This window comes from Ferruginibacter profundus (assembly GCF_054783275.1).
In genome coordinates this window covers 461,371-692,056 of record NZ_BAAGQW010000001.1, presented here as the reverse complement: position 1 = coordinate 692,056, position 230,686 = coordinate 461,371, and the positions used below count along the sequence as shown (strand labels likewise).

Here is a 230,686-nt window from a genome sequence, read left to right as displayed (position 1 = left end):
AAATTCTGACTTGTTCAGATGACAAAACGGTTAAAATATGGAATACAAGAACAGGAGGTTTATTATGCAACTTTGCAAACTTAAAGGGTATGGCAACTTCAGCAAGCTTTAGTCCTGATGGAAAAAAAATAATCATAGGCCAGGCAGAAATGGAAGGTGCGCATTATACTAACAGTATTGCTATATTAATTGATGTTGAAACTGGTAAAAGCATTTTGCAATTAAAGGGGCATAAAGACTTAATAAATTATGTTGAATTTAGTTCAGATGGAAAAAGGATTGTAAGTGCTGCGGGAGATGGAACGGTGATTGTGTGGAATGCCTATAACGGAGACTCAATTGCAATCTTTCATCACAAAGACTTGGTTAAGTCTGCTCATTTCAGCCACGACGGCAAAAAATTACTAACCGCATCACGTGATAATACTGCCAGGGTATGGGATATTGTTAAAAAAAAAGAACTTTTTGCACTGATTGGTCACTCTAATGTTGTAAGTTCTGCCGAATTTAGCCCAGACGAAAATAAAATAGTAACTGCATCTTTAGATAGCACTATAATCATTTGGGATGCCCGATCTGGCAAAGCATTGAATACTTTGAAGGGCCATACGGCATATTGCCGTATGGCAAATTTTAGCCCTGATGGAAAATATATAATCAGCGCTTCAGACGATGATATTCCTAAAATATGGGACGCAGATAATGGCCGCTTACTTTACAATTTAAATAAGGAAGGATACAGGGTTGATAAAAAAGAAAAAGCTGACGGCCAGGATTTTATTTCGGCCAAATTTAGCCCTGATAGTAAATATGCTGCTACCACATCCTATGATGGTTATATCAGAATATGGGATACTAAAAACGGGAAGCTTATTCATCGACTCGAGGGCCATAAAGGCTATATCAGTTCAATTAATTTCAGCTTTGATAGTTTATATCTTTTATCGTCTTCCTTTGATTTGAGCTGCAAACTTTGGGATCTAAATAGTGGAGAAAACATTCAGACATTTGAAGGCCATAGTAATATCACTAAATTTTGTTCTTTTAGTCCGGATGGGCAGTTTATTTTAGGCACTTCTTTCCAAACGGTAAAAGTATGGGACAGTGAATCCGGTAAATTATTATATGATTTAGATGGGAAAAACGGAATTATTTCATCTTCTCAATTCAGTACGGATGGACAATTCATAGCAACAGTATCAAATAATGGTCGTTTGAAAATCTGGAGTACATTTTTGAAAGAAATAATGTATGACGTTAATACTTATATTGATCACCCCTATTCTGTTTCATTCAGCTTAGACGGGAAATATGTAATTGTTGGAGGCTATAATGATTACGACCTATCACCATCCATTGGCGATTGGCAAAATAAGGATACTGCAAAAGAAAAGATGTACGGATTTGCAAAAGTGTACAGTTCTTATAGTAGCAAGAAGGTTGACTCTTTGGCATTTCCATATGCTGTCCTGTCGGCAAGCTTAGACAAGAATCAAAATTTATTGGTAGCTACGTATAATAGTGCGCTGAGTTACAATGCAGTTTCCGGCAAGCTTGAATTTGCACTACAGCATGATGATTTTATTTCAACAGCATCTTACAGTCCTGATGGGAAGTATATCGCAACTGCCTATTTTGGAAAAAATGCAATACTCTGGAATGCAAAAACAAGGGATTCTCTGCATTTATTAAGTGGCCATACTGGGGCTATCTACTCTGCAACTTTCAGCAACGACGGTGAGTATATTGTAACAGCATCTGAGGACAAAACAGCCAAAGTGTGGCAAACCTCAAATGGTAAATTGGTAGCTACTTTGAGTGGCCACGCTAACTATCTCAGCACTGCTTCATTTAGTCCGGATGGTAAAAAAGTGATCACAGCCTCGGATGATAATACTATAAAGGTTTGGAACACATTTACAGGAGATTTATTATTCACGTTAATATCGATAGACGAACATGATTTTTTAATATTAAATCCTAAAGGATATTATGCTGGTAGCAAGGAAAGTATTAAACAACTTCATTACGTAGATAATCATCTTAACTTTATTGGTTTTGAACAACTTGATCTTAAATATAACAGGCCCGACATTATATTACAGTCACTTGGGAATAAAAATAATTTATTGATTGATGCCTACCAGCAAACCTATCTAAATAGACTAGAAAGATATCACCTTAGCCCGAACTCTTTTACAGATAATACAACATTGCCTGAAGCCGAAATAATTAATAAAGAACTGATCAGTTACAATCAACACCAGCAGAATATCAAACTCCGGATACATGCCAGTTCATACAAATCTCCTTTGATTAATTTTAACTTATGGGTGAATGAAGTACCGCTGTTTGGATCAAGGGGGTTGCGAATTAACCGGCCGGGTAATAAACCTTATGACACCACAATAACAGTTCTATTGACGGATGGCAAAAATAAAATAGAAACCTCAGTTACAAATTCTAATGGTCTTGAAAACTACCGTTATCCACTATACGTAAACTATGCTCCTGTCATAACTCCTGCGTCAAAAATTTATTTTATTGGCATTGCAGTAAACAAATATGCTGATGCTCTTCACAATAATCTTAAATTCCCCTTAGATGATATTCGGTCTGTAATTACAGGCCTGCAAAATAAATCCGGGAATAGGTTCATAATTGATACTCTTTTCAACAATGATTTTAACGTAAGTAATCTGAAAAGGCTCAAAAAAAAATTATCAGTACTTGGGGTAAACGATAAAGTCATAATCGCATATTCGGGCCATGGTGCAATGGGCAAAGACGGGAAATATTATTTTCCAACTAGTACGATGACTACCATTGATTTTGCACATGTCGAGGGAAAGGCGATTTCCTATGAAGCTTTAGAGGAGCTACTGGATGTTGTTCCTGCCCGTAACAAATTGTTTCTTATAGATGCCTGTTACAGTGGTATTATTGATGCCCAGGCTAAATCATTTACTGACCTGAATACCACAACCAGTCAGATTATGGAAGAGCTCTTCAGTTATGTAGGCAGGGGAACAGGAGCAACTGTTATCTCCGCTTCTTCCGGGAATGCCGAATCTCAGGAATCCGCACAATTTAAACACGGATTTTTTACACAAGGTTTATTAAATGCGATTAAAAAATTTGAAACAATTACTGTTAGTAGATTGAAAGATTATATTTTAAGTGAGGTCCCAATTATTAGTAAAAACAAGCAACAGCCTACCATTAGAAGTGAAAACAGGGAGGCAAATTTTAAAATATGGTAAAGATTTAGGGATCAATCTCATTGGTTCCAGAACTAAGACCTATCCTCAATCTAAAGTATGTTTCGTGATACAAGGATGTTTTATTTTAGTCTATTTAACTTAACCTAATCAATGTTATTTAACAGCTTTAATGAAAAGCATAAAGAAGCGATTTTCCTTGCTTACTGGATTTCAAACAATTCCGCCGCCGCTCAGGGCTTAGCCGTCAGCATAAAATGCTAAGTGCAACAAAATAAAATGAGTCAGTCGTACCCCAACAACTATCTGCAGTTTTTTAATGCCACCATTATTGATTAAAAAAAACATTTACTATGCTTTCGTCGTTATGAGCAATCATTTTCATTTGATATGGTCGCACTCTTTTTCCTTTACACCTTCCGACATACAAACCTCCATGATGACGCATAATACCAAACAATTTAAAAGTCTGAATGCCCATGAAGATGCAGCAGCACTTGAAGCCTATAAAGCAAATAAATACGATCGTGATTACCAATACAGGGAATGGGAATCATTAAGTATTGAGTTGCTTCCGAAAGCCATTTAAATGAAAAAGCTGGAATACATCTATTACAACACTGTTAAAGTCGGCTTGCGTATACATCCTGAGGATTATTATTATTATTCATATTTATAAAATTATATTTTAATGAGATGGATAATCTTTGAATGCCTACAAATTAATTGGCAGACTAATTATTTTATGTGCCTGCAATGAATGGGAATGTAGCAGTTTTTATTGTCCGGGTATTTCTTGGATGTTAAAATTAACTTCTTTTTATCTTGTTGCTATTTCGGGTAATCGAAGGTCCATGCGCCGCTGGTTAAAATCCAGACAATTATCGAAGAAGCAGCGAAAAGCGGCATTACCAACGCCGGAGGAAGGGTAAGTTGTTTTTATTTTACTATGCTATGGCAATTTTGCAACCTCTTTTTAGTGCATCATCGCTGGTCGAAGACCAGGCGATGGCGATTACGGGTGTTAGAGTTCGCTTGCGGATATTTGGCGAGTACCTACAGCGGCGGAGCGGTTTAGAATGGACGGATTATGGAGCAAGAATGTTTGATGGGTAAATAGGAAGATGGTTTGTGCAAGATAATAAGTCGATGAAATACACAAGTTTTTCTCCTTACAATTATGCAATAAATAACCCAATTCGCTTTATTGATCCTGATGGTAATGAAATCATTGATAAGACTTTAGATACACGGATGAAAAAGATATTTAGTGACATGAGAAATACTACGGCTATGAAAAAAGCACTCAGCCCTTTTGAAGGTTCTAAAGCAAATTATTCACTTTATTCTAAAAGCTTAGGAGATCCTCAAATATGGGGTGACACACCACACGAACCAGGAACATTGAAATCATCGTATACAATTTTTAATTCACAGAATTCAGAAGGTCGAAAAGAAAAACTTGCTGTGTCACCAGATTATACATACAGCTATTCAGGTTCAGATATTGCACTTGCAGGTGTTGTAATTCACGAAGCCTTACATGCATTCATTTTAAATCAAAGAGGTGAAGGGGTAGCTGGATTTGAACAGGGAAGAAATGATCCTGAAGACCATGAATTAATAGCTACAAAATTTCGTGACCAAATTGTTTCTGCACTAACCGATTATAATCATAATACGAAATCAGGCTTTAGCAAGGAGCAAATTAATGTTTTAAGTTGGGCAGGATTACAAGATACAGAAGCATTTAAAAAAGAATATGATACCAAAGAGAAGCAAGCGGCATGGAAAACTGAATTTGATAAATTAGCATACAAAAGCACAGTTGAAAAAGATAAAAAATAAACCATTATGAAACAAGCTAAATTTATTTTGTTTATTTTATTTGTATTCTGTTTTTCAGATTTGCATAGTCAAAATGTATTTTATGAAACGTTAAAGAGCATGAATAAGAATTTGAAGTATGACATTGCAATTAAAAATTTTATTCCAGTTGATTCTTTTGATATCAGTAATTTGAAAATAAAAATATCTGAAAAAGAAATAAAAAAATGCTTTAGTTCTAAAGGGTATTATTTAGTCAAAGTTGGGGATTATATTGAGGATTCAGCTTTTTACAATCAAGCAATGGAGGTCTTTAATAAAATTAAACAAAACCTTCAGAAACAAAACAGTGGCAATTTCGTTAAGATCGACGCTAATTGTCAAAATTATTTGTCTATTTATAGCGATGCGAAAAAATGTGAAGAAATATTCAATACTCATATGCGAAACTCAATTTACATTGAAATTTCTAAAAGTAAAAAACCTATATATCGCTTGAGCAGGAGGCGAGATTGTTATCTGTAAGAGACTTATTATTATCCGTTTGGGTTAACAATGCAGGGGATTAGTAGTAAGGCGGCGGGGGGACTTACTAATCACTTTAAGTATAATGGAAAAGAAGAGCAGATACAAGAGTTTAGTGATGGTAGTAGTTTATTGGAATATGATTACGGGGCAAGATTTTATGATGACCAACTTGGACGATGGCAAATATTAGATCCATTAGCTGAGGTAAATAGAAGATCAACACCTTATAACTACGCGTTGAATAATCCGGTTCGTTTTATTGACCCTGATGGAATGGATGTCGTAGAAATTAATGGAGGTACGAAATTCACAGGTGCTGACGCTGTTTCTATTATTAAAACAACGCAATCTTGGGAAGAAAGAAGGAGTAAAAAAGATGGTGATAATTTTAAGAAGATTGAAGATCCAGAGGATCCAGAACATGTAAGGCTAAAAGTTGCAATGAACGCAATAACTGCGTTGTTTAATAATCCTCATGGATGGGATTATGGAGTGAAGAAAGATAATATTGGGGCGGGAAATGAAAAGTGTAATAAATTCGTTTATGATATGGCTAAAGCAGCAGGCGGAGATCCAGAAGCAATTTTTTCTTTTAGAAAAATGGGATTTTTTCCACCTAGCGCAGGTCAATGGGCTGATCCAGATTTTAGAATTCCCCATTGGAGGCCTTTGAAACCAGGCGAGGATCCTTCAAGTGGTGATGTTGTAGCTGAACAGGTCACAGGGCATGGAGCCACTGGGCATGTTGGGGTTGTTGCTAATTATGGCAATACAATAAGCGTTGCATTGTTAAGGATAGTTACTGGAAATCCTAAAGATAGAGGGGAGACACTTACAATGAACGATTTTGGTTTTAGACCTGATACAGATACAAGGGATATGGGGAAAAAATCGCATGTTCTATTTAGGCGATATGACCCAAGTTACTAGCTTTTATTGAATGACATTTATACTGAAAATTAATGAAAAAAAATACTTTTATCAAAATCATAATTTCTTTAATTTTTAACATAGGTATGTTTACTGGTTGTAATTCTGATTATCAAAAAAAAAACTTTGATGAATTAATGATAAAATCAGGAAAGAAAGAGTGGCGAACTATTGAGTTCAGTGAACAAATGTACAACGATACAGCTTTTACGGAAGTGTATAATCACAGTAAATTTTATTATTATGATGTGATCTCATTTCTCAAAACAGAGAAATTTGAAGATACTTTGAAATATTCTCCAGTTTGTATCACAAAGTGTATTTGGGCTATGCAAAATTTACCATTGAAACAGTACATTGGTTTTTGTGATACAATTTTCACATTGTTTAAAAGTGGAAAAATTGCAAATGTCGAAATGTTTGAAGCCATATCCCCCAATTTTGGGAGAAAATATATCTATAGAGATAATTACAAGAACGTTGACGTTGTTAATTTACTTAATAGAATAAAAAGCGACCAAAAAATTTCAAGTAATTTGAGAAATGAAGTTGACGAAATATTGGCAGGGAAGTATAAGTGATAAAGTACTAAAACAGTAAAGCCCCATTCGTAATTGCTAGTAAGCACGTAACAATGATCATTAGCCTTTTTCGCCGCCGTAGGGGTGTGTCACGAATGAAAAGAGTAGATAGTTCTTTTCAATGTTGAATAAAAGATGGTGGTAGGCCCACCCCATACGCTTTGCAGAGAGTGTTTGTAAACCACCTGAAGGTGCTGTATTCAAAAGATATGGTGCTGAACGTTCAGGTAAAGATGCTGTGTAAACAGTAACAGGTAAGTGTAAAGAAGCTGAACGAAAGTAAACCAGCTGATGAAGTGTCGAAACGGCTCCTTGTTGTTAAAAGTATCGGATTCCTACGTTTGATACGACTAACTATGGCGGATAATCTGTTTAGTGGCTGCAGAACAACCGGCATTAAGGTGGCAGGACCTTTACACAGGCTTTTATTTGGAACGTGAGAGACTTCCCTATTGATGTGCCAGCAGCATTGCAGGAAGCTTTTTTTAGAGCGACTGCTCAACAAAAGTTCTACTGTTCATACTGCAACTCAATCTCAACCAAGTTGGGAGAAGCAACAGGAAGCGTCGGACGAAGCCATAGTGACAATGAAGTTTCTGTAATGGAAATGGAGTGAAGGGCTTCGGTTATCTGGTCAAAAGTATTTTATCACAACCATTAAAACAATGGGAGGATTGTAAAAGAAAATGGCAAAGTCATAACCAATCAGTAAGCAGGTGGGTGGTGTACGACAGCTATCTTAAAGTTACCGAAAAAGATGGGGCAGCAGGTATTGACAGGCAAAGCATTGCGATGTTCAATGATAACCTTAGAGATAACCTGTACAAAATCTGGATATCCTTATTCCTCAGCAGCTCGCTTCTTTCCGCATGCTGTTTCCCATTCTTTTTGCAAAAACCCTTGCACAATAAGCATTCTAAAACCCCAGCACCACGTTTAGTACACCTATGTTCTTTTTGTTGCATTTCAGCCATTTTAAACCTCTAAAAATAAACGGGGTAGCTGTTAGCTACCCCGTTTATGATAAAAAACCAATTTACTTTTTTCTCAAAAATCCAATGCCAGTAATACCTTTATTCTTTCAGCACCACGTTTGGCACATTACCGAGTTTCTAATTGAGGTAACTATCTATATAAGCAGGTGTTATCAGTTTAATATAACCAGATTTGGGTAAATTATTTTTTTTAGGAGTCCAAAAAAGGGATTTATAAATATTTACATCTAAGAAAAATATGAAGAATCTACTGTGTAAATTTATTTCATTTACTTTTCCAGCTTTAATATTTTTTGTGTCAGTGAATATAGTCGATTCCTTATTTAATTTTTTGTCTTTATTAAGTTCCAGGGTGATCGGGTTTTGTTTACCAAGCTTTGACATTAAAAATTCAAATTTTATAGTTGGTACCAAAATAAATCCCTTTTGAAAATTAATGCTAGTAACACTAAAAGTTTTAAGACTGTCATTTGGATAAAAATATAAAATAAACTTTGGTGAATAGTCTTTAGATGTCTTATCGGTAAAAGAATAAAGTTTTCCATTCATTTCTACTGAAGCTATGATATAAATTGTACTATCAATATATACAGAAGAGGAATTATTACCATTTTGGCAAAACGCTACTCTTGAAATCATTATGGCTAACATCAATATTATTATTTTTTTCATTTGTCTTATTTTGAACTCTAATTGTTTTTAATTACTTCGCCTTCCAAATTAACAGGCTCACCATTTGCATCTGATATTTTAGAACTAGGTTGATCATATTTGTTTGCTTTTTTATCACTAGCTAATGCATACTTTTTGTTTCCTTTTACTGAAAGTTTATTTCCGCCATCTTGCATATTGGCATGTTTTAAAATTCCGATAATAGTTTTATCAGTGATTTTTAACTTTTCTGCTAATTTACCCATTGCATTATGGCTCACACCCAATGTATGTAAAATTTCGTGTTCGTCTAATTTAATACCATCCTCATTGGTTCTACGTTTAAATGTACTCTCATCAACAACCATGATAGTATTTCCACCAGAAGTTTCTCCATTTGCATGCTTTAGGAGCATTCCTAAATCACTAACTTCAAAAAGTCGATTTCCAATTGGATCATCATTTACCATACCATCATGGCCTTCATTATCGATTGCTTTTAAATCAAAATTAATCTTGTACTCGTCCCCTCCTTTTGTTTTGAACGAATAATCACCGCTTAATTTGTTAAGAGATTCTACAGCCGCTTTTGTTCTATCAAGGGAGTTTGTATTATTATTATTCGCATAATAATTGCCAGTAATTGTAATGGTTTTAGTTTTTGGGTCTACAATTATTCCAAAGTCTTTTCCATCTTTATCGACAAACAAAATTGGATTATTTGCTGAATATTGGTACGGTGAAAATTGAAAGTATTTATCCGAGAGTGGATCAGGATTCATCCATCTTCCTATTTGATTATCATACATCCTAGCTCCAAAGTCAGTCCAATCTAACCCAGTCCCATCGGAAAACTCTTTTGATTGTAATTCTTTACTGGCGAATTTAATCTTATTATTCAGCTTATCAGCTGCTTTACTTGATATCCCCTGCATTGTTAACCCAAACGGATAATAATGCGTTTCCTCTAAAATCTGCCCTCTGGTATGTATAACCTCTAAATTATCAAAGAACACATTGATATTACTCTCGTTGCTACAGTAAACATAAAGATAACCATTTTTGGGTACGTTAATATACTGCATAACGTGGTTTTTCAGGCCACCACCGGGGCCGCCGCTGCTGCCATGCCCTCCTGTTGCAGCATCTACATATACAGGATCAAACTGGCAACTTACTAAATTAAATTGCTCATCAAATAATATATAGCATACACCTGCTTTTACATTGTTGTAAGGATTGGTGTTGGAGGAATTAGTTATAAAGTTACTCAGCGGGGTTACTGTACCGGATGTATTGCTATTCAGTATAGAATAAGTACCACCATGCAACACCGCAGGATTGGCGGCGGCGCCTGTACCCAAAAAAGCAGTTATAAGATCTCCTGCATTAAACGCATTATTGGTTACCGTACCGCTTGCATATTCGTACCAGGATTTAGCCAGCAGATCCAGTTTATCACCCGCCATTACCTTTAATACCATACTAGGACCGGTTTTATTACTAGCTCCATTTAACTGGTACATCTTTTGGCTATTGGCAGTTGGCGAACCAAATGTATTGGGGTTGTTGGTACCGTTATCATTTATATAATTAGGGGCATTGGCTGGTTTAGCTACTACATAGGTGGAGGGGTTAGGTATATCGTAATAGGTTTTTTCCATTTCCAGGAGGCTGCCTGCGCCTGTACCTTCAAGCGTTGCGGTGGGGTAATGATCTACCTGCTGTTCATCAGTTAATACCATTCGTACATTACCCAAATGATCTTTTATCATGTAATCAAAGGCAAGGCCGGAAAACAAAAAAGGATGGCTTAATGCCACCCATTTTTAACAAAATTAAACTTTCTTTTTTTGAAACTCTTTATTGACGGGGGTTTTAAAAAATACTAACACGAATGAAACATTACCCTAATGACTGCCCGACATACCAACAACGGCGAGATCAGGCGATGGCGATCACAGGTGATAGCGTTGGCTTGCGGATGTTTTGCGAGTACCTACAGCGGCGAAGAGTTGAGGAAGAACTAGTAAAAATATTTTTGTTTGATCACGTTGAAGAATTCTATATAATTAATCTCACATTTATCAGGGACACCCAACCTATCTACAGAAATTAATTCTCCTCGGTCATAAATCATTAAGCTCAAATAAACACCGTGCAAGGAAGTCTCGACCTCCCCCTTTGTTTTGTCTAGGTCTTTAATTTTAAAATTTCCAATTAGTCGTCTTATTTCATTAATATCATTTTTATTATAACTGCTAAAAAAGGTTTGGTAAGAAACCGCTGAATCAGATTTAACTTCATTCGAAAGGAATTTAATATTCATCGCATTTGTGATTTTATGGTTGGCATAGACCGTATCATTTTTTTCTCTCACGCTATATAATTCCAGGTTTTGAAAAGGAGTAGAGTGATAAAAAATCATATAAAATGAATTTTCCTTGATTTCTGATCCAGTAGGTTCACCCATATTTTTTAGTAAAATATTATAAGGGATACTAACTGACATAACGTGAGTTGAATTACTATTTTGTTGACAGTTCCCTGTAAAAAAAGTAATTACAAATAAGAAAGTTAAAGTTTCAATTCTCTTCATTTTTTATTTTTTAAATTGACTGTAAAAAAATATTCCATTTCCAGGTGTCGGATATGCAGAACTTGAACCACTTGAATAAGTACTAAATCCCACTCTGGCAGCAATAAATAATGCTTGTTGGGATTTTGATCCAGTTGAAGCTCTATACAAAATGGGATTAAAATCTTGTAATTCCCATTGACCTCCTGCACCCATCTGTCTTGAACTGGGTATCGTCGTAGTGGATAAAGTTTTAAGGGCTCCCCCATATGTAGTTTTAGTTGGGTGAGAGTGTCCTGAGCCAAATAAGCTTGCTTGGATTGCATTGGTTAATACGTTGTCGACTTGCTTATCTGGATTATTTATGGTTCCTTCACTTGTTTTAATTCCATCTAACTGATGAAATTGAAGTTCCTTCGATTTAGTAGAAATGCTAGCAACAAAAAGAGCCTCACTACCATCTGTTAGAGAGTTTTTACTTCCATTTCTTGGGTCATTAATTATGTTTTGCAGGTCTCGGGCAGAGTTACTACCAAAAAAAGCTGTTGATTCCTGACGTACTTCCTTTTCTAGCTTTTTATAATTAACAACCGGTTCTCCTGCATGATCAATATCTGTACCCAAGGAAGTATTTTTCGCTTCCAGATCATAATATTTATCAACATCAATATAATGTATCTGATTTTTAGTCTTGCTATTTATAATGTCTAACTGATTTCCTAATAAATCATAAACCCAAGTAGTATCTCCCAACGGATCTGAGTATAATATGGGGTTATTATTCATTGTACTATAAACACTTGTCATATCCATTGTTTTTGGATCTATTTGCCAAAACCTTCCGATTTGCGGATCTAAATTACGATAGAAAGCATCACACATATTTAAATCAAAGTCATTATTCTGTTCAATACCATTAAACCTAGCTTTATTAGCAAGAGAACCTGCACTCTTTGATGAAATCCCCTGCATAGTTAATCCAAACGGGTAGTAGGTCGTTTCTTCCAGTATCTGCCCCCTGGTATGTATCACTTCTAAATTATCAAAGAACACATTGATATTACTCTCGTTGCTGCAGTACACATAAAGATAACCATTTTTGGGTACGTTTATATTCTGCAGCATGTGGTTTTTAAGCCCGCCATCGGGGCCGCCAGTTGCACCTTTAAACCCACCCAGTTTTATGTATACAGGGTCAAACTGGCAGCTTACCAAATTAAACTGCTCATCAAACAGTATATAACATACACCTGCTTTTACCCCATTGTACGGGTTGGTATTGGAGGAATTAGTTATAAAGTTATTAAGCGGAGTTACTGTGCCGGATGTATTGCTGTTTAATATAGAAGATGTACCACCATGCTGTACGGCAGCATTAGCTGCGCCACCTGTACCCAGGAAGGAAGTGATAATATCACCTGCATTAAAAGGGCTGTTAGTGGCATTGCTGCCTAAATACTGGTAATAAGATTTTGCCAGTATATCCAGCTTATCTCCTGCCATTACTTTTAACACCATGCCCATGCCGGTTTTGCTGGTGGCGGAGCTAAGGCGCATCATCTTTTGGCTGGTGGCTGAAGGGCTGCCAAAAGTGTTGGGATTGTTGGTGCCATTATCATTTACATAATCTAATAAATTTGAAGCTTCTGTTGGTAAAGGCGTAGGCTTATTAACTACGTTACCGGTATTAATATCATAAAAGGTTTGCTCCTGTGTTATTGCATTGGCTTCTAAGGTGGCCGTGGGGTAATGATCTACCTGTTGCTCATCGGTAAGCACTACACGTACATTGCCTAAATGGTCTTTTACCATATAGTCAAATGCAAACCCGGTAAGGGTATTGGGCGCAGCCGTATTGTTGTATGCTGCCCGTACCCGTCCTTCTTCGTGGCCGGTAAACTGTAATTTATCTGCATAACCAAGGGCATTGTATACTGTAGTATTGTTGTAGTTTTTACTTTCGTACACAAAGCCGGCTACATAATCGGTGGTGGTGGTAACAGTTACTGTATAAGGACTGCCGCCGGCGGTAACGCTTACATTGTTTTCAACCGTTGTTTTCCGTAATTTATTCCCTGCTGCATCGTAGGTGTAGGTAATATTACCCTTACCCGCTACTGTTATTACCGATGGCAGGTTAAGGTGGTTGTACGTGATGGCACCGCCGGTAAGCTGATCAACTCCTACACTGCCTGCCAGGTCTTTATTTCTATCAGTAATCATATTACCATTAACATCATAACCGTAATCAGTAATACTGCCACCACTGGTTGTATAGGCAGCTTCGGTAGTTATAGGTGATTTGATACCATATTGTATATGGTTGGCACTGGTTCTAAAGTCGCCCAGTTTGGTAGTGGCAAGATCTTTAAAATCAATTACGTTTTGCAGCTTGTTGGTGTTGGCGTAATAGGTGTAATGCAGGTTATCAATCTGTTCGCTGGCATTTATTTTTAAGCCCCATTGCTGCATTTGTTTTATGTTGCCGTTTTCGTCGTAAGCAGAATTATAATCTATACCGTCACCCATTTTCATGTTATAATTTACCAGGTAGTTATTCCAGCTGTAATCTGCATTGTTCTGTTTAAAGTCGGCCCTTAATAAACGGTTTACATTATCGTAAGTAAAATCGTACTGGCGGTTAACGCCATCACCTTTACTCTTCCATAAAGTGCCCGCAATATTGCCGTTGTATTGGGGATTATTGTAGTAAGTGCCTGCATTGGCTGCAGTGGTTTTATCGTAAGCCAGCTCCATACCAAAATAACTATTGGTATTGGTGCCTGCTATATAATCTTTGTTTACTCCCAACAGCCAGCCCCTGATATTGTAATCATAGTTCAGTTTTTCCAGCCCTGCATTGCTGTTAAACTCCGGGGCCAGTATTTTTCTTTTTAACTGGCCCAGGGCATCGTATTCATTTTTTACAATTATTTTTTCCGGGGTTTGTACACCGCCGGTTTGTATCAGTTGTTTTTTTACCTGCAGCAACCTGCCCAAGGGATCGTATTCTGTTTTGGTGATTGTTTTTATACTTGCGCTGGTGGCTGTTTTTTTATGTTCTGTTACACTCATTAAAGACTGGCCGCTAAAGTTGTATTGGGTGGTGGCAATATCTATGCCGCCGCTTATATTGTCGGTCTTGCTTTGTAAGGCACGGCCTCGGTCATCGCAAAAAATGCTGCTTACCAGTTTCTGGTTGGTGCCACTGTTTAAAATATAGGTAACCGTGCCCGTTACCATGCCTTTTGTTTTACTGCTTGCTGTAAGTGGTTGTGCGTATAAGCTGCCGCTGGTGCTGTAGAACAGGCCGTCGTTACTATTGTCTTTAGTGGCAAAACTGCTGCTATAACTGCTACCGGTAGCCCAGTTATAATTGTCGTAAAAACTAATGCTTAGTAACTGCGGGCTGCTGAGCGATGGAAAACTTACTGTAGTAGTATAGCCAATGCCGGTACCTGTGAGGCTTTCAAAAGTAGCCGGGCCCGAACCGGGCATCTGGCTGTTTACATAAGTCTGCATGGCCGCCTGGCCTGTAGTAGTAGTATTGTTATAAAACCCTGTAATTACCGGCCTGCCCAGGTAATCGTACTTTGTAAATATCCAGTTATTGCTGCTGCGTAAATTACCATCCTGTGTTAATACTAACCTGTCCCATTTATCGTATACCATAAATACTTCTGCAGCACCGGGTACTTTTTTAATACTCATGCGGTTACTGCCGTCGTATTCGTAACGGAAGCAGAGTTCGTTCATTACTGTTGTGCTTAATACCCAACTGTTATTTATAAGTTGCACTACAGCTTTAGGCGGTATTACCAGCCGCAGGTTGTTGTAAATATCGTAGATATAATAAGTACATAACCAGCCGGTATAACTTTCACCCACTGTATTGTCTACCTGTACTTTTTTCAGGATCACTTTACCCTCCTTGTCTTTATATTCCACTACCTGGTGACCTTGTTCGTCGGTGGTATGGGTTTCAACAAGCAGGCCATCTGCGTAAGGCTGGCTGCCAATACTATAACTACCGGCGCTGTTTACTATCCATATTTTTACATCATCCGCTGTTGTGTTATTTAAATATTGCATAGATGTGCCACGCCCTGATCCTACCCAGCTGTTACCTGCTGCATAAGATTTTACGGGGCGATTAAGAGGGCTTGCTTCCACATCACTGTTACTATAAAAATAATTTTCGCCCTGGCCCGATAGCTGGCTGTTGTAAAAAGCCGCCTGCTCTGTTATAGGGCTGGCCTTAAGTAAGCCATCTGTAGAGGCTGCAGTATAGGGCAGAAATTTCTGCACTTCCCTGCCAAATACATCGTATACATTGGTGCTTACCATATCGCCACTTACAGCAGATGCGGTTACCAGTGAGCCCTGCTTTACCACCGTTTGCAGGGGCCTGCCCAAGCCATCTACATAACCTGTTGTCTGCAGTACTTCTGTTACCGGCCTGGATGACATGGTGGTGGCATCAGTAATGGGTATACGGGCATCCCATGTACGTACATAGTTGAGGGCCTGTTGGGCATATACCTGCGAAGTAAATAATACCGCAGCAACAAAAAAGTATTTTTTCAGCATACTAGTAATCTTTTATATCCAGTGATCTTTATTAAATTATTTAAAATAGCAGCCAGCCTGTTAATTATTCAGGATAGCATTTTGCACTGCAGTACTTAACGGACTAACACTGCTGTCGAACCGGCCTACAATACTTCCGGTTTTGTCTATCAAAAATTTCTGAAAATCCCTTTTCACTTTGCCTTCCATTACATCATTGGCAATCTTATTACCTAACCATTGATAAATTGCGTTGGCACTGTCTCCTTTAACACAGCTTTTGGCAGCCACAGGAAATGTAATGCCATAGGTACCCTGCATCAATGTTTTTATTTGCTGATCATTGCCGGGTTCATTGCCAAAACTGTTGCTGGGGAAGGCTATCACTACCATACTATCTTTATGCCGCTGGTATAATTGCTCCAGTTCTGCCAGCTGAGCCGCACCACTACCGGCACTAGCGGTATTTACGATCAATATTTTTTTATCTTTATAACTATTGAAACTGATACTGTTTTTATCAATATCTGTAACGCTCAGCGAATAGATACTTACGATAGTTCCTGAGAAAATAACTGTGGCTAAGACGAGTAATTTAAACATGATATTTTTATTTTTTCAATTATTAATAAGGCCCGCAATCGGAAGCTGAACATTCTGTATAGTCAGCGCTATTACTTCCATCACTCCAGTGGTAATGATAAGTGCACAACCATTGCCCGGCAGCACAGCCCATATTACCCTTTCTGTCAAATACTGATGATGTGTATATTTTTATACCTGTTTCGCAGGTGCAGTTAATTATTTTTTTATCATTACCGCTGCAGGTAAATGTTTCTGTTATTGTTGAACTGTTGCTGTTGTCACTCCAGTGATAGTGATAGTTTACTGTATATGAACCCCCGCCATTATTGGTAACGCCATCGCATACTTTTACACCAGTTTCGCATGTGCAGTTAATTAGTTTTTTATCAATACCACTGCAGGTAATGGTTTCTGTTATTGTTGGTCCGTTGTACCCATCACTCCAGTGATAATGGTAACTTACTGTGTAAGGGCCCGAACCCGATGTACTTTCACAAACCTTTGTACCAGCTTCGCAACTACAGTTTACGAGCCTGTACTGCGAACCCGTACAGGCATAACTTGCCGAGCTGATGCATTTACCATTTTTGTTTGCATATTCCTGCCCGCCTGTATCTGCTGCTGCTTTTGAGTCTGCATCCGCTTGTGAGATCAGTGAAAAATACTTGCCGAATGGAACAGTGTAAGCAACTGCTGCAGCCGAATATCCTGAAACACAGGTTTGGCAGTTGATGTATTGTGTAACCGCTGTATTAAAATAAATAGTTGGTGCTGATGAATTATCCGGTGTAGCGTACACATATTCATTCTTTTTTACAAAATTGCCGTCCTGGTCTTTTATAGTAAGCAGGCGGTTAAAAGAATCGTAATTGTATGTGTTTGTTTTATTATTAGGATCTGTTATTGATGTTACACCTACCATTGGTTTATAAGTATAAGAGGTTACCCTGGCGTTGGGAAGAGCAGTTCTTACCAGGTTAAGTTCTGTTTGCAATGTTGTACCATCCATTGTTTGCAAAGCAGTAACTGAACCTCCGGTTAATTGTGCAACAGCATTGGCGTATGTAGCACCAACTATTTGTGCTACAGGGTACTGTGAGTTATACCCCCAGATAACTGCGCTGACAATACCTGCTTTATTAGTAAACTGTAAAATATTGCCGTTAGCATCATAGAGGTCAATAGTTCCTTCTGTTTCAAGCGTATTTCCTTTAACTGATTTTTCAACCGAGACAGGCACATAGTTATTATTTCCTGCATCGCCGTAATTAATTTTATCAAAGGAAACTTCGTTTGAACCATTCTCTGTTTTTGAAGTAACCAACTGGGTGATCATGTTTTTTGCTTTCATGGCGTTGGGTACTGTTCCTGTAAGATCGCTGATATAAGTGTTGGTGGTTTTGAGTGTTTCGCCTTTACTGTTGGTGGTTTCATTCCTGCTCAACTGCTGGTGGTCTTCATTATCAAAATACATATTGGTAACGGTAGTTACAGGGTTGGCGCCATTCTCATCGTACAGTGTTTCAGTTTGGGATCTTAAGTGTAACCAGTAGGAATCGATATCATACCGCATGGCATCAAACCTGTTTGTGGGGTCATCATCAGGATTACTGGGATTTACTGTTGGAGCTGATGGGTTTGAACAAGGCCATGAAGGCGGTTGCCATGTTCCTACATTTCCATATTTCGCATTGATAGTGTATCCATATAATTTAGTATGTAACCTGTCTTCAAGTGGTGCATAGGTATACTGTGTTTTTTTAATGGGGAAAAGAGCGCCTGATGCAGGTTTTTTATAAATGATCTCTTCGCTTAGTTTGCCATTTAAAGGAGCACTCCAGTTACTAAGCGGTGCACCCATGATCTCATTTAACCACCATACCGAAGCATTTACATCGCCACCAGCATAAAATTTATCCTGTATAGCTCCGCCTTCAAAATTTTCGCCATTGCTTTCAATTACATAAGCATAACTTATGGGTGCCGAGCCATAGTTATAAAGGTTATTTAAAGAGCCTGAATACATTGCCCAGTAGTGGCAATTTATGCTGCTGGTATTAACATAATCCTTCCAGTAAATGGGTGTGGGTACGGGCATCAATGACGACAAATTAAGTTCGTCCATTTTTGCATAATAATATCTTTTTATCACTGGCGTTTCTCCGGGATTGCTGGTTGATACCCTTTTTACTCTCATACCACCTACAATTTTGTTAGTTGTAGTGCCCGTATGTGTTTCAGGATAAAATTTCAGTTTAATGTCAGTAGTTTGTGCTGCACCCTTAGCTTTATAAGTCAGCGTGTATGTACCCGGGTAAAGTTGGTTAGGGCGACGTATATAAACTGTACCAGGGTTTGAAGCCTGGAAAGGTTCTGAAAAAATCGTGCTGGAACTATTGGATAAAGTTACAGTGGCTTGCATGTGAACGGGATCATAATTGGTCGCATCCTGTGTAGTGCAGGTGATAACCAACTCCACTTCCTGGGCTTTGTCTATAGTAAAAGTATAAGTGCGGGTTTGTTCTGTTGTATTGCTGGTACCTGTAACATTGCAAACGTATTCATGATAAGTTTGAAATGAAGGATCAGCTACTATATCGTTTCCCTCGTAGTCGATCACATCCACCCCCCCGGTTGGATATACAATTTTGGTAAGTAACCCCTTCCCACCAAATGCTGAATCAGGTTCACGGTTAGCTGTAGCATTTGGAAAACGTTCCTGCATATAAAAACCTTCGGGTTTAGGTATAAGAGTAGAATTAATCCTGCCGTTGAAATAGCCCCAATGATCCTGTGAATAGGATAATCGCGGCGGCCTGCCGCCGGGATCCTTATAAACAAATTTATGGGTCTTGCTGAATGCATAGTCGCCGGATGATTCTACTAAATCAGTAAGGTAAGGCGTGTAAGACTGCCCGCTTGATGTTTGACTCAGATAGGTCGCATTGGCCTGTTGCTGATTATAAGTGAAATTAAATACGCCTGTAGTTTGGCTTCCGGTTAACTGGGTTATAGAAGAAACCAGCTTATCACCACAATCTGAACGAGTGGTATAGGAGAACTGCACACTATTGCCTGCTGCGCTTATCGAGCTTAATAAGACGCCTTGTGTTTCCAGCAAGTTTATACAGGTAGATGAACCGGGAGCTGCCGGACAAGTATAGAAGGGATTAAATACTCCATAGTTTTGTGTTTCGCTCACGCCTGTCTCATAGTTATAGGTAAGACCCGTATAAGATAAATTGATCGCTTCGCCATTCGGATGCTCTATTTTGATGAGGTACCAGGCATTGGGCAGGTACGTAGAGAAAGTTTTACCACAGGTATTTAACCTCTTTGTTTTTTCTGTTGCTGATGAGCCGCCAAAATAATACATGATGCCATCGGTGGTAGTGATCTTAAAATTCCATATGGCTGAAGTAGAAAAATCCTTTTCTATTTTAAACTTTTCGGCGGGAATAAGAACAGGTTGATTAGATGCATCAAATACAAAACTTCCTGAAATGCCATTCATGCTGAAATTATACAAATCCGGCTCCGAATCGTAACCTGTACTATTACTGGAAGACGTTACTTTATCAAAAAATTCATATGTACCGCAATTGGGGCCTGCAGTAGAGAAAGGCGGTACCACCCTTGTGGTATTTTCGTCTGCCCATCCCCTTATGGTACGTGTAATTACGCCGCCGGCACTTAAAGACCAGCCCATACCTACCCTTGATGCAATCTCATCTACTTTTATTCCTGTAGAGCTATAACCGATAGATACGCCTGCAGATAGCTTAATACCTTTAACAGTAAACAACGGGATATTGATAGCCGGGCTGCCGGTATTTTTATTGAGTGAAATTTCACTATGCTTAATTATCGCTGCCGCATTGGGAGCCGGTGGTAAAAAATCCACCATCTTTTGAAAGTTATTGGCGTTTTGTGCTGTGGCGTAAACAGACAGCAGCAATAGCAATGCATTATATATTAATTTCTTCATACTGGTTCTTTTAAAAAATCATATTTAGTTTTAATCGCTTAAAAATTGTACCCCACCCTGAATACCACCGGCTGACTAACCGGCACATGCTGCCTCGCTAACATATCATACAACAATTGCAGCTTTGTTCCCTTCGTCCATTTGGTTTTTACATGTATCTTCTTAGTCAATCCCACCAAACCGGCATTTTGCCAATCATTAAAAGATTGCAACTGCTGAATATTTTTAAAGGCTGCATTGTAATTCATTTCGTATCCACCGCTTATGTAAAACTGTTTCTTCAGTTTCCAGTCTACAAAACTCCTCAGGCCAATACCCTGGTGGCTGATGCTGATATGTTGAATGCTACCTAACCCCATTTTGTAGCTAGCGCCAAGGCCGATAACTGACTTGTCGTTCAATTTATAGCCAAGGCTTAATCCAATATCTGCAGTAGTGGGCACAAGGCTGTTGTTTTTTGCAAACTGAAAATTGTTGATGAATTCCAACCGTTGTTTGAAGGTTTGTGTTTTGGTTTGATTCGGTTTAAAATCGGGTATTTCCGTATTACTGCCGCCGGCTTTAAGAACTTTATCTTTTAATTTATTCAGTTCTGCCTGAGCCGACTGGATATTTTGCATAATTTGTTCACGGGCATTGGGGCCACCGGCTGCAATCTGTTCCTGTATTAAAGCGTTTACACTGGCTCTTGTCTGTAAGCCAGATAGATTTGGCGTTGCACCACCGGCGATGGATGGCGAACCAAAGAGTTTTGCCAGCATACCATTCTGCTGCACAAATTTTGTAAAGGCAGGTATCTTGTTTAAGATGGTTAGTGCTGTTTCTTCTGCCTTCTTTTTATCGTTGAAAATCGCTTTGTAATTTTTCAGGATCTCTATGTAGTAGTAATTTTCTTTGGATATCTTTTGCAGGTATTTATTATTGCCCAGGTATTGCAGCGCCTGGTCCATTAATTGCTTTCTGCGTTCTTTAATGAACTGTTGCATAGCTTCGCTGCCGGCTTCCTGTTCTTCTAGTGCTGTTGCTTTTTGCCTGGCCTTCTTTACCGGCGCAATTAGCTTTTCATCCAGCTTTTCTTTTTGCTGCTCTAAGTAGCCTAAACTAGTGGTTAGTTTATCCCTGTATTCATCATATTTCATTCTTTGCGCTGCAACCACAGCTTCGCCTTTCTTATATTTTTCTAATGCTGCCGCAAACGTGAGTTGATTATTTGCAAAAAGGCGTTGGGCTGCTTCGGGATTTACTTTCAACAAAAGGCTGTGGATTTTATTTTCCCATTTGCTGAGTTTGGTTAATGTTTTTTCAGTTTTATTAGTAATTCGATCAGCGTACTGATCTATCTTTTTATCTACCTGGTGTATATATTTTAAAGGAACCTGTTGCAAAGATTGCAATACAGAATCTGTTTGTGCTTCACTGAGATATGAAGCGCCAATAAGCAGTATTAATATAAAGAGCCGGGTACGACTCATAAGGTAGTTGGTTTAATTGTTTTACAAAGGTTTTTATTAGGATTGATTTAACCTTGTGAAAAACCTCAGCATTTTCTGTTGTTTTTCCCAAATGCCTGATCTGTCGCAAATTATCTATCCGTAATCAATACTCCTACATTAACTTAGTAACTGTGCCATTTTCCAAGATAAGTGCGTCAGAAATCCAGATAACTGTTAAGCCCGGCCAATCAAAATAGTTGCATTAGTCCAAAACTTATACGCAATACAATACCTTTTGCATCGCTGCATCATTTTTTACCAAGCACTAGAAAATACATAAACACACTGTAACAGCAGTACGCTTACATAACTAATAGGCTTGTTTCAGAATATTTCTTTTCTTGAATGTTGAAAACCTTAGATGAATTACAATGACGGATTACTAACATTAACCAATACCTGCACATTGTAAAATTAAAAATAAATGAAGTTTTTCAATAAACAATATTTTTAAATGTTATTTTTTTAGATTTCTAAAACGCTCCTTTTAGTCAGTATTTTTACTGTCGTTTGCAGAAAATCTATTACTATTGAAGTAGAAATAAATCTACTTCATAAACGGATGGGATTGTGTTCGTAGGTCTTCGTTCCTAATGTTGTCTGCTTCCCTAACTGAACTTATTTGCAGAAGAGAGTTACTGTAGTTGTGAAAAAAAAGATTAAAGATGCAAAGTGGAACCCTTAATTTAGCCTTTTCGAACCTAACTGAAACAAAATGGAGTCAGAAAAGGATTTTTCTCAATTTTTGTTTCACCGAAAAAAATGGAGTAGTTAATTTATTGACATACAGGGATATAAAAAAGTAGTAAGAATCCAATCCGGATCACAACACAGTACAGCGAAGTTTTACTTCGCTTTTTTTATGCCGCTTAGGAGGCTTGATTAACCGTTGCGGCGGGTTGAAAAAGTAGTTTTACCTATGGCAAGGTTGAGGGGAATAACATTAAAGTGATAAATAAATTACTCACTTTTTAACAGCTATTTACTAAACTTTGACTGCGTACAACCAGTTTCCAAAAATCTTCTGGCAAAGCGCTTGTATGCAGGTACCGTTCTGCAGGTGTGTCATGTAAGGGATTGGGGTATCATTGCGCTATAGATGCCGGTGATGCTCTATGGCAAAAAGTAAAGATCGTGTTACAATGCTTATATAGTTAATCTTTATTTCAAAGCATACTTAATAGAGTCGTTCAAAACTGTAGTGCTTATGTAATGCATGGGCAGCGCCACCGAATAACCATCTTTTATGGTAATCTTTTCACTGGCAAAATACAAGGAGTCGTTTTGCAAGGCTACGCCTACAATAACTGCCGGTTTTCCAATGGGTAATTTAATATACTTGCCGTCTTTTTGCGTAAACGAATAACGACCTGACTGATCAGCATAAGCAGATAACCTTACATTCATATCAGGTATAACTAATGAACAATCTATAAATTTAAGCTGAGTTCCTGCTCCATTCGTTACATACATTTCAGCCTTCCCTGCTTTAGGGTCATCGTAAAAACGATCACAATTTATCCAACCCATTGTGGTTACAGAAAAGACTGTGGCCTCGTACATTTTTAAAAGCTTTTGATTATTGGCTCTCATATCTTTTATACTTTGCAATATTTTAATTTTTGCCTGGCGCCGGAAATTATAGGTTAGTATTTCATTGATCTCTCTTTCGGCAACACCTTTAGCTTTTAGTAAATCGAAAGCATTGACGGCATTCAGATTTACACCGTGATCGTTAACCAGTTTTATCTCTTTTTTGCTCTGTTGAGGAAAGTATTTTAACTCTCCCATATAACTATCCTTTAATGATGTTTTGCGAAAATCAAAATAGTAATTGGTATCTGTCCAGTTAATGTAATAGTGCTGCTTATGTTTATTCACAGAGTCGCAGAATGCAGCAATTTTATCTTTGTTGTCATTAAAGTAATCGATATACATTTTCTTTGCTATAGAATCTGATTGGGCAAGAGGCCTGTTTGGGTTATTATAATAAACCCTGAACAAATCATAATTATCCTTTTCTTGAAAACAATCTGCCTTATCGAAATAGAAATCGCTATTTATGAAATAACTCATAAAGATTGTCATATTTAAAAGCGACCATACCCGACCCCTGAATTCCTCTGTGGCAATATAGGTATTTTCATATTTAGTATCGGTGAAGCTCACTATAGAAGTATCATAATAAGCATACTTATCAGAGCCATCCGGATAACTGGTAAAGCAATGCCATATATAATGGTTGCCTTCGGGATAAAGCAGGTTAAGCGGCAATGGGATGGTATAATCAAACGCCGACATTGAACTATCCACTTTCCAATTAGTGCCATCGCCGGTAAACATTTGAAATCCTTCTCCAGCATTCATCGTAGGCATAGCCACAGTTAACGAAACGTTTTTATTCAATTGCAATTTTGTGTTTCCTGAACTGGCATTTACATACATCATCCCATTGGAGAGTAATAATTTATCCTCTGACATTGTAGCTAAACCAGATGTAATAAAATCCTGCAATGAAAAAGCCTCCACAAGCTCTACCTGAACCTTGCCGGGAACAACATCGCCATTACCATCGACAAAACAATTTGCAGGCACTAAAATTTCAGTGCCATTAGCAGCCTTGATGGTATTGGCTTTTTTATTGTCGATTTCAAATTTCTGTACCTTGGGCCTTGCCTGGTTATAAACTGCTTCTAATGGCCCCGGGGTAAATGGTGTTTTAGTAACGATCTTCTTATTGGGATCACCGGTACAGGATTGTAAGACCCACAGGAAAGAAATTGCTGCAAATATGTAAGTTCTCATAAGTGAAATATTTCAAATCAATTTAACGCATTGGATTGGTTTCTAATTCACTTTCATCCATTCCGCTCCCTTTAAAATGCTGTACGTTCCTCGTATTGTGAAAATGTATACCTGTTTATCGGTAGAGGTGAAACAACTTTTAACCTTGTACACCATATAGTTTGGTAAAGTTGAGGGTTTTCGTTCAGGAAAAGAGGACTTTACTATTGAAAATACGTAACTGTATTTATTTGACCGTTAATAATGCATCACTGAATGTAATTTTCAATTGTGCTTCTTTCCTTCTCTCTATTATCAGCCTCCACTAAGATATTGATTCCCCTTCTTCTACAATTGCAACAATAAAAGATTGATGAAATACTAAAATATTTAGTATTATTGCTATGTTCAACAACTCATGATCGCATCAAAAGCCGATATTATTGCCCAGTTACAAAAGGAAATTCTTCCTTTGCAGGGCTTTAAAACATTATCAAAAAATGGTGGTAATGATATTGGGCTTGGGCCAATTAAAAATGCTTTCCCCAATGCTGCTTTTCCTTTGGGTGCTGTGCATGAATTTTTATCAACCACAAAAGAAGATGCCACCGCAACAACGGGTTTTGTTTCCGGTATACTTTCTTCTCTGATGAAAAAAGGTGGCGCTGCCATCTGGATAAGTGCTTCCGGAACCATCTTCCCTCCTGCCCTTAAATCCTTTGGCATTGCTCCGGATAAAATAATTTTCATTGAATTAAAGAAAGAAAAAGAAATGCTGTGGGCCATGGAAGAAGCATTGAAATGTGAAGGACTTGCAGCAGTAATTGGAGAAATAAAGGAATTAAGTTTTACCGATTCAAGGCGCTTGCAATTGGCGGTTGAGCAAAGCCAGGTAACAGGTTTTGTTTTGCGTAATAACCCCCGCAGTGTACATACAACGGCATGTATTACACGCTGGACAATTACTTCAATAGCCAGTGCCTTAGCTAACGAAATGCCGGGAGTAGGTTTTCCCCGGTGGAATGTGGAATTATTAAAGGTCAGAAACGGTAAACCTGGCAGCTGGCAAATGGAATGGGTTGCGGGAAAGTTCAGGCATATTCCTCCAATCAGTTTATTAGTACCAGTACAACAAAAGAAAACGGGATGATATGCCAAAGCGTTTTATGTCGATATGGTTCCGTTACCTGAGAACAGACTGGTTTATTCGCCGCCAGCCTGAACTGGCTGCAATACCATTTGTTTTGTCTGCACCCGATCATGGACGAATGATAGTAACAGCAGCCAATGTTTTAGCACAACAACAGGGAATTGATCTTGGTATGGCTGTGGCAGATGCAAGAGCCATCATCCCTTCATTAAAGGTTTTAGATGATAAACCCGAACTCGCCAAAACATCATTGACAGGCCTTGCAGCATGGTGTATCAGATTTACACCTGCTGTAGCTATTGATCTGCCTGATGGGCTCTTAATGGATATAACCGGTTGTGCTCATCTCTGGGGCGGAGAAAAACAATACCTGGAAGAAATCAATAACCGGTTTAAACAATTTGGTTATGATGTAAGGATTGCTATTGCAGATACTATTGGCACTGCATGGGCTATTACAAGATATGGACAAAATAATTGTATAATAAAAAGCGGAGAACAAACAATAGCACTAATGCAATTACCGCCTTCCTGTCTTCGTATTGATGCAGCCATTGCAGAACGGTTAGAAAAACTGGGGCTCCGGCAAATCAATAATTTTATCAGTATGCCACGTCCTTCTTTACGGAGGCGCTTTGGTAAGGAGTTATTACAACAACTGGATAAAGCATTGGGCCATGAAGAAGAAACCATAATTCCAGTAACACCTATTGAGCCATACCATGAGCGCTTACCTTGTCTTGAGCCTATTGTAACGGCTACAGGCATTGAAATAGCATTACAACGATTATTAGATGCTTTATGCAAACGTCTGCAGCAGGAAGAGAAAGGTCTTCGTATGGCGGTGTTTAAATGTTATCGTATTGATGGAAAAATTGAAAAACTGGAGATAGGTACCAATCGTCCTACCTGCAATACAAAGCATCTCTTTACATTATTTGAAATAAAAATAGATTCTATTGAACCGGCTTTGGGAATAGAATTATTTACGATTGATGCATTAAAAGTAGAAGAACTAACAATTGCGCAGGAAAAATTATGGGAAAATCATTATGGTATTGATGATGTTGGCTTATCGGAATTATTAGACCGGATAGCAGGAAAGATTGGTGCCGGTAAAATACATCGTTATGTACCTGATGAACATTATTGGCCGGAGCGTTCTTTTAAAGTAGCATCGTCAATAGATGAACCGGTACAAACAATATGGAAGATGGACAGGCCAAGGCCTTTACAATTATTATCAAAACCTGAAGTGATTGACGTAACAGCGCCTATTCCCGATTATCCACCCATGAACTTTCGCTATAAAGGAAAACTCCATAAAATAATGAAAGCCGATGGACCGGAACGTATTGAACAGGAATGGTGGTTGCAACAAGGACAACATAGAGATTATTATGCCGTGGAAGATGAAGAAGGACATCGCTATTGGCTATTTCGTTTAGGGCATTATGATGTAGCCAAATCCTATCAATGGTTTATTCATGGCTTCTTTGCTTAAATAATTCCGTTATGCTTTATACAGAATTACAGGTAACCACCAATTTTAGTTTTCTTCGAGGCGCTTCGCATCCCGAAGAATTAGTGGAACAAGCCGTATTGCTTGGATATAATAGAATCGCAATAACAGACCGCAATACGCTTGCTGGTATTGTTCGTGCTCATGCGGCAGCAAAGAAGGTCGGTATAAGGATTATTGTTGGCTGCCGCATTGATTTGCTTGATGGCATAAGCCTTCTTGCCTATCCAACCAATAAAAACGCTTATGCTCAAATTTGTAATTTACTTACAATTGGAAATAGACGTGCTGAAAAAGGCGAATGCCATTTATACAAAAAAGATATTTTTCAATATTCGAGAGATATAAAATTTATTGTACTTCCGCCTGATGCATTAAATGAGCAATTTGAATTTGAGCCTTCCTTTGAAGCATCATTAAAAGAATACCGCAACGCTTTTGGTAATGATCTTTATATAGCAGCATCAAGAAAATACAATGGCGATGATAATAAATACTTATTTCGTTTATCACAGTTATCCATAGCGCTCAATATTCCTTTAGTAGCCACCAACGATGTGCATTATCATGAGCCTGGCAGAAGACAATTGCAGGATATTGTAACCTGCGTTCGTGAAAAGTGTACCATCTACAATGCCGGTTATCGTTTACATCCCAATGCAGAAAGATTTTTAAAGCCGCATGAAGAAATGCTAAGGCTTTTCAGGCAATATCCCGATGCCATACTTCGTACAAAGGAAATTGAAGATGCCTGTACCTTTTCTCTGGATGAATTAGTATATGAATATCCCGAAGAGATTACTACAGCAGGACGAACACCACAGGAGGAATTAACCTTTTTGGCTTGGAAGGGCGCTAAAGAACGCTATGGAGAAATTATCCCTGAAAAAACAATTGCAGCCATAAATTATGAATTGAAATTTATTGCAGAAATGAATTATGCTGCTTATTTTCTTACGGTGCATGATATAGTACGCTATGCAAGAAGTCAACAGATCCTTTGCCAGGGCCGTGGCTCTGCAGCTAATTCAACAGTTTGTTATTGTTTAGGCATCACCTCTATTGATCCGATAAAGTTTGATCTATTGTTTGAGCGTTTTATTTCTTCTGCAAGAAATGAACCTCCTGATATTGATGTGGACTTTGAACATGAACGCCGGGAAGAAGTGATTCAATACATCTACAATAAATATGGCCGTGACCGTGCAGCCATTATTGCAACCGTTACACAACAACATCAGAAAGGTGCCATAAGAGATGTGGGCAAAGCCATGGGATTATCGGTAGATACTATCAATCGTTTATCAGGTTCTATCTGGGAATTTACCGATGAATGGTTTGAAGGGAAACGATTGAGTGAACAAGGTATGGATCCGGGTGATGTGCATTTATTGAAAGTATTACAGCTTACCAAAGAATTCATGAGCTTTCCAAGACAATTAGGACAACACACCGGAGGCTTTGTCATTACCCGTGGTAAACTCAGCGACCTTGTTCCTATTATGAATGCCCGAATGGATAACCGCACCTGTATTGAATGGAACAAAGACGATATTGATGCACTCGGCTTTATGAAAATAGACGTATTGGCACTCGGCATGCTTACCTGCATACGAAAAGCATTTGATCTGGCAAAACAACATTACCATCTTGAATTGACGTTGGCCAATATTCCGCAGGATGATCCTGCTGTTTATGAAATGATCTGCCATGCAGATACCATTGGCGTATTTCAAATTGAAAGCCGTGCGCAACAAAGTATGTTACCAAGATTAAAGCCCAGAACATTTTATGATTTGGTTATTGAAGTAGCTATTGTAAGGCCCGGGCCTATACAAGGCGATATGGTGCATCCCTATTTACGTCGCCGCAATGGTGAGGAGCCAGTTGAATATCCTTCCAAAGAATTGGAAGATATTTTAGGAAGGACGCTTGGAGTTCCCTTGTTCCAGGAGCAAGCTATGAAGATTGCTATAGTTGCAGCCGGCTTTACTCCTGCTGAAGCTGATGGCTTACGAAGGAGCATGGCTACTTTTAAAGCACATGGTTTAGTAACTCAGTATGAAAAGAAATTGATAGAGGGCATGATGAAAAACGGATACAGTCTCGATTATGCCCAACGTGTTTTTAAACAACTGGAAGGCTTTGGTAGTTATGGTTTTCCTGAAAGTCATGCTGCAAGTTTTGCATTACTCGTTTATGTTTCTTCCTGGCTTAAATGGTATTATCCCGATGTATTTGCCTGTGCCATACTCAATAGCATGCCCATGGGTTTTTATCAACCGGCACAACTGGTTGGCGATGCAAAAAAACATGGTGTTGCAATAAGGCCTGTTGATATTAATTATTCTATGTGGGACAATACACTTGAAGAATTATCCGGGAAATTTCGTGTACTACGTTTAGGCTTCAGGCAAGTGAAAGGTTTAAGACAAGATGATATTGAAGTGTTGGTATTGAACAGAAAGAAACTATACCATACAATAAATGAACTTCGGGATATTGAATTATCAGCAGCAGTACTGGAAAAATTAGCAGATGCAGATGCTTTTCGATCTATTGGTTTAGATAGACGTGAAGCATTATGGGAAGTATCCACCAAAGACCGCCCGGTTACAATGTTTAGTGGGCAAACTGCGGCAGATGCAAACGGAGAAAATATTTCTTTACCCATCATGACAACATCCGAACATGTGGTGCATGATTATGCAGCAACTTCTCTTTCTTTAAAAGCACATCCTGTAAGTTTTGTAAGGGAGAAGTTAGATCAGCTGCACATTTTATCTACTGATCAATTACCAACGCTTAAAGACGGCGCATTAGTAAAAGTTGCAGGTCTTGTTTTAGTACGGCAACGGCCAGGCACCGCCAGTGGTATTTGTTTTATGACCATTGAAGATGAAACCGGATTTGCCAACCTGGTGATCTGGGAAACGCTCTTTGAAAAGTTCCGTAAAGAAATTATTCAATCCCGATTAATAATGGTAGAAGGTAAAGTACAAATTGAAGGCGAAGTGATTCATGTGATCGTTCAACGTTGCTTTAATTTTTCTTCATTATTGAGAAATCTTACCCCCAAACACAGTGACAATCTGCCGGTACTTACATTGGCTTACCCGGATGAAAAATCAGTTCCACCGGGGTTGGAAAAAAGATCAGCAACTAAGGAGATGCCTCAGAAAAAAATATATCCGGAGGCGAGGAATTTTAAGTGATGTTGTTGGCACCTCATCATTTTAAATCCATGTGATTGATCAAACTAATTAATAAAGCTATTTGTTTATGTTCTGCATGTTTAAAATTAATTCAGCTTATCGTAATTAATTTTGAATTTAATCTGTAATAGTTTTTTCTCAATTGCTATGAAGGAATTACCTTATTAATGTAAAGTTTCCCATACGTTGGTGTGATGAAATAGAATTTCCCATAGATCCAGATAATTTATTTTCAGTAAGTGTTGCAATAATTGCACCCAATGAGTTGGTAATTTGAACGCCCTGAATAATATAACTGGAAAGCAATCCGTTTAAAGAAACTTGCCGGATGATAATGAATACTCCGGAATTTTTATCCATATACCAATAGTGCGCTTTTATAAAATGCTTATCAAATCATTTCATTAAAACTGCATTTTTGATGTCGATTTATTGGATTGATATATCTCTTCACAAGAATAACAAACCGTTAGCTCCACAACAAATCATTACTATTTTTGCTGGTAAAAAAGCACTTATACAGGTACCTGCAACCGCCCTTCTTTCTGAACTGAAGATTCAACTCTCTGCATCCTCCCAGATTACAGAGCTTATTCTCCAGCTGTTTTTTGTGTTAATAAATTGAAATAGTTTATTCCCGGAGCCTTCAAAGTACGCTCCATTTAAACAGCCTCTTTTTTTATATTTTGAGTAACGCCGGGCTATGTTTCCAATTATCATAGTATCCTCTTCGGTTTCAAATTCCTCAAATTCAATCAATGTTCCATCAGTTAAAATAGTTTGTCGTGGTTTAATAAAAGATGCCAGGTTATACACTATTTCTTCCTCGCTGCTTTTTTTAATGATGATGGTTTCGGGGATACAAAGCATATATAGTGTATCACAATCAACCTGTCGCTGATTTAAATTGTTAAAAACATTATAGAATGCTTGTATCAAATCATCTATAATTAATTTGTCTTTTGTGGTTGTATAATTATTATTCATTTGCTTTTATTTAATTACAAGCCGGTTTAATTCAAATTACTGGTAAACAAAAAATCATAGCCGGTAGTTTTCCTTCATTAAACATAAAAATAATTGCGTTGTATATTGGCCTGCTGTTTTAAAATATTTTTCAAGCCTGCCGTATTCTGTAAATCCAAATTGTTTATACAGGCGTATTGCGTTTTCATTTGTATCCACAACGCCAAGTGCTATTTGCTCTATTTGTTTATTTTCAAAAGCCTTGTCAATTACCTGTTGTAATAGTTTTTTGCCAATACCTTTATTAGCATATTTAGTTTCTACAAACAATTGTACAATTTCGCCCCTATGCTGTTTTTTTAACCCCCTGGCAGCAATAAAACCACAAATACCAACCATTTTTCCCCCGGCAGAAAAAGCACCCACGGCAAAATTATTATCGTCTGCTTCTTTAATAGCCACCTCAAGTTTCAAAGATTTTGAATCAAACTCTTCCTCGTACGTAGCGCCAAAATTATCCGGGTACTGCATCAGGCAACTGAGCCTTACTCTTTTGTATTCGTTATAGTCAGCAGATATTAATTGACGATAAAGTACTGGTTGCATCTGGTAAAAAAATTAAAATGTAAAAATATTAATTTTCAATTAAGTAATAGTTTGCAGCCTTTACAGCTTGCGCCTGTTTTTCGCTGTTTTATTCTTACGGTGATCCGCAATAATAAACATTGAATACCTGAGCCGCAGCATATGTATTTTGCCACTTCTTTGGCAGCAATAAAAATAAAAGCCGCCTTTCGGTAGCTTTTATTCCTGTTATCCTATTTAAACCGTAAACGAAAAGTTTTGTACAGCAGCAATTATTTTTTTATGTAGCCAAACAAACCGTGTTTTTCGCCATCGGGGCCAGCAGCGAAAAACAGCAGATTATGATCAACAACGGTTGAGGTGGCCGGGGCAAATGCTATTCCCCAGAGACGCTCAATTTTTATGGGCTTACCATGGGCACGAAGTTGCCCCTGAAATTCACCTTCGGCATTGTAAGCATTAATGTGGCCGTCGCCAAAATTACCCACCAGAAATATATCCCCGGTCCTGGAACGATCCCCAAAAAAGCCGGCCGGAGCTTTTGTAATTCCCCAGGGAGCGTTTAATTGCCCCTGAGAAATAAAACGTTTTATAAACCTTCCGTCGGGATTATAGATATCAACAAATCCGTTTCGTGGCGATATAACGTCGGCGCCTGTACCAGGTTGTCCGTACATTACATAAAGCTTTCCATCAATGTTCTGAATATTGAGTGGTACATAACCATGTGGAAGATAAGGGTCAACAAATGTTTTGTTTACCTTTATCATGTTTTTATCAAACACATCAATTTTTCCCTGTGAAAAATTAGCAGCGTATAAAAAATTATTCCCTCCGTCTGCAGCCATTGCCAGGCCGAGATATACTTCACCGGAAGAATCGTCAGCCATTTTTATTGCGGCATTGCCTCCGTTCCATCCGGAGATCAATCCATCAGCCTCTGCAAAAATGAATCGTGCAGGATTACCATTGGGAAGTTTGAAATCTGTAGTTGCGTTAGCCACTATACCCGTAGGATGCCCGCCGGATGCTGTTGCATGAGAAGGAATTGTTACCACAGGCCTGGCTGAAGTACCATCAGCATTATAAATTGCACTCACTCCTTTTCCAAAAGATGTAACCCAGGCCGGTCCGGATGCAGGAAAAGCTATCCCCCATGCATTAACCAGGTTGGTATCAATATGCGCAGGGTTATATTCGCTATTATCTCCAACAAGATTTACCTGTTCAAAATCTTTCAGCGCTTTTCTATCATCAGGATCTATTTTAGCATCCAGTTCTGATATTGATTCTTTACCGGTGATTGGTGATTCAAGGTTACTTTTCTGACATCCCCAACCAAATAATAATACACTTAAAACAACAAGGCATTCTTTACTTAAGATTCTTTTCATTCTATTTTATTTTTTTGTGAATAATTAACTCTTTGCAGAGCATTTAAATTTTTACTGTGTATGCGGCAAAGCCAGTGCACCGTGGTGCAGAAAATTACACATCCTGTTGCAGCCGATTCTTGCTATCGGCGAGTTTGCTATTGGAAAGAAATCATTTCCTGTTTTTGAATAATTATTTTTATTCAAAACTTAGTTTACGTATGCGATGGTTACCAAGATCTGCCACATATATTTTACCCTGCGCATCTATCGACAAACCATTAGGGAAATTAAATTTTGCAAATTCGCCATCAGCATCCAGGAACCCGGCAGTGCTTCCAGCAATGGTAGAAACTATACCCTCCCGGGTTATTTTCCGAATACGATCACTATCTGTCAGATAGACATTTCCCTGCCCATCAATAACAAGATCACGAATATCTATGCTGAATTTCGCCGAATCAGCATTCCCATCAGCAATACCCGGCTTACCGCATCCTGCAAACGTAGTGACGTCGCCTGCAGTGGAGATTTTCCGGATACGAAAATTGCCCCTGTCTGCTATGTATAAATTTCCCTGCCGGTCAAATGCAATTCCGCCTGGAAAAGATAGTTGCGCAACACCAATATTGCCATTTCTGAAACCTGCAGTATTGCCGGTAATGGTACTAACAACACCGGTTACACTTATTCTTCGAATACGATTATTGATAGCATCTGATACATACACATTACCATTCACATCGGTAGCTAAGTAATTCCCTTGACCGAAGCTTGCGGTATTGGCATCGCCATCTGCAAATCCCGGTGTTTCTGTTCCGGCATACACTGATACTCCCCGTGCAGGTGTTAGTTTACGAATGCGTGGATCATCATCATCTGATGTAAAAAGATTTCCATCTGTATCAAGCGCCATGCTATAGGGATGTTTAAACCGGGCTGCTGTACCAATACCATTTTCAATACCAAACCCACTACCGCCTGCAAAATTGGACACTCCTCCATTTTCGATTTTACGAATACCGAAATTGAGGATATCTGTAACATACATTATCCCGTTGCTGTTGACTGCTACATCAGCAGGGAAATGGAATGTTGCGGATAACGCAGGACCATTGACAAACGACGCAGTACCATTTCCAGCAACTGTAGTAACGATCCATTTTTTTTCATTTTTGGGTGTTGTATCTTCAGATCGGGCTTTTTTGCAACCAGTATTCTGCTGAACAATTACAATAACCAGTAGAACTATACATACCTGGGCTCCTGTAATTTTATTTTTTTTCATTTGATTTTTTTTAATAATTACTGTGCGCTATGGCTTATTAATCCGCATTGTTGTTTAAAAACCATAGGGATCTACCGGATTTTCTGATTATTGCTTTACTACTTTTACGGTCTTTTTTATTTGTCCATTATTCCATTCTAACAACAGGGAATAAATACCTCTTGCCAATGTTGACACATCCAAAGCAAGCTGGTTACTCCCACTTAATAGGTTCACCCTTTGTGTTTTTACCAATGCACCTTTACTATCGTAAATATTTATAATACCCGGTGACGCATTACCGGTTGTAATATTTATAAACAGCTTGTCGTGTACAGGATTAGGCTTAACACTGAGCAGGTCATTTGTAGCAGTACAAGATGAACGGATGGTGTCTGTCTGATGTACTCTTCCGTCCAGATCGTATTCTACAATACGATAGAGATTATTTTCCAATGGCGCATAGTCCGTAAAGGAATAAGTTTGTTCAACACCGCTGTTGCCTGCTGCTACCTCGTTGCCAATTACTGTCCAGTGAATACCATCAATACTTCTTTCAATATCAAAATGACTGCTATTTTGCTCTTGTGCTGTTTTCCAGGTAAGTATTGCTTTACCTGACTGACAGTTTGCCGTAAACGAAGTAAAACGTACCGGTAATATTAGCGGAACTGAGTCTTCTGCATTGGTTATACCGGGCAGATCGGACAAGAACATAAAGAAAAGTCCATTGTCACTGGCAGCCCAAAGTTTATTTCCGGCGATATCCATCTTATAGGTAAAAAAATTGCGTACAATACTGAAGTTGACAAACGGATTTTGAAGAGAATCTTTTTTGATATAAAAAAAATCCGTGTTAAAACTAATGCCGTCGAAATTACGTGCCGATAAAAATATTGCCTGCTTTGCATTTACAATTGTTGCTGCATTGGAAATAAGGCTGCTGCCGGCAAGCGTCCAGTTAAGCCCATTATCTGTACTCATATAAAATCTGCCGCTACTGCCTGCCAAAAACAAACTATCATGTGCAGTGATTATATCATACACTCTTTCATTAGGGCTGATCTGGCCAAGCAGCAACCTTTCCTGCCACACAGTATCACCAGCCGGCAGATAATCATACATTGCATTTGCACCTGTTCCGGCAACCAGTGCATTATTATTACCAATAATGGACGTGATAATTAAACCTGTATTAAGGCCGTCGCTAAAGGGTAGCCAATCGTTTCTGCCAACAGGATTTAATTTGCAAATAATTTTCCCTAAATCCTCGGCTGTAGCTGCATACAAATCTCCTCTATATTCACAAAAGTCATTTACGGTTGCAGATGAACCTAGCCCGGTATTAATGCTTTGCCAGGTTGCACCACCATCCGGGCTTTTGAAAACACCATGTAATGGTGCAGCTGCATACAATTCATTTTTGAAAACAATAATATTGTTAATGATGGAACTAACCGGCGAAAGCCCCGGAATCGGAGTGGTTAAATTCCAGGTCTGTCCATTGTTATTGCTCACATAAATAACATTTGTACCACCGGCATATACAACGTTATCCTTATGAAAAAGCGTAAAAACATCAGACGCCGGTAATTGTTGAACCCTTGTCCATTGGGAAAATAAAGTTGAAAAAGATAGTAGTAATACCAGTGTAATTAAATATTTCATAAAAAATCCGAATTATTCGTTTGAAAAATCACAGGGATCAGCAGAGTCTTTGATTATTGCTTTGCTACCTGTATTGTTTTTTTTATTTGCCCATTATTCCATTTTACCAATACGGAATAAATACCTGTTGCCAGCACCGTCATATCTGTGGTAAGTTGGTTACTGCCGCGTAAAAGATTGGTGCTTTGTGTTTTTACCAATGCCCCCCTGCTATCGAAGATATCTACAGTAGCAGGCGATAGATTATCGGAAACAATATTTATAAAGAGTTTGTCGTGTACCGGATTGGGCCAAACACTTACCAGGTCTGGGGTAGTATTACAAGATGACCGGATGGTATCAGTCTGATATGTTCTTCCATCCACATCATATTCCACAATACGATAGAGATTATTTTGCAAAGGGGAATCGTCAGTAAAGGAATAAGTTCTTTCAACACTGCTATTGCCTGCCGCTGCCTTACTACCAATTACCGTCCAATGAATACCATCTACACTTCTTTCAACATCATAATGGTTACTGTTTTGTTCCTGTGCTGTTTTCCATGTAAGTATCACTTTGTGGGATTGACAGTTAGCCGTAAACGACGTAAACCGTACCGGTAATATCGGTGGAACCGAATCTTCTGCATTAGTTATACCTGGCAGATCGGATAAGGACATAAAAAAAAGACCTTTATCGCTTGCATCCCAGATTTTATTACCAACAATATCAATTTTCCAGGTAAAGTGATCGGTTACAACACTAAAACTGCGAAATGGGGTTTGCAACGAATCTTTTTTGATATACAGAAAAACGGTGTTGAAATTTACAAAATCAGTAAAGTATACTGCAGCAAGCAATGCCTGTTTTGCATTTACCAATGAAGTATTAAAGGCATTCAGCCTGTTGCCAAAAAGGGTCCAGCTTAAACCTTTGTCGGTACTAATAAAAAATTTACCGGTAGTACCAGCCCAAAACAAAGTATCATGTGCTGTAGTAATATCATAGGGCGCCTCAAAAGAACTTACCTGCGGCTGAAGGGTTCGCTCCTCCCAGGTATTGGAACTGGCAGGCAGGTAATCGTATATACCATTGCGGGATGTACCGGCCACCATTGTAGTGCTGGTGCAGGCGATAGCATTCACAATTGAACTCAAACTGCTAAGGCCGTTGCTGAATGGTAACCAACTGTTACCATTAACCGGATTTAATTTGTAAATAAATTGTCCGAACGTTGTTGCATACAATTCTCCTTTGAATTCGCAAAAATCTGAAACATCCAATGTATCATTGCCTGAAAAAATTTCCTGCCAGGTTGTACCACCATCAGCACTTTTTACAACGCCCCTGTTAGGAGCGGCAGCATACAACTCATTTTTATAAACTATGATACTTGTAACCAAGGGGGCTTGCAAAATAGTACTGGTAGAATCCCAGGTGAGTCCATTATTGCGGCTGATATAGATCAGCCCCTTTCCCCCTGCATACAGCGTATCACCTTTATGATAAAAGCTTGCAATTTCAGAAGGAGGCAGTTGCTGAATCCTGGTCCATTGCGAAAATGAAGTTGAAAATGTAAAGACCAGTGCCACTGTGATAAAAATTTTCATAAAAATTAATTTGATATTCGTTGAAAAAACATAGGGATTTACCGGATTTTCTGATTATTGCTTTGCTACTTGTATTGTCTTTTTTATTTGTCCGCTATTCCAATCTACCATTATGGAATAAAAACCTTTTGCCAATGTTGTTACATCAACAGCAAGCTGGTTACTGCCACGCAAAATATTTACCTGCTGTAGTTTTACCAATGCCCCCCTACTGTCGTAAATTTTAATATTGGCTTTCGATGCGTTTACTGCAACTATATTGATAAACATTTTATCGTGTACCGGATTGGGCCAAAGCCTGAACTCATCAGTTTGGTTACAGCCTGAGCGAAGTATGCCGGTGTATTGTACGCTCCCATTCAAATCGTATTCAGCTAAACGATAAAAATTATTTTGTAAAGGATTGTCATCGGAAAAAGAATAACTACGTGCTGTGCTGCTGGCACCTGCTGCAGGCTTGGTACCAATTACAGCCCAACTGGTAGCGTCACTACTTCTTTCAATATCGAAATGGCTACTGTTTAGTTCCTGTGCAGTTACCCAGGTTATGGCAACTTTATTGTTATCGCATTGTGCATTAAATAAAAGTAAACGCACAGGCAATGGGTTACCAATAGCTGATAAAGTAAATCGTCCAAAATTCCCAATGCCGTTTTTGCTGACAAAATTGTTGGCAGTATCTCTTGATGTAAAACCCAGACTTGTCCAGTTGGTATTATCCTGACTTACAAAAAAAGCCAATGCATTTTCATTAAGTGAATTTAATTCCGCATTAAAATAATTAAACCGGAGTGTTGCATTAAGATTGGCATTGTTGGCAGGAATAATATCGTAATACCGTTGGATTGAACTTCCTGAACCCGTACCATTTATTTGTGACTGATGCCCTCTTCTAATTGTAAGGTTGCCAAGGTTGGAAGCAGAAGTAATAAAAATTCCCAGGTTAGCAGGATTGGCATTGTTTGGTGCATTCAGATTGGTATTAAATAATACTTCGCCACCAAGGTTGCCAAAAGCCCTGCTGGTTTCCTGTTCGCCTTCAAGATGACCGGTAGCGCCAAGATCAACATCAAAACCATTAAGATTTAATAAACCCGATACAAAAAGAAGGCTTTGCTGTACAGCAATCGACCTTTGTAACCGTACTATACTATTATTCGTTTTATTTATTTCCAGCTGGTTAAATTCAACAGGCTGGCTACCGCTGATGGTAGAATTTCCATTGCCTGTGAAACTCGTTATGCTATTGCCCGCAACAAAACTTCCATTATTTATAATATTGGTATTTAGCAAGGTCAGTTGTGTATTTCCAGAAATAAAAAATTGTGCGCCCGGCGTTATCGTTAACTGTGCTGAAATTTTATAAGATGCCAACAGCAGGAATACCATCATTTTTATTTTCATACTTCATTTGTTTATTATTAATTAATTTGACATAGCACATTAGTAATAGGAATAGAAATATTTAAAATCAAATGATTGCCCTGTCATGGGGCCGCTTAACCATTTGCCGTTGCCTTTTTTTTGCAGTGGTGCATTATTGCTATCGTATATATAGCTATACTCTATCTGGTAATCAGCATTATCTCCGGTATGAATTATCATCCGCTCATTATTTTTCTGTAATTGCAGCTTCGCCAAATACACAAAGTGATCGAAGAACTCCGAATGAAGCAACTGAAAATCATCAACATTCAGTTTATTATCATATAGCTGATAACGATCTGTTGAGTTTTGCTCACTTGATCCATTAATCATAGGCCGATGAGTGCTAACTTCCATAAGATTACCATCAGCATAGTATGAAAATATCATCCGCTTATCAAGTATAAAGCCAGCTGCTGATTTTACTTCACGTTCCAGCTTTGTAAGCCTTGTACCCTCATAAGTGAGAAAAACCCTGGTAAAAACTATACCGTTGGAATCAGCATAGTTAATATTGCTTACCCTGCCATTATTGTCGTAGAAATATTGTAGTCTATCCTTGTTTACAAGAATATTATTTCTCATCTCCCTGATATTGTCGCCCTGATAAACAACGTCATACCTGGTGAGATCCGAAGCAAAGGATACGAAGTTTACTCTATCCAATGAATCATATTCAAAATGGTAATAAGGAGAAGGCAAAAATGGAATCGCAATTTCTTTCAGCAATACTAACGGCTTCGGTTGCGCCGGAGGCGAAGGTTTGTCGTCTATTTTATTTCTTTTACAGCACAACAAGACTATGCTTATTACCACGGCCAATAAATATTTGTAACGCATACTTTTATCTTTACTCTACACTAAATGATTAATGCAGTATTTTTTTTGATTTAGAAAAGGCTCAGTATATCCAACTTAATTATCCATAGAAGATGGAACACTTAAAAAATAAACCTAAAAAGAAGGTCCCGGAAAAATCTAATTTATCTTTCCAAAAATTGCTTTGCCACTTTGTTGTGCGTATGCCGGCATACCTACTAAAAAGCGCTTGCTTGCCCCGTCAATTGCAACCGCGTTACCAAACTTATCAAATGAGCGGGCCTGCGGATCTTTTGCGTTTTGCAGTGCCTGCCACTGTAAACCTATCCTGTCATAAATTATTACGTTACCAAATGCGGCATTTTCGTGAAAGGCATCTCCAACTACCAGGTAATTACCGGATACGCATACACTATTTCCAAATGTGCTTTGTGCAACGCCGGTGGGATCAGTTAATTTATCCATAAAATCCCACGACCCCCCGTTTAACCTGAAGGCAATTGCAGCACCTTTAGCAACACCATTAGCAGAAGGTGCACCTATTACCGCAAAATTGTCAGATAGTGATACCGTAATACCAAAAATTTCATTTGCATTGCCGGTTGAATCGGTAATTTTTTTATTGAATACCCAGTTGCTGCCGGTAAGTTTAAAAAAGCACGCAGAACCCTGGTCGGTATTTGTTCCGATATCATCCTGGCTTGCACCCACCAATATAAAATTGCCGGAAATTGCTACGCCGCTTCCAAAATCATCTGTCGGCGCCCCTGAGGGATCGGTAAGCTTTTGCACAAACACCCAGTTGTTTCCATTAAAATGAAAAACACTTGCTGAGCCCTGATCGGTATTTGCACCAATATCATCTACTACTGATCCCACTACTGCATTGTTACCAGATAGCGCTACACTGAATCCAAAAAAATCCGAAGCGGCTCCGCCGGGGTCGGTTATTTTTTGCATAAACACCCAACTGCTTCCGTTAAATTGAAAGATAAAAGCGGCACCCTGATTGGCATTTGCACCAACACTGTCTGTTGCTGCTCCTACAATGGCAAAGTTGCCCGAAATAGCTACACTGTTTCCAAAATTATCATTTGCTGTACTACCGGGATCGGTTAAATGCTGTGTTTGTATCCAGTTAGTTCCGTTAAACTGGTAAATGGCAGCATATCCTTTTCTTATCGTTCCAACACCGGGAACGCCTACAATAGCAAAGTTGCCCGACATTGCAACACTGGCTCCAAAGCCATCTCTTTCTGCAGCAGCCGAGTCAGTTACGGGGTAGTATTCAGCAATACCATTCATACTGCAATCGCCCCAACTACCAAAGCCAACTCCGCCAACAGCGTTGGTGGTGTTATTTTCTTGCCAGCTTGCATTACCCGCAGCATCACTGGTAAGTAATTTTCCATTACCGGCGTTGGCAGTAATTTTTACGGCATTGGGCTTAAGTGTATCTGCTTTTATATTACCAGCTACATGTAATTTTTCTAAAGGAGTGGTTGTACCAATTCCTACATTTTGTGCAGCACTGAACTTAACTGCACACATCGTGAACATAATAAGAGACAATATTTTTTTCATTACATCTAAATTTTAAAAATGGATTAATTGTTGCAAGAAAATTTATCAGCAAAGAAATTCCGGCTCAATAAACCACTCACTTTTTTAATTTGTTTGATTAATTATCAGGAGCACCACTATTTACCCAACAGATTATAGTATTTTTTTCCTGTGCACTTAAGCTGCTTCCCCGTGGCATTGCGCCCGAAACAACTGCATTTTTTATCGCTGCTGCAGCATTACTGATTTGGGTAAAATTGGTTAGTGCACCAGGGCCATTGCCGCTTCCATTGCCATGGCAACCAACACTTGTAGCACAGGAATTTTGCATAATTGGCAAAACCTTGGTTGCAAACCGGCTATCAATACCATCACAAGTCTGGGCAGTTACTTCCGTTTTTACAGGATTTTTTTTACACCCTGTGCATAAAGCAGAAAGTGATATAGCTAATAATATGATACTTGTACGCATAAAATTTTATTTTCAATTTTGAATAATATTTTGCAAAACTCTGCATTCTTCCTGCTGCTATTGTCAGAGGTATTCCCTATTTAAAAAAAACAATTCCCTAGCTGATGATATATACCAGGTACCTGTGTTAAATTTCTACACCTGAAATCTCATGATGTTAATCTTACAATAAACACTTTTAATGCAGGCGTATTTAGTAAAGAAAAAGGAGTTTTGCAGGTGTCACTACTTTCCAGGCACATGCGGCTATTGGCTCTGGTTCCTGCCATGGTGGCTAACACTCACTCGTTATTATTGCGTAATCTTAACTTTACGCAATATATTTCCGCCGGCACTTATTTTTATGCTGTATCTTTTGTTTTGTGTTTCCAATATTAACCTGTAAAAATTACCTTCGGCATTGGAAATTTCAAGCGCACTTATAAAATCAGCCCTGGAAAAATTTTTGCTAAATGTTTTCATCACTGCCAATGGTAACTCGTCAAATATCAGGTACCGTGCACAACCCTCCAGCTCACCGGTTTCCGAATTAAAATAAGCTTCCACCATATGGCCATCGAAAGCAAATATTGCAACCTGGTAGTCTCCGAGGTCACTCCATCGTACTGCGTTAACTCCGGTAAATTCTTTTTGGAAAGATTCTTTTACCTTACGATTTACAACAATCTCATCATCCGCAAGTGCTGTAGTTACTCCAACCGCCATCATAAGTATTAGCGATAATAAAATCCTTTTCATGTCCTGTTTCTTTATTGTTTTTATATTTATGGCATTTTTTATTGTAAAAAATAATTACTACCAGTTATCAGATACCATTACCTGTTACCGGATCAATTACTGCCTTTACTTCTGCAATTGTGTTAATTGGAAATTTGCCTAACCTGGCATGTTCCCTTATCACATCTTCACTTTCTGCCACATGAATACAATAAATTTTATCTCCTGTAACAAAAGATTGTATCCAATGATACGGTTTGCCTAAATGGTTAATAACTTCACATGAAGTTTTAGAAATTGACTGCAATTCTTCCTTAGAAAGATTTCCGGCACCAGGCAGGTTTCTTTCAACAACAAATTTTTTCATACCTAAATTTTTAATGATGATTTAAGAGTACAAAATTGTGGCAACCGCCTCTCTTTGCTGTAAGATGTTTCCCCTATTTATCAGATCAGATTCCCTATTTTATCATTAAAGGGCAGTATCGGTATGTTTGATCAGAACGACTAACATTTTTACAATTCAATGGTTGAAAATTTCTCAATAAAGTAAGCAGTGTGCTTTGCATATTCAATATTAAAAGTTTCCATCTTTTCATTTCCAAATGCAACAATCAGGTTTTTCAGATCAGCAGTTTTAAATTTGCCCTCACCTGGTTGCTCAAAATACTCCCGGTTAATTAGCATTTCATAATACCAGTTGTAGAACTCAATTGCCCAATCAAGAATTTCTGCTAATCCTCCCACATAAGCTGCATAATTTTTTTCGGTATTTAATAAAAACAAGGGCCTGATAAATTTTTCTGCCAGGCAATTGGCAATCATTTCAATAAACCAGGTTTCAGGATTGTATTCCATGATCTTCATTGCAATAATTTTTGTGATGCATATGTCCACAAAATTGCCATCACTTCTACTGTTTAATCACAGAGAAGTGCCCTATTTAAGAATGAGAGATTACCTATTTTATGATTTGCAGCCGGAGCGCTTCGCTTACTGCTTTTGTACGTGAGTTTACGTCCAGTTTGAAGAGTATAGAAGATATATGGTGATCAACTGTTTTAGCGGATATAAAAAGCCGGCCGGCAATTTCTTTATTTTGCAGGCTTTCCTTCAGCAATTGTAAAACATCTAATTCCCTGTCGGTTAAAAATAAAGGGTTTGACTGTGTAGTTTTTCTTATACCGCGTGGGATATTTTTAATTCCCGCAGTTCTCATTTCTGATTTCATTTTTTCATGTACTGCATCGGCACCTAAACCCTGAACAATTGTGAGCGCCTTTCGCTTATCATCTTCATTTCCTTCAAATAAAAGAAGTGCTTCATTATATGGATTTTCTTTCTTTTTCCACAACGCAGCAGCCTTTTGCGCTTTTGATACACTGCCTGTTTCATAGCCTTCGTACATATGTTCAAGTGCAAGATGCTGACCTCTTGCCTTTAGCAACCAAAATGCGAATTCACTGTTAGCATATATATTCCCCATTTTTTCGGTCCTTTTGATCGTACTGTCGATAGTTTCCTCGTCAATAAACTGCTGTCCTGTTATCCATTCATATTCCAAAAAGGCTGTCATTACCTGGATAATTCTTTGCAGCTCCATCGTTTCAAATGCTTTACTTTTTGCTTCTGTCAGAATATTGAGCAAACCTTCATTATCACCTCTTCGCATCTTAACCGTTGCCAAAACTGTAAGGATGTAAATTTCAATAAGTTTAGTCTGTTCTCCATTTTTCATAAGCATCTCCGCAACATCGCAGGCTTCATTCCAGTTGCCTGTTTCCAGTTTTAGTCTTGATTTAACTGTCAGCATATATATAACCCATAAATCCAGGTCATTCTCTTCGCAATATCGAATACCTGCTTCTAAATACTTTTTTACAAGTTCATTATCCTTAATAATAATTCCATTGTACGCAAGGTTGGTGTATGCCCTTGCAGCATGTTCGTGATAAGAATTTTGTAATGCAATGCCAAGGTTTAGTTCAAGTTTTTCAACTCCTTTTTGGTGAAGAGCAGGGATTCTGATCTGTGCAGAACCTACATTACCTAATGCATCCGAAAGGATCGCATTATCAGATAACTCTTTTGCCATAGCAATGGCTTTTTCTCCCCAGTATATGCATTCGTCAAGTAAATCGGAGAACATCTTTAGCTGTGATAAATTACTGTAGGCCATTGCTTTTGCCCGGGAAGAAGGCTGATTATCGAGCACTTCAATGGATTGTGTCGCAAATTCTTCAGCCTTTTTCAGGTTATCATTGATCCACCATAGCCATGATAAAAAACGCAGGCAATTCCCGATTTTTTCTTTATCCGAATTTTCTTTTAATAATGGCAGCGCTTTGCTGCTGTAAATTATGGCCTCTTTGGTTTGGTTGGTAAGGTAGCACTCATAGGCATAGGCTTCATATAATTGTATCAAAAAATGCTTGTCATTTCCCTGGTAATATTCAATTGCAGATAAATACAATTTCGATGCTTCTGTATGAGCGCCGACAGCTGCCGCACTCCCGGCCGCTAAAAGAGCGTATTGAACCACTTTTTCATATTCATTCGCATTTTTTGCATGATGAACAATTCTTTCTATCTCGTCATTTTGCTCAAACCTATCCTGGAAAAGATCAAGTATCCTCTTATTTAAAAAAATCCTTTTGAGCGGCGATAAAGAGCTTTCAATTGCTCTTCTGAACAATTCATGTTTAAAATAGATACGCCCTTCGTTGATAATAAGAATATGGGTATTAATACAATTTTCAATAGCCGATGCATAGGCAGGCTCAATTTTTTCGAGATATTTTATTTCAAAACTTGAAGGAATAACGGAAAGCAATTCCCAAATCAGTTTTGTATTTTCCTTAGCACTGTTATATGTAGAAAGAATTGCGTTTTTTATATTGTCAGGTATCCCCTTACTATAACTTGCTAATATTTCATTAACATAAAAAGGATTACCGCCCGAAATTTTGTAAACATCCTCGCCACTATACCCTTTTTCGAGAGCCATTTTTTCAACTGCCTCCCTGGATAATGGTGCAAGTTGCAAATGGGTGAAAGAATCCGGAGGCAGGTGCCCCAAAACATTCCTAAGAGGATGCCGGGAATGGATTTCATTATCACGATAGGTAAGAATGAACAGGCAGGGTAATTGAGTAATACGCCTTACAAAAAACTTTATAAAATCAAGTGTGGCCTCATCTGCCCAATGTATATCTTCAAAAACAATTATTATTTTTTCTTTCTGATTACTTAATTCACGAAAAAAACCTGCAAATAAAGCCGAACGTTCTTCAACATGATGGCCACCGGGTTCAACATTGTGGTTTACCTGCCACATTACGTCATACAATGGTGCCAGGGGCCTTGGGGTAAACAAAGAATCACATACTCCCTGGTAAATATTGCAATACTCTTTTTGTGCCTTACAAAATACTTTTACCAAAGCAGATTTACCAATACCTGCTTCCCCACTCACCAATACACAATGCCCTTCCCCCGCTTCAATATTTTTAAAGTGTGTTTGCAGCAACGCTAAAAAACCGTCTCTTTCTATCAGCTCCATATCGCAATTTGTAAAATAGAGTATAATTATTCCAAAATAGGGAAAACACCTTAAACGTCAAAGGAAAACAAAAGGTTGCTTTGTGCATTAAATCAAACTTTATTATTTTAAAACTTATTAATTATGAAAATTTTCTTCGGGCTGTTGACCAGCATGATCTTTATTCACCCGTTTGCAGGAATTGCACAAACAACTACAAAAGACAAAATTATCAACACAAAAGGGAAACATCTTTACATAGATGTTCATCAGTTAACCCCTGGCAAAGTAAAATATGATGAGGTGGCCCAGGCTCATGCCAAAGATCTGATCGCCGAAAAAAAACATGGCGTACATTTTATTAAATACTGGGTTAATGAAGATAAAGGGCTTGTGTATTGTCTATCGGCTGCCGTTGACACGCAATCAATTGTAAAAACACATGCCGAAGCTCATGGCCTGCTACCTGCACATGTTTACCGCGTAACAGATGGCCAATATGCAGACTTGACCAGCGAAAAGAATTTATTCCTGGATATTCATTACCTGGGCGCCGGAAAAGTAACTGCAAAGGATGTAGCGGCTGCACATCAAAAAGATCTTACGGTACAAAACAAATTTGGTGTAAATTTTATTAACTATTGGGTAGATGAAAAAGAAGGTACCGTGATTTGCCTGTCCCAGGCAAAAGATTCAAGCTCAATTATTAAAACTCATAGTGAAGCGCACGGGCTTATACCGGCGCTCGTATTAAAAGTTAAACAGGGTGAATAGCATCCCCGGCACTTTTATATCGGGCTGCATTTAAGATCGGGATCCACGATTGCAATAACATTTTATAGTTTGTGTAGCTACACTCTATAAAATGTTTGTTGCAATAGCATTTGGAGAGAAAAAACGAGGCTCAAAGTGTTTCACCATTTTTTATTTAGCAAATGAATTATTTGATTTTGATGCAGAAACGAAGAAGCGTAAGGACTCCGCTTATTTTATATCTTTCTTTTAAACTGAAATTCCTTGTCTTGCTGATAAGTTTTGAGTATCACCGGGAATAGAAAATGACTACTGAGTTACTATCCTTTCAAAGCAATTTACTGCCTGTAGTTTGCAAAATCAGAACATTAAGCAGCAGAGTTGATCTTATAGTTTAACAAATAAAAGTCTATCTTAAAGAATCAAGTGTTTTATTATTTATAGCTATAGCTATTGCCGGTTCAAATCTTATGCCGGAAGATATGGTCAAATTGCAAACTATGAAATTCCGATGTGCACTTTCTTACTCATCGAAGCAGAATCCGGTTCTTTGCAACGTTGATTTTAAATGTAGTATCTGAATTACGCTTATAGAATTTCAGCACAAAACAAAGAGGAATATCTTCTGCCCTGTACTGTAGTAACGATTCACTATTTGCTTTTATAAACCTCAAATATATAGCATAGCCAGGTAACGCTATCTTTGTACAGCCCTTTAAAATACCAGGGATGGAAGCTGGGTGTAACATACAGGCTAGTGCCGGGATATCTTTCGGAAACATAACGATCCTTACTATCAATAGCAGGTAAATGGTCTTTATCAACAGGCTCAAAACCCAGTTCTTTAAACTCATTTAGTAAACTATCAGCCATTTTTTTTGTATGTACGGTATGGGCTGTACGCCATGAAGCCTGTGGGTTTACATCCACGTAAAATGTGGAGGCAGGCATTGTTAACTCGTTGCCAGAGCTATCCCTTATGGTAATGCTCTTAGCCGCATTAAACTCGCCTTTATACCCTTGTACAAAATCGGTAGTATGGTTTTTCATAAACAATTGCACACAGGACAGATCATTACATTCTGCAAGTTGCACCAGCGCTGCAGCGTTGAGCATATCCTGTTTCGGTGCAAGTTGCTCAAGGGTTGATCTGTCTTCCGCCTGTATGCTATCCAATTCGTCAATACTTACGGCCCGCTTGTTGGTGGGGTTTGCGCAGGCCGTCAAACCAAATAAAACAATAAGAAAAAAATATTGAGGTAGGCAATGCATAGTTTATGTTATTGCTTTACACGATAAAAAAGCATAGTAGTTGAATCGGAGTTCGTATTGGCTTTCAGGCTGAGTACATCTACATTTCTTTTGGTGGCATAGGTAGTTTCTATAAAATGATTAATGATGGTATCGCCTTTATCGCTCACTGCTACCAGGCGGGAATATTGCCAACTATCATTACCCGCAACGGCGTCCTGTATAATATACTTCCCTGCATATTTAACAGGATCTTTCGACGTACCCTCATCTATCTCGTAACTGAAATTCCCATCACGTTTCAGGCGAAAGGTTACCAATACGTTACCGTTTTTCTGCGCCCATGTTCCAAGGTGCGAATCGCCATCATACATATCTGAGCGTACAATATCTATATCCTGTATTTTTTCTCTTTTACGATCCATCCAATGCCTGACCGCAAGGAACGCAGCTACACAAAGGAGTGTGAAAAGAAAATATTTAATGTTATTTGTCATGCCCTTGTTTTAACTGCTGCTTTCAGCTGCAAGATAAAAAAATCAGCAATTGGAACGCATCTAAGTAAGTGCCGGTTTTACTCCTCTGAATGAAGACATTTACAAGCTTGTTTCTTTTTGTTCATCATGTAGCAGCAAGTTTTATTTATTTGAATGCACAAACCCTATCATGTTCCTTTGCTGGCCTTGTTTCTGTCGTTCAAGCTCATTAATATCAAATTCTTTCACATCACTTAAAATTACCGTACTCAACATTTCGGGTGTGCGGTCTTCTTTGCGCATTACAGCCAGCCGTAAGTTTTGATTCTTTACACACTCCGCTACTATCTGCCTTACCGTACGTGCATTGCCAAAGTTGGTGTCCCTGTTTTCAAACAACCAAATCAAGTAATTTTTCAGGTGTGCCGAAGCCTCCTCATCCGGCGATACACCTTCGCCAGTAAACAATGCCGTAGTAATGCTCCACATTTCTTCAGGTGTATAATCCATAAATTGAAAATACTTATCAAAACGGCTGCGTAGTCCGGGATTACTGTCTATAAAATCCTTCATATTGTGTGGATAGCCGGCCACTATTACGCCTATCCTGCCGCGGTTATCTTCCATATATTTTAAAATGGTAGCAATGGCTTCGTTGCCAAAATCATTTTCTGAAAGGCCCCTGCCTGCAAGCGAATAAGCCTCGTCAATAAATAAAATGCCACCGAGCGCTTTATCTAATTTTTCTTTTGTTTTGGTAGCCGTTTGCCCTACATAGCCTGCCACCAATGTTTCCCGGTCCACCTCTACCAGGTGCCCCTTTTCCAGAATACCCATTCCGGTGTAAATGCGTGAAAGCAGCCTTGCCACTGTAGTTTTACCCGTACCGGGGTTACCGGTGAAAACAGAATGCAGGGAGAACTTATGGAGAAAATCTTTACCGGTTTCCTGGTAAAATTTTACCAGTGTTACCATTTCGTTTACATCATTTTTAATATTGGCCAGCCCCGTCATTGCATTGAGTTCAGCAAGGCTTTCGTGCAAAATGGCTTCCGGTGTAAGGGATGTGGTATCATTTTGTGCAGCCGTCATTGGTTTGCCTGCTGCGTTACCCGGTTTCCCTTTTTGCATTGTTCCATTCCCCTCTTCCCATTTATCACCCATTTGAAAGGCCTGGCTTCCAACTAAGGTTTCCATGAAATACACCTCCACACTATAATAATTATTTGCCCATTGTCCGGGGGTTGCGTTACCCCATCCGCTGCTGACAGCATAAGTACGGTCCTGCGTATTGGGTTGCACATACATTAACTCTGATGACTTGCCTTTGAACAACCCGGTGCTATCTAAATAGTGAAAGAAAAATTCTGCATAAAAACCCTTTTCTGTCTTGCTTTTAAATTTTATTTCGGCACATACATAGCGGGTTTCATCCTTTTTAAATATGCTATAGTTTTTTCTTTCTGTATCTGCGTTTATCGTCGGTTCACTTTCAAATAATTTCATGGATGCTATTGCAATATATCCGTTGCCGGTAAAAGCATCCGGCCCAAGGTCTTCTACATGAAAAATTGTTTCGGCAACTACCTTATCATCTATTATTACATTCCATGAAAAATCGCCGGTCCTCCAGTAATCTCCGGGCAAAGAAGTGCCCCAGCTTTCCCGTATGTAAATAATATTTTCAGTTTTACTTACTGTACGGGTTTGCGGCCGGCTGCAAAGTTTTGTGGGATTGGAGGTTTTGGTTGTACACTCCAACGTAACGTTCAACTCCCAGTCTTCTTCATCAAACAATTTATTAAAAAAAGAAAATTCCACAAAAATGTAACTCAATTCATAGCGATCAAATACACTCCGGTATTTTTTACTGCCATCGGCCATCCATTCATCGCTGCCATATACTTTTAATCCCCTTACAACAAATTTTGATTGCATTGCATTTTCCATAATAAGAACTGCTTATATTTTTTTAAATTTCTGGCACCGTTGTATATATCAACAAAATACTGATCCCCCTGTTATAGTCACCTATAATATTGCGGTTACATCATCGGGTATAATCATGCATGCTTTTTGTTTCGCCATCCCCTGCAGCTTCAATATCCCCTGCTGTTGTTTGTAGTTTTTTTTTGGCAAACTATCCTTTAATGAATTTCAGTAAAGAGTCAACACTCCTATTAGTAGTCTTCATGCGATCCGGTACAACACCTCTTAAACGAACACTGTCAACAGGCCTGGGAATATTTTGACTTCCTGTAGCCGGTTTCATTTTAGCAGCACTCCTGGCGCTATCAACCGGGCTTGGAAAAGCCTGCGTTTCATTTTTAACTTGCTTCTGTTGCTTTTTCAACTCCTGACTACTCCCTTCCCTATGCTCAATTACACCAGTACTTTTGGTTTTTTCCTGCTGTGCTTTTAACCCTCCAAAAAGGAAAAGTAAGATTGCCAATAAAAAGTATTTTTTCATACTGTATTTTTTAAGATCTTTTATCGCTACACGGAATTTTGCATAAAAGTTTTCATTGCAGCAGGTATGTATACGCTTAAGAAACATTTATACTCCGTTTCGTAACCAACAATTATTAATTCATTACTAAAAAATTATTTTTACAGATTCCTGTTTAAATATTGACTCCTGAATTCAATCGTTTCTTTAGCTGTCTTTGATATTACAGTGTCTTTATCTACAGACAGTTTCCCCAGCAGCAATGTTACTTCTTCATTGTCGATAAGCCTCGTTGCAAAAACTGCAGCTTTTCGTATTTCAGCCGACACTAAAGGACTGGAGATATAAGAAGCAAAGGCCGGCAACAAACGGTAAGCGCCCGTGTTACCATACACGAGCAATTGCTGAAGTGTATCCTGGCTGTTCTTCATATTTTCAACTACAACATCTGTCAATTCATCTGCCTTTTGTTTATCTGTGTGCGCCAGGTTTTTTATCATGCCACCCAGGGTAAGCTGGGCTGTTGTAGTAATGAAGGCATTTGTTCTTTTGGTAAAAGCCAGTTCTTTAACAATGTCAGCCGCCATTCCGGTTGGCGTTGGTGTGGTGGCCAATACCGGTAGTAATTCAGTCATCACCGCTTCGTCATTTCCACGCTCTGCTATTATCAAGGCCAGTTCATTTATGGAAAAAGAAGTTTCAACAGCAGCCATAGCACGACTTATCACCCTGAACATCCCAGACCCCGGCGCTGCATCCTTAAGTACTGCTGCCATTTTGATACAATCTTTTTCAGAAAGCCACGCCAATGCCCTGAATTTTTTAGCCAGGTCATTTTCATATTCCTTATCATGCATTTTCATTACTCTCATCTTCAGCATCAAAGTTTCAAGGTTGTCTTCAGCAAGCGTATTTTTATAAGCCAGCCTGTTTATCTCTTCGTCTGAAATAGGATCGCTTAATGCAACTGGTGCCAGGTATCTTCCCGAATGTTCAAGCTGTTTAAAAGCTGATATGTCTTGTTGGCCAATGGTTCTTACTGATAAGAGTTTATACTCCATACTACTTCCCGAAGCAACAATGGTATCTGCACCAAACAAAGTAACAATTGATTCTGACGTTTGTATTCTTTGAACTGTGCCGGATGTAGTAGTAACGATCGTGGTTTTACTGTCGGGCAGTAACTTTTGTCCTTTTTTTGCTGATTTTATTTTTATAAACCCGGTATTTATTTTCGTGTATTCCACACTGTCTTTCCCCTGGTGAACTACCTTATAATCTGCTTTAAATAACCCAACAGTATTTTCTTCAGTTACCTGCCAGCTATTCTTTGCGCCGTGAAGGAATACCGCCTGCGTATTGCTGAGTATATTTTTTACAATACCTGCTGTTAAATAAGATACGGCCGTGTCTGTCTTTACAGACAGTATATTACCTGCAATGGTCATATCTGCAAAAACAGGCAGTGCCATTTCTTTTATGATCATACCTGCATCTACAGGCAAAGTACTGTTTTCAATTTTTACATAAGGCTGTATTAATTCAAAGCACACATGCATACTGTCACCTGAAGCACCAAGGATTGTTTTTTTTATATTACATTGAATATTCACGCCTATCACTTGTACTGAAGATCTGAAAAAAAAGGGTTGTGCCTTAACAGTAGAGTCTGTATTATAAAGCATCTGTATATCGCTATACCCTGTGCCTTCGCTGGTGTAGGAATAGACAAGTTGTTCTCCGGCTTTTCCACTATCAAAAAAAACAGGTTTACTATTATAACAGCTACCCATAGGTGCAGATAATAACATTATTGAAACAAGTATTATTCGCATGAAAAAACATCAGGAATGAACACCTGGTTTACAGATTAGCTAATACATAATTACTGCCGCCATCCACAATGGTGCCGGATGCTTTAAATCCACCCCATGTAAAAAAATTAACCTGTCCTATACGATGGCATGCATCCACTACCGGAACACAAACATCAGCATAACCATACAGGCGGCCGCTTAATACACTCAGGTCGTAACCCATATAATAGTTATAGCCAACAACAATCTGGCTGGAGGTTTGAGACCAGATGCCCACATAACTGCTAACAGGTATATTGCCATGTATAAAAGTGAGTTCCCCTCCTACACCAAGCTTGGCCACTCCGCCAAGCGATACACCGGCTTCAATATAACCTTTCAGATCTACTACAGGGCCGGCTTCCAAAGTTGCAACAGTACGGTAAACGCCACCATTGTAATTAAGACCCACCTCTCCTTTTACGCCTATTTTGCCACTAAAGCCAATGCCGCAACAGATAGGCATATTTACCGGGAAAGATTTATCAACAGATCTTGCATTGGATTTGCTAAACGTTTTTGACTGTGTAACGCTTTCATTCATGCTAAGGATAGTAATACCTGCCACGAGGATCTGTGCTTTGGCTGACATCTGTTTGGTGGAATCGGAAGGCGCATAAAATTCAACTCCTCCTGATAAAAGATCCAGCGAATTGCCAAAGAGCCCCCCATATACTTTAGCATTGGCACTTACCCTGAATTCTGACATACTTTTTCCAGGGCTTTCCGGGTTAAACGGATAAATTTTAGCATGCCGCACCAGGCTTACTTCCACACCAGCTTTAAAAGTTGACATAATGCCAAACGACCAGTCCTTTGCAGATGTTTCATCGATCACTTTCAAGGCAGCCGATGAAGAATTATTGCCGGTACTTAAGGTCAGGTTCTTATTGGGATTTGTAACTCCGGTAACCGGAAACCGTTTCGCTGTTTTAATACCACCAGCAGATGCCGCAGCTGATGCGGATAACACTCCCGAAGCATTTACTGCAAACCTCGTATCCTCCAGCTTTTCTTTCTCTGCATTGTTGTATTGCCCAAAAGGGTTTAGCGTAACGCCGCTTACCTGTTTGGTAGTAGCCGAAAGCATCTTAAGATCGCTCTCTGATCTTAACGGGCTGATGCTTTTCGACATTTCCGGTACCCTTCCATCCAGTTCGGAAGAAGGTGTAACTATATCGATTACTAATGCCGACTCCTTATTCCTGATAGAATAACCCTGGGCATTCTGTTCTTTTTCAATCTCATTCAATTTGTCAAAAACCACTTTGGCCTTATCATTTCTGTCATTAACGGTGATAGTTTCATCCGGGTCTATCCTTTTCCCCTTTTTATCAACCATTTCAATTGGCCTGAAGGCAACAGGCGCTTTTTTTTCTACTCTGCGTCTGCTGTCAGATTCCGGAATGGTCACCTCCCGCAGGTTCTGCTTCAGTACAGGATTTTGCCCTGCGGTTTGCTTTAGCCGCATATATGGGTCCTGTGCTGCTGCCTGGTGAATACCTGTAAAAAACAAACAAGGGAGAAGAAAAAAGAATATTTTTTTCATGGTTTTTAAATTTATCTGATGACGAATAACATTTGGTACGTTTACAGAAAGTCGTTAATAATTTTGCTGACGTCAGCAATTTATTTTAAGATATAATCTGCTTAGTTTTGACCAGGGGGTTTAATTGCAACAGTATCGGTAAGTGGCACTTTGCTTTGAGCAGTATCACTGGTTACCCTATTTTTTTTATCCTTCTTTTTAAAAAGAGATTGTATTTTTTTCCCTGCTTTGTTTAATACCGTATCAGTCACATTGTCTGCCGGGCTATTGATGGTTTTGTCTACAACCTTGTTGGTGGACCGGTCAACTGAATTGTCAACAGCAGTCTTTGCTTTTGTTTTGAGCACCTTCAACAATTGCGCCTGCGCCATACTCACTGCCCCAACGGAGAAAAGGAAAATAAAAATTATTCTTTTCATAATTTCAAAAGTTTTTATTTAACAGCATGAACACGGGCTTTTTTTATTGCCAGTCGTCATTGCCTCAGACTGTTGCACATTGTTTCGCTCCTTTACCGGTAATCAATAGGCTGTGGTACCGGATTGAAATTGCAAAGCCGGTAAACTTAACTATTTATCGCATCTGCCAGTTTATCCACGCTCATTACACCGTAATTAAACTCGTGCTTTGAACCATCGGAAAGGGTTAGTATAACTTTTTTTGCCAGCAGACTTTTTTGTGTGTCCACACGGACTATATCAGCTTTATCAATCAAAAAAACGATATCCTTATCTTCCTTATCAAACGCAACATGGTAAGAAGCAGGATTATATGCCGCATCATACACCGTGCGGTATATTAATCGCTTATTGGTAACCGTAAGTTTTCCATTGAATTTTTTTTCTGCCGATGGCGAATAAAAAATAGCCCAGGTATCGATCGCCGTTTCTCCTGGTTGTAACATTGCCTGACTCATGAGAATAGCTTTTGAATTTTATTTTATTACGCTGCAATCAATAGCAGTTCCGTATCCGCTGGTTGCCACATTTACATTGCGTACATAAGGCTTGCCGTATTTGCCCCCGCCAAGATAATCCTTTGCTATACTGACATCCCCTATAAAACATTTACCTTCTCTTTTATAGATCGTATAAACATTTTCTGCCAGTAATTGATAAGTAGGCACATCCAGGTCATTTTTTTGAATGATCCAGGTTGTATTAGGACTGTTATTGGCCACTACAAACTTAATGAGCGCATCTCCTGAAGAGCTTAACTCTGCTTTTATCATATCCTCCAATGCTGCAGGGCTAAGCATTGCATCGGGTAATTTGCGGGATGTTTTAGGCCACCAGTCGGGCATAGCGTGTAACATGAACGCGGTTGTTTTTATTGCCTGGTATACTGCTGTAAAATTCTTTTTTATTGCCGCTACATCGCCAGCGTTGAAACTGAAATGAAATGCACCTTCTACACCAGGCCAGTCGCTGGAGTTGGGCAACCCATTTCCCCAGCCATCTACAGGCCTAAAGTAAAACTGTAGCTGGATGGTATAGTCGCCGTTATCGGGAAATTTATTCTGGTCAATGATCTGGTACATTGGCCCGCCGATAACGTGCATTGCATCAAAACCATATTCATAATTCATTCCTATACCGGTAGTGGCATTGGCCGGGTCGGGCAGAACGTCAAAGTTGAAAGCTGTTTGCTTGATCTCATCGGGTTTAAGCATTACAGCGTTATTATTAACCTGTGCATATTTGCCTTCGCTGCCTTTTACAACCCCAAATGAAAGCATCACGTAATAATTTTTACCTATGGGTTTAAGCTTAAAAGCTTCTTCTATGGTCTGGTTCTTCAGCTCTAAACGGCCATAGATAAACCCGCTTGATTTGAAATTTGTTTTCGCTCCCTCGTGGCTGTTGCCAAAAGGTTTATCAGAAAAATAAAATGTGGCGTCCGGAATCATCATAATGTCTTCATACAGAAAATATTTTTTGTTTATAGTGATGTTTTGGTCTGTCATTGTTTTTGCATTTATATTTTTATTTTCCTTTTTGTCTGCAGCGGCAGTTGTTGCATCTGCCGGCTTATCGGTTTGGGTGTCCTTACCGGTATTAGTTTCTGTTTTTCCGGATGTACTTTTTACCTTATTTACTACAGCGTTCTTTGCTTTATTGGACAAATTTCCCAACTGTGCATAACCGGCATAAGAAAACAGGAATAAAGCAATGGTTAATGAGAAAACTTTGATTATTTTCATTTCTACATTATTTAAGCATGATTATTAAATAGCAAGAATAATTTTTGGATAAGATGTTCATGTGTTTATAATTTATTTTTTTGTTTGCTACAACTTACCAGACTTCCCGCAAGAAGTGATTCGCTATAATTATCAGCGGTTGGTATGCAGATCTTATATGCATTTGTAGGCTGTTCCAATTGGTGTAAGTTTTAGAAACAGAAATACTCAATGCTAAAATAAAAGCAGAATTTCGTGATTCTAAAAACTAATCGCTTAAACGAAATATTTCCGGATATAAAGCCATAAATGGCAACACATGGTTTTAAAAGGTCAAAAATGTTGTTTGTCGGAAAAAAGGGTAATTGGTCGTTTTATTGTTTATAAATGGCTAACGATTATTTAACTTTGAGCAGAAAGAGTGATTTATTTTTTAAAAGTTTTGACAGGGCAAAAACACTAAAATTGATTAGCAGATGAACAGGCTGTTGCAATCCATTAATATCTTCCTTTATAACGATTTTGTTTTTTCTCCCCGCTACAAAGTGTTGCGTCATGTTACCTACTGGATTATACATACGTTACTTTGGGCCGGTTTTTGGATAGCTATTGGTGCCCCCGGTTCGTTTGGCATGGAGGTAGTTAATATGTTTATGTGGATACCCTTTTTTATTTTATATGGCTACCCAATGGCTTACTGGGCAGTTCCATACTTCTTATTAAGAGGTAAAATATTCGAGTTTTTGTTATTAATACTTCTTTGGGGAATAGCAGGTTTCTATCTGGACGTATGGTACAAAGATTATTTTGTGATACCTATTCAGGAGATGAGGAACCCGGACTATGTATTGCCCAAAGGCCCACTGGCCTGGTGTTTTTTATGTATCACTACTTCAGCAGCAATCCCTATGATCATAAAATTTTTTAAGTACTGGGATTTTAAGCAAAAGGACTGGCTTAATGCACAGCAGGAGAAAGTTACGGCAGAGCTGCAATTATTAAAAGCGCAGGTGCACCCACATTTTTTATTTAACACCTTAAACAATATCTATTCTTTTTCCTTAGAAAGCTCACCCAAAACTCCGGGATTGATTTTAAAACTTTCGAACCTTTTAAGTTATATGCTGTATGATTGCCGGGCAGCAGAAGTAAGGCTCGAAAAAGAATTGGATATAATGAAAAATTATATCGAATTAGAACGGGAGCGATACGGTGATAAAATTGATATTTCCTGGAATGCAGAGGGAGACATACAGGATATTTTCATTGCTCCTTTATTGATGATTCCTTTTATAGAAAATGCGTTTAAACATGGTACTTCCGAACAAATAGAAAAATCCTGGTTAACGGTGGATATATCTGTAAAAGAAAATAAACTGAAAGCGAAGATCGCTAACAGTAAAAATGAGTTTGCTCCGCAAAGAAAAAATGGTATTGGTATTGAAAATGTAAAAAAACGGCTCGAATTTATTTATCCTGGCCATCATGAACTGAAAATTACGGAGGAAAGTAATTTTTATGTGGTCTCTCTTACCATCCAATTAATCGGTAATACCGCCGCTATTTATCAGATGAAACAACCGGTCATTTCACAATCGCTGAAATATGAAGATTCGCTGCCTGCTTATAGATGATGAGCCACCTGCTTTGAATATTTTAGCGAGGTATATCAACGATATAGCAGCTTTAGAAATCGTAGGGCAATGTAATAATGCTCTTGAAGCTATCGAAGTTTTGCGGCAGAAAAAAGTAGACGTTATTTTTCTTGATATAAAAATGCCCCGGGTCATTGGTACGGAGTTCTTCAGAAACCTGGCGCATCCGCCCAAAGTAATTTTTGTAACCGCCTACAGGGAATATGCGGTAGATGGTTTTGAACTGGATGCGGTAGATTATTTAGTGAAACCCGTTTCTTTTGAACGTTTTTTAAAAGCGGTAACTAAACTGAACCGCATTGTGGGTAATGAAACGACCTCTGCATTCATTGAACCGATTTCACCTGCAGAAGCTTTTGTTTACGTGAAGATGGATAAAGGCATGAATAAAGTCTTTATCAACGAAATAAAATATATTGAAAGTTGTAAAGACTATGTAACGATATTCCTGAATGATGGCAAAAAGCTGCTGGTACGACAATCCATTACATCGATAGAAAACTTGTTATCAGAGCATAAATTTTTGCGGGTTCACCGATCCTACATTATTTCATTAGACAAGGTCTCCGGTTATAGTAATCTATCCATTAAGCTGAAAGACTCGGAGGTTCCGATAGGCCGGTTGTACAAGCAAGTTGTTATGGGCAGGTTGAATGAATATTAAAACGAACTTTTGCATTATCAGGTACTGAAGTACAACCCCTGGCAGCAAACATTTTAATTGATATGCTCTCCTTACTTCAAATAGTAATAAAATTTCTCCGCTTATCGATGTTTCAACAATTTTTGTTGAGTATTTTAATTCCTTGTTGCGGCATTATTTTCTTTAAATGGTTACCAGGTGCTATCCTTTTTTATTTTATGCTGGAGATGGTTAATTACTGGTTATGCAACCTGATATTGCTGCTGGGGTTTGCAAAAGCAGCTTCGGCAAAAGAACGCTGGCAAAATGCCGGTAGCTTCAGCTTTTGGTTTTGGGTTTCCTTAATTGGCTTCTATTTATATGTAGCATTTATGTCTGATCCCAAAAGTGCTTCCATGGCAACCAATATTACTTACGGACAAATAACAGGCGTCACCTTGATTTATTGGATTCAATTCGTTATTTTTTTATACAGAGCCAGGCCTCAAAATAAAACAGCACAGGATGTTGTTATCAAAGAGGTATACTACCGGTTAATAGCTGTTTATTTTACACTCTTCTGCATCATAGGATATGTTTTTGTATTCTGGTCGCAGACCGAAGTGTTGAATTACGCAATGGCATTTGTACTCGTTTTTGCTAAGAGTTTGGCTGACCTGGTGCTGATTTTGATTCGCATGAGTAAAGAAGACCGAACAATAAAATAGTTTCAGCAAGGTAATATTTGAGTTAACAGATACGGTATTTGCTTTGTAATAAGTTCACAAAATGCGGCAAATTAAACCTCTGCATTGGCAGAGATCTAATTTGCCGCGATGACAAGACCATTATAATGCCTGCGATGAGTTGATATTCAATTTCCCCAAAAAATCAATTCTTCGCTTATTACGGAATTTGTAAACGAATCCAATCCGTTCAATTTTAACCATTGACTTGATACAATCACAGGTGCTGGTACATTATTGCTTGTTTGTTATTTTATTTATTGCCCATAAATTTTCCTGGTAGAAACTTCTATGTGAGCATTCAGGTTGGTATGGGTCTGTCCTTGCTCCTTTATTTTCTTTATAGTATCTCTAAGGGTTTGTTCCAGTTGCTTAATCCTGCTTTCAGAATGTTTGATATCTTCTTCCGATTCATGGATAGTTCTTATTTTATTTTCGTGAAAAGCAATCTTAGTTTTAAAAATGGCGGTTAAAAGTTCTTCTGCTTCTGCCACCGTAAATGTGCCACTGATCAGTTGTATTTCCATTATTATGATTTTTATTGTTGAATAAATTATTGACCTTGTGCTGCTGTAAAACCGGGCTCACCATCAAATAAATAAAGGTTTTCTGTTTTAATAATATTCAATGGCAGCTCATTGATTTGTTGCAGTACATCCAGTATATCCTGGTATTGGAGTACTTTATTACCTGCACTTTTAAACCTGCACCTCCAATGATCGGTACAAAATGTTTCGGGAAAACCGTTGGGCCAAACTTTGGTGCCGCGGTTGGTGATCATACTTAATTGCAAAGTATCTTTCCTCACCGCATCAATTTTTTGCGCAATAGCATCAGCGGAAATATCTTTCGCATGAAGAAAGACGTCTACCCCTACCAGTTCTTTTACGGCTGCTGGTTGTGGTGTGATTTTTATATTAAACCCTGCGACAGATTTAGAATAATCAACGGCCTGCAGAGTGCCCGGCCTTTGCCCTAGTCTTTCAATCACCGCATCTGCAAATTCGCTGGTACCCAATTTTGATGTTGAAGTTCCTTCCTTATAAATATCATAAGTATGGATACCCTCTTCCAATGTTTTCAACCATGCATTTTGTATTGTTTCCGCCACCTCTTTTTGACCGATATACACCAGCATTTGCACAGCGCCTAATAATAAACCTGATGGGTTAGCCTTGTTACTACCGGCAATGCGTGGGGCAGAACCATGAATGGCTTCAAACATGGCAAAACCGTCCCCTATATTCGCACTGCCCGCAAGGCCTACTGAACCAGTGATCTGTGCCGCCACATCACTTAATATATCACCATATAAATTGGGCATTACGATAACATCAAACAATTCCGGAGTGTCTGCTAATTTTGCAGCACCAATGTCTACAATCCAATGTTCTTTTTCCAGATCGGGATATTCTTTTCCTACTTCATCAAAAACCTTATGAAAAAGGCCATCCGTCATTTTCATGATATTGTCCTTGGTGAAGCAGGTCACTTTTTTCCTGTTGTAGGCCCTGGCATATTCAAATGCGTAACGGATAATTTTTTCAGTTCCGGGTCTCGAAATCAGTTTCAGGCATTGCACCACTTCATCGGTCTGCCGGTGCTCTATACCGGCGTACAAGTCCTCTTCATTTTCCCTTATGATCACGACGTTCATCACCGGGTGTTTGGTTTGTACAAAAGGGTGGTAAGAAACGCAGGGCCGCACATTGGCATATAAGCCCAACACTTTCCGGGTAGTTACGTTCAGGCTTTTATAACCCCCACCCTGCGGCGTGGTGATAGGTGCCTTTAAAAATACTTTGGTTCTCCGAAGCGATTCCCAGGCAGCCGGAGCTATACCTGCTGAATTACCGCTTAAATAAACTTTCTCCCCAATTTCAATTTCTTCGATGTCAATCTGAGCGCCTGCAGCCTGCAGGATTTTTAAGGTGGCGTCCATAATCTCCGGACCAATGCCATCCCCTTTAGCAACTGTAATTTTTGTCATGGGTTAATTTTTTAGTGACGCAAAAATCTGTAGGAAAATCCATATACTTTCATTTATCTTTACTATAGAAAGCATAAACTATATTTATGAATTATACTTTTCACCAGTTAAAGGTTTTTATGGCGGTGGTAGAAAATCAAAGTGTTACCAGGGCATCCGCAGCATTGAATATGACCCAGCCTGCCGTATCTATCCAGTTAAAGAATTTACAGGACCAGTTTGATATTCCTTTAACCGAAGTGATTGGCAGAAAAATATACATTACCCAATTTGGCCAGGAGTTGTACCAGATTGCGGATAAAATTTTACAGGAAGTAGCCAATATTGATTACCGCACCCATAGTTTTAAAGGTATGTTATCCGGCCGTTTGAAAATATCAGTGGCCTCTACCGGAAAATATGTGATGCCCTATTACCTGAATGATTTTTTAAAGGCAAACGGCTCCATTGATTTGATGATGGATGTAACCAATAAAACCAACGTAATTGAAAGCCTGCAAAACAATGAGGTGGATTTTGCGCTGGTATCAGTGTTACCTGCAAATCTGGATCTTGAGCAGGAGATATTATTACCCAATAAACTTTTTTTGGCTGGCGCTACTGACAGCGGTTTAAAAATAACCAGGCGTATGAATAAATCAGTGTTTGATGAACTGCCACTGATTTACAGGGAGGAAGGTTCCGGAACCAGGGTTACGATGCAACAATATTTTCAAAAAGCCCACATCGTTCCTAAAGTAAGATTTGAACTGACTTCGAATGAAGCAGTAAAACAGGCAGTTATGGCCGGGCTGGGATTTTCTATACTATCTATTTTGAGCATTAAAAACGAATTACAGCAAAAAGCCATCATTATTATTCCCGTACAAGGGCTACCGTTAGTTGAAAACTGGCGGTTGGTTTGGCTAAAGCAAAAGAAAATGTCTGTTGTAGCAAAAGCATTTTTAAATCATATACAGAGTAAAAAAAAGATAATTTACGACCGGCATTTTTCCTGGACGGGAAAATATTAAGGTAAATTCCCGGGAATGGCATCCATCACCCGTCTATTTTGAATAGCATGCCATTGCTGATTTTATTTATTGAGAAAATACCTGTCCGGTTTTATAAAATCATTTGCATATAGTATAATGTCTTTTTCCTCAAAACTATTATTACATTCGCTCCACTTCCAAAATGGCATACGCCGGGTAGTAATGGCTTGTTTTTTGGTACAGATAAAATACCATTAGCCAATGCAACCGTTAATTTCAAGCAATGAGAGGGCTTCATTGATTTTCTAATAATAGTCCTGCATTGTATACTCCCTGGCATTGCCATTCCGGCTGAAAATTAATCCGCTTGTAAACAATAGTATTCCAAAACAGGCATTTCCCCGACTGTTAAAAACAGTGCCTTGACAATTGCACTTAAAATCTATATCGCACAAAAGCTTCCATCGCCTCATACTGGGTCAGTCCAAGTTGTGCATACAAATCAGCGGTATTTTTATTTCTCTCTTCCGCACGTTGCCAAAACTCCCTGCTGTCGCTACCCTGGAAAGGAACCATATCTTTTTGCGATTGATGAATAAATATGCCATATCTTTTTTTCTGAACCTGGTCCGGGCTCATAGGGATTGCCATTTCAATTTCTTCAATATTCCATTCCTGCCATGCTCCTTTGTACAACCAAAGCCAACAATCATTCAACCATGCATCTCCATCTGCTTTTATTTGCCTTAACGCTTCAAATACTACATCAAGGCAAACTTTATGGGTGCCATGAGGGTCTGCAAGATCGCCTGCACAAAAGACCTGGTGCGGTTTTACTTCCCGTAAGAGTTTTATTGTAATATCCACATCCTCTTTACTCATCGGCGCTTTTTCAACGGTTCCTGTTTCATAAAACGGCAGGTTTTGAAAATGAATATTATCATCACTAATGCCCACATACCTGCAGGTGGCTTTAGCTTCGCAGCGGCGTATCAAACCTTTTATCTCCCTGATCTCCGGCGAGTCAACAAAGTTTTTTTTCTTTGAGGCGAGATAACTTCTTACATCTGAAAGTATTTTTCCTGAATGGCTGGTATCTATTCCGGAGATTTGTTCAAAGCCAACGGCAAAATCAATGAACCTCGTTACAAATTCATCAGTTACCGCAATGTTGCCAGAAGTCTGATAGGCAACATGCACATCATGCCCCTGCTCGTGTAAACGTTGAAATGTTCCACCCATACTGATTATATCGTCATCAGGATGCGGAGAAAAAATCAATACGGTTTTTGGAAACGGCATTGGCCTTTCCGGATGTCCGGGAATAATACTATTGGGTTTACCTCCCGGCCAGCCTGTAATTGAATCCCTAAGCATATAATAAACCTGCAGGTTAATTTCATACACATCTCCTTTTTCTACCAGCAGATCTGCAAGCCCGAATTCATTATAATCCTGGTTGGTAAGTGAAAGTATGGGCTTATGTAATTTAAGCGCCATATTCACAACAGCTCTTCTGATCATCGCAGGCGTCCATTCACATTCTCCGGTTAACCAGGGAGATTTATTCCTGGTAAGTTCAACTGCAGCTGCTTCGTCCATAACAAAAACACAATCCCCATGTTGCTGTAAAACGCTTGCCGGCACCTGTTCATTTACATGTCCTTCTACTGCTTTTTGAATAACAGGGGCTTTAGCAGACCCCCACGCCATTAAAACGATACTCTTTGCTTTCAGGATAGTGTTAAGCCCCATTGTAAGAGCCATACGGGGCACTTCCGAAATATTTGAAAATTCATAAGCATTTGCAATACGGGTAGAATTTTCAAGATTTACTAATCTTGTTTTGGAAAATATACCGGAGCCAGGTTCGTTAAACCCAATATGCCCGTTATTACCAATACCCAATACCTGAAGATCAATACCTCCTGCAGCTTCAATCTGTAATTCATAAGCCAGACAATGTTTTTTTACTTCGTCCTTAGATAAATTTCCATCGGGTATATGAACATTGCCAGGTAAAATATCCACATGATTAAAAAGCAGCCGATGCATAAAACTGTGATAACTCTGCAGCGCTTTTTTTTCTATAGGAAAATATTCATCCAGGTTAAAGCTGATTACGTTTTTAAAACTCAACCCTTCTTCCCGATGCAGCCGAACCAGTTCTGCATATAAACTTATAGGTGTTGATCCTGTTGCCAAACCCAGCACACAAGGCATTCCCATTTGTTGTTTCTCTTTAATTAAATGCGCAATCTTACGGGCAACATATTGGGATCCCGTTATTGCATCAGGAAAAATTTCGCAGGGAATCTTTTCAAAACTATCACTGAGATTGATGCGTTTTTGATTTACCACCGCTAGTGTTTCATTAAAAGTTGAATGCATAAATTATTATTTTATTAATGTTCCTGCCGGTTAAAATTCCGGCGGCTGTATTATTTAAGAAAAACCTACAGATCTTTTACCTCAGCTACCACTAAATAACCCGGTAGTTTATCCATTTTTTTTATTGCATTGATCCATTCCATTTGTACGCTAAATATCCTTTCTCCATTAACATCCCATAATTCAGGACTGCAAAGACAACCCATTGATGGTGTGTTGGGATAATATTGTTGTTTACTGTAAAAGGCCGGATCAATAGTAGTACCATGCGCAATAATTTCCGAACGCCCCAGCCGGCCCGCCCAAAAACTTTCCATCAAAGCGCTATACTTTGCCAGTGGCCCGAGCATTTTTTTATAGTGCGTAATAAATGCTGTATCTGTTTCAAAAAAAACTGAGTTGCCATTTTCAAATGGCAACAGCATTTGCAGGTTGGTGGTTGGTCCGATCCAGTTATTATCAGAACTATCCAGGCCGGTAACTTTATACAAACCTTGTGGCGTGTTGCCGTTACTGATATAATAGGGTAAGTTGCTGATAGACCTTGCCAGCTGTGTAAATTGTAAAGGCCTGCCATTGCTATCCGCTACCCATTGGCTCTTTTCATTGCGTATCATTAAATATCCCGGGCGGTTTCTGTCTGCTGACTGAAAACTGCAAACAACTGTTTTACCACGAAGAAAACCAGTATCTAAAAAAGCACTCTTTGATGGTATCGCCTTTTTCTTTACTTTCCATCGCTCCTGGTATATTTTGCCGTAAGCGGTATTTAAAAAAGCATCGAGTCCGGAAGTTTTAGGAAAAATATTATTACTTGCAAGATATTCCAGCGCCATTGCTTTCACTTTATCGTTGGCCAGTTGTTCCCATACCCGGCTTACTTCATTTGCAAATTGCCTGGTATATAATGTGTAAAGCATTTCCAGGTATGCCCTTTGAAAATCCGGCTGAAAAAAGGGCAATTGCAATAGCTGACCGGGTATTTTTTTATCATATCCTGCAGGACGGTACAGCATCAACTCCATGGCCCAAAAAGCGCCGGTATATTTTCTTAAAGTAGAATCGTTTACCGGCAACACTATCGTAGCTTTAATTTGAGTAAGCAGGTTACCCGCTACAGCATCTCTCGTTTGTTTTGAAGCAAATGGAAAGCTAACTTGTTTTTGCGCTTCCGATTGCCCCAGTAATATAAAAGAGCATATGAAATAAGTTATCTGCTTTTTCAACACCTTATTTCTTTTTAATAAGTATAACACTCATTACCGGCCTTTCTACTCCACTGTCGCTAGGCCTTACCGTTAGTTTATTCCCTATTACCATTGAGGTGGACCCGCCTCCGTCAAGGTTTATGGCATTGGAACATCCCAGGCTTTGCAGCATGGCAGCAAGTTCTGCCAGGTTTAGCCCTACATAGGTTTGCAAAGGATTGGTACTTTCCACACCTTCCACAGCCAATATCATAATAATCCTGTTATCATTATACCCTATTGCCGAACGGGCTCTTGAAGTGCTATTATCTATGTTGATCAGTTCGGCTTTATCAGTAATATTAATAGTTCCGTTTTGTAATAACACTGGTGAACCACCAATTGCACTTACCACATCCCAGGCTGTTCCCCCCGCAGGAAAAGTTTCTGCAGGTACCTGCTGAGGCTGGCTGCCTTCCACATTTGGACTGGGATTTGGATAACTAAAAATATTCTCGTTTCCTGCACCTACATGATAAATCCATGATATACCGGGAACGCCTAAACTATTTACCCCAAATGCCGCCCTTGTTGGATAATAAGGTACATTATTGCCATTAAAGTTTCTGTTAACTGACTTTATGTTGACAGCACCAACAACGTTGTTATATTTTACCAGGCTATAAGATTGATTGCCCCCGAAGAACCCACCATTAATACTGGCATATACCACACCAGGTTCCTGGGCAAAAAAATCGCTTGGTTTCCTGGCGGTAGTTGACAGTGTTGGTTTAAACTCAAAGCCACTGATTTTGCTATCATAGGCAAGGCAATATGCCTTGGTATTGCGCCCGGCAAAAATGCTGTCAAAAGTGTATACCTGCATACCATAAGGCAGTGCTCCTGAATAGCCGGGTGAATATTTCCAACCTTGAGGTAAATTTATTAATGGAGTTACAGGAATGGAAACTGGTTGTCCTGTATTGGTGGGACTGCTTTTTTTAGAACAGGATAACGATGCTACCAATAGCATAAAAATCATGCAGCAAAAAGAAATTCGTTTCATTGCCATCAATGTATTCATTTGTAAAAAAATTATTTATTATAAAATTTACCTTTCATGCGATAAAGCGTTTCAAAATAAAAAAACACTTCTCCTTTAAATCCGTATTTCCTGTTGAGTTGTATCATTTGATCGGTTAACTCACGGGTGGATTGATAGCCATCACCTAAAGAAGTTAAAATGCCCGGAAATACTTTATGTTTCATAGCCGGTGTAACCAAAACGTCTAATTCCTTCAGCACCTTTTCGTAATCTTCAATCTTGTAGCGGTACAATTGCGGAATAATATAATCTGCATAGCCTTCCTTTAACCACTTAGGCCAATCCTGCAAATATTGCTCCTTGCACCAGGGATAAATACTGGGCGCCCAGGAAACAATACAGCCTGGTTTCATAGCTTTTACTGTTTGATAGATTGTTTTACCAAACGCACTTAACTGATCAGCCTTCCATTGCAACCAGGATGAATCTTTAGCGTCCTGAGGAGGAGCCTGTCCATTGTGTTCCTTTGCATACAGCTGCATAGTACAGGCATCATACCCGCCTTCAGCTGGCATTGCAGGCAAACGGTCATCGCCCTGCACACCATCTACAGCATAGTTGTTCACCACCTCGCTGATCATTTTTTTTACAAACAATTGCACCTCCGGATTGATACCGCTCCACCAGTAAAATTTATTTTTCTGCAGTAGCTCGCCCTTATTATTTCTGCCTGCCCATCCCGGGTATTTCTGTAGCCAGATTGAATTGGAATCATTATAAGCATAGGAAAAACCAAACTCAAACCAGGCATGCACTTTAATACCAGACTTGTGCCCTTCGGCTATAATTTCTTTTAAAGGATCCCTGTTAGTAAATGCAGGAGATTGTTTTACACCAATATAGGCTTCCACTACTTTGCTGGGATACATAGTAACACCGTTGTTCCAAACCACCACATAAATATTATTAATGCCGTTTTTTTTACAAAGCTTTATCCCTTCAACAATATTCTTCTTAGATTTTAAAATATCGCTGGCCACATTAGTGATCCATGTTCCCTTTATAACCTCTTGTTTTTTTTGTGCTTTAACACAGGCAACCAGCAAAAATGTAACGCCAGCAACTAACAGTAGTTTTTTCATAATTTAATGATTTCATTTTTATATTCAGTGTACCGGTTATACAAATGATGCGCCTGCACATAGGATGATTGAGGACTCATAAAATGAGAAAATTCAAAAGTGATGGCTTTGTGGTACCCAGCCCTTTGTGCAGCCTCCAGCTTAAGCTTTAATTTTTCAAATTTTATAGGTAGAAATTTTATAGGCATATCCCTGTCAAAGCTTTCAGCATTGGTCCAGCATTGCAGTCCGTATTTATCGGCCAGCTTTTTGTTAATAGTAAAAAAACTATCCAGATCCGAATAGTCTATGTGCCCATCCTGAAATGCAACTGCGTCTACTGCTCCCTGTATACCGCTAAAGATCTCATTCCATTCTTTTTCATGTTCGGCTACACTTATCGCATCTGCTTTGGTAAGATGCCCGCTGGCTGCCAGCACTGCTTTTTTACCATCTATCCAGGGCGAGATAAAAGTGGGCAAGCCATTACTGGTTTCCTTACACATCGTTCCCAGGTTTCTGAATGCATCAATGGCGCCTATAGTTTTACGGCTGATCTCCATACTCAGGTACCACCCTTTGAAAGAAGGATGATGCCCGTAATTGTTCCAGGCTTCCTCTATGATAAACTTATTGTCTTCAATTTCATTCTGCAGCACGCCCGTATCCCAGTAGTGTCCGCTATCGTATAAGCCAAAATAAAATTGCATGTTGTGCTTATCTGCCAATGATAAAAACAACTCTACCAGGTCAACCGGCGGTTGGTAACACTGGTATTTATTTTGCAGGTATTTCGATGGGTAGGTCATAAATTTCCGGTAACCGCACCTGATCAGAATCACCGTATCAATACCTGTCGATTTCATGTGTTCAAAATCTTTTTCCCATTCTTTAGCACCCCAGTTCTGATGGGGTATATCATGACTGATTTCATCAATAAATGTTCCTGTAATGAGCATACATCATAATTTAATGTGCATTTTTTAAAATCATTTCATGCAGCCTTTTTCAATCAACAGCTTTTTCCATTTCATATACCCCGGTCCATTAATATGCAAACCGTCATTGGTATATTGCTTATCCAATTTCCCTGTGCTATCTAAAAAGGAACTGTACAAATCGACAAATGTTATTTTTTCATCCTTACAAAATTTATCCAAATAAGCATTTATAAAACGAATGTGTTTGTCTTTATTCTGGTGTTTCTGAAAATCTGCAAATTCATTATTGGTGGGTAAGATACTCTGCACATATAATTGGGTAGCGGGTGAGCTTGCCCTGATCTGCCGGATAATTTTTTTGTAATTGTTGATGATCACCGAATCAGGCGTATCTTTTGAAATATCGTTGATACCGATCATGATGAATATTTTTTCTGGCTTTGAAGACATCACTTCGTCTAACCTTGCCAGTACGCCAAAAGTATTATCACCTGATATGCCCCTGTTCTTTACATTTTTATTTTGCCAGATCTCTCCCCACTCCCCTATATCAGTAATACTATTACCTAAAAAAATGATCTCATGTTTTGTATCAGGAAGCAGGCGAAATAATGTCACTTTTTGCTGATAGTAGGTTGAAGCATAAGTTGTATCGTAAGTATTTTGAGCTACCGTAAATTGCGAACTCACCAAACTAAAGACCAGCGCAGGTAATTGTTTCATCATTTTAAGTTTACATTTTTTCTTCAGCTGCAGGCTCAGAAATCTCGGGTTCATCTGCCACTTTTCGCAATGGTACAAGCCAGGTTACTAAAAATGCCGGAATGGTGGCTACCAGTACCCAGATAAAAAATTCTTTGTATCCCAGGTAATCGCTTACAAATCCACTAACCATGGAAGGGATCATAAAACCAAGGTTCATTAAACCGCTGCCAAATGCATAATGGGCCATTTTATATTTACCCGGTGCAATGTTTTGCATCATAAAAAGGATCAGGCCAACAAACCCGAATCCATAACCAAAATATTCGATGGCCACTGCGCTGCCGATAACGTATAAGTTTGCTGGAAGTGTGATGGCGAGGAATGCATAAGCTACAAATGGCACATTAAAAAAGGCACAAAGAATAAGTAATGTTTTTTTAGTGAGTCCCTTGTCAGATACAAAATACCCCGCAATGATTGAACCTGATACAAAGGCAATAGAGCCGAATACACCATATAAAACGCCGATTTGTGAAGTAGATAAACCCAATCCTCCTTCCGCTCTTGCAGCTTTAAAAAAAAGAGGGGTTATTTTTATAGCCTGTCCTTCTGCAAACCGGTAAAAAACGATAAAACACAAACTGAACCAGATATTCTTTTTTTGAAAAAAGGTGATGATCACATCTTTTAAGGTTGCTAAACTTTCCTGTACAGAATGAACCTTTGGGGATTGTTCTTCTGAAGGAAGTACCATTTTATTATACACCCCCAATGCAATCATAATGATACCATACATCATCATAACGGTCATCCATGCATTGCGTACACCAATCTTTTTCTCCAGTTCACCGGCTAAATATACCAGCACTCCACCCGACAATACTTTTGCAATATTATAAAAAGCACCCTGCCATCCTACATATTTTGCCTGTAGTTCAGGTGACAGTTCATTCAGATAAATGCCATCAGCGGCAGTGTCATGGGTGGCACCACTAAATGCGATTATAGAAAGTATGCCAATGGAAATACTAAAAAAATGACCGAGTTGAAGCGAAAGGCCTGCTAAACCAAATAAAATTCCTGTAAATATTTGTGTTGCGTAAACAAAAAATTTCCGGGTTTTATACATCTCCAAAAAAGGGCCCCACAATGGCTTGATCGTCCAGGGAAGCATGATCAGTGAGGTCCAGAATGCGATCTGGGCATCCGGAATACCCATATTCTTATACATTAATGAACTGGCGGCTGCCAATGCCACAAAAGGCAAGCCCATTGCAAACCAGGTGGAAGGAACCCAATATACCGGCGGTCTTTTTTTTGATTTTTTTACAAGCAATATATTTATGTTAATGGTATTTAAAACTGAAAGTTAATAAAATTATTTATAAAGAATTAATATTTTGTAAAATAATTTATTTAAGTTCGTTAAATAATTCATCATTCAATTCAAACGATTATGCGCTATCATTCCAGGTTATCTTTACCGGTTTACTTATTATTTTTAGCAATATTGCTGTCTGTAAATTCCTGTAAAAAAGGAAGTAGTGGCGGAACTAGTGGCGGCGGCGGTACCACCCTGCCTCCAACTCCGGTGTGGGACCCCAATGCATTACGAGGTGCATGGATTACCACCGCCGCAAGCACTGCACTGGATAGCAGAGACAATATTAAACAATGTGTACAAACATGTAAAGCTGCCAATATCAATAATATTTTTATGGTGGTCTATAATAACGGGCGAACCATTTACCCAAGTTCCGTAATGCAGAACCTGATTGGTATACCGATCTTAGAAAGATATGCAGGAAGAGATCCCTTACAGGAAATGATTGACGAAGCACATGCCGCAGGCATAAAGGTACACGCTTGGTTTGAATATGGTTTTTCTTCCTCCTATTCTGCCAATGGCGGAGCAATTGTTTCAGCAAAGCCGGGCTGGGCAGCAAAAGACATCAGCGGAAACCTGGTGGTTAAAAATGGTTTTGACTGGTTAAATCCTTTTAACCCCGAAGTGCAGGATTATATGATCAGTCTTTTTAAAGAAGTAACATCGAAATATAATGTTGATGGCTTGCAGGGTGATGACCGTTTGCCTGCAGTACCTTCCACCTCTGGTTATGATAGCTATACCAGTAACCTTTATTTTACAGAAACCGGTTCCAACCCGCCCTCCAATTACCAGGACGCAGCGTGGGTAAACTGGCGGGCAAAAAAATTAAATGGATTTTTAAAACGGCTTCGCACAGAGGTTAAAACCATTAAACCAACTATACAGCTAACCATGTCGCCAAGTCCCTACCCATTCAGTTTAACAGAGTACCTGCAGGATTGGCCTACATGGGTGGACAGCAGTTGGGTAGACGCTGTGATGCCGCAATGCTACAGGTATGATATAGCTGCCTATACCTCTGTGCTCACGCAACAAAAAGGATATTACAGGAATAACGCCGTTCCATTTTACCCCGGTGTACTGGTAAAATCCGGCACCACTTTGCAAAGCGATGCTTTTATGAGCCAGATGATTCAACAAAACAGGACCAATGGTTTTAAAGGGGAATGTTTCTTTTTTTATGAAGGCGTAAAGGATAAGATACTGTGGTACCAGCAACAATACCCTTTCATCAAATGATAACAACAGCGCTTTATAACATTAAATCAATCTATTGAAAAAGATATTATCACTGGTATTTATCCTTAATACCGCTCTTTTTTCTAATGCGCAACAGTTTACTGAATTTGTGGATGTCTTTTCAGGCACGGGAGGTCACGGTCATGTTTACCCGGGAGCAACCGTTCCATTCGGCATGGTACAACTTAGTCCTGATAATGGCGATGAGGGCTGGGACTGGTGCAGCGGTTACCATTATAGCAGCAATACCATTGCGGGCTTCAGCCATATGCATTTAAGTGGCACCGGTATTGGCGACTGGTGCGACATTTCTGTTTTACCTCTTACAGATACCGCTGCAATAAGAAACTCGAAAATTAAAATCCCGTTTTCTCACCACAATGAAAATGCCCGGCCAGGCTATTATAAAGTAAAACTGGATAACGGGGTGCAATGTGAATTAACCACTACCGAAAGGACGGGCTTTCATCGTTACACTTTTCCTTCGGCTACAGGCTGGCTGAGATTTGATATGGGATTTGCCATAAACTGGGATAAATGCACGGATGGAATGGTACAATTAATTGATGAACATACATTGGTTGGATACCGCTATAGCACAGGCTGGGCAAAGGGACAAAAAGTATATTTTGCGGCAACATTTTCACAACCGGTTAAGCAGTTTTTTTTTATTGATGATTCCACCGTTTCAAATAATAAAGCGCAAGGCAATAAAGTAAAAGTGGCATTGCAATTTAATACTGCATTGTCACTGGTGGTAAAAGTTTCACTAAGTACAGTAAGTACGGATAAAGCGCTGGCAGAGGCAAAAAATTCCGCTTCGCAAGATTTTGTTGCTGTTGCCACTGCAGCTGAAATGCTTTGGGAAAAAGAATTACAAAAAATAAAAATAAATACCGACGATATTCCGCTGGCTAAAAAATTTTACACTGCTCTGTATCACACATGCCTGGCGCCGGTTATCAGCAATGATGCCGATGGAACTTATCAAACTCACGATAACAAACAACTGGTTTTCAAAAAAGGAAATAATAAATACACTGTTTTTTCCCAATGGGATGTGTTCAGGGCTTTAAACCCATTATTTACAATAACACAAACAAAAAGATTGCCAGACATGATCAATAGCATGCTGCAGCTTTATGAAGATAACGGCCTGCTGCCGGTGTGGGATTTGAGCACGTGGGAAGCGAATACTATGACCGGCTATCACAGTATCCCCATCATTGCCGATGCCATGCTTAAAAACATAAAAGAATTTGATTACAACCTGGCCTACGCTGCCATGCTTAAAAGTGCTTTTCAACCTCAACGTGGTACACCAGATTATATTCGATTTGGTTATTTGCCGCAGGATAAACACGGGTGGAGTGTAACAATGACGCTTGAATATGCTTATGATGACTGGTGCATTGCACAGGTGGCCAAAAAGCTCGGTAAACAAAACGATTATGAGATCTTTATGAAAAGATCGATGAGTTATAAAAATCTTTTCGACCGCAAATCCGGATTTATGAGGGCCAAAGACAGCACTGGTAAATTTATAGAACCATTTGACCCTTTATTATCTGAGCACGGTTTTGACGGACAATATGTAGAAGGTACTGCCTGGCAGCACAGCTTTTTTGTACCACAGGATATAGAAGGTCTTGCAGCATTATATGGCAGTAAGGAAAAGCTGGTAAACAAGCTGGATGAGTTGTTTGCAGCTCCCTCTGTGTTACATGGCGAAAACGTTTCTGCAGATGTAAGCGGACTGATTGGCCAATATGCACATGGTAACGAACCAAGTCACCACATCATTTATATGTATACCGCATTGGGGCATCCTGAAAAAGCTGCCAGATGGATTAAAGTAGTTACAGACAGCATTTATAAAACAGGCCCGGATGGACTGAGTGGCAATGATGATTGCGGCCAGATGAGCGCCTGGTATATATGGACCTGCCTGGGTATGTATCCCATGAATCCTGCAAGTAGTAATTATGTATTTGGTTATCCCCTGGTTAATAAAGCAACCCTGCAATTACCTGGCGATAAATTGCTTCATATACAGGTAAAAAAAATAAAAAAGGCGGGTAAAACAGGAATTCAGTCGGTGCAGCTAAACGGTGTATCCATTCCTGTTACCTCAATAAGTCACCGGCAATTACTACAAGGAGGGAATTTGGTAATCACCGTCTGTAAATAAACCCAATATTTGGCGTTGATCTGCTACGTTTTCCAAAACCAACCTCTTTTGGTAAAGAAAATAGTTATAACTGATACGATACCTGTGAATATAACTCCTTTTAAAAAACCTGTTATAGCATTCGCATTCATGCTATCAAGTATGCTGATTGCACCGGTAAGGTGAAGCAGCGGAGTAAGCAATAAACTTCCGGCAACATAGGCCACCATTGGGTTTCTGCCATTCAGGCTTAAATAATTATTTATCCCCGAACCAAATTTAGATAATGAGCAACTGCTAAAACCAATTAACATAAAAAAAGCGAGTCCCGAGGTAACAAAATAATAACTGTAGGTTGAATGATCTTTTTTTATACCACCTTCATAAGCTTCAAAAAATAAGCCCAGTATTAACAGGTAGGCCCCTGCACAAAAGAACCGGTAACACAATTGAAAATTTGCCTGCCCTGCCCTTTTTATTAAAAAATGGATCGTCATTATTAAAATTCCTGTAACAATAAGATTTACTATCAGCTGCCTGCTAAATAAGAAGATGGTATTTGTAATAACTACAACAAATGCCAATAAACCAATGGTCATCAAATAATTTTTGTTCCCGTCAGATTTTCCGTCTGCCCTTTTAAATTGTAAGAACCAATCTCCGGCCAACGTACCCGGTATCACGATAAATAAATATTTTAAAAAATAGAACCGGTACAACCAGTCAAATTGTATTTTTCCTATTTGAGAAAAATTAAACAGGTCTTTGGTCCAGCTTGCTCCGGGTTCTTTTGCTGCCAAAAAAACCGCCATTATTATTGGCAATAAACCCAGTCTCACCCATACCTGTTTTTTGGTGAGCCACCAGGTGATGGTTCCAAAAAAAGCCATGTTGGCTAAAACAATAATAATGATATCCGATTTAGTAAACATAAAACCATTCCCATTAAATTTCAGAAAGAACAACAATGCTATTGCAATTAAATATGCGGCCAGCTTAAACCCTATAAACATATTTTTATACTTTTCTGTCTTATTACTAAACAATTGAAAGAATAATAAAACAAAAGCAGCAACAGATAATAAATATTCACCTGAGGTTGGTGTTCCTGCAATCACCCATGCCTTCATATGTTCGGTGAATAACGCAAAAAAAGCAAGCTGCAAAAGCCGTCTTGCTGCGATCCACAAAATTGATAGAAAACTAATTTCTTCAGCAACTTTCTTATTAAGGGCCAGCGGAATTGCCGCCCCCATACTGAATAAAAAAAATGGAAATACAAGGTCCACCCAGGTTATACCGGGAATCGTTTCAATAAACCGGTGCGCCGGTGGCGGCACCTGTGCATGATACATCCATGCAGGCAAGGTATCGCCATAGGATATACTTCCACTTAATATCATTGCCAGTATGGCAAAGCCACGTAAAGCATCAATGCTTTGATTTCGCTGAGTCATATTTTTTAGATTTAAAAAAAGGGCAGCGTATTACCGCCGCCCTTACCCAAACACTGCTGCTATATGAAAATTTTTACCATCCGGGGTTTTGTGTTAATGCAGGTATCTTATCTCTTTCGCCCTGTGGTATCGGGCATAGAATATGTTGATTGGCATTAAATATTCTCAGTTCCCTTTTTAAACGAAGTGCATCTCCGTTGGGCCACGAAATGGGTACATTATAGGTTGCATCAAAAACCGGGGGAGGTGCAGGATTGATCAATTCCAATCCTACTCCCGCAGTAAGTTTCATAGGAGAATTCGATTCGCCATATAATTGAACAGGCATTACTTTGAGTGCATAAGCGCCATCGTCCCACCTGCGCATATCAGGCAGATGAAGACCTTCGTTAGCTAATTCTACCGTCTTTTCTCTTCGTACCAACTGTCTCAGTTTTGTAACGTCAGCCAATGTAGCCGCATCAACCACAGGCATACCTGCCCTGGTTCTTACTTTATTAATCGATGTAGCAACGGTTGTGGCAGGAGAACCTTTTTCCAAATGAGCCTCTGCATTTAGTAATAAAATTTCTGCATAACGCATGTATATCCAACCCACTTTATACAAATTTCCTGCAGTACCGTTGATATCCCTGTCCTGGCAATATTTTTTCCATAAATTCCCCAGTCCGTTAAGGCGTGGCCCAAAAATATTGGCGCTATCCTGGTTGGCCGTTGTTGTAGGAAAAGTAATCACCTGGGTGGTAGGATTATAACTCGCCAGGAACTTGTCGTAAAAATCGAAAATAATACTGGTGAATCCCTGCACCACCACCGTATCGCCGGGTACTATAACAGTCTGGGCCATACGGGGATCCCTGTTCTTATTAGGTCTTGCAGGATTATATAATGGCGACTGGCTGATATTCTTCCCGTCAACACATTCAAATAAATCTACCAGGAATTGTGTGGGGAAATGACTGGACTGTCCTCCATTGTTCCTTGACCCCTGTACCAATTGCAAATAATTAAAAGAGCCTGCATCTGCATCACCAAATGGATAATAGAACATGATCTCTTTATTCACGTTAGCAGTTTGTCCCGCTTTCCTGAACAGGTTTTGAAATACGGGATTCAACCCGTAACCGCCATTGGCAATGATATTGTCAGTAATATTTGCTACGTAAGTATAATTTTTATCCAGCATAGCTAGCCTTGCCCCTACACCCATGGCAACACCTTTGCTTACCCTTCCTGGTTGAGACGGATTCCAATCAAGGTCATTTGCTGCGCTTTCAAGATCTGTAAGCAGGTAATTGATAATGGTTTTCTTGTCGGTCCTGGTAAAATTATAAATCTCATCCTGTGATGCAGGTGGCGCAGTAAAAAATGGCACATCACCAAAATAAGAAATCAGGTACCAATAAGCTAATCCTCTCAGTACTTTTGTTTCGGCAATAACACGATTATAATCTGCCGGTACCATTACAGATTTTGCAGCAGGCATATAAAACAAAAGATTGTTTGATCTTTGAATCACCTGGTAAAATCCGGCCCACAACTCAGCTGTGGTTCCTAAAGTAGCATTGTAAGTTCCTGCACCAATAGTGCCCGACAAACCACGCTCCATACCTATTTCAGTAAAAAGATCCATCTTGGCATAATAGGGCGTGGGGTTACTGAAACCCGGGCTGATTGTACGGGCACCAATGGCATTATAAACACCTGTCAGTGCCTGTTGCACCTGGTCGGCATTGGAATAAAAATCCCGTTGAGATATAGCCGATAGTGGCGTACGGTCAAGATACTTTTTGCATGACACCATCCCTGTAAGCGATACTAACAGGATAATATATTGTATTGAAATTATTTTTTTCATAAACTAGTTTTTTAATTAGCAGTTTTAGAATCTGAGGTTAACACCAATGGTGGCTGTTTTCATAATAGGATAAAATGCACCGTTAGTATTACTGATCTCGGGGTCAAACCCTTTCTCGTAATCGGATACTGTAAAAGGATTAACCACACTGGCATAAAACCGTAATTGCTGCACCTTTAGGCGATTCATTATTTTTTTAGGAAGCGTGTACCCCAGGGTGATATGTTTTACCCTCATGTAAGCGCCATTGCGCAACCAATAATCGGAAGATCCATAGTTTCCATTACCCCCCGAATAAAGCCGTGGATATTTTGCTCCCGGATTTGATGGGGTCCATCTGTCTAACACAGATTGTAAACCTGAAGCGATCCAGTTACCGGCATTAAAAGGCTCCACACCAACACCGGAAATATAATTGTCACGTTTTCCAACTCCAAACAGGAATACAGCAAGATCAAAACCTTTGTATTGTGCTGCCAGGTTTACACTAAATTCGTAACGGGGAAAATTATTACCCACCAGCACCCTGTCTTTTGCGTTGATCGTGTCGTTACCGTCAATATCCCTGAACTTAACATCTCCTGCTCCTGTTGTTCTGCTGCCGTTATAAGGGCTGGAAAAATTATCGCCTGCCTGGTATAAACCATTAGTAAGGTAGAGATAGTATGATCGTATTGAATACCCGGAACGTGATAATTGGTTCCCCTGAACAATGTCGAGGTTTTTAGTATCCAGTACTTTATTTTTTACATCCGATAAATTACCGGTGACACTATAATTAAACTCACCCACATTATTTTTATAGGTTGCGCCAAACTCCCAGCCATTATTTACCATGGATGCGGCATTGGCAGGTATAAAAGAGCTGCCGGCATAGCCTAGCGCATTAGCAACAGGGAAATCGATCAGCATATCTGTTACTTTTTTCTGGTATACATCAAAAGTGATATTCAGTTTGCTGTGCAGCAATGCCAGGTCAATTCCAAAATTGCGCTGTGAAGATTTCTCCCAGCTAACAGATTCGTTGGGAATGTTAGCCAGGGAAGAACCGCGGGAAATATTGTTGTTAAAATAATAAGCCGTACCTCCATCGATAGTTGCAACAAAAGGATAATTGCTTCCTACTTCCTGGTTACCCAGTTTACCATAAGAAGCCCTGAGTTTGGCATAGATGATGAAAGGTACTTTATCCATGAATTTTTCTTTGGTGATTACCCAACCGGCCGATACGCCGGGAAAAAAGCCCCATTGTTTATCTAATACCTGGCTGAATCTTGACGATCCGTCATACCTGCCGGTAAATTCCAATAAATATTTCTGATCATAGTTATAATTGAATCTTCCAAAAAAACCGGCAATAGCATAATCTGTGGCCGAGCCGCTAACGGTTGGCTGAAGCGAAGAAGTTGCCAGGTTCAAATATGGCCTGTTAGGATCCTGCAACCCCTGCCTTGAAGCTCCTACAGATGTGGTGGTATTATCCAGCCCCTGGAAACCTCCCTGTAACTTAAACTGGTGTACATTTTTTAAATTGTATGAATAGTTACCAGATACAAAATACTGGTTAGTTACATTACGGTTATTGGTATAACTCAATGCAGAGTCACCTACTACTGATTGAAAGATGTAGCTATTCGTAGTTGGATTGGGTGTGTAAGAATTGTAAGTACCCCTTGCAACATAGGCTTCAGTATAAGAGGCCCGGGTATTATAGGAAGCTTCCAGAATGAAATTTTTGAACAATTCGGCGTTCATCGCAAACCTTACTGAAATTGTAGGTGTTTCGGCATGGTTAATGCCTGATGCCTCTGCTGCACCTATTGGATTGATCTTATTGGATTGCCCTGCATCACCATACATTCCTTCACCAAATTTTCCGGGAAAATTTCTCGCCATTGAAATAGCACGTTGAATGATCTCGGTGGGTGCCATGCCGGCTGGTTGTATATTGGTGGATTTGGTATAATACAGATCAGTAGAAAACTTTACTTTTTTAGACAGGTTAACGTCACCGTTTAAACGCAGATCGTATTTTTTAAAACTATTATTTACTATAAGTCCCTGCTGATTTAAATATGTACCTGAAGCCAGGAAACTGGCCTTATCAGAACCACCGTTAATGACGATATTGTGGTTTTGCATCAAACCGTTATTTTGCAATACCAGGTCTTTCCAATCGGTATTGAATACACTCAAATTGTCTGGAGGAGTTGATTTGTATAAATCAATCAACGATTGCGGATACGGCACCGGCGATAAAGGATTAACATTGGTCACTGCCTCGTTATTCAGCACCATATTATCCACTGCCGATAACAGATCGGGAAAATTAGTGGGCGTTTGTTTAGATACAAAACTGTTGAAAGCAATAGCGGTCTTACCGGCCTGTCCTCTTTTGGTTTTTATTAGTACCACCCCATTAGTTCCCCTTACACCATAAATGGCGGTGGAAGCTGCATCCTTTAGCACGGTAATACTTTCTATGATATTGGGATCAATATCATTCAGGCTTCCGCCCTCCACACCATCCACGATGATCAGCGGAGAACTGCTGCCCGTGATAGAACCATAACCCCTTATGATTATAGAGCCACCATCGGCACCCGGCTGGCCCGAACCCTGTTGCACCACCACACCAGGAACAAGCCCCTGCAATGCCATACTGGTTGACGAAACCGGCCGTTGCAGTAATTGCTCACCTTTAATAGTGGTAACAGCACTGGTGATATTACCTTTTCGCTGGGTACCATATCCCACTACTACTACATCAGATAATGTGTTATCTGTTTTTTCGAGTGTAACAGATAAGCTTGCACCGGTTACTATGATTTCTTTTTTGGTATATCCAACACTACTGATCACCAGTACCGCCCCTTTGGATGCAGTAATTGTGAACTCCCCTGCCCCGTTAGTCGTTACTCCTTTGCTATTTCCTTTAGGGATAACCGAAGCAGACTCCACAGGAAGGCCGGTAGCAGCGTCTGTAACCTTTCCTGTTACTTTTAAATCCTGCGCTTGTACCACCATAAAGGCAGTAAAAAGCAAAAAGAGCAGGAGCATTGATTTTCTCATAACGTTAAATTTGTGTTTTTAATAAAGCAATTGTTACTTATTTTATTTTTACTGGTAAAAATTTTCCGTTATACCCCACCGGTATGTTTTCAAATGGGCTTATCCATTTTTCCAGCATCACAGCAACCTCTTTACGCATTATTTCCCGTTTGCTATCAAAATTGGTAAGGCCGGCATCAAGCCAGCTTTGTTGAAAACTGGTTGAAGTGAGCATTTTGTTTTTACGCAATGCAGGATTACATAACCGGATGATGTTAAAAAGGTCATCGATGGTCAGGTATTTTCCGTTTGTGTAATAATTGACCGCTATGCATGCTTTGAAATCGTTGATAAAACTTTTAAATTCCACCAAAGAATCGGGATAGAACCAGGTTCTGTTAGCCCAGGCATTAGGCTGGCCGGTTCCTTTAAGAATACCGGTGGCGCCAATTTTTTGTATCGGTATAAAAAATGGATGGTCCGGTTTTACATCATAGTAAGGCATTATATACGCCCCGGAAACCAGCAATTGATTTTGCACTGCCCGAACCGGTATGTCGATGGCATTTTTTTTCTGCTGCACACATAATGCCGCCAGCGCACCTGCTGCCTGGCCGGTGAGCATTACACAAGGTTGCAACCTGGTGGTGCCGTTAACAACATTGGTTACACTGATCCCTTTTTCTGCGATGATAATACCTGCATATTTTTCAGGAATTAATGCACCAGACGGAACATTGAAAGAAGGCACCGGGTAAAAACCAAGATGCTGCGGCGCTTTGCTGTTTTCTTTATGGTGATGGTCTACAGGATAATCGCCTACTGCAATACCAGTGCGGTATAAAGGCGATTGATCATTAAAAGGATCTGCTATATTTTTAAAGTTAAAGCGAACTATACCTTTAACCCTTCTGCCCTCCCGGTAATACGGCATCATGGGCAACCGGTCTGCAGTTGGAAACTCATCTTTCGCCAGGCCCAGGTTTTTGAATCCGAACTGGGTTTGCAGAAAATAAATAAAGCGAATTGTTTTGTCCTTTGCTTTTTGCATTGCTTCCTCACGCTGACGGCTGTTCATATTAATCAGATCCAGGTAAATATCATTTCCTTTTGCGGGCCAGTTGATCATATATTTACCATTAGGCAACCTTCCATAATCCAGCATTTTTTTTGCTGTAACGTTGGAAGCGAGTGCTGCAGGGTTGCTGCAATATTCGTTGCAACAACAATCAAATTCCCCCGGATCATACAATGCCGGTTTTACCAATGTACAATCCGCTGCAGGGCCGTAATCCTTCAATATGGCTGCATAAGTGATATCCTGAATGATAGTGTTAGATTCAGGTACGTTTACATTTTCGCCGGTAATGCTGTTTGCTTCCATGCCTACATCAAATGGAATTCCGGCATCTGCCAAAACATCCCCCAATTCAGTAGCATCAATTACCTGCTTTGCATAAATGGTGACCGTTGATTTTGCCAGTTTATCGTAGAAAACAGCTCCTTTAACGCTATTGTGGTCTTTTAAGGTTTTAATAAATTCATACCTGAATAAAACTTTTAGTGCAGGCGTTACTGATACCATCGATTTAAGGATACTATCACCCACGTGAGGTTCAAACAAAGTATTACTTACCCAGCCTGTAGCAACTTTATCTGCGCCGCCATATACTTTATACAATCTTTCCCTGAATTCGCCCCAGATACCCGAAGGCATATTATGATTACCATCAAATGCGGGAACACCTGCAGCCGTAAACATACCTCCCAACCAAACAGAAGGCTCTGCTATTATAGTGGGCACTCCCATCCTTGCACTCTGTATACCTGCAGCAGTGCCACCTGTGCCGCCGCCAATTACCAATACACCGGTACTCATACGCCGTTGTGCACATAATGGCAGGCTATACACGAAGCCTGTAAGCAAAAGAGTAAAAAGATATGTATTGATCCGCTTCAAAAATTATATGGTATTAAATTGAGTCAAAGGTTTTCCAAACCTGGTATAACCCCCTTGGAATATGAAAACAGCCCTTCCATTTCCCCCCCTTCAGATCCAATAAAACCTCTCCACGCCTGTTCAGATAACCAAACCATTCTCCGTATTCTTTATCTTTAAAATGATTCCAGGTATAGTCATGTATTTTATGGAACCATTCCATGCATTTTTCATTTTTTGTATAGGCATATCCCTTGGCAAGGGCTACCAGGGCTTCCACATGAACCCACCATAATTTCTGATCCCATTCTAATTGCAGTGGAGGTGCACCCTTTATATCTAAAAAATAAAAAATGCCACCGTTAGTTTTGTCCCAGCCATATTCAATGGTATGAAGCATAATATTGCAGGCCTTTTCTATCAGTTGGTTATCATTTAAGCGTTTGCCCAGGTCCATAATAAACCACATGGCTTCAATAGAGTGGCCGGGGTTTAACAGGCGGCCTTCAAAACTGTCGCTGAAACTTCCGTCTTCATTTACGTTTTCCAAAATCAACCCAAATTGTGGCTGATAAAAAACATTCATTACTTCGTGAATAACAGATGGGATGAACCCGTTTACTCTATCTGCGCCAATAATATGCTCCAGTTCAAGAGACAGATTACACAATATCATAGGCAATGCAAAATTTTTAAGGTTCCGGGTACCGGGATAGGCCTTATTGTAAGTACCTTTCCAATTATGCTGCCGCCTGATGATGTTTTCAAAAGTATTTACCGCGATATCTTTGTAACGTTGTGTGGGCCTGGCTTTATCCAGTGCCGCAAAAGCCATGGTAGCAAAGCAATCGCTAAAAATATTATAGGGTTGAATCAGCGGCTGCCCGGTTTCTGTGACAGAAAAATACCAGTTACCTTCCGCATCCCGCCCGTAATGCTCCATAAAGTTTGCTCCGTGCAGGGCCATCTCCAGCCATTCTTCCGATTTTTCTACATTGTTATACATGGATGCGAAGCACCACACTTCACGGCCTTGCAGCCACATAAACTTATCTTTATCATATATTTTTCCACTACGATCAAGACATGTAAAATACCCTCCATATAACTCGTCCCTGCTATGGCTCATCCAAAAAGGCAAAATATTTTGAAGGAGTTCATTTTTATATAATGCACTGTAACGACTCAACGCTGTATCAACAGCTGGCACAATTGGCTTAGCAAGCATTCATTCTGGCTTTTATTTTAAAAGAAATGTAATTGCCGGATAAAAATAGTAAAAATTATTATTAAAATACAAAACTTACTAAATATTTTTATTTAGTAAGGGTAATAATGTAACTTTCTAAATTATTTGTAGCTTACAACTCTTACCAGCATTAATAATATAATAAACTGAGATAATGACCAGCCGCCGTCTATTTACATTGTTTAGCGACGATAACACTTCAGGGGTAGTGTATAAAAACAAGTCGCTTAAACGATTGATTATTAATCAACTCGACCAATTTGGTAAATACACCATTACAGAATTAAGTAAAGCATTAAATATCAGTGTGCCCAAAATTACCAGTCTTATAAACGAGCTTATAGAAGACGGATTGATAATGGATAATGGTAAATTTGATTCTACCGGAGGAAGGAGGGCCAGCGTTTACGGGCTGGTTTCTGATGCCTGCTTTTTTGTGGGGGTAGACGTAAAACGGTATTATGTCAACCTGGGATTACTTGATTTTAATAAAAACTCCATCGCATTAAAAGAAAAAGTACCCTTCAGGCTGGAAAATACACCCGATTCTCTCAAGTCATTACTTGTAATCATCAGAAATTTTATCCGCGAACTTAGCCCGGCATCCACCCAGGACAAAATATTGGGCATTGGTATTAATCTTTCGGGCCGCATCAATAACACCACTGGCTATAGTTACAGCTATTTTCATTTTGATGAGGAGCCTTTAGCAACCGTAATACAAAAAGAAATAGGTATTCAGACTTATATCGAAAATGATTCCCGTGCAATGGCATATGGTGAATTTTGCAACGGCGATTCTAAAGATGCACGTAATGTTTTGTTTGTAAACCTGGATTATGGTATTGGCCTGGGTATTTTAATAGAGGGTAAATTGTATTATGGTAAGTCTGGCTTTGGTGGCGAGTTTGGGCATATACCCATTTTCGAGAACGAAATTTTGTGTCATTGCGGTAAAAAAGGATGTCTTGAAACAGAAGCATCTGGTTTAGCATTGATAAGAAAATTTAAAGAAAAGATCAACCATGGTTCTACCTCTTTAGTCATGAAAAAGAAAAAAGACCTCAACGACATTACTTTACCGGATATTATTTCTGCCGCAAAAAATGAAGACATATTATGTATTGAACTGCTAGCCGAAATTGGCGAAAAGATCGGAAAAGGCATCGCTACTCTTATTAATATATTTAATCCCGAACTTTTGATATTAGGGGGTACTCTTTCAGAAACCGGCGATTATCTCCGACTACCCGTTCGTAGTGCCATCAACAAATACTCTTTAAGCCTGGTAAATACGGATACACAATTAAAACTATCGAAACTTGGGGAAAAAGCCGGTGTAATTGGAGCATGCCTTATTGCACGCAATAAAGTACTTGGTTTGTAAAAATAATATTCAAGTTTTAGAACCAATTTGCCCCGGAATAAAAAAGATGTGCTGATCTATTGACAACGTAGCAGATAACTAAATACTGCAATTATATTTGTACAATACACAAGACTAAATAATTGTTAGCGTTGACTACCTTAAACAATTTTACAGCCCATTATTGAATTTGCTATTTTTTTATTCTGCCGGGCTTTCACGGCCAATGCTATGATAAAAATAGTGATCGTGTATATCATCCGGCTTTTATGAATACAAAGAGAAACTACCCGGCTAATATCCCTGTTAGCAGACCGGCTTACCTCACAAGACAAAAATATGCCGTACCATCCCAGGTATAATAACTGGAAAAATACCGTGTTTCTACGGTTGCTCAAACCAAAAAAAAGATCAATCTTTAGAAATGACAAAGAAAAGTGCCGGTGCTCTTTTCTACTACCCTCCTGAAAATTTATATCGCTTACTACTGTATTGTGTTGTTTGATTCAGTCAATTACAAAGTGTGCTGTTCAGTTGAATTAATTACTAATTCTTAAATAATTTTTATGAACACTTTCCTGGAAACCGGTATTTCACTGGTGCTTATTTTTTTTATTTTCAGCATCATTACCTATGTAATACAGGAGCTGATAGCTGTAAACATGAAGTACCGCAGTAAAATGCTATGGAAATCCATGTCTCAATTAATGGATGGTTTTGTATTGGAGGGCCGTATGAAGTTAATGAAGCCTTTGCCTGCAGATGCCGCCACAACAGCAGCAACTACCAACACAAAGGATTTTTTTGAGCATCCGCAAATTCAAAGTCTCCAGAAAAATTTAAACCGGCTACCCACTTATGTACCGGCGGCCAATTTTGCCCTTGCAATAATGGACCTGGTTGCCCAAAAAGCACCGGCAGCAGTAAAGACAAATGTGTTGTTTACAGACTTTCGTGAAGGACTGAAAACATTTGTGGCTGCAAAAGGCGATTTGTATAAAGTACTCCAAAACCTGCTTGATACTTCTAACAACATCCAGGAGTTACAAAAAAAGATAGAAGATTGGTTTAACAATTATATGAATCGTGTAACAGGCTGGTACGAATCGCACACGGTAGTATCTGTGCGGCTAATTGCTGTGGCAATAACACTGATCTTTAATATCAATGTTATTAAGCTGGCCAAAATTATTTATAACGACGGAAAGCTACGCAACAGTATGGTAGCAATGTCAGAAAGTGTGGTGAATAATTCTAAGCCTGTGACACAGTTTTATACCACCACTTTTGAAAAAGAAAATGCTGATAAAATTGCTGACTTTAAGGCAAGGATAGACAGCGCTAAAGGGGATGCAAAAAAAGCTATTGAAAACGAAAGAGATTCGGTATTAGCTGCATTGGCAAAAAACTATACGGATAAAAATATTGCAGCTATTAAATCACTCACCAGCAGCCTGGATACTACAGGATTGCCATTGGGTTGGAAAAGTGAAACATTTTCTAAAGAAGTAACGGGTAAACAAGGCAGCAATGAATTTATAAATTTTTTACTGATGCTGGCAGGCTGGATCATCGGGGCCGGATGTATTTCTATGGGTGCCCCATTCTGGTTTGATATGTTGAACAAACTGGTAAATGTGAGACGAAGCGGCGTGAAACCCGGTAAATAATTGTACTAACAAAAACGCTTTACATCAAATTATTTTAACTGTTAAGTATGGGTGAGCAACCGATTGATAAAGGTATTACGGGTGAAAAAATAAAAGCACCGATCATTAATTGCCATACGCACATTTTTACCGGCGATCATGTGGCGCCTTTGCTAGGCAAATCAATAATAGCCTGGCCATTGTATTACCTGGTGAACTTTAAGTGGGTGTTTTATTTTTTCAGAAAGTATTACCGGAAATCAGACAAAGAGAGATTTGATGGTGCTGAAAATTTAAAAGCCCGGAATAAATTTGAGCGGGAGAGAAAATTTAAAAAAGATATTATCCTCTATACCCTGTATAATATCGCCGGCATTTACCTCACCCTTCAATCGCTGGATATACTTTGCCACCGGATATTTTCTGTGCCTGAAAAACCCGGTTGGTTTATAAAGTTGCTGCAAAGCCTTCATGATTTTTTACTCCGCATATTCCTGTTGCTGGACAGAAAGGAAATATGGTTGCAGGTTATTTTTCTTTTGCTGGTGATTTTCTTTTATAAATCCGGCCGCAACCTGCTTTGGGCTTTTGCAAAAATGACCATATCGGTACTGAAAAAAATACCCGGTAAAAGAACTAAAGAACTCTTTGACAGATACCTTACTATCGGCCGTTTTGCTTTTCATACAAAACAAAGCCAGACATTAGGAGACCTGGAGGGGCAGTACCCTGACACTACCGGCTTTGTTATTCTGCCTATGGATATGGAATTTATGGACGCCCGCCTGCCATCTAAAACCTACAAAGAACAGATGCAGGAGCTGGCCGAATTAAAAGCAAAAAAAGACAATATCTATCCTTTTATTTTTATTGACCCCCGCAGAATAGAAAAGGAAGGCAAATCATTTTTTGATTACTCAGTTACCAACGGGAAAGTGGTACTTGAAAAATGTTTTATCAAAGATTATATTGAAGGGCATAATGTAATAAATGAAAAAACTGCAACACCCGGCTTTGCAAAATTCAGTGGATTTAAAATTTACCCGGCATTGGGTTATTATCCCTTTCACCCGTTATTATTACCCCTTTGGAAATATGCCGAACAGGAAGGTTTACCAATACTTACCCATTGTGTAAGAGGCCCGATGTATTATCGCGGAAGTAAGAAACAGGAATGGAATTACCATCCTGTTTTCCAGGAACTGGTACAACCTGTTGCCGGAAGGCTGGCAACCCCGGCTGATTTTACTAACCTGTTGTTACCACAAATGAAGAATGATGAATTTACCGCCAATTTTACGCACCCGATGAATTTTCTCTGCCTGCTAAAAAAAGATTTTTTTGTAAAAGCAGTAGAGATCGCTTACGCTGAGGCCGATACGATAACAAAGGAAAACCTGCAGGATCTTTTTGGATTTACACCTGCCAATGGCAGTACTGCCGCCTCTGTTACTTCTTGCCTGGAAGACCTGAAAATATGTTTGGGGCATTATGGCGGTGGCGACGAGTGGTCACGTTATTTTGAAAAAGACAGGTTTAATCATAGTGCACAGCTGGCCGCAAGGCCGGATTTTGGAATCGATTTTCTTTTCTTAATAAAAAACGGACAATCTACAACAAACCGTTCGCTGGGTAAGCCTGAGCAACTCTGGAAATACACCGACTGGTATTCTATCATCAGCAGTATGATGCTGCAACATAAGAATGTGTACGCCGACATCAGTTATATACTACACGATGACGCTGCTATTTTACCACTGCTTAAACAAACATTGCAAAACAAAAACCTGAGAGAAAAAGTATTATACGGAACGGATTTTTTTGTAGTGCGTAATCATAAAAGTGATAAGAATATGCTGGCTGATATGATGGGCGGATTAGAAGAGGAAGATTTTGATCAGATAGCAAGAGTTAACCCCCGTAAATTTTTGAACCTGCCCTGATTGAAATAAATACTCATCATCTCTTAATAATTTATTTGTATGACAAAACCCCGATACCGCTGCCTGAGAGGCTATACCATTGACCCCGGCTTTTCTACCCGGCTTGATACGATGGTTATCAATGAATCTATTTATAAAATAAAATGGGAAGACCTGTTACCCGGCCCCATTGGTGAATATATTGAAGTGGTTGACTTTGACCCTGTGAATTATTGTTTTTACGAACCGGTTGACCTGGATTCAAAAGAAGTACTGGGCATGAGCGGCCTTACACCCAGCGAAGGCAATGCACAGTTTCACCAGCAGTTTGTATATGCCATTATTATGCAAACCATTGAAAATTTTGAAAAGGCATTGGGCAGAAAAATTATCTGGCGTTCCAACCTGAAATGGAAAAATGGTGTAGTTGATGAAAGCCAGGAGTACGTACAAAAACTGCGTGTATACCCCCACGCTATGATGGATGCCAATGCGTTTTATACTTCAGAAAAAGTGGCACTCCTGTTCGGCTATTTTCAGGCGGCCAATAAAATTGAAGGCTCTAACTTTCCGGGAGGCGCTGTTTTTACCTGCTTATCGCCGGATATTGTGGCACATGAAACCACCCATGCAATTTTAGACAGTATGTACCCGAGGTATATGGAAAATACCAATGCCGATGTACCTGCTTTTCACGAAGCATTTGCCGATATTGTTGCATTACTGCAGCGGTTTGCCAATACTAAATTGCTTGAACACCAGATTGAACAAACAAGAGGGCGCCTGGATGAGTATAGCATAATGGGAGAATTGGCTACCCAATTTGGCCAGGCATTGGAAACCGGAAGAGGCGCTTTGCGAAGTGCAATAGGAGGCTATGATAAAAAAACAGGCAAATGGAAAAAGATAGAACCCAATCCTGCTGCCTACCAGAGTACATTTGAAGCACATGACCGTGGCGCCATTTTAGTAGCAACAGTATTTGAGGCTTTTATGCGCCTGTATAATTTCCGGGTGCAGGACCTGCTGCGGATAGCCACACAGGGTTCCGGCATTCTGCCACAAGGGTCTATTCATCCCGACCTGGTAAAAAGGTTGGCTGCCGAGGCTTCCGATATTGCATCGCACCTGCTTTCCATTTGTATCAGGGCATTGGACTACTGTCCGCCAATTGATATCACATTCGGCGATTACCTGCAGGCGTTAATAACTGCAGATACCGACCTTAGCCCCGAAGATAATAATGGCTACAGGGTATCGCTGATAGAAGCTTTTCGTGCCTGGGGTATTTTTCCCGACAGGGTAAAAACATTATCGGTTTACAGCCTGCGATGGTTTGCGCCCGACCTTACAAAAAAAGAAGAAAAAGCCATGAACATGATGGCAGCATTTATAAAAGATGATGTGCGTATAATAAGCCGGCTGACTGACCGTAAACAGATTGCCACAAAATATAAGGAGCTGCAACGAAAACTGCACCGGTTATTGGATAGCCCTGCTGCTACGGCACCAAAAGAATGGGCCGCTAGCAAACTGCTTAAAAAAGACTGGGACAGATACCTGGAAAAAATAGGAGTTGTAAAAAATAACAAGCCTTATACCATACCCTACAACGACGATAAGATTGAATTTGCTGCAAACCCTAAATTAGAAGTGCATAATGTAAAACATGCATTTCGTATGGGGCGTGAAGACCGCCAGCTGGAACAGGTGATCATTAGTCTTACACAAACTCACCGGGTTGAAAAAGGCGAATACAGCAGTTTCAAATTCAGAAGCGGTTGCACCATGGTAATAAACCTGCTTAACGATGAAATGAAAGTAGAATATATCGTTCTGAAAAGGTTTGACAAAGATAAACGGTTGCCCAACCAGGCCAACTATCAGTTAGGCACAGGCGCAGCTACAACGATGCCTGTATCGAGTTATGATAATCCCCGGAAAAGTTTTACACTGAATTTTCAACACCTTCATGCACATTAAACACTAAACTTAAACGCTATGGCTGTATCTGTAAATATTAAAATGTACCGTATTGGAGAATTGGGCGATTGTTTCCTGTTGCGCTTTACCAGTGGCAGCGAAATAACGCACGTATTAATTGATTGTGGTTCGTACTGGAACAATAACAGTTCTATAGACCGGCTGAAAAAAATTGCTACTGATATAAAAAAGCAGGTAGCCGGCCAGAAGCTGGACGTAATTGTTGGTACTCACCAGCACAATGACCATTTATCTGGATTTATACATGCCAAAACTATTTTTAATTCCATTAAGCCCGAACAGGTATGGCTCTCGTGGTTAGATGACCCCAGCCCGGATAATAAACTGGGAAGGAAAATCGGCGAAGACTATAATAATTATCTTACCAGCCTTCGTAATATCAATAAGGAATTGAGCAAAGACTTTTTTGCCGATGCTGACGAGAAAATAAAAAAAAGCATCAATGGCCTGCTCGGTTTTTATGGCGTAGGCAACAACGATAAGATGAATGCAACCACCCAAAAATTACCTGCCGAGTTGCCGGCCCGAGCAAGGGAAGAGTTGCAGAAGATGGGAAGAAAAGCCCCTCAATATCTTTCTCCGGGTGAAGTATTTAATTTGCCCGGCATATCAAACGGCGCCGTAAAAGTATATGTGCTGGGGCCACCCAAAGACGAAGAGCACCTGTATAAAAAAGAACCCAGGAAAGATGAAACCTTTGACCACAAATTAGCCAGCAACGGGGTAAATGCAGAAAAGATGTTAAGTGCCATGAAAAAATTAACGGGTACTGCTAAAATAAAAAAAGATGAAGAGCCATTTCCTTTTGATGAACCCTACCGCAAGTCGGATAACTTTAAAGCAGTTGAGAAAGCTTATGACAGAGAAAAATGGAGGCAGATAGAAGCAGACTGGATCAACCAGGCAGAGCAACTGGCTTTGTGGTTAGATGGCTTTACCAATAACAGCAGCCTGGTATTGGCATTTGAAATTGTAAAAACGAAAAAAGTATTATTATTTGCCGCTGATGCACAGGCTGGCAACTGGCGATCGTGGAAAGAAATAAAATGGAAAAAAATGCCGGCAGATTTTAACTGGCTTACACTTATGAAAAATACCGTGTTATATAAAACGGGGCATCATGGAAGCCATAACTCCACGCTTGCAGAAGCACTGAATAATATGACGCATAAGGAACTGGTAGTAATGATACCTGTGGAAAAATCGGACCCGATGGTGAACTTTGGAAAGGGATGGCAGATGCCTGCGATAAATCTGTATAAAGAATTAAAGAAGAGAAGCCGTAACAGGATCATACGTATGGATGAAGGTATTGCAAAAGCCAAGGAATGGGATAAACTGCCTCACAAACCTACTGTAAATGATCTGTATTGCGAGTATGAAGTGAAAGAGTAAGGAGAAACATATTTATTGTTGTTGATGCGCAGGCATGGCGGGTTACTGTAAAGCATAAAAAAGAAATATCTGCATCAGATGCAGGCTGCCGTTATAGAGACCTGTTTGCTTTTTTGATCAATAAATATCCCAGGTGTCAATGCAAGGCTACTGGCCAGGTTGCGCCTTTTCCTGTTTTTATTGAGCATACGATTGCAAAATCGCTTTGGTATTACATGTATGCGTTAGAGTTTACAAGGTTAACTTAGGTAAAAGATACCGGCGGTATATTGTTTGCCTGGGATACCGAATCAATATAATGCATTTATAAAAGTATACCGCCGCTCTTTCAGTACCACGATATTTTTTTGCGAATGATGTTACTTTTTTCACCATCAATGGTATTTTATAAAAGATTCTATGTTTAAGCTGACCTTGAAATTACTATTGTTTGCGGTTATTATCGCCGGGCAAGATTTTCCTTTGCCATAGCAGTAATTGCCCTGGCTGTGGGGGAATCAGCTTCCATTCCTTTTGCAGCCATGAAATGGAGTAATTCATTGATCACTGTATCGTATTCCATTAATGGGTTGGCAAAATCCTGCACATAGCTAAGCCTGTTAGAAATATATTGCCGCCATTGAACAGGCACCTGCCTGTCACGCATTACAGTTTGTTTTAAGGAATTAACTCGCTGCAAAATAATGGTATCTCTTCCTGCCGGAGTACCTATTGCCGGGCCTTCTGCATTGGTAATATTTAATGGAGATTCGTCTGTGGTTCTGCCTGCATTAGTGTCATAACTTTGATCTACGGCAATATGTGTTTTTTCATGTGTTACTGCGCTGGCTATCATATCCGGATCAGTCAGGTGCTCACCGGTTGGATTGGCAGGATTAATATCAATTCTGTATTGGCGGCCAGCTAACGGTCCGGCAGGCGCACCTGCAACTGCACCGGGCGGCATGATAAAAGCAGTTTGACTTCTTCCCGCTGCAGCAGGATTAATATTTACATTGGGATTAACAGCAGGATCGTATTGATCCAGTTCATGATGCACTGATGCCAGCGTATTACTACGGTCACTCTCATGATATGCTTTATATGCACCATAAGCACTGCTTCCTAAAAAAACTGCACTACCAGCAAGTGCAAGTGCTGGTGATCCAATTGTCAGACCTGCTGTTGCTGCTATACCCCCGCCTAACATTCCTATACCGGTGAGTGCTTTTTTCCAAAAAGGAACACATTGAATGACCTTGCCTTCCAGCACATTTACATTTTCAACAGCTGGCGTGTGTAAGTTTTTTAGCTGAACTGCCTTATTACCGCGATTATCAATTATCGGACTGGTTTTGTTACCGGCTTTATTAGCAGCTGCCTGTAAGGATACCGCCGTTTTGGATTGTACTAAATTAAATTGTTGGTCACTCATATAATAAATCAGCTTTTAAATGGTTTTACAGGTGATAAATATTTTTGTAAGTTTCTTCCAGGCATACCAGAGCAAGAAGCATGGCACGGGTTTTTAATGAGTCTTATAGCCACCGTTCATTTTATGTGATTGCTTTTTTTCTCCATCTGCTGTATCATCATTTTTTCCCTGTCCTGCTTTTTTTACAGTGTTGGTTTTTTTTCCAGCTTTCTTTATACACTTCCGGCATTGTTTACCAGCTGCATTATCAGCAGCACTAATATCTTCTACATTACAGTTCGGGCATTTAATCATCTGGATAGTTGCAGTACTTTTTACTGGCTCTAAAGCTTTTTTGCTGCATCATATTTTGGTTACACCCACCACAATTGCAACCTAACGAATGACCCTTAATCCCTTTTCTTTGTACAGCATCGGATAAATCATTAGCCTGATCTGCCTCCGAACGCATTATTTCTAATTCACTTTTTTGCTGCAAAATTGTAGTGGCGTGCGCTATTCTTCCCAACGCCTTCGTTCCCATGATATCTGCTTCATGCTCCAGGCTGCTGTTATCATTCACTTTTACGCCGTTATGCATTTGCATCGTAGGCCTCACCCTGCCCTGCTTCTGCTGCACCACATGCCATGCTTCATGGGGCAAATGTTTTTCCTGCCCCGGTGCTATATGTATATCAGTTCCCTGCGCATATGCGTGAGCGTTAAGTTTTGCAGGTTGAGGTGAGTTGTATTGTACATGAACATCGTCCAGACTATGGCCCGAAATATTTTCTATTCCTGATTTTAAACTATCTGGCAAACCTGTACCATTGACTTTTTTTTGTGTACTCCCGCTATGGCGGTTATCTGTAATTGCGGCAGTGCCTTTTCCAATTTGATCGGCTGCAGCCTGCTGCACCACTTCTTTTTTTGTTTGGAGTAAATTTTTATGCTGACGGTTCATTTCAGGACTTTTAGTTTTTGTGAAATAGTGAGTAAAAACTATCTTATTTTTATTTCTTTCCCCACCAATCGGAAAGTCTTGGGATGAGCTCGCCGACAACACTAGGCAACCAGGAATTTCCGCTGGTTGCCCTGCGAAGCCTTGCCTGTTCAGCCTTGGTCACCGGCCAACGGGCGGCATCAATGTTTTGATTGAAACGGCTTTTACCATCTACACTTCCCTGGAAGTTTAAACCCCTTGCCACGGGAAGGCCTGTACGCTCAAATGCAGTTGTTTTTACCTGGGCGTTTTGTTTTGACCGGCGTGCTTCTGCAAGGCTTTCCTCTCCTGGTGTCATGGCAATATTGGCCCCATGCGATGCTGCAGTAAGATTATCCCGTTCCGACTCACCGCCTAAAGAGTCTCCCACAAGATGTGTCCACTGGCGGCTCATCAGCCTGTTGGTGTTATGCCTGATACCGCCTGCCTGGTCGCTGGCAGAGGTTTTGTCCATTACATAATTATTGTTCCTGCTGCCACCTTTGCTTGCCCCAACGTCCTGCCATCCGGATGTATTGATTTCTTCTCCGTGCACTACGCTGTAATATCTACGGGTTAATTTTTCAACCACACTTTGCTGGTCTTCCGGTTCATTAGTTGCCACTCCTGCTGCTATCCTGTCTGTTACTGCCGGGTATGCATGGCGTGCAGCTGTAGCCCCCAGCATCCACGGTAAACCTTTACCGGCCATCCAGGGCAATATAGCACCTGCTGTTGCCGGTGCTCCTCCCATGTAAGCAACTGCTGCCCGCCCGGCCATTCTTAAACCCCAGCGGCCAGCGGCTTTAGCTCTTCGTGATGCAGCCTCTTTCCAGGTATCATCTTTATTTGTAGCCAGCATTTGTGAACCAAGATCAACTGTATCACCCAATGCACCAAGTGAAAGATTATCGGCAACCGAATAAGCTGTACCAAGAACATTTTGCCAGGACAAGCTGTTGACTGTATTCATGTCCTGGTTTCCGGCACCGGCCCTTCCGGTGCCTTTGCCGGCATTGCGGGGCGTCCAGGCGCCATCACTGTTCCTGCGCTTTTTTCTCTTGGTAAGTTGTGCTACAGGGACAATTGAATTATGGTGCAATGACAAGTTTTGCGATCTGCTATTCCTTGTGACCATGCCATTGCTATTTTCCACAGCAGGTATAATACTACTACGGTTATCCGTAATTGTTGTACCATTAGCTGCACTTTTATTGGCCGCAGCCTGTACCGCAGTATTTGTTTTTTTGTTTTTTATTGTGAAGCCCTCAATCATGACGTAATTTTTTACTTACAGGATTAAAATCCAGTACAGTTACATTAACCGGGCCTGTTGCTCCCCTGTAGTCGATAGCTGAACAAAAATTATAGTTGGCAATATATTTTTCCAGCCTTGCCAGGTCAGGGTCATAATAACCAGGATCTGCTTTCCGGTTGGTCATTAATTTTGACAGGTAATCATTTACGATGGGATAATATTTAAATAGCGGGTATACTATTTCCTTGCTGCTTTTACTTTCATCCGTCATCACTGGTTCTGCGTTAAGTTCTTCATATACCATTGAATAAAATGATTTTTGCAATTCTTCCAGTGATATACCAGTGTCCTTTACCAATACAAGGCATAGTCTGGTATTGGTAAGCAGGTACCCTACCACGGTAAAACCAAACTGACCGATGCATTTATTAAGCGCCCTGCAGATAAGCAGTTTATAGCGATATGCTGTGTACGCTTTTCTCCATGGCCCGATGATGAAGACCAGTTCATAAACAGGTACCGGCCAGTCGTTATGATATTCCGGCCCGGTAAGTTCGTGTAACAAACTTTTGTCTTCCTTATTTATTTTTTGCTTACTCATCAAGCCGGTGATTTATCAGTATAGTTTTATTCTCTTTTTTAAATTCTTTTTGAATACCCTTCAGCAATTCTTCTTTGGTAACTACGGTATCCTGCCTTCTTATTGCCGACAGGCTGCAGTAGCGCAATACATTTATTATCGCACCGCCTGCCAGTTCATAATCATCAGCAATTTTTTGCAGGTTGATATTCTTATGCAGGTTACAGGTGCCGGAAAAAGCATTTTCCCACAACTGCAAACGCTCCGGGGCCGAAGGCATATTAAAATGTATGACCGACTGAAACCTGCGGGTAAAAGCTTCATCCATATTGGCCCGCAGGTTGGATGCCAGTATCACAATGCCCGGAAAGTCTTCAATACGCTGCAGCAGGTAACCCGTTTGCTGGTTGGCATACCTGTCGTTGGAAGAATTGGTTTCGGTACGTTTACCAAACAATGCATCAGCCTCATCAAAAAACAATATCCAGTTCTTATGCTGCGCTATGTCGAATATTTTAGAAAGATTTTTTTCTGTTTCTCCAATGTATTTGGATACCAGCAGCGAAAGGTCTATTTTATATACAGCCCTGCCGGTAACCTTTCCCAGCAAAGTTGCAGTAAGCGTTTTACCGGTACCGGGAGGCCCGTAAAATAATGAGCGGTAACCGGGTTTTATTTTTTTATGCAGCCCCCAATCCTGCATCAGCGTATCGCCATATTCTATCCAGGTTTTAATTTCCATTACCTGGTCGTACACCACTTCGTCCAGCACCACGTCTTCCCACTCCAGCCTGGTAGTGATTTTCTGTGCAGGAAAGGAAGGCGTATTTTCTTCTTCCACTTCCCTGCCAGTAACAAAATAATGAAAGCATTTACTGTTTAATCCCATTACAGCATTAAGCACCGGCATACCGGGTTCAGCTTCAGGGTATATTAACACCTGTTCTTTACGCAGAACACTTTCTTTAGCCAGCACTTCCATTGCTTCAGGCAGTAATTCGGGATAAACAGCCGTTACAATAAAACAAAAGGTCTGGCCTGTGGGTAAAAAGCCGCTGTGGCTTTTATCCACCACACCGCCAAATTCCGTGTATCCCCTGTCGTAAACCTGGTTTTTTCCGAAGAAGACATCCAATGTCTCGGGCCGAAAATGTGGCGCCATGGCCAATGCCAGTGCCAGCCTTTCCAGCATCGTCAGTTTCCATTTTTTTACAGCATTTGCATAAGGAGAACTTGCATCCGGTAAATCAGGTGGAGGTATAGCCAGCCAGTCTTCTTCGTGGCCCTCCTGCAGAAAATAGGACTTTATCACCTGGTTGATAACGGCGCTCAACCAGTCAATCTCGTTGTGAAGTGTGGCGATATTTTCCTGCGCAACCATCGTGAATATGTTTTTTATTTTGCCTAGCGATCATTTTTTAACTGCCATATACAGTAAACAGCATTTCGATATCGTCCATGCTGGTACCGGCCCATTTAAAATACTGCAGTGCGGTGTTAGGATTCAGCTGGTTAGCCTGCAACATATCGAGTACTCCTTCCCGTGTGTATTGTGGCCGGTGCCTGGTGTACACTTTATCCATCTGCAGATCACAATCATAAAATCCGGCTGCCCACTCCTCGTAACCTTCTGCCCGTGAAATGAGCTGGTTGATAAATATTTCTGCTTTATCGTCCTGTATCGCCAGTTTTTTTGCTTTAAAGAAAATGGCTTTTCGTTTATCTTCCCGGTGATGGTATTCGATATCTTTAGACTGAATTGTTTTTGCCGCAAGATGGCCGAATATATCCACCAGCCCGAAGTTTTCTGATTCGGTGGCAATTTCCAGTTCGGCTTTATCCGAACCGGCAACTGCCAGGGCCCAGTCTGATACAGAAGCACTTTCTGTAACCACATACAATTCCCTGAACGAATACAGCGTGGTGGTAAGCCTGATGATAAGTGCCTGCTGCAGATCGTTCCAGTTGCAGATCTTAATGGATTCGGGCTGATGGCCATTAAAAAGAAAACTGCCACGCTGCGCAAATGACAATACCTGCTTGCTGAATTCAAAACTGCTTTCAATGGCCCCCTGACCAACGGAACGGCCCGAGTAAGATTTATTAACACCATCACTGAAACTCCATTCGGCAGGATTAAGTTTTATGCCATACCCGAATTGTACATCTTCGGCAGGAAAGATATTGTGACGAAAAATATTTCCATGTACCATCATACCGCCGTTCTTAATTTGAAAAAAATCACCGGGCAAAAGGTTTTGATTCAAAGGCGCCGAAGGAATGAAACCTCCTGTACGCATGTAAAAGTTGCGGTAAAAGTTCCTGAAGATTGTATCCATAAAATAAATTTTAAAACCAGATCCATCACGCAGTGTTTACATTGCGTGACGGATCAATTTTTTATTTTTTATGCGGCAAAAGCTGCGGCATTGGCTGCCGCTAAACCAGACTGCAGTGAGTTAAGATTAACCTGTGCAGTACTGAGATTTGCCGTTGCCACACTGAGCTGTGCGATGGTTTCTGCCTTGGCACGCAATGCGGTATTGTAATTTTCGTCTGCCTGCTGCAATGCTTTTGCAAGCAGGTTTTGCAGGCTGGGCACCCGGCTGTTTTCACTTTCAACAATATACCAGGGGCCATCCTCGGGATTGGTGGTAAGTACCAGCTCCGCAACTTTAGCTTTCGTGTATGCATTTATGTTAATTTCCGACGGCACCACGGTAGTATTCAACAATATAGAAAAGCCAGTCTCCCCAATTCTTTCATAATCACCTGCAATGCCGATTTTTGTTCCTGAACCAGACAACCTGTAGGCCAGGTCATCAAAGTTGATGGTTTTTTCGAGCAGTTGCCCCTCAAGCGTATCTTTACTTTCAGACTTGAGCATAGTGCAGATCTGCTTTGCCGTTTCAACTTCTAAAAGCCATGGACGGTCAGGATCGGCCATAAACGTCACTTCCCTTCCATTCAGCAGGTTTAATTTATTCTCCGCATTTAATACAGCACTGGTAAGCACTTCATACATTACTATAGCTTGTTCAAACTCAAGCGAAGAACAGGCTTCAGCTTCCAGGCAGGATGCCTGTGCGGCAAAAGTGGAGTTAAGGGCCAGTAATGTAAGCGCTACTGCATTGTTGGCGTCGGTGCCCGCTGTGCTGGTCAGCTCCACCAATTCATCTGATATCAGCGGGTTAAGTGATTTTTGCCTTACCACCTGGTTGGTGAGTTTATTGATAAGCTGTGCCGAGAAGATCAATTTATCCACCAGGTTTTTAACTTTGGTAGCCAAAGTTTTCGCACGTGCATCGGCGTTAGACATTTCCAGGAAGGCAATATCAGAGTCCCTGAACAACGACAATGCGTTTTGAATTACCTGTGTAACCAGATTATTATTGTTAAGAGCAGTGGCACGGTAAGTAGTCGCTAACGTCAGCATCGCATCATAATCGGCTGACTTTGCCGTTAATGCTGTTACAATGGCCTGTAGTTCTTCCACCTTATGCTGTGCATCTAATACCAGGTTGGTAAGATAATCCAGTTCGGCTTTTTTATTTTCAGTAACGCCGTATTTTGGCTTTACGGGGAGTGTTGCTAAATTGAATGCTGTTTTCATGCTGTTATTTTTTTAATGGTGTAATTAATTTTATGCAATGCTTTGTAATCAAAAGACTTTGTTTTTGTAAAATCAGATAAATCATTGGTGAACTGGTCAAGAATTTCTTCCATTTCTGTTGAGTAAGTTAATACCACGGGTATATAAGCATTGCCCCTGATAAGCGGGTTACCAAAATTATCAGTAACATTATCCAGTATGGGAATCTTTATTTGCAATGCTTCAATTACTACATTTTCTTTGGATTCTTTTTTTGACCTGCCTTTTTTATCAGCCCGCTGACTTTCATCATTATCGCCGGTTGTCAAAGTCGTGGATGTAATTTGCGAAGGCAACGGCACAATGTAATTTGCACTGGATACCTGTTCGGCCAATTTAAGATTAAAGAAAAAACCAGGACGCAGGTTCTTTCGCCGCATTAGTTTATTCTTTGCACCCGATTGCTCCTTCTCTACAATTTGTAATTTTTTATTAAGGTCTGCAATGTCTTTTTCTATCGGCCTGATCTGTACCTCCTGTTCTTCTATTTTATTGCGGACATCATCCAGCAAAATATTCAGTTTCAAAATTTCTTTTTCACTTTCCGGCCCCCAGTTTTGCGCCCACATATCAATGGCGTCTTCAATTACTTTAACCTCTTTAAAAAGCGGGACAAGCTTTTCTTCCAGCGGAAGCTTATCCTCTTTCTTCAACTTGATAGCAGCTTTCAGTTCATTTATTTGCGGAATGTACTCACCTGCAAGGTCTGCCAGTTTCTCTGCCTCATCTTCAATCTTTCTTAAACCAGCTTCTGTAAGCAAGTCTGCTACCAGGCTGGATTGATCCGGCAAAAACATGCAACGATACTCCACTTTGTGGTTAGAAAGATCTTTAGCCACTTTAAAATCCAGCACCTGTATTTTTTCTTTGATCTCAATTTGTTTTTTATCTACGCTGTCAACATCCTGGTCTTCTTCCTTAATTTCAATATGATTTGCAGAAGGGCCATGTAAATGAACTGTTAACTTAAACTCAGCGGATGCTGCCGTTAAATAATTATTGAAATTATTGATCACTGTTTTGTATTCATCACACAATACCGCCATTACAAATATTACATAAGAGGTACCCAATACCAATGGCTGATCATCCGAATCCTTAATAGCAGTGATCAAAATATCTTTAGTGATCTTATCACCAGCCTGGTTAGCATTTATTTTAATAAACTGACGATTGTTACGCAATTTGATCGCTTCTGCATCAGCCAGCCCAAAAGTAGACTGCGCCCTGTTTTTAACCACCATGATGTAATAATCCTTAACCGGGTAACCGGGAGGCAATGGTTTATTGGTATCATCAATGATGTAAGCGCTTTTGTAGGCATCAAATGAAACGGTATAACTTAATTCATCTTTTACTGCAACGCTTAAATTTAAATTCAGCTCATTATTGGTGAGGTTATAAGCCGATTGTGCAGCATAGTAATCGGCATTAATGTATTCCACTTCTCCTTCGGCAGCTTTTTCCTGGTCGCTTGCAACAGACAATTCCGTATTTCTTTGTGTTACTTCAGCAGCGGCATCATTGAAATTGCCGGTGAGCGCTGTTAAAAGTCCTGCTACCGAATCATCAGTAGTTTTAGCATCAGCAGCCACAGTGGAAGCTGATACTTCGGCCATTAATGATGAAGCCTGCATAGCCACATTGGAAGCATCTTCTGCATCATAGGCTGTATCTTTCATCAGGTTGTTGGCTGTCACGCTTTGCTCATAAATATCCGATCCGTAATCAGCTGCACTAAGGATATTGAAAATACCACCCATGGTGCCTGCCAGTCGTACTATCGCATTTTTGGCAATTTCCACATTAGCCGCAGCAACAGCCATATTACTTGTTGCCAGCAAACCATGTTGTTTAAAATCATTCGCTGCAGCCAAAACATTTACTGAAAGGTTATGATCGATAACAGCAGTATCGTATATCTTTTTATAATTGGAATACCGCTTGCCGGATTTTTCCAGGTTCTCTGCCGCAGTTATTCTTTTTCCTTCGGCATAATACAGCGAAAAGATGGACGTATCCAGTTCCGCTTTTACATTTTTCAATTCCAGTTCCTGGTTGTTTAAAGAAGCTACCACATTGGAATGCAGGTTGTCATTATATGTATTCATATTGATTTGTTTTAATTTTTTGAATTACTGCAATTCAGTTAGCAGTTTATTTTTTAGTGCCGTATGCAACAACAGTTAACTGCTGTCTAAATGCTGTACCGGTTTTATGATATTCATATCCTATTATTTTTATTGTTTTTAATAAGGCCATGTTACATGCAGTGGCTTTTTCATCCACGGATATTTTATAATGGAAAAAGAAAACGGCGACTTATTAAGCAATATATCATAGGCCCGTTTTTCTATTGTCAATTGCCATTTGTCTTCCAGTTCAACCAACAGCCCATCCCGTACCAGCCAGTTTCCCCTGAAACCTGCTACAGAGTTTTGCCCAATAGCGGGCCAGTAATTAATGGCCGCCTGAACAAGCCCGTTGATGAGTGCTTTATCTGCTTCAGTAATTTCAATACCGTTTTTAACAGGAGTTGATAAAGGCAGGCCACACAATAATTTATTCAACGGAAGCAAATATTCTTCCGTTTGTGTAAGGCCTGTAATAATATATTGCACATAATGCACTGCGCTAGCCTGGCCTTCGGTGTTTTTGAATTGGCTGTTTTCAATAAGTTGTAAGCGGTCAAACAAGATTGGCAGATAACTATTGAGTAAAACGATACCGGCATTTTTTACCGGGATACCCTCTCCTGCTTTTCCTGTAAAGCCAGGTGTTGCCAGCCTTGTGCTGGTATTCTTTTGCTGAGACATTTCATTTTTCATCATTATATTTTTTAGAGGGTTACGGTACCGGCTTTCTAAAAACTTAAAAGTAATTTGTAATGAAGCAGGCAACAACGCCGATGCCTTACTTATACCGTCAATGAAATTATTTGTTGACATGCCATGGTGCAACTGCAATTCCCACATTAGTTCATTCCAGATATTTCCGGTAGAAATTATTTTCCAGTTATTGCTATTCCAGGCGTTGATGATCTTTTTAAAAAGTAGCTGCTGCAACTGTGCTGATGTTATCCCCGGAAGATTTATTTTACCCAATGCCCAATAAAATTCTTTTAGAATGTTAAGCTGTGACTGTTTTTCATTTTCATATTTGCAGATGGCTTGTGTAAATACATTAAAATTTAGCGTTTGGCTCAGCCACTCTGTTTGTGCGGTTGTAATATCATGCTTACGCATCACCAGCAGGGCATTGCCGGGATAATGCAGTACGATCTCCCTGATTAATTCCTTTTCTGAAAGCGAATTATTGTACTTTAACCAAAACGGCACTTGTTTGTTTACCAACAGGAACGAGAATAATTCATTAATAATTCCTTTGCGGTCCATCTCTCTTAAAATGTATGAAGGAGCTGCGATTTCTTTTGCATTCAATACTGTAGTAAGACCGGGCATTGCTGTTGTTAATACCCCGTACATTGCTGAACCATCAGGTATATCCATATTCCTGATTTGCTCCGCAACATCTGTTGCTTTAACCGCATGCCGGAGCGCTAACCTGGCAAAAGTGCCGGCTGCCATTTTTTTAATGTGCGTTACTGAAACTGATCTGCCATTTACAATATGCAATGCTACCGTCCAGCAATAATCCGCTAATGCTGTATTTATTGTACCAGGAAAGAGTGCTGCAACAAGTTGATAAAATATTCTCAATTCACGTATTGCACTGTTACTTTCTCCAGGCAAATCCTGTATTATCAAAAAACTGAATTGTTCAAACGACAGTAAAGGCCGGATGATATTAGCTATTTGCCGCAAGCTGCCATTGCGCCGTATTATTTTGCGCAGCAACCCTTGATCTGTCTTTAATGCAATGGCTATAAGTGTGGCCAGCTCAATCTTTTTTCCATGGTATTCTACCATCGTACTGCCGTTCTTTATTCCGGCTTCGATTATTGCACTCAAATCATCAGCCGCAATACTTAAACTATTACCCGGTTTAAAACGCTGTGGACTACCCGAAATAATTACAGCATTCATTCGCTCCAGCAATCTTTTATGCCGCAATGGAAACCGGGCAACAAAAGCAAGCGCAAACGCAAGCCTTACCTGTTCTTTATTGCAGCTACCCGGCGCAGCATGCAGCAGCACCTGCCAGTACAATTCATGCAGTTGCTGCCTTGTTGCAGCCTGGTCATTTATACCTTCATATTGCAGCAATGCAGTGTATTTTTTTACCAGCAACAGCATTAATGCATTGCCGTCCTTAAGGAGGTAATCCAATACTTTACGGCTGCCTTCGTTATTGGCGCCCCTGAAATTGCGGCAGCCGGTTTCGTTAAAATGTTGCAACAGGTATTGTGTAAGATATGGCTGTGCATCGGCCCTGAGGCTGATCAAACGCAGTACTGCAGCATCGTTAAAACCGGTATTTGTTCTAAAAGATCCACCGGCAATTTCATGGCTTTCCCCCGTGCCATGTATTATTTGTTCCACTACTAAAAGCTCATCGGCAGAACATTGTACACCACTTTCTCTGATAAGCCGGCGAAATGTTTGCTTTACTGAAAGCCGTGGGTAGAGCAGGATGATCCTTAAACCCTGCTGTTGCAGTTTTTCTTTTGTAAACTGCCGGGTAAAACGGGCATTGCCATTTGCTACTGCTTTCTCAAGCATTGCGGCAAAGGATAACACCAGGAAGCCTTTTTCCTGCCCCGCTTTTTCCAATAATATTCTTATTTCGTTGTCATTTAAACCGTGCAGAATTATTTTATTCATCAACGCTTTATTTTCACATGCCGACAGTGTGTTCAGGAGCAAGCCGGGATTAAAACGAAAACTGCGGTGCAACATATTTTTTAGGCATTCAAACGTTTTGTGTTTTACCAACGCAGCCGACGAATGAGTAAAATGTTCAAGCATGTTGCGGAGTTGCCATTCAGCGGCACTCCCATCCAATGACTTAAGTGCAGCAAATCCGGCGTCACTCAGCTTTTCATACAGTTCAATTGATACCGGCGTATGCATTGACGTAGGCATCCCTGAAAAAGCAAGCATTGCATACCATTGTGCAGCATTGGTAGCTGTCGCAATGCTGATACCTGTAATACAATGATGAATAAATGCTGCTGTTGTAAATGCGGCATTCCCCTGCTTACGGATGAACTGCAAACCTGATTTCCATAACATTTTAATATTCACCGTGCGATTGTGCATAGCTGCAGTCTTATGCAAAAAATGTACTACCTGCGTTAACTCTGCTGCCCTCGCAGGGATCAACGATGCCAGCAAAACTTCCATTGAAGTATTCGTAAGATCTTTTTCAACAGCAGCCCATACCTGGTCTTTATGTTGTACAGATTCCACCAGCGATAAAAATCCTGAACGATATTCATGGCAATACCGAACCAGCATTTCATTGAATATTTTTTTACCTGCACTTGTTTTTCTTACTACAGGATCATTGAACATTCCTGTTAATACAGCCCGGGTATCTGCAGCGTTTTTTATCGATTGATTATCATGTATTTTGTTTTCTTCAGCAATACTTTTCAGGACTGAAATAAAATCGCTCTTTACATTAGCTTTTGCTGTAGCCAGTTCAATCGCCTGCTCAACCAGTTTCAACAGTGCGTTGTAACCGATATTGTAATGGGCAGCCATTTGCCTGAGATTACTTTTAATAAAAGCCTGGCGGTTAAAAAAAGAGCCGCGTTCTTCCAGCAGGTAATCCAGCACCCATAGCCACAGGTTACGTGAAAAACCAGCCGCATTGGTTTTTACAATATTCGTCTGTACCTGCAGTTGTGTAAGTTGCCGGGTGAATCTAAATATCTCCCAATGGTTGCCAGGTTCAAGCCCTTCAACAATATCCTGTATAACAGGTTCGCTTACCTGCCAGGCGATCCTCTTTCGCACATTTCTGTCTGCTGCGCCCAGTTCTTTAATTATGGCAATGGTATTTTGCCTGTTGTGCAATAATTGAAACTGTAACAACTGGTCAACTGACCCCATATCTCTGTCGTAGTTCCATTGCATAAACCCGGTCAGCAGGAAACCGGTTACCAGTTGGAAGCCCGTTGAATTGCGTTCAATAATTTTCAATTCATTATTGCTGGCAGCACTACCTGATTTAAATGCGATGTCCCTCATTTTCTCCCGGAGTTTTTCGGTGAGCCTTTGCGCCAGCATATCCTCAAGGTCGTGATAGTCTATTTGTTCCAGGTCTATTTCCAGCCGGTTAATGATCCAGGTTTGATCCGGCGGGCAAATACTATCAAACACTCTGCTGATATGCCGCGGCAGCTGAAACTTGCTCCATGCACTAAGTTTTTCCTGCAATGCAACAGCTTCCGTCTTACTATCAAAAGAAGTATTCCAGCCAATAGTTGAGATGATATGTGTATTGCTGTTCTTCATTTTGACCCGAATGGCTGAATTTGATTTAAAATTGAGATGAGTTCAACCGTAGCATTTTGCAGCAGGGTTTCGGCAACGGTATCTGCCGCATGATACCGCATGCAATTATGCCACAGCACAAATGCATCAATCACTTCACCTAGTACCTGCTGGTTACAGTAGCAATGGCGATAAGTTCGTGTTGCAGGTAGTTCTGTTTGCAGAAAAACATCCATAGCCGATTTTATCTTTAGTTCATCTTTGTTTAAAAGCGGAATAAAACCAGGAAAAACAAAAACAATATCTGTGTCAGATACCCATCCCTCTTTCACCCTATTGTTCTGTTGCAGGCAGGAAATCAGCAAGGCTGTTTCTATCATGATGCAACCACGCATTTGTGTAATCAGCCAGCGGGCCTGCCGCAGTTCATTATCAGTAGACACATCGGATTTTGCTTTTTCAAAATTTTGTAGTATAAATTCCTGGTACCGTATTTTTAAAGCAAACAACAGCGATAACTTTAATTCAACAGCAGCATAATTCACGATATCTGCAGGAGATATTTTTTCTGCTTCGTTGATCTTACCGGAATTAAAAATAAAATCGATGGTATTGCCTTCAGACAACAGCTCATCATACCCGTTGTTTATTTGATGACTTTCAGGGTTGGTTTCTTCTCTCCAACCGCTTAATTTATCTGCGCTTAAAAAATTACAGGACTTCTGCCTGTTATAAGACAACAATGCATAGTTCTGAAGAAAGAGGCTTTTGATGATCACTTTGTCTTTTAAGGCATTTCCCGAATAAACAGAATCGCAGATGTACGTATCAATTACCAATGGCGACTCGCCATGCCTTGCCAGTAAATGATCGAGTATATTGTTGCGGCGTTCCAGGTCGGTATCTGCATTTTGCATCAGCCGCATGAGGCTGCTCATGTAAGCGTTGTAGGGATCTTGGGTATATGCTTTCCAGGAATGATACTCCGCTTCACTTTTAGTTTCTTCGCTATAGCTATAGTTAAAAGCATCGTTATTTTTAAGTAAGGGTTTAATGCCTGGCACACTATACAGTGATTGATAAAAGTAAGTGGGTGCAAACGACATGTAAGGAACCGGTATGGTTTCATGTTCACGTTCATAAGGGCTTTTCATGTTCATTAATGCAGCAAAGTCCGACGGCGCACCGGTGAGAGCATTTTTAAATGAAAACAACCTGCTGATATTGGCCAGCTGCGAAAACTGGTTGGCCAGCACCTGGTCAAATAAGGTAAGATACCCTTTTAACTGCCTTGCCTGCGCCACCTGGAAAGTAGAAGCATCCGGTGCTGTACCATCCGGGCCTGTGGCAAAGATGGCCGGAAAAGTATTTTGTACAGAATAGTAAGTGTTAATATCCCTGAATGCACCTGCAGGAGCTGTTGCCTGTAACGCTTTGCCATATACTAAATTGATGTCTGAAACCGCATTGCCGGGAGCCGGCGAAAATATCATCTCTTCTGCCCTCAGGGTTATAGCATGCCCGCCTTTTTTAACCTGTAGTGGCTGGTTGCCCGTTGCAGATCGCACTGCATTCAGCGTTAGTATTTCCTGTTTGGCACAACGCAGCTCCTGCAATATAACGTAGGGCAAAATAAAGAACGATAACTGGTTTACCGCGGTTACACCTGCCACCTGCATCACCAATGGCGCCATGTCAATTGCCCTGATATGATCCTTTTTTGTGCCCAATGCTTCCGTTAGTATATAACCATTATTAAGCAATGGTCCGTTCCATGTTTTATCTGTATCAGCATCGGTAGCGGATAATGAATAATAACCGGCCGGCATTACTTTTGGAAAGATGTAATTATTTATTTTTTCTGTTACCTGTTGCAGTACGGTATATTCATCTGCATCTCTTTCAATTTCAATATTACCGCTGATGCCAAACTCAACTGGCGTAAGCGCTTCAGGAAAGAGGAATAATTCACCAATATTGCGGCTTTGATTGAGATAGAAAAATGCAGCATTGCAAATAGCTGTACTATTCATCCGGTCTTTGGAATTGATATGCAGGTAAACTTTGTATGCAGGAATGTTAAAAAACTCAGCAACGGATACTGGTTCAATAACTACATTGTCAATACCGGTTATACCATCGATCAGGTATTTACAGTAATCATCAATGGTTACCGGCGAAGTGGTCAATATTTGCTGCGGCAGAAAAAACTGGTTGGCGGTTTCCAATTTACCGTTGGGGCCAGTGAGTATATCTTTAATATCAAAATCATTACAATAGCCTAATTCGGTAAGGGCATAACACAATTGATCCAGTATGGTTACACCAGGATCGCCGGGATTAAGATTGGTCCATTTGCTGCTACCGTATTGCTGTATCAAAGCAAGCCCTTCATTTTTCAGCGCCCTGAAATCCTGGTTAACGGGCAATGCCGTATCTGATATGTATAGACTTTCGCTCATACTGCTATTTTCCAGATAATATTATTTTGTAATGATGGTACAAATAAGTGCGCCGGCGATGATGGAGCAATAACTGTTTCATCTTTTTGCATACCTTTTTTCGCCTTCGAGTTTTTATCAAAAATCCATGTGGTGAATCTCACTTCACTTACCGCCTCCACACCTTCCACCTCCCTGATGCAGTCCGCCACACCCGAATCCGAAATACCCTGGTCAATGGTAGCCTGTTTTTGATCACTGTCGATCCATGGTGATAAGTAGATATTCAGCGCCATATCGATATCCTGCTCCACCAGTGCCTTTTGATAGTTCTTTTTTAGTACAACCGTTATTGTCACTTTCACATATTCGGGCTCAAAATTGGCAGTACCCGGCCTGGCAAACGGTGATGCTTTTGCAGCGAGGTAATCTTTTATTTCAATTTCTTCACATTCGGTAACAAAAGGCAAAAAAGCATTGGGTGCAAAATACCCGGCTGCTCTTTTTACAAGCAATACAATTATTTTATCCCGGCGGGGAGTATATATTTTAGCATAAAAAATATAGTTGAATTTCCGGTTGATGATGCTGAAGTAATCGCCGGGGGTAATGGCCCTGTCTTTTGTCTTTATCCTGTTGCTGACCCTGGCATTCATGCTTACAGCATTTTCAGCCGCTTTTCCTCCAAATGAATCAAACGGTTGTGTTATGGTGGCGATTGAAGGAACAGGATAAAATGGTTTTACAATGGTATTGGCTTTAATATATGGTGCCTGCTGATCTGTTAAATAGGATGTACCGGAACGGATCACTTCTATGCCGTTGGTATTGAGGTAAACCGTTTCAGAATACAATGATGGTTCGTTTTTTACGGCAATGGATATCCAGTAATTATTGCCCTTCATTAAAGGACTATAGCTGTCTATATCAGCCGGAATATCAAATTCAATTATCCCGGAACAGGAAAAATTATTGGTACCGTCCCTCAACAACGTTAGCGGCCGCCATCCTTTTACAGAGAGGTAACAATAAAATATCTTTTTCCCTGTAGCGTATATACCAAGCCGCCTTGTCATCTGAAAATACAGGTTAAGCGTATTGCCTGTTACAAGGTTTGCCAGTTCTATAAACAAAGCGCCGCGATAGTTGAATGAAGGGAAGAAAGGAATACACTGCACCGGAATACCGGCCGGCAGTTTTTGTGCATTGTTGTATGTTAAATAAGTATTGAAAGGTGAATATAAAAAAACCTGCAGCGGGTAGCTACCGGATTTTGAAGCCAGTTTATAACTATAAGAAGCCTTGTACCCGCCCACAAGTGTGCGCAGGTTAGGCACAAAGGGCAGGTTAGCTTGCGGAATCAGATCCGGCTTTGAGTTATCATTTGCAGCTTTAATAATTGCAAGCCCGTTCAGCAGGGCAATATTGGCTACCACCTGGGCATATACAGATGAACCAAAACCAAGGTCCGGCCCGGTAAGTGTCATTTTCATAAACCCAGAAGTACTGGCATCTGCAAATGAAAGCGGCGAAAGCTGGATAGACGGATCAGGTGTAAAGGCAGGCATTGCATCCGGTGTGATGGCAAAATAACTTGCGGCAGCCAATTCACATCCGAACGGTGCTATTGGATTTTTTACGCGGAACAAAAACTGTCCGTTACTATCAGCCGGAACACAACTACCAGGTATACACGAATTGGGTAACCGGCTGGGCGATACCTGTATTCCGGATATATCTTTTTGCTGGCAAGGGGAATCAAGCACTGCATATTCTTCCGGCGACTTCATGGCAAAAGCCTGCCACCGGGTATCCTGCAGCAACTGAAAATTGGTGATAAAAACGCTGTTGTTAAATGGAAGACAGCCAGACATTTCCGCTTCAATCTCCTGTATTATTTTCGTGAATATTTTTTTTATCACCCCATATAAAAAGACTAACAACTTCCAAGGTGCTGTGATGATCCAGAGCAAGGCGGCCAATAATTTTTGCCAAAAATTTTTACCACCTCCGGCATTTTTATTTTGTTCATCGGGAGACTTTTCCGATACAACAGGCGCCAAAGGCTGCGGGTATTTTACATATAAATACTTGTTATAGGAATGATAATATGCCTGGAAGTTTTCGGGCAGGTTATCCCAGTTCAATTTAAGGGTAAAGGAATTAAAAGGCTTACTGAATATTTCGCTGTGCCCGATAATAAAATTGCTGTTGCGCATTGGGGTTGACCCGAAAGCGGGATATGGCGTTTTGGTGGCAAGCGCCCCGCTATCGTTATACAATAAAAAATTGCTGATGCAGTTAACGTCCACATCAATGTCTATTGTTTCTATTAAAGGGGCAATGCCTGTACCGGGAATTTGATCAAACACTATTTTAAATAACGGCCAGAGGCAGTTGTAACCATCAGGGTTAACCGAAAAGGCCTGTATGGCAGGTTGTTGATGATCTAGACAGATATTGATGACCACTGCGTAATTTAATGATGATATACTTATAGAATATATCTCCAGTTGCTTACCCGATAAACGCAGCCAGCCGCTGGCGGTGCTTAAATACATTGCTGAGGCTTTCAGCAGTGCGGTAAAATTTTCCAGCTTTTCATCACTTAGCGGTGACAATACAAACTTTATGGTAACCTTTCGGTTTCCTTCTGTAAGATAGAGCATGGGTGATGCCAGTGCCATTCCCGTACTTACTACCCGGCTGCCTGTTGACGTACTGCCGCCAAAAGTTTCCCAGCTTTTTAGCTGTCCGTTTGCGGTGTACTGCAAAGTGGTGGTATCTGCAACTGGTGTAAGTACTAACTGTTCTCCCTTTTCTTTGTTGTTTGCATCTGCTGCAACAGAAAGTGTTGTAACACTTACGATGCCGGCCGGGTTTATACAAACATTACCGGTACTATTAAATACAACAGGATCTTTATTGCCGTCAAGGCCTGCATCAAAAGCAGTTCCTGCATCAAGATTCAATACCGCACCGGGGTTCATCAGCGTGGCGCATATAAAAGCTTTATCAGGCTGTGCAGGCCATTCGTGTTGCTTTAAAATATCACGGTAATAAAAATCAAGATGTTTTTTTGCAATACCATTGAGCTGGTGCTGCTGATTTTTTAACAGGTTTACAAACGTTCTTAACAATACGGTATCAGGAAAAGCACCTGGCTTATTGGCCTGTTTAAAAAAATCACCGGAGGAATGCTTAATTATGGTGTTGAAGAAATTGAACAGGTTATTGCCTGCAACCTGCAACACGTCGTAACATTTGTCGGCTGAAATGTCGTCATTTGCAAATTTAAGATCCTTATCAAAGCCAAGTACATCTTTAAAAGTGCCGTTGCCACGATGCTGCAGCCAGAGTGCATTGTCAAAATATTCGCTTACCACAGGCTGACTATAAATTTCCCGTTGCCCCGTAACAAACAGCAGTCTTTCACGTAAAGCTTTAAATGCCCAGTAATAAGGGCTGAATGATGTTTTAACCAGGCCGGTAACATACCACCTGAGTTCATACTCTTCCCCGGTAAGCTGCATAAAATGCGTCCAGCATGCCACCTGTTCCAGCACTTCATTGAACCGTACAAAAAACTGTTCGATTATTTTAAATTTCAACGCGGTGCTTCTTTCAGCAAAAACAGGGCGTTCAATTTTAAGACAGGTTTCTTTATATAGCGTATAGTAGTAACTGTAAGGTGTTTTAGAAATATGAGCTAGCAAAAAGACAGGGTCTTTTAACAGGAATGGTTTCCAGTTGCCCCGGATAAGATTGTTTTGATCGTAAAAATTTATACTGCCGGCAAATTCAGCCAAAAACCATAACCAGTCACTTTCAGTGCGTCCGTCAATCATGCCGGGGCCCGGAACAAGGGCCTCGTTTAATGATTGCATTGCGTTGTGTTGACTGATCATATTCATTGTTTACTTTACTAAGCTGGTTCCTTCCCTGATATAAAACGGGTATACATAATTATGCCTTGTATTGGTCTGGTTGTATTCATAAGCAATTCGTATTTCAATTAATCCATTCAACAAATCAGTGTATTCCACCTCTACATTTAATACCGTTATTCTAGGTTCATTATTCAGCAACGCTATTCTTACCGCATCACTTATTTCGCCTCTTAAAGCATTATCCATATTTTGAAAGAAGAATTGCTGAATGCCCAATCCAAAACCGGGTTCAAGGCAACGTTCTCCTTTTCTCGTTTGCAGAATAATAGCAATATTGTTATTGATATTCTGCTCATAGGCTGTTGTTTGCAACTGGTAATTACCGGCAAAGAATGTTACCGGGAAAGCCCAGCCTGATCCCAAAAAATTTTCCTGGTATTTTTTATTAGTGTTATCCACCTATCATTACATTAAATGCGCCCACTACAATTTGTCCGCCATGTGCCGTTTGATCACCCATACGTGCTGCCGGCATGCCGCCGATCATTACCGTTGCCGAGCCTTTGATGATACTATCGGGCGGGCCAACACATACCAGCATATCACCTACTCTTGCTGCCGGTAACCCTCCTATTAATACATTGGCTGCACCCGGGCCGGTAACGGGGCCACCCACATGCGGTATAGGAACTACCGCCGGTGTCTGCATCGGGCATTCATGAAAATCGGTTAGTCTTGCTGCTGGTGGCATAGTATGTTGTATTAGTTGATCATTATCATTCCGCCTTTAAGTGTTAACTCACCACTGCCGCTTACCTGTGCAGTTGCACCCTGCGCTGTATATTGTGCCGAAGCTGTTTCCTTAATATTGATGCCCTGTACTTGCACATCTCCTGCCGAAGCTTCAATTTGTACACCCTGGTTGCCTTTGAGTGTAAGTTTTTGCGCAGCGCTTATCGTAATGTCTTTACTGCTGTTCATTACAATGCCACTGTCAGACATTACAATGCTGTTGGAATTCTGGTCTTTGACGGTGATCTTTTTATCCTTATCGCTTAATATCACCGTATTACTACCGGGTGTAACAATGGTCAATTCTTTGTTCTCATCATCAAACTTTACCACTATGCCGGATTTAGAAACGATGGCCTTCAATGGATTTTTTTCTGCAGGCTCCAGCCCCTTAAATGGTTTTTGTTTAGGGCTGCTGTACATGCTGCCGAGTATCACGGGATAACGGGGATCTTCATTTAAAAAGCCCAGTATCACTTCATCTCCCAATTCGGGTAAAAAGAAAGCACCGGCACCGTTGGTAGAATAAAAATTTGACAGCCTGGCCCATATCCCTTCACCGTTGGTATCAAACATGGGGACGTCAACGAGTATACGATATTCAGCATCCGGGTCGCCAAACATTTTTTTAACCGTGCCATTAAAAAGCCCCCGTGCACCGGGCAAAAGCCCCGAGGCCGGTGGCGACATCACATCCGCTTGCTGGGTAAACCAGTTAGGCGAAAGGCCGAGCGTAACATCGGTGAGCCAGTTACCATCGGCAATATTTTGTATCACGCCTGATACAAGATAGTCGCCGTTAAAACGTGTGCCCAATCCCCCGAGCGTAATGTATTTTGCAGGCTCCACCAATGCTGTGCCCTGGAATTTTGCTTCACCGGTTATTTTTGAATATTCACTTTTTACCAGTTGTGCTTTACTCCATGTGGTAAGATCACCGGAGCCTATCGGCGCTGTGCTTTGCAGCGGGTAATCCGGCAGCCCTAAAGCAACGGATAATTTTTTGGTCGACAGGTTGCCCGGTCCCGTTACAGAAGTTGTGGCCTGGCCGGAAATGATTTGTTGATTTTTAAAATCCCATGTACTGGCCTTCACACTTCCCAACTGGTTAATGGCATTGAGGTCGGCATTAAACTCCATCAGCTCACTGCCGTAATTTACCAGCAGCACGGGGCTGGTATCGGCATCGGGTTTTGTTACCGAAACCTTGCCGTTAAGCGTGGTCACAATTAACCCGTTGGCTTCGGCCAGCGATAAAATATAATCCCAGTCTGTTACGTAATACTGTACCTGTTCCGGCCACACCGTGCCTGTATCCGAAACGGAAGCGCTTAATCCGGCATAGGTACTGATAATGGAACTTATTATTTCACTATCCTTTTTTTTGCTGTAAGTAAGGCTTTTTCTGTCCACAATCATTTTAATGGCTTCATCCCTGCATTCCACTTCCAGCATCGATCTTACATTCATGTCTACACGAAGTGACTGCCCGGTAATAATGCCGGAAAAGATCACTTTATTTTTATTATCATAGCCGGCTTCAATACTGATCTTTGCACCCGGCAAAAATGTGGCCGATGAGCTTGCTTCAAATTTACCGGTGGCGGGATCTCCGTCCAGTATCACTATTTTAGCACGTGCCACACGATTGACCATCTTTTCTACCTGTATAGCGTATACGCTGATGGTATCGCTTATTGGCGACTGGTCCACTTTTACTATGAATGTGGCTACACCACCGCTTTGTATTGTTGTTGCTGCCATTAGCCGGGTTGTATGATGGGTGGAAAAATCAGATTTCTTACGCCGTCCAGGTTCCTGAATTTATTCAGCTTATTATATTTTGCAGCCTGTATGTACCAGGCATCACTGTTCCATACCTGCAGGCACATTTGCGGCAGCGTCATCCCTTCCACCACGGTTAAAAGATGTGTGATATCGGGAGAATTACGGCCATCAATTTTACTTACCAGCGAGGGCGAATCATACTGGCTGAATGAAAGAGAGATCTTTGCCCGCAACGGGTTGCCATCCGGGCTGAACAAAGTGTATGAAATATCGTAGGAAGTCAGTACACCTTTAAAAGTGATATCTGCCCCCCATTGTATCTTCACAAAATTGGGCCGGTGTATATCGCCATTGTAATTATAGATGATCTTTTCCAGTGCATCGATCTCGGTTTTCATCCGGGTACGTGTGGCATCCACAATACCGGTACAATCGATCACCATATCAAAATTCAATTTTTCGCTGGGCGTATTTTTATACCGTTGCGAAGGAGCGCTTGAATCAGGCGCCTGCTCTTCACTGTACTCAATAGTGGATTGCCATTTAAGGGAATCAGGGTTGATCATTACCGTGTATACGGCACCGCTAACAGGCGTTTGAAAATTTTCGTCTGTATAGCCGGTTATTTTCATTAATTCGGGGCTGGCCATATACTTTCCTGTTAGCGTTTATAGTTTTTTTTCTTTTCGTTCTCCTGGATCACTTTCCTGCATGCAGCAAGTAATTGCTTTTTTAGATGCTGCAATTCTGCCTCCCTTAAATGGGTTCCCTGGTTTTTCCCACCAATGGTTACTTCCGTCCTGATGATCAGTTCTCGTATTTCTATTGGCATTATTGCTATACAAATAAATTGGTGACTGTTGTTGACGTTGAAATATTAAAATAGGTATAAGCCAGCTCTATGGATTCTATAACAATCCCGCCCTCCTGCGATTTAAAATCGGATACCGAATATTTTACAGGATAGGCATTGTGAAAGGTCCACGACATGCATACCATTCCTGCCGCATCCAGCAAACTCAGTGTTACGTCATGCGGCCTGATGGGAATAGCAAGCCCCTGGTCAATACACCTGGCACACCATGCCATTAATTGCGATCCGCCGGGGATTATTGCTCTTTTTAATACCAGGTTCTGGCTGGTGGTTACCGTAGGAAGCCGGTATTTAAAACGGTTTTCACCACCACCAACAATTTCTTCTATGCCCAATTCCTTGGATAAACCACTTACTTCCTGGAAGGCAGCATCCTCGCCGGTAAACGAGAGTTTAAAATAAAAACTTACCGGGTAATTACTTGCCATTTGCAATGATTAACTGCTCGTGGGCTATTTCAAGCGTATCAATGGCCACTTCATTTCCATCTGATTTAAGATCGGTACTGGTAATTTTTGTGGGCCATGCATTATTCAGTGTCCACTGCATCGTAACATTGTTACTTTCATCCAGTAACCTGATGATCACCGTTCTCCTGGTAATTGTATTCATCTTAATCTCATCATGCCATTGCCAGAAAGAATTGTCGTTTACAAATACGCCCCTCTTCATGGTTACATTGCCATACTTGGTCATGCCGGGCATTTTTTCGGTGGAGAAAAGCGGGCTATTACTGTTGCGGTATTCAATAACCTGGTTTTCCACATCCATTCCTGAAATTTCCTGGAAGGCTACTTTTTTTAATTGTGTGCCGAGATCCACTTCAAACCTGAATTTCGGCATCGGCCATGTTGCGCCTTCTATGCTTCCATCATCTGCCATAGTTGTAGTTTTTAATTTTTAAAAAATAGGTGTAGTGAAATTTATTTTTTATGATTTAGCCATCTCCTGCTGGAAGGTGATGACTATAAATTCTGCAGGATGTGTTACAGCAACCTTAACCGTAACATTCATAAAACCCGATAGAATATCTTCCGGGGTCATTGTTGTACCCAGGCCACAGTCCACTGAAAAAGCATCTCCGGCCGAAGCGCCCTGCAGGCCACCGATCTTCCATATACCGGTAAGAAAGCTGCTGATCATTGATTTTACGGCTTCCCAGGTATTCTTATCATTGGGTTGAAATACGTAGGCCTGTGCAGCCAGTTTACAGGATTGTTCCAGGAATATCAGTGTTCTTCTTACAGGCAGGTATCTCCAGTCATCACTGTTGCCATCTAATGTTCGGGCGCCCCAAACTAATATACCAATGCCATTAAAAAGCCGGATGGCATTAATGGATTTACCTGAAACAGCATCAACATTTAAAACCTCCTGCTGCTTTCCTGATAAGGCAATAGGTAAAGAAGCCGCACCAACTATTGATACATTGGCGGGAGCCTGCCATGGGCCTACATTACTATCTGTATTGGCAATCACACCTGCCATGGCACCGCTGGGTGGCAGTATATTGGCATCTGTTAAAACATGTTTTACAATAAGGCTGTAGTTAGGACTGGCATTTAGCAGGGCACTGTTATTTTGCGTTACCGTTAAGCCACTGGAAGGATTTTGAATATTGGCCAGTATTGCGGTAACTGCAGCACTGGGACTCGATGGCGGATTAATAATCGCTGCCAGTTGATTCAGATCGCCGCCAAATAAATTCGTGTAATCAATATCGTTATTCTGCATTGCCGTAGACCCTATGAAAGGGTAATAGGCGGTGCCATAGCTAAGGCCCGTGGTGCCTGTGTTGGCCCTGAATGCCGTAATATCATCCAGGTATTGCACCGGGTCAGGCGCATCGCCGCCAATTACATCGAATATGGAAACTGAAGTACCCATATTGCTGCTTTGCAATAACATGCTCTGCATCAGTGTTCCGTTATTAGCCACGCTTAATAATGTTGCCTCTGGGCAGATATACATGGTGGGCTCCTGTTCGTTTGCCAACGCAGCAAGGCCTTTTTGTAAATCGGTAAGCTGTACATTAGGGTTCACTACCTGGTCACCAGGATTGGCGCCCTTACCTGACGGTGCCCCGTAACCGCCAACGGATACAACATAAGCCGTACCTCCCCCATTTTCATAAAAAAGCTTAATACTGTTATACAAATAATACACTGTATTGGGATCCGGAACTATGGAGTAGAATATACCGTTCAGCTGTATATAATCGCCTTTAAGGGGCTGCGCTTTTTGCTGCACCAGGTAATATTCCGGGCTATATTGTTTTGCAGCATCTGCAGGTGCAGGCGGATCGGGCAGGCAAAAGTATGCTTTAAAATCGTTTATCGAAGTGATCCGTACCGGCACATTGGTATAGGATTTACCCTGGTAAACAGCCTGCGGTGTATAGCCAATAAAGGCGGGTACGGCTGTTGGTACCGCAACAACTGAATTGGGAAAGGCATTGATCTCATTGATATAAACGCCCGGTGATTTGATTGCAGCTACATTCATAACCTGATTTTTTTGTTGTTAACTTAAATAAAAATATACATGGGTGAAGAAAATTGAGTTACGCCGTCTACCTGCACAATATCAAACTGCGAGGGAACCGGGCAGGGCAGCCATTTAATTATGGTCTTAATTCTTGCCGGGCTTTTTACAGTATCATTTAGCCTGCTGCCGCGGTTCACTAAAGAAAATTGCTGAACCAGTTTTTCGGTTAATGGTAACAATTGTTTTCCGGAATTAAAAAAAAGTGCTTTTTGGCCGGTAGCAATGGTTACTGTTTCGGGGCCTTCAAATGCGGTGCCGTTGCTCCCCTGCACCAGCGGATCATTCAATGGCAAGGCACTGTTGTTGATGAAGAAATATTGCCATTGCGTGGCTTTGGCTTGCAAGCGGGCAATATAAGCCGGGGTATTTTTATCATTGCAGGCATTAATAATATCTGAAAAATAGATTAGTACCGAACCTGCTGCCCGAACATTTGCAGCGGCTGAGAATTGCGTACGCAACAGTATTTGCCCTGTTGCAGGCACTGCAGTTGCCGCATCACTGTTAAATTCTAAAAGACCGTGCCAGTTGGCCGGCAAACTGGTATAAGTATAAAAAGCCGCATCAGTACTTTCAATAACAAAATCGAATTGCGTATACCCTGTACTGGTAGTTATATAGTTCAGCAGACCAACAGTATCCCCTGCCGAACCGCTATAGAAAGTAAACCCATTACCATAATTATTTTGCTGCATTATAAAACCGTATTTTCTTTGCAATGCGGCAGTAACCGGCCCGGGTTTAAATGTAAAGCACCTGCAGATGTCTTTAGTAAAGTAGGTATGCCATACTTCAAACGAAAATAATACCCCGGGTTTATTTACTGTCATACAATAGCTTCATTTAATGTACCGGAAATAGCAGGCGTAAATCCTTCCACCTCTGCTCCTCTCAGGGTTACCATTCTTATTTTGTAAATAATAGATGGCTGGTATTTGGCCCCCATTGCCGTCCACAAACTGTGCATCTGGTGATAGGTTAGTTTTTCTACGTCATATTCCAGTTTAGTGATACCGGCAGGAATTTCAGGATTGGTTTTATTATCGAGAAAAGTATTGACCTGGAAAAACAAAATGGCGGCATCCAGGAATTTAAGCCCTTCCTTATAATCATCAAAACTGGTGCTCAGCAGTATGTCTAAATTAAACCTTGCACTAATGCTGACATCGGCATACGAACCATTGGGCAATTTTTCTTTTGTGGTATAAAAAGGCCGTACCGATTCTTTTTCAATATTGATGAGTGAGAGCACGAGTTTATTTTTATTGGCAGGTGGTATTGTTCCCCCCGGTTCAATCAGTATATTCAATTGCAGCTTGCTTTCATCCAATGCAAACCTGTTTTTTAAATACTGGTCCAGTACAGTGCTGGTAAACTCAAGTGCCTGGTTGATCATTCGCTGATTGTTTTATACTTTACCATTCCCCGTTCCTGAGGGATGTCCGGGTCAGCATTTTTTAGCTGCTGATGGTATTGATGACCTGTTGATGTAAAAATATACTTACCCTGTGATATATTCCCAATAAAAACGTATACGAAACGTAATCACAACAAAATAAACATAGACAAAATATAGACAACCAAATAGAGCCAGAGTCTTACTTCGAAAAAAGACCGGTGTTTTAAACGACGGGTAACTGATTTTTTTGAAAAAAATTGACTGTAGCCACAAAGACACAAAAGCCAGACTGAAACAAATGCAACGTGTTTTTCTTTTGTGTTGTTGCGCCTTTGTGGCAAATACTTTTCACTGCGAAGCAGAGAAAAAAAAATCATAAAAGATGACAGCCTGTTATAAGTTTTAACAGGCGCTTCATGTATGCAACGTGTAAATTAATTAACCGCCTGGAGGAAAGCCCGTACGCTTTTTTCTTTGGAGAGAAATAATTTCTTTTTCAACCGGTACTTGTGGGTGCGTACACTTTCGATATTGATGCCCAGCAATGCCCGGATATCGTCGTTGGTCATATTCATTTTAAGATAGCAGCAATATTTAAGGTCTACTTCGGTAAGTGAAGGAAATTTATTGGTAAGGCTGGTTAAGAACCGGGGATTTGTTTGTACAAAATATAATTTAAAATCATCCCATAGCTTCTGATCGTTTATGCAATTTTTTATGGTGTTTACAATGCCATTCAATTCAGTTTTTACGGGTTCTTCCACCCTGGAGTATAAATTGGCAATGCGCTGCCTGATCTTGTTCAGTACATCAATTTTCTGGTCCAGTTCCAGCACCATCCTGCTCATGTCCCTGTTTTCTGGCAACGCATAAGGCTGTGCAGCAGCTTCGGCCAGACTCATTTTGGCTTTGCCTGCACCCAGCATTAAAATAGAGTTGATGAATGAAAGAAACCAGGCTTCTTCCAATGCCGTTTGCAGCGGACAGGTAAATACAATATTATCTTCGGGCCATAAAAGCCCGCTATTGTCATTGCTGTGGGTTATGCAGAGCAAGGGCGTTTTTTGTGCCGTATACATGCGGCTTACATTATCCAGTACCGCCTGCATATTATTAAAGCAAAGGATGACCAAAACAGGGTTAGCTGATCTTGAAACGAAGAATATATCCGCTGCCCTGGTAACCGTAATAATATTGGTAGTCAGCGAAACCGATTTTTTTACCCTGTTTAAAACAGAGAATAAATGTTGTGGGTTATCGCAACCGAATACTATATTATCTGCAACGGGCATTAAATTAGTCAATAGTTATTAATAGTAAAAGAAAACCAACCTGTTCAACAACCCCGGGATACCGCATAAAATAGTTTATACGTTGCCGTGATTAAGAAAAGGTTTAAGAATTTTTTTGCACGAAAAGCTCATGCGACGGTCATTTCATATGCAGCAGATCCTGTTGTATTCCCGGGGTCGGATTAACGAAATAATAACGGAGTTGAATGAAACCGAAGATAGAAAAATAAGATATGCCATTACTACCTGAAATTAAAACAGGTATTTCTACCTGTTTTTGAATTCTGTGGCAAACTGCAGAAAAATGGCCCTGAAAGTAACCTGTGATTGACAAATTGTATTGTTTTTAAGTAAATTACAACCAGATAATTTGTATTAACACTTCAATTCAACTCTATGCTTAAACAACACCCCTTTCTACCGCTTTTTCAAAAATTTATCGGCGACAGCAGCAGCGGCAAAAGGCTGAATAAGAACGGCACCCGGATAAAACCGCAAAGCGTAAACAATTACCGCTATGCCTGTAAACTGGTGGAAGAATTTGCTGCCGTTAAAAAATTTAACCTGGTGATATATGAAGTAAAGGGCAATAATAAAAGAGAGCACGCCACTTTAAAAAGCTACTGGAAAAAGTTTTACAAGCAGTTCACTGCTTTTTTGCATACTGATAAAGGCTGCTTTGATAACTATACCGGGCAAACGATAAAACAGGTACGTACTTTTTTTAACTGGCTGAATAATGAGCTGGGTATTGCCACCGGCCCCTTCCATAAAAGTTTTTATGTACCAAAAGAAATGGTGGCCATCGTAACCCTTTCTGTACAGCAGTTACAGTTTTTAATTTATGATACAGATTTTGAACAAAGCCTTTCGGCAGCCCTGCAGCGCAGTAAAGATTTTTTTGTTTTTGGTTGCACCGTAGGCCTCCGCTTCAGCGACCTGGTGAAATTAAAAAAACAGAATATTGAAACCCGTGACGGCAACACCTACCTTAAAGTACGCAGCCAGAAAACGGCTACCGACACCATGGTAAAATTGCCGCCCCATGCCATTGCTATTGTAGCAAAATATAAAAAATTAAAAACGGGACTGCTACCCACCATCTCCCTTTTCAGGTTTAATGCCAATTTAAAAAAGATGGCAGCGCTGGCCGGGTGGACTGACCCCGTACCCAAATTAAGAACAGTACGTGGTGTTGGCATACAACAAAAAAGCACCGCCCCTACCCGCTTTTGCGATTGTGTAAGCAGCCATACCATGCGCCGCACCAGCATTACCACCATGCTTACGAGTGGTATGCCCGAGCATGTGGTGCGTAAAATAAGCGGCCATACTAACGACAGCAAAGCGTTTTTCCGTTATGTAAACCTGGCACAGAGTTTAATGGATGTGGAGATTGATAAAATGCATAGCCGGTTTAATAACCCTGCTACTATGGCAATGGCTTAAATGTGCTATCTTTAATGGTCTCTTTTTTACTGAAAAACCGGTTTAAAATGGTTGTTTTCAGGTAGAAAAATGTATAAAGATTAGTTCTTTGATTGGGTTGTGATTGTTTGGTGGAGAGAGTTATGGGAGGAATGATTACTATCCATTTGGGATGATAATGCCGGGGAGAAAGTTTACCCAGGGAAGTAGCTATAGGTATGGGTTTAATGGACAAGAGAAAAGTGAGGAAATTGGAGAAGGGTTTACTACGGCCGAGTTTTGGGAGTATGATGCAAGGTTAGCGAGGCGTTGGAATGTAGACCCAAAGCAAAAAGCCTGGGAAAGCCCTTACGCATGTTTTTCAAATAACCCAATAATAAATATTGATATACATGGAGACTCAGATTCTACAGTAACTACACCAAATGGAGGAACTATGATTCTCCCTAATGGTGCCAAGATAATTGGTATTAATAATACTAATCAGGGTATAATTGAAGGAGTGTATAATAAAGATGGCAAACCTGCTTTGATAAATGTTGCACAAGGAAGTGTATTTCGGTTTGAACTTAATGGGAATGTCTATAATTCTTTATACGATTTAGAGTCTGCTACGTTTGTAGGTTATGGGAAAAATGGATCTCTAGCCCCTAGTTTAACAGCAGCAAGTTCTGAAATAGTAGAGACCCATACAGAGTGGACAAAGCCAAGTACAGAGGAGTCTGGTAAAGTGTTTAAAGCTGGGATGACTTATACATTATCTAATTCAGAAATACCTGGTGTAGCACAAGCTGGTACAATAACTACTGCAACAGTAACAGGGGTTGCATTTTTAGCAAGCAGTTTATTAATTGTAACAACTGTGCAAGATTTAAAGATTACATCACCAGCAGTATCAATTGGCGGATACTTTTTAGATATGGCCTCACAAAGAGGTAAGAATAGAGGAAAGTTGGATCCACAAGAATTAGCGCAGATTGCGAAAAAGGTCGCCGCAGGTACAGCAACAGCACTTGAATTGCAAAAATGGAAAAGGCATCAAAAAAATACTAAAGAACGACCATCAAGACAAAGTAAAGATTAAATATAAATGGAAAAGAAATTAATAGAGAAACTTAACTCCGATTATACTTTAGCACGTAAAGTTTTAAAAACAGTACTTGCAAAAGGCAAGATGAAGCCAGTTGAAATAAACACTTTACTTACTCTTAAAAATAACCTAATTATTTCCGAATTTTTAGAAAGCTATAAGCATTTTACTAAAGAAGACTTAGTTTCAATTGAGTTGTTTATTGTTAATAATTTAGATCATAAGGATAGACTCTTTGTTTCAGATTTAATCGAATTTGCTTACGAATGGAATTTGTCTTTACCTTACGAAAAATGTATTGCTTTTTTAAAAAAATTTAATGGAGATAACACATATGTGCAATTGGCTTCGATCGATTATGTTTTCTTGAACTTAAAATTCCAATTTATAGATGAGATTTATATTGCCCTCAATGCAATTTTGCAAAACCCACAATGTAATCAAAGTAATCAAGTCTTAGCGGCATTTTATTTATTCAGAATTACATACAAAAAAGAATTTCTAATAGATTTATTAGACCTTGTAGTTAATGGAGATTCTGACAATAAAAAGTTACTTAAAAATATTCTAAAAATAAATTACAATAGCTCAAAGTATTTTGAGTATTATGATACTTTAAAATCTATTGGGTAATCGAAGCTTTGTACGCCGCTGGTTGAAACCCAAGCGGCGGTTGATGCGATACTACCCACGGCGGAGGAGGCGGCGAGGATTGGTGCGATTTTACCCACGCCGTTGGTTGAAATCCAGACGGCGGCGAAGATGGGTGCGGCGGTTACTTATGCCGGCAGAGAGAGTCTCTTTTTAATCACTGTAAAGGCGGCAGTGTTTTAATTTGGGGTAAATAATTACTTCGTTTATAGGCTCCATATAAAGACGACTTGAATTGGTCAGATATTTTGAATTTAGGCACTGTTTTTTGATTTTCTAAATAATAGTCAAAATCAACAAATGAATCAAAGACATCATTAAATTCATTATTTAAAAAATTAAGGATAGTACACAAGCTATCAACTTTATTGTTTTGATATTTTACCTTCAAGTAAATGTAGTCGCCAACATAAATTTCATTTGCTTCAGCCTTTTTTATTTTCTCATATGATTTTAATGTTGTTTTTTCGTTAAACAATTTTTGAATTTTATTTAACAAAGTATCAGGCAAGGTTGTAGTGAAGTAGGCTATCGTATCTTCCCTTTTATTTAATTCAAAATTAGTCACTTTTCCATCCGCCGTTATTATGGCATAAGATGAAATCAGTAAACTGTCATCTTTACTTTTTGGTTCAAAATTACCAATTTCAATTTTTTCAAATACGCCCTTATGTTCGGGTTTATTTATTTGCCCTGAACATCTTATAAGTGCAGACAATGAAATTGCACAAGTTAATATGTTGAATACTCTTTTCATTTTTTTAATTAAGTTTATTAAAGTTATTGCAAATTTGTGCAAGATTCAATTCTAATAATTAAAATTGAACCTTGTAATCTTTTTTTAATTATTGTCCCCAAGTAAGCCCAACATGTTTATATACCCATTGTGCAGGTTGATGAGAAACTGATCCGGAAACTCCAGATGTGGTATAACCAACCCCAATAGCCCATTGGTCTAGTTTATCGTTTGTCATTATTGAACCGCCAAAAAGATTGCCACCAGATATATTATAACCAGTGCCGGTTAAAAATCCATTAAGTTGTTTTTCGTTAGGATTTGATGGTTTTGTCATAAAATAGTATGTTAAACTTGCTGAAGCAGTTGTCCCAGTTGCTGTAGCATTTAAAGGTGTTATATAAATATTACCGTGTCTATCATTGGTTACAGATAAAGCACCTGTAAAAGGTATATTTAACTTTTCTGGTAATATTCCCTTGGGAAGCTGCATTGGACTAGAAACATTGATTGTAAAAAAATCTGGATTTCCTCCACCAATACCAATGCCTGGTGGCGATGGTGATGTTGGAGTATTGGGATTCTTGTTAGGATCACCATTTGATCCGCCAGTTCCTGCCCCTTCTTTGTCTCCATTAGGAGAACTTCCATCATAACCAGAACTAGGCTTACCTGGAGTAGGCTTTGAATTGACGGGAGCTTGTGTAGGAGAGTGATTCGTAACTGGTTTTTTAGGATCAATATTATCTTTGTCAAGTATGGGTGTAGCATTTCCCGGTGTTAATTTCCATTTTGTTCCATTTTTATCGGCATATCTATAATTCTTCCCCCAATATTCTTCCCCTACTTTCAAAACCACATTTTTGGCATTTGTATGCGGCTCCCAAGTTGGTGTAAATGTTCCGTCAGCATTCTTTCTCGTAACCCAATCCGATGGTTTGTCTCCAAGAATATCACTATTGAAAATAGGGTTTCCCAAAAAACAACTATATAAACTTGTAGAAACATCAGGCTTGGGATCTTTATTCCATCTTCTACCAATCCTGCTATCATATTCCCAAAATTGTGCAGTAGTAAGCCCTTCGCTAATTTCCTCACTTTTCTCTTGTCCATTAAACCCATACCTATAGCTACTTCCCTGGGTGAACTTTCTCCCCGGCATTATCATCCCAAATGGATAGTAATCATTAGCCGTAACAATATCGGCTCCATAATAATCAGTTAAACCATCGGGGGTGCTGTTGTCTTTTACGTAACTACAGCCAAAACCGGGATAGCATTGCAAATGGTATGTGCCATCATCAACAGCAATTTTTCTATCGCTGATGGTGGTTAATACATTACCCAGGTGGTTGCTCAGTTCAAAGATCTTTTCGCCTCTTGTAAAGGTACTAAATGTAGCCGAACCAAAACCGGGGTCGGTTGTAACCGCTATTGGTGCCACAGTAAGCTCCGCCGGCGTGGGTAACCGCCGCACCAATCCTCGCCGCCGCTTGGGTTTCAACCAGCGGCGTACGAAGCCAGCATAAAAGCTATGCGCAACAAAATCAAATGCAACCAATCTTTCTTCCATTTTATCTATCCAAATAAGTTAGACTTCACCATAAATCCGGAAGATTTTTTACACAAGCGCAAAATGAATCCAACATACCCCATCCACTACCCGCAGTTTTTCACCGCTACTATTATTGATTGGAAGCATTTACTTTCAGATAATCAGCATAAAGAAATCATTGTAGATAGCCTTAAATTTTTAGTGGCCGACAAAAGAATTATTTTAAATGCTTTCGTTATCATGAGTAATCATATACATCTCATCTGGCAACCCACATTTGCCTACTCCTTATCCGATATCCAAACCTTCCTGATGACGCATACCGCCAAACAATTTAAACGTTCGCTTGCCAATAAAGATGCCGCAGCACTTGAAACTTATAAAGTAAATAAATACGACCGCAGGTATCAATTCTGGAAACGGGAATCATTAAGTATTGAATTGCGTACTCATGCGGTGTATATGCAAAAGCTGGAGTATATTCACTCCGCCGGCGTGGGTAACCGCCGCACCCATCTCCGCCGCCGCTTGGGTTTCAACCAGCGGCGTACGAAGCCAGCATAAAAGCTAAACGCAACAAAATCAAATGCAACCAATCTTGCTTCCATTTTATCTATCCAAATAAGTAAGACTTTACCATAAATCAGGAAGATTTTTTTACAACCGCAAAATGAATCCAACATTCCCCATCCACTACCCGCAATTTTTCACCGCTACCATTATTGATTGGAAGCATTTACTTTCAGATAATCAGCATAAAGAAATCATTATAGATAGCCTTAAATTTTTAGTGGCCGACAAAAGAATTATTTTAAATGCTTTCGTTATCATGAGTAATCATATACATCTCATCTGGCAACCCACATTTGCCTACTCCTTATCCGATATCCAAACCTTCCTGATGACGCATACCGCCAAACAATTTAAACGTTCGCTTGCCAATAAAGATGCCGCAGCACTTGAAACTTATAAAGTAAATAAATACGACCGCAGGTATCAATTCTGGAAACGGGAATCATTAAGTATTGAATTGCGTACTCATGCGGTGTATATGCAAAAGCTGGAGTATATTCACTACAATCCGGTTAAGGCTGGGTTATGTATACATCCTGAAGACTACTATTATTCATCGGCTAAATTTTATTTAAATGGGGTAGATGATTTTGGAATGCTAACACATTATTTGGGTGACTAGTTGTTTTATGTGCCTGTAATAAATGTGAATGCGGTAATTTTTATTATCCGGGTTTCTTTGGTGTTAGGGTTGACTTCTTTTTATTTTGCTACTCTATTGGGTATGCAAAGCTTCGTTCGCCGCTGGTTGAAACCCAGGCGGCGGCGAGGATTGGAGCGGCGGTTGATGCGATACTACCCACGGCGGCGGAAAACCCAAGCGGAGGCGAAGATTGAAGCGGCGGTTGATGCGATGTTACCCACGCCGGCGGACGGCCATAAACAATTTTTATTTCTTGCAAGTGATAACTGGAAGACGATCACCACCCACTATCCATTACCGATTACTAGATCATACAAACATTTACAAGCATCCATTTCATTAGTAAATTTTCTCAAACCAGACTTATTACCTCTTTCGCTATAATATACCTCCCAACCATCTTCTACTTTATTTAGGCAATAAGCCTCATTTGGCAGTCCACCTTCTAATGAATATGAATCATTTAAAATCCCCTTTTCTTTCAATTTCTGTTCTAAATCTTTCTTTGTCATTAGTTTGATTTTTTTATTATATACCCACCATCAAGCAAATCTTTGATAGATTGATTAAGTTTATATTGAGTTCCGCCACCAACTTCATCGAACCATGGCGCAGCACTTCCTCCCAAACAATCTATTCCGCCGTCGTGGGTAGTATCGCATCATTCGCCGCACAAATCCTGTCCGCCGGCGTGGGTAGTAGAGGTACCTGCATATTCTCCTGGTTCTTATAAGCCGAGGGGTAACCCACGAACTTACCCAACAAAAGAAGGAAATAATGCTAGTATTTATGATATTTTAACTAAGGATAAGAAAATTTTAACGGTTACCAAAATAACTACTTCTGAAACAGTAAAAGACGTTTTGGGTAACATTCACCAAACTAGTTATTATTTTGTACAAGACAAAAGTATAGTAAATCAATCTGACACTAAAAATGAAGGTGGACATTTTAAAACAGCAGGAACAAATTGGCATTTTTGGCAAACGGATCAGCAGTTGAGTCAAAGCCAGGGAGTTATTAAAAAATCAACGAATCAATTTGGAATGATAGTTTGCGGTGGGATGGCAATTGGAGTGGCTGCGCCTTTCGTGATTGAAGCATTACCTTCACTTGCCACGGCATCTGCAACTTCAAGAGCTGGAGGGGTCGGTGTTGATTATCTATCTCAAGTAGCTGGAAATTATGTATCAGGAAAAACAGGAATGGTGGAGGCTTGGTATGGTAATATAAATCGTAATTCATTACTTGTTTCGGCTTTTAATCCAGGTTCAAGTATTAAACAGCTTGCAGTAAATAACACAGTCAGCAGTTTTTTTTCAGCAACTCCTGAAGAAGGGTATAATGGAATCGGAGGAGGAAAGAGTTTTCTTGTTGCGTCTTTGCAAGCATTTTCAGGAACAATAGCAGGTAGTGTTACCAGTCGAATCCCTCTGAAATTAGACAAACTTGGCGGAAGATTAGCTAACGTAAATTCACTTTATGGAGCGCAAAGTCCATTGTCAATGTTTTTGCAAAACCAAATTCGTAACACAAAATGGATAGGAACGACGGTCGGAGTAGTAACCGCTGGAGGAGCAAACGCAATAAATAATCAAATAGAAAAAAAACCATAAGAATGAAACAGGAACAGATAAAATTTGCATTTCTTCTGAGTTTTGTTGTAGTAGCATTTTTTATTATCCCTTACTTCATTCGTAAAATAAAAAATAAAGACATTAAGGAGAATTCAAAGTATGCGATTTGCGAAATTTTCAAAAAGACAAGTTCATTGAAAAGTGGAGAGCAATGGCACTATAGGTTTAAATATAAAAATAGTATTTATGAAAGCTATCGTTCAACACATATTGATTACGATGTAAGTTTAGGTGATTTTTTTTAGTAAATTTTTCAAATATTAACCCAAATCATTCTAAAGTCTTATATGACTACAAATTAAATAGTAATAGATTAGAATATAAAGATAGTGTTTGGGATACCATTCCTTTATTAATATTACATAGCGGATTAATCAAGGAATAGCATTCGGCCCCGCTCCGCCGTCGTGGGTAGAATCGCACCCAGGCCGCACCCATCTCCGCCGCCGCCTGGGTTTCAACCAGCGGCGTACGAAGCCAGCATAAAAGCTAAACGCAACAAAATCAAATGCAACCAATCTTTCTTCCATTTTATCTATCCAAATAAGTTAGACTTCACCATAAATCCGGAAGATTTTTTACACAAGCGCAAAAATGAATCCAACATACCCCATCCACTACCCGCAGTTTTTCACCGCTACTATTATTGATTGGAAGCATTTACTTTCAGATAATCAGCATAAAGAAATCATTGTAGATAGCCTTAAATTTTAAGTGGCCGACAAAAGAATTATTTTAAATGCTTTTGTTATCATGAACAATCATATACATCTCATCTGGCAACCCACATTTGCTTACTCCATATCCGATATCCAAACCTTCCTGATGACGCATACCGCCAAACAATTTAAATGTTCACTCGCCAATAAAGATGCCGCAGCACTTGAAGCTTATAAGGTAAATAAATACGACCGTATGTATCAATTCTGGAAGCGGGAATCATTGAGTATTGAATTGCGAACCCATGCTGTGTATATGCAAAAGCTGGAGTATATTCATTACAACCCGGTTAAGGCCGGCTTGTGTATTCATCCTGAGGACTACTATTATTCATCAGCTAAGTTTTATTTTAACGGGGTAGATGATTTGGAATACTGACACATAACTTGGGTAGCTAGTTGTTGTTTTATGTGCCTGTAATAAATGACAATGTGGTAATTTTTATTATCCTGGTTTCTTTTGGTGTTAAGGTTGACTTCATTTTATTTTGCTACTCTATCGGGTAATCGAAGCTTCGTACGCCGCTGGTTGAAACCCAGACGGCGGCGAGGATTGGTGCGATTTTACCCACACCGGCGGAGAGTTATAGATATGGGTTTAATGGGAAAGAAAATGATAAGGATATAAGTGAAGGTGGGCAGGATTATGGAATGAGGATTTATGATGTAAGGGTTGGGAAGATTTTGAGTGTGGATCCACTTACAAAGGAATATCCTTGGTATACGCCATATCAATTTGCTGGAAATAAGCCAAGAACGGGGATATAAGGCTATAGAAAAAATAAAAGTTGGGGACAAAGTGTGGAGTTATAATATACTGAAAAAAAGAAGAGAGTTAAAAAAAGTTGTAAAAACATACTCCCTAAAATATAATGAGTTATACAAATTGTATATTGGGAAAAATTTAGTAGCAGTTACATATGAACATCCATTTTTTGTGAAAAACAAATGGGTAAAAGCAAATCAATTAAAAGTTGGAGATAGCATTATCACTTATAATATTGATAAAAAACCGATTGATTCTATTGTTATAGTAAGAGGGGAGTTTAATGTTTATAATTTTGTTGTTGCAGGAAATCATAACTATTATGTATCGGAAAATAAAGTATTGGTACATAATGGACCGCCGTGTAATTTTGGATTTACTTGGCAAAAGGCTGGAACTGTTTTAGCAGACAAGCTTGCTAAAGGTATTCATGGTGACGTTTATCATAAAGGAAGACAAATTGGAGAGGCAGCCTTTAAAGCATCAGCGGATGGGGAAAGAATAATTGCTCAAGTTGCGTTGATTAAAAAAAAAGCGCCCAAAAATGCAGCTTCGTTAATTGTTAAATATGGAGACGATACCATTGCTCAAGGCACTCCTTTTTATGAAGATTTATTACGACAAACGACCGATGCAATTAATAGCGGCAGCTTTAAGGGTACAAATAGATTATTGAAATTAGAAAACCTACAAGCAACTTTACAAAAAATATTAAATAGGTGAATATTACAAATCTTATTTTAAAAGGTATATTGTCTGATAAGATTTATATCGCAGGGCCAATTCAAAATATAGTTGGCACGAAAGATAATAAACAATTTATTAAGTACAAAGATCAAGATGGAGATATTCCTGCTACTTACTCTTTTGTTACCAATAATATTCAGTTCGAATTAGCAGTTCTAAATGGTAAGATAATTGGGATAAGCAGTAAATTTTATTATGATAATGAAGTAGAATTTTTAATAAATGGTAAAAAGGGCAAAGTTTTTTTTCTAAATAACAAAACAAAATTGATTGAATTTATTGATTTTTTAGATTTTAATAAATTTTCTTGGGTAATTGATAAGACCGATACAGGGGGTAAGTCTCTCGGTATTTTAGTAAATTCGGTATGTAAAATCATGTATTCGTTCGAGGTTGAGATGCCAGGTTTCTATTATATAGGATCTTTTGATTTAAACCTCTATAATAAATTAAGAAAAAGTTCGTCCGATGTGGGAAGATAAGTTCTCCGCCGTCGTGAGTAGCGCCACATCAACCGCCGCCACAATCCTCGCCGCCGCTTGGGTTTTTCGCCGCCGTGGGTAACATCGCATCAACCGCCTATGTTGAACAGAGGCCGAAACTATTTTTGGTGCTACGTACGCCGCTGGTTGAAACCCAAGCGGCGGCGAATGATGCGATGTTACCCACGTCGGCGGAAAAGCTTTTCTTATTTGGTACTGCTACGCTTTTAGATTTCGGATTAGGGGGTGCAGGAAAATTAGCCCCATCTCAACAACAGAAAATTGATGTAATAGGCGCAACTCTTAATTTTGGAACTGGTCAAATAAAAGATCAGTTAAGTAGTAAGCCTGAGGACAAAGCAAGACCCAGGAAAAAAGAAAAAATTGCTAAATCTTTAGAAATCTTAAAAAAATTGTGACTTGCAAAATTTTGATTTTTTAATAATATTTTTTTTACTAGCATACTTTCTTTGTAGGAGGTTTGCTATCTTAAATAAGGGAGCATGGAATAAATATAATAGATTTGCTTTTTTTATATTAGCTACAACGACGATTTATATTAGGATTTTGAGTTTTGTTTTTATTAAAACCGGATTTACTGAATTAATTGTTTTTTTACTTGTAGTAGGGATTGTAGTTATTTTTATTTTGGCACTATTTAATAGAAAAAAAATATAGCATTAGTTTAGCCTTACAGCTGGTGCGGAGAATATAAACTGATCAATGATTCTCTCCGCCGTCGTGGGTAGAATCGCATCATTCGCCGCACAAATCCTGTCCGCCGGCGTGGGTTTCAACCAGCGGCGTACATAGCCATCATAAAAAGCAAAGCGTAACAAAATCAAATGCAACCAATCTTGCCTTCATTTTATCTTTCCAAATTAGTTATACTTCACCGTAAATCAAAAAGATTTTTTTATACAGCTATCAGATGAATCAAACATACCCCATCCACTACCCGCAATTTTTCACCGCTACTATTATTGATTGGAAGCATTTACTTTCAGACAACCAGCATAAAGATATCATTGTAAATAACCTTAAATTTTTAGTAGCCGACAAAAGAATTATTTTAAATGCTTTCGTTATCATGAGTAATCATATACATCTCATCTGGCAACCCACATTTGCTTACTCCTTATCTGATATTCAAACCTCCCTGATGACGCATACCGCCAAATAATTTAAACGTTCACTCGCCAATAAAGATGCCGCAGCACTTGAAGCCTATGAGGTAAATAAATACGACCATATGTATCAATTCTGGAAGCGGGAATCATTAAGTATTGAATTGCGAACCCATGCTGTGTATATTCAAAAGCTGGAGTAAATTCATTACAATCCGGCTAAGGCCGGGTTGTGTATACATCCTGAGGACTACTATTATTCATCGGCTAAATTCTATTTTAACGGTGCAGATGATTTTGGAATGCTGACACATTATTTGGGGGAATAGTTGTTGCTTTACTTGTGTGTATTAAAGCTATTGGGGAATGCTATATTTTTTACTACCGGGTATTCTTTTGTTGTTAGGGTTAACTTCTTTTCCTTTTGTTACTGTATTTGTTACTCGGAGCTTCGTACGCCGCTGGTTGAAACCCAGGCGGCGGAGGGGAAAAGAATTTCACTCGTTTGCCTCTGTACAACTTGGAATTTTAACCCAACCATCATAGGGTAAAGTTTTTTTTGAAATACAATCTGGAACTGGATAATCCTTTAAAAAAACAACCTCTTTTAATGGTTGGCCTTTTATGATTCGAATAAAAAAAAATTTACCGTCACATTCTCCACACATAGAGTTTGCAATAGAATTATATTCTTTTCCTTGGTAATATATTTTTATATATAAACTACTGCCAGATCCTGCAGGCTCGTAGTGATCTACTTTGCATATAGTTATGACCCCCTCATTATCTAATTTACAACTTCGGTAGGCTACAAAAATAGCGAATACAAATACTATAAACATTCCTAAGTATCGCCCTTTTTTCTCACTATTTTCATTACCAATGTCTTCCATAATTATTAAACTATTGTTTAAGCAGTATATTTATTAATGGTTTTACATCAAACTTATTTTGGTCATACAAAATATCAATCATAAAATCTCTACCTTCGTTACTACCAAACGCAGAGCCAAATCCGTCTTTAGTGCCAACCTTAAATCCGCCATAAATTAAATCAGTTGTAAAATCAGTAAGGGATTTTGTCCTAAAAAACACAGAAGTTGTTACACCACCTTTAAAATCAAATGCGGATTTTAAAAAATTCAGTTCCTAAGCTACCAGCAACCCCTCTCCGCCGTCGTGGGTAGAATCGCATCATTCGCCGCACCAATCCTCGCCGCCGCCTGGGTTTCAACCAGCGGCGTACGAAGCTTTGCATACCCAATAGAGTAGCAGAATAAAAAGAAGTCAACCCTTTGCCGCCGGGGGTAACATTGCACCATTCGCCGCACCCATCCTCGCCGCCGCCTGGGTTTCAACCAGCGGCGTACATAGCCATCATAAAAAGCTAAGCGTAACAAAATCAAATGCAACCAATCTTGCCTTCATTTTATCTTTCCAAATTAGTTATACTTCACCGAAAATCAAAAAGATTTTTTTATACAGCTATCAGATGAATCAAACATACCCAATCAACTACCCGCAGTTTTTTACTGCTACCATTATTGATTGGAAGCATTTACTTTTAGACAACCAGCATAAAGATATTATTGTAGATAGCCTTAAATTTTTAGTAACCGACAAAAGAATTATTTTAAATGCCTTCGTTATCCTGAGCAATCATATGCATCTAATCTGGCAACCCACATTTGCCTACTCCTTATCCGATATTCAAACCTCCCTGATGACGCATACCGCCAAACAATTTAAACGTTCACTCGCCAATAAAGATGCCGCAGCACTTGAAGCTTATATGGTAAATAAATACGACCGTATGTATCAATTCTGGAAGCGGGAATCATTAAGTATTGAATTGCGTACCCACGCCGTTTATATGCAAAAGCTGGAGTACATTCATTACAATCCGGTTAAAGCTAGTCAGTGTATACAGCCTGAGGATTACTATTATTCATCGGCTAAATTTTATTTTAACCGTGCAGATGATTTTGGAATGCTGACACATTATTTGGGTTGCTAGTTGTTGTTTTATGTGCCTGTAATAAATGATAATGTGGTAATTTTATTATCCGGGTATTTTGGGTGTTAGAATTGACTTCTTTTTATCTTGTTACTGTGTTGGGTAATCGAAGCTGCGTACGCCGCTGGTTGAAACCCAGGCGGCGGCGGTTGATGTGGCGCTACCCACGCCGGCGGATGGCTATGTACGCCGCTGGTTGGAACCCAGGTGGCGGCGAGGATGGGTGCGGCGAATGATGCGATTCTACCCATGACGGCGGAGGAGATGCTGTTCAAAGGGTAACGGGGGGAACTTTAAATAATAATTCAAAAACCAAAAATATATCTTTAGATGTATCTAGCATTTACGTAAGAATTCATTGGATGAATGCTCATTCTGCTGATAATCAGCATATGCGGGCATTCGTTGATATGCTTGTAAGCCATCCTGGCATTACCTTGCGAAACAGTGAAAGAATTTATGAAGGAAGCACCTTATCTCCGGTAATAATTAATTCAACAAAGCACAAATAATGGGACATAAAATATTTAAAGTATCTTATTTGTTATTTATCATATCGATGATAGTGATTTACTTAACAAGTGTAGCTGGTGTAATTAGTTTTGGAATTGATGGCAGTACAATAATTACGCAAATTGGAATAGTACTAGTAATTATAGTTTCTATTCCAATATTTTGGGTTGTCAATAAAAATCGAAATGAAAGTTCCTCTATTAATACATTACGAAGCTGTTTAATTGTACTAATGGGAATCGTAATTATATTTTTAGTGAATGATTTTTTATCACATAATTAGATAACTATTCAGTAGCTATGAAGCAAACTCTTTGGTAGTGTTCCAAAAGTATTGTCGATTTTTAAAACCTTTGACAGGAAAGGGTTTCGTAAAATGCGGAGTATAATTTCTATAAAAATGGATGGTATGTTACTATCCATTTTCTTTTTTTTAAACAGGTAGGATGTAAGCTCCCCCTGTAAAAGTGTAGCTTTTTTTTATTGCTCTAGCCTTGCCTGCGTATCTTTTTGAAATATATAAGCCTTCAGCATGGATTTAACGGCAGTTAAATCCTGCTTATCGAGCAACTCCGCCGTCGTGGGTAGCATCGCATCCTTCGCCGCACCAATCTTCGCCTCCTCCCCCGTGGGTAACATCGCATCAACCGCCGCCACAATCCTCGCCACCGCTTAGGTTTTCGCCGGTATCGGTAGCATCGCATCAACCGCCGCACCAATCCTCGCCGCCGTCTGGGTTTCAACCAACGGCGTACGAAGCTTTGCATACCCCATAGAGTAGCAAAATAAAAAGAAGTCAACCCTTTGCCGCCGTGGGTAACATCGCACCATTCGCTGCACCAATCCTCGCCGCCGTCGGTGCTCCGCTTCGATGAGTCGCCGCCGCTTAGGTTTCAACCAACGGCGTACAAAGCTTGCATAAAAGCTAAGCGCAACAAAATCAAATGCAACCAATCTTTCTTCCATTTTATCTATCCAAATAAGTTAGACTTCACCATAAATCAGGAAGATTTTTACACAAGTGTAAAATGAATCCAACATACCCCATCCACTACCCGCAATTTTTCACCGCTACCATTATTGATTGGAAACATTTGCTTTCAGACAACCAGCATAAAGATATCATTGTAAATAGCCTTAAATTTTTAGTAACCGACAAATGAATTATTTTAAATGCCTTCGTTATCCTGAGCAATCATATGCATCTAATCTGGCAACCCACATTTGCCTACTCCTTATCCGATATCCAAACCTTCCTAATGACGCATACCGCCAAACAATTTAAACGTTCACTCGCCAATAAAAATGCCGCAGCACTTGAAGCTTATAAGGTAAATAAATACGACCGACCGTATGTATCAATTCTGGAAACGGGAATCATTAAGTATTGAATTGCGTACCCATGCTGTGTATATGCAAAAGCTGGAGTACATTCATTACAATCCGGTTAAGGCCGGGTTGTGTATACATCCTGAGGAGTACTATTATTCATCGGCTAAATTTTATTTTAACGGTGCAGATGATTTTGGAATGCTGACACATTATTTGGGTTGCTAGTTGTTGTTTTATGTGCCTGTAATAAATAATAATGTGGTAATTTTATTATCCAGGTATTTTAGGCGTTAGAATTGACTTCTTTTTATCTTGTTACTGTGTTGGGTAATTGAAGCTGCGTACGCCGCTGGTTGAAACCCAGGCGGCGGCGGTTGATGTGGCGCTACCCACGCCGGCGGAAATTCTAACACACTGTAATGCATAACCTAAAATATTAAACTTGTTGATGCATTTGCTTTGCCATCGTTGTTGGTACGCCTGCACACTTGTACCTGCGCTGCATACGCAACAACGGCGTGGGTTGGCGGCTACCAACTAAGGCGAGCAATATTCTTTAAGAGTTGGAGGAGCCTTAAAACCCGGTAGCGGGATAGGGGTAGATGTAGGAATTGATGATATGCATAATTATTGTACTATGGGTGCTAAAATATCTTTCTCAGGAGGTGCTGGAGTTGCTACCCCTATCAATGGATTCTTCACATCAGGTATATCAGATAGCGCAATAACAATTTTAAAATTTTGGTAATTGACATATAAACCATCTATAAATTCTTTTTGGAATAAGATTTCACTCGCAATTTTAATTTCTTTTGCGCTGGGGTTTTTTGTAATAATTTTTCAAATTTTTATTCAAAAAAAAAAATGAAAATGATTTGAGGAAAAATCAAATTCAAGGAATATTAATTGGGAAAAAAGACTTACATCGGGGTAATTTCTTAATGGTAATTAAAGATAAAAATGAAATAAAAAAAATTGATTTATCTGGGTATGATTTTTTTTATGAAAAAATACTATTAAATGATTCGTTGGTAAAGGAACTTAATTCTTTTAGATTTTTTATTTATAGAAAAATTCTAAAAGGAAAATATATTTATGAAGGTGTGATTGGGTATAAATAAATTTCGCCGCCGCCTGGGTTTCAACCAGCGGCGAGGATTGTGGCGGCGGTTGATGCGATGTTACCCACGCCGGCGGAGAGATTGGTGCGATTTTACCCGCAGCGGCGGAGATAATTTTGATATTTTTTGGTGGGGAAACTGTTTTTTCTTCTTGTTGCTATTTTTAGTATTATTTATAGTTGATTTTAAGTACTGTGAAAATTTATTTGAAAAAAAATTGGTTAGCCCTTTTTTGAATACTTGAATTATCCACCCACGCCGGCGGAGAAATTCAAAATGCACCAGCAGGATAATATTTTTTTATCCATTGTAAACTATCTGGAAAGTGCATGTGCAATTCTTCCCATCTTTTATCGAAAATTAATAAAACATTATTTGATGGGTTCGTGCTATCATACAAAACCGGAAAGTAAGTATTAAGCAATTTATCACGAACATCGTAGGGTAAATCAGAATCTACACCACTTTTAAATTCTTTTTTGTTAACCGAAAAAATATATTTGATCACAATTTTTCCTCCTTTTAAAGAGCCTCTATTTATTTCATAAATATTGGCATTCACAATTTTGTAATTTTTATATAGGTCTCTACTTTTTACATATTTAAAGCAAAAATATAATCCAATAATGCTCAAAGCAACGGTATAAAAAACCGGTTTAAATTTAATATTGTTAATTTTCATGATTAAGTTTTTTAAGATGGGGATGAAACAACTCCTCCCCCGTGGGTAACATCGCATCAACCGCCGCCACAATCCTCGCCACCGTTTAGGTTTTCGCCGGTATGGGTAGCATCGCATCAACTCTCCGCCGGCGAAACTTGCCGACATCGACGAAATAAAAACATCTTGTTATACCGACTATTTTTTATTTAAACTATCAATTGTATTTATTGGCACCAATCAATTATTTTCGTTTGATATTTTATATTTTAAAAACTCAGTTTTTGTAAATAACATCATTGAATTCTCAATATTCCCTTTTTCATAAATTACAGGTAAAGATTTATGAAGAAGAGTATTATTGATAAAGGAAATATCACTTTTCTTAGAGAAAGGAATCGAACTTTTATTTTTTAATTTTTTACCATTTATTATATAGGAATATGTAACAAATACCTCAATATTTTGAGGAAAAGTTTCCATATTTTCAACGTAACCATTTGTTACCAAAAAATTATTTTCCAGATTTCTGGTTTGCCGGTAAGCAATATATAATGTAATTACTATAAAAAGGAAAAATAGTAAGTACCCTCTTTTTGTTTTACTCATTTTTTGGGAGATAAATTTTGCTCTATTACATTAGACATTCCCTGACCAGAGGCTTCCATAGCATTACCTAGAATTTTATTCATGGCACTTCGGACAGTAGAGTTAATAATTATTTGACTATTAAGAGAAGTTATGGCTTTGCTTGCTCCGCCACTAAGTAAATTCCCTGCTGCATTTGAAGCAAACCCAACCAAACCTTCCTTATTTAAGTTTAATATTGAACCACCTGAAGATATATTTTTCACAGAAAGATTAGTGAAGCTTCCTGTGGCTCCCCACAAAGCATTACTTACAACGTTACCATTTCCAAAAATCCCCGCTGTAATGGTACTCCCAAAGTTTACTTCATTTAATGATTTCCCTTGAACTACGGTTTGATTAATAAAATCCCACGCTGCATCTGTAGGGTTAAATCCTGGTTTTGGAGCTAAATACGCAGCTCCATTTGATATTGCACTACTAACTGTGGGTGCTGCTGCGATAATACCTGGAAGGGCAGCTAAGCCTACCGCTACGCCAAAAACCCCAGTACCAAATTGTTTAAGAGAGCTTTTTGTCACTTCCTGGCTTTGACTTAATTCCAGATTTGTTTGCCAATAATGCCAATTGGTTCCTGCTGTTGTAAAAAGAGTATTACATCCACTAGATACATTGGAAGGGTTTATTAAATTGGGGTCTTTAACTAAATAGGTAATTACAGGCATGGAAGATTGTGTGTTGTTTTGAGCATTTTTATAAGTAACCATCCTTGCAATAGTATAAGTCTTACCCATTTCTTTAACATTATAGATTCTGGCATCAGCACCTTCTTGAGTTACATAAGATTGTACTTTACCTACTGGCTCCATATTTCCTGGGGAATTAAAAGGTTTTTCTTCTCCTCCATCTAAATCTATAAATTGTATAGGTTTATTTCCTGCAAATGAATAAGGGGTGTAATGAGGATAGCTTTTTGTCAATGGATCTACGCTTAAAAACTTACCCAACCTACTGTCATAGACTCTTAACCCATAATCCTGCACCCCTTCGCCGGCATCCTTATCATTCTCTTTTCCATTAAACCCATACCTGTACCCACTACCTGCAGAGTATTTCCTGCCCGGCATTTGCATACCAAAGGGATAATAGTCATTTGCTGTAACAACATCGGCAAGATAATAATCAGAATAGCCATTGCTATTGCTGTCAACACCTATGTGTTTATCACTGACTGTAGCCAGCACGTTACCCAAATAGTTGCTTAACTCAAAGAACTTGTTACCAGTTGTAAATGTAAATAATTCTGCGTTACCACCGGTTACGCCAGGCATGTTTATATAAGTGCGGCTTTCGGTTTGCACATTTACTTTTATATTGTATACACCTTACCAGCTGCTGCCGTACAGGCGTATTTCGGTTTGGGTAAGTATATTGCCGTTAGGGTTGTAGGTTACCGCTTCCTTATAATCCTGCAATGCCAAGGGTGTAAAGGTATTGGTGGCGCTGTTAATACCATTAAAGGCAAACATATTGGTAATACGGTCAACTGGTCGTAATTATAGCCGTATACTTTGGCACTGCCCAGCTTGGGCACACTTACTACCATGGCGCCAATATTGCCATTAAATAATTCCCTGGCGATGTTTGGCGTGTTGTCGTTACCGGTAGCCATCTGCATATTCAATGCAGCAAAAGGGTTGGCGGCTGTCAGGTCAATACGGTTATAATCGCCGTTAAAATAATTCAGGCTGTAGCCATAGGCGTCGGTAGTGCGTATATTGTTGCCAAATACAGGGGCATTGCCGGTATTTAGCGGGTTGTTATTGCTGCAGCAATAACAACTGGCAAATAATTTTTAAAGATGCTTGCCTTACCGTAAATACTACTCCCCTCCCAAACAAACAGTGTAACTACTTTAACAATCAAAATACTTTATCCACTTGCTCTACCTGCTAAAACAAACCCGGCATAATGAAGCGCATGCGATAGCAATGGGATAATTTTATGCAACAAAAAACAAAAGTTGCATAAAAGTTTATGAAGATGATGAGTTGCAACCAGTTGCATTTTTAATGGTGCATATAATTATTGCTGCGTCATTTTTTTTATAATAACTAGTATAAAAGTTAAATTAAATTACTTACTTTGGCTGTGGATTTACCAAAACCTTACGGGAGTTAAATAAATTGATCCATTAAGCACTGGCATAGGCCGCTGTGGTTGGATAAGATTTTTACTTACCCACTTTTACGATTGCTTATGAATAATGACGACAACTTGTGGCTGGGGCTAAAGCAGGGCGATAAAGAAATGTTTTTAGCCTTATACAAAAAATACTATCACACCCTTTTGTTTATCGGGCTTAAAGAAATGAAAGATGCCCAGCTGGTAAAGGATACCATTCAGCAATTGTTTTTATACCTGTGGGAAAAAAGAGAAACCATACAGGAAGCCAACAACGTTAAATGCTACCTGGTCACATCATTTTTAAGAAAGCTTACCGCCGATTGGAAAAAATCCAAACAGCCTGGTGCGTTGCAGGTGGTATGGAACAGCTACCCCGACGAAGATCCGCAACCTAACCCCGAGGAAAAACTGATACGGAAGGACGAACAAAGCCATTTATTTAAATTGCTGATGGACAGGATAAATGAACTGCCCAACCGTCAGAAAGAGCTGATAGTACTTAAATTTTACGAAGGCCTTACCTACGAAGAAATTGTACAACGTACCGGTTTATCTCACCGCACGGTATATAATAAAATCCATGAGGGATTAAAGAAACTTAAATCAGATATGGCAGCGGGCCAATTCCCCCGTAGTGCTGCATTACTATCCCTGCTCACCCTTTTGGCATCTGCTGCCAGCATTGCTCCACCGTCCAGGTACCTTTAGAGTAGTTTTTTATTGCCTGTTTGGTATTAATACCCCGTTATTGAAAAATACTTTTAAAATAACGGGTAAAAAATGCGTGCAGCTTACTCTGTTTAATAATTGATATACTAATACTACATTATGAACGCTGATAAAATGAGCATTGAGGACCTGTTGTCTGACGAATCTTTTATTAATTATTGCAAAGAAAATTCACCCGCTGATATTGCTTTTTGGGAGCATTACCTGCAGGTAAACCCTGCACGAAAGCAGCTGGTGGAGCAGGCCAGGGAAAAATATATCCAGCTGTTCAGTGCCCTGGCCAATGCCGACCTGGAAGAGCAGGCCGCACGACTGAAAAACAGTATTGAAAAAGGGGAAGCCGCCCCGGTGATACAGATGGAACAATTTGAAAAACGCAGGCAGGCCAGGATATTGCCTTTACTGCTAAAAATATCAGTTGCAGCCATGCTGGTAGCGGGATTATTTTTTGCTGCAACCTATTTTATAGCGGGCAAAAATAAAGGCATCAAAACCTATATGGCGGCTTATGGTGAAAGAAAGAATATTCAATTACCGGATGGCTCTATAGTTACCTTAAATGCAGGAAGCAATATCAAGATAGATGAAAAATTTGGCGCCGCCACCCGTGATGTTTACCTGGAAGGAGAAGCATTTTTTGAAGTAAAACACGACTCCAGCCACCCTTTTATTGTGCATACCACTGCCATGGATGTTAAAGCATTGGGAACAGCATTTAATGTAAAAGCCTACCTGAATGAAAAAACTACTGAGACCGCTTTAATAAGAGGACTGGTAGAAGTAACACTGAAAGAAGATAATAACCTTAAAATGTTACTGTACCCCAACCAGAAAATAGAATGGCAACACCTGAATGGCAATACAAATTCATCAGTAGCAAAAAGATCAACTACCGCAAACGCAGCTGATAGCCTTAAGAAAAAACTGGTGGTAACCAATACCGGCGATATTAAAGAAATAGCCTGGAAGGAAAACAAATTGATATTTGAAGATGAAGATTTTGATGGTATAGCTGCATTACTGGAGCGATGGTATGGTGCCAAAATTAATTTTAAGGATAGCTCCATCCGCAACTATCGCTTTACAGGAATTTTTGATAAGGAAGACCTAAATACAGTACTTGATTATTTAAAGGAAGCCCGGAATTTTCACTATACTATAGAACGTGGAGAAACATTGATAATAAACCTGTCAAAATAAAAATACAGGGAAGAATGCGGCAACATTCCCCCTGTACTAAAAACTTTGAAACAGCTTTTATAAGATAAAAGAAGTTTCTATTTTTTAATTTAAAACCAAAATAAAGGTATGAAAAAAAATCATGCTTATGGACGGAGTTTTGCACCTCCTTCTTTAACGAAGCTGCTTAAAATTATGAAACTAACTTCAATTCTTCTGTTTGCCTGCGCCATGATGGTACATGCCGGAGGTTTCTCCCAGGATGTGAAAGTAACCCTTTCGCTGAAAGGAGTAAAGATGACCACTTTTTTTAAAGCTGTAGAAAAAGAGACCAATTACCGCTTTACCTTTTGTAACGACATTATCCCGTCGGGAAAAATTGTAACCGTAAATGCCAAAGAGACCCCATTATTAGAGGTAATGGATGCTGTAATACTGCAAACCAAACTTAAATACAGGTTTGATGAGGCTTCGGGTGTATTTATTATTTCAGAGAAAAAAGACCCTGTTTCGGATGCTGCATTAATGCGCACCATTACCGGTACCGTAACCCAGGAAGGTGGCGAGCCGCTTGTTGGTGTATCGGTACAGGTAAAAGGAAATACCAAAACCACTACAACAGATAAGAATGGTGCATTTACTATTGAAGTAGATGACAATGCAAAAGTGCTGGTATTCTCCTTTATTGGCATGGCCACACGGGAAGTAAATATCGAAGGCAAAACTACTGTAACTGTAGCAATGTCTTTATTGAACAAGGCGTTAAACGAAGTAGTGGTGGTAGGTTATGGTACACAAAAAAGAACATTGGTAACCGGTGCGGTTTCCAGCGTAAATAGCAAAACATTGAATGAACTGCCGGCATTATCTATTTCGCAGGCACTGCAGGGCCGTATTGCCGGATTGCAGGTAACCAACAACGGTAGTCCGGGTACCGAACCCATTGTGCGGATAAGGGGTATCAGTTCTATCAGCTTTGCCTCAGACCCTCTTTATGTGGTAGATGGTTTTCCTACAGGAGACCTTGCTGCTATTGATGTAAAGGATATTGAATCGGTAGATGTATTGAAAGATGCATCGGCTGCAGCAATATATGGTTCAAGAGCCACCAATGGCGTAATTATGATCACCACTAAAAAGGGTAAACGCAGTGGCAAGATCAGTGTAACCCTGGACTCTTACCTGGGTACACAGGAAGTTACCGAACGCCTTTCTCTTTTAAATACATCGCAATTTATGCAGTATGCAGTTGCTTACAGGGGCAGCCAGGTTCCCCGCCTAACTGCACCCGATATTAACCAACCCATCTACCCGGGAGCAACACAAACCTACGGGCAAACCAATACCGACTGGCAGGATGCCTATTTTAAAAAAGGTGCTATGAACCAGCATAATATTGGTTTAAGCGGTGGCAATGATATTTCACGTTTTTATGCTTCTGCAGGTTATACCAATCAGCAAGGTACAGCACCCGGTGTGGCCTATCAACGGTATAATTTCCGCATTAATTCCGATCATGTTATCAGTAAGATATTCACTTTTGGCGAAAACCTGTATGCCGCTTCCGGCGACCAGGCCTATGATAATAATGAAACCGGCTCCAGGACCAACCTGGTAAATGTTATAAGAATGATGCCGCACATCCCGGTTTATGATCCCACTTCAAATGGTGGTTACAGGGGTGTGGATGCCACCAAAGACGGCGGCGACCCTACCAACCCGGTTGAAGATGCCGCATTGAAAAATCCGGGTAACAGAACTACGGCAAAAATTTTAGGAACTGCTTTCCTGGAAGTTAATTTTACAAAATGGCTTAAATACAGGTCAACCTTTGGCATCGACTATGCCAGTGGATTAAACTACCGCTTTGCCCCTATTTTTAATGATAACGGAGCAATTGCCGGGTCAAGTGCCACACAGGCCACTGTTACCAATAACCGCAATATTTCAACAGTACAATTATTTACCCAGCAATTATCGTTTGATAATACATATGGCAATCACCATATAAATGCCATTGCGGTGTTTGAAGACCAGAGCCAGAAAACAAAGCAGGAAAATGCCAGCGGCAACCAGCCCTCCAACGAATTAAGAACCTTAAATAATGCTACTAACGTTTCGGCTCAAACGCTTATTGGCGAAAACACCCTGTTATCTTACCTGGGTCGTTTAAATTATGATTATAAGAGCAAATACATGCTGAGCGTTGCTGTAAGGCGTGACGGACTTTCTGTGTGGGCACCAGGTAAAAAATGGGCCACCTTTCCTTCTGCCTCAATAGGCTGGAGAATTGACCAGGAAGAATTTATCAGAAGCATGCCGGATATTTCTGAATTGAAATTAAGGGCCGGTTATGGTGTTACAGGCCTTAACGGCCAGGTACTGGGTAATACGCCCTGGTTGGTAAGTGTGGCTTCCAACAGTGCCTACTATCCTTTTGGCGGATCAATTACCGGTGGTGCCGCTTCTTCTATACCCGGGCTGGGAAATACTGACCTGGAGTGGGAAAAAACCAAACAGGTGAACATCGGCCTGGATTTAGGCATCCTTAAAAACAAGGTTACGCTTACAGCTGAATATTATCAAAGAAAAACGGACAACCTGATCTTAAGCGTTCCGCTTCCTCCATCATTCGGCTACCTTACCAGCACTGTAAACCAAAACGTTGGTTCAATGAAAAACAGTGGCTTTGAAGTTCAATTGGGATATAACGACAGGGAGGGCGTTCTCAAATGGTATGCCAGTACCAACCTGAGTTTTGTAACCAACCAGGTTACACGTTTAGCCGAAGGCGTTAGTAATATAGAAGCCGGCGGAAATGCAGATTTTGGTTCTTATAATATTACCAATACTGCGGTTGGCCACCCTATCCAGGCTTTTTATGGCTGGGTGACAGAAGGCATTTTTCAAAACGCAGGCGATATTGCCAAGCATGCCAAACAAAATGCAGGCACAGCCCCCGGCGATATTATGTTTAAAGACCTGAATGGTGATGGCGTGATTGATCTTAATGACCGCCAGTTTTTAGGCAGCTTTATTCCTAAAGTTACGTATGCTTTTAACCTGGGGGGAAATTATAAGAATTTTGATGCTTCACTTTTCTTCCAGGGCGTACAGGGCAATAAGGTATTTAATGCTACCAGGGTAATTACCGAAGGTATGGTTCGTTTTTTCAATGCCGGTACACAGGTATTGGATGCCTGGACACCAACGCATACCAACACCAATATTCCACGTGCCATTTCTTCTGATCCGAATGAAAATGCCCGTCCTTCTACAAGATTCTTAGAGGATGGTTCATTTATGCGCCTGAAAAATATAATGATAGGTTATACTGTTCCTGTAAAATCTTTGAGTACTTACACCAAAGGCACAGTTAAGAGTTTGCGTATTTATGTATCGGGGCAAAACATCCTTACGTTTACAAAATACACCGGTTATGATCCCGAGGTTGGTAACCGAACTCCTAATTCTTCATTAACCAATGGCATCGACTTTGCGGTATATCCTCAGCCTAAATCATTCCAGGCAGGTATACAGGTGAATTTTTAAATAGTATGAAATTGTAAGTTTTTATAAAACAATTATAACGTTATGAAACAAAACATAAATAAAACAATAATAGCGGCGGCCCTTATACTCAGCTGTATGGCGGGCTGTAATAAAAAACTGGATGTGCTGGATAAAAATAATCCCACCACAGAAAGTTATTTTAAAACTGCATCGGAATTGCAGAACGGCGTAAATTCTGTTTACTCAATATTACGATCTGCCGAACTGGTTGGCAGAGAATGGTTTTTTACACATGATATGAGAGGTGGTGAATGCGCTTCAGGTGGCTCTCAGCTGGAAGCTCCCAGGGCCGAATTGCTTAAGCAACCATCTCCTGCCCCGGCCAACGCTGTGATGTCTAACGTATGGTCCGGTTGTTATCAAATGATCAACAGGGCTAACCTGGTATTAGGTAAAGCGCCGGCAATTACTGATAATATTGCACTCAGAGACCGTACTGTCGGAGAAGCCAAATTCTTAAGAGGATGGGCTTATTTTGAACTGGTATCACAATGGGGCGATGTGCCTTTGTATACCGAAACTGTTACTTCTGCTTCAGGTTTCAGGGGCAAGTCGCCTGCTGCTGATATTTATGCATTTATTATTAAAGACCTTACAGAAGCTGCCTTAGCATTACCTGCCACCTACAGCGCATCTGACAATGGCAGGGCTACAAGTGGCGCTGCCAATGCTTTGCTGGGCCGGGTGCTGATGCAAAAAGGCGATTATGCTGCCGCCAAAACTGCTTTGCTTAAAGTATATGGCAAATATTCGCTGGCGCCTAATTACTCATGGAATTTTGATGGCGATACCAAGGATGACAATAATATAACAGTAGCCACAGGCCATGAGTTTAATTCGGAATCAATTTTTGAAGTGGTATTTGTTGACAAAGGCGATAATAATTTTAACTGGGGCTATAACGGAGAAGGTTCTACCAGTCCTTTAAGCACCGTTCGCAACCAGGAATATGGCATTACCTGGGGTAACGTAATTCCTTCTGACAGATACCTGAATGAATTTGAGGCCAATGATCCAAGGTATAAGTTATCCATATACGAAGAAGGCGATAATATCCTTACCGGTGTTCCTTCGGGGCCATTGAAGTTAACAGCCAGTATGATGAATATTGCTACCAGTATAAAAGGTGGTGTTACACTAAAAAGATTTTTTCGCAAGTATAACATCTACGAATACGTGAATTCCGGTTTTCATCCCGGAGGTATCAACCAGCGTGTAATACGTTATGCAGATGTATTGCTGATGCTGGCTGAATGCGAAGCTGAGATAGGCACTCCCGCTTTAGCAGCAGGCTACATTAATGAAGTACGTAACCGTCCGGGTGTAGCAATGCCGCCAGTGGCACCGGCTACTAAAAACGATGCGCTAAAAGCAGTGATGCATGAAAGGTCCGTGGAATTAGGCGCCGAAGAAGTGGCCAGTATAGATAATCTGCGTTGGAGAAAGAAAGGATACTTCCCTTCTCTTATACCAGAAAGGGTACCGGGACAGGTTGACTTGTTCCCGATTCCTGCAATTGAAACGTCCACTAATCCTTTAATAAAATAAGCAGCGTTGTTTTGGGTAAACAGCAGAGGCTATTTCGGTAGCCTCTGTTTTTTTTGCCTGTGAATTGGCCCGGTATTTTTAAAAGTATAACTTGTAAGCAGCATGAAAAAACTTTTAACTGATAACAACAGTACCATACTTTTTTTTGCAGTCATTCTTTTATTGCTATCGTGTAAGCAGCAACAAAAAAACACTTTGTTTACTGCATTGCCGGCATCCGTATCAGGTATTAATTTCAGTAATACTATCCACGATAATGATTCTTCATATTCTTTCATCAACGAGTTTGGATACATGGGCGGAGGCGTAGGCATCGGCGATTTTAATAATGACGGGCAGAAAGATATTTTTTTTACGGGCAACCAGGTAAGTTGCCGCCTGTACATCAATAAAGGCAATAATCAATTTGATGATATTACCGAAAAGGCCGGCATAGGCACCAATGTATGGTGCACCGGTGTAAGCATTGTGGATATTAACCAGGATGGCTACGATGATATATATGTTTGCGTATTTGGAAAAGACCTGATGCACCGTTCAAAAAACCTGTTGTTTATCAACCAGCACAACCTCACTTTTAAAGAAGAAGCAGCAACCTACGGCCTGGCTGATACCGGATTTTCCACACAGGCAGTATTTGTAGATTATGACAGGGACGGTGACCTGGATATGTACCTGGCCAATTATTTATTGAGTGCCAGGAATTCCAACAGTATTTTTCCACGTGACAAAAGCGGGTACTCCCCTGCCAATGATAAACTCTATCGTAACGATGGCGACAGTGCACATACCGGGCATCCTGTTTTTACAGATGTATCAATGGCTGCAGGTATTAAAGAAGATGGTTACGGCCTTGGTGTTAGCGTAAGTGATTTTAATAATGATGGGTGGCCCGATATTTACGTGGCCAATGATTTTATATCCAATGACGAATTACGGCTGAATAACCATAATGGTACATTTACAAATAGTATAGCTGCAGCAATCCGTCACCAGTCTTATTCCAGTATGGGTGCCGATGCAGCAGACATCAATAACGATGCACTAGCGGATATCATTACCCTGGATATGCTGCCCGAATCCAATAAGCGGAAAAAGACCTCTTTTTCATTCATGAATTACGAACGGTATGAGTCGGAACGGGCCATGGGCTATGAACCGGAATACATGCGCAATATGCTGCAACTGAATAATGGCAACGTAGCAAAGGGTGATACCGCCGTTCCTTTTTTTAGCGAGATAGGACAGTTAGCCGGCATCCAGGCTACCGACTGGAGCTGGAGTGTACTGATGGCTGATTTTAATAACGACGGATGGAAAGATATTCATGTTACCAATGGTATTGGCAGGGATTTTATCAATGCCGATTTTTTAGAATTCAGCAGTAATATTTTTAATAGTGTGCAAACCAGGGAAGAACAGCAAAACGCCATACGAAAAAAATTATCCTCGTTAAAAACAGTAGACCTGCCTAATTATTTATACCTCAATAACCAGGACCTTACTTTTTCCGATGCATCAGACAGCAGCGGCATCAACGAACCTTCTATGTCCAATGGAGCGGCCTATGCCGACCTTGATAATGACGGTGACCTTGATCTTGTTGTAAATAATATAAATAAACCTGCGTTCGTATTTATCAACACCACCAATCAAAAAGACAAGCCATCCGGCGCTCATTTTTTAAGCGTGCAACTACAGGGCGACAGCCTTAACAAAAAAGGCTTTGGTACTAAAATACGAATATACAATAACGGTAAGGCGCAGTTGCAGGAACAAAATCCTGTACGTGGCTATTTTTCATCCGTTGACCAGCAATTGGTTTTTGGATTAGGAAAATATGACCATGCTGATTCGCTGGTGATAGATTGGCCTGATGGTAAAAAACAGGTATTACAAAATGTGAAGGCTGATACTACGTTAACCTTGTCATGGAAAAACGCCAGCGTTAATACCAACAACGCCAATACCGCAGCTTCTTTTCTTTTTTCGGATATTACGGGGGCTTCCGGTTTGGTTTATAAGCACCAGGACAACCCTTTTAACGATTACACGCTGCAACGTTTGCTGCCACAAAAATATTCGCAACTCGGTCCTTTCATTACCACGGGAGATATTAATAATGATGGCAGGGCCGATTTTTTTATTGGCGGGGCATTTAATTTCTCGGGACAATTATTTACGCAACATGCTGGTGAAAAATTCACTTCAAAAAATCTTAGCGACAGTATCAAGTTTGAAGAAGATATGGATTGCATTTTATTTGATGCTGATAAAGATGGTGATAGCGACCTGCTGGTAACCTGCGGGGATATGCAATACGAAGAAAATTCTGTGCACTATAAACCGCGTTTGTATATCAACGATGGCAAAGGCAATTTCAGGCCGCAGCCCAATGCCATACCGGATTCGGTACTAACCATTGCCGGCTGTGTAAGTGCCGGTGATTTTGATGGTGACGGCGATCTGGATCTATTCATTGGGGGCCGGGTTTCAAAAAAATATCCCTTATCACCCAAAAGTTTTTTATTGCAGAATAACCAGGGCATTTTTACTGATGTTACTGCAAAAGTTTGCCCTGCATTGCAAACACCGGGTATGGTTACTGCAGCGGTGTGGACGGATTTTGATAAGGACGGGCAAACCGACCTCGTAATTGCAGGAGAATGGATGGCGGTGCAATTTTTCAGGAATGATCACGGGCATTTGATTGATGCAACGGCATCAACCGGGCTTACTGTTAATAATGGCATGTGGCGTAGTTTAATTGCCACCGACATCGATAATGATGGCGATATAGACCTGGTGGCAGGCAATCTTGGTTTGAACTGCGAGTACAGGGCAAGTGCAACAACGCCCATGCAATTGTTTGCTACAGACCTTGATGGTAACGGCAGCGTTGATCCTTTCTTCTTCTATTATATAAAAAGCGAAGACGGTATCAGGCATTCTTACCCCGCTATCAGCAGAGGCCGCTTTGCCGACCAGGTGCCGGCGATAAAAAAACAATTTCTTTTAAACGAAGATTATGCGCATGCTACTTACGAGGAAATTTTTAAAGGCAAGGCTCCCGAAAAAATACTTCAGTTCCGTTGCGATGAAACAAGAACCTGTTATTTTGAAAATACGGGGAACGGCAAATTTATCAAACATGCGTTACCGGTAGCCGCACAATTTGCACCGGTAAATGCCATTATTTGCGACGACCTGGATAATGACGGTTATAAAGATATTTTACTGGCAGGCAACGAATACCAGGCGGAAGTGATGACAGGAAGATACGATGCTTCTTATGGTTGCTTCCTCCGGGGCAGCAGTAATAAAACCTTCACTTCGGTTGCCCCGGCTACCAGTGGCTTTATTTTAAATGGCGATGTAAAAGATATGTCGCTTATCCGTTTGGCAAACGGAGAAAAAATATTGGTGGCCGCTGTAAATAATGACTGGATGCAAGTATTCAGGATAGGTACGGCCTTAAAAAAAACGAAATAGAATGATCTGCATAGTGTAACGTTAAAACGTACAAAAAGTAATACCCGTTTTCTTTGCAAACCCGTAAATCACCAGTTGCAAAGAAAACGGGTATCTGTTTATACAAGGAAACATATTAAAATTTCATGCGGCTATCCAATACAATTCCATCCGGGTTGATCATTTTACTTTTACACTAATTTTTATTTGTGTAAAGGAGTGCGGGGGAAAAGTACAGGTAAGCTTATTGTTTTTTACATCGATAGTAGTTACCACCGGTACATACTCATTTTGTTTATCAAATACAAAACCTTCCTGTAAATCCTTTCCGGTGATGAGGCTGGCTTCTGCCTTACCGGTAAAATCTCCCGAGGTATTTGCAATTTCTGATGTAATGGCTTTATCCTTATGCCGGTTTACCACATTAATAAACACCGTATTGGTTTCTTTGGAATATGTGCTGGTTACATCTAAATAAGGTATGCCTTTGTATTTTTCTGTATTGAACGTATCACAGGCTACATAAGTGTCAACAGATGTACCAAGACAGTTGTTGGAGTAGGCTTTGAAAATATAAAATAAGGGTGATTTAAAAGTACCTTTCTTCGGGTCGCCGGACAGTAGCGAGGTTAGCATGGTGAAGTTGCCCATTTTCACCACATCGGCATGACGAATAAAAGAATTGAATGATTGCGCCACAGGCAAAACACTCATAAAGTTTCTGCCAAATGACCCCCATTCATCTACAGAAAGATAAATCGGATTTTTAAAACCCTGTGTGTTGCTGACGGCTTCTATTTCCGCGGCCGTTATTTTTATCCTGTCATCAAAAATTCTTGCACCGTCCCCCATATGAGTATAATAGTCGGTTGAATTTTCCCAGTAACTATGGATAGAAAGATATCTTATTTTATCGCCGAGGCCCATCAATATTTTACGGTTCCAGTTGTCCCATTCGTTCTTACTGTACCAGGAAGAGCCACAGGCTACAAGGTCGATATTATTATCTACGGCCTGCATGGCTTTGGCGGCTTCTCTTGCCACTTCAATATAATCTTCTGCATTTTTATGGCCCAGTTCCCATGGCTTGCCATCTACTTCATTACCCAGGTCCCATATCTTTACCTTGTATGGTGCAGGATGCCCGTTTTTTGCACGCAGGTCGGAGTAATAAGTGCCTTTGGGATAATTGCAATATTCCAGCCAGTAAGCCGCATCCTGAATGGTACCAAGGCCCAGATTAACGGCCACTATATTTTCGCTGCCGATTGATTTATTTAATGCAAACCATTCATCAGTACCCACCTGGTTATCGTCAATACCACCCCAGGCCATATTGATACGTGCAGGCCGCTGATTTTTGGGGCCAATGCCATCCTGCCAGTTGTACCCCATTAAAAAATTGCCACCCGGCCAGCGCATATTCGTTACCTTTAGTTCCTTCATGGCATCAATATAATTTTTCTTAAACCCGTTTTCATCGGCCAGTGGCGACAATGGATCGTACAGTGTACCGTAGAGTGTGTTTAATTTAGGCGAATCGGGCAATCCCCTTCTGCCACTGATCTGGATGGGTTCCATAAAAACCCCGTAAATTTTAGGATCAATCTGCCCGATGGACCTTTCCGTATCGATCTTAATTTTTGCTGTTTGTGCACTCAGCAGCAACGGCAAAAAAAACAACCCGGTAAATAGTAACTTTTTCATACAACGTTTTTTTTATTTTTATGTGAGCAAATCAGTTGGCAGGGTAACCTGTACCTTATACTTTACTGAAAATATTATTCAAATTTTATCCAGTCAATTTCGGCCTGCCCATTATTTTTCCAGGTGATAAAAATATTTTGCATACCAGGCTGGAATTTTATTACTGGGGCTTTTATTATTTCCATGGCTGTGCTTTTAGGAATATTTATTTCTGCCAATACAGTACCGTTACTACTTCCGGTACGTATTTGCAAAATGCCGCCTGTTTCAGATGCTGCTTTTACTACTGCTTTCTTCAAAGTTTTTTTTCCAAAATCAACACTATTATATTGTACCCATGCACCTGGTTGATTGAAAATTGTTTTCCACCCGGCGAACCTGTTTGTGGTGTCCATAAAATCGATGGCAGTACCTTCATTGCTGATGGCGGAATACCGGTCAAACTGTATTTCTTTTTTTGCATCGCTTATGCCAACACCCCGTAAAGTGGGTATTACTTTTTTAATGGTGCCATCGGCATTAAAAAACAAACTATCAGCTCTTACAGAACGGGCTTTATCAAAACGCGGAGAATAATTTCTATCATGATAAAATAAATACCACTGGTTTTTGAATTGAATTACGGAATGATGATTGGTCCAGCAGCCCGTAGGAGATTCATCCATGATAACACCGGTAAATTTAAATGGCCCCAAAGGGTTATCGCCGGTGGCATATTCCAGTCGTTCAATTTTATTTTCCACATGCGGATATGTGAGGTAATAAATACCGTTGCGCTCAAAAAGATAAGGCCCTTCTTTTAATCCTTTTGAAGGCAGATCGCCTAATGTTTTTACTTCGGAATCCAGCTCCAGCATATTTTCTTTCAGCTTAGCCCCGTAAATGTTTCCGGCTGACCAGTAGAGGTAAGCCTGCCCGTCTTTATCGATAAATACATTAGGATCGATGCCACGAACATCTTTTATGGGTTCCGCCTGCGGCACAAACGGGCCGGTTGGTTTATCGGCAACAGCTACGCCTACCCTGAAACCACGGCCGTATGCAGTTGTATCTTTAGGCGATGTGGGAAAGTAAAAATAAAATTTACCATTGCGCTCAATACAATCCGGTGCCCACATGCTGTAACTGTCTGGCTTTACCCAGGGCACATTGGTTTGCGAAACGATCATGCCATGGTCTGTCCATTCAGTAAGGTCTGCTGAAGAAAAAACATGGTAATCCTCCATACAAAACCATCCCACACGCCCTTTGCCTTCTGTTGCCAGTATATCGTGTGACGGATAAACATACACCCTGTCGCCAAATACTCTTGCAGAGGGATCTGCTGAATACATATTTCGTACAATGGGGTTTTGTGCCCTTACCATGTTTACTGATAACAGTATACAAGAAGTGAGTAACAGCAGCGGGCATTTTACATATTTCATGAGATGTATTTTAATTTAAGCAGGTTAATTAGGTTATTCATTTTGAAATATTATCTGCAATACGGAAGTAGTCAAAATCAGCATAACCGCCCTTTTCTTTAGTGGCGTAATTAAACAGCGCAAACCGGTAACCAATGAACTGCGGAATGGTATACGCCATCTTTAGCTGCGTACCAATCAATGTCCATGATTTTCCATCGAGACTGTAAAAGAAATCAGCCAGGTCTTTTTTGTCGGTAAAATTGCAGTCTGCTTTAAAATATACCATGTTTTGGTTAAGCGGAATAACTGCCGCTTCAACAGGTTTACCTGTGCCGGCATTGATCATTACAACAGATTTGTTGCTGCCGTCTATCCGCACACCCAATAAACCAAATTGCTTTTGTAATAATCCCAGTCCTGCAAAGTCACCGTCTTTCATTTTGGAAACATCAAGCGATATAGTACCCGAACAAACCGGGCCGATAGTGCGCTGTGTGAGTGAATTTCGTGCCAGCAAAAAAGAAGTATCGATCCTTCCTGTTTTTAAACGGAGAAATCCTTTACGTTCTGTAACCGACCATAAACTGTTATCCGGGTTATGATTCCATTGCCAAACCAGCGGCAGTGGTGCTTCATTTTTTTTGCGGGTGAATTCATCTGAAGCCACGATACCCGGAATTAAACTTTTATTGGCGGGCAGTTCCAATGTTTCGGGCACTTTACCATTTATGCCCAGTACCGGCCATCCATCCTGCCACTTAACAGGTACCAGATAAGGAATGCGGCCAACAGACCCGTAATCTCTAAACAGGTATGCGTACCAGTTACCATCAGGCATATCGATCAGTCCACCTTGTGCCACGCCCATATCCTGCAATGCCACCCTTCCTTCCCATGGGCCTGTTATTTTATCAGCACGATGGATAAGTACGGTACGCATGCCACCACGTGGCCACACAATATTGAATAGATAATATTTGCCCTTTATTTTAAAAAGCTGCGACCCCTCTGCTTTTAGCATAATATTGTCTCCCGCCGGCGAACTCGAATTTTCTATCAATACCCGTTCTGTTTCAGATTTTACATCGGTTAAACTCTCATTCATTTCAAATATTCGCAGCTTACCGGCACCGGTAATCAGGTATACTTTACCATCGTCGTCAAAAAAAATCGTATGGTCATGATACGAGGGTTTGAATGAAACTGTTTTCCACGGACCTCTCTCAATATTTTTTGTAGAATAGATATAAGTCTTGCCGGTGGTTTGTGCAAAAGTGGACACATAATAAATACCTTTATGGTAACGTATACAGCTGGCCCATGATCCTCTGCCGTAAGTACTTTTACCATTTGTAAGATTCAGTTCATCCATATTTGCCAATGTATCATAAGCATAATTAACCAGCTTCCAGTTTACCAGGTCGGTGGATTTCATGATGGGTACACCCGGGCTCATATGCATTGTAGTGCTGCTCATGTAATAAGTATTACCAACACGAACGATTGACATATCCGGTACGTCTGCAAAAATCACCGGATTTTTTGCTTTGACATTGTCCTGTGCTATTAAAGAATTCAATAAAATTGTAGTGATAATAAAAGTTAAGCCTGCATATTTTTTCATCGTACTTTATTTGATCATTAGTGAATAAGTCTTTCCCGGTATGGTCGGAATATCATACAGCAATGTTTTTTTCAGGTCTGGTGCAGCAAGCACTGCTTTTGAAGAGATCACTGCATCTTTGGTTGCCGCTACCTGGTAAAATGGATTATTGTTTTCGCCATCAGCTGGCCTTAATTGTCCGTTTGCTAATACCAGTTCATTGGGAACCCTCAACCGCAGGTTACCACCAATAAGTGAACGGATAATTACTTTAACCAGTTTGCCCTCTTTCCATTTCACCAGTACAATTTCAAAACCGCCTTTTGCTTTAAGTCCCGAAACAGATCCGCCTTCCTGCCATGCATCCGGTAAAGCAGGCAACAAATGAACCGCACCGTCAGAACTTTGCATCAGCATTTCAGCTATGCCCGACGTGCAACCAAAGTTGCCATCGATCTGGAATGGCGGATGGGCATCAAAAAGATTATTGTAAGTGCCGCCTCCGCCGGGATTGACGCCTAATGGCGTGAGTTGATGCTGAATTAATTTATAGGCATGATTACCATCCTGCATTCTTGCCCACCAGTTTACCTTCCAGCCCATACTCCACCCGGTAGAAACATCGCCACGTTGCAACAGTGTGTTTTTTGCAGCATTAAATAATGCCGGCGTACGATAGGCAGATATTTGATTGGATGGGAATAATCCATACAAATGAGAAATATGCCGGTGGTTATCTTTCGGGTCGTCAATATCGTCTAACCATTCCTGTAACTGGCCATACTGCCCGATATACATGGGCGCAAGGCGGCTGCGCATTTGCTCAAGTGTATCCATAAAAGCCGCATCCTGTTTTAAGATGGCTGCTGCGTTTATTGTTGCAGTAAAAACATCAAATACAATCTGATTGCTCATGGTAGTACCTACATCCAGCGAAGAACCCTGGTGTGCTGCAGGCGCATTTTCAGGAGATTCATCAGGATTGATCACCAGCCAGTGATTAACGGGATGCTCTACCAAAAAATCAACATAAAAAGTTGCAGCACCTTTTAAAACAGGATACACTGTGGCCAGGAATTTTTTATCGCCGGTGTATAAATAATGCTCCCACAGATGCTGGCTCGTCCATCCGCCGCCCTGGTTCCATAATCCCCAGAATGCGCCGTCCACCGCACCGGTAGCACGCCAGATATCGGTATTATGATGTGCCATCCATCCCCTTGCACCATACATATCTTTTGCAGTTTGCATTCCTGCAATGGATAATTCTTTCACCATTTGTAAAAACGGTTCATGCAATTCGGAAAGATTTGTTTTTTCTGCCGGCCAGTAATTCATTTCGGCGTTGATGTTGATCGTGTATTTGCTGTCCCATGCCGGACGTAGTTTATTATTCCAGATGCCCTGCAGGTTTGCAGGCTGCCCGCCCGGTTGCGAAGAAGAGATGAGTAAGTAACGGCCAAATTGAAAATACAGGGCAGCAAACTGCGGATCGTTAGCAGTATGAAAATTTTTCAGCCGCTCGTTTGTGGGTAATTGTTCAGCGCCAGTACTGCCCAGGTCAAGTTTTACCCGGTTAAAATATTTTTGATACGCAGCAACATGCACCTTTAAAATTTCAGCAAATGATTTTGCCCTTGCTTTTATAATATATGACGCGGCCCTTTCATTCTCATTGCCGCTTACATCCCGGTAGTTATTAAAGCTGGTGGCAATGGAAATATAAATGGTTACTTCGCTGGCATTTTTTACAACCACTGCAGTATCGGTAGCACTTACCGATCCGCCATTGGTTTTAAAATCCACAATACCCTTATAACGCACCATTCCCTTCACGCCTTCATGATCGATAGTAGTGGCGGCAAAAGTCAATTGTTTGGATGCTACTGTTTTTACTTCCACCTTTGGTTGCGGGGAAGAATAATAAGCAGTAAATGAAATACTGTTGGGTTTACTGGCGGTTAAGTGCATCACCACCACCCTGTCGGGAAATGAAGCAATGGCTTCCCGTGTATACGTCACATCACCAACGGTGTAACTTGTTTTGGTTACCGCTCTTTCAATATCCAGTTCCCTGTAGTAGTTGCTGAAATTTTCCTGCCCCGGAAAGAATAAATGAATTTCACCGGCAGGCTCAAACATCTGGCCATGAGATTTTTTGCTGATGATAACCCTGTTCGCCAGTTGCTCTGCCTGTTTTTGTTTTCCGTCCAGGATCAGTTTCCTGATCTCAGAGAGAGAATCCAATGCCAATGGGTTATCGTTGCGGTTAGGGCCGCCACTCCATAAAGTGTGCTCGTTCAACTGTATCGTCTCTGTGTCAACGTTACCATAGATCATAGCTCCTGATCGGCCGTTGCCGATGGGCAATGCATTTTCCCAAATTTTTCCCGACGGTTGGTTATACCATAATTTTAATGCAGCGCTATTTTGAGCACAAGCAACATTTAATAAGGCTGTTGTTAAAAGCACCAATACCGAACAATTTATTTTTAATTTCATACTTACTGGATCTTTTTGATCTGCTTAATTATTTCGTTTTAACTCTTATTACGGTTAAAGACATTGGCTGGCACTGAAAGGCAAAATGCTTTCCTGCTTTAAACGCTGTGGTTACAGGCATTACAGTACTTCCATTTTGAATACTATTTTCCGCATCAGGTTTTCCGGTAAGTATAGTTTGTTCGGCAACAGGATCAATTTTCTTAAACCCTGAAAGATCGATTGTCATTACCTTCGCCGCATTGCCAAAATTCACCAGCTTAAGCACCACATCTCCTGTCTGGCTGTCCTGCACACACGAGGCTGCAAGGGTTGTATCAGCATTGTCTTTTGAAATAACATTGCTGAAATACACATCACCTGCATTGGCTGCAAACATTTTTTGCACGTAATAATTTGGTGTGGGAGAAACTTTTACATTGTCGAAGAAGATCATGTCGGTTTTCCATTGTGTAAAATTATTTTTTGCAAACAATGGTGCATAAGAAGACAGCCTTACCACATCACCATTGCGTTCCAGTGCGGTCATATAGGCTGCTTCGGCAATGGCATTACGCAACTTGTTTCCCCATGATGCATATTCGCCCAGGTAAACCTCAGTAGCATTTCGTTTATAGGCATCGTACCTGCTTTGATTGCCCATAAACCATTCGGGGCTGGTGTAATAGTGTTCATCTACAACCGGTACTTTAAGATTATCTGCCAGCTTCCAGCCTTTTTCAAAATCGTCCCCACTGTGGAAAGGCCCAACGGTTCCTATGACTGTAATTTCAGGATGTTTTTCTTTCACCGCTTTGTAGATCATGGTAAAACGTTCTTCAAACTCCGGTGTTATTTTATCTTCATTGCCAATACCAATATATTGTAAGTTAAACGGTGCAGGATGCCCTGCTGCTGCACGTTTGGCTCCCCATACAGAAGTAGCCGGTCCGTTCGCCCATTCTATAAGATCGATCACTTCCCGGATATAGTCCTGCATTTCATTCATAGGCAACGCCTTTTGCCCGGTACCGCCCACACGCCAGGTACCACCGCTATTCTGGCAACTAACGGCAGCGGGTAGTACCGGTAATGGTTTAGCACCTATATCTTCACAAAACTGAAAGTATTCATAGTAACCCAGGCCCGCCGTTTGGTGATAGCCCCAGATATTTCGTTGCTCTACCCGCTCTTCAATGGGGCCGATAGTATTCTTCCAGCGGTACATGTTGCCCAAACCATCACCATGCGACAGGCAGCCGCCGGGGAAGCGAATGAATTTTGGTTTCATATCTGCCAGCAGTTGCGCAAGATCGGCACGAAGCCCGTTGGTTCTGTTCTTAAAAGTATGTTCCGGAAAAAGCGATATTACATCTACTGCAAACTTACCTGGTGTTGTGGCCAGTACCACCAGTGAAGCGGTATCAAAACCGGCGGTTGCTGTTAAGGTAGTGGAATATTTTTGCCAGTCAGCCGAAGCAACAGCAAGCACATTTTCTGCCAATACCTGCCCTTTTGTATTTTGCAGGGTAATCGTTAACGTTATCGGTGTGCCGGAAAGTTTTTTGGCAAATAAGGACAGGTTATACCTTTCGCCGCTCCGTACCACTATTCCTGCAAAGCCTGTATTTTTTATTCCCACACCCGAAGGCCCTGTATATTTTTCTTCTTTACCTATATGCTCTGCATTCAGTACAATATAATGCGGGTTATTGCTGTTGATGGGAGCAGCAGTTTCAACACTGATGCTGCCGTAGGAATAACCCGGGGTAATATATTCCCAATACGACAACGGGTTCCATTCTTTTTTTTCGGAAGGGCTGTATTCAAATGAACGGTTTTGTATTTGTTCCGCATACAATCCTCCGTCAGCTGCATAGTTGATGTCTTCAAAAAATAATCCAAAAAGATCAGGACTGATTTTTTTACTGTTTTTTGAGTTTGCTGGCTGTATTGTTTGAGATCGTACTGACACCGCTGCTAAACAGCCTATTAAAACCGGTATAAAAAATAATTTCGTTTTCATACACCTCAGCCTATTTGATTGTTGTTTGTTCCGTTTCATTTTTTGTACCTGTTTTTGTGTTCTATAATACTCTTATATAAAATGATTTTACATCCACAGCAGTCTGGTTATGATAATGACAAAGCTGAAAACCAACACTACCTTCCAGGAAACCGGCATCATGAATGATATCAATTGTTTTTACGCCATTAAGCCATGCCTGTATATGGTGGCCTCGAACAACAATGTAATAATGATTCCAGTCATTCTGGTGAACGAGTTTTTTTACCAATGCACCAGGATATTGCTGCACCATATTGCCCCGCCGTTCTTCCCATAGTGAACCCCAATATCCTTTGCCCATGTCTGCCTGGTAGCCCGGGGCATTATCAAAATCGGTTGGATTAATGCGTACGCATACACCCGAATTGGCATTGGAGTCACCAATCATTCTTATCATCACATTCAATTCAAAATCTTTGTAGCTTTTTTTGGTATAACAATAATGATGTAATTTTTCTTTTCCCATTTCGCCATGAAAAGAGCTATCGGTAAAATGCCAGTATGCATTTTCAAAATTCCAGTCTCCAGGGAATTGCAGCAGGTTTACCCAACCTTTACCGGTTGGTTTGTTATGTTGCATTTTACCAGCCTTTGGCAGTGTTTTTTTCAGTACTGTTGTATCTACCTGCGCCGTGGCGCTGCAGTGAATGAATAAAAAGAATACCGCAACTGCAAAGAGCGTTGCCCTGCCGGCTTCCTTTTTACCTGGTTGGAATAATAACATACTCAATTGACAGGTTTATGATTTTAATAATCAACGTTTGCTAAACCAGTTTTTATAAGCAGCGCTGCACAGGTCTTTTCCTGTGAAAAAAAATACCACAATTCATTTTGTGACCAGCTGCTTGTACCTGGAATTACGATTTGGTATACACTGCTTTTATGGTACTTTCTCCTCGTGGTGAAGAAGAGTTGGTAACTATTGAAAGCCATCCATCTTTTGTCAATGTCCAGTTTTCAGTTGATTTGATTTCAAAAGATTGTCCGTCTCTTTCCAAAACCATGTTACTGCTGATCGTTAGTGTTTTTCCATCGTCAGACCATTTTGCCGTTGATTTTCTTTTGGCACCACCAAAGCCTTCAGATTCGGCCACTTTACCGTCATAGGTTACTGTAAGGGTTGTGGTAATTGGATCGCCGCCGTTAAATCCGGGAGTTGTCCTGGTAATGGTGATGGCATCATCTTTTTGATCTGCTTTAACGGAACGGGCAGCCCTGCCACCAAATTCACCTAATTCACTTTTTGTTTCATCCAGTTTCCACTCCCCAGAGAAACTGGCCCGTTGTGCATTTACAGATAACGTACTACATACTGTCATTGAAAGCACAAGCAGCATAAAACGGAATTTACCTGAAAAATTAATCATAGATTTTATAGTTTAAATGGTTAAAAACAAAGCATGAATACTGTTACTGATTTTAATACTGAATTATTTGTTCTGTCCACGTTGGCCCTTTGATATAAAACATGCCCTCTTTATAATACACCGGTTCAATACCCATTTGCGGACCTTTTTCCCAGGGTTCAAATGTCTGGCTGTAAGGGTAAGGCCTTTTTTCGTACATAAAATAATGGCAGGAATTCCACAACTGTCCGTCGGGCCCGATGAATAATGCATTGTGGCCTGTTTCCTGGTAAGGGTCTGCTGTGTCAGTAAATTTTAAATTATCATAGCCACCTCCTTTTGCCAACTCCGGCCGGTAACCTTTTTTCCTGGTGCCAAAAATGGGCTCCGGTGAAGCCAGTTCCCACGGGCCAAGTGGTGACCTGGATTTTAGTAAGCCCACTTCATAACCACGTGTCCAGGTAGAGAAGAACATAAAATAAGTGCCTTCTTTTTTTATTACGAAAGGCCCTTCAATTCCACCCACCATCCATTCGGGCCAGCCCGGTTGTTTTTTATCTAAAAACTTTTGAATGGGCGTGGTAAGCCTGCCGCTGCCCAGATCAATTTTTGCCTGGAACAATCCGTTGCCACTGCAATAGAGATAAGTCTGCCCGTCTTCATCTTCAAACAACGTGGCATCGTTATTATACTGCGGTGTTAACGGGCCATTCACCAGTTTGTACGGACCTGTTACACTGTCTGCTGCAAACAGCCATACACTGTGGGTCTTCATTCCCTTTGGATCTTCGGCAGTTACCTTACCACTGTTAACGGTGAGGTAGTATTTATTTTTGATAAAATGAATTTCGGGTGCCCAGAACCGTCCGTTATACGGACAATCGGGAGGTAATTTTTTAGCATCGATAATAAAGGAATGCTGGGTCCAGTGCGTAAGGTCATCAGAAACGAGTAGGCGTACACCAGGATTAGGGCCTGTCCACACCGGCTCTGATGTTCCCACACAATACCATTTTTTATCTACTTTAATAATAAAATGGTCACGCATGGAGATCGAAGCATCTCTTGTAACCGGATTGGTGTAACGAAATTCATGTTTTGCAGTTGAAGCAGGTGGTACCCCAAACGGATTGATCTGTGCCAATGCAACCGATGAGATGAGTAAAGCCCCTGCAAGTATTTTTATTTTAGTGATCATTCTTTCAATATTAATCGTTGCTTTTACTATTTCGTAGCAGACGTATATAATACACTGCACCGGCCGTATTGCCCGGCAATGACTGGAATTTTATCCGCACATTACTTTTCCCTTTGATCATTGTACCCGGGATCGGGTATTCCACCTCCTTAAATTGCGACTGGTTCCATTTACCGGTATTATCTTCTGTAATTAATTTTTCATCATCAATGTAGATGTCAAATTTCCTGTTCCCCCATTCGGCGCCCCAGTATTTTACAAGCAGGGATAAACCGGTTTCGTTATTGGTAGAAAGCTGGTAACTGAAATAACCATCGCCACGGGCATCACGCCAGAATGCATCCATGCTATTGCCCGTGTTTGAATTTTGTTTTTGAATAAAGTGGTCCGCTTCCGGCTGCTGCTCCCCGGTTGCAACAAAATCAACTGTACGTTTTTGTAACTGCAGTTGTTGTTTTTCTATAATGGCGATTGAATCAAGATAGGTTTGATAGCCCGTATTACTCAGTGCCATCCAGTACATCATGTACCTGGCATCATGAATTTTAAAGAATGGTTCAAACACTACGTTAACGGGATTGATCATTTTTACTGCGGTTGCAGTAAAGGTTAAAGGTTTGCCTGCTGCAGGTGTAAGTTTGTCAGCAATCGCATTTGGATTGTCTTCAATAATTATGGGTGCTTTATCAACCGGCAGCTTTGCTCCGCCGGCAATATGTGCCCACCTGCCGTCGCCTGCCACCAGGCCTTTCATATCTTCGGTTCCTGTTTTTGCACCCAGTAAAATGGGGCCATGCATAATGGCAATGTAGTTGGATACATTGGGCATAGGTTCAATACTGTTGTGCATGGGTAATAGCACTGTAACCACGTCGCCCTTTTTCCATAACCGTTTAACGGCTATATAAGATGAAGGATGATTGGCGAAAGCAATGGCTTTACCATTCACCATAATTTTTAACGCACCATCTTTTACCCAGGAAGGATAACGGATCATCAATGAAAAAAGTGAACTGCCTTCAGTAATTGTTATACTTGTTTTTTCTTCGTAAGGAAAAAGTGTTTGCTGTTTGAGCTTGATTTTGTTTTCTCTCCAGTTTAATTCAGAAGCCACAAAAAGATTCACATACAACGCATCTTTTTGGTGGGTATAAATAAATTGATTGTACTTACCATGATTTTCCATACCGCTGCCCACGCAACACCACATCCCTTCGTTGGGGGAAGAATATACCCTGTAATGCCGCGGACGTGCCGGTGTAAAATACACATAACCGCCATGCACCGGGTGCTGGGTAGAGAGGATGTGATTATACAAGGTCCTCTCGTAGTAATCTGCATACCTGGCCAATGGGTTAACCCGGAAGAGGTCTTCTGTTAATTTCAGCATATTGTAAGAATTGCAGGACTCCGGCCCTTCCACGTCATTTACAAAATCTGTTGAAGCAGCTATTGTTGGAAAAGATTCCCGGCGGCTGTTGCCACCAAACGCAAGACTTCGGTTACTGGTAACTGTTTGCCAGAAAAAATCTCCGGCTTTTTTATAATTGTCATCGTGGGCCAGCTCGCCAATACGTTCAAAACCCACTGCTTTTGGCACCTGTGTGTTGGCATGTTTGTTATCCAGGTTGTCTTTTTCCGCCTCCATCGCATCTAATAACATCCTGTGCGAAAATCTTTTTGCAGCGATTAAATATTTTTCATCCCGGGTCATTTCGTAAGCATCTGCAAAAATCTCATTCATGCCGCCATGCTCCATATCCAGCATTGCTTGCATTTGTGCATCTGTTAATGAGGCGGTGATATGTATTGCCCAGTCGCAAAATTTTAAAAAGATTTCTTTGGCATCATGGTTACCGGTGTACATCCATGCATCCCGCAGGCCAGCATACATCTTATGTACATTATACCAGGGCACCCATGCAGAGCGGTATGCTGCAAAATCGCCCTGTTGCAATGTGCTCCATATTTTTTTGCCATTGGGTACTGCGCCCACATAACCATTTGCCCAACCCGGGTTATTTATTCCGTTTGCATCCTGGCAGGCTTTTAATTCGCCAAGCATATACGCCAAGCGTTTTTTACAATCCGCATTTCCGGTGGCAGCATAATTCATGGCAAGCGCCGAAAGATAATGCCCACCTACATGCCCGTCCAAACCATCCCAGTTAGAAAATGACTTTGCTTTTTCAGGTAAACCGGCTTCCTTTCTGTACCCAGCCAATAAACGGTCTACATCATATTCCAAAAGCACTTTGATATTAAGATCACGTGCATGCCGAAATGGTCCGTCAAGCAATTGTACATCAGCTAATGGAAATTCGTTATTGTATAATTTATCCTGTGCGTTAGCTGCACAGCAAACAAGTAAAAGGCAAATTACCGATATAGTGCTATTTATTTTTCGCATCTTTTATACATTCGCATTAGGTAATGTCAGCTGCTAACAGTGTTACAGTGCCATCACAGTTAAGCTTCTTTTGTTATTAAAATTTCACAGTCATTTTCTTTCCTGCATAGGTTACCGCCTTATCTGCTTTTTCAAATATGCCATCACCGCCTCCTTTATTAATGTCAACCATCACAATATTAAATTTTCTGCTGTCCGGCATTCCGGGGAAGCTGCCATTTCTATCGTTAATTGTCAGCCATTTCTTTTTATCATCCCAATTAAAAGTAATGGTAGAATAGATACCCTTTTCGTAGTTGTAATTATCATTTTCATCTTCATACAATACAAATTTTCCGTTGGCACCCGGGTAGATGTGTATCTCCAGTTCGTCCCATTTTTTTTCTGCGGCGTATTGCACGGCCGGGCCAATAGGAATGATAGCTCCTGCTTTTACATAAAGCGGTATGATATCAATCGGTGTTTCTTTAAGTATCTTTTTGCCTCCGGTAAATTTCTCTCCTGTCCAGAAATCGATCCAGTTTGTGCCAGCAGGCAAATAGAGTTCTTTTGATTTTGCTGTACTGAAATCTTCCGCCGGCAATGTATCTTTTCCATTTACAACCGGTTTAATATACATGGCTGCAGTAACCGGGCTTACCATAATCGATTGACCAAACATAAACTGGTCATTAATATCCAAAACAGTTTTATCAGCGGCAAAATCCATCATTAATGCACGTAGCATACTGGAATGGTTAGCCGAAACATCCCATGAAGTGGAATAGATATAGGGCAACAGACGGTAACGCAGGTTGATGTATCTTTCAATGGCATCATATGCTTTGTCGCCTTTTTTTCCAAACTGGTAAATTTCACGGGGTGCATCTGCACCATGCGAACGCATCATAGGACAGAAAGTACCAAACTGCAACCAGCGCACATACAACTCCCGGTACTCGGGATCTTCCAGTTTCTTTTTAAAATTCCATAAGAAGAATCCGCCGATATCACTGTTCCAGTAAGGGATTCCGCATAACGAAAAATTTAACCCTGCAGCAATTTGATTTCTTAATGCACTCCAGGATGCGGTAACATCACCCGACCAGGTATTTGCACCATACCGTTGCTGACCTGCAAATGCAGAACGGGTAAGAATAAAGACTCTTTTGTTGGAATCCACAGCACGCTGGTGCGTATATACGCCGCCCACTGTCATTAACGGAAATGCATTACGCACTTTTCGGAATGACCCCATATAGGTTTTGTTATCCAGGTCGGATGGTTTAAAATCAAGATGATCAGGCTCCGATGAATCCATCCACCAGCCATCTATTCCCAGCAAATGCATTTTATTAAGATACTTCCAGTATATATCACGGGCAACGGGGTTGTACGGATCGTATACTCTTACACCAGACGGATAATCACGCCGCGGTGGCCATAATGTAGACCCCGATTGTGGCCAGGTGCTAAAATTCATCAATGCACCAATGCTGTCCAGCTCACGGTATTGTTTTGTTTGAGGGCCAAAAGAATTCCAAATGGAAATGGTGAGGTGTGCATGTAAATTGTGTACATCATTTACCATTTTCTCCGGCCCCGGAAATTCGTCATTTAAAAAGTCCATTGCATTCCATAAATAGTTGCTGCCCCAATATTGCCAGTCTTGTATGATACCATCCAGCGGTACACCCAGCTGCCGATATTTTTTTACCACCTCCACCAACTCCTCCTGGCTTTTATACCGTTCTTTACTCTGAAAAAATCCGTAGGTCCACAATGGAAACATGGGTGCCTGGCCGGTAAGGTTTCTCATGCATCCAATTACGCCATCGGCATTACCACCGTACATAAAATAATAATCTATGCAATCTCCCACATCTGATTTAAAGGACGTACTTTCTGCGTTATCTGAAAAAACAGTGGGAGAATAATTGTCCCAGAACAAGCCGTAGCCTTTTACCGATTGAAAGAACGGAATATAATCATCTGTATTTCCCTGCACCATGGTAAGGGTAAGATTACGTTGCACCATTTTACCTTTCTGTTGCTGGCCCAATCCATAAATGGCTTCTTCTTTAGCTAAAATATAAGCCTGCTCTATGGAAAAGGTATTGCTGCCAGCATCATTAAATGGTTTAAAGAAAGTGCTGTTTTCTTTTTCACTCAGGAGGTTTGTTCCCGCCGTAGTATAAAAACGTATTGTTCCTGAACTAAGGTTACACTGAACAGTTACGCTATCACTTTTTATTGTAACTATGCCTGCTTGTTGCATTACAGTAAAGTCTATTTTTTGTGGTGCTGCAATAACCGAAAGGCTTTTTTTATTAAACGAGCTGCCTTCGGGTGATTTAATTATCCTTACAACAGACGCACTATAATATTTTATTTCAATAGCTGTTTTATTGATGGTTGTTTTTATGCCTGCATCCGTTTTTTGAATACTTTGTGCTATACTATTGCCCCATGTGGCAAATACAAAAAGCGTTACAGCTAAAAATTTCTTCATCATCATAGTAAGGTTATTTTATCGAAATCATTTTACTCCCGTGTAATATTATTGCGTCTCTTTTATTTTTATTTTTAATAAAGTAAGCATCTGTTCTGCATATCGCTTTCCCAGCATCCTGTACCCTGCTGCTGTAAAATGTAAGTTATCTGCAGCATCCGGGCAACCCGCTGATGAAATTACGTAAGCGTTCTTAATCATTTGCGGTAATGTTGCAATGATCTTGTTCATGCCTGCACAAATACCTCCCTGGTCTGCATTCACTGTTTCGCCTGCCAGCAGCGGAACTTTTTTTGCTTTAAGATGCAGGTCTTTTAATAAATGATCATATACTGTTTTTACTTTTTTGGTCCACAGAGAATCATTGGGATTTGATTCGCCCTGGTGTAACAATATACCTTTGATCACTCCATCTTTCTGTGCAATTTTTGCCAGCTCCACCAATCTTGCATAAGGGTTACCATCGTATTGGTTGATCATTCCAATCATCCATTGCGGTGCTTTGCTTACATAAGCCTGGTAATTGTCTTTATCAAACAATTCAATTTTACAACCACCTACCGCTACATTTATAATACCCACTCTTACATCTTTGGGCAAATTGGCCACCATTGTTCTGCCAAAATAATCCGCAGGAGTAAGCCCGGTTTTGCAACGGCTTAATGGCGGTACTGCTGTATACCAATTGCCCTTGATACGCTTCAGATCAGGGCAATCCACCGCTTCCAAAACCCGGAAACGAGGATCAACATTTACGGTGTCCTGTGGTTCAATTCTTGCATTGCCTTCCATATTGGATTGCCCAAAACAAAGGAAGATGTAGAATTTTTTATCCTGTGCCGAAGACATTACGCAAGGCAGCAACAGGCTTAGTGTGATGATGATTGATTTCAATTTCATTACCGGGATTTTATTTTACAAAAAAGTCAGTTGTTGTTGCCGAATCTCTATAGAATGGTAACCTTTATCATTTTCAGATCTTTTGCAGCTGAGCTGTTACCATACCACAATTCGTATTCACCGGGAGTTGTATCCATTTTTAAAGTCTTACTATTATAAAATTCAAAAGCAGATGGTTTCAGATCAATTACTGCATTACTTGTTTTACCGGCCGCCACTGCTGTTCTTTTAAATCCTCTTAATGTTTTTATCGGCCCGTTAACATCATTTACTTTTTTTACATACACCTGCACAATTTCTGTTCCGTTTCTTTTACCGGTATTGATAACAGGAATGATAATGGTAAGATTTTCATCTTTTGAAATTTGTGTTTTATTCAATTGTGCCACCCCAATAGAAAACCTAGTGTAGCTTAAGCCATATCCGAATTGAAAAAGCGGGTCCGCAGTCATATACCGGTATGTTCTCCCCTTCATGGAATAATCTTCAAAACCCGGTAACTGTGTAGTGTCTTTGTAAAAGGTTACAGGCAATTTTCCGGAAGGATTGTAATCGCCAAACAACACATCTGCCACTGCCTGCCCTCCAGACTCTCCACCATACCAGGCCTGCAATATGGCATCACAACTTTCAGTTTCGGGTACCATGCCAATGGCAGAGCCGGAGCAGTTTACAAAAATCACTTTTTTACCTGCCGCTTTTAATGCCTTTAAACAATTACGTTGCACTGCGGGCAATTGTATGTCGGTACGGTCGCCGCCCTTGAATCCCGGAAAGTTAACCGGCATCTCTTCACCTTCTAACAAAGTTGATAGGCCACCAACAAATATTACCTCATCAATACCTTTGAGGTTATTGATAAGACCAGAGAAATCAATGTCCAGTTCTTTACCAAAATCAAATTCAAGATTGGCCTGCCAGTTATTTAATTGTGCATACCTGATCTCGACCTGGTAAGTTTTGTCTTTTTCTACATTGTATGCAATGCGTGATGGCAACGTGCGCCAGTTGTTATAACGGGCAAGCGATCTTCCATTGACAAACAACTCAAAGTATCCTGTTGCACCTGCTTTAAATACGATCTCTTCAGTTTCCGGCGCAGTAAATTCAGTTTCGTAAATGGCTGAAAAACCTACCAGGTTAACGCCTGAGGCAAATTCATGGTCACCTGCAGTGGTAATCTTAAATGGATCGGTAATTTGATTTGTCGCCACCACATCACCGGTGCGCTCCCTGTTATTCCAGTACGTTGCTTTAAATCCTTTTTTACCTGACGCTGTTGTTTTAGAAAAATAACTTTGCGTTACTTTATTTTCTACCGCATCGCAGGCTTTATCATACACAACACCAGTTGCTGAAAGTTTTGATTTAATACCATTGAGAATAGAAATGGTTCTTACCGGCTTGCCATTATAATTGCCCCATAGCATGGGTTCATTATCTGCATTGGGGCCAATAACCGCAATTTTTTTTGCTGATTTTTTTAAAGGAAGTGTATTATATTTATTTTGTAACAATGTCATGGATTCCAACGCCATATCCAATGCCAGTTTCCGGTGTTCATCATTGTTTACTATTGACATGGGAATATTAGCCCAGGGTACTACGGCATCATCATCAAAATCACCCAGGTCAAAACGCCCCATTAAAACTTTTATCAAATGATTGTCTACTTCTTTTTCGGTGATCAATCCTTTGGCAACTGCTTCGGGTAATTTTTCATAGGCATATCCCTGCCATACGCATTCCACATCGGTGCCCGATATCACTGCTTTAGAGGAAGCATGCACTGCATCAGAAGATGTTTTATGACTGGTAAAGAAATCGGTAACAGCTCCGCAATCAGAAACCACGATATGTTTAAACCCCCAATCGTTCCGCAGAATGGTTTGCAACAAACGGCTGTTACCACAGCAGGGTTCATCATCTAAACGCTGATAGGCACACATCACCTCCCTTACATCTGCATCTTGCACCAAAGATTTAAATGCCGGCAGATAGGTTTCCCACAGATCTCTCGGGTTTACATTATTAAGGTTCAAAGTATGCCTGCTCCATTCAGGCCCTGAATGCACCGCATAGTGTTTGGCACACGCCAGCAGCTTTCGGTATTTTGCATCAGGCGGCCCCTGCAAACCCTTTACTACGGATACCCCCATACGTGAGGTGAGGTAAGGATCTTCACCATAGGTTTCCTGACCACGACCCCAACGGGGGTCTCTGAAAATATTTACGTTAGGCGTCCAGACCGACAAACTGAGAAACCGGCGGTTCTCTTTTCCGCTTCGCAACGCATCATGGTATTTGGCCCTTACTTCATCAGAAGTAGCGTTGAAAATTTTAAACAATAATGAATCGTCGAATGAAGCTGCCATACCCACGGGCTCAGGAAAAACTGTCACGTTATCATTATTGGCAAGCCCATGCAATGCCTCACTCCACCAGTTGAATTTTTTTATACCCAGCCTGGGTATTGCAGGCGACTGATCGAACATCAGCGACGCTTTTTCCCCGAGCGTTAATCGAGATAACAAATCCTTTGCTCTTTCTTCTGTACTTAATGCGGTATTTTGATAAGGTAATTGCGCTTTTAAATTTATTACCGCACAACTAACTACAATAAAAAGCATTACTTTATTTATCAACGAACTTTTCATTTTGTGTTATTTTATTCATCATACACTCTTCTATACCGGAGTCCCGAAACTTCCCGGAATTTATTTAAACAACACCTGTGCAAAATTGTACAGGTTATTTCTCCATACCGGCCAGGTATGCCCTCCCGGGTATTCGCTGTAGGTGTACCTGATTTTTATTTCATCCAGTTTACCCAACATGATCTGGCCATTCTTCCAGGCAATATCATCTTTGCCACCTTCTGATATCCACAATGATTTTAAATTACTGTTCACCATTGCCGCATTATCTTTTAAAAAAGCATATTGTTTATCGCTGATGCTGTTCATCATAGGTACTATCCAGCCCGAACTGAATACACCCAGGTAGGCAAACTTATCCGTGTTATTAAGACCGGTATAAAGTGTATGCATACCGCCGAGTGATAAGCCAGCCATTGCACGGTTAGCCCCACCGGTTAGTACACGGTAATTTTTTTCAACAAATGGTACCAGGGCCTCCTTCATCTCTCTTTCAAATAACTTCAGCGAACTTTCAATGCCACCTGCGCTGAAGCCTCCTGCGCCAATGTTTGCATCAGGCATCACGACCAGCATGGGTTTTGCATTGCCCGCTGCAATGAGATTATCCAGTATCAGGTCTGTTTTTCCCTGTGTGGCCCAACCGGTTTCATCTTCGCCACCACCGTGTAAAATGTATAACACCGGGTAGTTCATATTAACTGCAGAGTCGTAACCCGGTGGTGTGTAGATATAAAATTGCCTCCACGAATTGGTAACTTTAGAAAAATATCTTTTAATGCGGATATCCCCATGCGCAACATTGCGCAGGGCATAGTAGGCGCCGCCGCTGAAAGGAATTTCGATACCGCTTGCCATACGACCCATACCATAAAATGATTGACTTGCAGGATCAGCTACCGCTACTCCATCTATCAATAAAGAATAATAATGAAAACCTTCGCTGACAGAATCGGTAGTTACTTTCCAATAGCCATCGTCATCTTTAACCAGGTCGTATTTTTTGCCAAGGTCAATTTGTACTTTTTTGGCGTCAGGTGCTTTAATATTAAAAATAACACGACTGTCGGTTGTTATTTGCGGGTAAGCCGCATTACGGATGTTGGATGGCGCCGGCGCTCCGGCAACAGGATATTTTGAAAATGTTGATTGGTCAACCGGTTTAAAGATCAATTGAGAGAACATGAACAACCCGTTTTTCCAAACTTTAAAATCATGCACACCCGGTTCTATAAAATAAATATGCGGTACATCATGCACTATTAAATATTCATGTAACCTTTTGCTAAAAGAGAGGAGACCATCACTGGCGCCGCAAGACATCCACAGCAATTTTATTTTTGCTTTGGCTGCAGTAATATCGGGTACCAGTTCCTGTGGTGTTTTGGTATTGGGCGCAGAAGAAAAGCCTCCTATCCATGCAAACTTATCCAGGTTGCCTAAACCAAAATTCAATGACTGCCCGCCACCCATTGATAATCCTGCAATGGCACGGTGTTCCCTGTCTGCAAGCACCGGGTATTTTTTTTCAATAAAAGGGATAAGATCGTTCAACAGGTCTTTTTCAAAATTGGCAAAGGCCTGTACTTTATCCGGCGCCATGATATTCCCAGTTGTCCTGTCATCTTTCATGGCCCTGCCATTGGGCATCACTACTATCATGGGTTCAATTTTACCATCCGCATATAAATTATCCAGTATCACTTCGGGGTGGCCTCCATTAAACCATTCTTTTTCGTCACCGCCAATACCGTGCAGTAAATATAATACCGGGTATTTTTTTGTTTTAGAAAATCCCGGCGGCGTATAGATCAATGACTTTCGTTTTGTTCCAACTGTTGTTGAAGTATAAGTGACGGTATCTATAATACCATGAGTAATACTATTACGCACTGTATCAAAACCCATACCTGCAGGTTTTACCTGTGCCGATGCTATAAATGCAATTCCGGTAATAAGTACTGTAAATAAAATAGATCTTTTCATATTTGCCGTTTGAATTAATGAGTAGTGGTTTGCTGGCTTGGTGTTATGATTTGATATTTTCCGCTCAGGTGCATCAGGCTGAATAAGTATAAAAGCCCGTCATAGTAGGGATCAAAATAGCCGTCTTCATAAGGTTCCAGTTTAGCATTCCATAATGCTTTTACAAAATCAATGCTGCTTTTATCGTTGGTGATCATTGCTGTGGTTGCCGCCGTTGCTACCAGCCCGATAGAGTGCCGAAGTTTTTTTACACTCCCCGCCTGCAGAATAAATTCGGGGCGTGAGCCATCCACATTAAACTGGTCTTCGAATGTATCAATACCTTTTGAGCGCAGAAAGTTTTGCAATCGTCTGGCATAATCCTGTTGCCAGTTTTTATCCTTACCAAACCATGCATAGTCCATCGTAATATTCATGGGCACACGCCATGAATCATAACGAAAGGCTTGCGGCATCCAGCGGGTGGGATGTGGTGCTCCGCTAAAATCAGCATAGTCTGTATTCAGCCCTGTTACTGCATCACAGGCCCTGTGCAGGAATGCACGGGAGGTATCCGCACAATCCTTATAAAATTGTTCGTGCCCGTCCTTTGCATACAAGGCCCATATTTCCAAAAAGGCAGGAAGATGATAAGAAGGGTCTGTCCACGTGTAGCCGTTACCTTCAGGTACAAAACTGATCTGTTTATATTCAGTATTGAATAGGTTGTGAATATTTCCGGTACCATCTTTTTTCCACATGGCATCTAATATCCTTCTTGCTTCTGCATAGTAATTAATGCCAGTTGTATTACCCCAACGGTTTGATGCCAGCAAGAGGTCGGTAATAAAATATAATTCACCGTCCGATGCAGAGCCTTCTGCATTTTTTTTCATGGTGGCGGGATTGATGCTCCATGCAAAGTAGCCTTCCCGTGGCCCGTCCTGGTGTTGTAAATATTTTTTAGACCATCGCCAGATGCGGTCAAATACATCTTTTTTGTTCAGTTGAACAGCAACCATCATACCATATGAAAGCCCTTCTGTTCTGGCATCATGATTTTTAATATCAGATACATAAGCCATAGAATCACCCACCTGAAAGTAAATGGGATTGGGTCCTTCAAAAAGATCATAGTAAGCTTTGTTTACTTTCTTATCAATATCAGCCAGGCTGTATCCTGCTTCTTTAAAAAGATTACGGTACTTACCGGTTACTGCTGCAGCTGTACTTTTTTTTGTTTGGGCAGTAATGCCTGCAGGAAGCAAAAAGTAAATTGCGGCAACAAAAGTTACAAACCAAAACCTTGTTTTGCGGCAGTGTTCACCCAATTTTTTTTTCGTTTTATTTACAAAAGCATTGTTGGCAATCATTATTTTTTTATTTAAAGATAAGGCTGGCAAATTGTTGCAGGTCCCTTCTCCACGTAAGCCATTCATGCGCTGTGCCCGGCGATTCGTAATATACGTGTTTAATACCCTGTTTATCCAGCATTGCACGAAATGCTCCTACTGAACCGGGAAAAGGATTGGGTTCCTTTGTGCCTAATCCTAACCAAAATACTTTGATCTGTTTATTGATCGCTGCACCATCTTTATATTTTCCATCTAAAAAAGTCGCAGGGTCTATGGCATCTGTACCGGGATAATTGGGTGTACCGCTAAACCCCCCGATGTATGAGAACTTATCCAAATGGTTCATGATGATGCGGATGGTTTGGTTGGCACCCATAGAAAGACCGGCTATTGCCCGATGTTCTTTATCGGCTCTGGTGCGGAATTTTGCATCAATGCCTGGAATGATCTCGTTCACCATCACCTCATCAAATATGGATACAGGGCGGGTTTTGTTTTCAGTTGCGGCACTATCCATTGGCTTGTATGCGTAGCCGTTATCCATCACAATGATCATCGCCTCTGCCCTGCCCTCAGCGATAAGGTTATCCAGTATAAGATTTGCTTTTCCCTGGGCCGACCAACCGGTTTCATCCTCAAAGCTACCATGTTGCAGGTACAAGACAGGGTATCGCTTTTTTACATTGGTAGTATAGTCTGCAGGAGTGTACACAAAGCAACGCCGCCATGCATTGGTTAATTTAGAGAAGTAAATATTTTCGCATACCATTCCATGTGGCACATCCTTCAGTGCATAAAAATCCCGGTCCTTTGCAGGTATTTCAACACCGCTTCCCCAACGGCCTGCGCCATAAAAGTAAAGGCTTCCGGGATCCGGCACTGATGCCCCATCAATATTCAACTGGTAGTAATGAAAACCTTCATCCTGTGGTAGCGATTCGCCTGTCCATACCCCTTTGTCATCCTTTACCAGGTCATATTTCTTTCCGCCAATATCCAATTGCACTTTTAGCGCCTGCGGCGCCAGTATACTGGCCCTAACCCTGCCTTCGCTATTTACCTGCGGATATAATTTGCCCGGCTGGTTGCCGGAAGCAGGTTTAAAATCATTTGCAATATCTGATTGTGCAACACAAAGGCTGCTGATAAAAATTGCTGCTGAAAATAAAATGGTGTACCTGCTTTTCATCTATTTCTTTTTTAATTGATAATAACAATACCCGTGCTGCAAGCAAAAGAGCCGTGTTTATATTTTTACTCTTTAAACAGCAGTGGCGCCAGTTCGTGTAAGCTTCTCCGCCAGGTAAGGAATTCATGTGCTGTATTTTCCGAAACATAAGACACTGCATTGATACCGGCGTCTTTTAATGCTGTCGCCGCATTTTTAACACCGTCCGGCCTTTCTTTGCTACCACAACTTAAAAAAATCAACTTCACTTTTGATTTATCTTTTATTTCTGCTGGTGTATAAGTACCGCCGCTTAGTAATGCATAGTAAGAAAACACTTCTGGTTTATTGAGTGTGATTGTATGTGTTTCCATGCCGCCCATAGAAAGCCCGGCCATTGCACGGCTTGCTGGTTTGGCTATGGTGCGGAAGTTGGCATCTACATAAGGGATCAGTTCATCAACCAATACAGTCTGAAATGGCTCGATCTTAAAATTTCTCATGCCGCCAAACTTTATCTCATTGGTCATACCATAAGTCATCACAATGATGAAGGGTTGAATCTTTCCTTCTGCGATCATGTTGTCCATAATTAAATTGGCATGACCCTGGTTGCTCCATGCGGTTTCATCTTCGCCCCAACCATGCTGGAGGTATAACACAGGGTAACGTTTTTTGGCATTATTATCGTAGCCCGGTGGCGTATACACAAATGCCCTGCGTGACGTATTGGTGCTGGGTGAAGGAAAAAGTACCTGTTGCACATTACCATGCGGCACATTTTTTAATGCATAAAAATCCTGGTCATGCGCAGGTATTTCAATACCACTTTCCCAGCGGGTAGAACCATAAAAATTCAACGTGCCTGGATCATTGAATTTACCTCCATCAACCCTTATATTGTAATAATGAAAACCTTCATCCATTGGCCCTTCGGTGGTACCCATCCAGCTTGTGTCTGGCATTTGGGTGAGTTTTGTACCCCCTCTGCCACCGAGGCCCAGGCTTACTCTTACACTATCCGCACCGGGAGCCAGTATCCTGAATCTTGCATAGCCTTGCGAATTTACCTGCGGATATTCCTGGCCCGGTTGATTCAGTGAGGAAGGTTTAAAATCTTCTATAATTGCAGGCTGGGTGTTTTGAGCCAAACCGGTACTGCTGCCAATACTCATTGCAAAAACAACGGTTAAAAGTCTGATATTCATTTTTTATATTTTTAGTTTATTTATTCAACCGATAAAAGAAAGTAAATGATCAATCTTTCCTGGAAAGAGAACCCGGTGATGAGTATTTGCTTTTTATCAATCGTCAGTATGATCAGACAAGATACTCAGCTATACTATTAAAAACTACCAATAAAACATTGTGATGAATTTTACACAAACAACCGGTAATTAACCATCAATCATTTTACTGCTGTACCAATAGAATTTAAAAAATATAGTTTATTTATCTTTTTTAAAAGTTACGCTTCTTACCAATAATGTACGCCCGTTACACGCAGCGAATTTTACAAATACATCATGATGCCCACCCACATTTTTTAATGCCTGGCTAAATACTTTCCAGTTATTTTCTCCCCCGGTTAGTGTAACAGGTATTGTAGCAATTAATTTACCTGTAGCCAGGTCATCCAGCCATATTTGCAGACTGCCTTTTTTGGTAGCCGCAACGGTAACTTCCACCATGGCTGCAGAATTTTCTGTCTCACCCAAATCAATACCCGAAAGCATGAACCAGCCGCCGTAATTTGAATTATTGGTGACTGCAAAACCGGTATCAGTTTTAATTTTTTCAACTCCGTAATAATTACTGTATCCGGCTGCTGGCATCGGGGAAAATCCATCTTTGCAAACAAACATATCAAAGTCTGCAGCTTTGCCTTCTGCAAATAAACCAATACTTGTACCTACCCAGGAATTATAATTGGGTTGCACTTTATCCAGGTCAGCAACATTTATTGACGTTCCTACAGGTTCCCATTTTTTACCATTGGTGCTGTAATAACCGGTAAGCACATGCTGATTTCTTTCAATTTTTAACCATACCGTACTCCCTCCAAAGTTGGGTATACTATGCTGCACAGATCCGAATTGGAAGGTGATTTTTTTTCCATTTTCAAAACCTGAATATAATTTTACCACAACATGCTGATTGCCGTTGGATAAATAAAGCCCGGCCTTGTTTGAAGTATCTGTTGCAGTAAAATCAACTTTTGTAACTGCCGAATAATAATGGTCGGTTTCTTTTTGTACCACGCTTGTTCTTATGGTATCCGGCAACAACCTGATCCATCCCTTTCTTGCCTGCAGCGAGTACTTTGCAGCATCTTTTTTACTTAAAAAATGCCAGCATAAACCCAGTGTATCTTTTCCAAAATAATCTGATTGTACGCTTCTCCATAAAATACCCGACTTTGGCAAGTCAGGTTTGTCAACGGGCAAAGTTGTAGGTGCCATTCCCCATGGCCGGTCGCCTTCCCAAATTACCGGGTACAGGGAAGTTTGCCGGCCTGTACCATACCAGTCATCATCACCATACCTTTCGTAACTCTGGCCAATTGTCCACCAGCTACCATCGGCCAGTTGTATCGGAGCTGCAATATGATTGGGCCTGCGAAAGCCTGCCGCTGCATCTTTGACCGGTTTAAAAAATTCCCCCAATCTTTCCCATTTTGCAGAGTCTGCGGTGAGTGCAGTTCCCCGCAAAACATATTGTCCACCAGATACATCTCCGGCAGGAAAATAATAGTAGTACCCGTTACGCTTGCACATTACCGGGCCTTCTGCCCAGCTGTATTGCAATTTTGCATTGATCCAATCCATATTAATAACGGTATCGGCTAACTGCCCGTCCCTACCCAAAGCCTGTATACGGTTTACTTTTTGTCCGTCTTTAATTATCATATAGGGTTTACCGTCATCGTCCACAAAAATCGAATTATCGTAACCAAGATTGCCTGTTTTTGGATTTGTTTGCACCTGTACAGGGTCCGTCCATGGACCATAGGGAGAATTAGCTTTACAAAACCATTGCCCACCGGATGAAAAATATATCCAGTAAGAACCATAGAAGTAAGTGATTGCGCCCTGCCAGATACCGGCTGAAGGACGATCTGACACCCAGCTGCCTTTTGATGGCGGCAGTACCCTGCAAATGACCTCCCAATGCACCAGGTCTTTGGAATGATAAATGGGAAGGTATGGCGTAAAATGAAAGCTTGACCCGCAATGATAAAAATCGTCGCCAACTTTTAGTAAAGTAGGATCGGGATGATCACCAGGTAAAACCGGATTTACATAAGTATTAACCTGGTTGTAATTTGAAACCGACATATCGATATTCACCTGCCCAAAAGACATCAGCGTAATTAATATTGATGGCACAAACACACTGAAAATCCTGCACCATAATGTATTGAAATATTTGTTTTTCATTTTTTTGCTTTTGATAGTGTACACTTAATAAGACTGCTGTTATTTAGATTACTGCAGGTACTATCACAATTGAGGGTAGTAATCTGTTCATATCCCTTTTTCGGCCATGCTCAATTTTTTTCTGCCATCCACTCCACCAATGAGTTTTAAAATAGGGGCAATAATATTATTGCCCCCTGTTGTCGCCAAACAACGATTAAGAAAAAAAACAGCGTTTCAGCCTTACTATGTGACCTGGTATTTTGTATTGCTTTTTCATTTTTTATTTTTTGTTTACCACTTCATTTTAAGCAGCTAAACCTTACCTAAATGATCATCCTCAGATTTTTTCAACTCCTTTATGAAAGGCCTTTACTTTTAAAGAGGGGCAATAAGACTACTGCCCCTGATGGTTGCTTTGTCAACTGCATATGAAAAAAAGATCTTCTGCATCGTACTTTGAATCATTATTTTTTTTCTCCCCGTGTTGCTATTTTTACCCACAAAAACATTGCCTTCCCTGTTGCTGTATCATTCCTATGCTACACATGCTTAGCATGTAATTGTCCACCCTAAAATATTTATTCAATAATTTTTTGTGGTAGCTGCGCCAATACTTTTACAATTTCCTCTTCGGGCTTTTTACACATTTTATTGGTACAGGTATAGACCAGCGTTTTACCTGCCACTAATTTACCCTGCATCAAAGGAAGCAACTCATCGTTTATACTTCCCACAACAATACCGGCAGGTAAATAATTTTGTTGCAATTCCTTATTTTTAATCAACGCCTCTTTGCCCATTATTACCACCTGGTATGGCTTTGCTGATAAAAGTGCCGCAAAACTGCACCACTCTATGTGATAACATGGCATTTTTTTTACACGACCTGCAACATTATTATACATTCTTAAAGCTGCGGCGCTGTAGGTTGTATCGTCGTACACTATGCCCAATGTGTAGAGTACTTTTGCCATTACCGCATTGGCCGAGGGAACAGCATCATCCGCAACTTCAGTTTTTCTTAATACCAGGCCGTTTTGTTTGCTGGCATAATAAAATAAACCGGTGGTGGCGTTATAAAAATTACGGTTTACATAATCAGTTAATGTTCGGGCCAGCGTTATCCAACGGGTTTCAAAACTCACCTGGTAAAGCCTGGTAAATGCCAGAGCAGCCCATGCGTAATCATCAAGAAAGCCTGCAACAACATCTTTACCTTCATGAAAACTGCGTTTTAAACCACCATCCTTCTCCAGCATATTTTTTTCTATAAACGACGCACATGCCCGGGCTTTTATAAGATAATCTTCAGTTCCGGTTGCAGCATAAGCATCTGCATAACCTTTTAACACCATACCATTCCATGCTGTTATGATCTTTGAATCTGTTACCGGCGGTATTCGTCTACTCCTTTCATTTAGTAATTTACTTTTTGCTATTGCCATCTTTGCAGTAAATTCTCCGGGAGATATTTTATTGGCAACAGCAAATTCCGCAGGTGGCTGGCTGGCATAAAGTATATTGCTTCCCGGTTTCCAGTTTCCCTGGCCTGATACATGAAAGTAGGTTGCTAACATCTGATCAGTACCAGTTACTTTTTCAAAATCACTTTTTTTCCAGGCGTAATATTCGCCTTCACCTGCATCGGAATCAGCACTCAGCGAACTGAAGTAGCCTCCTCCGGGTGCAGCCAGTGATTTCTCCATAAATACAATTGTTTCATCAAGAATTTTTTTATAAAAATCATCTTTGGTTAATTGATAGGCATGGGCATAAACACTCAGCAGCTGCCCGTTATCGTAGAGCATTTTTTCAAAATGCGGCACCTTCCAAAAACTGTCGGTAGCATACCTGGCAAATCCGCCGCCAACCTGGTCGTATATGCCGCCCAACGCCATTTTCTTTAACGTAAGGCCGGCTATTTTTAAAGTTTCTTTATTACCGGTGACAGAGTAGTGTTGCAGTAAAAACTCTGCAAATGCCGGAGTTGGAAATTTCGGCATCCCTTTCAATCCCCCGTTTTCCTGGTCAGTTGCTTTGTAGATACTGTCATACAATTCCTTATAATCAATCCCTGTATTTTTAGCGCCTGTTGCTGCCGTATCAATTAACGAAAGATCCTGTTCTGCTATTCCGTTCAGCATTGCATTTGCCTGTGTTACCACAAGATTATGTTTAGTGGTATAAGATTTTGCAATACCGAGCAATAAACTGGTCCAATTTTTTTTAGCATAGTAAGTGCCAGCAAAAAAAGGTTTGCCATCCGGCAATGCAAATGCATTTAAGGGCCAGCCTGTTTCTCCTGAAATTAATTGCAACGCATTCATATAAATATTATCAATGTCTGGCCGCTCTTCACGGTCTACTTTTATACAAATAAAATTTTCATTCATCACCCTCGCCACAGCAGTATCCATAAAGGATTCCTTTTCCATAACATGGCACCAATGGCAGGAAGCGTAACCGATACTTATCAATAATGGTTTATTTTCTTTTTTAGCCCTGTTCAACGCCTCATCGCCCCACTCATACCAATCCACAGGGTTATCGGCGTGCTCTTTCAGGTAAGGGCTAAAAGCATTTTGCAACCTGTTTTTTTGCTTCTGATGCCAGCCTTTGCAACCACACAACAACAATACAGTAAGAGCAATGCAATAAACCACTTGTGCCGCCCCGCTTTTCCCCATTTTTTTAAACATAACTGTAACGTTTACCTGATCTCTTTAAACACCCGCAATCTGTCGTTATTGGAGCTTACCAGGATTGCCCCGTGCCCGGCTACTTTTACAGGCTGCATATCTTTTACATTCCACGGTGCAAAAAAGCCGCTTTCCAAAGGCTTAAAACTTTTAAACTCAAGATTTCCCAGTCCTTTAAGAAAAACCCCGGGAGAAGCATCCGCAGCTGTAGTTTCCACTTCCACATCAAACTTATTTCCAGCAATGAGTATATCTTTTTTGCCATCGCCGTCAAAGTCTTTTACAATGATGCCATTTACGGTGGAGAGTTGTGCTTCCATCGGCAACTTTTTTTGTGTAAACTTTCCTTTATCATTTACAAAGATCACTGTTGAAAAAAGATGCGCCTGGTAATGCAAGGCAGTCTTCAGCTGGTCATCGCCCAGTATGCCGTTAAGATCACTTTCTGCAAATGATAAATAGGTAGGAAATTTTTTTGCGATCATCGGGCATTGCTGCGATGTGCATTCCCGTCCACGGATAGGTACCATGATATCATTGAGATGCCGGGCAAGAAATATATCGTTAGTGCCATTGCCGTCAAAATCTTTGGCGTATACTTCAAAAGGCTTTTGCACACTTGCCTGGAATTTATAATTTTCACCCAGGTTACCGGCAATTAGATCTATATCACCATCGCCATCTATATCATCAGCTATTAATTTATCCCACCAGCCTTCTGTAAGCTGCAGGTTATACTCTGCAGAAACATCGTTCATTTTTCCATTACGGAATGCAAACACTTTAACAGGCATCCATTCTCCTGCTACTATTAATTCAGGTTTTTTGTCACCATCCAGGTCAGCCCAAACAGCCGATTTCACCATGCCCACCCTGGCAAGACCAGGAGCAAATTCTTTTGTTTTATCAACCAGCTTTCCATGTTCATTTACCAGCAGGTAACTCAGCGGTGCCTGCGGATATTTATGCGCCATTACTTCGCCCCCCCTGAAAATATCAATATCCCCATCGCCATCAAAATCAAAAGCTGCTATACACGATCCGCTACCAGCCGTTGCCGTTATAACAGATTTTGTAAAATTTCCTTTCCCTTCATTGATATACAACCTGTCCTGGTACATGGGCGACCCTTCTTCAAATTCACTGCCACCACTTATTACATACAAATCAAGATCTCCGTCACCATCCACATCAAATAATGTGGTGCCCATATCTTCGTATTGCTTATCGGCTTCAAAAGCGGCAACTGTTTTCTTTTCAAATTTCCCGTTTTGTTGCAGGTATAAACAACCGGGCTGGTCTTTGGCACCTCCCACATACAGGTCTTCGGCACCATCTCCGTTTACATCTCCCGTTGCTACAAATGGGCCGTCCCTGCTAAATTCATGCGGCAGTAATACCTGGTCTGCATATTCATCGTATTTATTTTCCCTGTGTACAAATGGCACTGGCAGCAATTGATCGGTTGCCTCTGCAAACAAAGCTGTGTACCGGGCATTATGATCCGTTCCCGGAACCGCTTCTTTATAATTTACTTTTACAACCTGGTTGGCGGTAATATTTTTCAGCGTATTTGCTTTTCCGTCGGGCCATACAATTACTGCACTATCTATTTTATCTTTTGTACCCAGACCGAAATGAATAGTGGGTTCATTACAGGAAAGATATCCCCTTACTGTTTTTTGCTGAAAGAACTGCTGTTGTTTGCCATCATAGTACAATGATATTTTTGCGCCTATACCATCAGCATTTTTTTGAGGCCCCTCCAGTTTCATCCGCAAATAATTATTCTTTGCTGTTGAAATGTTTTTATATACATCAGCCTCCCCGTCAAGATTATTGATCACCAGGTCAACTTTACCATCATTATCAAAATCTGCCACAGCAGCGCCATTGGAAAAAGTACTGTCCTTAAAGCCCCATGCAGCTGATACATTCTCAAACTGCAATCCACCTTTGTTTTTAAATAAATAGTTTCTCACTTTAATAGGATCATAAATGTCCATGTATTCTTTAAAGCCTTTTTCAAACATTTCCTGCGACGAGCTGTATTTATTCATATTGGCTTTAACATACAGGTCCTGTTTCTGCTGTATGTCCCCGTCAAATAAATCCCTCCGGTATCCGTTGGCAACAAAAATGTCCCTGTTACCATCATTATCAAAATCCGACGCCAGTGTTGCCCAACTCCATTCTGTTTTAGAAATGCCCGCCATTTGCGATACATCACTAAAGAAGCCATTGCCATGATTCAGGTGCAACACATTGTGCATGTATTGCTTTTGAAAACCACTGTCTGCAATGGCCCAAAAACCTTCCACATCCATCCGCGGCATGGACACTTTAGACCGTTTGTAGTTTTCCGGCAACATTTCCATTACCAGTATATCTTCAAAACCATCGTTATTAATATCAGCAATGTCTGATCCCATAGAGAAAAGCGACACATGGTTGGTCATGCTTTTTACTTCATCTTTAAACGTGCCGTTTTTCTGGTTGATAAACATGTAATCATTATCGGCATAATCATTGGCCACAAAAATATCCTGGTAACCATCATTGTTAAGATCTGCCGCCTCAACCGATAATGCATACCCGAAACTATGCCCTACACCTGCCTGTTTACCGATCTCAGTAAATATCCCATTGTCGTTCCGGTACAATTTATTCCTGCATTTATCCGGCGGGTTTCTTTTACCCGAAACCATTCTCGATAACCCCAGGTAAAAACTATCCGGCCTGCTGGTAAGGTACACGTCAAGGTCATTATCATTATCCATGTCAAAAAAAACGGCTTGCATGGAATAACAGTCATCATCCAGGCCATATTCTTTCGCCTGTTCTTTAAATAAAAGGTTTCCCTGGTTAACGTATAATAAATTTTTCCTTTCATCATCGGCATCTCTGAAGCCTCCTTTACAAACATAAATATCCAGTAAGCCATCATTATTAATATCCACCAGGCTCACTCCGTTCTTCCATCCTTTGCCACCATCCACCCCTGCTGTTGCGGTTATATCCTTAAACTTCATTCCGCCCTGGTTGATGTATAATTTATCAGGCACTTCATTTCCCACAAAATAAATATCCGTCAGCCCGTCGTTATTAAAGTCGCCGGTGGCAACACCTGCACCATTGTACACATAGGCGAATGAATCAAAATAATTTTTCTGATAATTCTCTACCACAGTATTATTAAAAGTAATGCCGCTTTCTGAAGAAGCTACCTTTTCAAAAACAGGACTGATAGCAACATCGCTTTCTGATGCATTGCCATTGCAGCCCATGCCTGTACTGATACAAAAAAGTAACGACAGCAATACCAGCACTGAAAATGTTAATCTGTTGAGCATTTTTTCTTTTACTTTTCAGTTTTTTCACCTGTATAATATAAATACTTCTTCCACACTGCAGCGGCCACACTCCTTCCTAATTTCAAACCTTCCTGGTTTTCGCATGGTATATGGTAACCCCCAAGCACACGTGAAATTCCGGCCATATCGGCGGTTTCGGTAAACGTGGTAAATTTTAAAGTAACCTCGGGAGCAATATTACCCGGTTCAGTGAGTTCTCCCGGCCTGCGTTTTACTTCAATTCCAAACTGATCATTTCCTGTAAACAGTTTAAGTATTTCTGCACAGGCCCCGCTGATACTACTGTGCCCCGATACATAACTTGGAAATGGCGGACACAAAAAAGTTTCAGGCGAATAGGGCCGCCATTCCTGTCCCTGCATTTCAATCATCCCTTTATCCGGGCCGCCCCATCCTTTTATCTTTTTGTTGTTGAAATAATAATGTACCAATGTATAGGGACGGGCAAAATCAAATTGCATCTTTGTATCCCAGCAGGCAATAAAGCCATCCATTGCTGCAGCTTCTACTGCAAAATACATTTTCACATCCTGGTCTAGTGTATGGTGGTCCCTCTCTGAAATATCCTGTGCAAAAATGAACCAATGGCCCGCCTGCTGAACAGACCTTGGCCCGTCACGCATAAATTCTACCAATGCTTTTTGTTCATTGGTAAGATTAGCCTGCATGGCAACAACAGCAGCTACTTCTTTTTCTAATTGTGCCGAGCCTAATTGCGGCGGAGGCTGGCAACGAAATTCGTTGGCCGAATCCAGCATCAGTGGTTTCACTTTTCCCCAATGTGGTGTAAGGCAGGGAGGAGAAAATCTTCCGCCTTTGCCATCTGCAAAATATTTAGGTTGCCAGTGTTTAATATCACGAAGCGTATCGGCACTGTTTACCGGCTGATATCCCGTGTAGTCGGAATAGATAGTACCATTTGACCCCTGCATTGTTCCGGTTTGATTGGAACCATCGTTCAGCCTTGCTCCAATAACCGATTTTGCAGCAAGATTACCAATGCCTTCAGGCGTTTGGGGATCAAGAGAATTATTATCCGGGTCCAGCCCGAATTCTTTCATCTTATCCCTGAGCAGTACTGAATCCGAAAAATAATAGGTTAACATGGTACGAAAAGCAGCATAACTAATTGCTGTTTCTTTATTCTTTAATGTTCTTTTGGTGTCATCCACCCGTTCTACATTTTTTAAATATACCGGTTGTGCTTTGTCATCGTATCTCGACCATGCATCAAATTCTGCTGTGCATATCAGCGCCAGTATTCTTGATGTTACAGTCGGGCGGGGCCTGAATTTTTCTGTATCATTAGCTGTGGCGGTTAAAATAATTTTTCCCCATTTGTAAGCGATGTTTTCTGCACCCTTTGGTTCATCAATAATTTTTGTATTACCGGTACAGGAACAGGCGGTAAGGATAAATAAATATTTCAATAAATTTCGCATGGCCTTTGCACAATAAATGTTGAAAAATGATTTGCATCAATAAAAACGCAACACATTTAGGTTATTTTAAAAAACGGATTGTATCGCTTAAAAAAATTACCACTCCGTTATTTTACCCGTAACTACCACTTTTGGAATATTGTTTTGATATCCCGGATCATGTTTTAAAAGAAAACCGAGGGCAGAAAATCTTTCCCCCGGTTTTCAATCAATTCAACAATCATATTCAATTATCAGATTAAAGTTTATTGATACCCCGGATTTTGCGGATATGCCGGCCCTTCCGTTACCAGGTCAATTTGCTGCTGCGGAACAGGCCTCAACATATTAAAGCCCTGCACACCTGCAGCACCTTCGGCATTATAGGCTTGCACTCGCTGAACAAGGGTCTTTGTTCTTGAAAGATCCCACCAGCGTGTATTTTCAGAGAACAACTCACGGCTTCTCTCGTCTAAAATAAAATCAAGTGTTACCTGGGCTGGTGTAATTTGCTGCGCCAACACAGCAGCAGCATATTGTGCAGGGGTTTGATTTGATTTTAATGCGGCCCTGGTTCTCAGTACATTTATCATGTCGGCTGCCTGTTGCATAGTACCACCACCTTTAAATGCTGCTTCTGCAGCTATCAGGTACAGCTCGGCAAAACGGTATAAAATAAATGGCCTGTCTGAATAATCATTCTTATCGCCCCTGGTTGAGTCATCCCATTTCCTGATATTGGGATAGTAACTCGCCGTCATGGGTACTGTTACGCCTGCTAAATGCTCAGGTTCAAAAATGATACCTTTAAAAGCCGCCCTTTCTGCAGGAGTAACCACTCTGTCAGCCATCCATATCGCAGTATCTACACCATTGATCAAAGTACCTCTTGGTGTGGTAACACCGGTGGTTCCTTTTACAGACATTTCCACGCTATTTGAAAGCCATACTGTCTGAAAAGTTCCTTCATAACGGGAATCAGTAGCCCTGTTTGCAAAAGCGGCATCAATAACATATTTCATATTGGGCTTTATACGCTGAAAAGGCCGGCCGTTATTGATATCTCTTACTGTAGGATTTGCACCACCACCTGCAGGATAATTGGCGTTTATTGCGGGATAATTAGGACGGAAGAAGAAGTTGGATTTATTTTCGGCACCATTGGTAGCACCACTGCCCGGCGCAGAGTTCTGGCCAAATTTCTGATCCTTGGTATGCTCGATATCCATTAATACTTCTGAACTGTATTCGTTACCTTCTTTAAACACGTTGGGATAGTAAGGAAGAAGGTCCAGTCCATAAGTTGCTTTATTGTCGATCACGTTTTTTGCAGTATTAAATGCATTCGTGAAATCCGAAGGCTGTGCTGCTGATGACCATCCTCTCCAGAGATATGTTTTAGCCAGCAGGAATAATGCGGTTGCCTTGGTGGCAGGTTTGCCTGTACCTGCTGCGGGAGCATTGGGCAGATCATTAGCTGACTCAGTAAAATCCTTAATGATCTGGGCATAGATATCGGCCAATGGTGCCGGTGCATCAGCTGCTGTTGCCTGTGTATTAAAAACAGTGTGTAAAGGAACGGCACCAAAAGTGGTTACAAGATTGAAATAGCAGAAGCCACGTAAAAACTTTGCCTGTGCAAGCACCTGCGTTTTTGTGGCAGCAGGTAAATTTGCAGCCGCCCCATATTCCAACACACCATTTGCAGTGTTAATGTCAATAAACATCCCGTTCCAAAAACCGGCATAATCGTTAGTGTTGGTTTTTATCAATGCATTATTGAATGTAAACCAATGTTGCACATCTGCTGCACCCCCTTTCTGAAATTCATCAGTACCGGCATTGAACAATTGAGTAAAGATCTGTGTACCCCAATGGCCCCTGAAAGAAGAGTAGATACCGGCAACCCCACCCTGTATACCTTCGGGTGTTTTAAAATAGGAAGGATCAATAGTAGCCCGCGGTTGTTCGGTAAGAATTTTTTTACAGCCTGAAGCAGCAAACAATACCGCCGTGCAAAGTATAAGGAATTTTATATTTATCTTTTTCATGTTGAGTATTATTTTAAGTATTAAAATTTCACGCTTACTCCAAGAATAAACTGGCGTGTAGGTGGCACGCCGGCATTTACTGTAATGGCACGTCCCTGAACAGGTGAACCACCTGCAGAAGAACCTACCGAGTTACCGGTACCGTTACCTTCAGGATCAATACCCAATCCATCTCTTACAAGCGGAGCCCATAAGATAAAGGGATTCTGAGCACTTGCATATACCCTGAAAGACTGAAGCCTGGCCTTAGTAAGCAATTTGCTGTTGATTGTATAGCCCAGATCAATTGACCTTATTTTTATGAAAGAGCCATCACGGTATGTAAGCGTTGAAGTATATAACTGGCCATCACGGCTTGCATCCGGCTGAGGAAATGCATTGGTGGGATTGGTTGGCGTCCAGTAATCTACCTTTAACTGGTTAACCCTGCTGTTCATAAAGAAAGGATAGCCTGCTCCACCACCATCTGCTGATAAATAAGTGGCTACAACCGTCTGGCCAAAACGACCAAACATTACAATATTCATATCAAAATTTTTGTACTCCAAATGGTTCGTCATACCAGCCACAAGTTTGGGCTGAAAATTCCCGATGATCTGGCGGTCATTAGCGCCGATAGAATTGGTCTTGTCAAGATCTTCCAGTTTAATATCGCCGGGGGCTTGTCCGTATAATGCGGCCTGTGAGGCTTCACTTGTTTGCCAGATACCTACTTTCTTTACATCATAGATCACTGTAATGGGGTTACCAACAAACCAGCCATTACCCACATCCTGCTGTAATCCCTGTTGCAGTGCTACAATTTTTTCCCTGTTAAAGAAAGCATTGAAATCGGTACGCCAGCTAAAGCCACCCTGCTTCCTGCTTTCTATATTCAGGCTACTGATAGTGTACTCCATACCGTGAGAGGCTGTTTTACCGGCATTTACTAATATTGAATTGGCCCCCTGGCTTCCCGGTAAACTCTTTTGCAACAATATGCCGTCTGTTTTAGTATCATAATATTCAATAGAACCGGAAATACGGTTGTTAAGCACCGCAAAATCAACCCCCATGTTCAAGCCCTTGGTTTTTTCCCAGGTTAAATTGGGATTAGGCAAGGTATTGATCAGGTAACCATTTACATAGTTAACCAATGGTGTGGTTCCCTGCCCGTAATTGTAAAAATTAGTGGTAAGACTTCCTAATGTCTGATAAGAGCTTACGCCTGCATTAGAGCTGATACCCCATCCGGCCCTCAGTTTTAAACTGTTCACAAATTTTATATCCTGCATAAAAGCTTCCTTATCCAGGTTCCATCCAAGAGAAACCGCAGGATAGGTTACGTATTGATGACCGGGAGCAAGTACTGACGCTCCGTCTGACCTGACTGTTGCAGTAAGCAGGTATTTATCATTATAGGAATAAATAGCCCTGCCCATATAACCAATTAAACCAGATTCGCTGTAAGAGCCGGCCTGCGGGTTAATAGTATTCACTAACTGAAAGTTGAAATCCTGTATGTAATTGGCAGGAACACCCTGGCCACTCCAACCCTGCGATTCAAAATGATTCTTCTGTACTTCCTGCAACACCTGCACCTGCAGCTTATGCTTCTGGGCAAATGTTGTATTATAATTCAGTGAGTTGTTAATTGTATACTGCCATCCTTCCGCATCGGATTTACTTACGTTTGCACCGGCGGTATTGGTATTACTGTTGTACACGGTATTAGGGCCGGTATAATTAGCATTGTGCGTTTGCGACCAGCCAAAACCAAATGTGGTTCTGAAATTCAGGCCTTTGATAATTTTTACTTCTCCATAAAAATTATGCTGAAACTGGTACCTGCGGGTATATGCTTTTATCAGCTCATCATTACCAATAGAAGTAAGCGGGTTAATAGTAGTATTATCAACACCCTGTTGTATAGTAGGATAAAAATTTAATGAACCATCATCATTATAAGGTTTATACAAAGGGCCCAGCCTCATGGCGGTACCATAGGCATTGGTACCTACACGGTTCTGGTAAACCATCGCATTAAAACTTGTAAACCCTACCTTAAGGCGCTCAGACATTTTATGATCAATATTTACACTAAACGAATAACGTTCCAGTTTTTGATCATGCATGATGCCGGTCTCTTTGTAATACCCCATTCCAAAATTGTACTGGGTTCTTTCATTTCCTCCATTAACATTCAGGTCGTGGCTGGTTCTTAAGCCGGTAGTTAATAAAAGATCCTGCCAGTCGGTATTTACACCTGCTGCAAGATTGGTTTGTTCTATAGCTGTTAAGCCGTAAGGGCTTATTACATTCGGGTTGGTGAGATAAGCCGGTTGGCCCTGCCTTGCATCCTCTTTAAATTTAGCGTATTCGGTACCGTTAAACAACTTCCATTTGGCTATCGCATTTACAAAACCTGCATAGCCATTATAAGTGGTAACTGGTTTGCTGCCTGTTTTACCACGTTTTGTAGTAATGATGATAACACCATTAGATCCCCTGGAACCATAAATAGCAGTGGCAGAAGCGTCTTTCAGTACATCCACTGTAGCAACATTATCAGGATTGATATCATTGATACTACCTCCGAAAGCCATACCGTCCACAACAATCAAAGGATCGTTATTACCTGTTATAGAACGGTTACCACGTATACGTATCTGGCCGGCAGTGCCTATTGAAGTTCCATTGCTTACAATATCAACACCGGCGGCTCTTCCCTGCAACTGATTATAAATATTCGGCGCCTTTATTTCGTTAAGCGTTTCTCCTTTTACAGATACAGTAGACCCTGTTACATCTTTTTTTCTTTGTGTACCGTACCCGATTACAACAACTTCGCCTAAAGATTTATCAGTGCTGGTTAATGTAATCCGTACTTCCTGGTCGGGGGATGTAATTTTTACCTCCTTACCCAGGTAATTTATAGCCGTAATTATTAAAGTGGTACCCCTGGGCACGGCAATGGAAAAATCACCCGAAGCATCTGTTGTAGTACCTCCTTTGGCATCTTTAATGGTTACAGAGGCGCCTGAAACAGGTTCGCCTTTAGCATCTGTTACATGCCCTTTTACGGTAATATTCTGAGCAAAAGCCATCATTACAAACGCCTGCAGGGCGAGGGTAATGCCAATAATTTTACATAGTCGTTTAAACATAATTATTTTTTTAAGCATTGTTAATTTGGTATCGGTTCATCAATAATATCGGACTATAGGTAATTGTATTTTTAAAAGATTTTTACAGGAAGAAAAAGCAGGCTGCTATCAGCTATTTTATTGCGGGGATACAAAGACACGTAATAGTTAAACAGGGAAATAATAGAAAAATAAATCAGTTTGCGTGAACGTAACGTTACACTAATTAACCCTTTTTTTATAATAATAAATTTAACTGTCCTGGAAGCGAAGGGAGTCCGCATTCTTATATAGCAGCTGGTCTTATCCATTAAGCAGGTTTATCGTTATCGCAATTCGCATTACGAAATAACTGTTTAACATCCAATACCCATGTTCCGATTATATCAATTTTTTGTTCTGGCGTCTCAATTTTTAATCGTAAAAAAATAAAAGTATAGATTTGCGAACGTTGCTGCATTTACCTTATTCAATTTGCTTATGATAAAAAAGAACAAATATTGTTTGCTGGTACTGGTATGTTTCTTTTTTCTGACACAGGATATAAAATCCCAATCCTATAATTTTAAAAAATACCAGGTTGAGAACGGCCTGTCTACAAATGTCACCACCTCTGTAATCCAGGATTCCAAAGGCTTTATATGGATAGGAACAAGGGACGGGCTGAACCGTTTTGATGGTTATAATTTTAAAATATTCCGGCACAACACTAAAGATTCCGCTTCATTGCTGAGCAGCATTATCAATTGTGTGTACGAAGACGTACATGGAACACTTTGGGTGGGAACAGAAAAAGGTTTATTTAAATACAATCCCTTCAGTGAAAATTTTTTACACATCAAAGGCGGTGCTGATAATGCGATTGATATGGCAGCCATCCGTGCCAGGTCAATTGCAATGGATGCACAGGATAACCTTTGGTTTATTGCAGGCGAGCTGCTTTGTAAATACGATACAAAAACTTTACACTTAACTACTTTTAATACAGAACAATATTTTAGCGCCAGTGCTATATGTTCCTCCGGCGGAAATGTGTGGGTGGGCACCAGGGAAGGCATATTGGAAAAATATAACGCCGCTACCAATTCATTTACAGCTTTCGACATTTTTAAATATGCTCCTCCCCGCTCTTCCTCATCAGGGCAAATTCAGAAAATTTTAGATTGTGGCAATGGCAAATTCCTTATCGGCACCGCCAATAACGGTATCAAGCTTTTTGACCCCAATACCTATGCCTATAAAGATTTACTGACAAACGATCCCACTATCTCGCTGTTGTTCATCAGAGACATCCTTAAATATTCGGCAGATGAATATTGGATTGCCACTGAATCGGGATTGATTATATACAATGATAAAAATAACAGCACCATTTCCCTTAAGAGGGCCTACAACAATCCTTACTCTTTATCCAGTAATTCATTATGGTCGTTATACAAGGATAAGGAAGGTGGCATCTGGATTGCCACTTACTCCGGCGGCATTAACTATATACCAAAGGCCAATACGCCTTTTGAAATTTTTTCTGCCAGGGGCGATGACAATTCGCTGAGTGGAAATGTTGTTCGTGAAATCTGCCAGGATCATTTGGGAAATTTATGGATCGGAACTGAAGATGCAGGACTAAATAAATATGACCCGGTAAAGAAAAAGTTTACTCATTTCAATCCCCTTACTGATAAACAGAGCATCTCCTACTTCAACGTTCATGGCCTGTTGGCGGTTGGCGATGAACTATGGATCGGCACTCTATATCATGGCATGGATGTGATGAATATCAAAACAGGAAAAGTGATACGGCATTATGGTATGGGCGCAGGCAAAAATGACCTGAAGAATGATTTTATTACCACCTTATACCAAACCCGTGCCGGTACAATTTTAGTAGGTACCTGGACGGGCCTTTACACCTACAATAAAGCGCAGGATAATTTTGAGCAGATACCTGACCTGCATACACAGGTACAATCCATACTTGAAAGTAAGAATGGCAATATATGGATATGCACTTTTGGTAAAGGCATCTTCCGATACGACCCTGCTTCGGGGCAGGTTGAAAATTTTAAGAATGAAAACGGCAATCCGGAATCCCTTAGCAGCAACCAGTCAAATGCCATTGCAGAAGACAGCGATAATAATTTATGGATCGCCACAGAAGATGGATTGAATAAATATACGCCGGACCAGAAAAGATTTAAAACTTACACCGCAGATGATGGCCTGCCCGGTAATTTTATCCTGAAACTGTTAAAAGATGACAATAACAATTTGTGGGTCAGCACCTCAAAAGGCCTGGCCTGTTTAAATATCAAAACTGACGCAATAAAAGTATATACCACAGCAAATGGCCTGATAAGCGACCAGTTTAATTTCAACTCTGCCTACCGGGATGGCAAAGGGAAACTCTATTTTGGAACGGTAAATGGCATGGTAAGTTTTTATCCCGGTAGTTTTGAAGAAACTTCGTTTATCCCACCGGTTTATCTTACAGGCTTTGAAATTTCTAACCGGAAAGTAGAAATAGACAGTATAAAATCGCCTTTAAAAAAATCAATCACTTTTACCGAAAAAATTATACTGGAGCATGACCAATCCACTTTTAGTATTGAATTTGCGGCATTAAGCTATGCATCGCCCCAAACCACGCAGTACGCATATATTTTAGAGGGCGTGGAAAAAGACTGGACCTACCTGAAAAAGAACAGGAGTGCGTATTATACAAACCTGTCGCCCGGCACCTACACATTCAGGGTAAAATCAATTAACAGGATGAACAAAAGCGATAGCAAAGAAACCACCCTTACAATTAAAATACTGCCGCCTTTATGGGCAAGCCCTATAGCCTATTTCTTTTATTTTATTGTGGTCATCGGCCTGCTTTATTTTTTTGCAAGAAGTTATCATAAAAGGGTTATCAAAAAAAACGAACGGAAAGAGGAATTAATGAACCACCAGAGAGAGAAGGACCTGTATAAGGCAAAGATTGAGTTTTTTACCAATGTAGCCCATGAAATAAAAACGCCGTTAACCCTTATAAAAGCGCCGCTCGAAAACCTGATAAAGAGTGAAGGAAACAAACCCGAAACAAAAGACAACCTGGAATTAATGGAGCGTAATACCAACCGCCTTATTGACCTTACGAGCCAGTTACTCGATTTTCAGCGGGCGGAAATGCGGCAATACAGCCTTCATTTTATAAGATTAAATATCACAGAATTTATTGAAGATATTCATAAAAATTTTCTTCCACTGGCACAAAGCAAATCGCTGCAGTATACAATCTCTTTGCCGCAACAACCTATCTTCAGGGCATTTGACCCGGATGCGCTGAACACGATATTAAGTAACCTGTACAGTAATGCTGTAAAGTATGCTTCAACAACCGTTGCTGTACAAGTTTCATTTACAGCAGACCTTTTTCATTTTGAAATTATGAATGACGGTAACCTGGTACCATTTGAATTGAGGGATAAAATATTTGAACCCTTTTACCGGTTAGAGAGCACAGAAATGGAATCGGGTACAGGTATAGGGCTTGCCATAAGTAAATCATTAACTGAACTGCACAACGGAACTTTAACGTTAAAAGAAAATCATGAGGGGTTAAATCATTTTATTCTGGTGATACCATTAAAAGATCCGGAATAGCACTGTAATTCGCCAAAAACATTTTAATAAATTACTATGGAAAAAACCATTTTATTAGTAGATGACAACAAAGAGATATTAGACTTCCTTTCCAGGGACCTGCGGACTGAATATGTTGTTTTTACTGCCCGAAACGGAAAAGAAGGATTGAATATCATTGACACACATTCCATCCAATTGATCATCAGCGATATTAAAATGCCGGTGATGGATGGTTTTGAGTTTTGTAATCAATTGAAATCAAGCTTAAACTGTTCGCATATCCCGATCATTTTGCTTACTGCAAAAAATACCTTACAATCAAAGATCCAGGGCTTGGAAGTAGGTGCCGATGCTTATATAGAAAAACCTTTTTCTCCCGAACACCTGAAAGCGCAGATTAAGAACCTGCTGGGAAACCGGAATAAAATAAAAGAATACTTCGCCACTTCGCCGCTTGCACATATGAGCTCAATGGCCTATTCAAAAGCCGATGAAGATTTTCTTGGTAAATTAAATGAATTTATATTTAACAATATCGAAAACCCCAATTTAGATGTTGATTTATTAGCCAAAATAATGAATATGAGCCGCCCTACCCTTTACCGGAAAATTAAAGAGATCTCTGACCTAACGCCCAGCGAACTGGTAGGTGTGGCCAGGCTAAAAAAAGCAGCAGAACTTTTGATCAGCACTGATTATAAAATTTTTGAAGTCGCAATGATGTCCGGCTTCAATTCGCAAAGCAGTTTTGGCAAAGCTTTTTTAAAACAATTTAAAGTAACCCCTACAGAATTTCAACTGTTGAAGAAAACTAAACAAGAGGCCAGGCCGGAAAATTAGTATACCACAAGATTGATCTTACTACATGTAATTGCCCCTGTAACCATTCTGTTTACAGGGGTAGTGTTTTGGTGCACCTGTAAACAAATATTCTAATCACATTCTAATCTCCTCCTTTGTGCTGTACCAGTAATTTCGCTTTTTGATAATCACAAAATTTTGATATAAAGTGAAAAACAGTATCTCCGTTTCTGTTTCATTAGATCATATCCTTGAAGCCGAAGACATCCAGCCCAAAAAGGGCCAGAATAAAAAAAGACTATTTGTTATTGCTGTACTCTCCGTATTTATTGCGGCCTGCATCAGTTGTATTGCAAAATTGCTGGTATACTTAATTGACCTTATTACCAATATTGCATTTTATGGAAGGGTTTCTGCTGCAGCTTCCAGCCCTGCACAGCATTCATTGGGTATATGGGTGGTACTGATACCAGTGGCAGGTGGCCTGGTTGTAGGCCTGATGGCGCTTTACGGGTCTAAAGCCATTCGGGGGCATGGTATTCCTGAAGCGATGGAACAGATACTCGTCAACCAGAGCAAAATAAAACCAGCTATTACTTTTTTAAAACCGGTTTCTGCAGCAATATCAATTGGTACAGGTGGCCCGTTTGGTGCCGAAGGGCCGATTATTGCAACAGGTGGCGCATTTGGGTCTACACTGGGCCAGTTATTAAAGATCACACACAACGAAAGAAAAATATTGCTTGCAGCAGGTGCCACAGCAGGCATGTCAGCTATTTTCAACAGCCCGGTGGCAGCAATATTTCTTGCTATTGAATTATTACTTTTCGAATTTTCGCCACGCTCTATCATCCCTGTTGCCCTCGCCTGCATTACAGGAGCTGCAGGGCATCATATCTTATTTGGCAATGAAGCGGTATTTGCTGTAAATTTTACTATAGCACCGGCCAATAATACCGCATTGGCTTCATATAGTTTTATAGGTATTGTAATTGGCTTTATTGCTGTTGGGGTTACCAAAATAGTGTACCTTATTGAAGACGGTTTTGAAAAATTACCCATCAACTGGGTTTGGTGGCCTGCCATAGGCGGATTGGTGGTAGGTATAGTAGGATATTTTGCCCCCCGCACACTTGGCGTTGGCTATAGCAACATTACTGATATACTTTCCGGCAGCCTTGCCACAGGCACTGTACTATCATTGTGCATTCTTAAATTTATATCCTGGGCAATTGCTTTAGGCAGCGGTACATCCGGTGGCACACTGGCTCCTTTGCTTACAATTGGTGGCGCCACCGGCGCTTTACTTGGCAGCCTGGTCAATTACGTTTACCCCTTATCGGGAGTTACTATTCCGCTTGCAGCATTGGTGGGTATGTCGGCCATGTTTGCAGGCGCATCAAGGGCTTTTTTAACAGCCATCATTTTTGCACTGGAAACTACTTTGCAAACCAACGCATTACTTCCGCTGCTGGCCACATGCGGTGCAGCCTATATAGTCTCCTTTTTTATTATGGAGAATACTATCATGACAGAAAAGATTGCCCGCCGGGGAATTAAAACACCGGAATCCTATGAACCGGATATACTGGAAAAAATTACAGTGGCGCAAGTGATGAAAGAAAGTGGCATTATTATAAGTGAGGATAATACTATTGAAGAAGTTACCGGCTGGCTGGAAAACGAACAGGAATATAAAAGTAATTATTTTATCGTTTCCGACCCGGAAGGAAAGTACAAAGGTATTGTCAGCGCTTCCAGCCTTTTCAGCAAACACCATAACGCAACCACGTTAATCCGGTCATTAATTAAGCGTAAACCTGTTTCCATTGCTCTGGAAAGTAGTTTGCGAAAAGCAGTTGAATTAATGGCGAAAGAAAACATCGATGTATTACCTGTATTATCCAAAGAAAATAATACAGTAACAGGAATTCTTTCGTACCAGGATATTCTTGCAGGGTATAAACAAGACATGGAGCATCACCAGGCAAAGCACCCGCACATTTCATTAAAACGAAGAAGCCTTAAAATATTACTTCACGGGCAAAGAATAATCAACGCAAAAAAGAATATGGCATAATAAACTTTACAGGCTTGCCTGTATCATCGGCAAATATGTTTTACAATTTAGAAAAAGTGACCGGAAAGATAATATCCTGTAAAACATTATGTGCGGCATTGCTCACATGTTTTGCATATCCTGCAAGGCTTTTGCGCAGCAGTTTTGCGTAATCTTTGTCCAGTTTATTTATTATTCCTTCAATATTATCCATTACCTTTTTAAGTGCAGCGCAATTTGTTTCATCAAACGGGTAAAAATGTGCTGTACACTCTTCAAAGTAATTTTTAAATACCTTCTCAGCTTCCTCGTAATAAGGCTGCAGCAGGAAATGTTCAGTAAAGGTTTTTAAATGTACCAGTTTTATAGCATCTTCCTTTTGCACTTTACTTATTTCTTTATCGGCCGAAAGTGCCTGCAAAGAAAAAATTACCGGGGCCTTTAGCAAGAGCGCAATTTCTCCGGCAGTTAATTTTTCAAATTCTTTTATCATGCTTTTTAGAATTATATTTTTAAAGATCGTGATACGGAACAACGGACAATATCTTTAACCTTGAATCTTCAGGTAAACTATCAGTGATATTTTTTCTGAATATCCTCGATATAAAATTTTCTTTTCCCGGATCAACAATAAGCATATCAGCACCTGTTTCTCTGGCACAGGCAATTACTGCACGGGAAAAATCACTGCCACTCAGTAACAGGTATTCTACTTTATTATTAAGGCCGTTAATTAAAACCCTGTAGGTTTCAAGCAAAATCCTTTGCTCCCGGGCATTCATAAAAACCCTCTTTTGCATAGCAACAACAAATATTCTTGCCCTGTATATTTTTGCAAAAACTGAAAGCAGTTCCATTTTACGTACCGGCACAAAATCTCTCACGGGCAATACAATGGTCTTCATTTTATTATACGTATCATAATTGGCAATACTGAGCACAGGACATTTAGTCAACCGGGAAATTTCATCAGCACTCAATGCCTGGTATAAACCAAAAAGACTTGTTTTTTCCGGCTTACCAATTATAATAAGTTGTGGTTTAATACTTCGGGCAACATCAATAATGCACTGGCGCACCGGTCCTTTTAAAAGGTATCCTTTTATTTTACACTCAGGAATTGCTTCCTGCAGGCATAAGCGCCATTGCTCCAGTCTTTTAACCAGCTCTGCCCGGTCTGCTTCAACAGGTGAATTATTATACTGCCTGTATACATGCAGCAAATGAATGACTGAGCCACCTGTACCTGACAACTCAATTGCCTGCTTAATTACAAAAGGGGTTGCATTATCAAGATCAACAACTACGAGTATGTCTTTTAATATGTTATACGCTTTTATAATAAAGATTTTATAAGGCTAAAGTAGCATTGCTGCCTGAGGCTGGCATTAGCAGGAGATTAGAATCAGATTAGAATTAGCGGACCGGTATCATTTACTACCACTATAATAAGTAAATTGCTTCAGCATTTTAATACTTACTGCAATGGATGCTAACAAGATATTGATTGTTGAAGATGAACGGAAGATAGCCGACACCCTCAGTTTTGGATTAAGCGAAAACGGCTTTTATGTTGAAGTGGCTTATGATGGCAAGGTTGGGCTGCATCTTTTTAAAGGCAACGACTTTAACCTGGTGATACTGGATATAAACCTGCCCGCAATGAATGGCTACGACCTTTGCAAAGCTATCCGCTCCACTAACGAACAGGTGCCTGTGCTGATGTTAACAGCAATGAATACACTAAATGACAAAATTGAAGGGTACGACTCCGGCGCAGACGACTACATGGTAAAGCCTTTTGAATTTACTGAATTACTGTTAAAAACAAGATCATTACTTAAACGCACTTCGGCCTTAAATGCCCCGGCCGGTAATTTATTAAAAGCTGCCGACCTGGAAATGAACCTGAGCAGCAAAGAAGTAAAACGGGCTGATGTTCCTGTTAATCTTACTGCCAAAGAATTTCAGTTATTAGAATACCTGCTTCGCAACAGGAACAGGGTGGTATCAAGAGCTGATATAGCCATAAATGTATGGGATGTGGATTTTGAGACCAATACCAATGTTATAGACGTATACATCAGTTATCTCCGCAACAAGATAGATAAAAATGCTGACCATAAACTTATTCAAACTCAAATTGGTATGGGTTATATTTTAAAAGATCATTGATGAATAAGAGAGTTAAGATCACCCTGCTTTTTACAGGCATCATGTTTTTGCTGTTGTGTTTGCTATGTGGATTTGTATATTCATTTTTTTACAGCAACCGCATCGACAATATTAAAACGCAATTAACAAACCGTGCCATATCATTGTCATACATGATGCGCCATGCAGGTAAATACGACCTGCAGCTGATGAAAACCATTGACTCAGCCGCCCTGCCGGTATTGACAGACAAATCTGTACAGGTATACAACGCTGCAAATAATATCATATTCAGTAATACCGGTAATACCACCTACTCCATGGCAGTAAGCAACGAAATGTTAGCAATGGCACGTAAACAGCAGGTGGTCTACTTTACAACAGCGCACAAAGATGCTGTGCTATACTATGATAAAGAAAGCAGGAATGTTATACTATCTGCAGCAAATGATAAACAAGGAAAAACAAACCTGGAGGAACTCGGTATTTTACTTTGCATTGGTTTGGCGGTAAGTATTGTGATAGCATTTATTTCGGGTTTTTTCTTTTCCCGACTATTGCTGAGGCCGGTAAAAAGAATTGCTGACCAGGTAAATGCCATTTCTTTGCAAAATATCACACAGCGGCTGCAATCCGGCGATGGCCCCGGTGAATGGGATTATCTTACCCAAACCATTAATGAATTACTCAACCGCCTGCAGGAAAGCCTGGAAATACAAAGGCGTTTTCTTTCAGCTGCGTCACACGAATTATTAACACCGCTTACGTCTATCTCCAGCCAGCTGGAAGTGTCATTATTAAAAGAACGGGAAGCTGCTGCTTACCGGCAGGTAATGCAATCTGTATACCAGGATGTAAGGCAGCTGAGCAAACTTACCCAAACATTACTGGAGTTTGCCTCTCTTTCAGGAAATCCGGGCGGTATTGAACTTAGTCCTGTACGGATAGACGAAGTATTGATGCGTTTACCGGGAGAGATCATAAAAATGAACAATGGGTACAATGTAAAATTTGAGTTTGAAAAATTACCCGAAGATGAAACAAAATTATTTGTATACGGAAATGCGGCTTTGTTATTTACGGCAATAAAAAATATTGTGTCTAATGCCTGCAAATATTCTACCAGCAAATTGGCTGTTATAAAACTTTCTGTCGAAAAAAATGAGATCATTATTGCTGTTAAAGATGATGGCAAAGGAATTCCTGAAAAAGAAATAAAAAATATCTTTCAGCCTTTTTACAGGATTGAGGATGACAGTACCGTTAGCGGATTTGGCGTAGGTTTACCCCTGGTAAAACGTATTGTAAAATTGCACAACGGGCAAATCAATATTAAATCTGTACCGGGAAAAGGAACCACTTTTTTTGTGCATCTGCCATGTGCCACAAAACCTGTGTTTAATTAACACTAATCAGATCCTAATCTTGTACTAAGTGTATTTTAATACCATGCAGCTACATTTACCTGCCCTTCATTCCGGCGGGCTTATAAATTTTCTATTATGAACTACGACATGCAGCATACTGAATTTACAAAATCTCTTTTAGCAGGTGTATTTGCAGGAATAGGGGCAACAGTGATCTGCCTGTTGTTCAATACTTTTTTCCGTGGCTATACAGGATTCTTTTTGAGTGAACTGATCAATGTTTCTACAGTAATCTTTGCTGTATTAACATTGGGCACCATAGCCGGGCCTGTCTTTTATTGCTTTCATCATTATTTTAAAAATGGTACCGCTTTTTTTCAGTTGGCAAGCCTGCTTATTACTGTGCTTTTAATTATCGGTGCATTCCAGGTTCAACGATCAGCTGATGTAACCGCTGCAAAAGATTTTAGATCGCTTTTAGCCGCTGTAATTACCATCACAGGGCTTTGCATAAGTATAGGCATCCCATTTTTGTACAGGCATGATTATATTTAACCCATGTACAGCATTATTTATAGCTGCCATACCTTGAGAATCCTGCTTTTATAGGTACTGTCTGCATGGTGCATATAAAAGCGGCGATATTTGGAAGCTTTTGTATTTTTACACAAATCTGTTATTTAATGGAGGTAAAAATTGAAGCTTCGTGGGCCGCTGTTTTAAAAAATGAATTTACCAAACCGTATTTTGAACAGGTGGTAACTTTTTTAAAAACTGAAAAAGCTGCAGGCAAAACGATCTATCCCCCGGGTCCCCTTATTTTTAATGCCTTTAATCAAACCCCATTTGATAAAGTTAAAGTGGTTATACTGGGCCAGGACCCCTATCATGGGCCGGGGCAGGCACATGGATTAAGCTTTTCGGTACCAAATGGCATTAAGCCGCCACCTTCATTGGTAAATATTTTTAAAGAGATTCAATCAGATATCGGTATTGCAATGCCTTTACAATATGGCAATCTTACCCGCTGGGCAGAGCAAGGTGTATTGTTGCTGAATGCCGCTCTAACGGTAAGGGCTAACGAACCTTTCAGTCATGCCAAATTTGGCTGGGCCGATTTTACAGATGCTGTCATTCAAAAAATATCAGATGAAAGAACCGGCGTTGTTTTTTTATTATGGGGCAAATTTGCACAGGAAAAACAAATACTGATTGACGAAACCAAACACTTTGTTTTAAAAGCAGCTCACCCCTCTCCTTTTTCGGCACATATGGGTTTTTTAGGTTGCAAACATTTTTCCAGGACCAACGAACTGTTAGTTAAGCAAGGCCTTTCTCCCATTGACTGGAAATTATTAACACCTTAATTTTTACAAAAGCATTTCATGAACATTCTAAAAAATATTTTCGCCAGACTCTGGGCACTGTGGGGTTTAGTAAGTTTTGTAATTACATTTCTCCTTTTCTTTTTGCCGTCCATGGTATCGCATCTTTTTAAAGATGAAAAAAAAGGGCAGGCTTTTTTTATTGCCGTATCCCGGTGGTGGATGAATATATGGCTGGTATTGGTAGGTTGCCCGGTAAGTGTAAAGGGAAAAGAGAATTTTAAAGCAGGTGAAAATTACATCGTAGTATTTAACCACAATACGTTGCTTGATGTACCCTTATCTGCTCCGTATGTTCCGGGAGCAAATAAAACCATTGCCAAAGCATCATTTGCAAAAGTGCCGGTATTCGGTTGGTTTTATAGCAAGGGTTCTGTTTTAGTGGATAGAAAAAATGAACAAAGCCGGGTAAGAAGTTATGAAGCCATGAAAAATGTTTTAAGAAAAGGTATGCATATGTGCATTTACCCCGAAGGTACACGTAACAGAACAACAGCACCACTAAAACCATTTTATGATGGTGCATTTAAATTAGCTACGGATACAAAAAAAGAGATCATACCCTGCATTATCATGGGCACAAAAAAAGCGATGCCCGTAAATAAATTCTTCTACCTGTTACCTGTGCCACTCCGGATGCATTTTTTACCTGCTGTTTCTGCTGAAAATATTAGCAGCAAAGAACTGAAGGATAAAGTATTTACTGTAATGAAAGAATATTATGTGAAAGAGGTTTAGGATTTAGAGGTTTAGGGTTTAGAGGTTTAGGATGCGGAGGTAAATGCATTAAATACATACGCAATGAAAATCGTTCTGTAATTCTGTAATCAATGTAATTGCAATTACATTTTATTAGCGTGAAAAAGTACGTATTAAAGAAGCTGTCTTTCCAAAAGCAGGCCATGCAAACCTCTGAAATTTCTTACCCATTAAACCTTACTTTATAAATCGTAAAAATATCTTGTCCTGTTAATTTTCAGGTCTCTTAAAATAGTTGATTTAGGACTGATGGTAATGTTGAAGAAACGATATTTTCCCACAGGAGAAAGATTAATAGCCATTTGCCAGCAATGCATTTCCCTTGTGATGTACATGCTTACGCCGTTTATTTCTCCCGTTGTAATATTATAATAACCGCTGCCACCCAACTGCCATTTAGGACTTAAATTTAAAGTGCCGGTAAAGCTGATGTTCTGTGCAATATTACCTTTATAACCACTGTAATCTGCATTTAAAGACCGGAAGTAAGTTAATGCATAAGAAAAACTGATGCTCCACGGGATATTGAAATTGGCAAACTCCCCGGGGTTCTTACTGATATAAGAAGCTTCCTGCTGGTATTCATCTAATGGCAGGCCGGCATTATTAGCGTTCTGCATATTCTGGTCGGTAGTATTCGGTAATTTTTCTTTCTTATCTCCTCCTTTAAAACTGGTTTGTAAGGCAATATTTCCGCTGGTAAGTGTACCCAGCGAAAAAGGCCTTTTTGTCCATACTAATTTATCAACAAAATCGCCCCTGCTATTGGTAACATACGGCATGGTTGTTCCACTGGCGGTAATGCTGATCTTTTCAAAAAGATTGGTACGTGCCTGTATACTGAATGGCGCCAGCTTAAACGAATCGGCTAAAAGATTATAGCTGCTGTTGATACTGAACCCGTCAATTAAAGTAACTTTTTTTATAGCTGCCTCACCGGTATCTTTTTTATTTTTCACTTTCATCTGGATATTATTATCTATCCCAAAAGTGATAGCACCTGATTTCCCCTCACCAAAGGCTGAAAAGATATTACCATCATAAATAGAAGGCCGGATAAAGTTTTTTCCTGAAGTGTCTGTCTGTAATAAATAATGATCCTTGGCATTCATATCGGGGTGATAACTAAAACCAAAGCTGGGCCTTATCTCATGTCGTATAGCCTGTACTTTACTGTTTTTCCCAAAACCTATCATACCAAATATCCTGGTAGATCCCGACACACCAAACGACATTTCCCGGGCTGCATAAAACCCTTTGGTGATGGTGGTATCCACTTTTTTATCAGCCGCATTCCATTTGCGTACAAATTTATTCTGGTACCAGTACTCCTGGTAACTAACGGAAGGGCCTATCTGCAATGGCCCTAACGGTGGTAATGACAATGAGATAGGCACGTTATGACTGGCGCCCCATTGCAGTTTATCAATTAATTGCTTACCGATATTGCTGGCCGTATCATAAAAATAAGTAAGGCTCTTGGCATTGGAGTTTAAAGCAATACCAAGGTTCTCGAACCATTTATATTCACCCACTGATTCTTTACTTCTGAAAGGATACAATGTATTTACATTAAAAGCAATATCCGGTAAATTAAGGTTGATAAGTTTTTGCTCCGTATTCTGATTGTGATTGGCACTGATGGTAAGGTTAAACGGTTTGTCCTTCCATACTTTGGCATAAGTAATGGAAGAGTTCATCTGGTTCTGAAAATTCCTTTGCGGATTGTTAGGTATTGACGAATTGAACTTACTGCTACCGGCATTTACACTGGCGCTGAATGTTACCCCCGGCCTGGATTTGGTATCGGCCTGGTGCGACCAGGTAACATTAAAATTTCTGCCCCCTGCTTTATCAATATCCCTGAAATGCTGAATATTGATGTTGAAATTTCCCTGGTAATGGTAGCGTTTATAATACCTCGGGCTTATGCTGGCCGTCCATCCGCCATAAGAATAAATCGTACCACGTACCACAGCATCCCAGTGATCACTTAATATTTTATAATAACCAAGCCCTTCCAATGCTAAACCCAATTGTTCGTTGGCAGTAAAACTGGGCTGCAATATTCCGGAGTGCCTCCCTTTCGATAAAGGAAATATCCCGAACGGCAGTGAAACCGGGATAGGAATACCCTCTATCTCAGGATGCACCGGCCCGGTAAAGGCCATCTTTTTATTAATGAATTTGATACGGTTGCTAACAAAAGAAAAATGGGGCGTATCTAAATTACAGGTCGTAAACCTGCCCCTGTACGCATAAAAAACATCGGGGCTTGTTTTCTTTATTTTTTCGCCGTACACAAACATTTCATCCTGTTTGGTATAGGTGCCCTTGGTAATACCCCTTCCGGTTTTCATATCAAACCTGATACTGTCACTCACCGATTTAAAATCGGCCTGGGTAAATGTTGGCCAGGCAATAACATTTCCTGTGCTGTCTTTTACAAAATAAGCCGAAACCAGATTTGTTTTCTGGTCAAACTCAATATGTGGGGCCACTAATTCGTTATCTATATACTTAACCCTGGTTTCCTTGCCGTATAAAATTATTTTACCGGAGGGCACATCCAGTACCATGGAGTCATCGGCATGATAACTGATGGGTGCATCAAGTGAGTCTTTGGAAGTTTTAAAATTAAACGTATCAATTACCGCAACAACGGTATCTGGTAATTGTTTTTTAATAAGGGTGCTGTCGGGGGTTTTTACAGGTGGTGTATCAACAATAATCTGTGTACCTGGCCTGTTTAGATCAGTGTTGCTAGTTAAATAACTGTGAAAGTAAGGAGCATTAAAACTATTAGCGCCTGCATACAGCGTTATAGCTGCAAGCAACAGCGCTGATGCCCATGTCAATATATATTTTGCCTTACCTTTGTACAGATGGTTCATAATTTTGCTGGGCAAAAATAGCCATTATAACAGAATGAAATTGTGAATATTAATATAATTACTAACCCCCGGATAAACCTTTTGCGTATGTTGAAAAACAAAGTGCCTGTTTTAGTTTGTATTGCTGCTTTCAATTTGTTAATATTACCGTATACCTTTTCGCAAAAAAAATTAACTACCGTAATTGTTGATGCCGGCCATGGTGGCACAAAAGACCCTGGCGCTACAGGGCAGTACGAAAACTCTTTACGCTCCAAAGAAAAAGATGTAACCCTTGCCATATCGCTTAAATTAATTGCCGAATTAAAAAAGCAGATGCCCGATTTAAATGTAAAACCTACCAGGACAACAGATATTTACCAGGACCCCAGGGAAAAAGCCAGGATTGCCAATGAACTTGGCGGCCAGCTGTTTTTATGCATTCATGCCGATAGCGGCCCTTTAAAAACCGGCAGCCGCCAGATAGGAACAAGGGAAGAAACCCGCTACAAATACACTTACACCGGCAAGGGAAAAAAAAGAAAGAAAATACCCCACCCCTATACCGTAACAGTACCAGTGTATGAATACTTTAAAAAACCTCTGGAAAGAAGTGGTACGAGCGTGTGGATATTTGCACCACATAAAACCAGTGAAAAACTACAGGCCATTTTAGAAGGTGGCGAAGATTTTGAAATTGAAACAGATAATGCAGACTCCGCCCTAAATGATTTTGATTTTAAAAAAAGCCCTGAAGGAAGAGCACTGGCTCAAATATATGCCGACCGTTTTCAATTAAGGAGCGACCGCCTGGCGACTTATGTAAACGATGAAATTGAAAAAACCGGCCGCCGTGCATTGGGCGTAAGTCAGCGGCAGAAAGGTATATGGGTTTTGCAGGCCACCAATATGCCCGCAATTTTAGTTGAGACCGGTTTTATCAACAATCCCGAAGACGAACGTTATATCAACAGCGAAAAAGGACAGCAGGAAATTGCAGAAGCTATTACTGCTGCCGTAAAACGATACAAACAACAAATTGAAAACTCCAACAAAACCACCCCGGTAACAGAAACTGCAAAGCCAAAAGCAGAAAAAGAAGTGACCGCTGCATTTGAAAGCAGGCCAACCAAAGAAGCCAAAGTTTTACAGGTAAAAAGCGATAAGGTAAGGGTGGAATTATTTGATGACGGCGAAGTTGATGGCGATAATGTTTCAGTATACTTCAACAAAAACCTTATTGTTAATAATAAAGCTTTAACTGCCAACGGTTATGTGTTTAACCTGGACCTGGTGCCTGGAAAAACCAATGAGCTGGTACTGTTTGCCGATAATTTAGGAACAATTCCACCTAACACAGCGTTGATGGTAATTACAGATGGTACAAGCCGCTACGAAGTAAGGCTTGCTGCCGACCTTAAGAACAATGCTTCTATACGGTTTGAATTTAAACAGCAACATCCGTAGATTTTATAAGACAACTTGCAGGTATATTAATTATATTTGACCCATATATCTGACTAACTAACTACTATTATGAAAATTTCTAACGAAACCAAAATAGGTGTACTTACTGCCATAGCTATCACCATCATGATATTGGGTTTCAATTTTTTAAAGGGCAAAACCCTTTTTGGTACAAGCCATACCCTTTTTGCCAAGTATACTAATGTACAGGGGCTTGCTAACAGTAACCCTGTAATGATAAACGGTTTGCAGGTAGGTACAGTGTACAGCATTACCACCGATAAAAACATGAAAGAAATACTGGTGAATATGACGCTTACCAAAGACGTAAATATTCCGGTAAACTCTTTTGCTACCATCAGAAACAATCCCCTGGGTACTACAAATATCGAGATCAGGCTGGGCGATGCTACACAATACCTGCCCAAAAATGATACTATAAAAACTGAAAGAAGCGCTGGTATTTTAGACGAAGCCGTACAGGAAATAAGGCCCGTTTTAGGTCAGGTGAAGAATGCTGTAAAATCTCTTGATTCAGTCTTAATGAGTCTTGCCGGTGTGCTTGATCCCAATGCAAAAAATAATATCCGTAGCATCCTGGAAAACCTGAGTAAAACTACCGCAGGCTTAACTGTATCATCTGCCTCTTTGCAAACATTATTAAACACCGAAACAGGTGCTTTAGCAAAATCTTTAAACAATGTAAGTGCATTTACAGGCAACCTTGCCAATAATAATGATAAGTTGAATTCGGTAATGACCAACCTGGATAAAACTACTACTAACCTTTCTAATTTAGACCTGGAAAAGACTTTAAATACACTTAACGGAACCATTGGAGAATTGAAATCCACTATTGGTAAACTTAATACCAAAGATGGTACAGCAGGCTTATTGCTGAACGATACCAAACTCTACAATAACCTGACCGCTACAGCCAATAAACTTAACCTGTTGCTGGACGATTTAAAAACTAATCCCAAAAGATATATCTCCTTTTCTGTGTTTGGGAAGAAATATAAAGGCGATGCACTTGTTGTTCCATTACCAGATACCGTTAATGCTCCCTACATCAAACAAAAATAATTTTACCATTCTGTTATAAAATAATTTCATCAACTTGCGGCAGAATTAAATAATTAAGCATTGCAATTGAAATTTACAGTCACTCTTTTTACAATAATACTGTTGGTGTTTTGCACTAAGCAAATTACGGCACAGCAAAAAATTATTGCCCCTCCGCCACAGCCGCAGGACACTGTAAGGGTGATACAAATTGTAAAAGCAAGAAGCTTAAGAGAAAAAACAATCGACTCAGTAACCACCATTGAAACAGCAGCAGGCGATGCTGTAATTAAAGAAGGCCTTACCACCACTTATTGCGATAGTGTGGTGATCAACCGCAGAACAAATATTGTAGAAGCCTTTGGCAATATTCATATTAATGATAACGACAGTATTCACACCTACGCACAATCCCTGCGCTATGTAGGTGCAGACAGAATTGCCTACCTGAAAAAAAATGTAAAGCTTACCGATAAAAAGGGCACGCTGTTAACAGACGAACTGGAGTATAATTTAAGAACCGGTATTGCTACCTATAAAAATGGTGGTAAAGTAATTAACGGGCAAACTGTATTAACCAGCAAAGAAGGCACTTACATTGCCGAAACAAAAGATGTTTTCTTTAAAAAAGATGTACATTTTAAGGATGAAAATAACACCATTACTACCGACAGTTTACAATATAATTTAACTACTAATATTGCCACATTTATTGCTCCTACGCATATTGTAAGTAAAGATGGCAGCGTGGTTGATACTAAAAGCGGCTCTTATAATTTAAGTACTGGTGAAGCCATTTTTGATAAACGCACTACTTACCGCGACAGTACACATACTATTTCGGGAGATAAAATGGCTTTTGATAAAAAATCAGGGTTGGTACAGATTTTTGGTAATGGCAAACTCGTTGACAGCGTTAACAAAGTAACTGTGCTGGGTAATGAAATTTATTTGGATACTAAAAAGAATTCTTTTTTAGCTACAAAAAAGCCTGTAATGATATTGTACAGGGATGGAGATAGCACTTACATAGCAGGCGATACATTATTTAGCGGCTTGAGAAAATATGACAGCCTGGAAAGAAAAATGGCTATTGTAAAAGATACTTTAACCACAACTACTGTACTTACGAACGATTCTGCCAAAGCTGCTGTTACCAAAACAACAGCAATAAATGTTAGTTCAAAAGATACGGCGGTACGCTATTTTTTAGCTTTCCATCATGTACGCATTTTTAATGATAGCCTGCAGGCAGTTAGTGATAGCCTTCACTACTCCACAGCTGATTCTACTTTTAAATTGTTTGGACAGCCATTGGTATGGAATGGAAAAACACAGGTAGCCGGTGATACTATTTATATGTATACCGAAAAACAAAAACCACAGCGCCTGTATGTTTTTTATAACAGCATTGTCATCAGCCAGACAGCCGATAAATTATTTAACCAGATTGCCGGCCGTACCTTGAATGGTTATTTTAAAGATGGCGTGATAGATTATATCAGGGTAAAAGGTTCGCCTGCCGAAAGTATTTTTTATCCGCAGGATGATGACAGTGCTTACACCGGCATGAACCGCAGCAGCGGCGATGTTATTGATATTTACTTTGTAAAAAAAGAATTGAATAAAGTAAAGTTCATTAATAATGTAGATGGCATAATGTATCCTATACGTCAAATACCCGCCGATAAAAAACTACTGCGTAATTTTAAATGGCAGGATGCGAGGAGACCCAAAAACAAATTGGAATTATTCGAGTAGGAATGTGCCTGCGGCTCATTCTGAACACACCACAGCCGTATGCTGCACACGCCACAGGCGTGTTTTACATTTACAAAATCCTTAACATCAAAATCTCTTTTCTGTTCGTTTAACAGCAGGTAGTGCAATACACTGGCATCATTTTCGATTAACCTTTCAAAAAAAATCAGCCATGAAAAAGTTATTTTTATTTCTTATTGTTGCCCTTGCTTTTTCCTTTACCACAAAAGCACAGGATGAAGGTACATCTTACAAAAATGCAATTGGTATACGTTTAGGTTCATCTGTACCTGCTATTAAAAATGGTATTACCTACAAACATTTTATTGGTAACAACGCTGTTGAAGGAATTTTAAGTTTTGGCGATGGCGTTGGTATCTGTGGCCTCTACGAAATTCATAAACCCTTGTCTGCCGAAAACCTGCAATGGTTAATTGGCTTTGGCGGTTATGTTGGTTTTAATAATAGTACCAGCAATGTTGGCGCTGCAGGTATTATCGGTTTAGATTACAAGTTCAGCCAGGTGCCTCTAAATCTTACATTAGACTGGAAGCCGGAATTGAACATTATTTCCAAAGTTGGTTTTGAAGCCGCAGGTGTTGGTTTTTCTGCAAGATTTACTTTTTAATACTCACCTCAATAATATGTTAAAAGAGACTGTTATATTTGACAGTCTCTTTTTGTTTATATACATTACAGTAAATTAAAACGCATGAAAAAATATATACTCACCCTCGTTATCTTTTTTTCAGGCTTTGCAGCAACGGCACAGGATATCAATTTAACCGACTCAGTGATTTATTTTGGCAATAAGCCTGTTGCCTATTATGTAAAAGAATTAAACCAAAGCAATCCGCATTACAATATTTATATTATTGGCTTAAACATGAAATTACTTATTGCTGCGCAGGTAGTAAAGTTTGATGCACCGGTAAGAGAACTGAAACCTTTTTATTATTACGATGTGATCTTTGCCAACGAAAAAGATACATTTGCTATTTACCACGAAGGGCAGGCATTTGCTGTAGAATTGGCATCTTTATTAAAACAATATAATTTACTGGATGGTAATAAGATCAATAAATATTCCCTGGCTAAATTTAAAAGAGATCATATTGGCAATGCATCACTTAAAGCAAAAATTAAAGAGTACGAAGATTACCTGGATGCAAACAGGTATTTTAATGAACAAACCGTACGTGACCGTACTAAACCTGTAACTATTGTAAATGACAAGATCATTATGCAGGATGGTAAAAAGATAGGACTGATAGTTACCAATGTAAATAATACAAGCGGTGGCATGACCAATACCTATAACCAGGTGCTTACAAAAGATAACACCGTTGCTGTAGTGATTGATTCAAAAGACAGAAACACATCAAACAGTGCCAGTAACGAGTACACGCAGATAATGCTGCCTACCAACAGGGTTGTTGATGCTTCGCAGGTGATTATTGAACCCAAAGACAGGAAAAGAAAACATACCAATCCTCCATCATTGTATGAAGTATCTGTACCGCTTAACCAGTCGTCCAGGAACGAAGATCAGTTATGGTATGTTTGCCAGCTGGTAGAAAACTATTTGCTGTAACCCTATTTCAGTTTTGCCAGCGCTTCTTTAATTCTTGCCCATGCCCTTTCAATATTGGTCATGCTGTTGGCAAAAGAAAACCTCACGCAATTAGGTTCGCCAAAAGCATCACCCATTACAGAAGACACATGTGCGGTGTTCAGCAAATACATGCTGAAGTCTGCAGCATTGGCAATGGTTTGCGTACCATCTGATTTACCGTAGTAGTATGAAACATCAGGAAAAATATAAAATGCACCCTCAGGTTCAAAGCATTTAAATCCCGGAATATCTTTTATCAGCTCCAGTACTTTCGCCCTTCTCCTGGTAAACTCTTCAGTCATTTCTAAAGAAGGTTTTAAATTACCGGTAAGTGCTGCTACAGCTGCTTTCTGAGTTATGGAACAAGTACCGCTGGTCAATTGCCCCTGTATCTTTTCGCAGGCCTTTGCTATTTCTGCATTGGCTGCAATATAGCCCAGGCGCCAGCCCGTCATGGCAAAACCTTTACTTAAACCATTTACAAGAATGATACGGTCTTTCAGATCGCTGAACTGTGCAATGCTTTCGTGGCCGCCTACAAAATTGATGTATTCGTAAATTTCATCAGAAAGAATAATTACTTCGGGATGTTTCCTGAACACTTCTGCCAGGCCTTCCAATTCCGCCTTGCTGTATACCGCACCGGACGGATTACAAGGAGAAGAGAACATGAACAATTTTGTTTTGCTGGTAATAGCCGCTTCCAGTTGTGCCGGAGAACATTTGAAACCACTTTCAGGAGAGGTTCTTATTTCCACCACTTTACCACCCGCCATTTTCACCAGTTCAGAATAGGTAACCCAGTATGGCGTGGGAATCACCACTTCATCCCCGTTATCCACTACCGCATAAATAGCGTTGGCTAAACTTTGCTTGGCACCTGTAGAGGTAATGATATTTTCAGGTTTATAATCTAAATTATTATCTCTTTTCAGCTTGGTACAAACGGCCTCACGTAAATCGGCAAAGCCGGCAACAGGAGTATAATGGCTCCAGTTATCGTTGATGGCTTTTATAGCAGCATCTTTAATATGTTGAGGTGTATCAAAATCCGGTTCTCCAAGACTAAGATCGATAACATCAATTCCGCTGGCTCTTAATTCCCTTCCCAATTTGGCCATTTTAAGGGTTTCTGGCTCGTTAAATCTGGTTAAAAGTGTTGATAGTTGCATATTTTGCAAAAGTAATTATAACTGGTTAAATAAAATCAATCAAATGCGATTATTGTTTAGAAATATTTTTTATTGCTTATCGTATATAAATTTAAAATCAGACAGGTCAGGTAAAAACTGCTTTGGCCTTTTTACTTCATAATCATAAATTACCTGCCCCAGGTTTTTCATAAAAGGCAGGCCGGTGGTTTTATAATCATACTTATCGTCATTTAAAGTGCCATCGCTGTTACAATAAATTACTGCCGATACAAAGAACTCCACTCCTTTATCGTAATCTACTATATAAGCCACATCAAGCATCTGTCCATAGGCATCACCGGGTTTATTAAATATCCTGATATTGCCGGGCAAAGCTTTAAGTGAAGCCGAAGGATCACCGCCCAGTAATAAAAATTTACAATAGGCAGGAAAATAAGTAGCCGTATCAGCACTATAAGGAGGAAAAGTACTTTCTGTTGGCAACTGGCTCATGTATTTCAACACAAATTTCCTGTCGTCTTCTGTAATATTAAAACGTTCGCTGGCTGTAACTCTTTCAGGAAACACCAGGCTTACCAGTATGCGGTGCAGGTCTTCAAGGCTGATCCTGTTCTTCTTCGAAAAATCCATTGGCCCGTTTACAAGGCTGCCACTGCGATAAAAACTTTTTCCAAGGCTGTCATTTCTCACCGCATAGCGTGAAGTATTGTTCTGCAGAGGCTGCTGATATAAAACGGTACCGGCTCCATCCAGGAATTTAACAGGATTGGTTTGCCTGTTGGCCAATTCGGGCAATACAATATCAAGGCGATGCAGTATTTGTACATCAGCATATCCTTTTTTATGCAGTTCTTTATTAATATAGTCCTGGCCTAAAAATTCATACAACCGGTTATAGGCATCATTATCGCTTACCATCAGTATCTTTTTTATATACTGGGCAATGGTGGGCTTTCCGTCAATTGTAGTGGGATCGTTATACACAGCAGTTTGCTGGCTGTTGCCTGCCTCTGTTATCATTGTGGTATTCCTGTCGATACCCTTATCTTTTAATTCGTTAAGCTTTTGCAAGGCCAGCAGTGCAATGGGTAATTTAACTGTAGATGCCGGATAGAAATAAGCTGCCGGGTTTACATTAAAATAATAATTCTTCAAAGTGGGTACCCCGTTTGCAGCCCGGTTTACCTGCGTATAAATGATTTGCACATTCCAGTCTTTTTTGTGGATAAGCATACTGTCAAAAAAAGCCGGATTGCGGGCAAGAAGGCCGGCAAGCAGGGAATCTGTTTTTGCAACATCGGGTACTACGGCAACTACCGGAGGTTGCGCAGGTATAGTAGCAACAGGGGGTATTTCTGCCTGAGTAACAACTTTTTTTGCGGGTGAGCAGGCGGCCAGTAAAACCAGCATAACAAAACCCCGGATACCACTATTTCGATACAACTGCATGTAATTGATTTAGGGTGCAAATTGAGTAAAATTCTAAAATTAACCAGCAGTAATTGTCAATCGGTTTTTCCCCTATCTTTGCACACTTCTAAAAATTGAAGAAATAGCTATTAAAAGTTTATCATTATGAAATTGAAAGGGCTGGTTTGGTTTTTTACCATTGCGTTGATTTTAATATCACTTTGGGAACTGTCGTACACATGGGTGGTACGTAACTATGAAAGTGGCGTTACAGAACAGGCTACTAAAATTGTAAAGCGTACTGCTGCCGACCTGAAAGGTGACGATCAGGCTAAAGCCGTAAAACATGTAAAAGACAGCATTTTGGAGTTTACCAAGGATAAAGAAATATTTCCGCTGATTGGTACAACCTATCAAAAGTGTAAAGAAAATGAATTGAACCTTGGCCTGGATCTTCAGGGTGGTTTAAGTGTAACGATGGATGTTAGCCTTGATGATTTATTAAAATCGTTGAGCAATAATGATAAAGACCCTACATTACTCAAAGCTATTCAAACTGCAAATGAACAAAAACTAAACAGTGATGCAGATTTCATCACCTTGTTTAAAAACGCCTATGTTGCACAAAACGGTGTAGGCAAATTATCTTCATTGTTTGCAGGGCAGGGAAAAGAGATAAAGATCTCTGACAACGATGACCAGGTGACCGGCAAATTATCTACCAGCGCCAAAGGTGCCATCAAGGAAACCTACAAAATTCTATTAAAGCGTATCGATAAGTTTGGTGTGGCGCAACCTAATATCAATCTTGATGAAAACAGGGGCGTAATCACAGTAGAACTTGCAGGTGTTGATAACCCGGACAGGGTAAAAAAACTATTATCAGCATCAGCACATTTACAATTCTGGGAAGTGTACCGTATAGACGAATTGTACACGCCGTTGGTAACTGCCGACCAGGCCCTGCAGAATTATTTAAATGGTATTACTCCGGGTGACAGCACCAGTAAAGCAGATACTACCCTTGCCAAGCAAAACGCAAACCCGTTATTTAAAATTTTCCAGATCATTCCTCCGCAAAAAGATAATAAGACCGGCGCAGAATCTTTATCTCCGTCAATAGCAAATATTGACAAAAAAGATACCGGCCTGTTTTACAAGTATGTTAACAGCGAAGTAGTAAAAAATGTACTGCCTGCCAACTGCAAATTCCTTTTGGGTGTAGAAGCCAAATCAGATAAAGGTGATGTAAGGTATTACCCCGTTTATGCTGTAAAAACACTTCCCGGAAGCGACGTAGCTCCTATTGAAGGAGAATCTGTGGAAACAGCCAATTTTGATTATGATCAGAATGGTAAACCGGGGGTTAATTTAAAAATGACCTCTTATGGTAAAGGCCTTTGGGCAAGCTTAACAAAAAAGAATGTAGGCAAGCCCATCGCAATTGCATTGGATAATATTGTTTATTCAGCTCCTAATGTAATTAACCCGATTGAAGATGGAGTTTCTATCATCTCCGGAAGTTTTACCCCTGATGACGCTACCGATCTTGCCACAACTTTAAAATCAGGTAAGGTGAGTGCTCCGGCCAAAATTGTTGCCAGTACAGAAGTAGGGCCTACTTTGGGAGATGCGTCTATTAAAGGTGGTATGTGGTCTTTTGGCATTGCTTTCATTGTGATATTTATCCTGATGCTGGTGTATTATAACACTGCAGGCTGGGTAGCTAACATTGCTTTGATATTAAACCTGCTATTTACCATTGGTTGCCTTACTGCTTTTGGTGCTACATTAACTGCAGCTGGTATTGCCGGTCTGGTACTTACCATTGGTATGGCGGTAGATACTAACGTAATTATTTTTGAAAGAATAAAAGAAGAACTTACCAAGGGTAAATCTTACCAGCAGGCTGTTATTGACGGTTACAAAAGATCGCTGGCCCCGGTATTGGATGCTCACGTTACCACTTTTTTAACCGCTGCCATTTTGTTTTATTTTGGTTTAGGCCCAGTATTAGGTTTTGCTACAACCCAGATGTTAGGTATCGTTCTTTCATTATTCTGTGGAATTTTAGTGTCAAGACTGGTTACAGAAGTATGGATGAACAAACAACGCCACTTTAATTATTTCACCGGTATATCTAAACGCATTTTTAAACATGCCAGCTTTAAATTTATTGAATACAGAAAAGTAGCTTACGGTATTTCAATTGTGATCTTGTTGTTGGGTGTTGGTGCATTTTTCAATGGCTTTCACGAAGGGGTGGAATTTAAAGGCGGCCGTAGCTATACCGTACAATTTCAGCAGGAAGTAAAAAATGACCAGATACAGGATGATCTGAAAGCAGCCTTTGATGGCGACTTTCCTGTAATTAAAAAAGTAGGCGACAATCGTCATTTGAATATCACTACGTCTTATTTACTGGGAAAAGAAAATACTGACAGTATTGTGAGGATGAGGTTATTCCTGGGCCTTAAAAAAGTATTGCCGGCTGATGTTACCTATGACCAGTTTATCAACCCTGATCCTAAAAAAGCATCCATTCAAAGTTCAACCACCATTCAGCCTAGTATTTCGGATGATTTAAAGAGAGGCGCTGTTAAGGCAACTATATTCGCCATCTTAATAATCTTCATTTATATTTTCATCCGCTTCCGCGACTGGAGGTATTCAATGGGTACAATTGTAGCGTTATTGCATGACGTATTGGTTACTTTGGCCGTATTCTCATTCTTCAAAAATATCGTGCCATTCCCGTTAGAAATTGACCAGCACTTTATTGCAGCGGTGTTAACCGTAATTGGTTTTAGTATGAATGACACGGTGATCGTATTTGACCGTATCAGGGAATATAGCAAAGGAAGTAAAGCGGATCAGAAAGGTTCTATCATTAACCGTGCTATCAATGATACATTAAGCCGTACTATCATGACATCATTAACAGTATTCTTAACCTTGCTGATCCTGTTCATCTTTGGTGGTGAAGTAACAAGAGGTTTTGCATTTGCGATGTTGATTGGTGTGGTAACCGGTACCTACTCTTCTATCTTTGTTGCGGCACCAATATTGGTTGACTTTGCAAAAGATAAACCTTTAGGTGAAGCAGAAATTATCAGCAGTGATAAACCTGCAGTTAAAAAACCATAATTAATCTTTAATTTAATACCAACCTGTTATCCAAAAAGATAACAGGTTTTTTTATTTATACAAGTAATATCTTTATTTTACAACTTATAAAAACTGCTTATGATCATTTACGGAAATAAAGCCACCAAAACAGGGCACCAGAGTTTATTCAATTCAAAATGCAGCCATTGTGGTACCAAAGGTTCCCTGGAGATGTACACTTTCAGCCGCTACTTCCATATTTTCTGGATACCATGTTTCCCTTACAGAAAAGAAGCCGTAACACAATGCAATCATTGTAAACAGGTGTTGAAGAAAAAAGAATTTACGGCAGATTTGCTGAGCGATTACGAGGAGATGAAAGTAAACGCCAAAACACCTTACTGGCAATTTATTGGTTTGGCCTTGTTTCTTCTGTTGATAATAACAGTTGTAAATTCAATAAGGGAAAATAATAAAAGAGATATGGCCTACCTGGCAGCTCCCCAAAACGGAGACATTTATGAAATTTATACTGCCGGTGAAGGATATACCTTGTATAAAGTGAGTGAAGTAAAAGCCGATTCTGTTTATGTGATCTTCAACAAATACCAGTCGAATAAAAAAAGCGGCTTAAACCAATCCAAAATGACCGAAGCCGGCAGTTTTCTTGAAGAAGATTATCTTCCAATAGCAAAAAAAGATCTGCTGAAAATGAAAGACAAAGGAGAGATTGAAGGCGTACGCAGAAGATAAAACTTATTACACTGCAAAGCTTGTTCCGCAGCCGCAGGTTTTACTGGCATTAGGATTATTGAATGTAAATCCCCTGGAGTTTAAACCTCCCTGCCAGTCTACTTCCATACCCATTAAATAAATACCATGCGATTTTTCCATGATGCAGGAAATACCTTCCACTTCAAAGTGTTCATCTTTTTCTGTTTTAGTATCAAATCCTAAAACATAGGTCATGCCACTGCATCCCCCACCCTTTACACCAATACGCAATTGTTGTTCGGTATTAAACCCTTCAGCATTCATCAGGCGCTTAATTTCTTCCACTGCAGTTTTTGTAAGGGTTACAGGTGCCGTTATTGTAGTTTCCATTATTACTTGTATTTCCACAAAGGTATAAACAATTTAAAAAAGGGCAACGGCAGTGTTTTTCGAAAGCAGGAAATTTTACGGGGTGGGTCACTCCCTAAGAGTGGCTCACCCTGTAAAATTTCAAATAAGATGCACTACATTATTAAGTAGGTTCCGTATATGTTTTGTATTGCGTGAGCCATCTTTTTGAGGTGACTCACACAATACAAAACCACAGTTGTTTTTACCTTATTTTTGTCTCCTAAAAAAGTATTATGTATTTTCTGGAAGTTACGGCAACAGGTATACAAATTGCAGGCACATTTATGTTCTTTATTGCCATAGCATGGTTACTGGCAGAGTTTAATGGCATGAAAGAGTTATTAAAAGAGCGCCTTGGCTTAAATAATGAAACCATAAAATTAAAATTACAGGCTTACGAAAGGCTGACTTTGTATGCCGAAAGATCAGGCTTAAAAAACCTGGTATCACGTTTACACGCCGAAGATACCAGTGCCAGGCAGATGCAACTGGATTTGCTGCAAACATTAAACAGTGAATACGAATACAATGTGAGTCAGCAGATCTACGTAACACCTGAATTGTGGAAAGCGATTACCAAATTACGTGACCAGAACATTTTTATCATTAACCAGGTTGCTGCAACACTGCCCGCAAATGCATCTGCAAAAGAGCTGAGTAAACTGTTGCTGGAATATTCCATGACGCCCAATGCAGAGATCAACAAAATTGTTTTAGAAGCATTGCAATACGAAGCGCAAAAAATTTTATAGTACTATCCTGGTGTCTAAACGGCTCCGGCTGCCAGGCACCTTTTATAAAGCTGCAATTATCATAAAGGGCTTGCCGGTTATAGCCGTACTGCCCTTGTAAAATATATTTATGACTGATGAAAAGAAAATAATTACAGACTCAGGCATTGAAATAAAACAGGTGTATTCAGCCGGTGATCTTACAGTAAACACCACTGAATTACCTGGTGAATTTCCTTATACACGTGGCGTACAACCCGATATGTACAGGGGTAAACTATGGACCATGCGCCAGTACGCAGGATTTTCCACTGCAGAAGAAAGCAATAAACGCTACCACTATCTATTATCGCAAGGTGTTAGTGGCTTAAGTGTGGCTTTTGATCTGCCCACACAGATTGGTTACGACAGCGATCATCCCTTAGCAGATGGAGAAGTAGGCAAAGTGGGTGTGGCTATTGATAGTTTAGAAGATATGGAAATACTTTTCCGGGGAATAAATTTAGAAGAAGTATCCAGCTCCATGACGATCAACGCCAGCGGTTTTATTTTACTGGCATTGTATGTGGCGTTGGCAAAAAAAACAGGCCGGGATCTAAAAAAAATTACCGGTACCATACAAAACGATATTTTAAAGGAATACGCAGCAAGGGGCACTTATATTTATCCGCCCAAAGCATCCATGCGCATCATCACTGATATTTTTGAATGGTGTGCCAAAGAAGTACCTAAATGGAATACTATTTCTATTTCGGGTTACCATATCAGGGAAGCCGGCAGCACTGCGGTACAGGAAATAGCATTTACGCTCAGCAATGGAAAAGCTTATGTAAAAGCAGCATTGGAAAAAGGACTGGATATCAATGTTTTTGGCAAACGCCTCTCCTTCTTTTTTAATGCCCATAATAATTTGTTTGAAGAAGTGGCCAAGTTCAGGGCAGCAAGAAGAATGTGGGCAACAATCATGAAGGATTTGGGTGCAACAGACCCTAAAGCCATGATGCTGCGCTTTCACACACAAACCGGGGGCAGTACCTTAACCGCACAGCAACCACAAAACAACATCAGCCGTGTAACTATACAAACCATTGCGGCGGTATTGGGCGGCACACAATCCTTACATACTAACGGTTACGACGAGGCGCTGAGCTTACCTACAGAAGAAGCGGCAAGAATTGCCTTGCGAACGCAACAGGTAGTGGCTTTTGAAAGCGGCGTACCTGATACGGTTGACCCGCTTGCGGGAAGTTATTTTGTAGAATCGCTGACCAATGAAGTAGAAGCTGCTGCACTGCAGTTGATAGAAAAGATAGATGCCATGGGCGGCAGTGTTGCGGCCATTGAAGAAGGCTTTATGCAAAATGAAATCGCAAAGAGTGCTTATGAATACCAGCGCAATATTGAAAGCGGTGCAAAAATAATTGTGGGCGTAAATAAATTCCAGGTAGAGGAGAAAAATACTACGCCTGTTTTCAGGATTGACGAAAGCATACAAAAAATACAGACCGATAAACTAAAAGCTTTAAGAACAAAAAGAGACAACACAAAAGCCGCTGCCAGTTTAAAAACAATACATAAAAAAGCAGTGAACGGAGAAAACCTGATGCCTGCAGTAGTAGAAGCTGTTGAAAACTATTGTACATTGGGAGAGATTGCCGATACATTGAGAAATGTATTTGGTGAATATAAATAACACAGAAGCCGGGTTTCAGACACCTGACTTCTCTACAAAAAAACTATTGGTAATGATCAAACTAAAACTACCTGCTTCACTCCTTCTGTTATTTTGTTGTGCTTCAATTAAAGCGCAAGACATTTCTAAAACTATCGATGCCAAAGCTTTGGCTATTCAGACTAAATTAGTGGAATGGCGCAGGCATCTGCATGAACATCCAGAACTGGGTAACCGGGAAGTGAACACTGCAGCTTACATAATTGAGCAATTGAAAGACCTTGGACTGGACATACAAACCGGCATTGCAAAGACCGGCGTTGTGGCTATTTTAAAAGGCGGTAAACCGGGGCCTGTTATTGCATTAAGGGCAGACATTGACGGGTTGCCTGTAAAAGAAAGAGTGAATATTCCCTTTGCATCAAAAGACAGTACAGAATATATGGGGCAAAAAGTTCCCGTGATGCATGCCTGCGGCCATGATGCACACACAGCTATGCTTATAGGTACAGCAAGGATTTTATCATCAATGAAAAAAGATATTGCCGGCACCATAAAATTTATTTTTCAGCCTGCAGAAGAAGGCCCTCCGGGAACTGAAGAGGGTGGCGCAGGCTTAATGGTTAAAGAAGGTGTGATGGATAATCCCAAAGTGGATGTGGTATTCGGAATGCATATTGAATCGTGGATACCTGCAGGTGATATTCAATATAAATCAGGTTCCTTTATGGCCTCTGCAGATCTGTTTACAATTAAGGTTAAAGGCAAATCATCACATGGTTCGCAACCCTGGTTAGGCGTTGACCCTATTGCCATTTCTGCACAGATCATTGAAGGCATGCAGAATATTGTAAGCCGCCAGATGGATCTTACCAAAGCTCCGGTAGTAATTACTGTTGCTAAATTTAACAGCGGCGTACGTTTTAATATTATTCCTGAAGAAGCATTAATGGAAGGCACTTTACGCACACTGGACAGTAAGATGCAGGTTGATGTACAGCAAAGAATGAAATTCACGGCTGCAAAAATTGCCGAAGCTTCCGGTGCAACTGCCGAAGTAAATTTTTATCCCAAAACATTAGTTACTTACAACACGCCCGAACTGGTTGAAAAAATGGTTCCCTCTTTACAGGCTGCTGCAGGCAAAGCTAATGTGCGGCCAATGGAATGGGTTACCGGTGCCGAGGATTTTAGTTATTTTGGTACCAAGGCACCTGCTTTCTTTTTCTACATTGGCGGCATGCCAAGAGGTAATGATGCCAGGAATGCGCCGCCACATCATACGCCCGATTTTATGATCGACGACAGCCAGTTATTTGTTGGTGTAAAAACTTTTTGCCAGCTGGTATTTGATTATCCTAAAACACTGAAGAATTAATAATAAACAATGAAAATCAATATGGTTATTATGAGAAAGTTATTACTGATACTTGTTGCATGTAATTGCTGCACCGCATTTGCCCAAAACAAAATGACACCCGAACTGCTCTGGAAATTAGGCAGGGTTTCGGGCCTGGGTATTTCTAAAGATGGAAAATATATTTTGTACTCCGTCTCCACCCCTAATGCTGAAGAAAATAAGAGTACCCGGAAAACTTACATGATACCCGTTGCCGGTGGTGATGCCATTATTGTAACCAATGCAGATAGTTTACTGAATAACGAAAAAATTTCTGCCGACGGCAAATACATGATCAGTGATGCTGAACAAAAAGTAAAAGCAATTACCGGTGCAGATAATTATCCTGAATTAAAAAAATCGAACGTTTACATTTTTGATAACCTGGATTATCGTCATTGGGATACTTATGAAGATGGAAAATTCAGTCATGTAATGATAGCACCAATGGTAAATGGCAAACCCGGGGAAGCAAAAGACCTGATGCCGGGCGAACCTTATGATTGCCCGCAAAAACCTTTTGGCGGCGATGAAGATTATGTATGGAATCCCAACGGAAAAGAAATAGTGTATTGTACCAAAAAAGAATATGGTACTGCTTATGCTATCAGCACCAATACCGACCTGTATGCTTTTAATATTGAAACCGGCAAAACAAAAAATCTTACCGAAGGTATGCCCGGCTATGATATCAATCCTTCTTTCAATCAAAAAGGAGAGCTTGCATGGCTGAGTATGAAACGAGCCGGGTACGAAGCAGACAAGCAGGACATCATCGTATCTAATGGTGTTACTAAAATGAATCTTACTGCACAAAGAGACGACATTCATGTGGAAGGTTATAAATGGAGTGCCGATGGCAGAAAATTATTCTTCTGGGCACCAATAGATGGCACGTTGCAATTATTTGAAGTAAGCTATCCCGGCCTTACTAAAATGATGCCTGTCATTCGCCAGATCACAAAAGGTGATTTTGACGTTACCGGCATTGTTGGGCAAAGTGGCAACACTTTAATTGTTTCCAGAACGGATATGAATCATGCAGCCGAGTTATATTCTGTTGATATTGATAAAGGCAACATGAAACAACTGACACATGTTAATGATGCTACTTATGCAACATTAAGTATGGGCAAAACTGAAAGGCGCATGATAAAAACCACCGATGGAAAAGATATGCTGGTATGGGTGATCTACCCTCCTGATTTTGATCCTGCTGAAAAATACCCCACACTACTATATTGCCAGGGCGGGCCACAATCTGCACTAACACAATTCTATTCCTTCCGCTGGAATTTTCAACTGATGGCAGCAAACGGATATATTGTTGTGGCACCTAACCGCAGGGGAATGCCGGGCCATGGCACTAAATGGAACGAACAGATCAGCAAAGACTGGGGCGGCCAGGTAATGAATGATTACCTGAGCGCTATTGATGGTGTGAGTAAAGAAAAATTTGTAGATAAAAATCGTTTGGGTTGTGTTGGTGCAAGCTATGGAGGCTATTCTGTATTTTATTTAGCCGGCATTCATAATAAACGTTTTAAGAGTTTCATCGCACATGATGGTGTTTTTGATTTCAGAAGCATGTATGGCACTACAGACGAAATGTGGTTTGAGAACTGGGATAAAGGTGGCGCATACTGGGATAAGAATAATGCAGCGGCGCAAAAAAGTTATACTCAATTCAATCCCAGCGACCTGGTTGCTAAATGGAATACGCCTATACTGATTTACCAGGGTGGTAAAGATTACCGTGTACCGATTGAACAGGGACAACAGGCTTTCCAGGCGGCACAATTGAGAGGTATAAAAAGCAAGTTCATTTTATTGCCCGACCAAAACCACTGGGTACTAACGGCACAGGATGCACTGGTTTGGCAGCATGAATTTTATAAATGGCTGGCAGAAACGCTGAAGTAACAGAATTCATAATACGACCAACTGATCTCATTAAATTTTAATCAGTTTTTAATACGGGGCCATAGTTGCCCCGTATTTGTTATAAAAGAAAAAACAAATAATACCATTCATCCCAAAAATTTTTTAGCCGCATTGATTTAGAATATTTTCGTTCAAAGGAAAACTACTAAAACTATTATGCATTCGGCTACACCTGTACTGTTAAATTATATTCATAAAACAGCAATCGCAATCGGCCTGGTTTTTATTATTTCATCCGCCCGGGCTCAAAGTTCTATAAAAGGAAAGATCCTCTACGCAAAGGATGGTAAACCTGCTGCATATGCATCGGTAAAGTTGATCAGCCGCTCCAATGGAACCGTATCAGACACCGCAGGTAATTTTTCTTTACCGGTACGTAATTATAAACCGGCAGATACCATACTGATCACTTCGGTAGGTTACGAAAATTTAAAATTACCGGTGCAACAAGCTATACGATTACATGAATTCAAATTACTGGAATCTCAAAAAGTATTGGAGTCGGTGGTGATACGTTCCTTTAGCAAAGAAGAAGTTGCAGGTGCTAAAAACGAAACTGTCGGGTATTACAGAAGCTGGAATACAGATAATACCGGCGGAGAAATAGGCCGTACTTTTTTGCCCAATCATAAGGAATACCAGGTAGCGAAAGTAAGATTTAAAGTATACAATACTTACGATACCTGCCTGATACGTATCCATATAAGAGAAGTTAATAATTTTGGCGAGCCGGGCAAAGAACTGTTACAGGATTCTGTTGCACAGGTACTCAGCAGATCTTCCTTAGCCGATAAAGCATACGAATTTGATCTTAATAAGTACAATGTGATACTTGATAAGAAGAATATTTTTGTAAGCTTTGAAGTACTTAAAGGAGGGCAAACAGATAATACTTCCAGGTCTCTATCCTTTATAGGTTCCGAAGAAGGAAGCTATTTATATAAATCCGGAGAAAAGGATTCCTGGCATTCTTCTGATGCTTATACCATTTACATGAAGCTGTTGTTGAAGTACGATGATTAATGATAATTATCAGTGCGCAAAATCCACTTCAAAATTTCCTTTTATCCTTTCCATTGATGGATTAAAATAACCGAATTTTAGATCAGGAAATTCTTCTCTTATTAATTCCATCATTTGTTTTACGCCCATGCACTCACCCGTTTCGGTTACACCTATTTTTCCTAAATACCAGTCAGGATCAATATTAAAGTTGCGCCATTGTATCATGCACAGATCAGTTTCCTTAATCAGTTTGCGTAAGGCTTCATATTCTTCAATACTGTCCGTCATGCCCGGAAAAACAAAATAGTTGATACTCGTCCAGGCGCCATAACTGCGGGCCACTTTTAAACTCTCTATCAGATCTTCAAACACATAATTGTTAGGGCGGTAATAAGGCGTATAGATTTTTTCACGGGCAGAGTTGGTACTCACACGAATACTGTTCAACCCGGCTTCACACAAGGCTTTGATGGCGTCGGGTTTGCTGCCGTTGGTGTTGATATTGATGCTGCCTTTTTGTGTATGCTTTCTTATTTCTATAATTGATTCCCTTATTGTTTCCCACATTAATAAAGGTTCGCCTTCGCAGCCCTGGCCAAAACTCACCAGGGGAAATGGTGCAGTTTCCAAATGCGGTACTGTAAACTCTGTAATTTCTTCTGCTGTAGGTTTAAAGGTCAGTCGGTCCTGCGTACTTACGATAGTTTCATCCTGTGGCTGAAAACTGATGCAGCCAATGCAGTTGGCATTACATGCCGGGGAAGTGGGCACCGGGCATTCCCATCTGCCTAAAGAAAAATTTCTTGCCGCAGGACAGGTGTAGGTCATACAGCAATTCTCCATTAAATGTTTTACCAGCCGGTTATGCGGATAGGCTTCCAACAAATTCGCAGCCCCGTCCTGTATCAATTCATCATCATATCCTTCACATTCCTGGCGGATATCTTTTTCAATTCTTACTGCAGGCACATAAAATTTATCATCGTACCAGCCGGCAGCGGTATAACAAAATAAAGGAAGTGTAGGTGCATCCGGTGCGGTTTCGTAAGCGGCCATATATAAGCCGGTATGTGCAGGAGGAATGAATGCCGCCACAGCCCAGCCTTTTTCGCACAGGCGCATCTCCCCTGTTTCCACATCAATACCAATACCCCTGCGGCCCGGCAATTCATACAAATTACCACCGGCGGGCAGTTCAATCCAGTCTTCAGGAGCAATGGGCACTGCATCCCAGCCGCTACGGCCGGTTACATAAAGGGAAGTGTCTTCAAAAATATTGCCTTCACCATCGGAGTAAAGGATGTATCGGGATTCCATTAATTAATAATTGATAATGATATAACGGATAATACTGGTGAGGGAAACTATCCATTATCCACTGACCAATTATCCATTAACTAAATGTTTTTTGCAAAATTCGTCAATTTGACCCAACTCATCAATTTTTAAATTTTCACGCAGGTTAAATTCTATTTTCTGGTTGCGAAGCGTTTCGATAATAATGCTGTGGTATTTGGGAATGATGGTCCTGATCTCATTCCAGCTGATCTCGGCATCTTTAATAAAATTGGGTACGGTAATACCGGTCTGGCTGATATCAACTGCTTCTGACCGCATTACCCTCCACTCCCGGTAAAAAAGAAATAAATAGCCTGCAGTAGCAATTGCATGTACTACGCCATACCAGGTGTGTCCGTCACCAAACAGGGTTATGGAAATACCAAAAAGCGTAAGTACTTCACACAACCTGAAAATAAGATTTAGTTTAGGTGTTTCCACCAATAATGAACCACCAAAAAA

Annotated in this window: 169 protein-coding genes and 1 pseudogene (2 of these 170 running past the window's edge); 62 read left to right on the top strand and 108 right to left on the bottom strand. The window is 40.2% G+C overall.

The window, feature by feature from the left end; all coding sequences use genetic code 11:
• The 6 genes and pseudogenes from ACYVM0_RS02670 to ACYVM0_RS02645 form a co-directional block, all read left to right on the top strand.
• Positions 1-3,263, top strand: the 3' portion of a protein-coding gene (locus ACYVM0_RS02670; RefSeq protein ID WP_460552065.1) for a caspase family protein. Its footprint begins 130 nt before the window's first position; the window shows 3,263 of its 3,393 coding nt (coding positions 131-3,393); its start codon lies beyond the left edge, outside the window; it ends in the stop codon at positions 3,261-3,263.
• Positions 3,264-3,588: 325 nt separating this feature from the next.
• The gene (locus tag ACYVM0_RS02665; protein WP_460552063.1) at positions 3,589-3,810 is read left to right on the top strand and encodes a hypothetical protein; all 222 of its coding nucleotides are present in this window, start codon (positions 3,589-3,591) and stop codon (positions 3,808-3,810) included.
• Positions 3,811-4,370: 560 nt separating this feature from the next.
• Positions 4,371-5,069 carry a hypothetical protein gene (locus ACYVM0_RS02660; RefSeq protein WP_460552060.1) on the top strand — a complete coding sequence of 233 codons (699 nt, stop codon included), beginning with the start codon at positions 4,371-4,373 and terminating at the stop codon, positions 5,067-5,069.
• A 6-nt stretch (positions 5,070-5,075) separates the two neighbouring features.
• Entirely contained in the window at positions 5,076-5,573 is a 498-nt protein-coding gene (locus ACYVM0_RS02655) for a hypothetical protein (protein ID WP_460552057.1), read from the top strand.
• Positions 5,574-5,594: 21 nt separating this feature from the next.
• Positions 5,595-6,506, top strand: a pseudogene (locus ACYVM0_RS02650) (RHS repeat-associated core domain-containing protein); the annotation flags it as partial.
• A gap of 32 nt (positions 6,507-6,538) precedes the next feature.
• Positions 6,539-7,087: a hypothetical protein gene (locus tag ACYVM0_RS02645; RefSeq protein WP_460552054.1), complete on the top strand. Its 549-nt coding sequence runs from the start codon at positions 6,539-6,541 to the stop codon at positions 7,085-7,087.
• A 1,112-nt stretch (positions 7,088-8,199) separates the two neighbouring features.
• Here the strand turns inward: ACYVM0_RS02645 and ACYVM0_RS02640 are convergent.
• The 8 genes from ACYVM0_RS02640 to ACYVM0_RS02605 form a co-directional block, all read right to left on the bottom strand.
• Entirely contained in the window at positions 8,200-8,754 is a 555-nt protein-coding gene (locus ACYVM0_RS02640) for a hypothetical protein (RefSeq protein ID WP_460552052.1), read from the bottom strand.
• A 17-nt stretch (positions 8,755-8,771) separates the two neighbouring features.
• Positions 8,772-10,556, bottom strand: coding sequence for an RHS repeat domain-containing protein (locus ACYVM0_RS02635; RefSeq protein ID WP_460552049.1), 1,785 nt, complete (start codon positions 10,554-10,556; stop codon positions 8,772-8,774).
• A 203-nt stretch (positions 10,557-10,759) separates the two neighbouring features.
• Positions 10,760-11,332 (bottom strand): hypothetical protein, encoded by a 573-nt coding sequence (locus ACYVM0_RS02630; protein ID WP_460552047.1) that lies wholly within the window; start codon positions 11,330-11,332, stop codon positions 10,760-10,762.
• A gap of 3 nt (positions 11,333-11,335) precedes the next feature.
• Positions 11,336-15,901: a DUF6443 domain-containing protein gene (locus ACYVM0_RS02625; RefSeq protein WP_460552044.1), complete on the bottom strand. Its 4,566-nt coding sequence runs from the start codon at positions 15,899-15,901 to the stop codon at positions 11,336-11,338.
• A gap of 60 nt (positions 15,902-15,961) precedes the next feature.
• Entirely contained in the window at positions 15,962-16,483 is a 522-nt protein-coding gene (locus ACYVM0_RS02620) for a glutathione peroxidase (RefSeq protein WP_460552041.1), read from the bottom strand.
• A 22-nt stretch (positions 16,484-16,505) separates the two neighbouring features.
• Positions 16,506-20,453: a DUF5977 domain-containing protein gene (locus ACYVM0_RS02615; RefSeq protein ID WP_460552038.1), complete on the bottom strand. Its 3,948-nt coding sequence runs from the start codon at positions 20,451-20,453 to the stop codon at positions 16,506-16,508.
• 38 nt (positions 20,454-20,491) lie between these two features.
• The gene (locus ACYVM0_RS02610; protein ID WP_460552035.1) at positions 20,492-21,925 is read right to left on the bottom strand and encodes a hypothetical protein; all 1,434 of its coding nucleotides are present in this window, start codon (positions 21,923-21,925) and stop codon (positions 20,492-20,494) included.
• A 1,182-nt stretch (positions 21,926-23,107) separates the two neighbouring features.
• Positions 23,108-24,751: a hypothetical protein gene (locus tag ACYVM0_RS02605; RefSeq protein ID WP_460552032.1), complete on the bottom strand. Its 1,644-nt coding sequence runs from the start codon at positions 24,749-24,751 to the stop codon at positions 23,108-23,110.
• Between the two features lie 397 nt (positions 24,752-25,148).
• On the opposite strand from ACYVM0_RS02605, the gene ACYVM0_RS02600 reads away from it, so the two are divergent.
• Genes ACYVM0_RS02600 through ACYVM0_RS02590 form a run of 3 tightly spaced genes read left to right on the top strand, consistent with a single transcriptional unit; the run spans position 25,149 to position 30,617 of the window.
• Positions 25,149-25,880: an ImuA family protein gene (locus ACYVM0_RS02600; protein ID WP_460552029.1), complete on the top strand. Its 732-nt coding sequence runs from the start codon at positions 25,149-25,151 to the stop codon at positions 25,878-25,880.
• A 1-nt stretch (position 25,881) separates the two neighbouring features.
• Positions 25,882-27,384: a Y-family DNA polymerase gene (locus tag ACYVM0_RS02595; protein ID WP_460552026.1), complete on the top strand. Its 1,503-nt coding sequence runs from the start codon at positions 25,882-25,884 to the stop codon at positions 27,382-27,384.
• 11 nt (positions 27,385-27,395) lie between these two features.
• A complete protein-coding gene (locus tag ACYVM0_RS02590; protein ID WP_460552023.1) occupies positions 27,396-30,617 on the top strand; it encodes an error-prone DNA polymerase in 3,222 nt (1,073 codons plus the stop codon).
• A 156-nt stretch (positions 30,618-30,773) separates the two neighbouring features.
• Here the strand turns inward: ACYVM0_RS02590 and ACYVM0_RS02585 are convergent, their stop codons facing one another.
• The 15 genes from ACYVM0_RS02585 to ACYVM0_RS02515 form a co-directional block, all read right to left on the bottom strand.
• Complete coding sequence (locus ACYVM0_RS02585; protein WP_460552020.1) at positions 30,774-30,977, bottom strand: hypothetical protein; 204 nt, start codon at positions 30,975-30,977, stop codon at positions 30,774-30,776.
• Between the two features lie 198 nt (positions 30,978-31,175).
• Entirely contained in the window at positions 31,176-31,604 is a 429-nt protein-coding gene (locus tag ACYVM0_RS02580; RefSeq protein WP_460552018.1) for a hypothetical protein, read from the bottom strand.
• A 54-nt stretch (positions 31,605-31,658) separates the two neighbouring features.
• On the bottom strand, positions 31,659-32,189 hold the full coding sequence (locus ACYVM0_RS02575) for a GNAT family N-acetyltransferase (RefSeq protein ID WP_460552015.1): 531 nt from the start codon (positions 32,187-32,189) through the stop codon (positions 31,659-31,661).
• 251 nt (positions 32,190-32,440) lie between these two features.
• Positions 32,441-33,562 carry a TIGR03118 family protein gene (locus tag ACYVM0_RS02570; protein WP_460552012.1) on the bottom strand — a complete coding sequence of 374 codons (1,122 nt, stop codon included), beginning with the start codon at positions 33,560-33,562 and terminating at the stop codon, positions 32,441-32,443.
• A 178-nt stretch (positions 33,563-33,740) separates the two neighbouring features.
• Positions 33,741-34,829 (bottom strand): NHL repeat-containing protein, encoded by a 1,089-nt coding sequence (locus ACYVM0_RS02565; RefSeq protein ID WP_460552009.1) that lies wholly within the window; start codon positions 34,827-34,829, stop codon positions 33,741-33,743.
• Between the two features lie 87 nt (positions 34,830-34,916).
• Positions 34,917-36,476, bottom strand: a complete 1,560-nt coding sequence (locus ACYVM0_RS02560) for a T9SS type A sorting domain-containing protein (RefSeq protein ID WP_460552006.1) — start codon at positions 36,474-36,476, stop codon at positions 34,917-34,919.
• 53 nt (positions 36,477-36,529) lie between these two features.
• Positions 36,530-38,068, bottom strand: a complete 1,539-nt coding sequence (locus tag ACYVM0_RS02555; RefSeq protein WP_460552003.1) for a T9SS type A sorting domain-containing protein — start codon at positions 38,066-38,068, stop codon at positions 36,530-36,532.
• A gap of 54 nt (positions 38,069-38,122) precedes the next feature.
• The gene (locus tag ACYVM0_RS02550; RefSeq protein ID WP_460552001.1) at positions 38,123-39,472 is read right to left on the bottom strand and encodes a T9SS type A sorting domain-containing protein; all 1,350 of its coding nucleotides are present in this window, start codon (positions 39,470-39,472) and stop codon (positions 38,123-38,125) included.
• A 39-nt stretch (positions 39,473-39,511) separates the two neighbouring features.
• On the bottom strand, positions 39,512-40,333 hold the full coding sequence (locus ACYVM0_RS02545; protein ID WP_460551998.1) for a hypothetical protein: 822 nt from the start codon (positions 40,331-40,333) through the stop codon (positions 39,512-39,514).
• Positions 40,334-40,471: 138 nt separating this feature from the next.
• Positions 40,472-41,896 (bottom strand): FG-GAP repeat protein, encoded by a 1,425-nt coding sequence (locus ACYVM0_RS02540; RefSeq protein WP_460551995.1) that lies wholly within the window; start codon positions 41,894-41,896, stop codon positions 40,472-40,474.
• 97 nt (positions 41,897-41,993) lie between these two features.
• Positions 41,994-42,347: a hypothetical protein gene (locus ACYVM0_RS02535; protein ID WP_460551992.1), complete on the bottom strand. Its 354-nt coding sequence runs from the start codon at positions 42,345-42,347 to the stop codon at positions 41,994-41,996.
• A gap of 291 nt (positions 42,348-42,638) precedes the next feature.
• Positions 42,639-43,085 carry a hypothetical protein gene (locus ACYVM0_RS02530; protein ID WP_460551990.1) on the bottom strand — a complete coding sequence of 149 codons (447 nt, stop codon included), beginning with the start codon at positions 43,083-43,085 and terminating at the stop codon, positions 42,639-42,641.
• Positions 43,086-43,152: 67 nt separating this feature from the next.
• The gene (locus tag ACYVM0_RS02525) at positions 43,153-43,431 is read right to left on the bottom strand and encodes a DUF4242 domain-containing protein (RefSeq protein ID WP_460551988.1); all 279 of its coding nucleotides are present in this window, start codon (positions 43,429-43,431) and stop codon (positions 43,153-43,155) included.
• Positions 43,432-43,580: 149 nt separating this feature from the next.
• Complete coding sequence (locus tag ACYVM0_RS02520; RefSeq protein WP_460551985.1) at positions 43,581-43,931, bottom strand: hypothetical protein; 351 nt, start codon at positions 43,929-43,931, stop codon at positions 43,581-43,583.
• Positions 43,932-44,025: 94 nt separating this feature from the next.
• The gene (locus tag ACYVM0_RS02515; protein WP_460551982.1) at positions 44,026-46,626 is read right to left on the bottom strand and encodes a helix-turn-helix transcriptional regulator; all 2,601 of its coding nucleotides are present in this window, start codon (positions 46,624-46,626) and stop codon (positions 44,026-44,028) included.
• A 123-nt stretch (positions 46,627-46,749) separates the two neighbouring features.
• Here ACYVM0_RS02515 and ACYVM0_RS02510 point away from each other — a divergent pair, with 123 nt between their 5' ends.
• Positions 46,750-47,379 (top strand): DUF4242 domain-containing protein, encoded by a 630-nt coding sequence (locus ACYVM0_RS02510; protein WP_460551979.1) that lies wholly within the window; start codon positions 46,750-46,752, stop codon positions 47,377-47,379.
• Positions 47,380-48,009: 630 nt separating this feature from the next.
• On the opposite strand, the gene ACYVM0_RS02505 is transcribed toward ACYVM0_RS02510, so the two are convergent.
• The 9 genes from ACYVM0_RS02505 to ACYVM0_RS02465 form a co-directional block, all read right to left on the bottom strand.
• Positions 48,010-48,630 carry a hypothetical protein gene (locus ACYVM0_RS02505; RefSeq protein WP_460551976.1) on the bottom strand — a complete coding sequence of 207 codons (621 nt, stop codon included), beginning with the start codon at positions 48,628-48,630 and terminating at the stop codon, positions 48,010-48,012.
• A gap of 8 nt (positions 48,631-48,638) precedes the next feature.
• Positions 48,639-49,106, bottom strand: a complete 468-nt coding sequence (locus tag ACYVM0_RS02500; protein WP_460551973.1) for a hypothetical protein — start codon at positions 49,104-49,106, stop codon at positions 48,639-48,641.
• 141 nt (positions 49,107-49,247) lie between these two features.
• Complete coding sequence (locus ACYVM0_RS02495) at positions 49,248-51,035, bottom strand: AAA family ATPase (RefSeq protein WP_460551971.1); 1,788 nt, start codon at positions 51,033-51,035, stop codon at positions 49,248-49,250.
• A gap of 190 nt (positions 51,036-51,225) precedes the next feature.
• Positions 51,226-51,555 (bottom strand): hypothetical protein, encoded by a 330-nt coding sequence (locus ACYVM0_RS02490; protein ID WP_460551967.1) that lies wholly within the window; start codon positions 51,553-51,555, stop codon positions 51,226-51,228.
• Positions 51,556-51,695: 140 nt separating this feature from the next.
• Complete coding sequence (locus ACYVM0_RS02485) at positions 51,696-53,369, bottom strand: hypothetical protein (RefSeq protein ID WP_460551965.1); 1,674 nt, start codon at positions 53,367-53,369, stop codon at positions 51,696-51,698.
• A gap of 28 nt (positions 53,370-53,397) precedes the next feature.
• Positions 53,398-54,939, bottom strand: a complete 1,542-nt coding sequence (locus tag ACYVM0_RS02480) for a hypothetical protein (RefSeq protein ID WP_460551962.1) — start codon at positions 54,937-54,939, stop codon at positions 53,398-53,400.
• A 101-nt stretch (positions 54,940-55,040) separates the two neighbouring features.
• Positions 55,041-55,358, bottom strand: coding sequence for a hypothetical protein (locus ACYVM0_RS02475; RefSeq protein WP_460551958.1), 318 nt, complete (start codon positions 55,356-55,358; stop codon positions 55,041-55,043).
• 146 nt (positions 55,359-55,504) lie between these two features.
• Positions 55,505-55,855, bottom strand: coding sequence for a hypothetical protein (locus ACYVM0_RS02470; RefSeq protein ID WP_460551955.1), 351 nt, complete (start codon positions 55,853-55,855; stop codon positions 55,505-55,507).
• Between the two features lie 18 nt (positions 55,856-55,873).
• Positions 55,874-57,142 carry a hypothetical protein gene (locus ACYVM0_RS02465; protein ID WP_460551952.1) on the bottom strand — a complete coding sequence of 423 codons (1,269 nt, stop codon included), beginning with the start codon at positions 57,140-57,142 and terminating at the stop codon, positions 55,874-55,876.
• Between the two features lie 455 nt (positions 57,143-57,597).
• Here ACYVM0_RS02465 and ACYVM0_RS02460 point away from each other — a divergent pair, with 455 nt between their 5' ends.
• The 3 genes from ACYVM0_RS02460 to ACYVM0_RS02450 all read left to right on the top strand — a co-directional run bounded on the left by ACYVM0_RS02460 (position 57,598) and on the right by ACYVM0_RS02450 (position 60,126).
• Positions 57,598-58,755, top strand: a complete 1,158-nt coding sequence (locus ACYVM0_RS02460) for a sensor histidine kinase (RefSeq protein WP_460551949.1) — start codon at positions 57,598-57,600, stop codon at positions 58,753-58,755.
• A complete protein-coding gene (locus tag ACYVM0_RS02455; protein WP_460551946.1) occupies positions 58,727-59,440 on the top strand; it encodes a LytR/AlgR family response regulator transcription factor in 714 nt (237 codons plus the stop codon). Before ACYVM0_RS02460 ends, ACYVM0_RS02455 begins: the two co-directional genes overlap by 29 nt.
• 107 nt (positions 59,441-59,547) lie before the next feature.
• Entirely contained in the window at positions 59,548-60,126 is a 579-nt protein-coding gene (locus ACYVM0_RS02450; RefSeq protein ID WP_460551943.1) for a DUF6498-containing protein, read from the top strand.
• Between the two features lie 275 nt (positions 60,127-60,401).
• Here the strand turns inward: ACYVM0_RS02450 and ACYVM0_RS02445 are convergent, their stop codons facing one another.
• Both ACYVM0_RS02445 and ACYVM0_RS02440 read right to left on the bottom strand, forming a co-directional pair.
• Positions 60,402-60,671 carry a hypothetical protein gene (locus tag ACYVM0_RS02445; RefSeq protein ID WP_460551940.1) on the bottom strand — a complete coding sequence of 90 codons (270 nt, stop codon included), beginning with the start codon at positions 60,669-60,671 and terminating at the stop codon, positions 60,402-60,404.
• Positions 60,672-60,697: 26 nt separating this feature from the next.
• Complete coding sequence (locus ACYVM0_RS02440; RefSeq protein WP_460551937.1) at positions 60,698-62,134, bottom strand: NADP-dependent isocitrate dehydrogenase; 1,437 nt, start codon at positions 62,132-62,134, stop codon at positions 60,698-60,700.
• 86 nt (positions 62,135-62,220) lie between these two features.
• On the opposite strand from ACYVM0_RS02440, the gene ACYVM0_RS02435 reads away from it, so the two are divergent.
• Entirely contained in the window at positions 62,221-63,147 is a 927-nt protein-coding gene (locus ACYVM0_RS02435; protein WP_460551934.1) for a LysR family transcriptional regulator, read from the top strand.
• Positions 63,148-63,543: 396 nt separating this feature from the next.
• Here the strand turns inward: ACYVM0_RS02435 and nagB are convergent, their stop codons facing one another.
• The 7 genes from nagB to ACYVM0_RS02400 form a co-directional block, all read right to left on the bottom strand.
• Positions 63,544-65,499 (bottom strand): glucosamine-6-phosphate deaminase, encoded by a 1,956-nt coding sequence (nagB, locus tag ACYVM0_RS02430; protein ID WP_460551931.1) that lies wholly within the window; start codon positions 65,497-65,499, stop codon positions 63,544-63,546.
• A gap of 65 nt (positions 65,500-65,564) precedes the next feature.
• A complete protein-coding gene (locus ACYVM0_RS02425) occupies positions 65,565-66,725 on the bottom strand; it encodes a hypothetical protein (protein ID WP_460551928.1) in 1,161 nt (386 codons plus the stop codon).
• Between the two features lie 4 nt (positions 66,726-66,729).
• Positions 66,730-67,752 carry a phosphodiester glycosidase family protein gene (locus ACYVM0_RS02420; RefSeq protein WP_460551925.1) on the bottom strand — a complete coding sequence of 341 codons (1,023 nt, stop codon included), beginning with the start codon at positions 67,750-67,752 and terminating at the stop codon, positions 66,730-66,732.
• A 29-nt stretch (positions 67,753-67,781) separates the two neighbouring features.
• The gene (locus ACYVM0_RS02415) at positions 67,782-68,873 is read right to left on the bottom strand and encodes a glycoside hydrolase family 10 protein (protein WP_460551922.1); all 1,092 of its coding nucleotides are present in this window, start codon (positions 68,871-68,873) and stop codon (positions 67,782-67,784) included.
• The gene (locus ACYVM0_RS02410; RefSeq protein ID WP_460551919.1) at positions 68,870-69,811 is read right to left on the bottom strand and encodes a DUF4434 domain-containing protein; all 942 of its coding nucleotides are present in this window, start codon (positions 69,809-69,811) and stop codon (positions 68,870-68,872) included. Before ACYVM0_RS02410 ends, ACYVM0_RS02415 begins: the two co-directional genes overlap by 4 nt.
• Before the next feature lie 30 nt (positions 69,812-69,841).
• Entirely contained in the window at positions 69,842-70,519 is a 678-nt protein-coding gene (locus tag ACYVM0_RS02405; protein ID WP_460551916.1) for a GDSL-type esterase/lipase family protein, read from the bottom strand.
• Positions 70,520-70,526: 7 nt separating this feature from the next.
• Positions 70,527-71,834 carry an MFS transporter gene (locus ACYVM0_RS02400; RefSeq protein WP_460551913.1) on the bottom strand — a complete coding sequence of 436 codons (1,308 nt, stop codon included), beginning with the start codon at positions 71,832-71,834 and terminating at the stop codon, positions 70,527-70,529.
• A 120-nt stretch (positions 71,835-71,954) separates the two neighbouring features.
• On the opposite strand from ACYVM0_RS02400, the gene ACYVM0_RS02395 reads away from it, so the two are divergent.
• Positions 71,955-73,127 carry a glycoside hydrolase family 10 protein gene (locus tag ACYVM0_RS02395; RefSeq protein WP_460551910.1) on the top strand — a complete coding sequence of 391 codons (1,173 nt, stop codon included), beginning with the start codon at positions 71,955-71,957 and terminating at the stop codon, positions 73,125-73,127.
• Positions 73,128-73,161: 34 nt separating this feature from the next.
• Positions 73,162-75,318 (top strand): GH92 family glycosyl hydrolase, encoded by a 2,157-nt coding sequence (locus tag ACYVM0_RS02390; RefSeq protein ID WP_460551907.1) that lies wholly within the window; start codon positions 73,162-73,164, stop codon positions 75,316-75,318.
• Between the two features lie 23 nt (positions 75,319-75,341).
• On the opposite strand, the gene ACYVM0_RS02385 is transcribed toward ACYVM0_RS02390, so the two are convergent.
• From ACYVM0_RS02385 to ACYVM0_RS02365, 5 genes are all read right to left on the bottom strand, one after another.
• Positions 75,342-76,754 (bottom strand): acyltransferase family protein, encoded by a 1,413-nt coding sequence (locus ACYVM0_RS02385; RefSeq protein ID WP_460551905.1) that lies wholly within the window; start codon positions 76,752-76,754, stop codon positions 75,342-75,344.
• A 73-nt stretch (positions 76,755-76,827) separates the two neighbouring features.
• Positions 76,828-78,612 (bottom strand): RagB/SusD family nutrient uptake outer membrane protein, encoded by a 1,785-nt coding sequence (locus tag ACYVM0_RS02380; RefSeq protein ID WP_460551903.1) that lies wholly within the window; start codon positions 78,610-78,612, stop codon positions 76,828-76,830.
• A 24-nt stretch (positions 78,613-78,636) separates the two neighbouring features.
• Positions 78,637-81,684 carry a SusC/RagA family TonB-linked outer membrane protein gene (locus ACYVM0_RS02375; protein ID WP_460551900.1) on the bottom strand — a complete coding sequence of 1,016 codons (3,048 nt, stop codon included), beginning with the start codon at positions 81,682-81,684 and terminating at the stop codon, positions 78,637-78,639.
• Positions 81,685-81,721: 37 nt separating this feature from the next.
• A complete protein-coding gene (locus ACYVM0_RS02370; protein WP_460551897.1) occupies positions 81,722-83,623 on the bottom strand; it encodes an FAD-dependent oxidoreductase in 1,902 nt (633 codons plus the stop codon).
• A gap of 13 nt (positions 83,624-83,636) precedes the next feature.
• The gene (locus ACYVM0_RS02365) at positions 83,637-84,830 is read right to left on the bottom strand and encodes an AGE family epimerase/isomerase (protein ID WP_460551894.1); all 1,194 of its coding nucleotides are present in this window, start codon (positions 84,828-84,830) and stop codon (positions 83,637-83,639) included.
• 175 nt (positions 84,831-85,005) lie between these two features.
• Here ACYVM0_RS02365 and ACYVM0_RS02360 point away from each other — a divergent pair, with 175 nt between their 5' ends.
• From ACYVM0_RS02360 to ACYVM0_RS02340, 5 genes are all read left to right on the top strand, one after another.
• On the top strand, positions 85,006-86,238 hold the full coding sequence (locus ACYVM0_RS02360) for an ROK family transcriptional regulator (RefSeq protein WP_460551891.1): 1,233 nt from the start codon (positions 85,006-85,008) through the stop codon (positions 86,236-86,238).
• Positions 86,239-86,783: 545 nt separating this feature from the next.
• Positions 86,784-87,887, top strand: coding sequence for a hypothetical protein (locus tag ACYVM0_RS02355; RefSeq protein ID WP_460551888.1), 1,104 nt, complete (start codon positions 86,784-86,786; stop codon positions 87,885-87,887).
• Positions 87,888-87,934: 47 nt separating this feature from the next.
• Positions 87,935-89,809: an amidohydrolase family protein gene (locus tag ACYVM0_RS02350; RefSeq protein WP_460551885.1), complete on the top strand. Its 1,875-nt coding sequence runs from the start codon at positions 87,935-87,937 to the stop codon at positions 89,807-89,809.
• Between the two features lie 39 nt (positions 89,810-89,848).
• Positions 89,849-91,771: a gluzincin family metallopeptidase gene (locus ACYVM0_RS02345; protein ID WP_460551882.1), complete on the top strand. Its 1,923-nt coding sequence runs from the start codon at positions 89,849-89,851 to the stop codon at positions 91,769-91,771.
• Between the two features lie 18 nt (positions 91,772-91,789).
• A complete protein-coding gene (locus ACYVM0_RS02340) occupies positions 91,790-93,187 on the top strand; it encodes a ComEC/Rec2 family competence protein (RefSeq protein WP_460551879.1) in 1,398 nt (465 codons plus the stop codon).
• Between the two features lie 439 nt (positions 93,188-93,626).
• Here the strand turns inward: ACYVM0_RS02340 and ACYVM0_RS02335 are convergent, their stop codons facing one another.
• From ACYVM0_RS02335 to ACYVM0_RS02230, 22 genes are all read right to left on the bottom strand, one after another.
• Positions 93,627-94,601: a hypothetical protein gene (locus ACYVM0_RS02335; protein WP_460551876.1), complete on the bottom strand. Its 975-nt coding sequence runs from the start codon at positions 94,599-94,601 to the stop codon at positions 93,627-93,629.
• Positions 94,602-94,887: 286 nt separating this feature from the next.
• Positions 94,888-95,544, bottom strand: coding sequence for an eCIS core domain-containing protein (locus ACYVM0_RS02330; RefSeq protein ID WP_460551873.1), 657 nt, complete (start codon positions 95,542-95,544; stop codon positions 94,888-94,890).
• Between the two features lie 49 nt (positions 95,545-95,593).
• Positions 95,594-96,838 carry a hypothetical protein gene (locus ACYVM0_RS02325; RefSeq protein ID WP_460551870.1) on the bottom strand — a complete coding sequence of 415 codons (1,245 nt, stop codon included), beginning with the start codon at positions 96,836-96,838 and terminating at the stop codon, positions 95,594-95,596.
• Entirely contained in the window at positions 96,831-97,421 is a 591-nt protein-coding gene (locus tag ACYVM0_RS02320) for a hypothetical protein (protein ID WP_460551867.1), read from the bottom strand. The genes ACYVM0_RS02325 and ACYVM0_RS02320 overlap by 8 nt, the downstream gene beginning before the upstream one ends.
• Entirely contained in the window at positions 97,414-98,781 is a 1,368-nt protein-coding gene (locus ACYVM0_RS02315; protein WP_460551864.1) for an ATP-binding protein, read from the bottom strand. Before ACYVM0_RS02315 ends, ACYVM0_RS02320 begins: the two co-directional genes overlap by 8 nt.
• A gap of 37 nt (positions 98,782-98,818) precedes the next feature.
• The gene (locus ACYVM0_RS02310) at positions 98,819-99,739 is read right to left on the bottom strand and encodes a hypothetical protein (RefSeq protein ID WP_460551860.1); all 921 of its coding nucleotides are present in this window, start codon (positions 99,737-99,739) and stop codon (positions 98,819-98,821) included.
• Between the two features lie 68 nt (positions 99,740-99,807).
• Positions 99,808-101,013: a hypothetical protein gene (locus ACYVM0_RS02305; protein ID WP_460551857.1), complete on the bottom strand. Its 1,206-nt coding sequence runs from the start codon at positions 101,011-101,013 to the stop codon at positions 99,808-99,810.
• A complete protein-coding gene (locus ACYVM0_RS02300; protein ID WP_460551854.1) occupies positions 101,010-103,163 on the bottom strand; it encodes a hypothetical protein in 2,154 nt (717 codons plus the stop codon). Before ACYVM0_RS02300 ends, ACYVM0_RS02305 begins: the two co-directional genes overlap by 4 nt.
• Before the next feature lie 138 nt (positions 103,164-103,301).
• Positions 103,302-107,477, bottom strand: coding sequence for a contractile injection system tape measure protein (locus ACYVM0_RS02295; protein WP_460551851.1), 4,176 nt, complete (start codon positions 107,475-107,477; stop codon positions 103,302-103,304).
• Positions 107,474-109,918 carry a hypothetical protein gene (locus tag ACYVM0_RS02290; protein ID WP_460551848.1) on the bottom strand — a complete coding sequence of 815 codons (2,445 nt, stop codon included), beginning with the start codon at positions 109,916-109,918 and terminating at the stop codon, positions 107,474-107,476. Before ACYVM0_RS02290 ends, ACYVM0_RS02295 begins: the two co-directional genes overlap by 4 nt.
• Positions 109,915-113,805: a hypothetical protein gene (locus ACYVM0_RS02285; protein WP_460551845.1), complete on the bottom strand. Its 3,891-nt coding sequence runs from the start codon at positions 113,803-113,805 to the stop codon at positions 109,915-109,917. The genes ACYVM0_RS02290 and ACYVM0_RS02285 overlap by 4 nt, the downstream gene beginning before the upstream one ends.
• Positions 113,806-113,814: 9 nt before the next feature.
• Positions 113,815-114,246, bottom strand: a complete 432-nt coding sequence (locus ACYVM0_RS02280; RefSeq protein WP_460551842.1) for a GPW/gp25 family protein — start codon at positions 114,244-114,246, stop codon at positions 113,815-113,817.
• Entirely contained in the window at positions 114,239-114,538 is a 300-nt protein-coding gene (locus ACYVM0_RS02275; RefSeq protein WP_460551839.1) for a PAAR domain-containing protein, read from the bottom strand. The genes ACYVM0_RS02280 and ACYVM0_RS02275 overlap by 8 nt, the downstream gene beginning before the upstream one ends.
• An 11-nt stretch (positions 114,539-114,549) precedes the next feature.
• Positions 114,550-116,343 carry a type VI secretion system tip protein VgrG gene (gene vgrG / locus ACYVM0_RS02270; RefSeq protein WP_460551836.1) on the bottom strand — a complete coding sequence of 598 codons (1,794 nt, stop codon included), beginning with the start codon at positions 116,341-116,343 and terminating at the stop codon, positions 114,550-114,552.
• Complete coding sequence (locus ACYVM0_RS02265; RefSeq protein ID WP_460551833.1) at positions 116,343-117,017, bottom strand: CIS tube protein; 675 nt, start codon at positions 117,015-117,017, stop codon at positions 116,343-116,345. The genes vgrG and ACYVM0_RS02265 overlap by 1 nt, the downstream gene beginning before the upstream one ends.
• A gap of 11 nt (positions 117,018-117,028) precedes the next feature.
• On the bottom strand, positions 117,029-117,199 hold the full coding sequence (locus ACYVM0_RS02260) for a DUF5908 family protein (RefSeq protein WP_460551830.1): 171 nt from the start codon (positions 117,197-117,199) through the stop codon (positions 117,029-117,031).
• 5 nt (positions 117,200-117,204) lie between these two features.
• Complete coding sequence (locus ACYVM0_RS02255; RefSeq protein ID WP_460551827.1) at positions 117,205-117,669, bottom strand: phage tail protein; 465 nt, start codon at positions 117,667-117,669, stop codon at positions 117,205-117,207.
• On the bottom strand, positions 117,659-118,123 hold the full coding sequence (locus tag ACYVM0_RS02250) for a phage tail protein (protein WP_460551824.1): 465 nt from the start codon (positions 118,121-118,123) through the stop codon (positions 117,659-117,661). The genes ACYVM0_RS02255 and ACYVM0_RS02250 overlap by 11 nt, the downstream gene beginning before the upstream one ends.
• Before the next feature lie 48 nt (positions 118,124-118,171).
• A complete protein-coding gene (locus ACYVM0_RS02245) occupies positions 118,172-119,746 on the bottom strand; it encodes a phage tail sheath family protein (protein WP_460551821.1) in 1,575 nt (524 codons plus the stop codon).
• A gap of 23 nt (positions 119,747-119,769) precedes the next feature.
• Complete coding sequence (locus ACYVM0_RS02240) at positions 119,770-120,618, bottom strand: hypothetical protein (protein ID WP_460551818.1); 849 nt, start codon at positions 120,616-120,618, stop codon at positions 119,770-119,772.
• On the bottom strand, positions 120,615-121,184 hold the full coding sequence (locus tag ACYVM0_RS02235) for a Pvc16 family protein (protein WP_460551815.1): 570 nt from the start codon (positions 121,182-121,184) through the stop codon (positions 120,615-120,617). The genes ACYVM0_RS02240 and ACYVM0_RS02235 overlap by 4 nt, the downstream gene beginning before the upstream one ends.
• 437 nt (positions 121,185-121,621) lie before the next feature.
• The gene (locus ACYVM0_RS02230; RefSeq protein WP_460551812.1) at positions 121,622-122,491 is read right to left on the bottom strand and encodes a helix-turn-helix transcriptional regulator; all 870 of its coding nucleotides are present in this window, start codon (positions 122,489-122,491) and stop codon (positions 121,622-121,624) included.
• A gap of 384 nt (positions 122,492-122,875) precedes the next feature.
• Here ACYVM0_RS02230 and ACYVM0_RS02225 point away from each other — a divergent pair, with 384 nt between their 5' ends.
• The 3 genes from ACYVM0_RS02225 (at position 122,876) to ACYVM0_RS02215 (ending at position 125,630) form a co-directional block, all read left to right on the top strand.
• Complete coding sequence (locus ACYVM0_RS02225; protein WP_460551809.1) at positions 122,876-123,928, top strand: site-specific integrase; 1,053 nt, start codon at positions 122,876-122,878, stop codon at positions 123,926-123,928.
• A gap of 151 nt (positions 123,929-124,079) precedes the next feature.
• Positions 124,080-124,991: a hypothetical protein gene (locus ACYVM0_RS02220; RefSeq protein ID WP_460551806.1), complete on the top strand. Its 912-nt coding sequence runs from the start codon at positions 124,080-124,082 to the stop codon at positions 124,989-124,991.
• A gap of 6 nt (positions 124,992-124,997) precedes the next feature.
• Positions 124,998-125,630 carry a hypothetical protein gene (locus ACYVM0_RS02215; protein WP_460551803.1) on the top strand — a complete coding sequence of 211 codons (633 nt, stop codon included), beginning with the start codon at positions 124,998-125,000 and terminating at the stop codon, positions 125,628-125,630.
• A gap of 175 nt (positions 125,631-125,805) precedes the next feature.
• On the opposite strand, the gene ACYVM0_RS02210 is transcribed toward ACYVM0_RS02215, so the two are convergent.
• Complete coding sequence (locus ACYVM0_RS02210; RefSeq protein WP_460551800.1) at positions 125,806-126,405, bottom strand: hypothetical protein; 600 nt, start codon at positions 126,403-126,405, stop codon at positions 125,806-125,808.
• A gap of 88 nt (positions 126,406-126,493) precedes the next feature.
• Positions 126,494-127,957, bottom strand: a complete 1,464-nt coding sequence (locus tag ACYVM0_RS02205) for a hypothetical protein (RefSeq protein ID WP_460551797.1) — start codon at positions 127,955-127,957, stop codon at positions 126,494-126,496.
• 63 nt (positions 127,958-128,020) lie between these two features.
• On the opposite strand from ACYVM0_RS02205, the gene ACYVM0_RS02200 reads away from it, so the two are divergent.
• Complete coding sequence (locus tag ACYVM0_RS02200; RefSeq protein WP_460551794.1) at positions 128,021-128,503, top strand: transposase; 483 nt, start codon at positions 128,021-128,023, stop codon at positions 128,501-128,503.
• Between the two features lie 106 nt (positions 128,504-128,609).
• Positions 128,610-129,134, top strand: a complete 525-nt coding sequence (locus ACYVM0_RS02195; protein ID WP_460551791.1) for an REP-associated tyrosine transposase — start codon at positions 128,610-128,612, stop codon at positions 129,132-129,134.
• A gap of 308 nt (positions 129,135-129,442) precedes the next feature.
• On the opposite strand, the gene ACYVM0_RS02190 is transcribed toward ACYVM0_RS02195, so the two are convergent.
• Positions 129,443-129,667, bottom strand: a complete 225-nt coding sequence (locus ACYVM0_RS02190; RefSeq protein ID WP_460551788.1) for a hypothetical protein — start codon at positions 129,665-129,667, stop codon at positions 129,443-129,445.
• Complete coding sequence (locus tag ACYVM0_RS02185; protein WP_460551785.1) at positions 129,667-129,783, bottom strand: glycohydrolase toxin TNT-related protein; 117 nt, start codon at positions 129,781-129,783, stop codon at positions 129,667-129,669. Before ACYVM0_RS02185 ends, ACYVM0_RS02190 begins: the two co-directional genes overlap by 1 nt.
• A 235-nt stretch (positions 129,784-130,018) precedes the next feature.
• Between ACYVM0_RS02185 and ACYVM0_RS02180 the strand changes: the two genes are divergently transcribed.
• The 7 genes from ACYVM0_RS02180 (at position 130,019) to ACYVM0_RS02150 (ending at position 134,689) form a co-directional block, all read left to right on the top strand.
• A complete protein-coding gene (locus tag ACYVM0_RS02180) occupies positions 130,019-130,771 on the top strand; it encodes a hypothetical protein (RefSeq protein ID WP_460551783.1) in 753 nt (250 codons plus the stop codon).
• Positions 130,772-130,773: 2 nt separating this feature from the next.
• A complete protein-coding gene (locus ACYVM0_RS02175) occupies positions 130,774-131,037 on the top strand; it encodes a hypothetical protein (protein WP_460551780.1) in 264 nt (87 codons plus the stop codon).
• A 508-nt stretch (positions 131,038-131,545) separates the two neighbouring features.
• Positions 131,546-131,890, top strand: coding sequence for a transposase (locus tag ACYVM0_RS02170; protein WP_460551777.1), 345 nt, complete (start codon positions 131,546-131,548; stop codon positions 131,888-131,890).
• A 357-nt stretch (positions 131,891-132,247) separates the two neighbouring features.
• Complete coding sequence (locus tag ACYVM0_RS02165) at positions 132,248-133,000, top strand: polymorphic toxin-type HINT domain-containing protein (protein ID WP_460551774.1); 753 nt, start codon at positions 132,248-132,250, stop codon at positions 132,998-133,000.
• Positions 132,997-133,506 carry a hypothetical protein gene (locus tag ACYVM0_RS02160; RefSeq protein ID WP_460551771.1) on the top strand — a complete coding sequence of 170 codons (510 nt, stop codon included), beginning with the start codon at positions 132,997-132,999 and terminating at the stop codon, positions 133,504-133,506. The genes ACYVM0_RS02165 and ACYVM0_RS02160 overlap by 4 nt, the downstream gene beginning before the upstream one ends.
• Positions 133,507-133,634: 128 nt before the next feature.
• Positions 133,635-133,925, top strand: a complete 291-nt coding sequence (locus ACYVM0_RS02155) for a hypothetical protein (protein ID WP_460551768.1) — start codon at positions 133,635-133,637, stop codon at positions 133,923-133,925.
• 512 nt (positions 133,926-134,437) lie between these two features.
• Positions 134,438-134,689 carry a transposase gene (locus ACYVM0_RS02150; RefSeq protein ID WP_460551766.1) on the top strand — a complete coding sequence of 84 codons (252 nt, stop codon included), beginning with the start codon at positions 134,438-134,440 and terminating at the stop codon, positions 134,687-134,689.
• Positions 134,690-135,130: 441 nt separating this feature from the next.
• Here the strand turns inward: ACYVM0_RS02150 and ACYVM0_RS02145 are convergent, their stop codons facing one another.
• Complete coding sequence (locus tag ACYVM0_RS02145; protein WP_460551763.1) at positions 135,131-135,526, bottom strand: hypothetical protein; 396 nt, start codon at positions 135,524-135,526, stop codon at positions 135,131-135,133.
• A 599-nt stretch (positions 135,527-136,125) separates the two neighbouring features.
• On the opposite strand from ACYVM0_RS02145, the gene ACYVM0_RS02140 reads away from it, so the two are divergent.
• Positions 136,126-136,650, top strand: a complete 525-nt coding sequence (locus ACYVM0_RS02140) for a transposase (protein ID WP_460551761.1) — start codon at positions 136,126-136,128, stop codon at positions 136,648-136,650.
• A 993-nt stretch (positions 136,651-137,643) separates the two neighbouring features.
• On the opposite strand, the gene ACYVM0_RS02135 is transcribed toward ACYVM0_RS02140, so the two are convergent.
• A complete protein-coding gene (locus ACYVM0_RS02135) occupies positions 137,644-137,832 on the bottom strand; it encodes a hypothetical protein (protein ID WP_460551758.1) in 189 nt (62 codons plus the stop codon).
• A gap of 359 nt (positions 137,833-138,191) precedes the next feature.
• On the opposite strand from ACYVM0_RS02135, the gene ACYVM0_RS02130 reads away from it, so the two are divergent.
• From ACYVM0_RS02130 to ACYVM0_RS02120, 3 genes are all read left to right on the top strand, one after another.
• Positions 138,192-138,326, top strand: coding sequence for a hypothetical protein (locus ACYVM0_RS02130; protein WP_460551755.1), 135 nt, complete (start codon positions 138,192-138,194; stop codon positions 138,324-138,326).
• A gap of 190 nt (positions 138,327-138,516) precedes the next feature.
• Positions 138,517-138,720: a hypothetical protein gene (locus ACYVM0_RS02125; RefSeq protein WP_460551752.1), complete on the top strand. Its 204-nt coding sequence runs from the start codon at positions 138,517-138,519 to the stop codon at positions 138,718-138,720.
• 650 nt (positions 138,721-139,370) lie between these two features.
• The gene (locus tag ACYVM0_RS02120; protein ID WP_460551750.1) at positions 139,371-139,616 is read left to right on the top strand and encodes a hypothetical protein; all 246 of its coding nucleotides are present in this window, start codon (positions 139,371-139,373) and stop codon (positions 139,614-139,616) included.
• Between the two features lie 271 nt (positions 139,617-139,887).
• Here the strand turns inward: ACYVM0_RS02120 and ACYVM0_RS02115 are convergent, their stop codons facing one another.
• The 4 genes from ACYVM0_RS02115 to ACYVM0_RS02100 all read right to left on the bottom strand — a co-directional run bounded on the left by ACYVM0_RS02115 (position 139,888) and on the right by ACYVM0_RS02100 (position 142,394).
• On the bottom strand, positions 139,888-140,298 hold the full coding sequence (locus tag ACYVM0_RS02115) for a hypothetical protein (protein ID WP_460551747.1): 411 nt from the start codon (positions 140,296-140,298) through the stop codon (positions 139,888-139,890).
• A gap of 219 nt (positions 140,299-140,517) precedes the next feature.
• Positions 140,518-140,886, bottom strand: a complete 369-nt coding sequence (locus tag ACYVM0_RS02110; RefSeq protein ID WP_460551744.1) for a hypothetical protein — start codon at positions 140,884-140,886, stop codon at positions 140,518-140,520.
• Positions 140,883-142,226 (bottom strand): RHS repeat-associated core domain-containing protein, encoded by a 1,344-nt coding sequence (locus tag ACYVM0_RS02105; RefSeq protein WP_460551741.1) that lies wholly within the window; start codon positions 142,224-142,226, stop codon positions 140,883-140,885. The genes ACYVM0_RS02110 and ACYVM0_RS02105 overlap by 4 nt, the downstream gene beginning before the upstream one ends.
• Before the next feature lie 24 nt (positions 142,227-142,250).
• Positions 142,251-142,394 (bottom strand): hypothetical protein, encoded by a 144-nt coding sequence (locus tag ACYVM0_RS02100; protein ID WP_460551738.1) that lies wholly within the window; start codon positions 142,392-142,394, stop codon positions 142,251-142,253.
• 730 nt (positions 142,395-143,124) lie between these two features.
• Here ACYVM0_RS02100 and ACYVM0_RS02095 point away from each other — a divergent pair.
• The 5 genes from ACYVM0_RS02095 (at position 143,125) to ACYVM0_RS02075 (ending at position 153,573) form a co-directional block, all read left to right on the top strand.
• Entirely contained in the window at positions 143,125-143,760 is a 636-nt protein-coding gene (locus ACYVM0_RS02095; protein WP_460551735.1) for an RNA polymerase sigma factor, read from the top strand.
• A 120-nt stretch (positions 143,761-143,880) separates the two neighbouring features.
• Positions 143,881-144,981: a FecR family protein gene (locus ACYVM0_RS02090; protein WP_460551732.1), complete on the top strand. Its 1,101-nt coding sequence runs from the start codon at positions 143,881-143,883 to the stop codon at positions 144,979-144,981.
• Positions 144,982-145,089: 108 nt separating this feature from the next.
• Entirely contained in the window at positions 145,090-148,512 is a 3,423-nt protein-coding gene (locus ACYVM0_RS02085; RefSeq protein WP_460551729.1) for a SusC/RagA family TonB-linked outer membrane protein, read from the top strand.
• Between the two features lie 42 nt (positions 148,513-148,554).
• Positions 148,555-150,081, top strand: coding sequence for a RagB/SusD family nutrient uptake outer membrane protein (locus ACYVM0_RS02080; RefSeq protein WP_460551726.1), 1,527 nt, complete (start codon positions 148,555-148,557; stop codon positions 150,079-150,081).
• 102 nt (positions 150,082-150,183) lie between these two features.
• Positions 150,184-153,573 (top strand): VCBS repeat-containing protein, encoded by a 3,390-nt coding sequence (locus ACYVM0_RS02075; RefSeq protein ID WP_460551723.1) that lies wholly within the window; start codon positions 150,184-150,186, stop codon positions 153,571-153,573.
• Positions 153,574-153,732: 159 nt separating this feature from the next.
• Here the strand turns inward: ACYVM0_RS02075 and ACYVM0_RS02070 are convergent, their stop codons facing one another.
• The 22 genes from ACYVM0_RS02070 to ACYVM0_RS01965 form a co-directional block, all read right to left on the bottom strand.
• On the bottom strand, positions 153,733-155,259 hold the full coding sequence (locus ACYVM0_RS02070; protein WP_460551720.1) for an alpha-L-arabinofuranosidase C-terminal domain-containing protein: 1,527 nt from the start codon (positions 155,257-155,259) through the stop codon (positions 153,733-153,735).
• A 74-nt stretch (positions 155,260-155,333) separates the two neighbouring features.
• Positions 155,334-156,686 carry a family 43 glycosylhydrolase gene (locus ACYVM0_RS02065; protein WP_460551717.1) on the bottom strand — a complete coding sequence of 451 codons (1,353 nt, stop codon included), beginning with the start codon at positions 156,684-156,686 and terminating at the stop codon, positions 155,334-155,336.
• Positions 156,687-156,723: 37 nt separating this feature from the next.
• Positions 156,724-158,292, bottom strand: a complete 1,569-nt coding sequence (locus tag ACYVM0_RS02060) for a glycoside hydrolase family 43 protein (RefSeq protein ID WP_460551714.1) — start codon at positions 158,290-158,292, stop codon at positions 156,724-156,726.
• Positions 158,293-158,298: 6 nt separating this feature from the next.
• Positions 158,299-160,773 carry a glycoside hydrolase family 95 protein gene (locus ACYVM0_RS02055; RefSeq protein ID WP_460551711.1) on the bottom strand — a complete coding sequence of 825 codons (2,475 nt, stop codon included), beginning with the start codon at positions 160,771-160,773 and terminating at the stop codon, positions 158,299-158,301.
• Positions 160,774-160,801: 28 nt separating this feature from the next.
• The gene (locus tag ACYVM0_RS02050; protein ID WP_460551709.1) at positions 160,802-162,778 is read right to left on the bottom strand and encodes an alpha-L-arabinofuranosidase C-terminal domain-containing protein; all 1,977 of its coding nucleotides are present in this window, start codon (positions 162,776-162,778) and stop codon (positions 160,802-160,804) included.
• A gap of 61 nt (positions 162,779-162,839) precedes the next feature.
• Positions 162,840-163,544 carry a 3-keto-disaccharide hydrolase gene (locus tag ACYVM0_RS02045; protein WP_460551707.1) on the bottom strand — a complete coding sequence of 235 codons (705 nt, stop codon included), beginning with the start codon at positions 163,542-163,544 and terminating at the stop codon, positions 162,840-162,842.
• Positions 163,545-163,677: 133 nt separating this feature from the next.
• Positions 163,678-164,187 carry a hypothetical protein gene (locus ACYVM0_RS02040; protein WP_460551704.1) on the bottom strand — a complete coding sequence of 170 codons (510 nt, stop codon included), beginning with the start codon at positions 164,185-164,187 and terminating at the stop codon, positions 163,678-163,680.
• 52 nt (positions 164,188-164,239) lie between these two features.
• The gene (locus ACYVM0_RS02035; protein WP_460551702.1) at positions 164,240-165,364 is read right to left on the bottom strand and encodes a glycoside hydrolase family 43 protein; all 1,125 of its coding nucleotides are present in this window, start codon (positions 165,362-165,364) and stop codon (positions 164,240-164,242) included.
• 10 nt (positions 165,365-165,374) lie between these two features.
• Positions 165,375-167,774, bottom strand: coding sequence for a glycoside hydrolase family 127 protein (locus tag ACYVM0_RS02030; RefSeq protein ID WP_460551699.1), 2,400 nt, complete (start codon positions 167,772-167,774; stop codon positions 165,375-165,377).
• A 76-nt stretch (positions 167,775-167,850) separates the two neighbouring features.
• The gene (locus ACYVM0_RS02025; RefSeq protein WP_460551697.1) at positions 167,851-170,271 is read right to left on the bottom strand and encodes a glycoside hydrolase family 31 protein; all 2,421 of its coding nucleotides are present in this window, start codon (positions 170,269-170,271) and stop codon (positions 167,851-167,853) included.
• Between the two features lie 42 nt (positions 170,272-170,313).
• Positions 170,314-171,165 carry a sialate O-acetylesterase gene (locus ACYVM0_RS02020; protein ID WP_460551694.1) on the bottom strand — a complete coding sequence of 284 codons (852 nt, stop codon included), beginning with the start codon at positions 171,163-171,165 and terminating at the stop codon, positions 170,314-170,316.
• 47 nt (positions 171,166-171,212) lie between these two features.
• Positions 171,213-173,822 carry a glycoside hydrolase family 3 protein gene (gene xyl3A, locus ACYVM0_RS02015; RefSeq protein WP_460551691.1) on the bottom strand — a complete coding sequence of 870 codons (2,610 nt, stop codon included), beginning with the start codon at positions 173,820-173,822 and terminating at the stop codon, positions 171,213-171,215.
• Positions 173,823-173,882: 60 nt separating this feature from the next.
• Positions 173,883-175,808, bottom strand: coding sequence for an alpha/beta hydrolase-fold protein (locus tag ACYVM0_RS02010; protein WP_460551688.1), 1,926 nt, complete (start codon positions 175,806-175,808; stop codon positions 173,883-173,885).
• A 14-nt stretch (positions 175,809-175,822) separates the two neighbouring features.
• Entirely contained in the window at positions 175,823-177,160 is a 1,338-nt protein-coding gene (locus tag ACYVM0_RS02005) for a glycosyl hydrolase family 8 (protein WP_460551685.1), read from the bottom strand.
• A 7-nt stretch (positions 177,161-177,167) separates the two neighbouring features.
• The gene (locus tag ACYVM0_RS02000; protein WP_460551682.1) at positions 177,168-178,331 is read right to left on the bottom strand and encodes an alpha/beta hydrolase-fold protein; all 1,164 of its coding nucleotides are present in this window, start codon (positions 178,329-178,331) and stop codon (positions 177,168-177,170) included.
• A gap of 65 nt (positions 178,332-178,396) precedes the next feature.
• A complete protein-coding gene (locus tag ACYVM0_RS01995; RefSeq protein ID WP_460551679.1) occupies positions 178,397-179,518 on the bottom strand; it encodes an alpha/beta hydrolase-fold protein in 1,122 nt (373 codons plus the stop codon).
• 240 nt (positions 179,519-179,758) lie between these two features.
• Entirely contained in the window at positions 179,759-181,750 is a 1,992-nt protein-coding gene (locus tag ACYVM0_RS01990; protein ID WP_460551676.1) for a family 43 glycosylhydrolase, read from the bottom strand.
• 560 nt (positions 181,751-182,310) lie between these two features.
• Positions 182,311-184,431: a thioredoxin domain-containing protein gene (locus tag ACYVM0_RS01985; protein ID WP_460551673.1), complete on the bottom strand. Its 2,121-nt coding sequence runs from the start codon at positions 184,429-184,431 to the stop codon at positions 182,311-182,313.
• Between the two features lie 11 nt (positions 184,432-184,442).
• A complete protein-coding gene (locus tag ACYVM0_RS01980; protein WP_460551670.1) occupies positions 184,443-187,784 on the bottom strand; it encodes an FG-GAP-like repeat-containing protein in 3,342 nt (1,113 codons plus the stop codon).
• Positions 187,785-187,792: 8 nt separating this feature from the next.
• A complete protein-coding gene (locus ACYVM0_RS01975) occupies positions 187,793-189,247 on the bottom strand; it encodes a vanadium-dependent haloperoxidase (protein WP_460551667.1) in 1,455 nt (484 codons plus the stop codon).
• Between the two features lie 245 nt (positions 189,248-189,492).
• Positions 189,493-191,277: a RagB/SusD family nutrient uptake outer membrane protein gene (locus ACYVM0_RS01970; RefSeq protein ID WP_460551664.1), complete on the bottom strand. Its 1,785-nt coding sequence runs from the start codon at positions 191,275-191,277 to the stop codon at positions 189,493-189,495.
• A gap of 20 nt (positions 191,278-191,297) precedes the next feature.
• Complete coding sequence (locus ACYVM0_RS01965; protein ID WP_460551661.1) at positions 191,298-194,423, bottom strand: SusC/RagA family TonB-linked outer membrane protein; 3,126 nt, start codon at positions 194,421-194,423, stop codon at positions 191,298-191,300.
• Positions 194,424-194,882: 459 nt separating this feature from the next.
• On the opposite strand from ACYVM0_RS01965, the gene ACYVM0_RS01960 reads away from it, so the two are divergent.
• The 3 genes from ACYVM0_RS01960 to ACYVM0_RS01950 all read left to right on the top strand — a co-directional run bounded on the left by ACYVM0_RS01960 (position 194,883) and on the right by ACYVM0_RS01950 (position 200,913).
• Positions 194,883-198,050 (top strand): ligand-binding sensor domain-containing protein, encoded by a 3,168-nt coding sequence (locus ACYVM0_RS01960; RefSeq protein WP_460551658.1) that lies wholly within the window; start codon positions 194,883-194,885, stop codon positions 198,048-198,050.
• Between the two features lie 36 nt (positions 198,051-198,086).
• Positions 198,087-198,872: a response regulator transcription factor gene (locus tag ACYVM0_RS01955; RefSeq protein ID WP_460551655.1), complete on the top strand. Its 786-nt coding sequence runs from the start codon at positions 198,087-198,089 to the stop codon at positions 198,870-198,872.
• Positions 198,873-199,041: 169 nt separating this feature from the next.
• Positions 199,042-200,913, top strand: coding sequence for a chloride channel protein (locus tag ACYVM0_RS01950; protein ID WP_460551652.1), 1,872 nt, complete (start codon positions 199,042-199,044; stop codon positions 200,911-200,913).
• Between the two features lie 40 nt (positions 200,914-200,953).
• Here the strand turns inward: ACYVM0_RS01950 and ACYVM0_RS01945 are convergent, their stop codons facing one another.
• Together ACYVM0_RS01945 and ACYVM0_RS01940 are read right to left on the bottom strand one after the other, a co-directional pair.
• Positions 200,954-201,385 (bottom strand): hypothetical protein, encoded by a 432-nt coding sequence (locus tag ACYVM0_RS01945; protein WP_460551649.1) that lies wholly within the window; start codon positions 201,383-201,385, stop codon positions 200,954-200,956.
• Between the two features lie 19 nt (positions 201,386-201,404).
• On the bottom strand, positions 201,405-202,205 hold the full coding sequence (locus ACYVM0_RS01940) for a universal stress protein (RefSeq protein ID WP_460556284.1): 801 nt from the start codon (positions 202,203-202,205) through the stop codon (positions 201,405-201,407).
• Positions 202,206-202,377: 172 nt separating this feature from the next.
• On the opposite strand from ACYVM0_RS01940, the gene ACYVM0_RS01935 reads away from it, so the two are divergent.
• The 5 genes from ACYVM0_RS01935 (at position 202,378) to ACYVM0_RS01915 (ending at position 206,536) form a co-directional block, all read left to right on the top strand.
• Positions 202,378-203,067 carry a response regulator transcription factor gene (locus tag ACYVM0_RS01935; RefSeq protein ID WP_460551646.1) on the top strand — a complete coding sequence of 230 codons (690 nt, stop codon included), beginning with the start codon at positions 202,378-202,380 and terminating at the stop codon, positions 203,065-203,067.
• Complete coding sequence (locus ACYVM0_RS01930; RefSeq protein WP_460551643.1) at positions 203,067-204,452, top strand: HAMP domain-containing sensor histidine kinase; 1,386 nt, start codon at positions 203,067-203,069, stop codon at positions 204,450-204,452. Before ACYVM0_RS01935 ends, ACYVM0_RS01930 begins: the two co-directional genes overlap by 1 nt.
• 96 nt (positions 204,453-204,548) lie before the next feature.
• Positions 204,549-204,968 carry a hypothetical protein gene (locus ACYVM0_RS01925; protein ID WP_460551640.1) on the top strand — a complete coding sequence of 140 codons (420 nt, stop codon included), beginning with the start codon at positions 204,549-204,551 and terminating at the stop codon, positions 204,966-204,968.
• 128 nt (positions 204,969-205,096) lie between these two features.
• Positions 205,097-205,780 carry a uracil-DNA glycosylase gene (ung, locus tag ACYVM0_RS01920; protein WP_460551637.1) on the top strand — a complete coding sequence of 228 codons (684 nt, stop codon included), beginning with the start codon at positions 205,097-205,099 and terminating at the stop codon, positions 205,778-205,780.
• 18 nt (positions 205,781-205,798) lie between these two features.
• Positions 205,799-206,536, top strand: a complete 738-nt coding sequence (locus ACYVM0_RS01915) for a lysophospholipid acyltransferase family protein (RefSeq protein ID WP_460551634.1) — start codon at positions 205,799-205,801, stop codon at positions 206,534-206,536.
• 203 nt (positions 206,537-206,739) lie between these two features.
• On the opposite strand, the gene ACYVM0_RS01910 is transcribed toward ACYVM0_RS01915, so the two are convergent.
• Positions 206,740-209,451 (bottom strand): putative LPS assembly protein LptD, encoded by a 2,712-nt coding sequence (locus tag ACYVM0_RS01910; protein WP_460551632.1) that lies wholly within the window; start codon positions 209,449-209,451, stop codon positions 206,740-206,742.
• A gap of 87 nt (positions 209,452-209,538) precedes the next feature.
• Here ACYVM0_RS01910 and ACYVM0_RS01905 point away from each other — a divergent pair, with 87 nt between their 5' ends.
• The 5 genes from ACYVM0_RS01905 (at position 209,539) to ACYVM0_RS01885 (ending at position 215,317) form a co-directional block, all read left to right on the top strand.
• Complete coding sequence (locus ACYVM0_RS01905) at positions 209,539-210,897, top strand: N-acetylmuramoyl-L-alanine amidase family protein (RefSeq protein ID WP_460551629.1); 1,359 nt, start codon at positions 209,539-209,541, stop codon at positions 210,895-210,897.
• Between the two features lie 69 nt (positions 210,898-210,966).
• The gene (locus ACYVM0_RS01900; protein ID WP_460551626.1) at positions 210,967-211,983 is read left to right on the top strand and encodes an MlaD family protein; all 1,017 of its coding nucleotides are present in this window, start codon (positions 210,967-210,969) and stop codon (positions 211,981-211,983) included.
• Between the two features lie 60 nt (positions 211,984-212,043).
• Positions 212,044-213,723, top strand: a complete 1,680-nt coding sequence (locus ACYVM0_RS01895) for an OstA-like protein (protein ID WP_460551623.1) — start codon at positions 212,044-212,046, stop codon at positions 213,721-213,723.
• A gap of 172 nt (positions 213,724-213,895) precedes the next feature.
• Positions 213,896-214,351 carry a hypothetical protein gene (locus ACYVM0_RS01890; RefSeq protein WP_460551620.1) on the top strand — a complete coding sequence of 152 codons (456 nt, stop codon included), beginning with the start codon at positions 213,896-213,898 and terminating at the stop codon, positions 214,349-214,351.
• An 84-nt stretch (positions 214,352-214,435) separates the two neighbouring features.
• Entirely contained in the window at positions 214,436-215,317 is an 882-nt protein-coding gene (locus tag ACYVM0_RS01885; RefSeq protein WP_460551617.1) for a hypothetical protein, read from the top strand.
• Between the two features lie 2 nt (positions 215,318-215,319).
• Here the strand turns inward: ACYVM0_RS01885 and ACYVM0_RS01880 are convergent, their stop codons facing one another.
• Positions 215,320-216,510, bottom strand: a complete 1,191-nt coding sequence (locus ACYVM0_RS01880) for a pyridoxal phosphate-dependent aminotransferase (RefSeq protein WP_460551614.1) — start codon at positions 216,508-216,510, stop codon at positions 215,320-215,322.
• A gap of 69 nt (positions 216,511-216,579) precedes the next feature.
• The gene (locus tag ACYVM0_RS01875) at positions 216,580-217,941 is read right to left on the bottom strand and encodes a serine hydrolase (RefSeq protein ID WP_460551612.1); all 1,362 of its coding nucleotides are present in this window, start codon (positions 217,939-217,941) and stop codon (positions 216,580-216,582) included.
• A gap of 126 nt (positions 217,942-218,067) precedes the next feature.
• On the opposite strand from ACYVM0_RS01875, the gene secDF reads away from it, so the two are divergent.
• A complete protein-coding gene (gene secDF / locus ACYVM0_RS01870) occupies positions 218,068-221,049 on the top strand; it encodes a protein translocase subunit SecD/SecF (protein WP_460551609.1) in 2,982 nt (993 codons plus the stop codon).
• A gap of 99 nt (positions 221,050-221,148) precedes the next feature.
• Positions 221,149-221,763: a zinc ribbon domain-containing protein gene (locus tag ACYVM0_RS01865; protein WP_460551606.1), complete on the top strand. Its 615-nt coding sequence runs from the start codon at positions 221,149-221,151 to the stop codon at positions 221,761-221,763.
• A 6-nt stretch (positions 221,764-221,769) separates the two neighbouring features.
• On the opposite strand, the gene ACYVM0_RS01860 is transcribed toward ACYVM0_RS01865, so the two are convergent.
• A complete protein-coding gene (locus ACYVM0_RS01860; RefSeq protein WP_460551603.1) occupies positions 221,770-222,114 on the bottom strand; it encodes a HesB/IscA family protein in 345 nt (114 codons plus the stop codon).
• Positions 222,115-222,368: 254 nt separating this feature from the next.
• On the opposite strand from ACYVM0_RS01860, the gene ACYVM0_RS01855 reads away from it, so the two are divergent.
• The 5 genes from ACYVM0_RS01855 to ACYVM0_RS01835 all read left to right on the top strand — a co-directional run bounded on the left by ACYVM0_RS01855 (position 222,369) and on the right by ACYVM0_RS01835 (position 228,904).
• Positions 222,369-222,887, top strand: a complete 519-nt coding sequence (locus ACYVM0_RS01855) for a DUF7935 family protein (RefSeq protein WP_460551600.1) — start codon at positions 222,369-222,371, stop codon at positions 222,885-222,887.
• 109 nt (positions 222,888-222,996) lie between these two features.
• The gene (locus ACYVM0_RS01850) at positions 222,997-224,559 is read left to right on the top strand and encodes an acyl-CoA mutase large subunit family protein (protein WP_460551597.1); all 1,563 of its coding nucleotides are present in this window, start codon (positions 222,997-222,999) and stop codon (positions 224,557-224,559) included.
• A 52-nt stretch (positions 224,560-224,611) separates the two neighbouring features.
• A complete protein-coding gene (locus tag ACYVM0_RS01845; RefSeq protein WP_460551594.1) occupies positions 224,612-225,916 on the top strand; it encodes an amidohydrolase in 1,305 nt (434 codons plus the stop codon).
• A 30-nt stretch (positions 225,917-225,946) separates the two neighbouring features.
• A complete protein-coding gene (locus tag ACYVM0_RS01840; protein WP_460551591.1) occupies positions 225,947-227,860 on the top strand; it encodes a S9 family peptidase in 1,914 nt (637 codons plus the stop codon).
• Positions 227,861-228,037: 177 nt separating this feature from the next.
• Complete coding sequence (locus ACYVM0_RS01835; protein ID WP_460551589.1) at positions 228,038-228,904, top strand: peptidase associated/transthyretin-like domain-containing protein; 867 nt, start codon at positions 228,038-228,040, stop codon at positions 228,902-228,904.
• Between the two features lie 9 nt (positions 228,905-228,913).
• Here ACYVM0_RS01835 and ACYVM0_RS01830 read toward each other — a convergent pair whose 3' ends face one another.
• Positions 228,914-230,203, bottom strand: coding sequence for a radical SAM protein (locus ACYVM0_RS01830; protein WP_460551587.1), 1,290 nt, complete (start codon positions 230,201-230,203; stop codon positions 228,914-228,916).
• A gap of 69 nt (positions 230,204-230,272) precedes the next feature.
• Positions 230,273-230,686 carry the 3' portion of a hypothetical protein gene (locus tag ACYVM0_RS01825; RefSeq protein ID WP_460551585.1) on the bottom strand. The gene runs 195 nt beyond the window's last position, so the window shows 414 of its 609 coding nt (coding positions 196-609); its start codon lies beyond the right edge, outside the window — the gene reads right to left on this strand; it ends in the stop codon at positions 230,273-230,275.

What these genes read in the sequence shown, in the direction of transcription:
- ACYVM0_RS02665 (WP_460552063.1), top strand. Translation starts at nt 3,589, where the DNA reads ATGAGCAATCATTTTCATTTGATATGGTCGCACTCTTTTTCCTTTACA.
- ACYVM0_RS02660 (WP_460552060.1), top strand. Translation starts at nt 4,371, where the DNA reads ATGAAATACACAAGTTTTTCTCCTTACAATTATGCAATAAATAACCCA.
- ACYVM0_RS02655 (WP_460552057.1), top strand. Translation starts at nt 5,076, where the DNA reads ATGAAACAAGCTAAATTTATTTTGTTTATTTTATTTGTATTCTGTTTT.
- ACYVM0_RS02645 (WP_460552054.1), top strand. Translation starts at nt 6,539, where the DNA reads ATGAAAAAAAATACTTTTATCAAAATCATAATTTCTTTAATTTTTAAC.
- ACYVM0_RS02640 (WP_460552052.1), bottom strand. Translation starts at nt 8,754, where the DNA reads ATGAAAAAAATAATAATATTGATGTTAGCCATAATGATTTCAAGAGTA.
- ACYVM0_RS02630 (WP_460552047.1), bottom strand. Translation starts at nt 11,332, where the DNA reads ATGAAGAGAATTGAAACTTTAACTTTCTTATTTGTAATTACTTTTTTT.
- ACYVM0_RS02625 (WP_460552044.1), bottom strand. Translation starts at nt 15,901, where the DNA reads ATGCTGAAAAAATACTTTTTTGTTGCTGCGGTATTATTTACTTCGCAG.
- ACYVM0_RS02620 (WP_460552041.1), bottom strand. Translation starts at nt 16,483, where the DNA reads ATGTTTAAATTACTCGTCTTAGCCACAGTTATTTTCTCAGGAACTATC.
- ACYVM0_RS02615 (WP_460552038.1), bottom strand. Translation starts at nt 20,453, where the DNA reads ATGAAGAAATTAATATATAATGCATTGCTATTGCTGCTGTCTGTTTAC.
- ACYVM0_RS02610 (WP_460552035.1), bottom strand. Translation starts at nt 21,925, where the DNA reads ATGAGTCGTACCCGGCTCTTTATATTAATACTGCTTATTGGCGCTTCA.
- ACYVM0_RS02605 (WP_460552032.1), bottom strand. Translation starts at nt 24,751, where the DNA reads ATGAGAACTTACATATTTGCAGCAATTTCTTTCCTGTGGGTCTTACAA.
- ACYVM0_RS02600 (WP_460552029.1), top strand. Translation starts at nt 25,149, where the DNA reads ATGATCGCATCAAAAGCCGATATTATTGCCCAGTTACAAAAGGAAATT.
- ACYVM0_RS02595 (WP_460552026.1), top strand. Translation starts at nt 25,882, where the DNA reads ATGCCAAAGCGTTTTATGTCGATATGGTTCCGTTACCTGAGAACAGAC.
- ACYVM0_RS02590 (WP_460552023.1), top strand. Translation starts at nt 27,396, where the DNA reads ATGCTTTATACAGAATTACAGGTAACCACCAATTTTAGTTTTCTTCGA.
- ACYVM0_RS02585 (WP_460552020.1), bottom strand. Translation starts at nt 30,977, where the DNA reads ATGGATAAAAATTCCGGAGTATTCATTATCATCCGGCAAGTTTCTTTA.
- ACYVM0_RS02580 (WP_460552018.1), bottom strand. Translation starts at nt 31,604, where the DNA reads ATGAATAATAATTATACAACCACAAAAGACAAATTAATTATAGATGAT.
- ACYVM0_RS02575 (WP_460552015.1), bottom strand. Translation starts at nt 32,189, where the DNA reads ATGCAACCAGTACTTTATCGTCAATTAATATCTGCTGACTATAACGAA.
- ACYVM0_RS02570 (WP_460552012.1), bottom strand. Translation starts at nt 33,562, where the DNA reads ATGAAAAGAATCTTAAGTAAAGAATGCCTTGTTGTTTTAAGTGTATTA.
- ACYVM0_RS02565 (WP_460552009.1), bottom strand. Translation starts at nt 34,829, where the DNA reads ATGAAAAAAAATAAAATTACAGGAGCCCAGGTATGTATAGTTCTACTG.
- ACYVM0_RS02560 (WP_460552006.1), bottom strand. Translation starts at nt 36,476, where the DNA reads ATGAAATATTTAATTACACTGGTATTACTACTATCTTTTTCAACTTTA.
- ACYVM0_RS02555 (WP_460552003.1), bottom strand. Translation starts at nt 38,068, where the DNA reads ATGAAAATTTTTATCACAGTGGCACTGGTCTTTACATTTTCAACTTCA.
- ACYVM0_RS02550 (WP_460552001.1), bottom strand. Translation starts at nt 39,472, where the DNA reads ATGAAAATAAAAATGATGGTATTCCTGCTGTTGGCATCTTATAAAATT.
- ACYVM0_RS02545 (WP_460551998.1), bottom strand. Translation starts at nt 40,333, where the DNA reads ATGCGTTACAAATATTTATTGGCCGTGGTAATAAGCATAGTCTTGTTG.
- ACYVM0_RS02540 (WP_460551995.1), bottom strand. Translation starts at nt 41,896, where the DNA reads ATGAAAAAAATATTGTCTCTTATTATGTTCACGATGTGTGCAGTTAAG.
- ACYVM0_RS02535 (WP_460551992.1), bottom strand. Translation starts at nt 42,347, where the DNA reads ATGCGTACAAGTATCATATTATTAGCTATATCACTTTCTGCTTTATGC.
- ACYVM0_RS02530 (WP_460551990.1), bottom strand. Translation starts at nt 43,085, where the DNA reads ATGAAAAGGATTTTATTATCGCTAATACTTATGATGGCGGTTGGAGTA.
- ACYVM0_RS02525 (WP_460551988.1), bottom strand. Translation starts at nt 43,431, where the DNA reads ATGAAAAAATTTGTTGTTGAAAGAAACCTGCCTGGTGCCGGAAATCTT.
- ACYVM0_RS02520 (WP_460551985.1), bottom strand. Translation starts at nt 43,931, where the DNA reads ATGAAGATCATGGAATACAATCCTGAAACCTGGTTTATTGAAATGATT.
- ACYVM0_RS02515 (WP_460551982.1), bottom strand. Translation starts at nt 46,626, where the DNA reads ATGGAGCTGATAGAAAGAGACGGTTTTTTAGCGTTGCTGCAAACACAC.
- ACYVM0_RS02510 (WP_460551979.1), top strand. Translation starts at nt 46,750, where the DNA reads ATGAAAATTTTCTTCGGGCTGTTGACCAGCATGATCTTTATTCACCCG.
- ACYVM0_RS02505 (WP_460551976.1), bottom strand. Translation starts at nt 48,630, where the DNA reads ATGCATTGCCTACCTCAATATTTTTTTCTTATTGTTTTATTTGGTTTG.
- ACYVM0_RS02500 (WP_460551973.1), bottom strand. Translation starts at nt 49,106, where the DNA reads ATGACAAATAACATTAAATATTTTCTTTTCACACTCCTTTGTGTAGCT.
- ACYVM0_RS02495 (WP_460551971.1), bottom strand. Translation starts at nt 51,035, where the DNA reads ATGGAAAATGCAATGCAATCAAAATTTGTTGTAAGGGGATTAAAAGTA.
- ACYVM0_RS02490 (WP_460551967.1), bottom strand. Translation starts at nt 51,555, where the DNA reads ATGAAAAAATACTTTTTATTGGCAATCTTACTTTTCCTTTTTGGAGGG.
- ACYVM0_RS02485 (WP_460551965.1), bottom strand. Translation starts at nt 53,369, where the DNA reads ATGCGAATAATACTTGTTTCAATAATGTTATTATCTGCACCTATGGGT.
- ACYVM0_RS02480 (WP_460551962.1), bottom strand. Translation starts at nt 54,939, where the DNA reads ATGAAAAAAATATTCTTTTTTCTTCTCCCTTGTTTGTTTTTTACAGGT.
- ACYVM0_RS02475 (WP_460551958.1), bottom strand. Translation starts at nt 55,358, where the DNA reads ATGAAAAGAATAATTTTTATTTTCCTTTTCTCCGTTGGGGCAGTGAGT.
- ACYVM0_RS02470 (WP_460551955.1), bottom strand. Translation starts at nt 55,855, where the DNA reads ATGAGTCAGGCAATGTTACAACCAGGAGAAACGGCGATCGATACCTGG.
- ACYVM0_RS02465 (WP_460551952.1), bottom strand. Translation starts at nt 57,142, where the DNA reads ATGAAAATAATCAAAGTTTTCTCATTAACCATTGCTTTATTCCTGTTT.
- ACYVM0_RS02460 (WP_460551949.1), top strand. Translation starts at nt 57,598, where the DNA reads ATGAACAGGCTGTTGCAATCCATTAATATCTTCCTTTATAACGATTTT.
- ACYVM0_RS02455 (WP_460551946.1), top strand. Translation starts at nt 58,727, where the DNA reads ATGAAGATTCGCTGCCTGCTTATAGATGATGAGCCACCTGCTTTGAAT.
- ACYVM0_RS02450 (WP_460551943.1), top strand. Translation starts at nt 59,548, where the DNA reads ATGTTTCAACAATTTTTGTTGAGTATTTTAATTCCTTGTTGCGGCATT.
- ACYVM0_RS02445 (WP_460551940.1), bottom strand. Translation starts at nt 60,671, where the DNA reads ATGGAAATACAACTGATCAGTGGCACATTTACGGTGGCAGAAGCAGAA.
- ACYVM0_RS02440 (WP_460551937.1), bottom strand. Translation starts at nt 62,134, where the DNA reads ATGACAAAAATTACAGTTGCTAAAGGGGATGGCATTGGTCCGGAGATT.
- ACYVM0_RS02435 (WP_460551934.1), top strand. Translation starts at nt 62,221, where the DNA reads ATGAATTATACTTTTCACCAGTTAAAGGTTTTTATGGCGGTGGTAGAA.
- nagB (WP_460551931.1), bottom strand. Translation starts at nt 65,499, where the DNA reads ATGCATTCAACTTTTAATGAAACACTAGCGGTGGTAAATCAAAAACGC.
- ACYVM0_RS02420 (WP_460551925.1), bottom strand. Translation starts at nt 67,752, where the DNA reads ATGAAACGAATTTCTTTTTGCTGCATGATTTTTATGCTATTGGTAGCA.
- ACYVM0_RS02415 (WP_460551922.1), bottom strand. Translation starts at nt 68,873, where the DNA reads ATGAAAAAACTACTGTTAGTTGCTGGCGTTACATTTTTGCTGGTTGCC.
- ACYVM0_RS02410 (WP_460551919.1), bottom strand. Translation starts at nt 69,811, where the DNA reads ATGCTCATTACAGGAACATTTATTGATGAAATCAGTCATGATATACCC.
- ACYVM0_RS02405 (WP_460551916.1), bottom strand. Translation starts at nt 70,519, where the DNA reads ATGATGAAACAATTACCTGCGCTGGTCTTTAGTTTGGTGAGTTCGCAA.
- ACYVM0_RS02395 (WP_460551910.1), top strand. Translation starts at nt 71,955, where the DNA reads ATGCGCTATCATTCCAGGTTATCTTTACCGGTTTACTTATTATTTTTA.
- ACYVM0_RS02385 (WP_460551905.1), bottom strand. Translation starts at nt 76,754, where the DNA reads ATGACTCAGCGAAATCAAAGCATTGATGCTTTACGTGGCTTTGCCATA.
- ACYVM0_RS02380 (WP_460551903.1), bottom strand. Translation starts at nt 78,612, where the DNA reads ATGAAAAAAATAATTTCAATACAATATATTATCCTGTTAGTATCGCTT.
- ACYVM0_RS02375 (WP_460551900.1), bottom strand. Translation starts at nt 81,684, where the DNA reads ATGAGAAAATCAATGCTCCTGCTCTTTTTGCTTTTTACTGCCTTTATG.
- ACYVM0_RS02365 (WP_460551894.1), bottom strand. Translation starts at nt 84,830, where the DNA reads ATGCTTGCTAAGCCAATTGTGCCAGCTGTTGATACAGCGTTGAGTCGT.
- ACYVM0_RS02360 (WP_460551891.1), top strand. Translation starts at nt 85,006, where the DNA reads ATGACCAGCCGCCGTCTATTTACATTGTTTAGCGACGATAACACTTCA.
- ACYVM0_RS02355 (WP_460551888.1), top strand. Translation starts at nt 86,784, where the DNA reads ATGAACACTTTCCTGGAAACCGGTATTTCACTGGTGCTTATTTTTTTT.
- ACYVM0_RS02350 (WP_460551885.1), top strand. Translation starts at nt 87,935, where the DNA reads ATGGGTGAGCAACCGATTGATAAAGGTATTACGGGTGAAAAAATAAAA.
- ACYVM0_RS02345 (WP_460551882.1), top strand. Translation starts at nt 89,849, where the DNA reads ATGACAAAACCCCGATACCGCTGCCTGAGAGGCTATACCATTGACCCC.
- ACYVM0_RS02340 (WP_460551879.1), top strand. Translation starts at nt 91,790, where the DNA reads ATGGCTGTATCTGTAAATATTAAAATGTACCGTATTGGAGAATTGGGC.
- ACYVM0_RS02335 (WP_460551876.1), bottom strand. Translation starts at nt 94,601, where the DNA reads ATGAGTGACCAACAATTTAATTTAGTACAATCCAAAACGGCGGTATCC.
- ACYVM0_RS02330 (WP_460551873.1), bottom strand. Translation starts at nt 95,544, where the DNA reads ATGAACCGTCAGCATAAAAATTTACTCCAAACAAAAAAAGAAGTGGTG.
- ACYVM0_RS02325 (WP_460551870.1), bottom strand. Translation starts at nt 96,838, where the DNA reads ATGATTGAGGGCTTCACAATAAAAAACAAAAAAACAAATACTGCGGTA.
- ACYVM0_RS02320 (WP_460551867.1), bottom strand. Translation starts at nt 97,421, where the DNA reads ATGAGTAAGCAAAAAATAAATAAGGAAGACAAAAGTTTGTTACACGAA.
- ACYVM0_RS02315 (WP_460551864.1), bottom strand. Translation starts at nt 98,781, where the DNA reads ATGGTTGCGCAGGAAAATATCGCCACACTTCACAACGAGATTGACTGG.
- ACYVM0_RS02310 (WP_460551860.1), bottom strand. Translation starts at nt 99,739, where the DNA reads ATGGATACAATCTTCAGGAACTTTTACCGCAACTTTTACATGCGTACA.
- ACYVM0_RS02305 (WP_460551857.1), bottom strand. Translation starts at nt 101,013, where the DNA reads ATGAAAACAGCATTCAATTTAGCAACACTCCCCGTAAAGCCAAAATAC.
- ACYVM0_RS02300 (WP_460551854.1), bottom strand. Translation starts at nt 103,163, where the DNA reads ATGAATACATATAATGACAACCTGCATTCCAATGTGGTAGCTTCTTTA.
- ACYVM0_RS02295 (WP_460551851.1), bottom strand. Translation starts at nt 107,477, where the DNA reads ATGAAGAACAGCAATACACATATCATCTCAACTATTGGCTGGAATACT.
- ACYVM0_RS02290 (WP_460551848.1), bottom strand. Translation starts at nt 109,918, where the DNA reads ATGAGCGAAAGTCTATACATATCAGATACGGCATTGCCCGTTAACCAG.
- ACYVM0_RS02285 (WP_460551845.1), bottom strand. Translation starts at nt 113,805, where the DNA reads ATGATCAGTCAACACAACGCAATGCAATCATTAAACGAGGCCCTTGTT.
- ACYVM0_RS02275 (WP_460551839.1), bottom strand. Translation starts at nt 114,538, where the DNA reads ATGCCACCAGCAGCAAGACTAACCGATTTTCATGAATGCCCGATGCAG.
- vgrG (WP_460551836.1), bottom strand. Translation starts at nt 116,343, where the DNA reads ATGGCAGCAACAACAATACAAAGCGGTGGTGTAGCCACATTCATAGTA.
- ACYVM0_RS02265 (WP_460551833.1), bottom strand. Translation starts at nt 117,017, where the DNA reads ATGGCCAGCCCCGAATTAATGAAAATAACCGGCTATACAGACGAAAAT.
- ACYVM0_RS02260 (WP_460551830.1), bottom strand. Translation starts at nt 117,199, where the DNA reads ATGCCAATAGAAATACGAGAACTGATCATCAGGACGGAAGTAACCATT.
- ACYVM0_RS02255 (WP_460551827.1), bottom strand. Translation starts at nt 117,669, where the DNA reads ATGGCAAGTAATTACCCGGTAAGTTTTTATTTTAAACTCTCGTTTACC.
- ACYVM0_RS02250 (WP_460551824.1), bottom strand. Translation starts at nt 118,123, where the DNA reads ATGGCAGATGATGGAAGCATAGAAGGCGCAACATGGCCGATGCCGAAA.
- ACYVM0_RS02245 (WP_460551821.1), bottom strand. Translation starts at nt 119,746, where the DNA reads ATGAATGTAGCTGCAATCAAATCACCGGGCGTTTATATCAATGAGATC.
- ACYVM0_RS02240 (WP_460551818.1), bottom strand. Translation starts at nt 120,618, where the DNA reads ATGACAGTAAATAAACCCGGGGTATTATTTTCGTTTGAAGTATGGCAT.
- ACYVM0_RS02235 (WP_460551815.1), bottom strand. Translation starts at nt 121,184, where the DNA reads ATGATCAACCAGGCACTTGAGTTTACCAGCACTGTACTGGACCAGTAT.
- ACYVM0_RS02225 (WP_460551809.1), top strand. Translation starts at nt 122,876, where the DNA reads ATGCTTAAACAACACCCCTTTCTACCGCTTTTTCAAAAATTTATCGGC.
- ACYVM0_RS02220 (WP_460551806.1), top strand. Translation starts at nt 124,080, where the DNA reads ATGATAATGCCGGGGAGAAAGTTTACCCAGGGAAGTAGCTATAGGTAT.
- ACYVM0_RS02215 (WP_460551803.1), top strand. Translation starts at nt 124,998, where the DNA reads ATGGAAAAGAAATTAATAGAGAAACTTAACTCCGATTATACTTTAGCA.
- ACYVM0_RS02210 (WP_460551800.1), bottom strand. Translation starts at nt 126,405, where the DNA reads ATGAAAAGAGTATTCAACATATTAACTTGTGCAATTTCATTGTCTGCA.
- ACYVM0_RS02205 (WP_460551797.1), bottom strand. Translation starts at nt 127,957, where the DNA reads ATGGAAGAAAGATTGGTTGCATTTGATTTTGTTGCGCATAGCTTTTAT.
- ACYVM0_RS02200 (WP_460551794.1), top strand. Translation starts at nt 128,021, where the DNA reads ATGAATCCAACATACCCCATCCACTACCCGCAGTTTTTCACCGCTACT.
- ACYVM0_RS02195 (WP_460551791.1), top strand. Translation starts at nt 128,610, where the DNA reads ATGAATCCAACATTCCCCATCCACTACCCGCAATTTTTCACCGCTACC.
- ACYVM0_RS02190 (WP_460551788.1), bottom strand. Translation starts at nt 129,667, where the DNA reads ATGACAAAGAAAGATTTAGAACAGAAATTGAAAGAAAAGGGGATTTTA.
- ACYVM0_RS02175 (WP_460551780.1), top strand. Translation starts at nt 130,774, where the DNA reads ATGAAACAGGAACAGATAAAATTTGCATTTCTTCTGAGTTTTGTTGTA.
- ACYVM0_RS02170 (WP_460551777.1), top strand. Translation starts at nt 131,546, where the DNA reads ATGAACAATCATATACATCTCATCTGGCAACCCACATTTGCTTACTCC.
- ACYVM0_RS02150 (WP_460551766.1), top strand. Translation starts at nt 134,438, where the DNA reads ATGAATCAAACATACCCCATCCACTACCCGCAATTTTTCACCGCTACT.
- ACYVM0_RS02145 (WP_460551763.1), bottom strand. Translation starts at nt 135,526, where the DNA reads ATGGAAGACATTGGTAATGAAAATAGTGAGAAAAAAGGGCGATACTTA.
- ACYVM0_RS02140 (WP_460551761.1), top strand. Translation starts at nt 136,126, where the DNA reads ATGAATCAAACATACCCAATCAACTACCCGCAGTTTTTTACTGCTACC.
- ACYVM0_RS02130 (WP_460551755.1), top strand. Translation starts at nt 138,192, where the DNA reads ATGAATCCAACATACCCCATCCACTACCCGCAATTTTTCACCGCTACC.
- ACYVM0_RS02125 (WP_460551752.1), top strand. Translation starts at nt 138,517, where the DNA reads ATGTATCAATTCTGGAAACGGGAATCATTAAGTATTGAATTGCGTACC.
- ACYVM0_RS02115 (WP_460551747.1), bottom strand. Translation starts at nt 140,298, where the DNA reads ATGAAAATTAACAATATTAAATTTAAACCGGTTTTTTATACCGTTGCT.
- ACYVM0_RS02110 (WP_460551744.1), bottom strand. Translation starts at nt 140,886, where the DNA reads ATGAGTAAAACAAAAAGAGGGTACTTACTATTTTTCCTTTTTATAGTA.
- ACYVM0_RS02100 (WP_460551738.1), bottom strand. Translation starts at nt 142,394, where the DNA reads ATGTTTGCCTTTAATGGTATTAACAGCGCCACCAATACCTTTACACCC.
- ACYVM0_RS02095 (WP_460551735.1), top strand. Translation starts at nt 143,125, where the DNA reads ATGAATAATGACGACAACTTGTGGCTGGGGCTAAAGCAGGGCGATAAA.
- ACYVM0_RS02090 (WP_460551732.1), top strand. Translation starts at nt 143,881, where the DNA reads ATGAACGCTGATAAAATGAGCATTGAGGACCTGTTGTCTGACGAATCT.
- ACYVM0_RS02085 (WP_460551729.1), top strand. Translation starts at nt 145,090, where the DNA reads ATGAAAAAAAATCATGCTTATGGACGGAGTTTTGCACCTCCTTCTTTA.
- ACYVM0_RS02080 (WP_460551726.1), top strand. Translation starts at nt 148,555, where the DNA reads ATGAAACAAAACATAAATAAAACAATAATAGCGGCGGCCCTTATACTC.
- ACYVM0_RS02075 (WP_460551723.1), top strand. Translation starts at nt 150,184, where the DNA reads ATGAAAAAACTTTTAACTGATAACAACAGTACCATACTTTTTTTTGCA.
- ACYVM0_RS02070 (WP_460551720.1), bottom strand. Translation starts at nt 155,259, where the DNA reads ATGAAAAAGTTACTATTTACCGGGTTGTTTTTTTTGCCGTTGCTGCTG.
- ACYVM0_RS02065 (WP_460551717.1), bottom strand. Translation starts at nt 156,686, where the DNA reads ATGAAATATGTAAAATGCCCGCTGCTGTTACTCACTTCTTGTATACTG.
- ACYVM0_RS02060 (WP_460551714.1), bottom strand. Translation starts at nt 158,292, where the DNA reads ATGAAAAAATATGCAGGCTTAACTTTTATTATCACTACAATTTTATTG.
- ACYVM0_RS02055 (WP_460551711.1), bottom strand. Translation starts at nt 160,773, where the DNA reads ATGAAATTAAAAATAAATTGTTCGGTATTGGTGCTTTTAACAACAGCC.
- ACYVM0_RS02050 (WP_460551709.1), bottom strand. Translation starts at nt 162,778, where the DNA reads ATGAAAACGAAATTATTTTTTATACCGGTTTTAATAGGCTGTTTAGCA.
- ACYVM0_RS02045 (WP_460551707.1), bottom strand. Translation starts at nt 163,544, where the DNA reads ATGTTATTATTCCAACCAGGTAAAAAGGAAGCCGGCAGGGCAACGCTC.
- ACYVM0_RS02040 (WP_460551704.1), bottom strand. Translation starts at nt 164,187, where the DNA reads ATGATTAATTTTTCAGGTAAATTCCGTTTTATGCTGCTTGTGCTTTCA.
- ACYVM0_RS02035 (WP_460551702.1), bottom strand. Translation starts at nt 165,364, where the DNA reads ATGATCACTAAAATAAAAATACTTGCAGGGGCTTTACTCATCTCATCG.
- ACYVM0_RS02030 (WP_460551699.1), bottom strand. Translation starts at nt 167,774, where the DNA reads ATGCGAAAAATAAATAGCACTATATCGGTAATTTGCCTTTTACTTGTT.
- ACYVM0_RS02025 (WP_460551697.1), bottom strand. Translation starts at nt 170,271, where the DNA reads ATGATGATGAAGAAATTTTTAGCTGTAACGCTTTTTGTATTTGCCACA.
- ACYVM0_RS02020 (WP_460551694.1), bottom strand. Translation starts at nt 171,165, where the DNA reads ATGAAATTGAAATCAATCATCATCACACTAAGCCTGTTGCTGCCTTGC.
- xyl3A (WP_460551691.1), bottom strand. Translation starts at nt 173,822, where the DNA reads ATGAAAAGTTCGTTGATAAATAAAGTAATGCTTTTTATTGTAGTTAGT.
- ACYVM0_RS02010 (WP_460551688.1), bottom strand. Translation starts at nt 175,808, where the DNA reads ATGAAAAGATCTATTTTATTTACAGTACTTATTACCGGAATTGCATTT.
- ACYVM0_RS02005 (WP_460551685.1), bottom strand. Translation starts at nt 177,160, where the DNA reads ATGATTGCCAACAATGCTTTTGTAAATAAAACGAAAAAAAAATTGGGT.
- ACYVM0_RS02000 (WP_460551682.1), bottom strand. Translation starts at nt 178,331, where the DNA reads ATGAAAAGCAGGTACACCATTTTATTTTCAGCAGCAATTTTTATCAGC.
- ACYVM0_RS01995 (WP_460551679.1), bottom strand. Translation starts at nt 179,518, where the DNA reads ATGAATATCAGACTTTTAACCGTTGTTTTTGCAATGAGTATTGGCAGC.
- ACYVM0_RS01990 (WP_460551676.1), bottom strand. Translation starts at nt 181,750, where the DNA reads ATGAAAAACAAATATTTCAATACATTATGGTGCAGGATTTTCAGTGTG.
- ACYVM0_RS01985 (WP_460551673.1), bottom strand. Translation starts at nt 184,431, where the DNA reads ATGTTTAAAAAAATGGGGAAAAGCGGGGCGGCACAAGTGGTTTATTGC.
- ACYVM0_RS01980 (WP_460551670.1), bottom strand. Translation starts at nt 187,784, where the DNA reads ATGCTCAACAGATTAACATTTTCAGTGCTGGTATTGCTGTCGTTACTT.
- ACYVM0_RS01975 (WP_460551667.1), bottom strand. Translation starts at nt 189,247, where the DNA reads ATGCGAAATTTATTGAAATATTTATTTATCCTTACCGCCTGTTCCTGT.
- ACYVM0_RS01970 (WP_460551664.1), bottom strand. Translation starts at nt 191,277, where the DNA reads ATGAAAAAGATAAATATAAAATTCCTTATACTTTGCACGGCGGTATTG.
- ACYVM0_RS01965 (WP_460551661.1), bottom strand. Translation starts at nt 194,423, where the DNA reads ATGTTTAAACGACTATGTAAAATTATTGGCATTACCCTCGCCCTGCAG.
- ACYVM0_RS01960 (WP_460551658.1), top strand. Translation starts at nt 194,883, where the DNA reads ATGATAAAAAAGAACAAATATTGTTTGCTGGTACTGGTATGTTTCTTT.
- ACYVM0_RS01955 (WP_460551655.1), top strand. Translation starts at nt 198,087, where the DNA reads ATGGAAAAAACCATTTTATTAGTAGATGACAACAAAGAGATATTAGAC.
- ACYVM0_RS01945 (WP_460551649.1), bottom strand. Translation starts at nt 201,385, where the DNA reads ATGATAAAAGAATTTGAAAAATTAACTGCCGGAGAAATTGCGCTCTTG.
- ACYVM0_RS01935 (WP_460551646.1), top strand. Translation starts at nt 202,378, where the DNA reads ATGGATGCTAACAAGATATTGATTGTTGAAGATGAACGGAAGATAGCC.
- ACYVM0_RS01930 (WP_460551643.1), top strand. Translation starts at nt 203,067, where the DNA reads ATGAATAAGAGAGTTAAGATCACCCTGCTTTTTACAGGCATCATGTTT.
- ACYVM0_RS01925 (WP_460551640.1), top strand. Translation starts at nt 204,549, where the DNA reads ATGAACTACGACATGCAGCATACTGAATTTACAAAATCTCTTTTAGCA.
- ung (WP_460551637.1), top strand. Translation starts at nt 205,097, where the DNA reads ATGGAGGTAAAAATTGAAGCTTCGTGGGCCGCTGTTTTAAAAAATGAA.
- ACYVM0_RS01915 (WP_460551634.1), top strand. Translation starts at nt 205,799, where the DNA reads ATGAACATTCTAAAAAATATTTTCGCCAGACTCTGGGCACTGTGGGGT.
- ACYVM0_RS01910 (WP_460551632.1), bottom strand. Translation starts at nt 209,451, where the DNA reads ATGAACCATCTGTACAAAGGTAAGGCAAAATATATATTGACATGGGCA.
- ACYVM0_RS01905 (WP_460551629.1), top strand. Translation starts at nt 209,539, where the DNA reads ATGTTGAAAAACAAAGTGCCTGTTTTAGTTTGTATTGCTGCTTTCAAT.
- ACYVM0_RS01900 (WP_460551626.1), top strand. Translation starts at nt 210,967, where the DNA reads ATGAAAATTTCTAACGAAACCAAAATAGGTGTACTTACTGCCATAGCT.
- ACYVM0_RS01890 (WP_460551620.1), top strand. Translation starts at nt 213,896, where the DNA reads ATGAAAAAGTTATTTTTATTTCTTATTGTTGCCCTTGCTTTTTCCTTT.
- ACYVM0_RS01885 (WP_460551617.1), top strand. Translation starts at nt 214,436, where the DNA reads ATGAAAAAATATATACTCACCCTCGTTATCTTTTTTTCAGGCTTTGCA.
- ACYVM0_RS01880 (WP_460551614.1), bottom strand. Translation starts at nt 216,510, where the DNA reads ATGCAACTATCAACACTTTTAACCAGATTTAACGAGCCAGAAACCCTT.
- ACYVM0_RS01875 (WP_460551612.1), bottom strand. Translation starts at nt 217,941, where the DNA reads ATGCAGTTGTATCGAAATAGTGGTATCCGGGGTTTTGTTATGCTGGTT.
- secDF (WP_460551609.1), top strand. Translation starts at nt 218,068, where the DNA reads ATGAAATTGAAAGGGCTGGTTTGGTTTTTTACCATTGCGTTGATTTTA.
- ACYVM0_RS01865 (WP_460551606.1), top strand. Translation starts at nt 221,149, where the DNA reads ATGATCATTTACGGAAATAAAGCCACCAAAACAGGGCACCAGAGTTTA.
- ACYVM0_RS01860 (WP_460551603.1), bottom strand. Translation starts at nt 222,114, where the DNA reads ATGGAAACTACAATAACGGCACCTGTAACCCTTACAAAAACTGCAGTG.
- ACYVM0_RS01855 (WP_460551600.1), top strand. Translation starts at nt 222,369, where the DNA reads ATGTATTTTCTGGAAGTTACGGCAACAGGTATACAAATTGCAGGCACA.
- ACYVM0_RS01850 (WP_460551597.1), top strand. Translation starts at nt 222,997, where the DNA reads ATGACTGATGAAAAGAAAATAATTACAGACTCAGGCATTGAAATAAAA.
- ACYVM0_RS01845 (WP_460551594.1), top strand. Translation starts at nt 224,612, where the DNA reads ATGATCAAACTAAAACTACCTGCTTCACTCCTTCTGTTATTTTGTTGT.
- ACYVM0_RS01840 (WP_460551591.1), top strand. Translation starts at nt 225,947, where the DNA reads ATGAGAAAGTTATTACTGATACTTGTTGCATGTAATTGCTGCACCGCA.
- ACYVM0_RS01835 (WP_460551589.1), top strand. Translation starts at nt 228,038, where the DNA reads ATGCATTCGGCTACACCTGTACTGTTAAATTATATTCATAAAACAGCA.
- ACYVM0_RS01830 (WP_460551587.1), bottom strand. Translation starts at nt 230,203, where the DNA reads ATGGAATCCCGATACATCCTTTACTCCGATGGTGAAGGCAATATTTTT.